At 70.3% G+C, this 222,916-nt stretch carries 216 protein-coding genes and 2 pseudogenes (2 of these 218 only partly in view); 112 read left to right on the top strand and 106 right to left on the bottom strand.

The window, feature by feature from the left end; genetic code table 11:
• A protein-coding gene (locus ACIGDI_RS12265; protein ID WP_399894377.1) for a hypothetical protein crosses the window boundary here: on the top strand, positions 1–169 show its 3' end. 941 nt of this gene lie to the left of the window's left edge; only the last 169 of its 1,110 coding nucleotides appear in the window; the start codon falls outside the window, past its left edge; the stop codon is at positions 167–169.
• Positions 170–366: 197 nt separating this feature from the next.
• Here the strand turns inward: ACIGDI_RS12265 and ACIGDI_RS12260 are convergent, their stop codons facing one another.
• Positions 367–1,179 (bottom strand): L,D-transpeptidase family protein, encoded by an 813-nt coding sequence (locus ACIGDI_RS12260; protein WP_399894374.1) that lies wholly within the window; start codon positions 1,177–1,179, stop codon positions 367–369.
• Positions 1,180–1,412: 233 nt separating this feature from the next.
• On the opposite strand from ACIGDI_RS12260, the gene ACIGDI_RS12255 reads away from it, so the two are divergent.
• From ACIGDI_RS12255 to ACIGDI_RS12245, 3 genes and pseudogenes are all read left to right on the top strand, one after another.
• The gene (locus ACIGDI_RS12255; RefSeq protein WP_399894371.1) at positions 1,413–2,993 is read left to right on the top strand and encodes a methylmalonyl-CoA mutase; all 1,581 of its coding nucleotides are present in this window, start codon (positions 1,413–1,415) and stop codon (positions 2,991–2,993) included.
• Positions 2,994–3,023: 30 nt separating this feature from the next.
• Entirely contained in the window at positions 3,024–3,671 is a 648-nt protein-coding gene (gene leuE / locus ACIGDI_RS12250; protein ID WP_399894368.1) for a leucine efflux protein LeuE, read from the top strand.
• Positions 3,672–3,711: 40 nt separating this feature from the next.
• A pseudogene (locus ACIGDI_RS12245) lies at positions 3,712–3,834 on the top strand (TetR/AcrR family transcriptional regulator C-terminal domain-containing protein); the annotation flags it as partial.
• A gap of 194 nt (positions 3,835–4,028) precedes the next feature.
• Here ACIGDI_RS12245 and ACIGDI_RS12240 read toward each other — a convergent pair.
• Both ACIGDI_RS12240 and ACIGDI_RS12235 read right to left on the bottom strand, forming a co-directional pair.
• Positions 4,029–5,360: an alpha-2,8-polysialyltransferase family protein gene (locus ACIGDI_RS12240; RefSeq protein WP_399894365.1), complete on the bottom strand. Its 1,332-nt coding sequence runs from the start codon at positions 5,358–5,360 to the stop codon at positions 4,029–4,031.
• Entirely contained in the window at positions 5,360–6,346 is a 987-nt protein-coding gene (locus ACIGDI_RS12235; protein WP_200703231.1) for a glycosyltransferase family 2 protein, read from the bottom strand. Before ACIGDI_RS12235 ends, ACIGDI_RS12240 begins: the two co-directional genes overlap by 1 nt.
• Positions 6,347–6,544: 198 nt before the next feature.
• Between ACIGDI_RS12235 and ACIGDI_RS12230 the strand changes: the two genes are divergently transcribed.
• The 4 genes from ACIGDI_RS12230 to ACIGDI_RS12215 all read left to right on the top strand — a co-directional run bounded on the left by ACIGDI_RS12230 (position 6,545) and on the right by ACIGDI_RS12215 (position 11,447).
• The gene (locus ACIGDI_RS12230) at positions 6,545–7,891 is read left to right on the top strand and encodes a DUF6716 putative glycosyltransferase (RefSeq protein WP_399894361.1); all 1,347 of its coding nucleotides are present in this window, start codon (positions 6,545–6,547) and stop codon (positions 7,889–7,891) included.
• A 137-nt stretch (positions 7,892–8,028) separates the two neighbouring features.
• Positions 8,029–9,294: a cytidylyltransferase domain-containing protein gene (locus ACIGDI_RS12225; protein ID WP_399894358.1), complete on the top strand. Its 1,266-nt coding sequence runs from the start codon at positions 8,029–8,031 to the stop codon at positions 9,292–9,294.
• Between the two features lie 15 nt (positions 9,295–9,309).
• Complete coding sequence (locus ACIGDI_RS12220) at positions 9,310–10,248, top strand: N-acetylneuraminate synthase family protein (RefSeq protein WP_200703228.1); 939 nt, start codon at positions 9,310–9,312, stop codon at positions 10,246–10,248.
• Positions 10,249–10,379: 131 nt separating this feature from the next.
• Positions 10,380–11,447 (top strand): hypothetical protein, encoded by a 1,068-nt coding sequence (locus tag ACIGDI_RS12215; RefSeq protein WP_399894355.1) that lies wholly within the window; start codon positions 10,380–10,382, stop codon positions 11,445–11,447.
• Here ACIGDI_RS12215 and ACIGDI_RS12210 read toward each other — a convergent pair.
• Complete coding sequence (locus ACIGDI_RS12210; protein WP_399894352.1) at positions 11,440–12,108, bottom strand: class I SAM-dependent methyltransferase; 669 nt, start codon at positions 12,106–12,108, stop codon at positions 11,440–11,442. The two genes, ACIGDI_RS12215 and ACIGDI_RS12210, sit on opposite strands and share 8 nt — an antisense overlap.
• 326 nt (positions 12,109–12,434) lie before the next feature.
• On the opposite strand from ACIGDI_RS12210, the gene ACIGDI_RS12205 reads away from it, so the two are divergent.
• From ACIGDI_RS12205 to ACIGDI_RS12175, 7 genes are all read left to right on the top strand, one after another.
• Positions 12,435–13,652: a M20 family metallopeptidase gene (locus ACIGDI_RS12205; protein WP_399895260.1), complete on the top strand. Its 1,218-nt coding sequence runs from the start codon at positions 12,435–12,437 to the stop codon at positions 13,650–13,652.
• A 290-nt stretch (positions 13,653–13,942) separates the two neighbouring features.
• On the top strand, positions 13,943–14,998 hold the full coding sequence (locus ACIGDI_RS12200) for a BMP family protein (protein WP_399894349.1): 1,056 nt from the start codon (positions 13,943–13,945) through the stop codon (positions 14,996–14,998).
• Between the two features lie 167 nt (positions 14,999–15,165).
• A complete protein-coding gene (locus ACIGDI_RS12195) occupies positions 15,166–16,725 on the top strand; it encodes an ABC transporter ATP-binding protein (RefSeq protein WP_399895257.1) in 1,560 nt (519 codons plus the stop codon).
• A complete protein-coding gene (locus ACIGDI_RS12190) occupies positions 16,722–17,849 on the top strand; it encodes an ABC transporter permease (RefSeq protein WP_399894346.1) in 1,128 nt (375 codons plus the stop codon). Before ACIGDI_RS12195 ends, ACIGDI_RS12190 begins: the two co-directional genes overlap by 4 nt.
• On the top strand, positions 17,849–19,135 hold the full coding sequence (locus tag ACIGDI_RS12185) for an ABC transporter permease (protein WP_399894343.1): 1,287 nt from the start codon (positions 17,849–17,851) through the stop codon (positions 19,133–19,135). Before ACIGDI_RS12190 ends, ACIGDI_RS12185 begins: the two co-directional genes overlap by 1 nt.
• A complete protein-coding gene (locus tag ACIGDI_RS12180; RefSeq protein WP_399894341.1) occupies positions 19,132–19,533 on the top strand; it encodes a cytidine deaminase in 402 nt (133 codons plus the stop codon). Before ACIGDI_RS12185 ends, ACIGDI_RS12180 begins: the two co-directional genes overlap by 4 nt.
• Positions 19,534–19,612: 79 nt before the next feature.
• Entirely contained in the window at positions 19,613–20,890 is a 1,278-nt protein-coding gene (locus ACIGDI_RS12175; protein WP_399895253.1) for a thymidine phosphorylase, read from the top strand.
• A 93-nt stretch (positions 20,891–20,983) separates the two neighbouring features.
• Here ACIGDI_RS12175 and ACIGDI_RS12170 read toward each other — a convergent pair whose 3' ends face one another.
• Complete coding sequence (locus tag ACIGDI_RS12170; protein WP_399894338.1) at positions 20,984–21,904, bottom strand: AEC family transporter; 921 nt, start codon at positions 21,902–21,904, stop codon at positions 20,984–20,986.
• A gap of 155 nt (positions 21,905–22,059) precedes the next feature.
• Here ACIGDI_RS12170 and ACIGDI_RS12165 point away from each other — a divergent pair, with 155 nt between their 5' ends.
• Entirely contained in the window at positions 22,060–22,446 is a 387-nt protein-coding gene (locus tag ACIGDI_RS12165) for an STAS domain-containing protein (RefSeq protein WP_399894335.1), read from the top strand.
• On the opposite strand, the gene ACIGDI_RS12160 is transcribed toward ACIGDI_RS12165, so the two are convergent.
• Both ACIGDI_RS12160 and ACIGDI_RS12155 read right to left on the bottom strand, forming a co-directional pair.
• The gene (locus ACIGDI_RS12160; protein WP_399894332.1) at positions 22,330–23,355 is read right to left on the bottom strand and encodes a sigma-70 family RNA polymerase sigma factor; all 1,026 of its coding nucleotides are present in this window, start codon (positions 23,353–23,355) and stop codon (positions 22,330–22,332) included. The genes ACIGDI_RS12165 and ACIGDI_RS12160 overlap by 117 nt on opposite strands.
• A gap of 156 nt (positions 23,356–23,511) precedes the next feature.
• The gene (locus ACIGDI_RS12155) at positions 23,512–24,786 is read right to left on the bottom strand and encodes an MFS transporter (RefSeq protein WP_399894328.1); all 1,275 of its coding nucleotides are present in this window, start codon (positions 24,784–24,786) and stop codon (positions 23,512–23,514) included.
• A gap of 63 nt (positions 24,787–24,849) precedes the next feature.
• On the opposite strand from ACIGDI_RS12155, the gene ACIGDI_RS12150 reads away from it, so the two are divergent.
• Positions 24,850–25,800 (top strand): LysR family transcriptional regulator, encoded by a 951-nt coding sequence (locus ACIGDI_RS12150; RefSeq protein ID WP_272175367.1) that lies wholly within the window; start codon positions 24,850–24,852, stop codon positions 25,798–25,800.
• Between the two features lie 9 nt (positions 25,801–25,809).
• Here the strand turns inward: ACIGDI_RS12150 and ACIGDI_RS12145 are convergent, their stop codons facing one another.
• Positions 25,810–26,571 carry a prolyl oligopeptidase family serine peptidase gene (locus tag ACIGDI_RS12145; protein ID WP_399894325.1) on the bottom strand — a complete coding sequence of 254 codons (762 nt, stop codon included), beginning with the start codon at positions 26,569–26,571 and terminating at the stop codon, positions 25,810–25,812.
• Between the two features lie 113 nt (positions 26,572–26,684).
• Here ACIGDI_RS12145 and ACIGDI_RS12140 point away from each other — a divergent pair, with 113 nt between their 5' ends.
• Both ACIGDI_RS12140 and ACIGDI_RS12135 read left to right on the top strand, forming a co-directional pair.
• On the top strand, positions 26,685–27,842 hold the full coding sequence (locus tag ACIGDI_RS12140; protein WP_399894322.1) for an adenosine deaminase: 1,158 nt from the start codon (positions 26,685–26,687) through the stop codon (positions 27,840–27,842).
• Positions 27,843–27,981: 139 nt separating this feature from the next.
• Positions 27,982–28,338, top strand: coding sequence for an ATP-binding protein (locus tag ACIGDI_RS12135; protein WP_399894319.1), 357 nt, complete (start codon positions 27,982–27,984; stop codon positions 28,336–28,338).
• Positions 28,339–28,409: 71 nt separating this feature from the next.
• On the opposite strand, the gene ACIGDI_RS12130 is transcribed toward ACIGDI_RS12135, so the two are convergent.
• The 5 genes from ACIGDI_RS12130 to afsQ1 all read right to left on the bottom strand — a co-directional run bounded on the left by ACIGDI_RS12130 (position 28,410) and on the right by afsQ1 (position 32,266).
• Positions 28,410–28,613, bottom strand: coding sequence for a PspC domain-containing protein (locus ACIGDI_RS12130; RefSeq protein WP_200703212.1), 204 nt, complete (start codon positions 28,611–28,613; stop codon positions 28,410–28,412).
• Between the two features lie 94 nt (positions 28,614–28,707).
• Positions 28,708–29,259, bottom strand: a complete 552-nt coding sequence (locus ACIGDI_RS12125) for a VanZ family protein (protein ID WP_399895250.1) — start codon at positions 29,257–29,259, stop codon at positions 28,708–28,710.
• Between the two features lie 93 nt (positions 29,260–29,352).
• Complete coding sequence (locus tag ACIGDI_RS12120) at positions 29,353–29,970, bottom strand: hypothetical protein (RefSeq protein ID WP_272175369.1); 618 nt, start codon at positions 29,968–29,970, stop codon at positions 29,353–29,355.
• Between the two features lie 44 nt (positions 29,971–30,014).
• Positions 30,015–31,592, bottom strand: a complete 1,578-nt coding sequence (locus ACIGDI_RS12115; protein ID WP_399894315.1) for an ATP-binding protein — start codon at positions 31,590–31,592, stop codon at positions 30,015–30,017.
• Positions 31,589–32,266, bottom strand: coding sequence for a two-component system response regulator AfsQ1 (gene afsQ1 / locus ACIGDI_RS12110; protein ID WP_200703209.1), 678 nt, complete (start codon positions 32,264–32,266; stop codon positions 31,589–31,591). Before afsQ1 ends, ACIGDI_RS12115 begins: the two co-directional genes overlap by 4 nt.
• 231 nt (positions 32,267–32,497) lie before the next feature.
• Between afsQ1 and ACIGDI_RS12105 the strand changes: the two genes are divergently transcribed.
• On the top strand, positions 32,498–33,241 hold the full coding sequence (locus ACIGDI_RS12105; RefSeq protein WP_058923588.1) for a SigE family RNA polymerase sigma factor: 744 nt from the start codon (positions 32,498–32,500) through the stop codon (positions 33,239–33,241).
• 204 nt (positions 33,242–33,445) lie between these two features.
• Here ACIGDI_RS12105 and ACIGDI_RS12100 read toward each other — a convergent pair whose 3' ends face one another.
• Positions 33,446–34,081: a uridine kinase gene (locus ACIGDI_RS12100; RefSeq protein ID WP_399894311.1), complete on the bottom strand. Its 636-nt coding sequence runs from the start codon at positions 34,079–34,081 to the stop codon at positions 33,446–33,448.
• Between the two features lie 128 nt (positions 34,082–34,209).
• On the opposite strand from ACIGDI_RS12100, the gene ACIGDI_RS12095 reads away from it, so the two are divergent.
• Entirely contained in the window at positions 34,210–34,617 is a 408-nt protein-coding gene (locus ACIGDI_RS12095) for a hypothetical protein (protein WP_399894308.1), read from the top strand.
• A 72-nt stretch (positions 34,618–34,689) separates the two neighbouring features.
• Here the strand turns inward: ACIGDI_RS12095 and ACIGDI_RS12090 are convergent, their stop codons facing one another.
• Genes ACIGDI_RS12090 through deoC form a run of 3 tightly spaced genes read right to left on the bottom strand, consistent with a single transcriptional unit; the run spans position 34,690 to position 37,974 of the window.
• Positions 34,690–35,577, bottom strand: a complete 888-nt coding sequence (locus tag ACIGDI_RS12090; protein ID WP_399894305.1) for an aldehyde dehydrogenase family protein — start codon at positions 35,575–35,577, stop codon at positions 34,690–34,692.
• Positions 35,570–37,006 carry an aldehyde dehydrogenase family protein gene (locus ACIGDI_RS12085; RefSeq protein ID WP_399894302.1) on the bottom strand — a complete coding sequence of 479 codons (1,437 nt, stop codon included), beginning with the start codon at positions 37,004–37,006 and terminating at the stop codon, positions 35,570–35,572. The genes ACIGDI_RS12090 and ACIGDI_RS12085 overlap by 8 nt, the downstream gene beginning before the upstream one ends.
• A 5-nt stretch (positions 37,007–37,011) precedes the next feature.
• Positions 37,012–37,974: a deoxyribose-phosphate aldolase gene (deoC, locus tag ACIGDI_RS12080; protein ID WP_399895247.1), complete on the bottom strand. Its 963-nt coding sequence runs from the start codon at positions 37,972–37,974 to the stop codon at positions 37,012–37,014.
• A gap of 178 nt (positions 37,975–38,152) precedes the next feature.
• Between deoC and ACIGDI_RS12075 the strand changes: the two genes are divergently transcribed.
• On the top strand, positions 38,153–38,836 hold the full coding sequence (locus tag ACIGDI_RS12075; protein WP_399894299.1) for a PH domain-containing protein: 684 nt from the start codon (positions 38,153–38,155) through the stop codon (positions 38,834–38,836).
• Positions 38,837–38,884: 48 nt separating this feature from the next.
• Here ACIGDI_RS12075 and ACIGDI_RS12070 read toward each other — a convergent pair whose 3' ends face one another.
• The 3 genes from ACIGDI_RS12070 to ACIGDI_RS12060 form a co-directional block, all read right to left on the bottom strand.
• Positions 38,885–40,516 carry a phospho-sugar mutase gene (locus ACIGDI_RS12070; protein ID WP_399894296.1) on the bottom strand — a complete coding sequence of 544 codons (1,632 nt, stop codon included), beginning with the start codon at positions 40,514–40,516 and terminating at the stop codon, positions 38,885–38,887.
• Between the two features lie 216 nt (positions 40,517–40,732).
• Positions 40,733–41,557 (bottom strand): purine-nucleoside phosphorylase, encoded by an 825-nt coding sequence (locus ACIGDI_RS12065; protein ID WP_200702328.1) that lies wholly within the window; start codon positions 41,555–41,557, stop codon positions 40,733–40,735.
• A 131-nt stretch (positions 41,558–41,688) separates the two neighbouring features.
• Entirely contained in the window at positions 41,689–42,126 is a 438-nt protein-coding gene (locus ACIGDI_RS12060; RefSeq protein WP_399894291.1) for a gamma-glutamylcyclotransferase, read from the bottom strand.
• Positions 42,127–42,232: 106 nt separating this feature from the next.
• Here ACIGDI_RS12060 and ACIGDI_RS12055 point away from each other — a divergent pair, with 106 nt between their 5' ends.
• Positions 42,233–43,681, top strand: a complete 1,449-nt coding sequence (locus ACIGDI_RS12055; RefSeq protein ID WP_399894288.1) for an NAD(P)H-quinone dehydrogenase — start codon at positions 42,233–42,235, stop codon at positions 43,679–43,681.
• Positions 43,682–43,847: 166 nt separating this feature from the next.
• Positions 43,848–44,810: a DeoR/GlpR family DNA-binding transcription regulator gene (locus ACIGDI_RS12050; RefSeq protein ID WP_272175378.1), complete on the top strand. Its 963-nt coding sequence runs from the start codon at positions 43,848–43,850 to the stop codon at positions 44,808–44,810.
• A 57-nt stretch (positions 44,811–44,867) separates the two neighbouring features.
• On the opposite strand, the gene ACIGDI_RS12045 is transcribed toward ACIGDI_RS12050, so the two are convergent.
• Positions 44,868–45,416: a TetR/AcrR family transcriptional regulator gene (locus tag ACIGDI_RS12045; RefSeq protein WP_200702350.1), complete on the bottom strand. Its 549-nt coding sequence runs from the start codon at positions 45,414–45,416 to the stop codon at positions 44,868–44,870.
• Between the two features lie 400 nt (positions 45,417–45,816).
• A complete protein-coding gene (locus ACIGDI_RS12040) occupies positions 45,817–47,589 on the bottom strand; it encodes an acetyl/propionyl/methylcrotonyl-CoA carboxylase subunit alpha (protein ID WP_399894285.1) in 1,773 nt (590 codons plus the stop codon).
• A gap of 339 nt (positions 47,590–47,928) precedes the next feature.
• On the opposite strand from ACIGDI_RS12040, the gene ACIGDI_RS12035 reads away from it, so the two are divergent.
• Positions 47,929–48,426: a hypothetical protein gene (locus ACIGDI_RS12035; RefSeq protein WP_399894282.1), complete on the top strand. Its 498-nt coding sequence runs from the start codon at positions 47,929–47,931 to the stop codon at positions 48,424–48,426.
• Here ACIGDI_RS12035 and ACIGDI_RS12030 read toward each other — a convergent pair.
• From ACIGDI_RS12030 to ACIGDI_RS12015, 4 genes are all read right to left on the bottom strand, one after another.
• The gene (locus ACIGDI_RS12030; protein WP_399894279.1) at positions 48,395–49,015 is read right to left on the bottom strand and encodes a Maf family protein; all 621 of its coding nucleotides are present in this window, start codon (positions 49,013–49,015) and stop codon (positions 48,395–48,397) included. The genes ACIGDI_RS12035 and ACIGDI_RS12030 overlap by 32 nt on opposite strands.
• 31 nt (positions 49,016–49,046) lie before the next feature.
• Complete coding sequence (gene mmpB, locus ACIGDI_RS12025) at positions 49,047–49,175, bottom strand: morphogenic membrane protein MmpB (protein ID WP_107416103.1); 129 nt, start codon at positions 49,173–49,175, stop codon at positions 49,047–49,049.
• A 138-nt stretch (positions 49,176–49,313) separates the two neighbouring features.
• Positions 49,314–49,523: an acyl-CoA carboxylase epsilon subunit gene (locus tag ACIGDI_RS12020; RefSeq protein ID WP_383672623.1), complete on the bottom strand. Its 210-nt coding sequence runs from the start codon at positions 49,521–49,523 to the stop codon at positions 49,314–49,316.
• 9 nt (positions 49,524–49,532) lie between these two features.
• Entirely contained in the window at positions 49,533–51,116 is a 1,584-nt protein-coding gene (locus ACIGDI_RS12015) for an acyl-CoA carboxylase subunit beta (protein ID WP_272175381.1), read from the bottom strand.
• 111 nt (positions 51,117–51,227) lie between these two features.
• Between ACIGDI_RS12015 and ACIGDI_RS12010 the strand changes: the two genes are divergently transcribed.
• Both ACIGDI_RS12010 and ACIGDI_RS12005 read left to right on the top strand, forming a co-directional pair.
• On the top strand, positions 51,228–52,088 hold the full coding sequence (locus ACIGDI_RS12010) for a biotin--[acetyl-CoA-carboxylase] ligase (protein WP_399894274.1): 861 nt from the start codon (positions 51,228–51,230) through the stop codon (positions 52,086–52,088).
• Positions 52,089–52,204: 116 nt separating this feature from the next.
• Complete coding sequence (locus ACIGDI_RS12005; protein WP_399894271.1) at positions 52,205–53,311, top strand: adenylate/guanylate cyclase domain-containing protein; 1,107 nt, start codon at positions 52,205–52,207, stop codon at positions 53,309–53,311.
• Between the two features lie 7 nt (positions 53,312–53,318).
• Here the strand turns inward: ACIGDI_RS12005 and ACIGDI_RS12000 are convergent, their stop codons facing one another.
• A complete protein-coding gene (locus ACIGDI_RS12000; protein WP_399894268.1) occupies positions 53,319–54,464 on the bottom strand; it encodes a hypothetical protein in 1,146 nt (381 codons plus the stop codon).
• A 229-nt stretch (positions 54,465–54,693) separates the two neighbouring features.
• Here ACIGDI_RS12000 and ACIGDI_RS11995 point away from each other — a divergent pair, with 229 nt between their 5' ends.
• From ACIGDI_RS11995 to hutH, 3 genes are all read left to right on the top strand, one after another.
• On the top strand, positions 54,694–55,494 hold the full coding sequence (locus ACIGDI_RS11995) for an enoyl-CoA hydratase-related protein (protein WP_351480467.1): 801 nt from the start codon (positions 54,694–54,696) through the stop codon (positions 55,492–55,494).
• A 90-nt stretch (positions 55,495–55,584) separates the two neighbouring features.
• The gene (locus ACIGDI_RS11990; RefSeq protein WP_399894264.1) at positions 55,585–56,733 is read left to right on the top strand and encodes a diguanylate cyclase domain-containing protein; all 1,149 of its coding nucleotides are present in this window, start codon (positions 55,585–55,587) and stop codon (positions 56,731–56,733) included.
• A gap of 90 nt (positions 56,734–56,823) precedes the next feature.
• Positions 56,824–58,362, top strand: coding sequence for a histidine ammonia-lyase (hutH, locus tag ACIGDI_RS11985; protein ID WP_399895245.1), 1,539 nt, complete (start codon positions 56,824–56,826; stop codon positions 58,360–58,362).
• Positions 58,363–58,398: 36 nt separating this feature from the next.
• Here the strand turns inward: hutH and ACIGDI_RS11980 are convergent, their stop codons facing one another.
• Positions 58,399–59,199, bottom strand: a complete 801-nt coding sequence (locus ACIGDI_RS11980) for a hypothetical protein (RefSeq protein WP_399894261.1) — start codon at positions 59,197–59,199, stop codon at positions 58,399–58,401.
• A gap of 42 nt (positions 59,200–59,241) precedes the next feature.
• Entirely contained in the window at positions 59,242–59,556 is a 315-nt protein-coding gene (locus tag ACIGDI_RS11975; protein ID WP_384815068.1) for a hypothetical protein, read from the bottom strand.
• A 109-nt stretch (positions 59,557–59,665) separates the two neighbouring features.
• Here ACIGDI_RS11975 and ACIGDI_RS11970 point away from each other — a divergent pair, with 109 nt between their 5' ends.
• From ACIGDI_RS11970 to ACIGDI_RS11940, 7 genes are all read left to right on the top strand, one after another.
• Positions 59,666–60,010, top strand: a complete 345-nt coding sequence (locus ACIGDI_RS11970) for a hypothetical protein (RefSeq protein WP_399894258.1) — start codon at positions 59,666–59,668, stop codon at positions 60,008–60,010.
• A 206-nt stretch (positions 60,011–60,216) separates the two neighbouring features.
• Positions 60,217–61,482, top strand: a complete 1,266-nt coding sequence (locus ACIGDI_RS11965) for an Ig-like domain-containing protein (protein ID WP_399894255.1) — start codon at positions 60,217–60,219, stop codon at positions 61,480–61,482.
• 156 nt (positions 61,483–61,638) lie between these two features.
• The gene (locus tag ACIGDI_RS11960) at positions 61,639–63,114 is read left to right on the top strand and encodes an ABC transporter permease (RefSeq protein ID WP_399894252.1); all 1,476 of its coding nucleotides are present in this window, start codon (positions 61,639–61,641) and stop codon (positions 63,112–63,114) included.
• 48 nt (positions 63,115–63,162) lie between these two features.
• Positions 63,163–63,846, top strand: coding sequence for an ABC transporter ATP-binding protein (locus ACIGDI_RS11955; RefSeq protein ID WP_399894249.1), 684 nt, complete (start codon positions 63,163–63,165; stop codon positions 63,844–63,846).
• 210 nt (positions 63,847–64,056) lie between these two features.
• On the top strand, positions 64,057–67,353 hold the full coding sequence (locus ACIGDI_RS11950) for a S8 family peptidase (protein WP_399894246.1): 3,297 nt from the start codon (positions 64,057–64,059) through the stop codon (positions 67,351–67,353).
• 83 nt (positions 67,354–67,436) lie between these two features.
• Positions 67,437–68,210, top strand: coding sequence for a group II truncated hemoglobin (locus ACIGDI_RS11945; RefSeq protein WP_399894243.1), 774 nt, complete (start codon positions 67,437–67,439; stop codon positions 68,208–68,210).
• Positions 68,211–68,231: 21 nt separating this feature from the next.
• Positions 68,232–68,744, top strand: coding sequence for a hypothetical protein (locus ACIGDI_RS11940; protein ID WP_399894240.1), 513 nt, complete (start codon positions 68,232–68,234; stop codon positions 68,742–68,744).
• A gap of 18 nt (positions 68,745–68,762) precedes the next feature.
• On the opposite strand, the gene ACIGDI_RS11935 is transcribed toward ACIGDI_RS11940, so the two are convergent.
• The gene (locus ACIGDI_RS11935) at positions 68,763–69,692 is read right to left on the bottom strand and encodes a helix-turn-helix domain-containing protein (RefSeq protein WP_399894237.1); all 930 of its coding nucleotides are present in this window, start codon (positions 69,690–69,692) and stop codon (positions 68,763–68,765) included.
• Positions 69,693–69,883: 191 nt separating this feature from the next.
• Between ACIGDI_RS11935 and ACIGDI_RS11930 the strand changes: the two genes are divergently transcribed.
• Positions 69,884–70,924, top strand: coding sequence for an NAD(P)-dependent alcohol dehydrogenase (locus tag ACIGDI_RS11930; protein ID WP_200699068.1), 1,041 nt, complete (start codon positions 69,884–69,886; stop codon positions 70,922–70,924).
• A 60-nt stretch (positions 70,925–70,984) separates the two neighbouring features.
• Here the strand turns inward: ACIGDI_RS11930 and ACIGDI_RS11925 are convergent, their stop codons facing one another.
• The 7 genes from ACIGDI_RS11925 to ACIGDI_RS11895 all read right to left on the bottom strand — a co-directional run bounded on the left by ACIGDI_RS11925 (position 70,985) and on the right by ACIGDI_RS11895 (position 76,877).
• Positions 70,985–72,085, bottom strand: a complete 1,101-nt coding sequence (locus ACIGDI_RS11925; protein ID WP_399894233.1) for a serine hydrolase domain-containing protein — start codon at positions 72,083–72,085, stop codon at positions 70,985–70,987.
• Positions 72,086–72,197: 112 nt separating this feature from the next.
• Entirely contained in the window at positions 72,198–73,166 is a 969-nt protein-coding gene (locus ACIGDI_RS11920) for a hypothetical protein (protein ID WP_399894230.1), read from the bottom strand.
• On the bottom strand, positions 73,163–73,846 hold the full coding sequence (locus ACIGDI_RS11915; RefSeq protein WP_399894227.1) for a cytochrome b N-terminal domain-containing protein: 684 nt from the start codon (positions 73,844–73,846) through the stop codon (positions 73,163–73,165). Before ACIGDI_RS11915 ends, ACIGDI_RS11920 begins: the two co-directional genes overlap by 4 nt.
• On the bottom strand, positions 73,843–74,016 hold the full coding sequence (locus ACIGDI_RS11910; protein ID WP_399894224.1) for a hypothetical protein: 174 nt from the start codon (positions 74,014–74,016) through the stop codon (positions 73,843–73,845). The genes ACIGDI_RS11915 and ACIGDI_RS11910 overlap by 4 nt, the downstream gene beginning before the upstream one ends.
• A 196-nt stretch (positions 74,017–74,212) precedes the next feature.
• Complete coding sequence (locus ACIGDI_RS11905; protein ID WP_399894221.1) at positions 74,213–74,875, bottom strand: response regulator; 663 nt, start codon at positions 74,873–74,875, stop codon at positions 74,213–74,215.
• The gene (locus ACIGDI_RS11900) at positions 74,872–76,044 is read right to left on the bottom strand and encodes a sensor histidine kinase (protein ID WP_399894218.1); all 1,173 of its coding nucleotides are present in this window, start codon (positions 76,042–76,044) and stop codon (positions 74,872–74,874) included. Before ACIGDI_RS11900 ends, ACIGDI_RS11905 begins: the two co-directional genes overlap by 4 nt.
• A complete protein-coding gene (locus tag ACIGDI_RS11895) occupies positions 76,044–76,877 on the bottom strand; it encodes a lysostaphin resistance A-like protein (RefSeq protein ID WP_399894215.1) in 834 nt (277 codons plus the stop codon). The genes ACIGDI_RS11900 and ACIGDI_RS11895 overlap by 1 nt, the downstream gene beginning before the upstream one ends.
• Positions 76,878–77,141: 264 nt before the next feature.
• Here ACIGDI_RS11895 and ACIGDI_RS11890 point away from each other — a divergent pair, with 264 nt between their 5' ends.
• On the top strand, positions 77,142–78,392 hold the full coding sequence (locus tag ACIGDI_RS11890; RefSeq protein ID WP_399894212.1) for a hypothetical protein: 1,251 nt from the start codon (positions 77,142–77,144) through the stop codon (positions 78,390–78,392).
• Between the two features lie 194 nt (positions 78,393–78,586).
• Here ACIGDI_RS11890 and ACIGDI_RS11885 read toward each other — a convergent pair whose 3' ends face one another.
• The gene (locus ACIGDI_RS11885) at positions 78,587–79,135 is read right to left on the bottom strand and encodes a DUF4291 domain-containing protein (protein WP_399894209.1); all 549 of its coding nucleotides are present in this window, start codon (positions 79,133–79,135) and stop codon (positions 78,587–78,589) included.
• A gap of 19 nt (positions 79,136–79,154) precedes the next feature.
• Between ACIGDI_RS11885 and ACIGDI_RS11880 the strand changes: the two genes are divergently transcribed.
• Positions 79,155–80,288, top strand: a complete 1,134-nt coding sequence (locus ACIGDI_RS11880; protein ID WP_399894206.1) for a hypothetical protein — start codon at positions 79,155–79,157, stop codon at positions 80,286–80,288.
• Positions 80,289–80,459: 171 nt separating this feature from the next.
• Entirely contained in the window at positions 80,460–81,053 is a 594-nt protein-coding gene (locus ACIGDI_RS11875; RefSeq protein WP_399894203.1) for a DUF4291 domain-containing protein, read from the top strand.
• A 27-nt stretch (positions 81,054–81,080) separates the two neighbouring features.
• Here ACIGDI_RS11875 and ACIGDI_RS11870 read toward each other — a convergent pair.
• Positions 81,081–81,273: pseudogene (locus ACIGDI_RS11870) on the bottom strand (DUF4291 family protein); the annotation flags it as partial.
• 352 nt (positions 81,274–81,625) lie between these two features.
• Between ACIGDI_RS11870 and ACIGDI_RS11865 the strand changes: the two are divergent.
• The 3 genes from ACIGDI_RS11865 (at position 81,626) to ACIGDI_RS11855 (ending at position 84,106) form a co-directional block, all read left to right on the top strand.
• Positions 81,626–81,868, top strand: a complete 243-nt coding sequence (locus tag ACIGDI_RS11865; RefSeq protein ID WP_399895242.1) for a GlsB/YeaQ/YmgE family stress response membrane protein — start codon at positions 81,626–81,628, stop codon at positions 81,866–81,868.
• Between the two features lie 280 nt (positions 81,869–82,148).
• Positions 82,149–83,180, top strand: a complete 1,032-nt coding sequence (locus ACIGDI_RS11860) for a chitinase (protein WP_399894200.1) — start codon at positions 82,149–82,151, stop codon at positions 83,178–83,180.
• Between the two features lie 257 nt (positions 83,181–83,437).
• Positions 83,438–84,106 (top strand): hypothetical protein, encoded by a 669-nt coding sequence (locus ACIGDI_RS11855; RefSeq protein WP_399894197.1) that lies wholly within the window; start codon positions 83,438–83,440, stop codon positions 84,104–84,106.
• Between the two features lie 437 nt (positions 84,107–84,543).
• Here the strand turns inward: ACIGDI_RS11855 and ACIGDI_RS11850 are convergent, their stop codons facing one another.
• The 3 genes from ACIGDI_RS11850 to ACIGDI_RS11840 form a co-directional block, all read right to left on the bottom strand.
• Entirely contained in the window at positions 84,544–85,332 is a 789-nt protein-coding gene (locus ACIGDI_RS11850) for a hypothetical protein (protein ID WP_399894194.1), read from the bottom strand.
• An 839-nt stretch (positions 85,333–86,171) separates the two neighbouring features.
• Positions 86,172–86,882, bottom strand: coding sequence for a peptide-methionine (S)-S-oxide reductase MsrA (gene msrA / locus ACIGDI_RS11845; RefSeq protein WP_399894191.1), 711 nt, complete (start codon positions 86,880–86,882; stop codon positions 86,172–86,174).
• Positions 86,883–86,965: 83 nt separating this feature from the next.
• Positions 86,966–88,084: a hypothetical protein gene (locus ACIGDI_RS11840; RefSeq protein ID WP_399894188.1), complete on the bottom strand. Its 1,119-nt coding sequence runs from the start codon at positions 88,082–88,084 to the stop codon at positions 86,966–86,968.
• 279 nt (positions 88,085–88,363) lie between these two features.
• On the opposite strand from ACIGDI_RS11840, the gene ACIGDI_RS11835 reads away from it, so the two are divergent.
• Positions 88,364–89,518, top strand: coding sequence for a cystathionine gamma-synthase (locus tag ACIGDI_RS11835; protein WP_399894185.1), 1,155 nt, complete (start codon positions 88,364–88,366; stop codon positions 89,516–89,518).
• Positions 89,519–89,526: 8 nt separating this feature from the next.
• On the opposite strand, the gene ACIGDI_RS11830 is transcribed toward ACIGDI_RS11835, so the two are convergent.
• From ACIGDI_RS11830 to ACIGDI_RS11820, 3 genes are all read right to left on the bottom strand, one after another.
• Positions 89,527–89,775 (bottom strand): hypothetical protein, encoded by a 249-nt coding sequence (locus ACIGDI_RS11830; protein ID WP_142142156.1) that lies wholly within the window; start codon positions 89,773–89,775, stop codon positions 89,527–89,529.
• 79 nt (positions 89,776–89,854) lie between these two features.
• Positions 89,855–90,358: a sigma factor-like helix-turn-helix DNA-binding protein gene (locus ACIGDI_RS11825; RefSeq protein ID WP_399894182.1), complete on the bottom strand. Its 504-nt coding sequence runs from the start codon at positions 90,356–90,358 to the stop codon at positions 89,855–89,857.
• Positions 90,359–90,585: 227 nt separating this feature from the next.
• Positions 90,586–91,092, bottom strand: coding sequence for a MarR family winged helix-turn-helix transcriptional regulator (locus tag ACIGDI_RS11820; RefSeq protein WP_200699119.1), 507 nt, complete (start codon positions 91,090–91,092; stop codon positions 90,586–90,588).
• 163 nt (positions 91,093–91,255) lie between these two features.
• Between ACIGDI_RS11820 and ilvA the strand changes: the two genes are divergently transcribed.
• The 3 genes from ilvA to ACIGDI_RS11805 all read left to right on the top strand — a co-directional run bounded on the left by ilvA (position 91,256) and on the right by ACIGDI_RS11805 (position 94,562).
• A complete protein-coding gene (ilvA, locus tag ACIGDI_RS11815; RefSeq protein ID WP_399894179.1) occupies positions 91,256–92,485 on the top strand; it encodes a threonine ammonia-lyase in 1,230 nt (409 codons plus the stop codon).
• Between the two features lie 206 nt (positions 92,486–92,691).
• Positions 92,692–93,708 (top strand): ATP-binding cassette domain-containing protein, encoded by a 1,017-nt coding sequence (locus ACIGDI_RS11810; protein ID WP_399894176.1) that lies wholly within the window; start codon positions 92,692–92,694, stop codon positions 93,706–93,708.
• Positions 93,705–94,562, top strand: coding sequence for an ABC transporter permease (locus ACIGDI_RS11805; RefSeq protein WP_399894173.1), 858 nt, complete (start codon positions 93,705–93,707; stop codon positions 94,560–94,562). Before ACIGDI_RS11810 ends, ACIGDI_RS11805 begins: the two co-directional genes overlap by 4 nt.
• Positions 94,563–94,679: 117 nt before the next feature.
• On the opposite strand, the gene greA is transcribed toward ACIGDI_RS11805, so the two are convergent.
• Positions 94,680–95,180 (bottom strand): transcription elongation factor GreA, encoded by a 501-nt coding sequence (gene greA, locus ACIGDI_RS11800; RefSeq protein ID WP_200699091.1) that lies wholly within the window; start codon positions 95,178–95,180, stop codon positions 94,680–94,682.
• A gap of 167 nt (positions 95,181–95,347) precedes the next feature.
• Positions 95,348–95,746, bottom strand: a complete 399-nt coding sequence (locus ACIGDI_RS11795) for a DUF4307 domain-containing protein (RefSeq protein WP_351566085.1) — start codon at positions 95,744–95,746, stop codon at positions 95,348–95,350.
• Between the two features lie 127 nt (positions 95,747–95,873).
• Between ACIGDI_RS11795 and mca the strand changes: the two genes are divergently transcribed.
• Entirely contained in the window at positions 95,874–96,755 is an 882-nt protein-coding gene (mca, locus tag ACIGDI_RS11790) for a mycothiol conjugate amidase Mca (RefSeq protein ID WP_272175409.1), read from the top strand.
• On the top strand, positions 96,748–96,993 hold the full coding sequence (locus tag ACIGDI_RS11785) for a hypothetical protein (RefSeq protein WP_200699093.1): 246 nt from the start codon (positions 96,748–96,750) through the stop codon (positions 96,991–96,993). The genes mca and ACIGDI_RS11785 overlap by 8 nt, the downstream gene beginning before the upstream one ends.
• 48 nt (positions 96,994–97,041) lie before the next feature.
• On the opposite strand, the gene ACIGDI_RS11780 is transcribed toward ACIGDI_RS11785, so the two are convergent.
• Positions 97,042–100,245, bottom strand: coding sequence for a tetratricopeptide repeat protein (locus ACIGDI_RS11780; protein ID WP_399894166.1), 3,204 nt, complete (start codon positions 100,243–100,245; stop codon positions 97,042–97,044).
• 146 nt (positions 100,246–100,391) lie between these two features.
• On the bottom strand, positions 100,392–100,844 hold the full coding sequence (locus ACIGDI_RS11775; protein ID WP_399894163.1) for a hypothetical protein: 453 nt from the start codon (positions 100,842–100,844) through the stop codon (positions 100,392–100,394).
• A gap of 115 nt (positions 100,845–100,959) precedes the next feature.
• Here ACIGDI_RS11775 and ACIGDI_RS11770 point away from each other — a divergent pair, with 115 nt between their 5' ends.
• Entirely contained in the window at positions 100,960–101,601 is a 642-nt protein-coding gene (locus ACIGDI_RS11770) for an ArsR/SmtB family transcription factor (RefSeq protein ID WP_399894160.1), read from the top strand.
• Positions 101,582–103,612 carry a thioredoxin domain-containing protein gene (locus ACIGDI_RS11765; RefSeq protein ID WP_399894157.1) on the top strand — a complete coding sequence of 677 codons (2,031 nt, stop codon included), beginning with the start codon at positions 101,582–101,584 and terminating at the stop codon, positions 103,610–103,612. The genes ACIGDI_RS11770 and ACIGDI_RS11765 overlap by 20 nt, the downstream gene beginning before the upstream one ends.
• A 22-nt stretch (positions 103,613–103,634) precedes the next feature.
• Here ACIGDI_RS11765 and ACIGDI_RS11760 read toward each other — a convergent pair whose 3' ends face one another.
• The 4 genes from ACIGDI_RS11760 to ACIGDI_RS11745 form a co-directional block, all read right to left on the bottom strand.
• Complete coding sequence (locus ACIGDI_RS11760; RefSeq protein ID WP_399894154.1) at positions 103,635–104,351, bottom strand: Mut7-C RNAse domain-containing protein; 717 nt, start codon at positions 104,349–104,351, stop codon at positions 103,635–103,637.
• A gap of 33 nt (positions 104,352–104,384) precedes the next feature.
• Positions 104,385–105,026 carry a TetR/AcrR family transcriptional regulator gene (locus ACIGDI_RS11755; protein ID WP_399894151.1) on the bottom strand — a complete coding sequence of 214 codons (642 nt, stop codon included), beginning with the start codon at positions 105,024–105,026 and terminating at the stop codon, positions 104,385–104,387.
• Entirely contained in the window at positions 105,023–106,570 is a 1,548-nt protein-coding gene (locus ACIGDI_RS11750; protein ID WP_399894148.1) for an MFS transporter, read from the bottom strand. The genes ACIGDI_RS11755 and ACIGDI_RS11750 overlap by 4 nt, the downstream gene beginning before the upstream one ends.
• A 103-nt stretch (positions 106,571–106,673) precedes the next feature.
• Complete coding sequence (locus ACIGDI_RS11745) at positions 106,674–107,420, bottom strand: hemolysin III family protein (RefSeq protein ID WP_399894145.1); 747 nt, start codon at positions 107,418–107,420, stop codon at positions 106,674–106,676.
• Positions 107,421–107,763: 343 nt separating this feature from the next.
• Here ACIGDI_RS11745 and ACIGDI_RS11740 point away from each other — a divergent pair, with 343 nt between their 5' ends.
• The gene (locus ACIGDI_RS11740) at positions 107,764–109,587 is read left to right on the top strand and encodes a phosphoenolpyruvate carboxykinase (GTP) (RefSeq protein ID WP_399894142.1); all 1,824 of its coding nucleotides are present in this window, start codon (positions 107,764–107,766) and stop codon (positions 109,585–109,587) included.
• Between the two features lie 255 nt (positions 109,588–109,842).
• On the opposite strand, the gene ACIGDI_RS11735 is transcribed toward ACIGDI_RS11740, so the two are convergent.
• The 6 genes from ACIGDI_RS11735 to ACIGDI_RS11710 form a co-directional block, all read right to left on the bottom strand.
• Positions 109,843–110,436 carry a hypothetical protein gene (locus tag ACIGDI_RS11735; protein WP_399894139.1) on the bottom strand — a complete coding sequence of 198 codons (594 nt, stop codon included), beginning with the start codon at positions 110,434–110,436 and terminating at the stop codon, positions 109,843–109,845.
• Positions 110,423–111,952, bottom strand: a complete 1,530-nt coding sequence (locus tag ACIGDI_RS11730) for a substrate-binding domain-containing protein (protein ID WP_399894136.1) — start codon at positions 111,950–111,952, stop codon at positions 110,423–110,425. The genes ACIGDI_RS11735 and ACIGDI_RS11730 overlap by 14 nt, the downstream gene beginning before the upstream one ends.
• Positions 111,949–113,178, bottom strand: coding sequence for a toxic anion resistance protein (locus ACIGDI_RS11725; RefSeq protein WP_399894132.1), 1,230 nt, complete (start codon positions 113,176–113,178; stop codon positions 111,949–111,951). Before ACIGDI_RS11725 ends, ACIGDI_RS11730 begins: the two co-directional genes overlap by 4 nt.
• Positions 113,175–114,239 carry a hypothetical protein gene (locus ACIGDI_RS11720; protein WP_399894129.1) on the bottom strand — a complete coding sequence of 355 codons (1,065 nt, stop codon included), beginning with the start codon at positions 114,237–114,239 and terminating at the stop codon, positions 113,175–113,177. The genes ACIGDI_RS11725 and ACIGDI_RS11720 overlap by 4 nt, the downstream gene beginning before the upstream one ends.
• A gap of 403 nt (positions 114,240–114,642) precedes the next feature.
• Entirely contained in the window at positions 114,643–115,062 is a 420-nt protein-coding gene (locus tag ACIGDI_RS11715) for a hypothetical protein (protein ID WP_399894126.1), read from the bottom strand.
• 89 nt (positions 115,063–115,151) lie between these two features.
• Positions 115,152–116,363: a pyridoxal phosphate-dependent aminotransferase gene (locus ACIGDI_RS11710; protein ID WP_272175420.1), complete on the bottom strand. Its 1,212-nt coding sequence runs from the start codon at positions 116,361–116,363 to the stop codon at positions 115,152–115,154.
• A 125-nt stretch (positions 116,364–116,488) separates the two neighbouring features.
• Between ACIGDI_RS11710 and ACIGDI_RS11705 the strand changes: the two genes are divergently transcribed.
• The gene (locus ACIGDI_RS11705) at positions 116,489–117,163 is read left to right on the top strand and encodes a hypothetical protein (RefSeq protein ID WP_399894122.1); all 675 of its coding nucleotides are present in this window, start codon (positions 116,489–116,491) and stop codon (positions 117,161–117,163) included.
• Positions 117,164–117,313: 150 nt separating this feature from the next.
• Complete coding sequence (locus ACIGDI_RS11700; protein ID WP_200699109.1) at positions 117,314–118,153, top strand: serine protease; 840 nt, start codon at positions 117,314–117,316, stop codon at positions 118,151–118,153.
• Position 118,154: 1 nt separating this feature from the next.
• Here the strand turns inward: ACIGDI_RS11700 and ACIGDI_RS11695 are convergent, their stop codons facing one another.
• On the bottom strand, positions 118,155–119,786 hold the full coding sequence (locus tag ACIGDI_RS11695; protein WP_399894118.1) for an amidohydrolase family protein: 1,632 nt from the start codon (positions 119,784–119,786) through the stop codon (positions 118,155–118,157).
• 12 nt (positions 119,787–119,798) lie between these two features.
• The gene (locus ACIGDI_RS11690; RefSeq protein ID WP_399894115.1) at positions 119,799–121,076 is read right to left on the bottom strand and encodes an amino acid deaminase; all 1,278 of its coding nucleotides are present in this window, start codon (positions 121,074–121,076) and stop codon (positions 119,799–119,801) included.
• A 136-nt stretch (positions 121,077–121,212) separates the two neighbouring features.
• Here ACIGDI_RS11690 and ACIGDI_RS11685 point away from each other — a divergent pair, with 136 nt between their 5' ends.
• The 8 genes from ACIGDI_RS11685 to ACIGDI_RS11650 all read left to right on the top strand — a co-directional run bounded on the left by ACIGDI_RS11685 (position 121,213) and on the right by ACIGDI_RS11650 (position 129,753).
• Positions 121,213–122,349, top strand: a complete 1,137-nt coding sequence (locus ACIGDI_RS11685) for a sugar kinase (protein ID WP_399894112.1) — start codon at positions 121,213–121,215, stop codon at positions 122,347–122,349.
• Positions 122,346–123,107, top strand: a complete 762-nt coding sequence (locus tag ACIGDI_RS11680; protein WP_200699113.1) for an IclR family transcriptional regulator — start codon at positions 122,346–122,348, stop codon at positions 123,105–123,107. Before ACIGDI_RS11685 ends, ACIGDI_RS11680 begins: the two co-directional genes overlap by 4 nt.
• Positions 123,104–123,514 (top strand): RidA family protein, encoded by a 411-nt coding sequence (locus tag ACIGDI_RS11675; protein ID WP_399894108.1) that lies wholly within the window; start codon positions 123,104–123,106, stop codon positions 123,512–123,514. Before ACIGDI_RS11680 ends, ACIGDI_RS11675 begins: the two co-directional genes overlap by 4 nt.
• 107 nt (positions 123,515–123,621) lie before the next feature.
• Positions 123,622–125,097, top strand: a complete 1,476-nt coding sequence (locus tag ACIGDI_RS11670) for a GntP family permease (protein ID WP_384822441.1) — start codon at positions 123,622–123,624, stop codon at positions 125,095–125,097.
• Between the two features lie 75 nt (positions 125,098–125,172).
• Complete coding sequence (locus ACIGDI_RS11665; protein ID WP_399894104.1) at positions 125,173–125,757, top strand: hypothetical protein; 585 nt, start codon at positions 125,173–125,175, stop codon at positions 125,755–125,757.
• Positions 125,758–125,965: 208 nt separating this feature from the next.
• Positions 125,966–128,311, top strand: a complete 2,346-nt coding sequence (locus ACIGDI_RS11660; RefSeq protein ID WP_399894101.1) for an ATP-binding protein — start codon at positions 125,966–125,968, stop codon at positions 128,309–128,311.
• 35 nt (positions 128,312–128,346) lie between these two features.
• A complete protein-coding gene (locus tag ACIGDI_RS11655; protein ID WP_399894098.1) occupies positions 128,347–129,246 on the top strand; it encodes an anti-sigma factor RsbA family regulatory protein in 900 nt (299 codons plus the stop codon).
• A gap of 66 nt (positions 129,247–129,312) precedes the next feature.
• A complete protein-coding gene (locus tag ACIGDI_RS11650) occupies positions 129,313–129,753 on the top strand; it encodes an ATP-binding protein (protein ID WP_399894095.1) in 441 nt (146 codons plus the stop codon).
• Between the two features lie 92 nt (positions 129,754–129,845).
• Here the strand turns inward: ACIGDI_RS11650 and ACIGDI_RS11645 are convergent, their stop codons facing one another.
• The 3 genes from ACIGDI_RS11645 to ACIGDI_RS11635 form a co-directional block, all read right to left on the bottom strand.
• Positions 129,846–131,102, bottom strand: coding sequence for a hypothetical protein (locus ACIGDI_RS11645; RefSeq protein WP_399894092.1), 1,257 nt, complete (start codon positions 131,100–131,102; stop codon positions 129,846–129,848).
• A 40-nt stretch (positions 131,103–131,142) separates the two neighbouring features.
• Positions 131,143–131,652, bottom strand: coding sequence for a SigE family RNA polymerase sigma factor (locus ACIGDI_RS11640; protein WP_399894089.1), 510 nt, complete (start codon positions 131,650–131,652; stop codon positions 131,143–131,145).
• A gap of 78 nt (positions 131,653–131,730) precedes the next feature.
• Positions 131,731–133,428, bottom strand: a complete 1,698-nt coding sequence (locus ACIGDI_RS11635) for a chitinase (RefSeq protein WP_399894086.1) — start codon at positions 133,426–133,428, stop codon at positions 131,731–131,733.
• A 281-nt stretch (positions 133,429–133,709) separates the two neighbouring features.
• Between ACIGDI_RS11635 and ACIGDI_RS11630 the strand changes: the two genes are divergently transcribed.
• The 15 genes from ACIGDI_RS11630 to ACIGDI_RS11560 all read left to right on the top strand — a co-directional run bounded on the left by ACIGDI_RS11630 (position 133,710) and on the right by ACIGDI_RS11560 (position 146,301).
• Positions 133,710–134,570, top strand: a complete 861-nt coding sequence (locus tag ACIGDI_RS11630; protein WP_399894083.1) for a hypothetical protein — start codon at positions 133,710–133,712, stop codon at positions 134,568–134,570.
• An 81-nt stretch (positions 134,571–134,651) separates the two neighbouring features.
• Complete coding sequence (gene cpaB / locus ACIGDI_RS11625; RefSeq protein WP_200705456.1) at positions 134,652–135,356, top strand: Flp pilus assembly protein CpaB; 705 nt, start codon at positions 134,652–134,654, stop codon at positions 135,354–135,356.
• Between the two features lie 6 nt (positions 135,357–135,362).
• The gene (locus ACIGDI_RS11620; RefSeq protein WP_399894080.1) at positions 135,363–136,619 is read left to right on the top strand and encodes a CpaE family protein; all 1,257 of its coding nucleotides are present in this window, start codon (positions 135,363–135,365) and stop codon (positions 136,617–136,619) included.
• Positions 136,616–136,993: a TadE/TadG family type IV pilus assembly protein gene (locus ACIGDI_RS11615; RefSeq protein WP_399894077.1), complete on the top strand. Its 378-nt coding sequence runs from the start codon at positions 136,616–136,618 to the stop codon at positions 136,991–136,993. Before ACIGDI_RS11620 ends, ACIGDI_RS11615 begins: the two co-directional genes overlap by 4 nt.
• 1 nt (position 136,994) lies before the next feature.
• Positions 136,995–137,339 carry a TadE/TadG family type IV pilus assembly protein gene (locus ACIGDI_RS11610; protein WP_399894074.1) on the top strand — a complete coding sequence of 115 codons (345 nt, stop codon included), beginning with the start codon at positions 136,995–136,997 and terminating at the stop codon, positions 137,337–137,339.
• Positions 137,340–137,370: 31 nt separating this feature from the next.
• Positions 137,371–138,708, top strand: coding sequence for a CpaF family protein (locus tag ACIGDI_RS11605; protein ID WP_200705329.1), 1,338 nt, complete (start codon positions 137,371–137,373; stop codon positions 138,706–138,708).
• Positions 138,709–138,719: 11 nt separating this feature from the next.
• Positions 138,720–139,664 carry a type II secretion system F family protein gene (locus tag ACIGDI_RS11600; RefSeq protein ID WP_399894069.1) on the top strand — a complete coding sequence of 315 codons (945 nt, stop codon included), beginning with the start codon at positions 138,720–138,722 and terminating at the stop codon, positions 139,662–139,664.
• Positions 139,665–139,683: 19 nt separating this feature from the next.
• Entirely contained in the window at positions 139,684–140,571 is an 888-nt protein-coding gene (locus tag ACIGDI_RS11595; RefSeq protein WP_200705331.1) for a DUF5936 domain-containing protein, read from the top strand.
• A 19-nt stretch (positions 140,572–140,590) separates the two neighbouring features.
• Complete coding sequence (locus tag ACIGDI_RS11590) at positions 140,591–142,081, top strand: sensor histidine kinase (RefSeq protein WP_399894066.1); 1,491 nt, start codon at positions 140,591–140,593, stop codon at positions 142,079–142,081.
• A gap of 41 nt (positions 142,082–142,122) precedes the next feature.
• Positions 142,123–142,860: a response regulator gene (locus ACIGDI_RS11585; RefSeq protein WP_399894062.1), complete on the top strand. Its 738-nt coding sequence runs from the start codon at positions 142,123–142,125 to the stop codon at positions 142,858–142,860.
• A gap of 118 nt (positions 142,861–142,978) precedes the next feature.
• Positions 142,979–143,176, top strand: coding sequence for a Flp family type IVb pilin (locus tag ACIGDI_RS11580; protein ID WP_058923499.1), 198 nt, complete (start codon positions 142,979–142,981; stop codon positions 143,174–143,176).
• Positions 143,176–143,775, top strand: coding sequence for a pilus assembly protein TadG-related protein (locus tag ACIGDI_RS11575; protein ID WP_399894058.1), 600 nt, complete (start codon positions 143,176–143,178; stop codon positions 143,773–143,775). The genes ACIGDI_RS11580 and ACIGDI_RS11575 overlap by 1 nt, the downstream gene beginning before the upstream one ends.
• Before the next feature lie 32 nt (positions 143,776–143,807).
• On the top strand, positions 143,808–144,386 hold the full coding sequence (locus tag ACIGDI_RS11570) for a hypothetical protein (RefSeq protein WP_399894055.1): 579 nt from the start codon (positions 143,808–143,810) through the stop codon (positions 144,384–144,386).
• 53 nt (positions 144,387–144,439) lie between these two features.
• Entirely contained in the window at positions 144,440–145,021 is a 582-nt protein-coding gene (locus tag ACIGDI_RS11565; protein WP_399895239.1) for an OmpA family protein, read from the top strand.
• A 131-nt stretch (positions 145,022–145,152) separates the two neighbouring features.
• Complete coding sequence (locus ACIGDI_RS11560; RefSeq protein WP_399894052.1) at positions 145,153–146,301, top strand: acyltransferase family protein; 1,149 nt, start codon at positions 145,153–145,155, stop codon at positions 146,299–146,301.
• Here ACIGDI_RS11560 and ACIGDI_RS11555 read toward each other — a convergent pair.
• Positions 146,298–146,666, bottom strand: a complete 369-nt coding sequence (locus tag ACIGDI_RS11555) for a DUF192 domain-containing protein (RefSeq protein WP_399894049.1) — start codon at positions 146,664–146,666, stop codon at positions 146,298–146,300. The two genes, ACIGDI_RS11560 and ACIGDI_RS11555, sit on opposite strands and share 4 nt — an antisense overlap.
• A gap of 76 nt (positions 146,667–146,742) precedes the next feature.
• Between ACIGDI_RS11555 and ACIGDI_RS11550 the strand changes: the two genes are divergently transcribed.
• The 11 genes from ACIGDI_RS11550 (at position 146,743) to ACIGDI_RS11500 (ending at position 157,423) form a co-directional block, all read left to right on the top strand.
• Positions 146,743–147,321 carry a dihydrofolate reductase family protein gene (locus tag ACIGDI_RS11550; RefSeq protein WP_399894046.1) on the top strand — a complete coding sequence of 193 codons (579 nt, stop codon included), beginning with the start codon at positions 146,743–146,745 and terminating at the stop codon, positions 147,319–147,321.
• Between the two features lie 41 nt (positions 147,322–147,362).
• Positions 147,363–148,238, top strand: coding sequence for an LLM class flavin-dependent oxidoreductase (locus ACIGDI_RS11545; protein ID WP_399894043.1), 876 nt, complete (start codon positions 147,363–147,365; stop codon positions 148,236–148,238).
• The gene (locus ACIGDI_RS11540; protein ID WP_399894040.1) at positions 148,235–148,867 is read left to right on the top strand and encodes a nucleoside deaminase; all 633 of its coding nucleotides are present in this window, start codon (positions 148,235–148,237) and stop codon (positions 148,865–148,867) included. Before ACIGDI_RS11545 ends, ACIGDI_RS11540 begins: the two co-directional genes overlap by 4 nt.
• Before the next feature lie 84 nt (positions 148,868–148,951).
• Positions 148,952–149,746, top strand: a complete 795-nt coding sequence (locus ACIGDI_RS11535) for a methyltransferase domain-containing protein (RefSeq protein ID WP_399894036.1) — start codon at positions 148,952–148,954, stop codon at positions 149,744–149,746.
• A gap of 750 nt (positions 149,747–150,496) precedes the next feature.
• Positions 150,497–151,270: an isoprenyl transferase gene (locus tag ACIGDI_RS11530; protein WP_272177133.1), complete on the top strand. Its 774-nt coding sequence runs from the start codon at positions 150,497–150,499 to the stop codon at positions 151,268–151,270.
• A gap of 304 nt (positions 151,271–151,574) precedes the next feature.
• A complete protein-coding gene (locus tag ACIGDI_RS11525; RefSeq protein WP_384822163.1) occupies positions 151,575–152,900 on the top strand; it encodes a PhoH family protein in 1,326 nt (441 codons plus the stop codon).
• Positions 152,901–153,299: 399 nt separating this feature from the next.
• On the top strand, positions 153,300–153,983 hold the full coding sequence (locus ACIGDI_RS11520; protein WP_200705428.1) for a transglycosylase SLT domain-containing protein: 684 nt from the start codon (positions 153,300–153,302) through the stop codon (positions 153,981–153,983).
• Between the two features lie 149 nt (positions 153,984–154,132).
• The gene (locus ACIGDI_RS11515) at positions 154,133–155,539 is read left to right on the top strand and encodes an AI-2E family transporter (RefSeq protein ID WP_399894031.1); all 1,407 of its coding nucleotides are present in this window, start codon (positions 154,133–154,135) and stop codon (positions 155,537–155,539) included.
• A gap of 205 nt (positions 155,540–155,744) precedes the next feature.
• The gene (locus ACIGDI_RS11510) at positions 155,745–156,569 is read left to right on the top strand and encodes a MarR family transcriptional regulator (RefSeq protein WP_272177135.1); all 825 of its coding nucleotides are present in this window, start codon (positions 155,745–155,747) and stop codon (positions 156,567–156,569) included.
• Positions 156,570–156,600: 31 nt separating this feature from the next.
• A complete protein-coding gene (locus ACIGDI_RS11505; RefSeq protein WP_200704576.1) occupies positions 156,601–156,987 on the top strand; it encodes a roadblock/LC7 domain-containing protein in 387 nt (128 codons plus the stop codon).
• Positions 156,988–156,991: 4 nt separating this feature from the next.
• Positions 156,992–157,423 carry a hypothetical protein gene (locus tag ACIGDI_RS11500; protein WP_399894026.1) on the top strand — a complete coding sequence of 144 codons (432 nt, stop codon included), beginning with the start codon at positions 156,992–156,994 and terminating at the stop codon, positions 157,421–157,423.
• Between the two features lie 52 nt (positions 157,424–157,475).
• Here the strand turns inward: ACIGDI_RS11500 and ACIGDI_RS11495 are convergent, their stop codons facing one another.
• From ACIGDI_RS11495 to ACIGDI_RS11485, 3 genes are read right to left on the bottom strand one after another with little or no spacing between them, the layout of a single operon-like run.
• Entirely contained in the window at positions 157,476–159,809 is a 2,334-nt protein-coding gene (locus ACIGDI_RS11495) for an ABC transporter permease (RefSeq protein ID WP_399894022.1), read from the bottom strand.
• Entirely contained in the window at positions 159,806–160,492 is a 687-nt protein-coding gene (locus ACIGDI_RS11490; protein WP_399894019.1) for an ABC transporter ATP-binding protein, read from the bottom strand. The genes ACIGDI_RS11495 and ACIGDI_RS11490 overlap by 4 nt, the downstream gene beginning before the upstream one ends.
• Entirely contained in the window at positions 160,489–161,013 is a 525-nt protein-coding gene (locus ACIGDI_RS11485; protein WP_200704580.1) for a PadR family transcriptional regulator, read from the bottom strand. The genes ACIGDI_RS11490 and ACIGDI_RS11485 overlap by 4 nt, the downstream gene beginning before the upstream one ends.
• A gap of 332 nt (positions 161,014–161,345) precedes the next feature.
• On the opposite strand from ACIGDI_RS11485, the gene ACIGDI_RS11480 reads away from it, so the two are divergent.
• Positions 161,346–163,748 carry a transglycosylase domain-containing protein gene (locus tag ACIGDI_RS11480; protein ID WP_399894016.1) on the top strand — a complete coding sequence of 801 codons (2,403 nt, stop codon included), beginning with the start codon at positions 161,346–161,348 and terminating at the stop codon, positions 163,746–163,748.
• A 55-nt stretch (positions 163,749–163,803) separates the two neighbouring features.
• Here the strand turns inward: ACIGDI_RS11480 and ACIGDI_RS11475 are convergent, their stop codons facing one another.
• The 4 genes from ACIGDI_RS11475 to ACIGDI_RS11460 all read right to left on the bottom strand — a co-directional run bounded on the left by ACIGDI_RS11475 (position 163,804) and on the right by ACIGDI_RS11460 (position 170,203).
• Positions 163,804–165,906, bottom strand: a complete 2,103-nt coding sequence (locus tag ACIGDI_RS11475; protein WP_399894013.1) for a SpoIIE family protein phosphatase — start codon at positions 165,904–165,906, stop codon at positions 163,804–163,806.
• Between the two features lie 355 nt (positions 165,907–166,261).
• A complete protein-coding gene (locus tag ACIGDI_RS11470; RefSeq protein WP_399894010.1) occupies positions 166,262–166,957 on the bottom strand; it encodes a DUF402 domain-containing protein in 696 nt (231 codons plus the stop codon).
• A 72-nt stretch (positions 166,958–167,029) separates the two neighbouring features.
• A complete protein-coding gene (locus tag ACIGDI_RS11465; protein WP_399894007.1) occupies positions 167,030–168,439 on the bottom strand; it encodes a class II fumarate hydratase in 1,410 nt (469 codons plus the stop codon).
• Between the two features lie 99 nt (positions 168,440–168,538).
• Positions 168,539–170,203, bottom strand: a complete 1,665-nt coding sequence (locus ACIGDI_RS11460; protein WP_399894003.1) for a fumarate hydratase — start codon at positions 170,201–170,203, stop codon at positions 168,539–168,541.
• A 147-nt stretch (positions 170,204–170,350) separates the two neighbouring features.
• Between ACIGDI_RS11460 and ACIGDI_RS11455 the strand changes: the two genes are divergently transcribed.
• Both ACIGDI_RS11455 and ACIGDI_RS11450 read left to right on the top strand, forming a co-directional pair.
• Positions 170,351–171,043 (top strand): DUF1707 domain-containing protein, encoded by a 693-nt coding sequence (locus ACIGDI_RS11455; protein WP_399894000.1) that lies wholly within the window; start codon positions 170,351–170,353, stop codon positions 171,041–171,043.
• 174 nt (positions 171,044–171,217) lie between these two features.
• Positions 171,218–171,595 (top strand): WhiB family transcriptional regulator, encoded by a 378-nt coding sequence (locus ACIGDI_RS11450; protein WP_079077994.1) that lies wholly within the window; start codon positions 171,218–171,220, stop codon positions 171,593–171,595.
• 88 nt (positions 171,596–171,683) lie between these two features.
• Here ACIGDI_RS11450 and glpX read toward each other — a convergent pair whose 3' ends face one another.
• Entirely contained in the window at positions 171,684–172,718 is a 1,035-nt protein-coding gene (gene glpX / locus ACIGDI_RS11445) for a class II fructose-bisphosphatase (RefSeq protein ID WP_058923475.1), read from the bottom strand.
• A gap of 127 nt (positions 172,719–172,845) precedes the next feature.
• On the opposite strand from glpX, the gene ACIGDI_RS11440 reads away from it, so the two are divergent.
• Positions 172,846–173,367 carry a DUF4245 domain-containing protein gene (locus tag ACIGDI_RS11440; protein ID WP_399893995.1) on the top strand — a complete coding sequence of 174 codons (522 nt, stop codon included), beginning with the start codon at positions 172,846–172,848 and terminating at the stop codon, positions 173,365–173,367.
• A gap of 67 nt (positions 173,368–173,434) precedes the next feature.
• Here ACIGDI_RS11440 and ACIGDI_RS11435 read toward each other — a convergent pair whose 3' ends face one another.
• From ACIGDI_RS11435 to ACIGDI_RS11420, 4 genes are all read right to left on the bottom strand, one after another.
• On the bottom strand, positions 173,435–174,025 hold the full coding sequence (locus ACIGDI_RS11435; RefSeq protein WP_399893992.1) for a malonic semialdehyde reductase: 591 nt from the start codon (positions 174,023–174,025) through the stop codon (positions 173,435–173,437).
• A gap of 145 nt (positions 174,026–174,170) precedes the next feature.
• The gene (locus ACIGDI_RS11430; protein ID WP_399893989.1) at positions 174,171–174,416 is read right to left on the bottom strand and encodes an exodeoxyribonuclease VII small subunit; all 246 of its coding nucleotides are present in this window, start codon (positions 174,414–174,416) and stop codon (positions 174,171–174,173) included.
• Between the two features lie 9 nt (positions 174,417–174,425).
• Complete coding sequence (gene xseA / locus ACIGDI_RS11425) at positions 174,426–175,634, bottom strand: exodeoxyribonuclease VII large subunit (RefSeq protein WP_399893987.1); 1,209 nt, start codon at positions 175,632–175,634, stop codon at positions 174,426–174,428.
• A 55-nt stretch (positions 175,635–175,689) separates the two neighbouring features.
• The gene (locus ACIGDI_RS11420) at positions 175,690–177,054 is read right to left on the bottom strand and encodes an APC family permease (RefSeq protein ID WP_399893984.1); all 1,365 of its coding nucleotides are present in this window, start codon (positions 177,052–177,054) and stop codon (positions 175,690–175,692) included.
• Between the two features lie 114 nt (positions 177,055–177,168).
• Between ACIGDI_RS11420 and ACIGDI_RS11415 the strand changes: the two genes are divergently transcribed.
• Positions 177,169–178,170, top strand: coding sequence for a 4-hydroxy-3-methylbut-2-enyl diphosphate reductase (locus ACIGDI_RS11415; protein WP_399893981.1), 1,002 nt, complete (start codon positions 177,169–177,171; stop codon positions 178,168–178,170).
• A gap of 29 nt (positions 178,171–178,199) precedes the next feature.
• A complete protein-coding gene (gene ppgK / locus ACIGDI_RS11410) occupies positions 178,200–178,946 on the top strand; it encodes a polyphosphate--glucose phosphotransferase (RefSeq protein WP_399893978.1) in 747 nt (248 codons plus the stop codon).
• Positions 178,947–178,988: 42 nt separating this feature from the next.
• Here the strand turns inward: ppgK and ACIGDI_RS11405 are convergent, their stop codons facing one another.
• Positions 178,989–179,387 (bottom strand): DUF6542 domain-containing protein, encoded by a 399-nt coding sequence (locus ACIGDI_RS11405; RefSeq protein WP_399893975.1) that lies wholly within the window; start codon positions 179,385–179,387, stop codon positions 178,989–178,991.
• Between the two features lie 351 nt (positions 179,388–179,738).
• Between ACIGDI_RS11405 and ychF the strand changes: the two genes are divergently transcribed.
• A complete protein-coding gene (ychF, locus tag ACIGDI_RS11400; protein ID WP_399893972.1) occupies positions 179,739–180,827 on the top strand; it encodes a redox-regulated ATPase YchF in 1,089 nt (362 codons plus the stop codon).
• Positions 180,828–181,008: 181 nt separating this feature from the next.
• On the opposite strand, the gene ACIGDI_RS11395 is transcribed toward ychF, so the two are convergent.
• From ACIGDI_RS11395 to ACIGDI_RS11345, 11 genes are all read right to left on the bottom strand, one after another.
• Positions 181,009–181,206 (bottom strand): hypothetical protein, encoded by a 198-nt coding sequence (locus ACIGDI_RS11395; protein WP_342283703.1) that lies wholly within the window; start codon positions 181,204–181,206, stop codon positions 181,009–181,011.
• A 51-nt stretch (positions 181,207–181,257) separates the two neighbouring features.
• A complete protein-coding gene (locus tag ACIGDI_RS11390) occupies positions 181,258–181,644 on the bottom strand; it encodes a hypothetical protein (RefSeq protein ID WP_399893968.1) in 387 nt (128 codons plus the stop codon).
• An 11-nt stretch (positions 181,645–181,655) separates the two neighbouring features.
• On the bottom strand, positions 181,656–182,072 hold the full coding sequence (locus tag ACIGDI_RS11385; protein ID WP_399893965.1) for a hypothetical protein: 417 nt from the start codon (positions 182,070–182,072) through the stop codon (positions 181,656–181,658).
• A gap of 2 nt (positions 182,073–182,074) precedes the next feature.
• Positions 182,075–182,392, bottom strand: coding sequence for a hypothetical protein (locus tag ACIGDI_RS11380; RefSeq protein WP_399893962.1), 318 nt, complete (start codon positions 182,390–182,392; stop codon positions 182,075–182,077).
• 389 nt (positions 182,393–182,781) lie between these two features.
• Positions 182,782–183,246 (bottom strand): hypothetical protein, encoded by a 465-nt coding sequence (locus ACIGDI_RS11375; protein ID WP_399893959.1) that lies wholly within the window; start codon positions 183,244–183,246, stop codon positions 182,782–182,784.
• Between the two features lie 73 nt (positions 183,247–183,319).
• Positions 183,320–184,198 carry a phage major capsid protein gene (locus tag ACIGDI_RS11370; protein ID WP_399893956.1) on the bottom strand — a complete coding sequence of 293 codons (879 nt, stop codon included), beginning with the start codon at positions 184,196–184,198 and terminating at the stop codon, positions 183,320–183,322.
• A 96-nt stretch (positions 184,199–184,294) separates the two neighbouring features.
• Positions 184,295–184,708 (bottom strand): phage scaffolding protein, encoded by a 414-nt coding sequence (locus ACIGDI_RS11365; protein ID WP_399893953.1) that lies wholly within the window; start codon positions 184,706–184,708, stop codon positions 184,295–184,297.
• 70 nt (positions 184,709–184,778) lie between these two features.
• A complete protein-coding gene (locus ACIGDI_RS11360) occupies positions 184,779–186,173 on the bottom strand; it encodes a phage portal protein (protein ID WP_399893950.1) in 1,395 nt (464 codons plus the stop codon).
• Between the two features lie 120 nt (positions 186,174–186,293).
• Positions 186,294–188,180, bottom strand: coding sequence for a hypothetical protein (locus ACIGDI_RS11355; protein WP_399893947.1), 1,887 nt, complete (start codon positions 188,178–188,180; stop codon positions 186,294–186,296).
• A gap of 187 nt (positions 188,181–188,367) precedes the next feature.
• Positions 188,368–188,850 carry a hypothetical protein gene (locus ACIGDI_RS11350; protein ID WP_399893944.1) on the bottom strand — a complete coding sequence of 161 codons (483 nt, stop codon included), beginning with the start codon at positions 188,848–188,850 and terminating at the stop codon, positions 188,368–188,370.
• Between the two features lie 1,188 nt (positions 188,851–190,038).
• Positions 190,039–190,788 (bottom strand): helix-turn-helix domain-containing protein, encoded by a 750-nt coding sequence (locus ACIGDI_RS11345; RefSeq protein ID WP_399893941.1) that lies wholly within the window; start codon positions 190,786–190,788, stop codon positions 190,039–190,041.
• Between the two features lie 418 nt (positions 190,789–191,206).
• Here ACIGDI_RS11345 and ACIGDI_RS11340 point away from each other — a divergent pair, with 418 nt between their 5' ends.
• Positions 191,207–191,542 carry an Lsr2 family protein gene (locus tag ACIGDI_RS11340; RefSeq protein WP_393900019.1) on the top strand — a complete coding sequence of 112 codons (336 nt, stop codon included), beginning with the start codon at positions 191,207–191,209 and terminating at the stop codon, positions 191,540–191,542.
• 62 nt (positions 191,543–191,604) lie between these two features.
• On the opposite strand, the gene ACIGDI_RS11335 is transcribed toward ACIGDI_RS11340, so the two are convergent.
• A complete protein-coding gene (locus ACIGDI_RS11335; protein ID WP_393900020.1) occupies positions 191,605–191,835 on the bottom strand; it encodes a GntR family transcriptional regulator in 231 nt (76 codons plus the stop codon).
• Between the two features lie 203 nt (positions 191,836–192,038).
• Here ACIGDI_RS11335 and ACIGDI_RS11330 point away from each other — a divergent pair, with 203 nt between their 5' ends.
• Complete coding sequence (locus tag ACIGDI_RS11330; RefSeq protein WP_399893937.1) at positions 192,039–192,479, top strand: ATP-binding protein; 441 nt, start codon at positions 192,039–192,041, stop codon at positions 192,477–192,479.
• 145 nt (positions 192,480–192,624) lie between these two features.
• On the opposite strand, the gene ACIGDI_RS11325 is transcribed toward ACIGDI_RS11330, so the two are convergent.
• The 3 genes from ACIGDI_RS11325 to ACIGDI_RS11315 form a co-directional block, all read right to left on the bottom strand.
• Positions 192,625–193,374, bottom strand: a complete 750-nt coding sequence (locus ACIGDI_RS11325; protein WP_399895236.1) for a tyrosine-type recombinase/integrase — start codon at positions 193,372–193,374, stop codon at positions 192,625–192,627.
• Between the two features lie 239 nt (positions 193,375–193,613).
• Positions 193,614–194,927 (bottom strand): M14 family zinc carboxypeptidase, encoded by a 1,314-nt coding sequence (locus tag ACIGDI_RS11320; protein ID WP_399893934.1) that lies wholly within the window; start codon positions 194,925–194,927, stop codon positions 193,614–193,616.
• Positions 194,928–194,940: 13 nt separating this feature from the next.
• Complete coding sequence (locus ACIGDI_RS11315; protein WP_272177142.1) at positions 194,941–195,102, bottom strand: hypothetical protein; 162 nt, start codon at positions 195,100–195,102, stop codon at positions 194,941–194,943.
• A 47-nt stretch (positions 195,103–195,149) separates the two neighbouring features.
• Between ACIGDI_RS11315 and ACIGDI_RS11310 the strand changes: the two genes are divergently transcribed.
• The 3 genes from ACIGDI_RS11310 to ACIGDI_RS11300 all read left to right on the top strand — a co-directional run bounded on the left by ACIGDI_RS11310 (position 195,150) and on the right by ACIGDI_RS11300 (position 198,513).
• On the top strand, positions 195,150–196,280 hold the full coding sequence (locus ACIGDI_RS11310; protein ID WP_399895233.1) for a HesA/MoeB/ThiF family protein: 1,131 nt from the start codon (positions 195,150–195,152) through the stop codon (positions 196,278–196,280).
• Between the two features lie 111 nt (positions 196,281–196,391).
• The gene (locus tag ACIGDI_RS11305) at positions 196,392–197,447 is read left to right on the top strand and encodes a nitrous oxide reductase family maturation protein NosD (RefSeq protein WP_399893931.1); all 1,056 of its coding nucleotides are present in this window, start codon (positions 196,392–196,394) and stop codon (positions 197,445–197,447) included.
• Between the two features lie 37 nt (positions 197,448–197,484).
• Positions 197,485–198,513 (top strand): methyltransferase, encoded by a 1,029-nt coding sequence (locus ACIGDI_RS11300; protein ID WP_399893928.1) that lies wholly within the window; start codon positions 197,485–197,487, stop codon positions 198,511–198,513.
• Between the two features lie 67 nt (positions 198,514–198,580).
• Here ACIGDI_RS11300 and ACIGDI_RS11295 read toward each other — a convergent pair whose 3' ends face one another.
• The 10 genes from ACIGDI_RS11295 to ACIGDI_RS11250 all read right to left on the bottom strand — a co-directional run bounded on the left by ACIGDI_RS11295 (position 198,581) and on the right by ACIGDI_RS11250 (position 207,103).
• Positions 198,581–198,913 carry a TcmI family type II polyketide cyclase gene (locus ACIGDI_RS11295; protein ID WP_142142233.1) on the bottom strand — a complete coding sequence of 111 codons (333 nt, stop codon included), beginning with the start codon at positions 198,911–198,913 and terminating at the stop codon, positions 198,581–198,583.
• A 19-nt stretch (positions 198,914–198,932) separates the two neighbouring features.
• Positions 198,933–199,412: an SRPBCC family protein gene (locus tag ACIGDI_RS11290; protein WP_399893925.1), complete on the bottom strand. Its 480-nt coding sequence runs from the start codon at positions 199,410–199,412 to the stop codon at positions 198,933–198,935.
• A 1-nt stretch (position 199,413) separates the two neighbouring features.
• A complete protein-coding gene (locus ACIGDI_RS11285) occupies positions 199,414–199,671 on the bottom strand; it encodes an acyl carrier protein (protein ID WP_399893921.1) in 258 nt (85 codons plus the stop codon).
• Positions 199,672–199,703: 32 nt separating this feature from the next.
• Complete coding sequence (locus tag ACIGDI_RS11280; protein ID WP_399893918.1) at positions 199,704–200,945, bottom strand: ketosynthase chain-length factor; 1,242 nt, start codon at positions 200,943–200,945, stop codon at positions 199,704–199,706.
• Entirely contained in the window at positions 200,942–202,210 is a 1,269-nt protein-coding gene (locus ACIGDI_RS11275) for a beta-ketoacyl-[acyl-carrier-protein] synthase family protein (protein ID WP_399893915.1), read from the bottom strand. Before ACIGDI_RS11275 ends, ACIGDI_RS11280 begins: the two co-directional genes overlap by 4 nt.
• Positions 202,207–202,632: a cupin domain-containing protein gene (locus ACIGDI_RS11270; protein WP_374192156.1), complete on the bottom strand. Its 426-nt coding sequence runs from the start codon at positions 202,630–202,632 to the stop codon at positions 202,207–202,209. Before ACIGDI_RS11270 ends, ACIGDI_RS11275 begins: the two co-directional genes overlap by 4 nt.
• A gap of 62 nt (positions 202,633–202,694) precedes the next feature.
• Positions 202,695–203,807, bottom strand: coding sequence for a SchA/CurD-like domain-containing protein (locus ACIGDI_RS11265; RefSeq protein WP_399893912.1), 1,113 nt, complete (start codon positions 203,805–203,807; stop codon positions 202,695–202,697).
• A gap of 103 nt (positions 203,808–203,910) precedes the next feature.
• Positions 203,911–204,591, bottom strand: coding sequence for a class F sortase (locus tag ACIGDI_RS11260; RefSeq protein WP_399893909.1), 681 nt, complete (start codon positions 204,589–204,591; stop codon positions 203,911–203,913).
• Between the two features lie 116 nt (positions 204,592–204,707).
• Entirely contained in the window at positions 204,708–205,262 is a 555-nt protein-coding gene (locus tag ACIGDI_RS11255; RefSeq protein WP_399893906.1) for a hypothetical protein, read from the bottom strand.
• A gap of 188 nt (positions 205,263–205,450) precedes the next feature.
• The gene (locus tag ACIGDI_RS11250; RefSeq protein WP_399893903.1) at positions 205,451–207,103 is read right to left on the bottom strand and encodes an FAD-dependent oxidoreductase; all 1,653 of its coding nucleotides are present in this window, start codon (positions 207,101–207,103) and stop codon (positions 205,451–205,453) included.
• 319 nt (positions 207,104–207,422) lie between these two features.
• On the opposite strand from ACIGDI_RS11250, the gene ACIGDI_RS11245 reads away from it, so the two are divergent.
• From ACIGDI_RS11245 to ACIGDI_RS11235, 3 genes are read left to right on the top strand one after another with little or no spacing between them, the layout of a single operon-like run.
• Positions 207,423–207,737, top strand: coding sequence for a hypothetical protein (locus ACIGDI_RS11245; RefSeq protein ID WP_399893900.1), 315 nt, complete (start codon positions 207,423–207,425; stop codon positions 207,735–207,737).
• A 1-nt stretch (position 207,738) separates the two neighbouring features.
• Positions 207,739–208,767, top strand: a complete 1,029-nt coding sequence (locus tag ACIGDI_RS11240) for a hypothetical protein (RefSeq protein ID WP_399893897.1) — start codon at positions 207,739–207,741, stop codon at positions 208,765–208,767.
• Positions 208,764–210,506, top strand: a complete 1,743-nt coding sequence (locus ACIGDI_RS11235; protein WP_399893894.1) for a hypothetical protein — start codon at positions 208,764–208,766, stop codon at positions 210,504–210,506. The genes ACIGDI_RS11240 and ACIGDI_RS11235 overlap by 4 nt, the downstream gene beginning before the upstream one ends.
• On the opposite strand, the gene ACIGDI_RS11230 is transcribed toward ACIGDI_RS11235, so the two are convergent.
• Entirely contained in the window at positions 210,487–212,190 is a 1,704-nt protein-coding gene (locus ACIGDI_RS11230) for an APC family permease (RefSeq protein ID WP_399893891.1), read from the bottom strand. The genes ACIGDI_RS11235 and ACIGDI_RS11230 overlap by 20 nt on opposite strands.
• Before the next feature lie 218 nt (positions 212,191–212,408).
• On the opposite strand from ACIGDI_RS11230, the gene ACIGDI_RS11225 reads away from it, so the two are divergent.
• The gene (locus tag ACIGDI_RS11225) at positions 212,409–214,574 is read left to right on the top strand and encodes a DEAD/DEAH box helicase (protein WP_399895230.1); all 2,166 of its coding nucleotides are present in this window, start codon (positions 212,409–212,411) and stop codon (positions 214,572–214,574) included.
• Between the two features lie 3 nt (positions 214,575–214,577).
• On the opposite strand, the gene ACIGDI_RS11220 is transcribed toward ACIGDI_RS11225, so the two are convergent.
• Positions 214,578–215,558, bottom strand: a complete 981-nt coding sequence (locus ACIGDI_RS11220; protein ID WP_399893888.1) for an SMP-30/gluconolactonase/LRE family protein — start codon at positions 215,556–215,558, stop codon at positions 214,578–214,580.
• A gap of 128 nt (positions 215,559–215,686) precedes the next feature.
• On the opposite strand from ACIGDI_RS11220, the gene ACIGDI_RS11215 reads away from it, so the two are divergent.
• Positions 215,687–216,127: a MarR family winged helix-turn-helix transcriptional regulator gene (locus tag ACIGDI_RS11215; RefSeq protein ID WP_272177153.1), complete on the top strand. Its 441-nt coding sequence runs from the start codon at positions 215,687–215,689 to the stop codon at positions 216,125–216,127.
• A gap of 2 nt (positions 216,128–216,129) precedes the next feature.
• Here the strand turns inward: ACIGDI_RS11215 and ACIGDI_RS11210 are convergent, their stop codons facing one another.
• Entirely contained in the window at positions 216,130–217,341 is a 1,212-nt protein-coding gene (locus tag ACIGDI_RS11210; protein ID WP_399893883.1) for a serpin family protein, read from the bottom strand.
• Between the two features lie 132 nt (positions 217,342–217,473).
• On the opposite strand from ACIGDI_RS11210, the gene ACIGDI_RS11205 reads away from it, so the two are divergent.
• From ACIGDI_RS11205 to ACIGDI_RS11180, 6 genes are all read left to right on the top strand, one after another.
• Positions 217,474–218,646: a DUF4190 domain-containing protein gene (locus ACIGDI_RS11205; protein ID WP_399893880.1), complete on the top strand. Its 1,173-nt coding sequence runs from the start codon at positions 217,474–217,476 to the stop codon at positions 218,644–218,646.
• 147 nt (positions 218,647–218,793) lie between these two features.
• Positions 218,794–219,546, top strand: coding sequence for a GntR family transcriptional regulator (locus ACIGDI_RS11200; RefSeq protein ID WP_399893877.1), 753 nt, complete (start codon positions 218,794–218,796; stop codon positions 219,544–219,546).
• A gap of 305 nt (positions 219,547–219,851) precedes the next feature.
• Positions 219,852–220,052, top strand: coding sequence for an SPOR domain-containing protein (locus ACIGDI_RS11195; protein ID WP_200704955.1), 201 nt, complete (start codon positions 219,852–219,854; stop codon positions 220,050–220,052).
• Positions 220,053–220,076: 24 nt separating this feature from the next.
• A complete protein-coding gene (locus ACIGDI_RS11190) occupies positions 220,077–220,469 on the top strand; it encodes a (deoxy)nucleoside triphosphate pyrophosphohydrolase (protein WP_399893874.1) in 393 nt (130 codons plus the stop codon).
• A 97-nt stretch (positions 220,470–220,566) separates the two neighbouring features.
• Positions 220,567–221,004, top strand: coding sequence for an ATP-binding protein (locus ACIGDI_RS11185; protein ID WP_399893871.1), 438 nt, complete (start codon positions 220,567–220,569; stop codon positions 221,002–221,004).
• A gap of 257 nt (positions 221,005–221,261) precedes the next feature.
• Positions 221,262–222,916: the 5' portion of a SpoIIE family protein phosphatase gene (locus ACIGDI_RS11180; protein ID WP_399893868.1), read on the top strand. Its footprint extends 1,111 nt past the window's final position; 1,655 of the gene's 2,766 nt are visible here — the first part of the coding sequence; the start codon lies at positions 221,262–221,264; the stop codon falls past the right edge of the window.

The following is a 222,916-nucleotide window of genomic DNA, read 5'->3' as shown; positions in this document are numbered from 1 at the left end:
CGAGGGCCACATAGCCCCCGGCGGCGACGGCCACGGCGGCGGCCGGAAGGGCGACGACACCTCCGCCTCCGCCGACCCGGCGCTGCCCGGCCATCTGCTCACGACGCGGGCCCCGACGCCGTCACCGGAGCCGACGTACACCGCCCTGGGCTCGCCGGACCAGCTCTGATCTGCGGTTTCGCACGTGGAAGATTTTTCTTCGGCCGCCCAGTAACGTTTTCGGCCCCCTCGTCGCAGTACTGAGTGAGCCGACTGGTCATCGGCCGTCGCACAGAGCCGGGGTTCCCCCCGTACCCACGGCTCGTGCACCTCGGCGCGGGCGGGACACGTTCCCCCGGTCCCGCCCGCGCCCCACAGATCTCCCGCTCACCGGTACACGACGACCTTGTCGCCGTCCCGCACCTGCGCGTACAGGCTCGCGATCGCCGCCTCGTCCCGGACGTTGACGCAGCCGTGCGAGCCACCGGCGTAACCGCGGGCGGCGAAGTCGTACGAGAAGTGCACCGCCTGGCCCCCGCTGAAGAACATCGCGTAGGGCATCGGGGAGTCGTACAGCGTCGACCAGTGGTCGCGTGACTTCCAGTACACGTGGAAGACGCCCTCGCGGGTGGGCGTGCCGACGGCGCCGAAGCGGACCGACATCTCCGACACCGTGCGCCCGTCGATCATCCAGCGCAGCGTGCGGGTCGTCTTGTCGATGCACAGCGCCCGCCCGGTCAGGCAGCGCGGGTCCGGCGGGCCCGCGGGCTGGCCGCCCATCAGGTACAGCTCCCACTTGCCCGGCTCGTGCGTCATCCTCAGCAGCCGCTGCCAGGTGGCGGTGTCCGTCTCGCCGGTCCTCGGCAGCCCGCGCTTGCCCTGGAAGCCCCTGACCGCGGCCTCGGTGAGGTCGTCGTACTGCCCGGTCGGCCCGTCGAAGAGCCAGTCGACCTGGCGCAGCCGGGCCTGCAGCTCGCGGACGTCGTCCCCCGAGTCGCCGCGGGACCACAGGACACCGGCCCCGGCCCGGGACGGAGCCGCCGTGGTCGGCTTGTCGTCGGCCTTCGTCGAGGGGGCGGTGCTGCCGGGCAGCTCGATGTGCACCGGTGAGTGCACCTTGCCGTCCGTGCCCTGCACGGTGCAGCCGCAGAGCGCCGCCAGGGCCGCGAGCGCCGCCGCGGCGGCCGTCGATCTCCCCATGCCCCAAGTACGCAACACGACCCCCGCCCGTCTCACCGCTGAGCACGTATGTCACCTGAGATGCTGCCCGCGGGTGACGGGTCGCGAACGGCGCGGCATTGTTGTGACCGGGACCGCACGAAGGTTGTGAGTAAGGTCCCAGGAAACCCCCCTCCACCGGCCGCACGCGCACCGCTACAGTCCGCAGGAGGGTCGATCCGGTACTGGCGAGTAACAGCGGGAGGCATCACACCATGGCGCGCGAGTCGGAGTCCGGACTGCCCATCGAGCCGGTCTACGGGCCGGAGAGCCTGGAGGGCTGGGACCCGGCCGAGAAGCTGGGGGAGCCGGGCGGATACCCGTTCACGCGCGGGGTGTACCCGTCGATGTACACCGGCCGCCCCTGGACGATGCGCCAGTACGCCGGCTTCGGTACGGCGACGGAGTCCAACGCCCGCTACAAGCAGCTGATCGCGAACGGCACGATGGGCCTGTCGGTCGCCTTCGACCTGCCGACCCAGATGGGCCACGACTCCGACGCGCCGATCGCGCACGGCGAGGTCGGCAAGGTCGGCGTGGCGATCGACTCGGTCGACGACATGCGGGTGCTGTTCGGCGGGATCCCGCTGGACAAGGTCTCGACGTCGATGACGATCAACGCGCCCGCGTCGCTGCTGCTGCTCCTGTACCAACTGGTCGCGGAGGAGCAGGGCGTGTCGGCCGACAAGCTGACCGGCACGATCCAGAACGACGTGCTCAAGGAGTACATCGCGCGCGGGACGTACATCTTCCCGCCCAAGCCCTCGCTGCGTCTGATCGCCGACATCTTCAAGTACTGCAAGGCCGAGATCCCGAAGTGGAACACGATCTCGATCTCCGGCTACCACATGGCGGAGGCCGGCGCGTCCCCCGCGCAGGAGATCGCCTTCACGCTCGCGGACGGCATCGAGTACGTCCGTACGGCGGTCGCCGCCGGCATGGACGTCGACGACTTCGCCCCGCGTCTGTCGTTCTTCTTCGTCGCGCGTACGACGATCCTGGAAGAGGTCGCCAAGTTCCGTGCGGCGAGGCGCATCTGGGCGCGGGTCATGCGGGACGAGTTCGGCGCGAAGAACCCCAAGTCCCTGATGCTGCGCTTCCACACGCAGACGGCGGGTGTGCAGCTGACGGCCCAGCAGCCGGAGGTCAACCTGGTCCGCGTCGCTGTGCAGGGCCTGGCCGCGGTGCTCGGCGGTACGCAGTCCCTGCACACCAACTCCTTCGACGAGGCGATCGCCCTGCCGACGGACAAGTCCGCGCGCCTGGCGCTGCGTACCCAGCAGGTGCTCGCCTACGAGACGGACGTGACCGCGACGGTCGACCCCTTCGCCGGGTCCTACGTCATCGAGAAGATGACCGACGACGTCGAGGCCGCGGCCGTCGAGCTGATGCAGAAGGTCGAGGACCTCGGCGGCGCGGTCTCCGCCATCGAGCACGGCTTCCAGAAGTCCGAGATCGAGCGCAGCGCCTACCGCATCGCCCAGGAGACCGACTCCGGCGAGCGGGTGGTCGTCGGCGTCAACCGCTTCCAGCTCGACGAGGAGGAGCCGTACGAGCCCCTCCGCGTCGACCCGGCCATCGAGGCCCAGCAGGCCGAACGCCTGGCGAAGCTGCGGGCCGAGCGCGACCAGCAGGCGGTGGACACCGCCCTCGCGGCCCTGAAGAAGGCCGCCGAGGGCGAGGACAACGTTCTGTACCCGATGAAGGACGCGCTCAAGGCCCGCGCCACCGTCGGTGAGGTCTGCAACGCCCTGCGCGAGGTGTGGGGGACGTACGTGCCCAGCGACGCCTTCTGAGTGTCGGACCCGCGTGCGACACTCCTTCTCATGTTCGGCGTCATCGATCTCCCCACCTACCTGGCCGGTCTCGTCCTGATCGTCCTGCTGCCCGGTCCCAACTCGCTGTACGTGCTGTCCGTCGCCGCCCGGCGCGGGGTGCGGGCCGGGTACACCGCCGCGGCCGGCGTGTGGTGCGGGGACACCGTGCTGATGACACTGTCCGCCGCCGGCGTCGCCTCGCTGCTCCAGGCCAACGCCCTGCTGTTCGGCATCGTGAAGTACGCCGGCGCCGGCTATCTGACGTGGCTCGCGGTCGGGATGATGCGGGCCGCGTGGGGGATGTGGCGCACCCGGAGGTCGCACGTGCCGCGGGAGGAGGGCCCGGCCGTCGCCGACGAGCGGCCCTACCGCCGCGCCCTCGTCGTCAGCCTCTTCAACCCCAAGGCGATCCTGTTCTTCGTCGCCTTCTTCGTGCAGTTCGTCGACCCGGGGTACGCCTATCCGGCGCTGTCGTTCGTCGTCCTCGGCGCCTTCGCGCAGCTCGCCAGCTTCCTGTACCTCACCGCGCTGATATTCGGCGGCACCAAGCTCGCCGCCGCCTTCCGCCGCCGCAAGCGGCTCTCGGCGACGGCCACCTCGGCCGCGGGGATGCTGTTCCTCGGCTTCGCGGTGAAGCTGTCGCTGGCCAGTACGTGAGGCCTCACAGACCGACGCGCGCGAGGTAGCGGCCCAGCCCGTCCCCGGCGCCGCCCTCGACCCGGACGACACCTGGCAGGAGCGGATGCTGAAGGCCGACCGCGGACTGCGCGCCGCGCTGCTCGGCTACCGGGACGGGGCGAAGGTGTACAGCGGCTCACGCTCCGCGAGGGCTACGACCGCCACTTCGAGGAGGGCCTGGCCCTGATCATCGTCGGAGTCGAGGCACGCGACAGCGCACCCTCCGACTGACAGCACCCGGCGCCCCCGAAGGGGCGCGGGGAACTGCGCGACCAACCACGACGGCGCCGCACCCGAGCACGACCCGTCGTGACGTTCCCCCACAGCGGGAAGCGCTCAGCGCCCCACGGCCTTCTTCAACGCCCGTGCCCGCCGCACCACCCTGCGTGCCGTGGAGTTGCGGGGGATGAAGGCGAGGCGCTCCGGAATCCCGCCCGGCAGGCCGAGCGAGGTGAGCCGCCGCCGCCGGAAGTACCGCTTGGTGCGCGGGGTGAGCTGCTTGGAGAGGTACCGTTCCGCCTGCGGACGCAGGCTGGGGTAGATCTGCGACTGCATGGTGTAGCTGAGCGCGTCGAGCAGACCGTCCAGCGTGTCGGCGGCGACCGGCGCCTCGCCCTTGCGGCCCTCCAGGTCCGCGATCAGCGCGTCGGCCAGCACGACCGGGACCCTGTTGCTGTTCTGGAACGGCGTGAGACGGTCCAGGAGCATCTCGGTGCCGACGCGGGCGACCGTCAGGCCGTAGAACGCGGACGCCGTGAACAGGGCCGTGGAGAAGCAGCCGACGACCAGGGCGGGCGGAACCTTCTCGAACAGCACCTCGGCGAGGACGGGGACGTCCAGGACGGTGAGGTCGACGCCCAGCTTTCCGGCCTCGGCCTCCAGGGCGCGGCTGTAGCGGGCCGGCGCGGTGGGATGCGGCTTGAAGACGATCGCCCGGTGCCCGCGCTCGACCGCCCCGCGCATCATCCGCACGTGCAGGTCCTCCTCCTCCTCGGGGGAGAGGATGCCCAGCGCGGACAGGTACTGGCCCAGCAGCAGCGCCGAGTCGTCGGGCAGCACCGGCAAGTCCGTGACGGACGCGGTGAGTTCGCCCAGCACCTTCAGGAACGCCTCGGTCGGCACGACCTCCGCGGGCACGTCGAACTCGGTCAGCAGCCGCGGGGTGAGGCCCGGCACCAGGTCCAGGTGGAGCAACCGGCGCACCCGGGTGCCGACCAGCGGGTCGATCTTGTTGCGGGTGGGGCCGTAGCTCATCAGGCCGTCCGCGTACACGTGCACCGGGGCGTCGGTGAACAGCTGGGCCACCGTCAGGGCCGGGGCGACCTGGATGGACTCCACCACCAGCTCCACGCGGTCCTCGCCCAGGCCCCACAGCAGGCGCAGATAGCGCTCGAAGAGCGGCACGTCGTCCGCGCGCGGGACCCAGGCGCCGGGGTGGAAGGGGCTGATGGCCTCGTTCCAGGACAGCACCTCGTCGAAGTGCGCGCGCAGCGGCTCGAAGCCCGGCATCTCGTCGACGGGCGGCGTCGTCTCCGGGGTCGCCGAGTTGTTGAAGACCAGCAGCAGGCTGCGGTCCTCGTCCTCGAAGCAGTCGGAGTCGATCGCGGCGGCCAGGGTGGCGGCGCCGTAGAGCGTCGAGACGCAGTAGATACGCGTGGTACGGGGCATCAGGCAGCCGCCTTCGCTGTCGTGATCCGGCGCCGCAGCCGCCGCAGCTTGGAGGAGCGGTGCATGTCCATCGTTTCGAGTACATCGCCGAGCATGTCCTGCGGCAGGCGCTGGATGGCGGCCGCGCTCCTCGCCCGCAGCTGCCGGTACACCGACGGCTCCCACTTCTCCTCGTCCGAGACGTGGTGGGCGATGATCGCGCAGTAGGTGCGCACGGCCTTCGGCAGCAGCCGGTCGGCGTCCGGGTCCTGCCGGGTCTCCTCGATGACCTGGTCGAAGGCGCGGATGAAGTCCAGTTGGCGGACGTCGCCGATCTGGGTCAGCGAGGAGGCGACCCCCCGCCGGTAGAAGACGCCGAGCAGACTGACCACGGCGAACGACTCGGCCTCACGGTGCAGTTTCCAGATCCAGGGCCGGTCCTCGGCCGTGCGCAGCCCGTCCGTGAAGTGCAGCAGCCCCTTGTCGAGCAGCCTGCGGTGGTAGGCGCCCGCCCAGGCGAAGGCGTAGTCCACCGAGGTGGAGCGGTCTGCCGGCAGGATCGCCTCGCGCGGGTCGAACACCTCCCAGCGGCGCCCGATCGGGACCCGGCTGATCGACCGCGCGCGGGCGGTCGCCTGCACATGGTCGGTGCGCACGAAGTCGCAGCCCAACCCCTCTATCGCGGCCACGAGTCGGCTGAAGTAGCCGGGCGCCAGCCAGTCGTCGCCGTCCAGGAAGGTGAGGTACTCGCCCTGTGCGGCGTCCAGTCCGGTGTTGCGGGCGGTGGCGAGACCACCGTTCTTCTCATGGCGGATATAACGCACCTGCGCGACCTCGGAAAGCTCTTCGGCCGCCCGCTCGAGAATGGCCGGAGTTTCGTCCTTCGAATGGTCGTCGACCAGTACGAACTCGAAATCCGGCCGTGCGTTCAAACGCAGGCTTCGCAGGGTGTCGGGGGCGTATTGCTGCACGTTGTAGAACGGCACGATCACGGAAAGCTTGGGCACGTACGGAAGCCTAGGAGTCGGCCCGACAGGTCAACTTTCCGGTGTCTTTACACTGGGTGAACTCAATGTGTCGGATCGGTGCACCACCTGTACTTCCGGCGAATCCGCGGGCCAGTTCGGCTCTCGGCGGGGTGTTGTTAACTTTCTGGCCAGATGCGGTTGGCGCGTACCTAGGAATTGCTTCCTAGCGTCTTCGACGTGCCATCAAGTACCTCGAAGCCCACGCGAATCGCCGTGCTCGCGGACTCCGACACCCGCTGGAAATGGGGTGCGTTGACCGCGGCCCGTATCGCTCCGGGCCCGTCCATGGAAGCCGCCCCGCGCGAGGACGCGCAAGTCGGCTTCGAGCTGAGCGGCTTCCTGCTGCGCGGGCGGGCCACCCCGACCGCGCGCCAGCTGGCGGAGGTCGGCGTCACGGCCGACTCCCTCCGGGAGGTCACCTCCGTCGAGTTCCTGCGCGCCATGGCGGAGGAGGAGTACGACGTCCTCGTCCTCGCCCTCGTGGGCGGCGGCGTGCAGGCGGTGCTGCACGGCCTCAAGCACGCCTGGCGGGAGCGCACTTCGCGTCCCGTGGTCGTCACCGGCTATGTGGGCGTCGTCTACGAGAAGCTCACCGACGGCCTGCTGCTGCGGCACGGCGCGGACCTCGTCCTCGCCAACTCCCGGCAGGACGCGGAGCGTTTCCGGGCCGTGTACGAGGGGGTGGGCGCCGACGCCTCGTCGGTGACCGAGGTGGCGCTGCCGTTCCTGGGCGGCGAGACGTACGCCGGTGAACACAAGCCCTACACCGTGGTGTTCGCGGTGCAGCCGTCCGTCCCCGACAACCGCAGGGACCGCGTCTACCTGCTCGACCGGCTGATCCGGCACGCCCGGCTGCACCCCGAGCGCGAGGTCCTGCTCAAGCTGCGCTCCCGGCCGGGCGAACACACCACGCACATCGAGGAGCTGCCGTACCAGAAGCTGGTGCAGCGGCTCGATCCGCCGGCCAACTTCCGCCTGGTGTACGGCAACATGGGCGAGGTCCTGGACCGCACCGACCTGCTGGTCACCATCAGCTCGACGGCCGCCCTGGAGTCCCTGCACCGGCGCATCCCGACCGTCGTCCTGACCGACCTCGGCATCCGCGAGGTACTGGGCAACCACCACTTCGTCGGCTCCGGCTGCCTCGCCTCCTGGGACCAGCTCGACGCCGGGCACCGGCCGGTGCCGGACGAGGAGTGGGTGGCCCGCCAGGGCGTCGCCGTGGACGGCACGTACGCCACCGCCTTCGACGCGGCCCGCGAACGCATCGCCAAACTCCTCGCGCAGCCGGGCGGCTTGGCGCCTCTCGCCCCGTACTACACACCGGCGACCGCGCCCGGCTACCTCCCCGGCATCCTCGCCCGCCATCACCTCGGCCCCGACGGCGGCGTACTGCCGGGGGCACCCGCGGCCGACAAGGAGCCGGGGCCCGTCCGGCAGATCGTGCGCCGGGCCGCTCGGGGGGCCTATCGGCACGGTGTGCAGCGGGTGGCGCCCGTCATCCGGCGGATGGGGGAGCTGTGAGCGCCATCGGGGGTGCCGGATCGGGTTCTCGGGCGGGTGCGGCGCCGTCGGGGCTAGTCGCGCAGTTCCCCGCGCCCCCAAAGGGCGGCTTCGCCGCCCATCAGACCTCAGCGAACCCTGCGCAAGGAGTGCAACCCATGTCCAACCCGCAAGCGGGCCAAGGCGCTTCCGTGCGCCGGGTGCTCGCGGTGATCCCCGCGCGCGGCGGCTCCAAGGGCGTGCCCGCGAAGAACCTCGCCCCCGTCGGCGGTGTGCCGCTGGTGTCGCGGGCCGTGCGCGAGTGCCGGGCGACCCGCCTGGTGACCGACGTCGTGGTCTCCACCGACGACCACGCCATCGCCGCCGCGGCCCGCGAGGCCGGCGCCGAGGTCGTGCTGCGCCCCGCCGCCATCGCCGGCGACACCGCCACCTCCGAGGCCGCCGTCCTGCACGCCATGGACGCCCACGAGGCCCTGCACGGGGCGGCCGTCGACGTGGTGCTGCTCGTGCAGTGCACCAGCCCCTTCATCGTCCGCGAAGACATCGACGGGGTGGCCGGCGCGGTCGCGGAGAGCGGCGCGGACACCGCCGTCACCGTCGCCCCCTTCCACGGGTTCATCTGGCGCGACGCCGAGGACGAGATCGCCCCCGGCAGCGTCTCGGAGGCCGACGCGGCCACCGGCGGCGGCTTCGGCGTCAACCACGACAAGTCCTACCGCCCGCGCCGCCAGGACCGCCCCCAGGACCTGCTGGAGACCGGCGCGGCCTACGCCATGGACGCGCCGGGCTTCCGCAAGCACCAGCACCGCTTCTTCGGCCGTACCGAACTGGTCCGCACCGACCCCGCCCGCGTGCTGGAGATCGACGACCCGCACGACCTCGCCCGCGCCCGCGCGCTGGCCCCCCTCTTCGACGCGGACCGCCCCGGTTCGCTGCCGACCGCCGACGACATCGACGCGGTCGTACTGGACTTCGACGGCACCCAGACCGACGACCGGGTGCTGATCGACGCCGATGGAAAGGAGTTCGTCTCCGTGCACCGCGGGGACGGGCTCGGCATCGCCGCCCTGCGCAAGAGCGGCCTGAACATGCTGATCCTCTCCACGGAGCAGAACCCGGTCGTCGCCGCCCGGGCCCGGAAGCTCAAGATCCCGGTCCTGCACGGCATCGACCGGAAGGACCTCGCACTCAAGCAGTGGTGCGAGGAGCAGGGCATCGCGCCCGAGCGCGTGCTCTACGTCGGCAACGACGTCAACGACCTCCCGTGCTTCGCCCTCGTGGGCTGGCCCGTGGCGGTCGCGAGCGCCCACGACGTGGTACGCGGCGCCGCCCGTGCGGTCACCACCGTCCCCGGTGGCGACGGCGCGATCCGAGAGATCGCCAGCTGGATCCTCGGCCCCTCTCTCGACTCCCTCGACAAGTAAGGAAAGTTCACTGCCATGAGCACCAACTCCCGTATGCGCCAGTTCGGTTCCCGCGAGGTCGGCCCCGGCCGCCCGGTCTACATCTGCGGCGAGATCGGCATCAACCACAACGGCGAGCTGGAGAACGCCTTCAAGCTGATCGACGTGGCCGCCGCGGCCGGCTGCGACGCCGTGAAGTTCCAGAAGCGCACCCCCGAGATCTGCACCCCGCGCGACCAGTGGGACATCGAGCGCGACACCCCCTGGGGCCGGATGACCTACATCGACTACCGCCACCGCGTGGAGTTCGGCGAGGACGAGTACCGCCAGATCGACGAGTACTGCAAGGAGAAGGGGATCGACTGGTTCGCCTCCCCGTGGGACACCGAGGCCGTCGCCTTCCTGGAGAAGTTCGACCTCCCCGCCCACAAGGTGGCCTCCGCCTCCCTGACCGACGACGAGCTGCTGCGCGCCCTGCGCTCCACCGGCCGCTCGGTCATCCTCTCCACCGGCATGTCGACGCCGAAGCAGATCCGCCACGCCGTCGAGGTCCTCGGCAGCGACAACATCCTGATGTGCCACGCCACCTCGACCTACCCGGCGAAGGCCGAGGAGCTCAACCTCCGCGTCATCAACACGCTGGAGAAGGAGTTCCCGAACGTCCCGATCGGCTACTCCGGCCACGAGACCGGCCTGCAGACCACGCTGGCCGCGGTCGCCCTCGGCGCCGTCTTCGTCGAGCGCCACATCACCCTCGACCGCGCGATGTGGGGCTCCGACCAGGCCGCCTCCGTCGAGCCCCAGGGCCTGGAGCGCCTGGTCCGCGACATCCGCGTCATCGAGGCCTCCCTCGGCGACGGCGTCAAGAAGGTCTACGACTCCGAGCTCGGCCCGATGAAGAAGCTGCGCCGCGTCGCCGGCGCGGTCGCCGAGGCGGAGATCGCCGCGGCGGCGGGCGAGCCGGTCGCGGTCTGAGTTCCGAGCACACCGAGTCCGGGCGCCCCGAACGGGAGCGCTCGGACTCGCAGCTTCCGCGCGCACCCCTCACCCGCACCCTCTGATTTCCAGCGCCTCATCAGCGCCCTACGACGGGACGGTCGTCGTCGATGAGCCCCCGCGCCGGGAAGACCGGCCCCCACACCCTCGCGTTCGTCGAGAGTCCGGTTCAGCTCCTGAACGTGCTGGAATGGGCGCACGCCCACGCGCCCGGCGCGGTGCTCACCCTCGTCGTCCTGGCCCCGAACGACCCCATGACCCGCGGCCAGCTGCGCCGCATGGCCGAGCTCGCCCGCGAGGAGGGCCACACCGTCCGCTGGGAGGAGGCCCGGGGCGGACCGGCGGCCCCCTTCCAGACCGTCGGCGGCCTGACCGGCCTGCTGCGCCGCGCCGGACGGGTCGTCCTGGGCGACCCGTTCTCCCGCTACGTACAGCTCCTGCTGACCATCACCCGCGCCCGTCATCTGGTCGTCGTCGACGACGGCACGGCGACCATGGAGTTCGTCGCCCAGCTGGCCCGCGGCGAGCGGCTCGTGCGCTGGCACCGCAAGGGCGGCCGCCCCGGCGCCCGGGACCTGGTCTTCGCACCGGTCTCCGCCCGGGCCCGCCGCCGCCTCACCCCGGGCACCGGGCGCCAGGTGGAGATCTTCTCCTCGATGCCGATGGACGAGACCCCGGCCGGCGTCACCCTCCACGCCAACGACTTCGCCTGGACCCGCTTCCGCTTCGGCCCGCCCCGCATCACCAAGGGCGCCGACATGGTGGGCACCTCGCTGGTGGAGACCGGCGTCGTCGACGGCGAGCGCTACCTGGACGCCGTCCGCACCCTGGCCAAGGCCCACGGCGCCACCCGCTACTTCGCGCACCGCCGCGAGAGCACCGACAAGCTGCACCGGCTCGCGGTCGAGACGGGCCTGGAGATAGTCCGGCCCGACCTCCCGCTGGAGCTGATCGCCCGGCGCGGCCCGGTCGGCCGTACGATCCTCAGTTTTCCCTCCACCGTCGTCCACACCCTGCCCCTGGCCCTGGCCGGCACCGAGGTCCGCGTCGCCGTCTGCGACATCGACCCCGCCTGGCTGACCGCGCACGCCTCACCGCGCGCCCAGGGCTTCCTGTCGGGCGTGACCGGCACCGCCCGGGACGTCACCCGGCTGCAGGCAGTGACCGCGCTCAGCTGACCTTCCGCGCCAGCAGGTACGCCCGCGGCCGCTTCTCCTCCTCCAGCGGCTCGCGCACCACCCGCGCCTCCATCCGCAGCCCCGCCTTGACCAGCGGCTCCGCCACACCGTCCGGCGCCCGGAAGTGGTAGTCGAGCGAGATCTCCTGCCCGAACCGCTCCGTCAGCCGCATCCGCTCGTCCTCCTCGCCGCTCTGGAAGCCCAGAAGGACGTACCCGCCGGGCACCAGGACGCGGTGGAACTCGGCGAAGGCCGCCGGCAGGTGCTCGTCCGGCACGTGGATGATCGAGTAGAGGGCGAGCACCCCGCCCAGAGTCTCGTCCGGCAGGTCCAGCGACGTCATCGACCCGACGTGGAACCGCAGCTCGGGGTGCGCCTCGCGGGCCAGCGCCACCATCCGCGGTGACAGGTCCACCCCGAACACCGGGACCCCGAGCGCGTGCAGCCGCGCGGTGACATGCCCCGGGCCGCTGCCGACGTCGGCGACGGGCGCCACTCCGTTGGCCCTCACCAGTTCCGCGAAGGTGGCCACCAGCGCACGGTCCAGCGGCTTGTCGCCCAGCCAGTCGGCGAACTGCTCGGTGTACGGGCGGGCGATCGCGTCGTACGACGTCTGCGTGGCGTGCAGGAAATCCGGGGTACCCGGTATCTCGGAAGTCACGGGGCGGACCCTACTCGGGCTCGTGGGACCGCCGGGTGAAACCGCCGGAAGGGTCCCGCGACATCCCCTCGAACTCCACCACCCCACCAGCGGCGCAGCGCAGGCTGCCGGTGGGGCGTCGGCCGTGTCGCACGGTCCGACTGATGAAACAGATCCACCGGCGCGGAGCGGGGCGTGGTATCCGTAGAGAAAAGACAGGTCTACCCATCTCACCTCCCACCCATGCGTCGAGCGGCCGATTTTTCTTCCCCTGACGGGCTGAAGTTTTGTTGATCGAGGGCGGTTGGCCCCCTCGGCGTCCTACCCTGCAGAGGGTGAAGCAACTGATGTCACCGGAGTCCGAAAACGATCTGCCCGGCGAAGCCCTGCCCGGCACGCTCCCCGAGGCGCTGCGTGCCGAACTCGTAGCCTTCCGCCGCGACCTGCACATGCACCCGGAGCTCGGCAACCAGGAGTTCCGCACCACCGCTGCGATCAAGGAGCGGCTGGAGCGGGCGGGCCTGAAGCCGCGGGTGCTCGCCGGGGGGACCGGGCTCGTCTGTGACATCGGGGAGTGGGACGGCGGCCGGCCCATGCTCGCCCTGCGCGCCGACATCGACGGGCTGCCCATCCCGGACACCAAGAGCGAGTGCGCCTACCGCTCCACCGTGCCCGACCGGGCGCACGCCTGCGGACACGACGTGCACACCACCGTGGTGCTCGGCGCCGGCCTGGTCATGGCGGACCTGCACCGGCAGGGCAGGCTGCCGCGGCCGGTGCGGCTGCTGTTCCAGCCGGCCGAGGAGGTGCTGCCCGGCGGCGCCGCCGACGCCATCGAGTGCGGCGTCCTCGACGGAGTGGGCCGCATCCTCGCCGTGCACTGCGACCCCCGGGTCGACGCCGGCCGGATCGGCCTGCGCGAGGGTGCCATCACCTCCGCCTGCGACCGGCTCGAGGTCGCGCTCGACGGCCCCGGCGGCCACACCGCCCGCCCGCACCTGACCACCGACCTGGTCACCGCCGCCGCCCGCGTCGCCACCGACGTGCCCGCGCTGGTCGGCCGCCGTGTGGACAGCCGCAGCGGCCTGGCCGTGACCTGGGGCCGTATCGAGTCCGGGCACGCCCCGAACGTCATCCCGCAGCACGCCGAGCTCTCCGGCACCGTGCGCTGCCTCGACCTGGACACCTGGCGGCAGGCCCCGGACCTGGTCGTCGCCGCCATCGACGAGGTCGCCAACCTGCACGGCGCCAAGTCGGAGATCAACTACGTCCGCGGTGTCCCGCCGGTCGTCAACGACCCGGACGTCACGGAGCTGCTGCGCGACGCCCAGACCGCCCGCCGCGGCGCCCTGTCCGTCGAGGGCACCGAGCAGAGCCTCGGCGGCGAGGACTTCTCCTGGTACCTGGAGCGCGTCCCGGGCGCCATGGCCCGCCTCGGCGTCCGCCCGCCCGGCGAGCGCACCGTGCGTGACCTGCACCAGGGCGACTTCGACGTGGACGAGTCGGCGATCACGGTGGGTGTGGAGCTGTTCACCGCGGCGGCCCTGCTGGACGCGGCGCAGTGAGCTGACTTCCCCGGACGGCCCCCCTCGGGGGGCCGTTCGGCCTGCGGCGCAACACGGTTGTAAGCCAATCGTGCGCACATCGAAACCGAGGTGTGTGAAGGCTCCAGACCCCGAGTTCAGACGCTGTTTGCCTCGAATCGATAACGGCTTCGGAAGGGGTGTTTTTCTGACATCTACGCGCGTTACGATGCCGCGAAGCCGACGCCGCAGGGGCGTCCGGGCCCGAGCACTGGCATGGTGCTCACATGAAGCGCCGACGAGGCGCTCAGGTCAGGTGAAGGAGCCTTCCCGTGCGCCGGGTAGCAAAGCTTTCTGCTGCGTGTGTCGTTTCCGCAGCTCTCGCACTGACTGCCACCGCCTGTGGCAGCACGTCTTCCGACAACAGCAGCTCTTCCTCGTCCTCGGGCGGCGGCAAGAGCATCAAGATCGGTCTCGCGTATGACGTCGGCGGCCGTGGTGACCGCTCCTTCAACGACTCCGCCGCGCGCGGTGCCGACAAGGCGGAGAAGGAGTTCGGCGGTTCCATCAAGGAGCTGACCGCGAAGAACTCCGACACCGAGGCCGACCGTGAGCAGCGGCTGACCGACCTGGCGGACGCGGGCTACAACCCGATCGTCGCCGTCGGGTTCTCCTACGCCACCTCGGTGGACAAGGTCGCCGCGAAGTACCCGAAGGTCAGCTTCGGTCTCATCGACTCGGTCGCGACCGCCAAGAACGTCGACAGCATCACCTTCACCGAGGAGCAGGGTTCCTACCTCGCCGGTGTCGCCGCGGCGCTGAAGACCAAGAAGAACCACGTCGGCTTCATCGGCGGCGTCGACACCCCGCTGATCAAGAAGTTCGCGGCGGGTTACGTCCAGGGCGTCAAGGACACCAACGCCAAGGCGAAGGTCGACGTCCAGTACCTGACCCACGGTTCGGACCTGTCCGGCTTCTCCAGCCCCGACAAGGGCAAGGAGGCCGCGTCCGGCATGCTCGACAACGGCGCGGACGTGATCTACACCGCGGCCGGCTCCTCCGGCAACGGCGCGATCGAGGCCGTCCACGGCGTCAAGGGCGCCTGGGCCATCGGCGTCGACTCGGACCAGTACAACATCCCGGGTCTGGCCGCGTACAAGACCTCGATCCTGACCTCCATGGTCAAGAACGTCGACGTCGGCGTGTACGACTTCATCAAGTCCGTGCACGACGGCAAGCCGCTGACGGGCAACCAGGTGTACTCGCTCGCCAAGGGCGGTGTCGGCCTGGCCACCAGCGGTGGCTACATCGACGACATCAAGTCCCAGCTGGACGCTGCCAAGAAGAAGATCGTCGACGGCACCGTCAAGGTCAAGACCACTACGTGACCTGACGGTTCCCGCCTGACCCCCGGCTCGGCGAAGGGGCCCTTGTCAACCCCCTCGCCGAGCCATAACAATGTGTCAACTCTACGCGTGTAGCACGGAGTTGCCGCGCTAGCGTCGCCGACGCCTGCCCCCTCCTACGCAGCCCCTTTCCCCGAGGAGAGTGCGCCATCAACGCGTCCAGCCCTCCCGCTGCCGTCGAACTGCGCGGCATCACCAAGCGATTCCCCGGCGTCGTCGCCAACAAGGACATCGACATCACCGTCCGCACCGGAACCGTCCACGCCCTGTGCGGTGAGAACGGCGCGGGCAAGTCCACCCTGATGAAGATCCTCTACGGCATGCAGCAGGCCGACGAGGGCACCATCATCGTGAACGGCGAGACGGTCGTCTTCCACAACCCCGCCGACGCCATCGCCCGCGGCATCGGCATGGTGCACCAGCACTTCATGCTCGCCGACAACCTCACCGTCCTGGAGAACGTCGTCCTCGGCGCGGAGAAGCTGTACGGCATCGGCGCCAAGGCTCGTGCCAAGATCAAGGAGATCTCCGACGCGTACGGGCTGAACGTGCGCCCGGACGTCCTGCTGGAGGAGCTCGGCGTCGCCGACCGCCAGCGCGTGGAGATCCTCAAGGTCCTCTACCGCGGCGCCAAGACCCTCATCCTCGACGAGCCCACCGCCGTCCTCGTCCCGCAGGAGGTCGAAGCCCTCTTCGACAACCTGCGCGAGCTCAAGGCGGAGGGCCTCACCGTCATCTTCATCTCGCACAAGCTGGGTGAAGTCCTGTCCGTGGCCGACGAGATCACCGTCATCCGCCGCGGCACCACCGTCGGCACGGTCAAGCCCGCCGGCACCACGACCAAGCAGCTCGCCGAGCTGATGGTCGGCAGCGAACTGCCCACGCCGGAGACCGAGGAGTCGACGGTCACCGACCTCGAGCTGCTCAAGGTCGACGGCCTGCGCCTGGCCCAGACCGACCTCGACGGCGTCGAGCGCATCATCCTCGACGACATCTCCTTCACCATCCACAAGGGGGAGGTCCTCGGCATCGCCGGCGTCGAGGGCAACGGCCAGTCCGAGCTGGTCGAGGCCATCATGGGCATCCGTGCCCTGAACGCCGGCACGATCGCCCTCGACGGCGCCGACATCTCCCACGCCCCCACCCGCCACCGCCGCGAGGCCGGCGTCGGCTACATCCCCGAGGACCGCCACCGCCACGGCCTGCTCCTCGAGGCCCCGCTGTGGGAGAACCGCATCCTCGGCCACGTCAGCGAGCGGCCCAACTCCCGCGGCCAGCTCCTCGACATCAAGGGCGCCCGCACCGACACCTCGCGCATCATCGAGGCGTACGACGTCCGCACCCCCGGCATCGACGTCACCGCCGCCTCCCTCTCCGGCGGCAACCAGCAGAAGCTGATCGTCGGCCGCGAGATGAGCCACGCGCCCAAGCTGCTGATCGCCGCGCACCCCACCCGGGGCGTGGACGTCGGCGCGCAGGCCGCCATCTGGGACCACATCCGCGAGGCCCGCCGCGAGGGCCTGGCCGTGCTGCTGATCTCCGCCGACCTGGACGAGCTCATCGGCCTGTCCGACACCCTGCGGGTGATGTACCGCGGCCGGCTGGTCGCCGACGCCGACCCCGCCACCATCACCCCCGAGGAGCTGGGCTCCGCCATGACGGGTGCGGCCACCGGCCACCTGGAGCACACAGAGGACGACGCCCGATGAACAAGCTGACCCAACGCATCGACAAGGAGCGGCTGCTCCTCGCCATCGCGGCCCCGCTGCTGGCGATCGTCGCCGCGATCGTCGTCACCACCCTGGTGATCCTCGCCACCGGCAAGAACCCGGGCGCCGCCTTCAGCGACATGCTGACCTACGGCACCGCCAGCGACAGCCAGGTCTACATCCTCAACAAGGCGACGACGTACTATCTCGCCGGTGTCGCGGTCGCCATCGGCTTCCGGATGAACCTGTTCAACATCGGTGTCGACGGCCAGTACCGGATCGCCGCGTTCTTCGCCGCCGTCCTCGGCGGCGCGCTGACCACGCCCGGCTGGATCTCCATCCCGCTGATCATCCTGTGCGCGATGGCGACGGGCGCCGTCTGGGCGGGCATCGCCGGTGTGCTGAAGGTGACCCGCGGCGTCAGCGAGGTCATCTCGACGATCATGCTCAACGCGATCGCCACCGCGATCATCGCCTACCTGCTGCAGCCCGGGAAGCTCGCGGAACTGCAGAGCGGCGGCACGGTCGTCTCCACCAAGCCGCTGGCGAAGGACGCGTACTTCTTCCAGATCAACACCGGTGCGGCCGGTGAGCTGTGGGGCTTCATCGTCATCGCCGTCCTCGTCGGCGTCGCGTACTGGTTCGTGCTCGGCCGCACCCGGTTCGGCTTCGACCTGCGCACCGTCGGCCAGTCCGAGAGCGCGGCCGCCGCGAGCGGTGTGTCCGTGAAGAAGATGATCGCCACCAGCATGCTCATCTCCGGCGCGATCGCCGGCCTGATCGGCATGCCGACCCTGCTCAACGACAGCCACCAGTTCAGCAACGACTTCCCGACGGGCATCGGCTTCACCGGTATCGCCATCGCCCTGCTCGGCCGCAACAACCCGATCGGCATCGCGCTCGGTGCCCTGCTGTGGGGCTTCCTGGAGCGCACCACCAACCACCTGGAGTTCCAGGGCTACGACAAGGAAATCCTCGGCGTCATCCAGGGCGTCATCGTCCTGTGCGTCGTCATCGCCTACGAGGTCGTACGGCGCTACGGCCTCCGGCGCCAGCAGCAGCGCGTCGGCGCCGAGCTCGCCGCCCAGGCCGCCGCCCCGACCCAGAAGCAGGAGGTGGCGTGATGACTGCCACGACGACCGACACGCCGCCGCCCGCGGCACCCAAGGCGGACACCGCGAGCACCCGGTCGGGCCGCCCGCTCGGCCAGATCCTCATGATCGTCGCGGGAGCGCTGCTCCTCGTGGCCGCGGTCCGCGCCATCACCGGCGCCAACCAGCTCACCTCCGACGGCCAGGTCAGCGCCGCGCTGAGCCTCGCCGTGCCGATCGGTCTCGCCGGTCTCGCGGGCCTGTGGTCCGAGCGCTCCGGCGTGGTCAACATCGGCCTCGAAGGCATGATGATCCTCGGCACCTTCGGCGCCGGCTGGATCGGCTGGCAGTCCAACCCCTGGCTCGGCCTGCTGTGCGGCGTCGGCTTCGGCGTCCTGGGCGGTCTCGTCCACGCGGTCGCGACCGTCACCTTCGGCGTCGACCACATCGTCTCCGGTGTCGCCATCAACCTCCTGGCGCTCGGCACCACCCAGTACCTCGCCAAGCTGTTCTTCTCCGACGGCAAGGCGGCCGACGCGGGCGGCAACCCCAAGCAGTCCCCGCCGGTGGACTCGCTGCCCAACTTCGACATCCCGGGGCTCTCCGACGCCCTGCACTCCCTCGAGAACCACCACTGGTTCCTGATCTCCGACCTCGCCGGCATCCTCGGCGGCCTGGTCACCAACCTGTCGGTGATCACGATCCTGGCCTTCGTGCTGTTCGTCGCCAGCTGGTGGCTGCTGTGGCGCACCCCGTTCGGTCTGCGCCTGCGCTCCTGCGGCGAGAACCCGATCGCGGCGGAGTCCCTCGGCGTCAACGTCTACAAGTACAAGTACGTGGCCGTCGCCGTCTCCGGCGGCCTGGCCGGCCTCGGCGGCGCCTTCCTCGCCCTGGTCACCTCGCACATCTACCTCGAGGGCCAGACCGGCGGACGCGGTTACATCGGTCTCGCCGCCATGATCTTCGGCAACTGGCGGCCCGGCGGCCTCGCCATGGGCGCGGGCCTGTTCGGCTACTCCGACGCGCTCCAGCTGCGCAACGGCGGCCAGACCGTGCACGCGCTGCTGCTCCTGCTGGTCGTGCTGCTCGTGGCGATGGCCGGCTGGAAGATGTACAAGAAGGCGCACTGGCAGGGCGGCATCAGCCTCTTCGTGGGCGCGCTCGTGCTGCTGTGGTACCTGGTCACCGACGAGGTCCCGAGCGACTTCGTGGGCGCCACCCCGTACGTCGTCACCCTCCTCGTGCTGTCGCTGTCCGCGCAGCGCCTGAGGATGCCCAAGGCCGACGGCATGCGCTACCGCAAGGGCCAGGGCAAGTGACCGGGCCGGCCGACGTCGACTGGGAGGCGCTGCGCGAGCTGGCCCGCGAGGCCATGACCCACGCGTACGCCCCCTACTCGGGCTACCCGGTCGGCGTCGCCGCCCTGGTCGACGACGGCCGCACGGTCTCCGGCTGCAACGTCGAGAACGCCAGCTACGGCCTGGGACTGTGCGCCGAGTGCGGGCTGGTCTCCCAGCTGCAGCGCACCGGCGGCGGCCGGCTGACGCACTTCACGTGCGTGGACGGCCGGGGCGAGATCCTGGTCCCGTGCGGCCGCTGCCGCCAGCTGCTGTACGAGTTCGGGGGCCCCGACCTGCTGCTGGAGACCCCGGCGGGAATCCTCCCGCTGTCGCAGATGCTGCCGCAGGCCTTCGGCCCGGACCATCTCAACAAGTAACCCCCGTACGGCCCCTTCGACTCGACTCTCGAAGGGGCCGCACACTTCCTGAACCACGGAAGGACCGCACGCCATGGCCATGGACGCCATCTCCGTCATCCGCACCAAGCGGGACCGCGGCGAGCTCAGCGACGAGCAGATCGACTGGGTCATCGACGCGTACACCCGCGGGGAGGTCGCCGACGAGCAGATGTCCGCGCTCGCCATGGCGATCCTCCTCAACGGCATGAACCGCCGCGAGATCGCCCGCTGGACCGCCGCGATGATCGCCTCCGGGGAGCGCATGGACTTCTCGTCCCTGTCCCGCCCGACGGCCGACAAGCACTCCACGGGCGGCGTCGGCGACAAGATCACACTGCCGCTGGCCCCCCTGGTCGCCGCGTGCGGCGCCGCCGTCCCGCAGCTGTCGGGCCGGGGCCTCGGCCACACCGGCGGCACCCTGGACAAGCTGGAGTCGATCCCGGGCTGGCGCGCGCTGCTGTCCAACGAGGAGATGCTGAACGTCCTCGACACCACCGGCGCGGTGATCTGCGCGGCGGGCGACGGCCTGGCCCCCGCGGACAAGAAGCTCTACGCCCTGCGTGACGTGACCGGCACGGTCGAGGCGATCCCGCTGATCGCCTCCTCGATCATGTCGAAGAAGATCGCGGAGGGCACCGGCTCCCTGGTCCTGGACGTGAAGGTCGGCACCGGCGCGTTCATGAAGACCATCGAGGACGCGCGGGAGCTGGCGTCCACCATGGTCGGCCTCGGCACCGACCACGGCGTGAAGACGGTCGCCCTGCTGACCGACATGTCCACCCCGCTCGGCCTCACCGCGGGCAACGCGCTGGAGGTCCGCGAGTCGGTGGAGGTCCTGGCGGGCGGGGGCCCGGCGGACGTCGTGGAGCTGACGATCGCGCTGGCCCGCGAGATGCTGGACGCGGCCGGCGTGAGGGACGCCGACCCGGCGAAGGCCCTGGCCGACGGCTCCGCGATGGACGTCTGGCGCCGGATGATCGCGGCCCAGGGCGGCGACCCGGACGCGCCGCTGCCCACGTCGAAGGAGCAGCACGTGATCAAGGCCCCGTCGACCGGTGTCCTCACCCGCCTCGACGCCTACGACATCGGCGTCGCCGCCTGGCGCCTGGGCGCGGGCCGGGCCCGCAAGGAGGACCCGGTACAGGCGGGCGCGGGCGTCGAGATGCACGCCAAGCCGGGTGACACCGTCAAGGAGGGCCAGCCCCTGCTGACCCTCCACACCGACACCCCCGAACGCTTCGAGTACGCGCTGCAGGCGGTGGAGGGCTCCTACGACATCGGGGCGGCGGGTACGGAGTTCACGGCGTCCCCGGTCGTGCTCGAACGTATCGCCTGACCAGGGGAGTTTCCCTTTCGACTGAACGGGATCAGTGCACCGCCACTGGTCCCGTTCGGCATGCCGGGATCGGTGCGGCGCCCTTCGTCCTCGTCACCCCAGCAACGCCGCCACGACCACCAGTACCGGCACCGACAGCACCGTGGACAGCAGGATCGAGTCCCGCGCCAAGCCCTCCGCCACCCGGTACCGGCTCGCGTACGTGTACAGGTTCTGCGCGGCCGGGAGTGCCGACGTCACCACCACGTCCAGGAGTTGGTGGCCGTGCAGTCCGAAGACGCCCACCGCCAGGGCCCAGGCCGCCGCCGGCTGGCCCACCGACTTCAGCGCCACGGACAGGAACACCGGTCCCCGGTCGGCGCCCCGACCCGGCATGGTGCTGCCGCACAGGGAGATGCCGAAGGCCAGCAGGACCGCCGGGACGGACATATTGCCGATCAGGGTCAGGGGGTCCATGACGGGCGCCGGCACCCGCACCCCGAGCGCCGACACCGCCACCCCGGCCAGCGAGCCGACGGCGATCGGATTGCGCAGCGGCGCCAGCAGCCGTAGCCACAGCGGGCCCTTCTCGCCCTTGCCGGACAGGTCGAGGATCGTCAGGGCGACCGGGGTGACCCCGATGAGCTGGAAGAGCAGGACGGGGGCGACCAGTGAGGCGTCGCCCAGGACGTACACCGCGATCGGGATGCCGAGGTTGCCCGAGTTGACGTAACTGGAGCACAGGGCGCCGATCGTGGTGCGGCCCACGCCCCAGTCCCGCACGGCACCCACCGCGACGAACACGCCCGCCGCCGCTGCCGTGCTCATGGCCGTCACCAGCAGACGGCTGGAGAAGATCACCGACAGGTCGGCGCGGGCGAGGGTGGTGAACAGCAGCGCCGGGGACGCCACGTGGAAGGCCAGCTTGGTCAGCACCTCGCGGCCGTGCTCGCCGAGGTGGCCGCCGCGCCCGATGACGTATCCGACGCCGATGACGACCGCGATGACCGCGAAGCCCGTCAACACGCCCTGCACGGCGGCTCCTTCGCGAGGTCCTCGGCGGGAGGCGGGCCGTCCGGTGTCCAGGGCGGTGCTGATCGGTGTGGCATACATCCAACCCTCTGGGGCAGCAGGGCGGCAGGTCAATGTGATCCCGAACGGCGGACACGCCTCGTAGGCGGCCCGCCGCGATGAGTTCCGCCCGCTCGCCCGGTCTACCGCTCGTGGACGCCATGAAGCCTGCTCTGCTGGTGCTGCCCGGCCCCGTCACCCGCGACGAGGCGGCGGGGCTGTGCGACGACGTGCGGGCGCTGCTGGAGTCCACGGGCGCCGGTGTCGTCGTCATCGACGTCGCCGGGATCGGGCCCCCGGGCCTCGGCGCCGTCGACCTGCTGGCGCGACTGCAGCTCGCCGCCCGGCGGGCCGGGGGACGCATCAGGCTGCGGGACCCCGCGCCCTCCCTACACGCCCTTCTCGGTCTGGTCGGGCTCCGCTTCGAGGTGGAGGGGCAGGTCGAAAAGCGGGAACCACCGCTTGGTGTCGAGGAAGAAGTGGAACCCGGTGAGCCGGCCCTCTGAGATCTCCAGCACCTGCACCGCCCACGGCGCGTAGCCGCCCGCCTCCGGGTCCGGCTTGTACTGGGCGAACCCCGGCAGGCCGTTGACCCGCACCGGCACCAGCCGGGAACCCTCGCAGGCGGAGCCCAGGGTCGTCATGAAGCCGGTGATGTCGTCGTGGCCCGTCAGCCACAGGTCGAACGGCGGCATCGTCATGACGGCGTCCTCGTGCAGCAGGGCCGTCAGCGCGGTCATGTCGTATCCCTCGAAGGCGGCGACATAGCGCTCCAGCAGCTTCTGCTGCTCCTCGTCCAGCGGGTCGGACACGGCCGCCCCGGCCGCCTTGTCGGCCTTCTCGCGCTCGGCCAGCGTGGCCCGCGCCCGCTGCAGCGCGCTGTTGACCGACGCCACCGACGTGTCCAGCAGTTCGGCGACCTCGCTCGCCCTCCAGGCCAGCACCTCGCGCAGGATGAGCACCGCGCGCTGCTTGGCCGGCAGCTGCTGCAGGGCGGCCATGAAGGCGAGTCGCACCGACTCCTTGGCGACGGCCGCCTCCGCCGGGTCGTCCGTCGTGGGCAGCACGCGGTTGTCCGGCATCGGCTCGAGCCAGGTGTTGTCCGGGCGGGGGGAGAGGGCGGCCTGGGCGAGCGGGGTGGACTCGCTCAGGTCCATCGGCCGGGCGCGCTTGTTGCCGGCGGTCAGCATGTCCAGGCAGACGTTCGTCGCGATGCGGTACAGCCACGAGCGCAGACTGGAGCGGCCCTCGAACTTCTCGTAGCTGCGCCAGGCGCGGACCATCGTGTCCTGCACCGCGTCCTCGGCCTCGAAGGAGGAGCCGAGCATGCGGTAGCAGTACCCGGTCAGTTCGACGCGGTGCTTCTCCAGCCTGACGTCGAGATCCGCGGTCGTGGTCGCCGTACCGTCGCTCATGTCCACCCACCCCTGTGGCATTCCTGTCGCGCGCCTTTGCGCCCAGCACGTCCGAAGCTAGCGCAGGGCACTGACAATGGCCCCCGGAGCGGCCGAAAGCGCAGGTCGGCGCAGTGCGGCTCGCGGCCGGACGCCGGAAGGGAGGGCGGACGGGGCTCAGTGCGCGGTGGCCGGCCGTCGCGTCGCGACCCGGGCCGCGCGCGACCCGAGCACCGTGATCGTCACGACGCCCAGCACCGCCAGCAGGCCGACGGCCACCGTCCCGGCCCAGCCACCGGCGTGGAAGGCCGTCGCACCGACCGTGCTGCCCGCGCTGGAGCCGATGTAGTACGCCGACTGGTACAGGGCCGAGGCCTGCGCGCGGCCGGTCGTGGCCGTCTTGCTGACCGCCGACGAGGCCACCGCGTGGCCGGCGAAGAACCCGGCCGTGATCAGCACCAGCCCCAGCAGGACCGGCACCAGGGAACCGGCCAGGGTCAGCAGCAGCCCGGCCGCCGTCGTACCGCCCGCGAGATACAGCGCTCCGCGCCGGCCCAGGCGTCCCACCAGGCGTCCGGCCGTGGACGCGGAGACGGTGCCCACCAGGTAGACGAGGAAGATCGAGCCGACGATGCCCTGGGGGAGGGAGAAGGGCGCCTCGGTCAGGCGGTAGCCGATCACCGTGTACACGCCGCCGAACACCGTCATGAACAGCGCGCCGATCGCGTACAGCCGGCGCAGCAGCGGGTCGGCCAGGTGGTCCCGGACCGTGCGCGCCAGGACCCGCGGCCGCAGCGAACCGGCCACGAAGTGCCGCGGTGCGGGCAGCAGCAGCCGGAACGCCACCGCGCAGACCACCGCGATCGTCCCGATGACACCGACGGCCACCCGCCAGCCCCACACCTGCGCGACCCAGCCGGTGATGACCCGGCCGCTCATCCCGCCGACGCTGTTGCCCGCCACGAACAGCCCGATCGCCGTGACCAGCGCCCTGGGCCTGACCTCCTCGGCGAGATACGCCGTCGCCGAAGCCGGCAGACCGGCCAGCGCGGCGCCCTGCAGGGCCCGCAGCACCACCAGCACGCCCAGCGAGGGCGCGAACGGCACCAGGAGCCCCACCGACACCGCCACCGCCAGCGAGGCGGTCATCACCGTCCGGCGGCCGAACCGCTCCGACAGCGCGCTCATCGGCAGTACGAACAGCGCCAGTCCGCCGGTGGCCGCCGCCACCGTCCAGCTCGCCTCGCTCGCCGCCACCCCGAACTCGCCCGAGATCAGCGGCAGCAGGGCCTGCGTGGAGTACAGCAGCGCGAAGGTCGCGACACCGGCGAGGAAGAGCGCGAAGCTCATCCGGCGGTAGCCCGGCCCGCCCGGAGCCATACGGGGGTCGGGAGCGGAAGCGGTCGTTGCGGCGCCCATGACGCTGGACGCCCCGGTACTGGCGGGAGACATGCCTCGAAGCTACGTACGCCCCCGCTCATCCGTCCAATGCACGGAATCGCCATAATCGTTCCCATGGTGCATGACCCGAGCTCACGGCCCCGCCTGTCACCGACCAGTGACACAGAAGACATGACGATGTTGCTGGCCCCGCGCCTCGCCCACTTCGCCGGCGTGGCTCGCACCGAGCACGTCACCCGTGCCGCGCAGGAACTCCAGGTGCCGCAGTCCACCCTCTCCCGCGCCATGGCGCGCCTGGAGCAGGACCTGGGTGTCGACCTGTTCGCCCGGCACGGCCGCACGGTCTCCCTCACCCCGGCCGGCCGCACCTTCCTCACCCACGTCGAACGCGCCCTCACCGAGATCGAGCGCGCCGCCGACGAGGTCCGCGCCGACGCCGACCCCACCTCCGGCAAGGTCGCCTTCGGCTTCCTGCACACCATGGGCGCCGAGACCGTCCCCGCCCTGATCCAGGCCTTCCGCCTCGACCACCCCCGGGTCCGCTTCAGCCTGGTCCAGACCTACGGCGAGGCCATGCTGGAGAAAATGCGCGCGGGAGAGCTCGACCTCTGCCTCACCTCCCCGGTCCCCGACGCCCCCGACCTGGTCGCCCGCCGCCTGGACGAGCAGAAACTCCGCCTGGTCGTCCCCGTCGACCACCGCCTCGCCACGCGCCGGCGCGTCCGCCTCGCGGAGGCCGCCGAGGAGGCCTTCGTCACCCTGGAACCCGGCTACGGCCTGCGCCGCATCACCGACGACCTGTGCAAGGAGGCGGGGTTCAAGCCCCGCGTCGCCTTCGAGGGAGAGGAGGCGGAGACGCTACGGGGCCTGGTGGCCGCGGGCCTGGGTGTGGCCCTCCTGCCGCCGCCGGCCTTCCCCCGCCCGGGAGTCGTCGAGCTGACGGTCACGGCCCCGCGGGCGGCCAGGGAGATCGGCGTGGCATGGCCGGCCGGCCGGCCGGACACGCCCCCGGTGGCCGCCTTCAAGAAGTTCCTGCTCTCCAGAAGGGGAAGTCTGCTGCCCTGAGGGGCCCGGTCACCGGCGCAGCGACTTGCCGAACCCCGCGGCCAGCGGCATCCGCAGGCCCAGGGGAGGCGGAGCCGCCAGCGCGTCCTCGACCGGCCGCGACAGCCCTCTGCCGAACAGCGCCCCCATCACGAAGTCCTCGGTCAGGGCGTGCACTTCACGCCGGTACTGGTGCAAGCCGTGGCCGTCGGCGTGCACTTCGAACCGGCACACCTCCCGGTTCGCCTTCTTCGCCCGGGCCGCCAGCCGGAACGACAGCTCCGGATCGGTCCGTTCGTCGTTCGTGCCGTGCACCAACAGCACCCGTCGGCCCACCAGCTGCTTCACCGGTTCAGGGGACGCTGCCACGTCCTCCTCCGGCAGCCAAGGCGCGATCGCCACCACGGAGTTGACGGCCTCGTGCCCGCCGGCGCGCAGCGCGGCCCGACCGCCCATGTCGAAGCCGACGAGACACACGGGAACGTCCCCGTACCGCCGTACGACCTCGTCCACGCCCCAGGACGCGTCCCGTGCCAGATGGGCCTCGCTGCCGTTCCAGCCCCGGTAGCGGTAGTGGACGACATGCGTGGCCAGCCCGTCCTCCCGGCCGGCCCGGGCCAGCCTGCGGCCCAACGCCCGCACGGAGGCGGCCGCCAGCACGGGAGACGGTCTGCGGTCGGACTCCTCGTCGCCGCCGGGGAGCAGCAGCACCACTGCGCTCACCGCCGTCGGCTCCGGACCGATCGCCCTCCCCAGCCGGGCCCGTCGTACCGGCGTCGCTTGGTGTGCCATGACAGAACAGTGTCAGAAGCGAGGGTGTACATGACCCGTCGGTGCGGTCACCGTTACGTATCGACGCAGATGTACACCGCGCCGTCTACGCGCGTAGGAGGTAGAGTGCGGAAATGACGAGCCAGACCATGTCGAACACCCCGACGCCGGACCAGATCCGCCGGGCGCCGAAGGTTCTGCTGCACGACCACCTCGACGGCGGCCTCCGTCCGGGGACGATCGTCGAACTCGCCCACAGCACGGGCTACTCACGCCTCCCCGAGACCGACCCCGGCAAGCTCGGCCTCTGGTTCCGCGAGGCGGCCGACTCCGGTTCGCTGGAGCGATACCTGGAGACCTTCTCCCACACCGTCGGCGTCATGCAGACCCGCGACGCCCTCGTCCGGGTCGCGCGCGAGTGCGCCGAGGACCTCGCCGAGGACGGCGTCGTCTACGCGGAGGTGCGCTACGCGCCCGAACAGCACCTCGAGGGCGGACTGAGCCTCGAAGAGGTCGTCGAGGCCGTCAACGAGGGCTTCCGGGAGGGCGAGCGGATCGCCCGTCAGAACGGCCACCGCATCCGCGTCGGCGCCCTGCTCACCGCCATGCGGCACGCCGCCCGCGCGCTGGAGATCGCCGAACTCGCCAACCGCTACCGCGACCTGGGAGTCGTGGGCTTCGACATCGCGGGCGCCGAGGCCGGCTACCCGCCCACCCGGCACCTCGACGCCTTCGAGTACCTCAAGCGCGAGAACAACCACTTCACCATCCACGCCGGCGAAGCCTTCGGGCTGCCCTCCATCTGGCAGGCCCTGCAGTGGTGCGGCGCCGACCGGCTCGGGCACGGGGTGCGCATCATCGACGACATCCAGGTGCAGGCCGACGGCTCGGTCAAGCTCGGGCGGCTCGCCTCCTACGTCCGGGACAAGCGCATCCCGCTGGAGCTGTGCCCCAGCTCCAACCTGCAGACCGGCGCCGCCTCCTCGTACGCCGAGCACCCGATCGGGCTGCTGCGCCGGCTGCACTTCCGCGCCACGGTGAACACCGACAACCGGCTGATGTCCGGCACCAGCATGAGCCGGGAATTCGAGCATCTTGTCGACGCATTCGGTTACACGCTCGACGACATGCAGTGGTTCTCCGTCAATGCGATGAAATCAGCGTTCATTCCTTTCGATGAACGACTGGCCATGATCAATGACGTCGTCAAGCCGGGATATGCGGAGCTGAAGTCCGAATGGCTGTTCCAGCAGACCGCCTCCACCAGCGCTTCTGCTGACACGGAGGACTGAACCGGCGATATCGGGGGGCGCGGAATGCGGACGGGTATTCACAATCCGTCCGCATTTCGATGTTTGCGGCGGCAGCGTCCGCGTGTTTACGTTCGGGGACCGCTCACATCCCCGTAACCCCATTTCGAGGACGCATTCAATGAAGCAGTCTGCTGTCAAGACCCTCGGTGTCGCCGCCCTGGGTGCCGCCTTCGCCGCCGTGGGCGCGGGTGCCGCGACCGCGGCCCCGGGGCTCCCGAACGCCACCGGGGCGCTGGACAACGTCACCAAGACGCTCCCGGCGGAGAACCTCTCCCACGCGGTGCCGGGTGCCGGTGACACGGCGGCCCACAGCAAGGACGCGGTCGACGCCGGACTGGCCGCCGTGCAGCCGGTCGCGGCGCAGATGCTCGCCCACGGCCCGACGGGGCCCGTCGCCGGTCTGCTCGGCGGCCTCCCGGTGGCCCAGGGCCTGCCCACCCACGGACTGCCGGTGAACGGCCTCCCGCTGGGCTGACCCCTCGACGCGCCGATGGGGCGCACCCCCTGGACACGGGGTGCGCCCCATCGGCGTACGCGCGAAAGGTGTCACCAGGCGGCGCGGGCCGCCTTGTCCTCCGAGGGCAACAGGATCCACAGGGCTATGTAGAGCAGGAACTGAGGGCCCGGCAGCAGGCACGACACCAGGAAGATCACCCGCATCGTGGTCGCGGAGGTGCCGAAGCGCCGAGCCAGACCGGCGCACACTCCGCCGATCATGCGGCCGTTGGTGGGGCGGACGAGGGCGGACATCTGCGGCTCCTTCGCGAGCGTCGGTCGAGGAGGCCCTTGGCGGCTTCCTCATCTGCCTTCCACGCTACGGGGACGAAGGGGGCGAAGCATCGCTCTACGGTGCGATCCCGACCCTGGGAAACGTCGGGGTCCGACCCTGAGCCGCCTCCTCCTGGTGGACGGCCGTCCGGTCCTCCCGCTCCGACCTGCGGCGCAGCCGGACGCGGACGGCCGGGACGACGGCGAGGTGGGCCAGGGCCACCCCCACCGTGTTGAGGAGCAGGGAGTCGACGTCCGGGACCCGGCCCGGGACGCCCGTCTGCAGCAGCAGGATGCCGAGCGAGACCAGGGCGGCGGCCGCGGTCGTGCGGACCAGGGAGCCGAGCGGCGAGGAGTGCAGCCTGCCGTGCGCCGCCGGAAGCAGCACGCCCAGCGGGGCGAGCAGGGCGAGACCCTCGGCGATCCGGCGGGCCGCCACCTCCCAGCCCAGCAGCAGATCGGCCCGGATGCCGGCGAACGGGCGCACGTTCGGCGGCGTCACCCAGGGCACGTCCAGCGGGCGCAGCGTGAGCCAGGCGACGAACGCGAGGTGTGCGACGAGGAGGACACCCCCTGTCACACGGATGCGGATCGCGGCGCTGCCGCCGATGGAGCCTTGACGCTGCACGCTGCCCAAGACGCGCCCCCCGGCGGGATCGGTTCCGTGTTGCCCCGACGTACCGCTGTGAGGCCTGTGCCACACCCGGGGTTCAGGGGCGGTTCAGCCGCCCGTGACCCGACTCGACGGCGGCTGCTCGCTGCCCGGCCGGGAGCGCACCTCGTCCGTGCACTCGTAGCGGCGCAGCGGCCCGCGCCCGGGCCCGCCGAGGATCACCGAACCGTCGCCCTCGGCCGCCGCCGAGTCGGAGAACGTGCACACGACCTGGGCGAGGGCGTAGGAGGTCAGATCACTCGGCGCGGTGCTCAGCCGCAGCGCGTCGTCGGGGTCGCCGGCGCGCGGGCCGCCGACCGTCATGCCGCCGCGCACGCCCGTCGTGTAGCCGGCCTCCTTCTCGACGGCCGACGGCGTCGCCGCCAGCTGGTCGAGCAGCCCCTGCGCGACCAGGACGCGCCGCTGCGAGTCCGCCGTACCGTCCGGCACGCGCACCGTCCGGTCGACGGCCACCAGCGACGAGCCGCACAGCAGGAACACCTGCACGGGCAGGCCGCGCGAGGCCTGCGCCGAGACGTCCGGCTGGGCCAGGGAACAGGTGACCTGCGAGGGTGCCGCGCCGAAGTCCGTCGGGACCTGGGTGGAGCGGATGCCGCAGCCGGCGAGCAGCCCGGCGAGGACGGGCAGCGCCGGCAGGAGCCACGCCTTCGACCGGCGACCCCGCACGGCAGGTCGACGCCACGGCCACGACCGGCGTCCCCGTACGTCCATCACGCGTCCCTCTTCTCGGCCTCGCCGTCGGCGTCCTCCGTGAGCGCCGACACGTCCCGCGGCAGGCGCAGCGTGAACACCGCCCCGCCCTCGGGCGAGTTGGCGGCGGTGATCTCGCCGCCGTGGATGTGGGCGTTCTCCATGGCGATGGAGAGGCCCAGTCCGCTGCCGTCGGAGCGCGGGCGGGAGGCGCTCGCCTTGAAGAAGCGGTCGAAGACGTGCGGGAGGACGTCCTCGGGGATGCCGGGCCCGTGGTCGCGCACGGCGATCACGACCTCCGCGCCCTTCCCGCCCTGCGCGTCCGAGGCCCGCACCGAGACCCGCACCGGCGAGCCGCCGTGCTTGAGCGCGTTGCCGATCAGGTTGGCGAGGATCACGTCCAGGCGGCGCGGGTCCAGACGGGCGTGGATGCCGCGCTCGGCGTCCAGCTCGACGGCGTCCAGCCAGGCGCGGGCGTCGATGCAGGCGGTGATCTGGTCGGCGACGTCGACGTCGTCCAGGACCAGCTTCGCCGTGCCCGCGTCGAAGCGGGTGACCTCCATCAGGTTCTCGACCAGGTCGTTGAGCCGCCGGGTCTCGCTGACGACGAGCCGTACGGCGGGCTCGATCATCGGGTCGATCGACCCGGACTCCGCCTCCAGCTCCTCCTCCAGGATCTCCGTCACGGCGGTGATCGCGGTGAGCGGGGTACGGAGTTCATGGCTCATGTCGGCGACGAACCGCCGGGACGCATCGTCCCGCGCGGCCATGTCGTCGACCCGTTTCTCCAGCGCCTCGGCCGCGTCGTTGAACGTCCGTGACAGATCGGCCAGTTCGTCGGTCCCCGACACCCGCAGCCGGGTGTCCAGCCTGCCCTCGCCGAGCCGGCGCGCGGCGACCCCCAGCCGCTGCACGGGCTTGAGCACCGTCGACGCGGCGGCCTGCGCGAGCAGCGCCGAGCCGACCAGGGCCAGGCCGGTGGCGATGCCCAGCGACCAGGCCAGCGAGTTGAGGTCCTTGGCCTCCGGCTCCAGCGACTTCAGCATGTACCCGGTCACCCCGCCGTCGATCACCTTCGTGCCGGCCACCAGATACGGCGTGCCGTGGTCGGTGACGCGCTGCCAGTACAGGTGGTACGCGTACTTGTTGCCGGAGTCGACCTTCTGCCGCTTGTTCACGGCCGCCCGCAGGGACGCGGGCACGTCCCGCAGCGAGAAGCCGTCCAGGGCGCCCGAACTGCCGTACACCGTCTTGCCGTCGGCGTCCCGGGCGACGAGCAGCACGCTGAAGCGCTGGCTGCTGTTCGCCATCTGGCTTGCCGTGCGCTGCAGTTCGTCCTGCGTGGTGTGCGGGGGCAGGGTGCCCGCCCGGTTCTGCATCGCCTGCTTGAAGTCGCCGAGCACGGCGTCCTGGGTACGCGTGAGCACGGCCTCGCGGTTGAGCCAGTAGGCGATTCCCGAAGCGGACACGGCCGCGGTCAGCGCGACCAGCCCGAACACGACGACCAGACGCAGCCGCAGACTGGTGAACCGCAGCCGTGACAGATGACCCTTGCGAGTCGCGGCCCAGCCGCGAACCCCCCCTTGCGCTTCGGTCACTGAGGCGTGTCCAGCCGGTAGCCCACGCCGCGCACGGTACGGATCAGCGTCGGGGACGACGGTACGTCCTCGACCTTGGCGCGCAGCCGCTGGACACAGGCGTCCACCAGCCGCGAGTCACCGAGGTAGTCGTGCTCCCAGACCAGGCGCAGCAACTGCTGCCGGGACAGCGCCTGTCCCGGCCGCCGGCTCAGCTCCAGCAGCAGCCTGAGCTCGGTCGGGGTCAGCTGCAGGTCCTCGCCGTTCTTCGTGACCGTCATCGCGGCACGGTCGATCACGAGGCTGCCGAACGTCGCCGAGTCGCTCGCCTCCCGCTCGCCGCGCCGCAGCACGGCCCGGATCCGGGCGTCCAGCACCCGGCCCTGGACCGGTTTGACGACATAGTCGTCGGCGCCGGACTCCAGGCCCACCACCACATCGATGTCATCGCTGCGCGCGGTCAGCAGAATGATCGGCAGCTGGTCGGTGCGCCGGATGCGACGGCACACCTCGAAACCGTCGATGCCGGGCAGCATGACGTCCAGCACGATCAGGTCCGGCCGCTGCTCGCGCAGCAGCTTCAGGCCGTCCTCGCCGGTGGCAGCCGTGGCCACGCGGTGACCCTGGCGCGTCAGTGAGAGCTCCAGGGCCGTTCGGATGGCGTCGTCGTCCTCGATCAGCAACAGGGAAGGCACGGGGCTCATTCTGGCCCATGGAGGGGGTCCGGTACGACACCTGGACCGATGCATGCGCCTACCGCTTCTCTCTGTGACCTTGCCGTGTCTTCCCTGCGACCGACCCCTGTGACAGCTCTGTGACAGTCGGCGGACACGGCCATGAAGGTGCGAGGGCAAGCTTTTCGGCACAGGCAAGGAAGCACCGCCTGAGCAAGCAGAACACCGGAAGTCCACGACGGGGGGCGCGAGATGAACACGCTGCACGGCATGAGCACCAGCGCAGTGGTCACGCGCCTGCACGACGTGGCCGGGGGCCGGGGTTCCGAGAAGTCCGGCGCCGTGAGCGGGCGGGGGTGCGCTCGCGGCGCCGGGCGTCAGCACACCGCCTACATGACGGTGGTTGACGGTTTCACGGGGGAAACGCACGGGGGAAGCGCGTACGGGGAGGGCTCGGGGGAGCGTCGTTCGCTGTCGGAGGCGGAGTTCACCGCCTACGTCCAGGAGCGCCGCGCCTCCCTGTACGCCACCGCCTACCACCTGACCGGTGACCGCTTCGAGGCCGAGGACCTGCTGCAGAGCGCGCTGTTCTCGACGTACAAGGCCTGGGACCGGATCAGCGACAAGGCCGCGGTCGGGGGCTACCTCCGCCGCACCATGACGAACCTGCACATCAGCGCGTGGCGCCGCCGCAAGCTGAACGAGTACCCGACCGAGGAGCTGCCGGAGACGCCCGGCGACACGGACGCGATGCGCGGCACCGAACTGCGCGCCGTCCTGTGGCAGGCGCTCGCCCGGCTGCCCGAACTCCAGCGCACGATGCTGGTCCTGCGCTACTACGAGGGCCGCACCGACCCGGAGATCGCGGAGATCCTCGACATCAGTGTCGGCACGGTGAAGTCGAGCATCTGGCGGTCGCTCCGCCGGCTGCGCGAGGACGAGGTCCTCAGCTTCGGCCGTGACGAGGAGGACGCCTTCGGGGAGCTGGTCGCCTGAGGGCTGGGGGGAGCAGGTGACGGGGGAGCGGTAACACCGGGGGTCACGGGGGACCGACGGGGGTCACGGGGGAAGTCCCACGGGGGAGGACACGGGGGAACGGGGGGAGCGGGACTGGAGGGCCGGGGGGTCCGTCCAGTCCCGCTTTCGCGTGTGCGCCGCCGTGTGTCGCCGCCTTCGCGGATGTTCGGCGAAGGTGCCTGTTCAGGCCGTCGGCGTCGAGGACGGGTGGTGGGTCACCGCCGCGGTGGCCAGCCGGGTCAGGGCCTCGTCGCGGTCGCAGGGGTGGGCGCCCAAGGTGGTCTGGCGGGAGACGATCGTGCGTTCCTGGCGCATCAGGCGCCAGCCGCGGCGCAGCAGGAACGGGACCGACTTGCGGCCCTCTTTGAGGTCCCGCACGAAACGGCGGCGGAAGGTGCGCACCGGGCCGCGGCTCAGGCACAGCGCGTCCGCGAGCAGTCCCTCCTGCCGGCACCGGTCGATGATCTCGGCGGCGAAGACGCCCTCCGCCACGAACAGCGGGGTGCGCCCGATGTCCACGGCGTCCTCGCCGGTGCGCGCGGAGAGGGAGAGGTCGTAGACGGGGATCTTCGTACGGCCCGTGCGGCACAGGTCGGCTATCGCCGCCACCGCCGCCTCCCTGTCCCAGGAGTCCGGGTGGTCCCAGTCGATGTCGGAGCTCCCCGTCACCAGCGGCAGCGTCGGGTCGTCGCCCTCCTTGTAGAAGTCGTCCAGGCGCAGCACCGGGAGGCCCGAGCGGGCGGCGACGAGGGACTTGCCCGAGCCCGAGGGGCCGCAGAGCAGCACGACACGGGCGGAGGTGGGGAGATGGATGCTCACGGGACACCAGTTTGACGCATTCCGTACGCCCTGCCGACCCCGCGGGTCGGCATTGGATCGCGCGTCACACCTCAACTACCCTTCGTGTCGACCCGATTACCCCGCGCAGCAGAAGGTGGCACCAGCAAATGTCACGACACACGTCGTCCCCCGCCCCAGCCGTCCAACGCGCCCTGGTCGCCCTCGCGACGGCGGGTGTGGCGCTCGGCGCGGGTGCCGCGACGGCCTCCGCCGCCGACACCGAGCCCCTCGTGGACGTGTTGCACACCCGGCCCACCAGCCTCGGCAAGATCGACCCGCAGTCCGGGGTCCAGGCCCTCACCGGCACCGTCGGCTATGTCACCGGCCCGGTCTCCGGCCTCAAGCCCAACCCGCTCGCCGGTACCGGCGTCGACCCCCTCGACAACGGCGTCGGCACCCAGCTCGCCGACTTCAAGGCCCTGAACACCCAGATGCTGACCGGGCCCGTCGCGCAGGCCTCGTCGATCGGCAGCATCCCGGTGCTCGGCCAGGCCACCGGCCTGCTGGGCCACTGAGGCCCGCACGGCGGAGAGCCGCGCCTCCCCCGGACGGAGGGGAGGCGCGGCTCTCGGCTTGTGGGGGGGAGGTCAGTAGGACGAACCCGACGCGCCCAGTGAACCCGTCGGGTGCCACACCGTCTTCGTCTCCAGGAACGCCGTCATGCGGTCGACGCCCGGGGTGTCCGACCAGTTGTCCACAGGCTGTGGACGCAGGACGCGCTTGAGGTTGTTCGCCGCCGCGATCTCCAGCTCCTTCGCCAGCACGTCGTCCGCGCCCGCGAGGTCGATTGCGTTGACGTCCTGGTGGGACGCCAGGGGGGTGGCGATCTCCGCCGTACGGCCCGACAGGACGTTGACCACGCCGCCGGGGACGTCCGAGGTGGCCAGGACCTCGGCGAGGGACAGAGCGGGCAGCGGGGACTTCTCGGACGCCACCACGACCGCCGTGTTGCCCGTCGCGATCACCGGGGCGAGCACCGAGACCAGGCCGAGGAACGACGACTCCTGGGGGGCCAGGACGGCCACCACACCCGTCGGTTCGGGCGAGGAGAGGTTGAAGAACGGGCCCGCGACCGGGTTCCCGCCGCCGACCACCTGGGCGATCTTGTCCGTCCAGCCCGCGTACCAGACCCAGCGGTCGATGGCCGCGTCCACCTGTTCGGTGGCCTTGGACTTCGACAGGCCCTCCGCGTCGGCGACCTCGTGCACGAACTGCGACCGGCGGCCCTCCAGCATCTCGGCGACGCGGTACAGGACCTGGCCGCGGTTGTAGGCGGTGGCGCCGGACCAGGCACCGACGGCCTTGCGGGCCGCGACCACCGCGTCACGGGCGTCCTTGCGGGAGGAAAGGGGCGCGTTCGCCAGCCACTTGCCCTTGGAGTCCGTCACCTCGTACACCCGGCCGCTCTCGGAACGCGGGAACTTCCCGCCGACGTACAGCTTGTAGGTCTTGAGGACACTCAAACGGTCAGACATCGAGGTACGCCTCCAGGCCGTGGCGACCGCCCTCGCGGCCGAAGCCCGACTCCTTGTAACCGCCGAACGGCGAGGTCGGGTCGAACTTGTTGAACGTGTTGGACCAGACGACGCCCGCGCGCAGCTTGTTCGCCACGGCGAGGATCCGGGAGCCCTTCTCGGTCCAGATGCCCGCCGACAGGCCGTACGGCGTGTTGTTCGCCTTGGCGACCGCCTCGTCAGGCGTGCGGAAGGTGAGGACCGACAGCACCGGGCCGAAGATCTCGTCGCGGGCCACGGTGTGCGCCTGGGTGACGTTCGTGAACAGCGTCGGGGCGAACCAGTAGCCGGCGGACGGGATCTCGCAGGCCGGCGACCAGCGCTCGGCGCCCTCCGCCTCGCCCTGCTCGACGAGCCGCGTGATACGGGCCAGCTGCTCCTCGGAGTTGATCGCGCCGATGTCCGTGTTCTTGTCCAGCGGGTCGCCGAGACGGAGCGTGGACAGGCGGCGCTTGAGGGAGTCGAGGAGTTCGTCATGGATCGACTCCTGCACCAGCAGGCGGGAGCCCGCGCAGCACACCTGGCCCTGGTTGAAGAAGATGCCGTTGACGATGCCCTCGACGGCCTGGTCGATCGGGGCGTCGTCGAAGACGATGTTGGCGCCCTTGCCGCCCAGTTCGAGGGTGAGCTTCTTGCGGCTGCCCGCGACCGTCCGCGCGATCTCCTTGCCCACGGCCGTGGAGCCGGTGAAGGCGACCTTGTTCACGTCCGGGTGCGCGACGAGCACGGCGCCCGTGTCGCCGTACCCCGGAAGGATGTTGACGACGCCCTTGGGCAGGCCCGCCTGGCGGCAGACGTCCGCGAAGAAGAGCGCGGACAGAGGCGTCGTCTCGGCGGGCTTGAGGACGACCGTGTTGCCGGTCGCGAGCGCCGGGGCGATCTTCCAGGCCAGCATGAGCAACGGGAAGTTCCAGGGGATGACCTGGCCCGCGACGCCCAGCGGCTTCGGGTTCGGGCCGAAACCGGCGTGCTCCAGCTTGTCCGCCCAGCCCGCGTAGTAGAAGAAGTGCGCCGCGACCAGGGGGAGGTCGGCGTCGCGGGTCTCCTTGATCGGCTTGCCGTTGTCCAGGGTCTCCAGGACCGCGAGCTCACGCGAGCGCTCCTGGATGATCCGCGCGATGCGGAACAGGTACTTGGCGCGCTCTGAGCCCGGCAGCGCCGACCACTTCTCGAAGGCCTTGCGGGCGGCCGCGACGGCACGGTCGACGTCCGCCTCGCCCGCCTGGGCGACCTCGGAGAGGACCTCCTCGGTGGCGGGACTGACGGTCTTGAAGACCTTGCCGTCGGCCGCCTCGGTGAACTCGCCGTCGATGAACAGGCCGTAGGAGGGCGCGATGTCGACGACCGAGCGGGACTCGGGTGCGGGTGCGTATTCGAATGCCGATGCCATGGTGATCAGTCCACCGTCACGTAGTCGGGGCCGGAGTAGCGGCCGGTGGCCAGCTTCTGACGCTGCATCAGCAGATCGTTCAGGAGCGAGGAGGCGCCGAAGCGGAACCAGTGGTTGTCCAGCCAGTCCTCGCCGACGGTCTCGTTGACCAGGACGAGGAACTTGATGGCGTCCTTGGAGGTGCGAATGCCGCCGGCCGGCTTCACACCGACCTGGATGCCGGTCTGGGCACGGAAGTCGCGCACGGCCTCCAGCATCAGCAGGGTGTTGGCGGGGGTGGCGTTCACGGCGACCTTGCCGGTGGATGTCTTGATGAAGTCGGCACCGGCCAGCATGCCGAGCCAGCTGGCGCGGCGGATGTTGTCGTACGTCGACAGCTCGCCGGTCTCGAAGATGACCTTGAGCCGGGCCTCCGTCCCGCAGACCTCCCGCACGGCGACGATCTCGTCGTACACCTTCATGTAGTGCCCGGCGAGGAACGCCCCGCGGTCGATGACCATGTCGACCTCGTCGGCACCCGCGGCGATCGCCTCGCGCACGTCCGCCAGCTTCACGGTGAGCGCCGCGCGGCCCGCCGGGAACGCGGTGGCCACCGAGGCGACCTTCACGGAGGAACCGGCGACGGCCGCCTTCGCGGTGGCCACCATGTCGGGATAGACGCAGACGGCCGCGGTCGACGGAGTCGTCCGGTCGGTCGGGTCCGGGTGGACCGCCTTGGCGCCGAGCGCCCGGACCTTGCCCGGGGTGTCCGCGCCTTCCAGCGTCGTCAGGTCGACCATCGAGATGGCGAGGTCGATGGCGTACGCCTTCGCGGTCGTCTTGATGGAACGGGTGCCGAGAGAGGCGGCGCGCGCCTCCAGACCGACCGCGTCGACGCCGGGCAGCCCGTGGAGGAAGCGGCGCAGCGTGCCGTCGGACGCGGTGACGTCGGCGAGTGCGTGAGCTGCGTTGGGTGCAGTGGTGGGCATGGTCACCAGACGAGCATATCTACGCGCGTAGCGGCTGTACACCCCGAGAGGTTGCTCCGCGGGGGCGGCTCTTTCGGTGCGTGGTGGGGGTTCGCTTTGCGGGCGCGTGGAGGGGCTCGCTTTGTGGGAGGTGGGTGCGGAGCGGTCTCGCTTTCCGACCTGAGGCAGAATCGCCCCCATGACGACCCCCGAGCCCTCGACGCCGGCCACGGCCACGGACCGTGTCCATCGCTCCTCCGCAGGCATCGCCGGAGGCGTCCTCCTGCTCGCCATCACCCTCTGGCTCGGCATCGACGCGATCGTCGCCGGCCACGGACGCACGCCCTGGCTGGCGCTGGCCGCGATGATCCTCGTCATCCCGCTGATCGTCGCCTTCACCATCCGCCCCGCCGTCCAGGTCAACGACGAACGGCTGCGCATCCGCAACCCGTTCCGGCTGATCGTGCTGCCGTGGGGCGAGGTCGCCGCCCTCAGGTCCGGATACTCCAACGAGGTCGTCGACAAGAGCGGCACCAAGTACCAGCTGTGGGCCGTCCCCGTCTCGCTGCGCGCCCGCAAGAGGGCGGCCCGGCAGGAGGCCCGGAACGCTGCCGACCGGGCCGCTGGGGCGAGCGGAGTCGGTCGCCGCGGCGGACTCGGTGGGGTGGGCCGGCTCGGTGCCGGGGGCTTCGGCGGTGGCGTTCCGGACGGGGCCACCCGCGCCCCGGCCGACCGGGTCATGGACGACCTGCGCGAGACGCTCGGTGAACGCGGCGAGAAGGAGTCCGCGCAGGGTGAGGTGACCGTGCGCTGGGCGTACGAGGTCGCCGGGCCGGCGTTGGCCGGGGCGGTTCTGTTGGCGATTCTGGTGGCTACCGGCTGAGCTGGGTTTTCGGTTCGGGAACGGGCGCCCTTTCGGGCGCCCGTTTTCTCAGATGCCCGCCGCCGTCGACAGGTCCTGCTTGAGGGACTCGAGGACTTCGTTCGCCCTCGCGTGTGCGGAGGGCAGGTCCTTCGGGGTTTTCACGGGGACGACCACCTCCAGGTAGCACTTGAGCTTCGGCTCCGTGCCGCTCGGGCGGACGATGACGCGGGCGCCCTCCAGCGTGTACCGCAGGCCGTCGGTGGGGGGCAGCTTGTCGGTGCCCTGCGTGAGGTCCTCCGCCTTCGTCACCGGCAGGCCCGCCAGGCTGGTGGGCGGGTTCTCGCGGAGCCGCTCCATCGCGCGGGCGATGACCGAGAGATCCTGGACGCGGACCGCCAGCTGGTCGGTGGCGTGCAGGCCGTGCTCCACCGCCAGGTCGTCCAGGAGGTCGAGGAGGGTGCGGTTCTCCTCCTTGAGCGTCGAGGCGAGCTCGGTGATCAGGAGGGCCGCCGTGATGCCGTCCTTGTCGCGGACGCCCTCGGGGTCCACGCAGTAGCCGAGGGCCTCCTCGTAGCCGTAGCGCAGGCCGTCGACGCGGGCGATCCACTTGAAGCCGGTGAGGGTCTCCTCGTAGGGGAGGTTGGCCGTCTCGGCGATGCGGCCGAGGAGGGACGACGAGACGATCGACTCCGCGAACGTGCCCTGCGCTCCGCGGGCCACCAGGTGGGCGGCCAGGAGGGCGCCGACCTCGTCGCCCCGGAGCATGCGCCAGTCGGCGCCCTGCTTCACGGCGACCGCGCACCGGTCCGCGTCGGGGTCGTTGGCGATGATCAGATCGGGGTCCGTCTCGCGGGCCCTGGCGAAGGCCAGGTCCATCGCGCCGGGCTCTTCCGGGTTGGGGAAGGCGACCGTGGGGAAGTCCGGGTCGGGGTCGGCCTGCTCGGCGACCAGGACCGGCTCCGGGAAGCCCGCCCGGGCGAAGGCCGCCAGGAGGGTGTCCCTGCCCACGCCGTGCATGGCCGTGTAGACCGTGCGGGCGGTGCGGGGGGACGTGGGTGCCAGGACCTCGTCCGTGCGGGCGAGGTAGGCGTCCAGGACCGCGTCGTCCAGGGTCTGCCAGCCGGTCTCGGGGCGGGGGACGTCGTGGAGGGAGGTGATCGACTCGATCTGTGCCGCGATCTCCGCGTCCGCGGGGGGCACGATCTGGGAGCCGTCGCCGAGGTAGACCTTGTAGCCGTTGTCGCGGGGCGGGTTGTGGCTGGCCGTGACCTCCACGCCGGCGACCGCGCCGAGGTGCCGTATGGCGAACGCGAGGACGGGGGTGGGGAGCGGGCGGGGCAGGACGGCCGCCCTGAGGCCCGCGCCGGTCATGACGGCCGCGGTGTCCCGGGCGAAGTCGGCCGACTTGTGGCGGGCGTCGTAGCCGATGACGACCAGGCCGTCGGTGTGGCCGCCGGCCTTGAGGTAGGCGGCCAGGCCCGCGGCGGCGCGGATGACGACCGAGCGGTTCATGCGGTTGGGGCCGGCACCGATCTCACCGCGCAGGCCGGCCGTGCCGAACTGGAGGGTGCCGCTGAAGCGGTCGGCGAGTTCTGTCAGGTCGCCGGCCTCGATGAGCTTCGCGAGCTCGTCGCGGGTGTCCGGGTCCGGGTCCTCGGCGAGCCAGGTCTGAGCCCGGGCGATGAGGTCGTCGTGCACGGTCGGTCAGCCTCTCGTTGTGGTCGGGTGCCTGCGGCGCAGCTGCGGGTGGTGGGGGTGCCTGTCGCGCCTGCGGTTCGGTTGTGGGGCGGGGCCGGGACGGGGGGTGTCCGTCCTCGGACGGGCGGTGCCGGTATTTTCTGTGCTGTTCGTCGACGCCCGTCGCTGCGGGCGGACACCCCCCGCCCCGGCCCCTTCTCGCCGTTCGCGGCTGGCTCAGAGCCGTCCCAGGACCTGGGCGAGCAGGGAACCCATGCGCGTGGCGCTGTCCCGGCCGGCCTGGAGGACCTCCTCGTGGTTGAGGGGTTCGCCCGTCATGCCGGCGGCGAGGTTGGTCACCAGGGAGATGCCCAGGACCTCGGCGCCCGCCTCGCGTGCCGCGATCGCCTCCAGGACCGTCGACATACCCACCAGGTCGGCGCCGATGACGCGGGCCATGCGGATCTCGGCCGGCGTCTCGTAGTGCGGGCCGGGGAACTGCGCGTAGACGCCCTCTTCCAGAGTGGGGTCGATGTCCTTGCACAGGGCGCGCAGGCGGGGGGAGTAGAGGTCGGTGAGGTCGACGAAGTTCGCGCCGATGATGGGCGAGGTGGCGGTGAGGTTGATGTGGTCGCTGATCAGGACGGGCTGGCCGGGGCGCATGCCCTCGCGCAGGCCGCCGCAGCCGTTGGTCAGGACGATCGTCTTGCTGCCGGCTGCCACGGCGGTGCGGACGCCGTGTGCGACGGCGGCCACTCCGCGGCCCTCGTAGTAGTGCGTGCGGCCCAGGAAGACCAGGGCGCGCTTGTCGCCGATGGTGTACGAGCGGATCTTGCCGCCGTGGCCCTCGACCGCCGGGGGCGGGAAGCCGGGGAGCTCGGTGACCTGGAACTCGGCGTCGGGAGCGCCGAGGGCGTCCACGGCCGGTGCCCAGCCGGAGCCCATCACGAGGGCGACGTCGTGGGTCTCGGCGCCGGTCAGTTCGCGCAGGCGCGTGGCGGCGGCGTCGGCGGCGGCGTGGGGGTCGCCCTGGACGTCGTCCGGAAGAAGAGATGCGTTCACGCGGTCGAGGGTAGCCGGTTCCTGCCTACGCGCGTAGATGACAGAGCTGACGGGTTGGCGATCGTTGTCTTGTCGTTTCCAACGAAGGTGGGCGGCTTGTGGGGAGGGTGGTGGCTGTGAGGCCGCTGTGTTCAGCAGGGGCGTTTGCGCAGTTCCATCACGTAGTCGTGGGGGGCGCCCGCCGATTCCGCCGCGTCCGCGATCTCGCCCAGGTAGCGCGCCGAGGGCAGGCCGCCCTCGTAGCCGTTGAGGACGTAGAGCCAGGCCTGCTCCTCGCCCTCCAGGGTGTGGACCCGGACCCGGGCGCGGCGGTAGATGCCGAGCCCCACGCCCTCCCAGCGGTCCATCGACTCCTCGTCCGGTGGCGCGATGTCGTAGAGGGCGACGAACACCTGGGAGGTGGGGTCCTCCGCGAGGGTCGCCAGCGCTCCCTCCCAGCCCATGTGCTCGCCCCCGAAGGTCAGCCGCCAGCCGTTCAGCCAGCCCGTGGCGCGCATCGGCGAGTGCGGGGCGCGGCGGGTCATCAGCCGCGCGTCGAGGTTGCCGGCGTACGCGGCGTAGAGCGACATGGGGAGAGAGTACGGCAGGGCGAACAGGGGGCTCACGCGTATCAGGTGCCCCTTGCCAACCCATTGCCGCGGCCCCGGGCAGTGGCACCTTGGCGAGTGCGGGACAATGGGGTACGTGACTCGGATCGTGATCATCGGTGGCGGACCCGGCGGATACGAAGCGGCGCTGGTGGCCGCTCAGCTCGGCGCGGAGGTGACCGTCGTCGACTGCGACGGTCTGGGCGGGGCGTCGGTGCTGACCGACTGCGTGCCGTCGAAGACTCTCATCGCCACGGCCGAGGTGATGACCACCTTCGATTCTTCGTATGAAGAGCTGGGGATCATCGTCGCCGATGACACTCCGCCCCTGGAGCAGGCCGCCCGGGTGGTGGGTGTCGACCTGGGGAAGGTCAACCGGCGTGTGAAGCGGCTCGCGCTGGCGCAGTCGCACGACATCACCGCCTCCGTGACCCGTGCGGGGGCGCGCGTCATGCGCGGGCGCGGGCGACTGGAGGGCATGCAGGCCCTCGACGGGTCCCGGAAGGTCGTCGTCTCGGCCGCCGACGGGACCGAGGAGACCCTCACCGCGGACGCGGTGCTCATCGCCACCGGCGGTCACCCTCGTGAGGTGCCCGACGCCCAGCCCGACGGTGAGCGCATCCTGAACTGGACCCAGGTCTACGACCTCACCGAGCTGCCCGAGGAGCTCATCGTGGTCGGATCGGGTGTGACGGGCGCCGAGTTCGCCGGTGCCTATCAGGCGCTGGGGTCCCGGGTCACGCTCGTGTCCTCGCGTGACCGGGTGCTGCCGGGCGAGGACCCGGACGCCGCCGCGGTTCTCGAGGACGTCTTCCGGCGCCGTGGCATGAACGTCATGGCGCGCTCGCGGGCCGCCGCCGCCAAGCGGGTCGGCGACCGGGTGGAGGTCACGCTCGCCGACGGGCGGGTCATCACCGGGTCGCACTGTCTGATGGCCGTCGGCGCCATTCCCAACAGCGCCGGACTGGGGCTGGAGGAGGCCGGGGTCCGGGTGCGGGAGTCCGGGCACATCTGGACCGACAAGGTCTCCAGGACGACCGCTCCCGGTGTCTACGCCGCCGGTGACGTGACCGGCGTGTTCGCTCTCGCCTCGGTCGCGGCCATGCAGGGGCGTATCGCCATGTACCACTTCCTGGGCGATGCCGTGGCTCCGCTGAACCTGAAGACCGTGTCGTCGAACGTGTTCACCGATCCCGAGATCGCCACCGTGGGGTACACCCAGGCGGACGTGGACGCCGGGAAGATCGACGCCCGGGTGGTGAAGCTGCCGCTGCTGCGCAATCCGCGCGCCAAGATGCAGGGCATCCGGGACGGCTTCGTGAAGCTTTTCTGCCGGCCCGGCACGGGAATCGTGGTGGGCGGTGTCGTGGTCTCCCCGCGCGCCTCGGAGCTGATCCATCCGATCTCGATCGCCGTCGACAACAATCTGACGGTCGAACAGATCGCGAACGCGTTCACCGTCTATCCGAGTCTTTCGGGGTCGATCGCGGAGGTGGCGCGGCAGCTCCACACCCGTAAGACCGGCGGCGACGTCTGACGGCCTGAAGCGACTCCCCGCTGGTCACGGGGAGTTGTCGCTCATGCGTACGGCATAGGCGGGGCGGGTAGGTCCTATACCACTTTCCGTCCTGGCGTGCGAACAACTTCTGCTATTCGGCGCAAACAGCTGAAACCAGACGGTCGTTGGCATTACTGTCAGTTTCGTGTTCGCTGCAGAACGTCGCCAATTGATCCTCGAAATGGTGCGAGCGAACGGGGCCGTATCGCTCCGTGAGCTCGCCCGCGTCGTCCAGACCTCCGAAGTGACCGTACGGCGGGACGTGCGCGCACTGGAGGCAGAAGGACTCCTCGACCGCCGGCACGGCGGTGCGGTACTGCCGGGCGGATTCACGCGGGAGTCCGGCTTTCCGCAGAAGTCACATCTCGCGACCGCCGAGAAAACGGCCATCGCCGACCTCGCCGCGGGCTTCGTCGAAGAAGGCGAGGCCATCGTGGTGGGGGCCGGTACGACCACGCAGGAGCTGGCCCGCCGGCTCGCGCGGGTGCCCGGTCTGACCGTCGTCACCAACTCGCTGCTGGTGGCCCAGGCTCTGGCCCATGCCAACCGGGTGGAGGTCGTGATGACCGGCGGCACCCTGCGCGGCTCCAACTACGCGCTGGTGGGCAGCGGGGCGGAGCAGTCCCTGCAGGGGCTGCGGGTCTCCCGGGCGTTTCTGTCCGGCAGCGGTCTCACGGCCGAGCGGGGGCTGTCCACCTCCAACATGCTGTCGGCCTCCGTGGACCGGGCGCTCGTCCAGGCCGCCGCCGAGGTCGTCGTGCTCGCCGACCACACCAAGCTCGGTACGGACACCATGTTCCAGACCGTGCCCACGGACGTGATCACGCGCCTGGTGACCGACGAGCCGCCGGCGCACGACGACCGCGCGGCAACGGAGTTGCAGGCGCTGGCCGACCAGGGTGTGCAGATCGCCGTCGCCGGAGCGTCCGGGAACTCCGTGGGCGGTGATTCCGTCCCCCCGCGCCAGGCCCGCCGGGACGTCGCCCTTCCGGGGCCCCGGCGCGGGGCGGTTCCCGGAGCCGGGACGGGGCTGCGCAGCGCCGCGGTCCTCGGTGAGCAGACGCCGGGTACCGAGCGGGCGCGGGTCGCCGACATGCGGCGGCGGTAGGGACGCTCCCGCCGCGCGGGGCTTGCGCCGGTGGCCGAGTGCGAACGGTTCGCTCGGTCAGCCCGGCTTCAGGCCTCGCAGCGTCAACTGGAGCAGGCGGTCCGCCAGTTCCGGGTCGCCCTGCGCCTCCTCCGCCGCCAGCGCGATCGCGTTCGTCAGCTGCAGCAGGTCGCCCACCGCCACGTCCTCGCGGACCCGGCCCGCCTGCTGGGCCCGGGCCAACAGGGCGGCGCCCGCCTGTCTGATCGGGTCGCTGCAGCGGGCCAGGGCCGAAGTGTGATCGGACGTCACGGACATCAGGGCGCGGGCCAGCCCCCGGTACTCGCCGGCATGGGCGATGATCTCGCGCAGCCAGGTCACCAGGGCCGCGCAGGGCTCGGGGGCGTCCAGCAGTTCGCGGGAGCGGGACAGCAGGTCGCCCACCGCGTCCTCGAAGACCGCGCTCAACAGGGCGTGACGGTTGGGGAAGTGACGGTAGAGGGTGCCGATTCCGACACCCGCGCGCTTGGCCACGTCCTCCAGGGACGCGTCCGTGCCGTGGGCGGCGAAGACCGAGCGCGCCTCGGCCAGCAGCCGTTCGCGGTTGCGGCGGGCGTCGGCGCGCATGGTGCGTCCCGGTGCCGCAGTCACCGTGGCCTCCCGGCTCCCGGCGCCTTCCGCCGAGGTCACGCCCGCCATCACTCCCACCTGCTCCCTCTCGCGCCCCCTTTGCCCCCAGCATGCCATCGAGGACGTGCGAGCGGCCTTCCCCGACCGGAGGCAGGCCGTACCTTCGTCTCAGGCGAGAGCGGCGCCGGGAGAGTGCGATGGACGTCAGCGCGGTGCGGACGTGCGTCGCGTGCTGACGCTCGTACGGGAATTCGAAGAGACCGGCTCCGTGCGGGAGTTGCAGCTGTGCGGGGCGGCCGCCACGTGAGGCCACCGTCACGGGGGACGGGGAAAGGCGAGGCGCCCGGCGGACCGACTGCTCCGGTCCGCCGGGCGCCTCGCCCGGGTGTCTGGCGGGTCAGTCCTTGATCTCGCAGATCGCGGCGCCGGAGCTGATGGAGGCGCCGACCTCCAGGCTCAGGCCCTTGATGGTGCCGGCCTTGTGGGCATTGAGCGGCTGTTCCATCTTCATCGCCTCGAGCACGACGACCAGGTCGCCCTCCTTGACCTCCTGGCCCTCCTCCACGGCCACCTTGACGATGGTGCCCTGCATGGGGGAGGCAAGGGTGTCGCCGGAGGCGGCGGGGCCGGACTTCTTGGCGGCGCGGCGCTTGGGCTTGGCGCCCGCGGCCAGGCCGGTGCGGGCCAGGGTCATGCCCAGCGAGGCCGGCAGGGAGACCTCCAGGCGCTTGCCGCCGACCTCGACGACCACCGTCTCGCGGCCCGTCTCCTCCTCCGCCTCGGCGTCGGCGGGGGCGGCGAAGGGCTTGATCTCGTTGACGAACTCGGTCTCGATCCAGCGGGTGTGGACCGTGAACGGCTCGTCGGAGCCGGTCAGCTCGGGGGCGAAGGCCGGGTCGGTGACGACCGCGCGGTGGAAGGGGATGGCCGTGGCCATGCCCTCGACCTGGAACTCCTCCAGGGCGCGGGCGGCCCGCTGGAGGGCCTCCTTGCGGGTGCGGCCGGTGACGATCAGCTTGGCCAGCAGGGAGTCCCAGGCCGGGCCGATGACCGAGCCCGCCTCCACGCCCGCGTCCAGGCGGACGCCCGGGCCGGTGGGCGCGTCGAAGGTGGTGACGGTGCCGGGGGCGGGCAGGAAGTTGCGGCCCGGGTCCTCGCCGTTGATGCGGAACTCGAAGGAGTGGCCGCGCAGCTCCGGGTCGTCGTAGCCGAGTTCCTCGCCGTCGGCGATGCGGAACATCTCGCGGACCAGGTCGATGCCGGCGACCTCCTCGGTGACCGGGTGCTCGACCTGGAGCCGGGTGTTGACCTCCAGGAAGGAGATCGTGCCGTCCTGGCCGACGAGGAACTCGCAGGTGCCGGCGCCCTCGTAGTGCGCTTCCTTCAGGATCGCCTTGGAGGCGCGGTACAGCTCGGCGACCTGCTCCTCGGACAGGAACGGCGCCGGGGCCTCCTCGACCAGCTTCTGGTGGCGGCGCTGCAGGGAGCAGTCACGGGTGGAGACGACGACCACGTTGCCGTGCTTGTCGGCCAGGCACTGGGTCTCCACGTGCCGGGGGCGGTCGAGGTAGCGCTCGACGAAGCACTCGCCGCGGCCGAAGGCGGCCACCGCCTCACGGACGGCCGAGTCGTACAGCTCGGGGACCTCTTCGAGGGTGCGGGCGACCTTCAGGCCGCGGCCGCCGCCGCCGAAGGCTGCCTTGATCGCGATGGGCAGGCCGTTCTGCTCGGCGAAGGCGACGACCTCGTCGGCGCCGGAGACCGGGTCGGGGGTGCCCGCCACCAGGGGGGCGCCGGCACGCTGCGCGATGTGCCGGGCGGCGACCTTGTCGCCGAGGTCGCGGATGGCCTGCGGGGGCGGGCCGATCCAGATCAGCCCGGCATCCAGGACGGCCTGGGCGAAGTCGGCGTTCTCCGAGAGGAAGCCGTAGCCCGGGTGGATGGCGTCGGCGCCCGACTCGCGCGCCGCGTTCAGGATCTTGTCGATCACCAGATAGCTGGTGGCCGGGGTGTCACCGCCCAGGGCGAACGCCTCATCCGCGGCGCGGACATGCAGAGCGTCCCGGTCGGGGTCGGCGTAGACGGCCACGCTCGCGATGCCGGCGTCCCGACAGGCCCGGGCAACGCGGACAGCGATTTCGCCACGGTTGGCGATGAGCACCTTGCGCACGATTGAGGCTCCCTCCTTGAAACAAGCCGAGTTTAGGGACAGCCGACGAGGCACTTCGACCCATCCCCAATGGTGAGCTTGCCCACACGGAGCGTGATTCGAGGCTTCCTCGACCCGCGAAATCCCTTGTCGCACCCTGGTGTGCAGGACTCCTCCGGGCAACCCTAGCCCTCTCATGTGGTCAAGGTCTCTGTGAGAGCGTGCTGCGGGCCACTCAGTTTCTTTGTGGAGTCCCTACGAATGGCCCAACGATTCTTTGCCGCTCGCCGAACCCTTGTCCCGCGGTTTACCCGTTAGTAGCGTTCGCGATGTATCGAACGGACGTGGAGGGGTGGCCCGGTGTTGCGCAGACCGGTGGCGTGGGTCGTGGCGGTCGTGCTCTTCGCCGAGGCGCTCGGCGTCGCGGCGCTCAACTGGTTCCTGGGGGTCGTCGTCGACCGGCAGGACATGTCGCTCGCCGGACTCGACCCGGACACGATGTCCCTGTCGTCGAAGATCGGCGGCGTCCTCTTCGGCCTCTACTTCGCCCTGTGCGGCCTGGTCGCGCTCCTGGTGGCCGTACGCAACCGTCCCCCCGCCGGCTTCGGCCGCGTCCTGCTGATCAGCGCGGCCGTCGTGCACGCCCTGCTGGGCGCGTTCGCGTGGGGACTGGTGGGCTGGCCGGCGTTCACGTTCATGGTGGTCGTACTGGCGCTGATCGTGCTGATGCTGATGTCCTACGACCGTCCGGTCGAACCCGCCGACGCGGCGCCGCCCGCGCAGGCGCCGGGACCCGAGAGCGGCGACGGCGACGCGGGCGCGCCCGTCACTCCTCCACCGGCGCCCACAACTCCGTGATGCCCACGCCCAGTTGAGCCAGCAGCCTGCGCACGAGCGGCAGGCTGAGGCCGATCACGTTGCCGTGGTCGCCGTCGATGCCGTCGATGAACGGCGCGCTGCGGCCGTCCAGCGTGAACGCCCCGGCGACGTACAGGGGTTCTCCGGAGGCGACGTACGCCGCGATCTCCTCGTCGCTGGGGTCACCGAAACGGACGACCGTGGAAGCCGTCCCCGAGGCGTAGCGGCCGCTGACGGTGTCGTAGACGCAGTGCCCGGTCTGGAGCGTGCCGGCCCGGCCGCGCATCGCCTTCCAGCGCGCCGTGGCCTCCTCCGCGTCCGCCGGCTTGCCCAACGCCTCGCCGTCCAGGTCCAGGACCGAGTCGCAGCCGATCACCAGGGCGCCGTGGACGTCCGGGCGGGCGGCGACGACGGAGGCCTTGGCCTCGGCCAGGGCGAGGGCCAGTTCGGCGGGGGTGGGCGCGCTGACGGCGTCCTCGTCCACGCCGCTCACGATGACCTCGGGGTCCATGCCGGCCTGGCGCAGGAGGCCCAGCCGGGCGGGGGACTGGGAGGCGAGGACGAGGCGGCGGCGGGGCTGATCGGTCATGGGGTCAGGGTATCGACGCGGATGCCCGGGTTCACCTCAGACCGATCACGATCATCGCCAGGACCATGGCGAGGGCCATGAGAACCCCGAGTCTGCGCAACATGTCCTGGGTGTCGCGCAGTTCCTCGGGGGGTTCGTTCTCGGGGTCCGACCACAGCATGCCACCAGCGTGGGGCTGGGGCCGGGGTGGGCGCCTGAGTACGGGTACTCAAGTCAGGGGGCGGGGTTGTACCTCTGTGCGCCCACGCGGCGGAGCCGCACATCGACACAGCCCCGCGCCCCTGAAAGGTGGGTCAGGTCAGCCCGGCCAGTAGGTGCGGGACCAGGCTGTGGGGCCCGGCTGGGGGAGGCGGTGGGTTGCGATGCGGGACGGGTCGGACCAGGAGTCGCGGGGCTGCGCGGCATCCGGTGTCACGGCGGACGCCGCTGCCGCGCGGGCCCTGACCACCGCCAGGGCGGCGGCCAGCTCCTCGGGGGTCGGGTTGCCCCGTACGACCTTGATGTTCACAGCGACTCCTTAGAGGGGGATGTTGCCGTGCTTCTTGGGCGGCAGCGACTCGCGCTTGGTGCGCAGCTGGCGCAGGCCGCGGACGATCTGCGGGCGGGTGTCGGACGGCATGATCACGGCGTCGACGTAGCCGCGCTCGGCCGCGACGTAGGGGTTGAGGAGGGCGTCCTCGTACTCCTGGATCAGCTGGGCCCGGGTGGCCTCGACGTCGTCCGCCTCGGCGATGGTGCGCCGGTGCAGGATGTTGACCGCACCCTGGGCGCCCATGACCGCGATCTGGGCGGTGGGCCAGGCCAGGTTGAGGTCGGCGCCCAGGTGCTTGGAGCCCATGACGTCGTAGGCGCCGCCGAAGGCCTTGCGGGTGATGACCGTGATCAGCGGGACCGTGGCCTCGGCGTAGGCGTAGATCAGCTTGGCGCCGCGGCGGATGATGCCGTCGTGCTCCTGGTCGACGCCGGGCAGGAAGCCGGGGACGTCGACGAAGGTCAGCACCGGGATGTTGAAGGCGTCGCAGGTGCGCACGAAGCGGGCCGCCTTCTCGGACGCCTTGATGTCCAGGCAGCCGGCGAACTGCATCGGCTGGTTGGCGACGATGCCGACCGGGTGGCCCTCCACGCGCCCGTACCCGGTGACGATGTTCGGCGCGAACAGCGGCTGGGTCTCGAAGAACTCGGCGTCGTCCAGGACGTGTTCGATCACCGTCTTGATGTCGTACGGCTGGTTGGCGCTGTCCGGGACGAGGGTGTCGAGCTCACGGTCCTCGTCGGTGACGGTGAGGTCGGCCTCCTCCGGGTAGACCGGGGCCTCGGAGAGGTTGTTGGACGGCAGGTACGACAGCAGCTGCTTGATGTACTCGATGGCGTCCTTCTCGTCCCCGGCCATGTGATGGGCCACGCCGGAGGTCGAGTTGTGGGTGCGGGCACCGCCGAGCTCCTCGAAGCCGACGTCCTCACCGGTGACCGTCTTGATGACGTCCGGGCCGGTGATGAACATGTGCGAGGTCTGGTCGACCATCACCGTGAAGTCGGTGATCGCGGGGGAGTAGACGGCTCCGCCCGCGCAGGGGCCGACGACCAGGCTGATCTGCGGGATCACACCGGAGGCGTGGGTGTTGCGGCGGAAGATCTCGCCGTAGGCGCCGAGCGAGGCCACACCCTCCTGGATGCGGGCGCCGCCGGAGTCGTTGATGCCGATGACCGGGCAGCCGGTCTTCAGCGCGAAGTCCATCACCTTGACGATCTTCTGGCCGTAGACCTCGCCCAGCGCGCCGCCGAAGACGGTGAAGTCCTGCGAGAAGACGGCCACGGGGCGGCCGTCGACCGTGCCGTAGCCGGTGACGACGCCGTCGCCGTACGGGCGGTTCTTGTCGAGGCCGAAGTTGGTGGAGCGGTGCCGGGCGAACTCGTCGAGCTCGACGAAGGAACCCTCGTCGAGCAGCAGCTCGATGCGCTCACGGGCCGTCAACTTGCCCTTGGCGTGCTGCTTTTCGACGGCGCGCTCGGAGCCGGCATGCGTCGCTTCCTCGATGCGGCGCTGAAGATCCGCGAGCTTGCCCGCGGTGGTGTGGATGTCGATCTCTTCCGGCTCGGACATCGGGATCGCGGCTCCCTGCCTGCTCAAAAGGGGGGACGGTTACTCATCCGTAGAGTAGTGGTGCCCCTACGAATCAGCAGTGCGGCGTTTCACACACCTAGGGTGGCTTGCATGACGCCGCGAGATGCATCAGACGACAGCCGTTGGTCCGATCTGGACCGGCCGCCCCTCAACCCCGTCGCGCTGCGGCGCGGACTGGTGCGGGAGGGCGGGCTGTGGCGCGAGGTGGAGGTGGTGCAGCGCACCGGCTCCACCAACTCCGACCTGGTCGCCCTGGCCGAGGCCGGCAAGGCGGGCGAGGGCTGGGTCCTGGTGGCCGAGGAGCAGACCGCCGGACGGGGCCGTCTCGACCGGCAGTGGACGGCGCCGGCCCGCTCCGGGCTCTTCTTCTCCGTGCTGCTCACCCCGAGCGAGGTGCCGGTGGCCCGCTGGGGGTGGCTGCCGCTGCTCACCGGGGTCGCGGTGGCGACGGGGCTGGCGCGTGCCGCCGGGGTGGACACGGCACTCAAGTGGCCGAACGACCTGCTGGTCTCCATCGGCGGCGAGGAACGCAAGGCCGGGGGCATCCTGGCCGAGCGGGCCGGTGACCACGGGGTGGTCGTCGGGGTCGGCATCAACGTCACCCTGCGCGAGAACGAACTCCCGGTCCCCACGGCGGGCTCCGTGGCCCTCGCCGGAGCGGTGAGCACGGACCGCGATCCCCTGCTGCGGGCGGCGCTGCGGTCGCTGGAGGAGTGGTACCGGCGGTGGCGGGACGCCGGCGGCGATCCCGCGGAGAGCGGTCTGCAGGAGACGTACGCGGCGGGTTGCGCGACGCTGGGGCGGACGGTCCGCGCGGAGCTGCCGGGCGACCGGTCCATCGTGGGGGAGGCGGTGGCGGTGGACGGTGACGGAAGGCTGGTGATCGCCACGGAGGAGGGCGTGCAGGAGCCGGTGGGCGCGGGAGACATCGTGCACCTGCGACCGGCGTGAGCGTATTTCCGTACGGGCTGTCCGTTCTCGGCGCCCACGGAGTGAGCTAGCGCACACCTGCCGTACAGTTGAGGCCGGTCGATACGTGACCGCGGCAGATCGGAAGGGCAGCAGGCGTGACCGTCGACGACACCGGCTCTGGCGAGGGCGCGGACGCCGCCGACCCCGGCGAGGACCCGCTCGCCCTGCGTCTGGAACACCTGATCCTCGGCGCCGAGCGGCGCTACACCCCCTTCCAGGCGGCTCGTAGCGCGGGCGTGTCGGTGGAGCTGGCGACCCGCTTCTGGCGGGCCATGGGGTTCGCGGACATCGGGCAGGCCAAGGCGCTGACCGAGGCCGACGTCCTCGCGCTGCGCCGCCTGTCCGGCCTGGTCGAGGCGGGGCTGCTGAGCGAGGCGATGGCCGTGCAGGTGGCCCGGTCCACCGGGCAGACCACGGCCCGCCTCGCCGAGTGGCAGATCGACTCCTTCCTGGAGGGCCTGACCGAGCCCCCGGAGCCGGGCATGACCCGCACCGAGGTGACGTACCCGATCGTCGAGCTGCTGCTGCCCGAGCTGGAGGAGTTCCTCGTCTACGTCTGGCGCCGCCAGCTCGCCGCCTCGGCGGGCCGGGTCGTGCAGGTGGCCGACGACGAGGAGATGGTCGACCGGCGCCTGGCCGTCGGCTTCGCCGACCTGGTCGGCTTCACCCGCCTCACCCGCCGTATGGAGGAGGAGGAGCTCGGCGAGCTCGTCGAGGCCTTCGAGACGACGGCCGCCGACCTGGTGGCCGCGCACGGCGGACGGCTGGTCAAGACGCTCGGCGACGAGGTGCTGTACTCGGCGGACGACGCCGGGGTGGCCGCGGAGATCGCGCTGCGGCTCATCGAGACGATGGCGAACGACGAGACGATGCCGGAGCTCAGGGTGGGCATCGCCTTCGGCACCGTCACCACCCGTATGGGCGATGTCTTCGGTACGACGGTGAACCTTGCCTCCCGGCTGACCTCGATAGCTCCACGGGACGCCGTCCTCGTCGACAGCGCCTTCGCCGAGGAGCTGATCCGCACCGGGGAGGCGCCGGCCTCCGAGGCGGAGGCGGCCGAGGCCGCGGCCGCGGCGGAGAAGGAGGGCGAGGAGCCGCCGGTCTACCGCTTCGGACTCCAGCCGATGTGGCAGCGCCCGGTGCGCGGGCTCGGCGTGGTCGAGCCGTGGCTGCTCACCCGGCGGGCCCAGGAGCCGTAAGGCGCCGTCAGTGCCCGAGCGGGCCGACGCACAGACCGACGACCGGCACGCACAGACCCGGCTCGCCCGGCTGCGGGGCGGGGGACGACGGTGACGTGCCGTGTCCCGGGTGCGGGGCGGCCGGCGTGGTCGCGGGCGGGCGGGGCGCGGCCGTCGAGGGCGCGGGCGTGTTGGGTGCCTCGGGGATCGTGGTCATGTCCGGCGAGTCCGGTGTGCCGGGGGGCGTGGAGGCTTCGGGCGCCGGTGTCGCCGCGCTCGTGACCGGCGCGGAGGCGGAGGTCGGGTCCGTCGTCGGGGTCGCGCTCGCGCCGCCCATGACCGAGGTCGCCGACGGGCTGACGCCGAGGGCGGCGGGGAGGGTGGCCGCCGCGTTCGTCGCCCCGTCGCTCACCCCGCCGCCGACGTCCTCCCGCGGCTCCGCCTCGGTGGTCCCGGGCACACCGCTCCCCGGCCCGGGGACCATCCGTACGATGCTCAGCGCCCCGGCGGCCAGCGCGAGCCCCCCGACGGCGAACAGCACCTTGCGAGACCGCGGCCTGCGATGACGCCCCCGAACACGGGCACCGAAGAGGCGGGGGCCCGGGATGGCGGTCGGTACGGTCTCGGCGGTGGGGTGCGCGCGGGCGGCGGCGACGGGCGGTACGGTCGCGGCGCCGATGTGCGCGGGTGCGGTGGTACGGGAGTGAGGGCCCTGCGGCCTGCCGCCGTGCGGCACCCCGGGCCGGTCGGCGGCGGGGACCGGGGGTGCGGCCTTGACGCCGGTGTGCGCGGGTGGCGTGGCCTGGGAGCGCGGCTGCTGCGGTCCGCTGTCGTGCGGGGCGACGGGCCGGTCGGCGGCGGGGACCGGAGGTGCGGTCCGGGCATCGGGGCGTGCGGGTGTTGTTTCCCGGATCCGGGCAGGCTGTCGGTCGTCGTCGTGCGGCGCGTCGGGCCTGTCGTCGGCGGAGACCGGGGGGCGGGCCTTGAGGCCGGTGTGCGCGGGTGCCGGGGCCCGGGCCCCGGCGGGCTGTCGGTCGTTGTCGTGCTGCGCGACAGGTCGGTCGTCGGTGAGGGCGCCCGACGGCCCGCGGGGGTCGGGAGGGCGTGATGTGGCCTCGCGTTCCGCCGCTCGTGGCCCCTCCGGCCTGGTCGGCGTCTGCGTCGTCTTCGTCATCCCGGTCCCTCCCCGATGCGCTCGCGCCCCCTGTGCGCCGTGGCGGACGCACGTTATGCGCTTTCGTGGGCGGTGGGAGGGGAGTTGGGCGGGATGTCACTCGAACGGGGTCTCGGGCGGGGTTCGCGGGAACGGGCGCCCGGCGGCCGCCGTCGGCTCTTTCGCCCGGCGTGTGCGTCCTGCGATGATCGGGCCGAGCATTGTTAACCCGCGTTAACCGGAGGGTGTCATGAGCGAGGAGCGGTTCGGGGAGTTCGTGGTCGTACGGCGGCACGGGGACGGGCATGTCGCGGAGCTCGCCCTCGACCGGCCGAAGGCCATGAACGCCGTGTCGACCGAGATGGCCCGGTCCGTCGCGGCGGCGTGCGCCGCGCTGGGGGCCGACCGGGACGTGCGGGTCGTCGTGGTGACCTCCACGCACGAGCGCGCCTTCTGCGTCGGCGCCGACCTGAAGGAGCGCAACTCCTTCACCGACGCCGACCTGGTGCGCCAGCGGCCCGTCGCGCGCGCCGCCTACACCGGCGTACTGGAGCTGCCCGTGCCGACGATCGCCGCCGTGCACGGCTTCGCCCTCGGCGGCGGGTTCGAGCTCGCCCTGTCGTGCGACCTGATCGTGGCCGACCGTACGGCGGTGGTGGGGCTGCCGGAGGTCTCGGTGGGAGTCATCCCCGGCGGCGGCGGTACGCAGCTGCTCCCGCGCCGGGTCGGTGCCGCGCGGGCCGCCGAGCTCATCTTCACGGCACGGCGCCTGGAGGCGGCGGAGGCGGCGGAGCTGGGGCTCGTGGACCGGCTGGTGGAGGAGGGGCGGGACACGGAGGAGGCGCTCGCCCTGGCGTCCCGCATCGCCGCGAACTCGCCCGTCGGCCTGCGCGCCGCCAAGCGTGCCCTGCGCCTCGGCCACGGCCTGGATCTGCGGGCCGGCCTGGAGGTCGAGGACGCGGCGTGGCGCTCGGTGGCCTTCTCCGGGGACCGGGCGGAGGGCGTGGCGGCGTTCAACGAGAAGCGGAAGCCGCAGTGGCCGGGGGAGTGAGGACGGGTTCGGGGCAGGGCGACGGGGGGCCGGTCACCCTCCCGCCGCGCCAACGGAACGAAACCCTCTAAACCTCCCTAACCTGGATTAATGGGTGAGGACAAGCGGCTCGCAGCCGTCGTCGCGTTGGCTCAGGGCATGGCTGCGGCCCACGGTGCGCGCGGTGCGTGGCGTGCGGCGGCCACCGGTGCCTGCCGGGCGCTGGGCGGCAGCTTCGCCGCGCTGTCGGTGTGGGAGCGGGAACTGGGGCGGCTGAAGGTCCTCGTCAATGTGGGGGAGCGGGCCGCGGGGGAGGACGAGTTCCCGGAGGACGAGTCGTATCCGGTGCACCAGTTCCCCGAGATCACCGAGTTCCTGCACGAGCGGTGGGCCGGGGGCGGTGAGCCCAACGCGTGGGTGGAGACGGCGGAGGGGCCCGCGGCCGGGCGCCGGCCGGGGTACGTCCACCAGCGGGTCGCCGCGCTGCGTCGCAGGGGTCGGGGCTGCTGTGTCGTCGCGCCGATCGTGCTGAACGGGCGGGCCTGGGGCGAGCTGTATGTCGCCCGGCGCTCCGGGGTGCCGGTCTTCGAGCGGGCCGACGCGGACTTCGCCACCGTGCTGGCCGCGGTCGTCGCCGCCGGGATCGCCCAGGCGGAGCGGCTGGAGGAGGTACGGCGGCTCGCCTACACCGACGCCCTGACCGGCCTCGCCAACCGCCGTGCCGTCGATGCCCGGCTGGACGAGGCCGTCGAGCGGCACCGCGTGGACGGGACCGTGGTCAGTCTCGTGGTCTGCGATCTGAACGGGCTCAAGCGCGTCAACGACACCCGGGGGCACGCCGTCGGCGACCGCCTCCTCGAACGCTTCGGCTCCGTGCTCTCCCTGTGCGGCGCCATGCTGCCGGGCGCGCTCGCGGCGCGGCTCGGCGGTGACGAGTTCTGTCTGCTGGCCGTCGGGCCGTCCGCCGACGAGGTGGTCAAGGCGGCCGACGAGCTGTGCCGTCGCGCCGCCGAGCTGGAGCTGGGGGAGGGGGTGGCGTGCGGGGTCGCGTCGACGCAGGACCCGATCGGTCCCGTCCGCTCGGCCCGCCGCCTGTTCCGCCTCGCGGACGCCGCGCAGTACCGCGCGAAGGCGCTCCGCGCGGGGCAGCCGGTGGTGGCCGGACGGGAGGGGCCCGACGACCCCGTCATCCGGCTCGCGGACGAGCCTTCGCCGGCCCTTCCCGCCGAACGGCGCCGGTTCCGGGGGCGCCAGGCCTGAAGCCCCGGGGGTCGGACTTCCTGTAAGGGTCGTACCGGCCACCCACTAGTGACATCCTCGTCTTCACTGCGTACGCTCCTGAATATGGATATGCACACTGTGGTGGTGGGGACGTCCGGGGTGACCGCGTCCGACGTTCTCGCCGTGGCCCGCGGCGGTGCCCGGGTCGAGCTGTCGGCGGAGGCGGTGGCGGCCCTCGCCGCGGCCCGGGAGATCGTGGACGCGCTGGCGGCCAAGCCCGATCCCGTCTACGGCGTCAGCACCGGCTTCGGCGCCCTGGCGACCCGGCACATCAGCCAGGAGCTGCGCGCCCAGCTGCAGCGCAACATCGTCCGCTCGCACGCCGCCGGCCTGGGGCCGAGGGTCGAGCGGGAGGTCGTACGGGCGCTGATGTTCCTGCGGCTGAAGACCGTCTGCTCGGGGCACACCGGAGTGCGGCCGGAGGTCGCGCAGACCATGGCCGACGTGCTCAACGCCCACATCACGCCCGTCGTCCACGAGTACGGCTCGCTCGGCTGCTCCGGCGACCTGGCTCCGCTGTCCCACTGCGCCCTCACGCTCATGGGCGAGGGGGACGCCGAGGGCCCCGACGGCGTCGTCCGGCCCGCCGGCGAGCTCCTCGCCGAGCACGGGATCGCGCCCGTCGAGCTGCGTGAGAAGGAGGGCCTCGCCCTCCTCAACGGCACCGACGGCATGCTCGGCATGCTGGTCATGGCCCTCGCCGATCTCGACATGCTCTACAAGTCGGCCGACATCACCGCCGCCCTCTCGATGGAGGCGCTCCTCGGGACCGACAAGGTCCTCGCCCCCGAACTGCACGACATCCGCCCGCACCCGGGGCAGGGCGCCAGCGCCGCGAACATGCTCGCCGTGCTGAAGGACTCGGGCCTGACCGGTCACCACCAGGACGACGCCCCGCGCGTCCAGGACGCCTACTCGGTGCGCTGCGCCCCCCAGGTCGCCGGCGCCGGACGGGACACCATGGCGCACGCCCGGCTCGTCGCCGAGCGGGAGCTGGCCTCCGCCGTCGACAACCCCGTCGTCCTTCCCGACGGACGGGTCGAGTCCAACGGCAACTTCCACGGCGCCCCGGTGGCCTACGTCCTGGACTTCCTCGCCATCGCCGCCGCGGACCTGGCCTCCATCGCCGAGCGCCGCACCGACCGGCTGCTGGACAAGAACCGCAGCCACGGCCTGCCGCCTTTCCTGGCCGACGACCCCGGCGTCGACTCCGGGCTCATGATCGCCCAGTACACGCAGGCCGCCCTGGTGAGCGAGATGAAGCGGCTCGCCGTACCGGCCTCCGCCGACTCCATCCCGTCCTCCGCGATGCAGGAGGACCACGTCTCCATGGGCTGGTCGGCCGCGCGCAAGCTGCGCACCGCCGTCGGCAACCTCGCGCGCGTCGTCGCGATCGAGCTGTACGCCGCCACCCGTGCCATCGAGCTCAGGGACGGGCTGACCCCCGCGCCCGCCTCGCGGGCCGCCATCGACGCCGCGCGGGCCGCGGGGGTCGGCGGTCCCGGGCCGGACCGGTTCCTGGCGCCCGACCTGGCCGCGGCGGACGCTTTCGTGCGGGACGGGCAGCTGGTGGCCGCGGTGGAGAAGGTCACCGGGCCGCTGCAGTGAGCGGTCGGGGCCCCGCCGCGGCGGGGCCCCGGTCCGTCACTTGAGCTTGGCCGCCTGGGCCTTGATCACGTCGGCGGGGACCGAGTACTCGCTCTTCTCGCCGGCCAGGGCGGCCAGGCTGATCGAGTAGTAGGTGGCGATCGTGGAGCCGTGCCGCACGACCTCGCCGTGCACGGTCTGCGTGTCGCCCTCGACCTTGCCGCTCACCTCGAACGCCACCGACTGCTCGCCGGTGCCCGAGGACTTCTCCGCGACGACCTTCGTGAACTTCTGCGTGTCCTGGCCCCGCGCCGCGATCGTGAACCCGCCCGCGCAGCCGGCGACCGCGTCCGACACGGACTTCATGGTCCGTGCGGCCCCCGCGCCGTCGTAGGAGGACAGGGAGACGATCGTCATCGTCGAGCCCATGATGTCCTTCAGGCTCTTCTCCAGGTCTTCGAGGCTCTCGTCCGAGGTGCTCGTGGAGGAGGGCTTCTCGCTCTTCTGCGTCACCATGCGGTTGACGTAGGCGTTCTCGTCGTCGCCCGGCGCGAAGCCGGTGAGGACGTAGGCGAGGGGCGCGCACTCGGCGTCGGTGACCGTGACTTGGTCCTTGGAGGCGGCGAACTTCCCGCCCGTGTCGGCGGACTTGACGTCGTATCCGTCGAGGTCCTGCGCGGTGACGACGAGCTTTCGCAGCTCGGCCGCGGTGTACGCCTTCGCGGCGGCGGTGGACGGGGAACCCTCGGCGTCCGAGGAACCGGAACCGGAATCCCCGCCGCAACCCGTGACAAGGGCGAGCGACAGCGCGCTCACGGTGACCGTGGCGGCCATGCGCACGCCCGATGATCTCTTCATGAGCCGGACTATGAAGTCCACGCCAAGGAAGAGTCAAGCGAGTTAAAAGCCGAGGCGTTCCCGGCGGACCGAGTAGACGACGAAACCGGCACCCAGCGTGAGGAAGAACGTCCCGCCGACGACGTACGGCGTGGTGTCGATGCTGCCGGTGTCGGCGAGCTGGGTGTCGTCCGCGGACGTGGCGGTCTCGCTCTCGCCGAGCTGCGACGTGGCCCTGGCCTGCGTCGTCGTCACCGTCGAGGGCTGGGTTCTCGCCGGGCTCTCCTGGGTCGCGTTGGCGGACGGGACGAACCACAGGGCCGCCAGCAGGGTGCCTGCGGCGGTGGCTGTCAGCAACGGACGGCGAGCGGATGACACGGAATATCGATCCCCTTGTGGCGCTGGCGAATTGGCCGTGTGGAGCGATGTTAGTGAAAGGCGCGGGTCACGGGAAAGTCACGGGAGGTTTGAGTCGTACGCTCGCGCCATGAGCACTGAAGAGACATCACGTTTTGTCCGCCTTCGGGTGGAACTCGTCCTGGAGATCGGCGACGCCGAGAGCGTCACCAAGGCCGCGTTGCAGCGGATCGCCGGTGAGAGCGAGATGCCGGACGACGAACGCGCGCACGCCGAGGGCGCTGTGACGGAAGACACCGCGGAGGCGCTCGCGTATCTCGTGGATCCGTTCGACCTGGTCACCGCCGTGCCTGGGGTGGAGCTCGCGCAGGCCTCCTGGTCCAGCGAGGCCATCGACTACGACCCCGATTCGCCGGACTGGGACCTCGACGAGGATGATGTGGACGAGGATGACGAGGAGGACGGCGTCGGCTGAACCGCCTGGGCGAACGAGACCCCGGTCGGCGAACGCCGTCCGGGGTTTCGTCTTCCCGCCCCGCCGGACGTGGTGTGCCCCACACATCCCAGGCATGTGGAACGGGAGAGACCGGTCGTAGCGTTGATGTTCGTTGACGGCTGAAGTTCTGTGGTTGAGGGGCCCGTCGACGGGGACTCTCGGGGTTCTGGGGAAAATCGGCAACGATGGAGAAGCGTGTGATGACGAACAGTAAGCGGCGCAAGGGCCTGACGGTCGCGTCCGCACTGCTCGGCGGGGTTCTGGTGCTCTCGGCCTGTTCCGGCGGCGGTGACAGCGCCGCCGGCGGCAAGAGCAAGGACACCTCGCAGGCCAAGGCCGACGAGGCGGCCGCCAAGAAGACCTCCGAGGCCGACATCAAGATCACGCCGAAGGACGGCTCGGACAACGCCTCCATCAACAACTCCGCCGCCGTCACGGTCAGCAAGGGCACGCTCACGAACGTGACGATGACGACCGCGGACGGCACCGCGGTCCCGGGCACCCTGTCCGCCGACAAGACCAGCTGGAAGCCCAACACCCAGCTGGAGCGCTCGACCACCTACAAGCTGGCGGCCACCGCGAAGGACTCCAAGGGCCTGGAGGCCCACGAGAACGCCTCGTTCACCACGGTCTCCCCGTCCAACAGCTTCATAGGCAACTTCACGCCGGAGAACGGCTCGACCGTCGGCGTGGGCATGCCGGTGTCGATCAACTTCGACAAGGCCATCACCAACAAGGCCGCGGTCCAGAAGGGCATCACGGTCAGCTCCAGCAGCGGCCAGGAGGTCGTCGGGCACTGGTTCGGGGCCAACCGCCTCGACTTCCGCCCCGAGACCTACTGGAAGGAGAACTCCACCGTCACGCTGAAGCTCGCGCTCGACGGCGTCGAGGGCGCCCAGGGCGTCTACGGCGTGCAGCAGAAGACGGTCACCTTCCACATCGGCCGCAACCAGATCTCCTACGTCGACGCCAAGACGAAGCAGATGAAGGTCACCGAGGACGGAAAGGTCGTCAAGACCATCCCGATCTCGGCCGGTTCGCCGCAGAACAAGACCTACAACGGCATCATGGTGATGTCCGAGAAGTTCAAGGAGACGCGCATGAACGGCGCGACCGTGGGCTTCACCGACGACGACGGCAAGGGCGAGTACGACATCAAGGACGTGCCGCACGCCATCCGGCTCACCAACTCCGGCACCTTCCTGCACGGCAACTACTGGGGCGCGAAGTCCATCTTCGGCTCGGTGAACACCAGCCACGGCTGCGTCGGCCTGTCCGACACCAAGGGCGCCAACGACCCGAGCACCCCGGCCTACTGGATGTACACGCACTCGATCGTCGGTGACGTCGTGGTCGTCTCCAACACCGGCGACAAGACGGTGCAGCCGGACAACGGCCTCAACGGCTGGAACCTGAGCTGGGCGGACTGGAAGGCCGGTTCGGCCGTCTGATCCCCCTCGGGCGCCCGAACCCACAGGCGCCGTACAGCTTTCCGATGCCGCCCCCCAGGGGCGGCATCGGTGTTTCCGGGCCCGGTCACAGCCTTCTCATGCAGCTCTTATGTCTGCCTTATCCAGTCATCACGCGCCGTACCTAGCTTGCGGCGCATGTTCTTCACCTACCTGAGGCGCGAACTGCGCCGCCGCAGAAAGGCGGCCCTCGTCGTCGCCTCCGGCCTCGCGCTGGGTATCGCGCTGGTCATCGTGGTCAACTCCGTGTCCAACGGCATGGGGAAGGCACAGGACAAGGTCCTCCAGTCGCTCTACGGCCTGGGGACGGACATGACGGTCACCAAGGCGGCGACGCCGACCGCGAGCAGTTCACAGCGTCCGCGCTTCCAGTTCGACGCGCGCGGCAACGACGACGACGCGACGCAGAGCAGCGACCGGGTCATGGTGCAGGGCTTCGCCACCCTGGCCTCCTCGACCGTCGGCAAGGTCGGTGACCAGAAGGGCGTCTCGTCCGCGGTGGGCGGACTCAGCCTCAACGTGGTCAAGGTCAGCGGCCAGTTCACCCGCGGCCAGTTCCAGCAGAACCAGAACTCCGGTGGCTCCAACCAGGGCTTCCCGGGCGGCAACGGCGGCGGCAGCGGCCAGCCGCAGGGCGAAGTGCGCGGCGGCGGCGCCGACTTCAGCCTCAACCAGTACACGGTCTACGGCACCGACGTCACCCGCACCGCCCTCGGCCCGCTGACCTCGTCGAAGATCACCAGCGGGCGCACCTTCAAGGCGACGGAGACCGACGCCAAGGTCGCGGTCGTCGACTCGGCGTACGCCAAGGAGAAGAAGTACAAGGTCGGTTCGACCGTCACCGTCAAGAGCGTCAAGTACAAGGTGATCGGCATCGCGACCGCGGACAGCGGTGACTCGGCGGCCAACCTGTACATCCCGCTGAAGCAGGCGCAGACGCTGGCCGGTGAGAAGAACAAGGTCACCACGATCTACGTCAAGGCGACCGACTCCCAGCAGATCGACTCCGTGAAGTCGACCATCCAGAAGAACGTCTCCGGTACGACCGTCACGACGTCGACGGACCTCGCGAAGACCGTCTCCGGCTCCCTGTCCACGGCGTCCTCCCTCGCCACGAACGTCGGCAAGTGGCTGTCGATCGCCGTGCTGGTGGCCGCCTTCCTGGTCGCCGGTCTGCTGACGTCCTCGGCCGTCTCGCGCCGGGTGCGGGAGTTCGGCACGCTGAAGGCGCTGGGATGGAAGTCGGGCCGGGTCACCCGGCAGGTGGTCGGCGAGGCCATGGTCAACGGGCTGCTGGGCGGTGCGCTGGGCATCGCGCTCGGCCTGGCCGGCGCGTACGTCGTGACGTCCGTGAGCCCCACGCTGCAGGCGCAGCTGGGCGGGGGCGGCGGCAGCACCGGTGGCCCCGGAGGCGGTGGTCCCGGCGGGGGCTTCGGCGGGCCGGGACGGCAGGCCGCGAAGACGCTCGAGGTCGCCCTCACCGCGCCGGTGAGCGTGACGACCATCGTGCTGGCGGTGGTCCTCGCGGTGGCCGGCGGCCTGATCGCGGGCGCCTTCGGCGGCTGGCGCGCGTCACGACTGCGCCCGGCGGACGCACTGCGCCGCGTCGAGTAGCGCACCACCACGCGCCCCACCCCGACCCTCCCCCTCTCAGGAGCCCCCATGTACGAACTCAGAAACGTCACCAAGCGCTACACCCGGGGCAAGGACACCGTCGACGCCCTCGACGGTGTCGACCTCTCCATCGCCGACGGGGACCGGCTGGTCATCCAGGGCCCGACCGGCGGCGGCAAGTCCACGCTGCTGCAGATGCTCGGCGCCCTGGACCGGCCGACCGCGGGCGAGGTCAGCCTCGACGGCACCGACCTGGCCAAGCTGTCCGAGGCCCGGCTGACCAAGGTCCGCAGCGAGAACATCGGCTTCGTCTTCCAGAGCTTCAACCTGATCCCGACCCTCACCGCCCAGGAGAACGTGGAGACCGCGCTCGTACCGCTCGGCGTGAAGGTGAAGGACCGGCGCGAGCGGGCGGCCGAGGCGCTGCGGTCCGTCGGGCTCGGGGAGCGGCTCGGGCACCTCCCCTCCGAGATGTCCGGAGGCCAGCAGCAGCGCGTCGCCATCGCCCGCGCCCTCGTCAAGCAGCCGAAGGTGCTCCTCGCCGACGAACCCACCGGCAACCTCGACGAGTCGATGCGCGACGAGATCATGGACGTACTGGAGCGCATGTGGAAGGAGTTGGGGCTGACCTTCATCATGGTCACCCATGACTCCGCGATCGCGCGGAAGGCTCCGCGCCTGGCGACGATCCGCAAGGGAAAGCTCACTGTCAAGGAGAACGCGGGAGCGTAACTCGACGACTCTGTAACGGAGTTGGGCCCAGTGCGTAACAGTCCCGGCGGCCCTCTCTCACCTTTCTCTCACCTATTGAGGTGTCAGATCACCCCCCGGCATACTCCGTATTCCGGGGGGTGTACGCGCTTGCGTACGAGACCACCCCCGCCCGGGTGAACGGGGAATTCACCCGGAACCTCATCTCCAGGGGGAGACTTGCGCAGACAAGTGAAAAGAGCATGCGCGGCCACCGTCGCCACGGCGGCCACGGTGGCACTGGCGGCGGGAATGACCAGCCCGGCGTCGGCGAAGGCGGAGCGGTCCTCGACCGCCCCGCAGACTCAGCTCACGTCCAAGCACCGCATCACCCTGATCACCGGCGACCGCGTCCTGGTCGACTCCAAGGGCCGCGTCGTCGGCCTGGAGCGGGCGAAGGGGCGCGAGCACATACCCGTCCAGATACGCAAGGAAGCCGGGCACACGCTCGTCGTCCCGGCCGACGCGGTCCGGCTGGTCGCGGCCGGCAAGGTCGACCAGCGGCTGTTCGACATCACCGAACTCAACAAGTCCGCGACCCGCAAGTCCCAGGCCAAGGGCCTGAAGGTCATCGTCGGCTACCAGGGCGCGGCCACGGCCGCCAAGGCCGACGTACGGGACGCGGGAACCCTCCGGCGCACCCTCAGGTCCCTCAACGCGGACGCCGTGCAGACCCCGCAGAAGGAGACGCCCGAGCTGTGGGACGCCGTCACCAGCGGCGGCAGGACGGCTTCCGGCATCGCGCACGTCTGGCTCGACGGCACCCGCAGGGCCAGCCTCGACAAGTCCGTGCCGCAGATCGGCGCCCCCAAGGCCTGGGCGAAGGGCTACACCGGCAAGGGCGTCAAGATCGCCGTCCTGGACACCGGTGTCGACGCCACCCACCCTGACCTGAAGACCCAGGTCATCGCGTCCAAGAACTTCTCCGGCGCGGCCGACGCCACCGACCACTTCGGGCACGGCACGCACGTCGCCTCGATCGCGGCCGGCACCGGCGCCAAGTCGAACGGCAAGTACAAGGGCGTCGCACCCGACGCCAAGATCCTCAACGGCAAGGTCCTCGACGACGAGGGCGGCGGCGACGACTCCGGCATCCTGGCCGGCATGGAGTGGGCGGCCGAGCAGGGCGCCGACGTCGTCAACCTCAGCCTCGGCGGCCAGGACACCCCCGGCATCGACCCCCTCGAGGCCGAGGTCAACAAGCTGTCCGAGGAGAAGGGCATCCTCTTCGCGATCGCCGCGGGCAACTCCGGCCCGGAGTCGGTCGGTTCGCCCGGCAGCGCCGAGGACGCCCTCACCGTCGGCGCGGTCGACGGCAAGGACAAGCTGGCCGACTTCTCCTCCACCGGCCCGACCGTCGACGGCGGCCTCAAGCCCGACGTCACCGCGCCCGGCGTGGACATCACGGCCGCAGCGGCCAAGGGCAGCGTCATCGACCAGGAGGTCGGCGAGAATCCGCCCGGCTACCTGACCATCTCCGGTACGTCGATGGCGACCCCGCACGTCGCGGGCGCGGCGGCGATCCTCAAGCAGGAGCACCCGGACTGGAAGTTCAGCGAGCTCAAGGGCGCGCTGACCGGCTCCGCGAAGGGCGGCAAGTACACGCCGTTCCAGCAGGGTTCGGGCCGTATCGCGGTCGACAAGGCCATCACCCAGTCCGTGATCGCCGACCCGGTGTCGGTCGCCTTCGGGGTGCAGCAGTGGCCGCACACCGACGACAAGCCCGTCACCAAGCAGCTCACCTACCGCAACCTCGGCACCAAGGACGTCACGCTGAGCCTCGCGGTCACCGCGACGAACCCCAAGGGCCAGGCGGCCCCCGCGGGCTTCTTCAAGCTCGGCGCGACCAAGGTCACCGTGCCGGCGGGCGGAAAAGCGGCGGTCGACGTCACCGTCGACACCAAGCTGGGCGGCACGCTCGACGGCGCGTACTCGGCGTACGTGACGGCGACCGGCGGCGGCCAGAGCGTCCGTACGGCCGCGGCCGTGCAGCGCGAGGTCGAGTCGTACAACGTCAAGATCAAGCACATCGGGCGGGACGGACAGCCGACCGGTGACTACAACACCATCATGTTCGGCTACTCGGGTCTCGCCGAGGGCCGCGGCTACCAGGTGAGCGTCGACGCCTCCGGCACCACGACGATGCGCGTGCCCAGGGGCAAGTACCTGCTGGACGCCTGGATCGCGAAGGACTTCGTGAACTTCCAGGGCGGCATCGACTGGCTGGTCCAGCCGAGCCTGAACGTCACCAAGGACACCTCGGTGACGATCGACGCCCGCAAGACCAAGGCGGCCGACATCACCGTGCCGGACGCGCAGGCCAAGCAGCAGCTCGGCACCATCGACTACTTCTACGACGCCGCGGGCATCGGGTTCGGCCTCGGTCTGCAGTCCTTCGCCGACGTGCGCATGGCGCCGCTCGGCGGCGAGGTCTCGGGCCTGCAGCAGACTTGGAGCGGCCAGTGGAGCAAGGGCGCGGGCACCGAGTACGACGCGGCCACCACCGCCAAGGTCAAGAAGATCACCGGCGACAAGGTCCGCCACTTCAAGGCCTCCGAGTTCGCCACGGTGAAGAACAACCTCGGCTCTGGCGCCCCCGGCAAGACCGGCGGCCTCATGCCGCTCGGTGAGCTCCCCGAGGACGTCGTCCTCGCCAACCCGATCGAGCAGAAGCTGCCGGGCACCCGCACGGTCCACCTCTCGACCGTCGACAAGATCAAGTGGTCGTTCGACTTCCAGCAGTACAAGGGCCACGACGCCGACGGGCTGCCGATCCCGGAGGCGTACTACACACTCGGCCCCTCGCAGCTGTTCAAGGCGGGCCAGAAGTACACGAAGACCTTCAACACCGCGGTCTTCGGCCCGCACCTGAGCGCCGACTTCGGGCTCTACCGCGACGGCAACAGCATCTACGGCTTCGTGCCGCTGTTCACCGACGGGGCGGGCCACGCAGGGTCCTCCGACTTCACCTCGGTGAAGACGACCCTGTACCGCAACGGCACCCAGATCGGCTCGAACGACGACCCGCTCTTCGGCAACAAGGAGTTCACGGTCCCGGCCGGCCAGGCCGACTACAAGCTGACCACCTCGGTCAGGCGCAGCGCCGACGTCGCGGGTGCCTCCACCCGCATCGACGCGAGCTGGACCTTCGGCTCCAAGAAGCCGGCCGCCGGAGACGTGGCCACGCTGGCCGCCTCCACCGCCCGCTTCAAGGCGGCCACCGGCCTGGACAACAAGGTCGAGGCCGGCAAGACCGTCAGCATCCCGGTGGCGGTCGAGGGCGCGGCCAAGGGCCGTAACCTCAAGTCGCTGACGGTGTACGTCTCCTACGACTCCGGCAAGACCTGGAAGAAGGTCTCCGTGGCCGGCGGAAAGATCAAGGTGAAGAACCCCGCGAAGGGCACGTCCATCTCCTTCAGGGCGAACATCACCGACAAGAAGAACAACAAGTCGTCGGTGACGATCTACGACGCCTACTACGGCAAGTGAGCCGACACCTCGGCGAGTGAGCCGATAGCGAACCGCCCGCCGGAGGTACCGCCTCCGGCGGGCGTTCGTGTTTCGGTTGGGGCATGACCACACAGACCGTCGAGTACATCCGCTACCGCATCCCGGAAGACCGCTCGGCGGAGTTCCTCGCCGCCTACACCCGGGCCGCGGCCGAACTGGCGGCGGCCCCGCAGTGCGTCGACTACGAACTCGCCCGCTGCGAGGACGACTTCGAGCACTACATCCTGCGCATCGTGTGGACCTCGACGCAGGACCACATGGAGGGCTTCCGCGAATCGGAGCTGTTCCCGGCCTTCCTCGCCGAGATCCGCCCGTACGTGGAGAACATCGAGGAGATGCGCCACTACAAGCCGACGGCGGTACGGGGCACGGGCTCGTCCCTGCCGACGCCGTACGAGTGGGCGGGCGGCGCCGCCGCGTTCTCCCGCCTGACCTCGGTCTTCTACGACAAGGTGCTCAAGGACGCCCTCCTCGCACCGCTCTTCGCCGACCTGCCCCCCGACCACGCCGAACACGTCGCCCTCTGGCTCGGCGAGGTCTTCGGCGGCCCGCCCGCCTACTCCCTCAACCTGGGCGGTCACGGCCACATGGTCGCCAAGCACGTCGGCAAGCACATCACCGAGCCGCAGCGGCGGCGCTGGGTGAACCTGATCCAGGACGCGGCGGACGACGCGGGCCTGCCCACGGACGCCGAGTTCCGCTCGGCGTTCCTGGCCTACGTCGAGTGGGGCACCCGCCTCGCCGTGCACTTCTCCGCCCCGGACGCGAAGCCGCCGGCGCCGCAGCCGGTGCCGAAGTGGGGGTGGGGGGCGATGCCGCCGTACCGGGGCGAATGACATGTCCACTAGGGTCACCGCATGACCGCCGCCGTGACCGCCATGATCACCGCCGTCGTCGGCGTCCTCGGCACGCTCTTCGCCCCCGTCCTGAGCCAGCGGCTCACCGCCCGGCAGCGGGCCGAGGAGGCCGAACGGGCCGAGCGCAGGCGGCTGTTCGAGGAGCGGCGGGCCGCCTACACGGCCATGAACCGTGCCTCGCGCCAGTTCCACACCCTTCTCAAGGACGCCCTGCACCGCATCCGCGACGGTGTCTACACGGAACAGGAACGGGACCAGCTGGAGGAGGCCCGCCGCGACTACCGCGACCGGTACGCGGAGGCGCAGATGGTGGTCCCCGAACGGATCCTGGAGGCCTCCCGGGCCGTCAACGTCGTCCTCGCCGGCATCGACGCCGAGGTCAAACGGCTCGACCGAGGGCTGGCCCGGGACGGCGAGAGCCCGGAGCAGGCGCTGGCGGACCTGAAGGAGGCCGAACCCCGGCTGTCGGCGATGCGGCGGCTGATGCGGGGGGATCTGGGGGTCGTCGACTGACGGCACCCGGGGGGACGGTCAGGGATTGGACGCCGTCGACCCCTTGCCCGCCCGGGTCGCGTCGGTGCCCCAGCTCGCCAGGAGGCGCAGTGCCTCCGCCGAGGGGGACCCCGGTTCGGCGTGGTACGTGGTCAGTGCCTGGCCGTCGTCGTCCGCCGGGCGGAACGCCTCGAAGTTGAGGGTCAGGTCGCCGACCAGCGGATGGTGCAGGTGCTTGACCCCGTGCCCCTTCTCCTTCACGTCGTGCGTCGCCCACAACCGCCTGAACTCCTCGCTCTTCACGGAGAGCTCGCCGACCAGCGCGGACAGCCGCGGGTCGTCCGGGAAGCAGCCCGCCTCCATGCGCAGGAAGCTGACGATGTCGGACGCCTTCTGCTCCCACTCCACGAACAGCTCCCGGTAGGCCGGGTTGAGGAACACCAGCCGCGCCCAGTTGCGCTCCGGCGCCGGCAGCTCGCCCCAGTCGCCGAACAGGGCCGCGGCCATCCGGTTCCAGGCGAGGATGTCCGAGTACCGCCCCGTGACGTACGCCGGCACCCCGTCCAGGGTGTCCAGCAGCTGCCGCAGCGACCCGCGAACCGCCTGCGTCCGCACGGCCGGCTTCTTCTTGTGCTGCTTCGGCTTCGCGAGATGGACGAGGTGGGAGTGCTCGGCGCCGGACAGCCGGAGCGCCCGCGCGATGGCGTCGAGGACCTCCGCCGACACGTTCCGTCCGTTGCCCTGTTCCAGCCGGGTGTAGTACGCCACCGAGACGCCCGCCAGCTGTGCCAGCTCCTCGCGCCTGAGCCCCGGAACCCGCCGGTGCCGTCCGAATTCCGGCAGCCCCACGTCCTCCGGCTTCAGCCGGGCCCGCCGGGTCCGCAGGAACTCACTGAGCTCGGCGCGCCGGTCGAGGGCCCCGCCGGTCATGCCCGTGGGCTCCTGTGCGGCATCGGGATAGTCGTCCATACGTCAAGGATGCACGGTCGTACGTCCACCAGCCTGACCCCGCCAGTGGTAGGCACAGCGGACGTACGCAGAGGCGTGGCCTGGGTGAACCCCGGACTTCGGGGCACGCTGGACTGCGTGCCCGGACGGACCGACAGCCGGACCGTCGGACAGAAGGCAGCCGGGCACGGACCCCCCGAGGAGATTCCGGCATGACCACCGTTGCCGCATACGCCGCACCCGCCGCCAAGGCTCCCCTGGAGCGCACCACCATCGAGCGCCGCGAGGTCCGCGAGTTCGACGTCCTGATCGACATCAAGTTCGCCGGTATCTGTCACTCCGACATCCACCAGGCCCGCGAGGGCTGGGGCGAGGCGATCTTCCCGATGGTCCCCGGCCACGAGATCGCGGGCATCGTCTCCGAGGTCGGCCCCGGTGTGACCAAGTTCGCCGTCGGCGACCGCGTGGGCGTCGGCTGCCTGGTCGACTCCTGCCGTGAGTGCGACAACTGCAAGGCGGGCCTGGAGCAGTACTGCACCGGCGGCGGCGTCGGCACGTACAACGCCGTCGGCAAGGACGGCGAGCCCACCTACGGCGGCTACTCCGAGAAGATCGTCGTCGACGAGAACTACGTCGTCCGCATCCCCGACGCCCTGTCCCTCGACGTGGCGGCTCCGCTGCTGTGCGCCGGCATCACCACGTACTCCCCGCTGCGCCACTGGAACGCCGGCCCCGGCAAGAAGGTCGCGATCCTCGGCATGGGCGGCCTCGGCCACATGGGCGTCAAGATCGCGCACGCGCTGGGCGCCGAGGTCACGGTCCTCTCGCAGTCCCTGCGCAAGAAGGAGGACGGCCTGAAGCTGGGCGCCGACCACTACTACGCGACCAGCGACGAGAACACGTTCAAGGAGCTCAAGGGCACCTTCGACCTGATCCTCTCCACGGTCTCGGCCCCGCTGGACCTGGACGCGTACCTGTCGCTGCTGCGCACGGACGGCGCCTTCGTGAACGTCGGCGCCCCCGAGGAGCCCGTCAAGCTCAACCTGTTCTCGGTGATCGGCGGCCGCAAGACCCTCGCCGGCTCCGGCATCGGCGGCATCCGTGAGACCCAGGAGATGCTGGACTTCTGCGCCGAGCACGGCTTCGGCGCCGAGATCGAGCTGATCGGCGCCGACCAGATCAACGAGGCGTACGAGCGGGTGCTCTCCAGCGACGTCCGCTACCGCTTCGTGATCGACGCGTCGACGATCTGACCGCGGTCGCCGTCCCCGCCCTCGCCACGGTGAGGGCGGGGACGGCGTGCGTCCGGGGCCCTAACCCCGTAGACCCGTGAGCCCGTCGTAGGCGGACATGACGATCTCCAGCCCCCGGTTGTCACCGGCCGGTTCGCGCATCTGGTTGGTCACGTACGCGACCACCATCCGCGCCTCGGGCTCGATCATGACGAGCGAGCCGCCCCAGCCGCCCCACCCGAACGTACTGCCGAACAGCCCGTAGCCCAGCCCCCAGCGCACGGGCATCCCCAGCCTGAGGTCGTCCCCGCTGAACTGCTCCTCCCAGGCCCGCGCGCAGCCGGCCGCCGAGAGCAGCCGTACTCCGCCCACGGTCCCTCCGCAGGCCGGCACCGACTGCACGAGGGCGACCGAACGGGCGTTGCCGAAGCCGCCGGCCGCCGGGATCTGCGCGCGCCGCCAGGCGACGCTGTTGCCGTCGCGGACCCGCAGGGCGGTCCCGGGAGCGGCCTCGTTGCCCGGCGCACTCGCCGTGTAGTCCTCGTCCCGCCCCGGCGGAGGGACGGTGAGCGCCAGCCGCCGGTCGTGCTCGGCGCCCAGGCCCAGGTGGAAGTCGGCCCCCAGCGGCCCGGCCACCTCCTCGGCGAAGAACTCACCCACACTGCGCCCGCTGACCCGCCACACCACCTCGCCGACCAGGAACCCCTGGGTGAGCGAGTGGTACCCGGCCGCGGTGCCCGGCTCCCACTGCGGAGCCGACGCGGCGAGCCGCGCCGTGGCGGACGCCCAGTCGTACAGCTCCTCCACCGGACCGTCCCAGTCGGGCAGCCCCGCGGTGTGCGACAGCAGATGCCGCACCAGCACCTTCTCCTTGCCGAGCGCGGCGAACTCCGGCCAGTAGCGGGCCACGGGCGCGTCCAGGTCGAGCTCACCCCGGTCGGCCAGGATCAGCGCGCACAGCGCGGTCATCGTCTTGGTCACGGAATACACCCCGACGACCGTGTCCCGCTGCCAGGGCACCGTACGGCCGGCGTCGGCGAACCCGCCCCACACGTCCACGACGGGCTCCCCGTCCACGAACACCGCCACCGAGCCCCCGACGTCCCCACCGTCCAGCAACTCGGCCAGCGCACTGGGCACGGCGGTGAACAGATCGTCGTACGAGCCCTCGATGTCAGCCATGGGTGGCATTACCCCGCATCGGCCCACGGGGGGCAACCGAATTAGAGCCCCGGCTGCTCCGGCCGTTGGACCGGAGCCGCTTTCTTCGTCCACTTCGTCACGGCCTCACGACTCACTCAGGAGTACGCCCCGCGGTCTCCTGTTCGCGGTAGTACGAGCGCCAGATCAGGCGGTGTACGCGGGTCCAGCGTGGGATCGAGCGCACGCCCGGGATGAAGGGGACCAGCAACAGACCCAGGCTGAGCAGGGCCATCAGGCCCCAGATCAGGGCGTCGGCGTTGCCGGACGACTTGAACGGCTCGATCTGGTACCAGAACGTGTAGAGCCACAGCCAGGCCTGTCCCGGGTAGTCGCCCGTCTCGTTCATCATTCCCCACTGGTCCCCGCCCAGGTGCTCGGCGCGGGCCAGGGTCTCCAGGTAGGAGCCGTCGGAGAGGAACAGCAGCGGGAGGGTGTAGTCGGTCTGGTAGAACTTGCCCTCCGCCTGCAGCTGCCCGTCCAGCGCACCTGACCTGGCCAGACCGAGAAGACGCGCGATGAGGACCGGGACCGGGCCGAAGCCGCCGCCGGCGACCTTGGCGGGATCGCCGCCGGGCGCCTTGGCCAGCGCGTCGGAGTAGGCCTTGGTCCACGCCTGCCGCCGGGCGGCCGGAGCCGCGGCCCAGGCGGCGAGCGCGGCACGGACGACGGGCGGCTCGGGAGCCTTGGCCAGCGGACGCAGGACGAAGTCCGCGGCGGTGTCGACCGGGATGCGGACCCCGGCGGCGCTCTGCAGCCCGAGCGGACCGAGCTTCTGCGCCGCGCCGGGCGTGTGGTTGTACGGCGGCCCGTACTCGGCCGTCCCGCTAGTGCCGCCGAGCTCGGCGGCCGCCGTCGCCGTGAAGTCCGCGCCGTCCGCCCGCGACCATGAGGCCAGGGTCACCGGCCTGACGTCGGGCGAGGAGAAGACGGCGGCCAGGACGGCGGTGAGGGCCGCGATCACCACCAGGGCGATCGTGAACTCCTTGACCAGGTCGTACGACCGCCTGGGGAAACCGGCCGGGTCCGGCACCGCGGACCTCTCCCGCCGTCGGCCCGTCACGGCGCCTCACCCTCAGCGGCCAGGGGCGCGGACGCGGCCCGGGAGCCCTCCGCCGGAGCGGCCGCCCCGATCGGCGGCACGATGCCGCGCAGCCGCACCAGCAGCAGGTGCCAGGCCGTCAGCAGCGCGAGGACGAACGGGAGCAGCACGATGTGCCACATCAGCATCTGCCCGAAGTCCAGCACGTTGAAGAAGGCGCCGATACCGACCGAGTTGAGGCCGTCCTTCGCCTGCCCGGCGATCCACTGGGAGTCGAAGTTCTGCTGGACGAGGTAGCCGGTGAAGGCGGTCCCGATCGAGGTGAGGAAGCACACCACCCCCGTGATCCAGGTCAGGGCCCGCCGGCCGCGCCAGGCGGCCATGAAGAACTTGCCCCACAGATGGAGGACCATGAAGAACATGAACAGCTCGACGCTCCACAGGTGGAGGCTGTTCACGTACTTCCCGGTGTCCGAGACGTGCCACCAAGCGGGCCCCTTCAGCGCGAGCACGCCACCGCTGGCCAGCACCACGATCAGCGAGGTCAGGGTGAGTACGCCGAAGACGTAGAGCCACGAGGTCATGTAGGCGGGCTGCGTGTCCGGCAGCAGCTTGTCCGGGGGCAGGGCCGCGACCGCGCGCCGCCGTACGGCTCCCGTCCAGCCGCCCGAGGCCGACTCGGGCCCGCGCGCCCCGGTCATCTGCGGCTCCCGGGGAACGGCAGCAGCAGGGCGAGGACGAAGACGACCACCATCACCCCGATGACCACGAGGTTCGCGACCGACAGCTGGATCACGCCCCAGTGCACATAGTGCCCGATGCCGTTCAGGTCGACCGGCGCCGCGAGTGCGCGGCCTCTCGGCGTCGGCATTTCCGTGACCGTCATCATCCGATTCCCGTCCTTCTCGGTGCCGCCGTGCCCCGGTGACAAGCCAAGCGCGTCACGGGCATCCGGGCATCCGGGCCGGTCCTGCCGTGGGCCGAACGGGGCAACGGGGCAGCGGGAACAGGCTCCGGGGGCGCGCGGCCCGCCGTACCGGCCGGTCCGCGGACCGGCCGCCGGCACGTCAGGTGACCAGGCCGTGGCGGTAGGCGTAGACGACGGCCTGGACGCGGTCGCGGAGCCGGAGTTTGCTGAGGATGCGCGACACGAACGTCTTGACGGTCTCCTGGCTGATCACGAGGGCCGCGGCGATCTCGCTGTTGGACAGGCCGTCCGCGATCAGGCGCAGGACCTCCAGCTCGCGCGGGGTCAGGGGGATGTCCTCCGGCGCGCCGCCCGCGGCCGGCCGGATCCGGGCGGCGTACCTGCCCACGAGCTGGCGCGTCACCTCGGGATCCAGCAGCGCCGCGCCCGTGGCGACGGTCCGGATCCCGTGCAGCAGCCGGTCCGGCGGCGCGTCCTTGAGGAGGAACCCGCTCGCCCCGGCGCGCAGCGCCTCGTAGACGTACTCGTCCAGGTTGAACGTCGTCACCACGAGCACCTTCACGGGATGCGGCACCCCGGCGCCGGCCAGCAGACGGGTGGCCTCCAGGCCGTCGAGCACCGGCATGCGGATGTCCATCACGACGACGTCCGGGCGCAGCCGGCCGGCGAGTTCGACAGCGGCCCGCCCGTCCCCGCACTCGCCCGCGACCTCCAGGTCGGGCTGGGCGTCGATGATCGTCACCAGCCCGGTGCGGATCAGCATCTGGTCGTCGCAGACCAGCACCCGGATCGGTACGGTCACGGCGTGCTCCTCGCCGGTATCCGCGCCCGTACGACGAAGCCGCCGCCCGAATTCCGGTCCGCGCTGAAGTCTCCGCCCAGGATGCCGACCCGTTCGCGCAGGCCGGCCAGGCCCCGCCCGCTGCCGCCGGGGGCGGCGGTCCCCGAGCCGGAGCCGTCCGTGCTGACCTCCACGGTGATCTCCCGTTCCCCGTGGCGCACCTGGACCGAGGTCCGGCTGCCGTGGGCGTACTTGAGGGCGTTCGTCAGGGACTCCTGCACCACCCGGTAGGCCACCAGGTCGGCGCTGCCGGTCGACTCGGCCGGCGTGCCCTCCTCGGTGAACTCCACCGGCTGACCGGCCCGGCGCGTCTGCTCCACGAGGGTGAGCAGACGGCCGACCGGCGGCGTCCTGGGCTCGGGCGCGTCCGCCGCCGCCCCGGTGCCGTGATCGGGGTTGAGCAGATCGAGCAGATGCCGCAGGTCGGTGATGGCCCGCCGGCCGGTGTCCGTGACGGCGGTCAGCGCCTGGTCGAGCCGGTCGGGCGCGGCGGTCAGATAGCGTGCCGCCTCGGCCTGCACCACCATCGCCGTCACATGGTGGGTCACCACGTCGTGCAACTCGCGGGCGATACGCGTGCGTTCGGCGGTACGGGTGTCCTCGGCGACCCGGCGCCGGCGTTCCGCCTCGGCGGCCCGGGTGGAGCGCAGCCACGCCCCGGAGCCCCACGCGAGGACCAGCGCCAGGTAGAACGTCACGAACTCCTCCGGCGACTCGCCCGTGCCGAGCCGTGAGAGCGCCACCGCCAGCGGCACGTACGCCGCGGTGAGGACGAGTACGCAGGTCCGGCGGTGCCGTTCCAGATGGGACCCGGCGCTCAGCAGCGCGATGGGCAGCGCGGTCGCCGCGAACGTGTGGTAGCCGCGCAGCTGGTCGACGGCGAATCCGCACGTGACCAGGGCGAGGGTGAGGGCCGGCAAGCGTCGGCGAACGACGAGCGGGAGGGCTTCCAGGGCGATCGCCACGACGGCCAGTGCGTCGGTGGGGCGGGTCGGCACGCCGCCGAGCACCGTCCCGTTGCTGTGGAGCGCCGGCAGGAAGGAGCCGATGAGGAACAGCAGCCCGAGCGGGAGGTCCCGTACCGTGACGTCCAGCCGGCGCCACACCTGGCCGGCCTGCTGAGGGGTCATCACCGGCCGAGTGTAGCCAGGGCGGCCACGCGCTCGGCACGGCGTCGGGGCACCAGGTGGCCGCGCCGGCGGGCCAGCATCAGGAAGGCGATCGTCACCAGCGCGCCGAACAGCATCGAGTACAGACTGGCCTCCGGGCCGAACTCGCCGCCCGTGATCAGGGTCGAGCCCGACGTCGAGGCGTCCAGCAGCCCGTGCGTGGCGCCGTTGCCGGAGACCTCGGTGCCGAAGATGCCGGACTCCGCGAAGTTCCAGCCGAAGTGCAGGCCGATCGGCAGCCACAGGGTGCGGGTGGCGGCGTACGCGGCGCCCAGCATGCCCCCGGCCTCGATCGCGATGGCGACGGCGCCCAGCAGGGTGGCGTGCTCGTTGAACAGATGGGCCGCGCCGAACAGCACACTGGACAGCGCCAACGCCGCGTACGTGCCCAGCCGCCGCTCCACCAGCCGGAACAGCAGGCCGCGGAACATCAGCTCCTCCGTCACGGCGGCGCCGGCCATGAAGCCGACCAGTCCGATCGCGCCCGTCAGCGAACCGAAGCCGTGGACGTCGTAGTCCCCGAGGAAGGCGATGTTCGCGATGACGCACCCGAACATCACGACACCGATGACCGTCCCCCGGTACAGCGACCCCCGCGCGCCCTCCCGGGCCAGCTCCGTCACCGGGCGGCCCTCGGTGCGTCCCACGACCCACCGGTAGACGAACACCGACAGCACGGCCGTCAGACCGCCCAGGAGGAGCGACAGCCACGGGTTGTCCTGCACCGCGGTGACGGCCTGACCGCCCACCGCGCCCACCGCCACCACGGCCAGTATCTGCCACACGAGTTTCATGACGACTCCTCCTCCGGACCCGCGACCGAAGCGCCGCGGCTGCTCCGAACGCTATGGATCCGCCGCCCGCGAATCGTCACCTCACGGTGGACACCTGCGCGTAGCTCCCACGGGGGACAACTCGCCTGACACACCACTCTCTTCACGCCTCGACGCCTGGGCGTGCAACTGTTCGGGGCCGGCGGGAGTCTAGGGACCGAAGCGATGTTTCCCGGGAGAACACCCTCCGTTCGCCCGTACTCCTCACAGAGGTCCTCCATGCCGATGCCCCGATCCGACCGCCGCGCCTCCCGTGCCTCGCGCGCTTCCCGGGCGGCCGCTGCCGCCCTCGGTGCCGCCGGCCTGATCGCGCTGGCCGCGGCTCCCGCCGCGTTCGCCGACGACGCCGAGCCCGACGTGGTCGTCGGAGGTGTCAAGCCGGTCGACGGGCTGAAGCCGGGGGGCACCTTCGACGTGCCGGTCACCGTGGCGAACAAGGGCACCGCCACCGCCGCGAAGGTGTGGGTCACCTACGCCGTCACCCGGGGCCTCGACTTCGCGGAGGTCCCCTCCAACTGCTGGACCCAGCACGTCAGGTCGTACGACGAGATGCCCGAGCGGTGGACCGCGGTCTGCGAGTACGACCGGCAGGTGCAGCCGGGTGCCCTCTACACCCCCGAGACCCCGATCCGCGTCAAGGCACTGGACCGCGCGCTCGACGACGAGCTGCGCGTGGAGGTCGACTGGAACGCCCCGTGGCCGGACGAGAACGGCGAGGACCCGGTCGCGGGTACCGCACCGGCGGTGAACCTGGTCGAGACACAGACCGGGGTCGCGGGGTCCAAGCGCCTCGTCGACGTGCCGGTCACTTCCGTCAACACGGCCGACTTCCAGGTCACGGGCGCCGCGTTGAAGGGGAGCGTCGGCGAAACGGTGCCGATGAAGCTGGGGTTCACCAACGCCGGACCCGCCTGGGTCAAGAACACGACCGTGAAAGTCGTGGTCACACCGCCCGCCGGGACGACGGTCGTCAAGGTCGCCGCGTTCTGCAGACTCGATGGGCACGTCTACTACTGCGGCATGCGTCAGCCGGCCTACAACGAGGGCGGCCACGAGAGCTACACCTTCCAGTTGAGGATCGACAAGCGAGTACCGCACGCCAAGGGCTCGGTGGCGCTGAGTACCGAGGCGCGGCCCTTCGACCCCGACAAGACCAACGACAAGGCCGACATCACGCTGGACGTCACGGGCGGAGACCCGACCGGCACACCTAGCGGCTCGGCGAGCCCGACGGCCGGCCCGACGACGAGTCCGACGACGAGTCCGACGGCGAGCCCGACCCACGGCTCGAGCGCTGGCTCGACCGGTGGCTCGAGCGGCTCGGCCGACGGCGGTACGACGACGCCGCCTGACGGCAACCTGGCAGCGACCGGTTCCCCGGCGCTGCCGATCGCGGGCGCGGCGGCCGCGGCGATGGCCGCGGGCGCGGGCACGCTCGTTCTCGTGCGCCGCCGCCGGAACCAGAACCCGAGCTGACGACCGCCGGTTCGGCTCAGTTCCCAGAGCAGGCTCTCGTCGCGAACGCCAAAGCCCTTCCCCAACTCGCGACGCACCACGTCCAACGCGCCGAGCGCCTGCCGCGCGAACCGCCGGGACTCCTCGTCGGACCACGGCGACGGATTCAGCGGGTAGTCCCTGGGCCGAGGCCACGCCGATCGGACACGCCCCGGTTACCCGTGCAGGTGAGTCAGCAGTTCGCCCTGCGCCGGGTAGGGCGTCTCCTTGGGCAGCAGTCCGCTCGCTGTGTCCAGGTCGCCGCTGGTGACGAGTGCGTGTATCTCGCGGGCGAGCGGTGTCACATCGCTGATGGAGACCAGCCATTCGTCCGCGTAACGCTGTACGGCCTCGCCGGAGAGCCCGAGTTGCAGTGAGCGGTAGGGCAGGGGCTGCGAACGCAGATCGCGCTCGGGGTCCCACTGGACGCGGGCCGGCGAGCGCTTCAGCTCGCGTTGCCAGCTGCTGAGGTCGGGGTGCAGCCCGCGTACGTAACTCGACAGGCACGCGTTGCGCAGCGCCCACTCGAAGCCGTCGCGAGTGATCTCGACGGCAAGGACCGTCTCCTGCCCCGGCTTCATGGCCCAGCCGCAGCGATACATCATCCACAGGAACGAAGGCTTGATCCATGTCAAGCCGCGTTCACAGGCCTCTCGTGCCCTGTTGTACTGCGACGTCCGCAATGCAGGAAATCGGCGCCGGATCGTCGAGGAAGATGGACACATGGTTGATCACTCTCGCGGGATGTCCTCCATGCCCCTCGTGGGCGAAGAGTGGGCGTATGCCCTTTGTGGTGGCCTGACGATCCCCGAAGACTTCACCTTCGGAAGCACCACTGTCGTCATCGGCGATGCCGGGACACTGATCATCGTGGAAGCCGGGGACAGCCTCGATAGGAGTTGCGTGTGGAACGCCGGCGAGGTCCGCCTCCTTGGTCCTGCGCCAACACCGGTCAGGAAACGGCTCGTGGATGAACCCTGGGAGCGGGGCACAGACGACCCGAAGTTGCCTGTTCATCTGACGGTGCGGATCTCGGAAGGCCTCCTGTATCTAGGCACCGGATCCGTGACTCGGGCTGGAACGGTACTCCGTCCGGGCTGCGACGAACACGTTCTCACCGACTGCCTCCTTCGGCTCCACTCGCCCTTGACCAGGTCCAGCCTGGACTTGGTCCGTCCTCTCCTTCCTCCGGAGGATCTCCCGGACCTGGAGTGGCTGGGACACGTGAACGGCAATCGAGCCAGTGCGCTCGAACAGTTCATCACCGGTTGGTATCCCGCTGCTCCTGAGACCGCAGGACCACCGTCGGTGGAGGCCTCCGCCCTGGATCTGCCAGACGGACTGCGGCACTTCTACCGGCTGGCGCAGCACCGCCCACGCTGCCTGGGAGTGCAGAACCGAGTCCTTCCCCTCTCCAAGCTTCAGGCCGATCCCAAGGGGGAGATGCTCGTCTTCGGCGAAGAGAACCAGGGAGGGTTCTTCTGGTCGCTGCTGTGGACGCTCGGCGGCCCCGAATCCGATCCGACCGTCTGGTTCCGTGAGTACGACGAATCACCGATCGCCGAGCAGGAACCCCTCAGCGGCTTCCTCATCCAGTTCTCGCTCTACGAAGCCTCCATGGGAGCCGACTACCTGGCGCTGCCCCGCCAACTCACCGCACAGCAGGTCGACCGTCTCACCGAGAGACTGCTCCCGGTGCCCCTGCGGCCGTTCTGGCCTTGGGCCCCCACGCGCTTCTACGTGGCTCCCGGACTCGTCCTGCATGTCTCAGACGAAGGAGGCGACAACGGGTTCAGCGCCTGGGCCGGCGCCACACACCGGAGTGCTCTCGCCCCTCTGGCCGACGCTCCCGTCGAGTGGAGCCGATTCGACGGGTGACATCGGGTGGACGGCACCGTAGCCTCGCCGCCAGACAGGGCAGAGGTCTGTGAACGCGGCTTGATGACTCATGTCAAGGCGTGTTCACAGACCTTTCGCGTGTCGGCGCCGATCGAGCAACGGGTCGAAAATCGGTAGTCACCTGAGGTGACCGGACCCACGCTGTACTCCATGGAAGAACCGCACCGCAGGATCCGCGCGCTCCACACGGAGGCCACGATCACCGTCTACCAGGCGTACCGCCCGGAGATCGGCGGACCCGCCGCCCGCAAGGGCCGTTTCCCCGCCGCATGGAAGCCTGACCGCATGACGTGGATCAAGCCCAGCTTCATGTGGATGATGTACCGCTCCGGCTGGGGCGCGAAGGAGGGCCAGGAGACCGTCCTCGCCATCGAGATCACTCGCGACGGCTTCGACTGGGCGCTGCGCCATGCCTGCCTGTCGCACTACGACCGCGGACTGCATCCCGATCGTGGCACCTGGCAGCGTGACCTCAAGCGTGCACCGGCCCGTGTGCAGTGGGATCCCGAACGCGATCTGGACCTGCGTCCCCTGCCGTACCGCTCGCTGCAACTGGGGCTCTCGGGTGAGGCATCGTCGCGTTACGCGGAGGAGTGGATCGTGTCCATCCGCGACGTGACTCCGCTCGCCCACGAGATCCACGCCCTCGTCAAGGACGGCCAACTGGACTCAGCTGCCCGACTGCTCCCCCAGGAGCAGGGATACCCCGCCGGCGAAGAGCTACTGGCCCACCTGTGTCCCTGACCGGCAATCCGGGCACAACCGCCAGCACCACCCACAGGTCACATGGCGTGAAGTCTGTGAACGCTGCTTGATGATCCATGTCATCCTGTCCCGCTTCCACGCGGCGGGGAAGCGGCCGTCGCGGGCGGCCGGCAGGCCGATCTGCGGGGAGTACGCCTGGTAGACGGTGATCGTGGATTCCGAAGTGGGCCGCGCGGATCCTGCGTTGCGGTTCTTCCATGGCGTACAGCGTGAGGTCGGCCGGTTCAGGCGGCCACTGATTTTCGGCGGCCGTTCACTGAGACGAGAGCAGCTGCCGAAGCACCGTGCTGGTTGCCAGTGCCACAGCCGTTGACTGGGCAGGCACGGGCCGGTCTTCCACTCCGAAGCAGATCTTCAGCACAGCTTCGCGGGCTCTGTGGGAATTGTCGCCGGATGTGCACTCCAGGCTTGAGGTGCCGCAGCGGGCGGAGGGCAGGGCCGAGTACCTGGACCTCCTGTGCATCGGCCCCTCGAACCGCACCGCGATCGAGTTCAAGTACTTCACCCGGAGATGGACGGGCACGGTCGGTACTCCTGCCGAGGACTACGCCTTGAAAGGGCACGCCGCCGCGGACCTCGCTCGTCTGGGACGGCTCGTCGTGCCCGGTCGGCAGCGCATCGGCCTGCTGTGGACGATCGGGATCGGAACCGTGGCGGCGTTCATCGGCACCGGCATCGCCGGCGGACTCGGCGTCGCGGACACCAAGGGCGTCGACTGGGTCGAATGGCTCATTCAGATCGCCCTGGCGGCCTTCGGCGTCGCCGCACTCAGCAAGGTGAAGGTCCGCCACTGAGGCGGGCTCTGGCAGGGAGACAACTAACAGGCACAGCAGAGGCGTTGCCCCCGGATCGTGGGTCCGGGGGCAACGCCGCTTCGTGGGCACGGCGGGCCGCGGCCCAGCACCGACTCGGCCAGTTAACCGTAAAGAACCTTGACAGATTATTGGTCTAGTCCAAAGATGGCGGCCATCTCTCGCAGTTCCGTTCAGCCTTCCCGCTGTCCCCGCCTGCATGTTGTTCACCATGGGAGCGTCAATGAGACGACCTGGAACTTTCCGCACCTTGCTGTCCTGTATGACCGTCACCGCCCTTTCGGTCGGGCTCGCCGCCCTCACCGGGGGCTCCGCGCTCGCCGCGCCGGAGGCGTCCTCGCCCGCGGCCAAGCCGATGCCCGCCCATGTGGCGGCGCCGTACTTCGAGGCCTGGACCGGTGAGAGCCCGGCCGCGCTCGCCGCCGCGTCGGGCAACAAGTACCTGACCATGGCCTTCCTCCAGACCGAAGCGGCGGGCTCCTGCACCGCGTACTGGAACGGCGACACCACCCAGCCCATCGGCAAGGCCACCTTCGGCAGGGACATCGCCACGATCCAGGCCCGCGGCGGCAACGTCATCCCGTCCTTCGGCGGCTACACCGCCGACACCACCGGCACCGAGCTGGCCGACAGCTGCACCAGCGTCGACGCCATTGCCAAGGTGTACAAGAGCCTCGTCACGACGTACGGCGTCACCCGCATCGACCTCGACATCGAGGCCGACTCCATCAATAACACCGCCGGCGTCGACCGTCGCAACAAGGCCATCGCCAAGGTCCAGAGCTGGGCCAAACACACCGGCCACCGCGTGCAGTTCTCGTACACCCTGCCGACGTTCAACACCGGTCTCGCGGCCAGCGGTGTGGCACTGCTGCAGAACGCCGTCGACAACGGCGCGCGCGTGGACGTCGTCAACATCATGACGTTCGACTACTGGGACGGCCTCACCCACGACATGGCGGCCGACACCGAGACCGCCGCCGCCGGCCTGCACGACCAACTGGCGGCGCTCTACCCGAAGAAGAGCTCGGCGAAGCTGTGGCGCATGGTCGGTGTCACCGAGATGCCCGGCATCGACGATTTCGGCCCCGAGGAGACCTTCACCACGCAGGACGCGGTTACGGTGAAGAACTGGGCCGTCGCCAAGGGGATCAACACGCTCTCCTTCTGGGCGCTCCAGCGCGACAACGGCGGCTGTGTCGGCACCGCGGGCGCCAACTCCTGCTCCGGCATCGCCCAGGACACCTGGTACTTCAGCCACATCTTCGCACCGTTCACGCGCAGCGCCGGCTGACGGCTCCATCCCTCTCGCAAGCCCCAGGCCTCCTTCCCCGCCTGGGGCTTGTGCCTTGCCGGTCCGGAAAGCGATTCACACGAAGTGATGAGCAGCGCGCTCGGGGCTGTCGTGACTGCGCGTGACGTAATGGCCCCCGGAACTCGCCGGGGGACCGCCGCCCTCCCGGACCAAGTCCGTACGGGGCGGGAGGGCTTATGAAGGAACCCTGCAAATAGCCGAAACGGTTAAGCGCTTCATCGGCATATGGTCAGCCAATGGTGCAGTTGCTCTGGTGTGCCCTCATCCATGAGGAGGATCGAGCCGGAGCGGTACTGCCGAAGCTGTACTGGCGGAACGAGGCCGAGACGGTTGCAGCGGGGTTGCTGCACGGCGTTCCCGCGCCTGGCGAGGGTGAGTACGAAGACGGCCTCGTGCCGCGCCCCTGCACGGTCTGTCCCACTCCCGCGATCGAGTACCCGGGCTATGACCTCCCCGATGAGCTGCTGACGGCCCTACGCCCCCACCTCGAAGAGCTACAGGACCGGTACGGGTTCTGGTACACGGAGGCGGCAAGTGCTCTGCAGAACAAGGTGGGTGGGTATCCGGCCTGGACTCAGAGCCCCGACTGGCCGCACTGTGGTCGGGGCCACCGCATGGAGCACTTGTTCAGCATTACGGGCGAGCCGGCGTATGGACGTTGGCTCCCGCTGGATGAGCACGAACCCGGAACGACACAACCGGCGTGGGACGCTCCAGCGGCCCAGACCGTCTTTGACGCTATCGGGCCCGAACTGGAGATCGGGGACGCGGGGGCCTGTACGTCTTTCTCTGCCGTCAGTGCCCGGATCTCCCGTATGGGCACCGCTACGACTGCCACTGACCCGCGAAAGCTGCTCGGCGAGGATGCCGGTTCGGGCGTGGTCTGCCGCCCCGCCACGTCCTGAGCCGCCGAGCCGACTGCTCCGTATCCCGGAAGTCGCCATGTCTCCGCACCTGGGGACCTACTGTTCTGCGGCCTCCGGCGCGGGCGCGACCCCTGTGGGGCACGAGGCGCCCCAGTTGGTTTCGGACGGGGTACTTAGCTTGACCCCCGTCCCAGCGGGCCTGTGCTGCCGTGTGACCCGTGGGCCTGGTGTCGGTTCGTTCAGTCCGTCATCCGGGGAGCCGGGCAAGGGTCTCGTCCTCAACAGGGTAGGGATGGTCTTGGGGCAGCAGCCGGGCGGCGCTCCCCTTCTGCGGCTGCGGTCTGCGACCTACAGCAGTGCGTCAAGGCGGCTTGATGGTCCACGACAAGCCGCGTTCAGAGACCTTTTGGCGTTCACCCCGCGCGTCGGTCCGCAGCCAGGCCGACCTTGTTCGTGGCCCGGCGGTGCCGTGCGCGTCAGCTGCGTCGCTGCCACCAGCGCCGTTTCTGCTCGCCTGCCCGAGGACCGGTTCCGGGGGCTGGCGTGCTGTTCGACGGTATGGCTTTCAGGGCGGCGCGGATGCGGTCGAAGGCGGCAACGGTGTGGTGTGCGTCGGTGGTGAGTGCCACTCCGACGCACACCAGCTTGAAACTGTCCCCGCCGAGAGGCGCGCCAATGAACACCGGCGCGCCCACGCACCCTTGTGGCACGTCTCCGATCCACCGGATGCCGCCGTCGCCTGAGCGTGTGATCGCGCCGATCACGACGGCCTGCTCTCGGGAACCGTCCCCGTCATTGACGTGACCCAGCAGATAGGCCGGCACCGGCGACTCACCGAGGCTGGCGATGTCCTGTTCCGTGGCTGCGATGCCGTCGGTGATCTCGTCGGTTGTCCAGTGCCAGCCCTTGCGGGCGCCGTGCGCGTGCAGCCCGGTGGAGGACATGACCGCCACCCCCAGATCGCCGAGATGGGTCCACCCCTCTGCGAACTCGAGCATCATCAGCTTCTCAGCGCTCATCACGGGTGCGCACAGTGCAGGGCGCAGGGTGAACTCAGCCAACTCGACTCGCGCCGGCTCACTGGCGGTCATGAGGTACTGCCGGATGACCTCGCCTTCGGAGGTCGTCTCCACCAGTTCGTTGAACCAGAAGGCCGTCGCGTGCTGTTCCTCCCGGTGTGCCCGCTGGAAGGGAAGCGTCGAGCGACCGACGTGATCGACTATCGCGTCGATGATTGCGCTGGTGTGGTCGGGCAGGTCAGACATGGATCGAGAGGCTAACGCACGGTCGGAGCCGGCTACCGGGCAGCATGGCAGGGCCCGCCCGTGCGCCCTACGGTCCTCGCTCGATGTCCGTGACGGGCAAGGCTCTGTCAACGCGGATTGATGACACTCCAGGAAGGCTGAGACCTTACCGAGCCAGTCGGTCGGACAGGCTCCTGCGGTCGTGGCACCGTCATGAGTGATCGGCGGCGCGGCCGATCGCTGCGGTGCCTGGCTTAACCACGTCCCGGTGAGCTGGTCTTACCGTGGGTCCCGCTATGCAGCGGGCTGGACCTCGTATTGCTGTGGTGGCCTGCCCATTTCCCGGAGCCACCCGTGCCCGTCCGCGTCCTGGAACCTGAAGAGGACGACAAGACCTGTGCCTGTGGCTTGGCTGACAGGCTCCCCGGAGGCATCGATCAACTGCACCTTTGCCACGAGGGATTCCCCTGGCTGAAGGAGGCACGCGGTCCGGGCGTTCGGCCTGGAGGCGGGGTCGAGTCGCCAACTGTCACCAGGGGACCTAGGGCGGCGCCGAACCTCTATGACTTCGACGCCCGTGATGGCGGTGGAGCCTCCGTTGGTGATCCGCACTTCGATCGTGGTACTGCTTGTCCACGGAGCTGACGCGATCACCAGGGACGCCCGGCCTTGTGCCGCCCTGGCTTCATGGGCCATTGCTTCTCGGTCGCGTTTGAGCGTTCGCCGGTGTTGGGCCCACCACGTTGCAACGGTGACGGCCAAAGCGCCGGCCCCGCTCAGCGCGCCAATCGCACTCCACAGTTCGCCCATGCCGGTCCGCCCCCAACAGCCCTGCTCAGATGACTGGTTGAGTGTCTCGCCTACCCCTCAGCAGGAGCAATGCCCGTCGGGCAAGACGCTCCCCAGCTCGTCCCGGACGGGTCACTCAGCTTGACGCCCGTCCCGTCCAACCCGCAGTACCCGTCCGGGTTTTTGCTGCCTGAAAGGTACTGCTGGTGGTACCCCTCCGCCGGATAGAACGGGCGGCCCTCCGCCGGCAGGATCTCCGTCGTGATCGTGCCGTGGCCCGCGCCGGTCAGGACGCGTTGGTAGGCCGCGCGGGAGGCCTCGGCGGCCGTTGCCTGTTCGGGGGTGTGGGTGTGGATCGCCGAGCGGTACTGGGTGCCCACGTCGTTGCCCTGGCGGAAGCCCTGCGTGGGGTCGTGGGACTCCCAGAAGGTCTTCAGGAGGCGTTCGTACGAGATGAGGTCGGGGTCGAAGACCACGCGGACTACCTCCGTGTGGCCGGTCAAGCCGGAGCAGACCTCTTCGTAGGTGGGGTGCTCGGTGTAACCGCCCTGGTAGCCGACCAGCGTGGTCCACACCCCGGCCGGCAGCTGCCAGAACTTGCGCTCGGCGCCCCAGAAGCAGCCCAGGCCGAAGTCGGCCACCTCCAGGCCCTCGGGGTAGGGGCCCAGGAGCGGGGTGCCGAGGACGGTGTGCCGGTCGGGGACCGTGAAGATCGGCTCCGGGCGGCCCTGCAGCGCCTGCTCGGGGGTGGGGAGTTGGGGCGTACGGCTGTACAGGAACATGCGGTCTCCAAACACGGGGCCGAGGGTTCGGTGCCGTCAACAGGCCGCGGTGGTGCGGAATTCCGCCACGGCGCCCCCGCCGGTCAGTGCGGCAGCGTCGCCGGGCTGCCGCCGTTCGCCTCGTAGCCCGCCACGGCCAGCGCGCGGTAGACCGCGAACTCGGCGGCGGGGTCGGCGGACAGGGTCCAGGGAAGTGCCCCGACGTGTCCGTCGATGTGTATGAGCTGGTTCATCGCCTCGCCCCAGCGCTCAGCGCGCACGAGGAAGAAGACCAGCAGGTGCCGTACGTGCGCCAGCATCGGGTCGTCGGGGCGGGCCGAGTGGACCGCGTGCAGGGCACCGTGGATGGCCTTGGTCACGACCTCGCTCTGGTAGAAACCGCGGACCAGGTTCACCTCGGGCAGGTGCTCGAAGACCGCGAACAGCGGCATGGCGGCCAGAAGGGAACCCCGCGGGGCGCGGGCGGCCGCGGCCTCCGCGAAGGAGTACGCCTGCTCACGCGATCCGTGCCACTTCTCGCACCAGTAGTGCAGGGCCGCCAGGTGCGCGCCCATGTGGGACGGGGCGCGGTCCAGGATTTTCAGCCACAGCTGGTCGAACTCCGGCTCGGAGTAGCCGAGCCCGCGGGCCACCGAGAGCTCGACGATGTACGGGACCGGGTCGCCGGGGGCGAGCAGCGCCGCGTCCCCGCAGGCCGCCCGCGCCTCCTCCATGATGATCCGGAAGTCGTCGGTGCCCGGGGTCGACGTCCGCCACGCCTGCTGCACCAGGAACTCGGCGTGCACGGCCGCACCGCCGGCGTCCTTCGGCTGTTCGGCCCGCCACACCCGCAGCCACTGTCCGCCCGGCACCTCGCCGACCCCGCCAGGCCGTTCCTTCAGCTCCAGCGACGCGGCGCCCGCGAAGGCCTGCACGCGCTGCCAGCGCAGCTCGCCCTCCGCCTCGGTGCCCGCCAGCAGCTGGGAGCACGCCCGGTAGTCCTGTGTGCGCTGCACCAGGTCCAGCACGTCCAGCAGGTCGTGGTCGGGACCGGGCATGCGGACGTCCAGCTCCTCCTCGCGTACGAAGCCGTAGTCCGCGGGGTCCGCGGCGTCCGGGTGGCCGGCCGGGACCTGCTCGATCATGCCCCGCCTGCGCCGCATGACCGGAAGCAGCACGAAGCCCATCATGGCGACCGCGATCAGGACCCAGAGAAATTCCATGACTCAAGCGTTCCAGACGCCTCGGACAATTGGCCAACCGGTCCGCGGACCTGTGGAAAACCCGCCGCCACGGGAATCCGGCCGGTCGCGCCTCGGCTCCGGCGGAACCCCGTCCACCGCCTCCACCGCGCCCCCCTCCCCGGCGGGACCGCGTCCAACGCCTCCACGGGCCGCCACCCCGGCAGAACCACCTCCACCACCGAGGGAAAACCCCTCGGTCCCCCCTCCCGAGCCCCGCCGTCCGGCACCTGTCCCGCGAGCGCACTACGCTCGGTCCCCATGAGCGACAGGCATATCAGTCAGCACTTCGAGACTCTCGCGATCCACGCGGGCAACACCGCCGACCCCCTCACCGGCGCCGTCGTCCCGCCGATCTACCAGGTCTCGACCTACAAGCAGGACGGCGTCGGCGGTCTGCGCGGCGGCTACGAGTACAGCCGCAGCGCCAACCCCACCAGGACCGCTCTGGAGGAGAACCTCGCGGCCCTCGAGGGCGGCCGCCGCGGTCTCGCGTTCGCGTCCGGACTGGCGGCCGAGGACTGCCTGTTGCGTACGCTGCTCAGCCCCGGCGACCACGTGGTCATCCCGAACGACGCGTACGGCGGCACGTTCCGTCTGTTCGCGAAGGTCGTCGCCCGCTGGGGCGTGGAGTGGTCGGTCGCGGACACCAGCGACCCCTCCGCCGTACGGGCCGCGATCACCCCGAAGACCAAGGCCGTGTGGGTGGAGACCCCCTCCAACCCGCTGCTCGGCATCACCGACATCGCCGCCGTCGCCCAGGTCGCCCGGGACGCGGGCGCCAGGCTCGTCGTGGACAACACCTTCGCCACGCCGTACCTGCAGCAGCCGCTGGCGCTCGGCGCGGACATCGTCGTGCACTCCCTGACCAAGTACATGGGCGGGCACTCGGACGTGGTCGGCGGCGCCCTGATCGTCTCCGACGAGACGCTCGGCGAGGAGCTCGCCTACCACCAGAACGCGATGGGCGCGGTCGCCGGGCCCTTCGACTCCTGGCTGGTGCTGCGCGGTACCAAGACGCTGTCGGTGCGTATGGACCGGCACAGCGAGAACGCCACCAAGGTCGCCGAGATGCTCACCCGGCACGCGCGCGTGACGCGTGTGCTCTACCCCGGCCTGGAGGACCACCCCGGCCATGAGGTGGCGGCCAAGCAGATGCGGGCCTTCGGCGGCATGGTGTCGTTCCGCGTCGAGGGCGGGGAGGAGGCGGCCGTGGAGGTCTGCAACCGCGCCAAGATCTTCACGCTCGGCGAGTCCCTGGGCGGCGTCGAGTCGCTGATCGAGCACCCGGGACGGATGACGCACGCCTCGGCGGCCGGCTCGGCCCTGGAGGTGCCCGCCGATCTCGTGCGGCTCTCCGTGGGCATCGAGAACGTCGACGACCTCCTCGAGGACCTGCAGCAGGCGCTTGGCTGACCGTCCGCTCACCAGCCCGTGTACGGGGGAGTCGTCTGCGACGGCGGCTCCACCCACGGGCGGGCCGTCAGCGCCCACACCACGAACGCGACGGTCGCGGCACACAGCAGCAGCCACATCAGACGCCGCACGATCCTCCTGCGGCGCAGCATGCGGGCGCCGCGCCGCATGACGTCGTCGTACAGCTCCGGCGGCACGGGCGGGGGTTCCTGCTCCATGAGCCGTCGCGCGGTGGCCTCCCGCTCGGGCCGGTTCACCCCGCACCTCCCCGCAGCGGCGTCCGACGCCTCCTGCCGCCGGCCGCATGCCCCGTGCGTATCCGTCGACACTCGCGCCTCATGACGGCGCCACCTTCGCACCGATCACCGGCGAGGGCCTCTCGCGCGCGGGATGCAGCAGGGACGTCGTGGCGCGGTCGCAGATGGAGCGCACCCGGTCGACCGGGAGACCGAGCAGCGCCGCCGTCTGCTCCTCGGCGACCCCCTCGTACAGCCTGAGGACCAGGATCAGGCGCTCCTGCGGTGCCAGCCCGGCCAGGGCGCTGTCGGGGTGCGGGCGGCTCCGGCCCAGAGCGCCGTACTGGTGCCACGCGGCACGTGCGAAGCGGGTGGCCAGATACTGGCGGGCGCGGTCGTACGGGTCCTCGCCGCGCAGCCGGTCCCAGCACGCGTACGTGTGCGCGAGGGCGTGTGTCAGCAGCCGCCGCGCCCGCGGGTTGTCCTCCGGCAGCTCCGCCGTGAGCAGTGTGGCGGCATGCAGCAGCCGTCCCGCCGCGCCCGCGACGAACGCCTCGAACTCCCGGGCCCGGCGGGCACCTTGGGACACCTGCCGTTGTCGCACCGCGCCTCCCACCCTGACGCGTCCTTGTGAGACCCGGACCCGGCCGCGTACGGCATACGAAACCGTGTACGACGAGGGCCCGATCTCATATGAGGCCAGGGGTGGCCTTTCGGTCAAGAGCCGCGCGCCACGCATATGCGCGCGAGGGGCACTGCCTCAGCGGCGACGGCACCCGCACCGCCTACGACACCCGCACCGCACCCGCACGGCCCAAGGCACCCACGCCGCTACGACGGCTGCGACGCCTCCGGCCCCGGTACCCCCTGCGCGGTCATGCGGGCGGAGAGGGCGGTGTTGAAGCGCGTGAGGAGCGTGCAGAACGCCTCGCGCTCCTCCGGCGCCCAGTCGTGTGTCAGCTCGGCCATCAACTGACGCCTCGAGGAGCGCACTTCTTCGAGCCGCGACTGCCCGCGCGGGGACAGCTGGAGCACCACGGCGCGGCCGTCCTCGGGGTGCGAGGTGCGCTTGACGAGACCGGTGTCGACGAGCGGAGCCACCTGCCGGGTGACCGTCGAGGAGTCGATGCCCATGCTGGCCGCGAGGGCCTTGACCCCCATGGGGCCCTCGTTGTCGAGGCGGTTGAGCAGCAGGTACGCGGCGCGGTCCATGGAGTTGCGCACCTGCCCGACCCCACCGAGCCGGGTCTGTTCCGCACGGCGGGCGAAGACCGCCACCTCGTGCTGCAGCGTGTCGAGGAGACCGGTGTCACCGACGGTCGTCATGTCCATCGACATTTCAGGTGTTGTGGGCATGGCCGGAGGCTCGCTTCATGAAGGTGGTCTGTGAATGGGGGACAGAGTACGCGGCCGGGAGGCGGGCCGTACCGGCGCTGCGCAAACCAGTCTCGGACGTTGGTCACACCGGTCGCGCGCGCCTGTGAACTGCGATGCTTGGGTCATGAGCTACAGCACGGCTGACTCCTTTCGGTCCGTCACCCTCGACGACGTCCGGGGCGCCCAGAAGATGCTCTCGGGCGTGGCGCGGATGACGGCGATGGAGGGCAGCAGGCATCTGTCCCAGCTGGTGGGCGCGCCGGTGCACCTGAAGTGCGAGAACCTCCAGCGGACGGGGTCGTTCAAGCTGCGCGGCGCGTACGTCCGCATCGCCGGGCTGCTGCCCGAGGAGCGGGCCGCCGGGGTCGTCGCGGCGAGCGCCGGCAACCACGCGCAGGGCGTGGCCCTGGCGTCCTCGCTGCTCGGCGTGCGGGCGACGGTGTTCATGCCGAAGGGTGCACCGCTGCCGAAGATCAGCGCGACGCGCGAGTACGGCGCCGAGGTGCGCCTGCACGGGCAGGTGGTGGACGAGACGCTGGCCGCCGCCCAGGCGTACGCGGCCGAGACGGGCGCGGTGTTCATCCACCCCTTCGACCACCCCGACATCATCGCGGGGCAGGGCACGGTCGGCCTGGAGATCCTGGAGCAGTGCCCCGAGGTGCGGACGATCGTCATCGGCATCGGCGGTGGAGGGCTGATCGCCGGTGTCGCGGTGGCGGTGAAGGCCCTGCGGCCCGACGTGAGGATCGTCGGTGTCCAGGCGGAGGGCGCGGCGGCGTACCCGCCCTCGCTCGCGGCCGGGCATCCGGTGTCGATCGAGCATCCGGCGACGATGGCCGACGGCATCAAGGTCGGGCGGCCCGGTGACGTGCCGTTCGGGATCATCGCCGAGCTGGTGGACGAGGTCCGCACGGTCACCGAGGACGAGCTGGCCGCCGCGCTGCTGCTCTGCCTGGAGCGGGCCAAGATGGTCGTGGAGCCGGCCGGCGCGAGCCCGGTCGCGGCGCTGCTGAGCGATCCGCGCGCCTTCGAGGGACCGGTCGTGGCAGTGCTGTCCGGCGGCAACGTCGACCCGGTGCTGCTGCAGCGCGTGCTGCGGCACGGCATGGCCGCGCAGGGCCGCTACCTGGCCGTACGGCTGCGGCTGACGGACCGGCCGGGGGCGCTCGCGACGATTCTCGGGGTGTTGTCAGTGGTCGACGCTAACGTCCTCGATGTGAGCCACATCAGGACCGATCCACGGCTCGGGCTCACGGAGGCGGAGGTCGAGCTGCACCTGGAGACGAAGGGGCCGGAGCACTGCGCCGAGGTCGGCCGCGCCCTCCGCGAGGCGGGCTACACGGTCATCGACTGAGGCGCCGGAATTCGCACAGCCGCAAGGGAAAGACCAGCTCAGGGGCTCTTTGTCACTCGTTCGAGAAAATCCGTTGAGAGACGCGATACATCGCGTTATGGTGTGTCTCGTGACGCTCGCCGTCCCGGCCCGGCATCCGTCGGGCGGAGCAAAGCGCACAAAAAACCTAGGCTTTCCGAAGAATCCCCGACGACGTGGAGACTCATATGCCAGGCGCCATCTATGCCGAAGGTCTGGTGAAGACCTTCGGTGACGTAAAGGCTCTGGACGGCGTCGACCTCGATGTCCCCGAGGGCACCGTCCTTGGCCTGCTCGGGCCGAACGGCGCGGGCAAGACGACCACTGTCCGCTGTCTGACCACACTGCTGCAACCGGATAGCGGCAGGGCCGTCGTCGCGGGCCTCGACGTGCTCAAGCACCCGAACGAGGTGCGCCGCTCGATCGGCCTGTCCGGCCAGTTCGCCGCGGTCGACGAATACCTGACCGGCCGGGAAAACCTGCAGATGGTCGGGCAGCTCTACCAGATGAAGGCCAAGGCCGCGAAGGCCCGGGCCGAGGAGCTGCTGGCCCAGTTCGACCTCGCCGACGCCGCCGACCGCACCGCCAAGACCTATTCGGGAGGCATGCGCCGCCGGCTCGACCTCGCCGCGGCCCTGGTCGTCTCCCCGCCCGTGATGTTCATGGACGAGCCGACGACCGGCCTCGACCCGCGCAACCGCCAGATGCTGTGGGAGGTCATCAAGCAGCTCGTCTCCGGCGGTACGACCCTGCTGCTGACCACGCAGTACCTGGAGGAGGCCGACCACCTCGCCCACGACATCGCCGTCGTCGACCACGGCCGCGTCATCGCCCGCGGCACCTCCGACCAGCTCAAGGCCCGCACCGGCGGCGAGCGTGTCGAGGTCGTGGTGCACGAACGCGAGCTCATCCCCACCGCCCGCGAGGTCCTGGGCGGCTTCGGCAAGGGCGACGTCACCGTCGAGGAGCACACCCGCAAGCTCACCGTCTCCGTCACCGGCGGCGCCAAGCTGCTGGCCGAGATCATCCGTGAACTGGACGTCCGCGGCATCGAGATGGACGACATCGGCCTGCGCCGCCCGACCCTCGACGACGTGTTCCTCTCCCTGACCGGCCATGTGGCCGAGGCGAAGGCGGAGGAGAACGGCGCGACGGCGGACGCCCCCGCCAAGGACCGCAAGCAGAAGAAGGAGGCCGCCAAGTGAGCGCCGTGACCGACGCCGTGCGGGTCGCGCCGACCGGCAACCCCGTCAGCCAGTCCTTCCGGGATTCCATGGTCGTCGCCAAGCGGAACCTGATCCGCATGTCCCGGATCCCCGAGATGATCATCTACGGGCTCATCCAGCCCATCATGTTCGTGGTGCTGTTCACCTACGTCTTCGGCGGCTCCATGCAGATCGGCGGCAGCACCAGCGCCACCGACTACAAGAACTTCCTGATGGCCGGCATCTTCGCGCAGACCGTCACGTTCGCCACCGCCAGCTCCGGCGCCGGCATCGCCGACGACATGCACAAGGGGCTCATCGACCGCTTCCGCTCCCTGCCCATGGCGCGCGGCGCGGTACTGACCGGGCGCACGCTCGCCGACCTCGTCCAGACGGCGCTGACCCTGGTCGTCCTCGCCGTGGTCGCGGTCATGGTCGGCTGGCGGGTCGGGTCGAACGGCCCCACCAACGCCGTCAAGGTCCTCGGCGCCTTCGGCCTGCTGCTACTGCTCGGCTACGCGTTCACCTGGATCGGCGCCCTGATCGGCATGTCGGTGCGCACCCCCGAGGCCGCGACCTCCAGCGGACTGATCTGGCTGTTCCCGGTGACGTTCATCTCCAACGCCTTCGTGGACACCAGCCACATGACCCCGTGGCTGCGCCACATCGCCGAGTGGAACCCCTTCAGCGCCACCGTGCAGGCCTGCCGGGTGCTGTTCGCCAACCCCGGCCAGTCGCAGTCGGGCGCCTGGCCGATGCAGCACTCGGTGTGGGCCTCGCTGATCTACTCGGCGCTGATCATCGTCGTCTTCCGGACCCTGGCGGTACGGAAGTACCGCTCGGCAACGGCGTGAGCGGCCCGCGCGACGACTGATCCCGCGGGTGCGGGTACGACGACGCCCCCGGCGCCATGAGGACGCCGGGGGCGGGTCGAGGGCAGGGTGGCCGCGAGCGGCCCGAAGACCGCCGGGTCAGCCGTTGTAGGGCTCGGCCTTGAGGATCGTCACGGAGGCCTTCTTGCCGTTCGGCAGTTCGTACTCCGCGTCCTCGCCGACCTTGTGGCCGATCACGCCGGAGCCCAGCGGGGACTGCGGCGAGTAGGTCTCGATGTCGGCGCTCGCGTACTCGCGGGAGGCGAGCAGGAAGGTCAGCGTGTCGTCCTCGTCGCCGTCGAAGGCGATCGTCACGACCATGCCGGGCGCCACGGCGCCGTCCGCCGACTCCGGAGCCTCACCGACCTTGGCGTTCTCCAGGAGCTGGGTCAGCTGGCGCACACGGAGCTCCTGCTTGCCCTGCTCTTCCTTGGCCGCGTGGTACCCGCCGTTCTCACGCAGGTCGCCCTCCTCGCGCGCGGCCGCGATCTTGGCGGCGATCTCCGTGCGCGCGGGACCAGACAGGTACTCCAGCTCGGCCTTGAGCTGGTTGTACGCCTCCTGGGTCAGCCAGGTGACGTTCTCGCTGGTCTGGGTCACAGGTGCTCCTCGTAGGTACTGGGAATACAAAGCATCGCCCTACCCAGAAGAATGTTCCTTCACGGAAGGGCGAAACCACGAGCCTAACAATTCAGTGGCCGAAGGGGGAGGACATAAGCCATCAGAATTACGTCGGCGCAGGTCAGCCGCGACGCATCCGAGTGAGGTCAGTCGGCGTGACAGCCCAGCAGCTCGGCCGTGGTGCCCGGAGCCGTCGTACGGAGCGTGACGACCTTGTCGATCCGGGTGGCGCTGCCGTCGAAGCGGAAGTCGGCCCGGCCCACCTCGGAGCCGTCCGCCGCCTGGGAGCGGACCGTGCAGTAGCCGGAGGCGTCGGCGTCCTTGCGGACCTCGAGATGCACCGAGACGGAGCTCTGGTGCGGCTCGAACGTGATCACCTCGCCGCTGATCTTGTTCTGGGCGACGTAGTGGTAGGCGAAATAGCCGACCAGGACGAGCAGGAGGGTCCCGAGGACGGCCCCGGCGATCTTGAGCTTGTGGTCGGCACGCGCGTCCGAGGAGCGGCCGTAGCGGCCCTCGGGCAGCTGAGTGCTCGCCGTACCCATGATCGTCCTCTCCGTGCGGGGCCTGCGGAGCCGGACCCCGGAATTATTCGCCCCCGGATTCGGTCACTATAGAAGCCGCCGTTCGCACCCGAAGACACCGGGGCGCCGACTTTACGAGGATTGAGTCTTGACTGACCAGCTGCGACTGATGGCCGTGCACGCCCACCCCGACGACGAGTCGAGCAAGGGCGCGGCCACCATGGCGAAGTACGTGTCCGAGGGGGTGGACGTGCTGGTCGTGACCTGCACCGGTGGGGAGCGCGGTTCCATCCTCAATCCGAAGCTGCAGGGCGACAAGTACATCGAGGAGCACATCCACGAGGTACGCAAGAAGGAGATGGACGAGGCCCGCGAGATCCTCGGCATCAAGCAGGAGTGGCTCGGCTTCGTCGACTCCGGCCTGCCGGAGGGCGACCCGCTGCCGCCGCTGCCCGAGGGCTGCTTCGCCCTGGAGGACGTCGATAAGGCGGCGGGCGAGCTGGTGAAGCAGATCCGCGCCTTCCGTCCGCAGGTGATCACCACCTACGACGAGAACGGCGGCTACCCGCACCCCGACCACATCATGACCCACAAGATCTCGATGGTGGCGTTCGAGGGCGCGGCGGACACCGAGAAGTACCCGGAGGCCGAGTTCGGCCCGGCGTACCAGCCGCAGAAGCTGTACTACAACCAGGGCTTCAACCGCCCCCGCACCGAGGCGCTGCACAACGCGCTGCTGGAGCGCGGACTGGAGTCGCCGTACGGGGACTGGCTCAAGCGCTGGAACGAGTTCGAGCGCGTCGAGCGCACGCTGACCACGCACGTCCCGTGCGCCGACTTCTTCGAGATCCGTGACAAGGCCCTGATCGCGCACGCCACGCAGATCGACCCCGACGGCGGCTGGTTCAAGGTCCCCATGGAGATCCAGAAGGAGGTCTGGCCGACGGAGGAGTACGAGCTGGCGAAGTCGCTCGTGGACACCTCCCTCCCCGAGGACGACCTCTTCGCGGGCATCCGCGACAATGCCTGACATGAGCGCAAGCGTGAGCCTGGCAGTGACGCACCTCGTCCCCCTCGCCAAGGAGGTGGACGAGAACAAGGTCACCCCCGGCGTCCTCGGTTTCATCGTCTTCGCGGTGATGGCCCTGGCGGTGTGGGGGCTGATGAAGTCCATGAACAAGCACATGGGCAAGGTCAAGTTCGAGGACCCGGCGGACTCCGAGGAGAAGCCCTCCGCGGAGGCCTCCGGCAAGACCTCCTCGAGCTGACCGCCCGGCGGCGACGGGGCTGACGCCCCACGGCGGGGCTGACGGTCGTCAGTCCTGCCGCACGGCCACGGGCACCCCCATCACCTCCCGCGCATGCCGGCTCGGCACCATGCCCAGGCGCCAGGCCTGCCAGCCCGTGTCCAGGTCCACGCCGCGTTCCAGCAGGAGCTGGTAGGCATCGACGTACTCGTCCAGCTTCTCGTCCCGCAGGGGGTGTCTGGTGCGGGACAGCTGGGTGAGTTCCTCCTGGGCGACCGCGGTGCCGATCTCTACGCCGCCGGGAGCGGCGTAGGGCAAGAGGGTGCAGCGCAGGAAGCGGGCCCAGTCCTCGCCGCGCAGGTCGCCGTAGGACGTGAACAGGTCGATCGCCTCGTCGCACAGGGCCAGTGCCTGGGGGGTACGGGCGTTGCCCGCGTCCACGACCGCCAGTTCCAGGCAGGTCCAGGCCTCGCCGTGGGCGACGCCGATGCGCTGGAAGTCGGCGCGGGCGTCGACCAGGAGCTGTCTGGCGAAGCCGGAGTTGCGCAGCGAACCGGTCTGGGCGGCGCGCTGGTCGCGGGTGACCCGGGCCGAGTGGTGGCGGGCGCAGGCCAGGCCGTAGACGTCCCGCATCCGGGAGAACATCGTGCGGGAGCGTTCCAGTTCGCGGACGGCCAGGTCGAGGTTGCCCGTCTCCTCCAGCGCCTGGCCCAGGTAGTAGATCGTCCAGGCCTCGCCGCGGGCGTCCTCGTTCTCGCGGTGGCGGGAGGCCGCCTGGCGCAGGCCGTCCACGGCCGGTGACGGGTCGCCGGCGACGAGGCGGGCGCGGGCCAGCTGGGTCAGGGCCCAGGCCTCGCCGCGGGCGTCGCGGGTGCGGGCGTAGCGGTCGAGGGCCGCGCGCAGCTCGGACTCCGCGCGGGGGACGTCACCCATGCGCAGGGCGAGCTGGCCGAGCTGGAAGTGCGCCCAGGCCTCGCCGTGCACCGACTCGCCCTCGCGGTGCAGGACCAGGGAGCGGGTGAGCAGGTCCAGGGACTCGGCCACCCGGCCGCGGTCGCGCTCCACCGCCGCCAGGGCGTGCATCGTCCAGCCGCGGTCCGTGGCCAGTTCGGGGGCGGACTGGAGGTCCAGGGCCTCGCGGAGCTTGGCCGCCGCCTCGGTCAGGTTGCCCTGGTGGTGGAGGGTGATGCCGAGGGAGCACAGGGCGCGGGCGGCGCCCGCGTCGTGATGCGCCTCCAGGTAGAGGTCGACCACGGACGACAGGGTCGTGCGCGCCTTGTCCAGCTCGCCGAGCTGACGGGCCGCGATGCCGGTGCGCCACTGCACCGAGCGGACCAGCAGACCCTGGTCGACGGCCTGGGCCAGCTCGCTGATCTCGCCCAGGCGGTAGAGGTCGCCGCGCAGCAGGCAGTAGTCGCACAGGGCGCCGAGCAGGTTGAGGACCGCCGCCTGGTTCACGCCCTCCGCGTGCCGCAGGGTGGAGGTGATGAAGCTCGACTCGTCGTCCAGCCAGCGCAGCGCCTCCTCCAACGAGGTGAAGCCGTGCGGGCTGAAGCGGTCCGAGCGGGTCGACATGTTGCCGTCGACCAGGCGCAGCACGGAGTCCGCGAGTTCGGCGTAGTTCACGATGAGCCGTTCCTGCGCCGCCGTGCGCTCCGCCGGCTCCTCCTCGTCGAGCAGGCGGGCCTGGGCGAAGGCGCGCACCACGTCGTGCAGGCGGTAGCGGCTGCCGCGGACGTGGTCGATCAGGCCCGCGCGGGACAGGGCGGCCAGCTGGCGAGTCGCCTCGGTCTCGTCGGTGGCCAGGAGGGCGGCGGCGGCCGCGGCGCCGAGGGAGGCGCGGCCGGCCAGGGCGAGGCGGCGCAGCAGCCGGCGGCACGTGTCCGACTGGTCGGTGTAACGCAGCCACAGGGCGCGCTCGGTCGGATCGACCGGGCCGTAGGCCCCGAGGTCCGTGGCCAGCCGGCGCGGGGAGCGCGGGCCCAGCGAGGAGCCGGCGATGCGCAGGGCCAGCGGCAGCCCGCCGCACAACTCCCGGATGCGCTCGGCGGACTGGGCGTCGTAGGGCTCGGTCCTCTCCTGTGCCGCGGCGTCCAGGAGTTCCTCGGCGCCCGCCGCGTCCAGGGCCTCGACCGGTAGTTCGTGCACCCACGCCTGCATGTCGGAGGGGAGGGCGAGAGGCTCGCGGGTGGTGACCAGGACCAGGCTGTCGGAGCGTTCGGGGACCAGCGCGCGGACCTGTTCGGGGTCGGAGGCGTCGTCCAGGACGACCGTGACCGCAAGGCCCTTGAGGTGCTGGTGGTACAGCTCGCTCAGCCGCTTGACCTGCTGGTCGGGCGATGACCGCTCGCGGAACAGGAGTTGCTCGCGGGGTGCGCCGAGGCGGTTGAGGAGATGGAGCAGGGCATCCCGGGTGGACAGCGGGGTCTCCTCCGGGCTGCCGCCGCGCAGGTCGACGACGCAGGCGCCGCGGAAGTAGTCCTTGAGGTCGTGCGTGGCGCGCACGGCGAGGGTCGTGCGGCCGCTGCCGGGGGCACCGTGCAGCACGACGACTGTCGGCCGGGTCTCCGTGCTCGCGCGGGAGGCCTGCACCCACTGCCGGATCCGGGCCATCTCCTGCCGCCGGCCCGCGAACGAGCCCTCGGGGGAGGGGAGCTGGCCGAACGACTGCTGCAGCACCGTCCGCCCGCGGGCCGCCGCGCTCTTGTCGGCGCCCTTCAGCCGCGGGCCGCTCTGCTTCGGTCCCGTCGAGGCGGCCAGGACCCGCTGCTGGTCGAGGAAGGGGCGGATGCCGCGCACCTCCAGCGCCGTCAGCCACTGCAGGCGCAGCTGCTCGGGGCCGCCCGGCTGGTTGGCGGCGCCCGCGTGATGGTGTGCGTCGGGCAGATGGGAGCCGGCGACCTTGACGACCGTCGTCGCGGCGGCCACGACACCCACGGTCGCGCCCACCCCGACCGCCGTGCCGGTGTCGGTGCCGAAGGCCAGGTCGGCGGCAACGGCCGCGATCGCGGCGACGGCCGCCACCAGCAGGGGAGTTCCGGACCCCTCCTTCGCGTACCGCTGGGCGAAGGTGAGCCGTCCTGCGTCCGCCTCGTCCAGCGCCCGGGTGTACGCCGCGTACTCCTCGGCGGCCGTCTCCGCCATCGCGTCCAGGGCCCCGCGTGCCCGCGACAGCAGGACGGCCCCGTCGGTGCGTCCGCCGGAACGCCGCACCTCCTCCTCCACGGCTCGAGCCAACAGCCGCTCGGCCTCCGCCCGATGGCCGTCCCGCATGTCGCTTCCCCCTCCGGCGGCAACTCCTGTGCCTACGAGTGTCCTTCGCGAGGGACGCGAGCGACAGAGGGCCGCGATCACCGGGGCGATCGACGGGGCGATCACCGGCGCGATCAATGGTGCGATCGACGGAGCGTGAGGGCCGCTCAGGTCCGGGAGCGGCGGTCGGCGACGGCCAGGAACACGCAGACGCAGGCCAGCGTCGCCTCGCCCACCGCGCACGCCAGGGCCTGGGCGAGGCCCGAGCCCGCCGGCGCGGTGGTTATGTCGAACCAGGCGTCCAGGACGGCGACGGCCGCGGTCGCCGAGGCCGTGAGGCGGGCGGCGGGACGATCGCGCAGGCTCAGTACCACCGTCGCCGCGCAGCCCGCCGCCATCAGGACGTCCAGGCCGATCCAGGCCAGCGACCAGTGCCGTACCTCCGTGTCGGCCGGCAGGGTCAGGCCGAGCATCACCGTCCACGGCACCAGCAGCACGGTCGCCGCGCCCAGGAAGACCAGCTTCCACCTCTTCAGCGCCACGACCATCGCGCCGACCGCCATGCCCAGCAGGAGGAGTGTCCACCCCGCCAGTTGCTTCTCGTACGACTGCTTCCTCACGCGCTTCCCCCATTCCGATCCCACGCCCCCACGCTAGACCGCAGAGAAAATTCTGCAAAGAAAAATCGGCAGACATCAGGGTCGGATCAGGGTTGCTCAGGGTTACCGTGGCCGCATGAGCGACCAGGCTGACAGTGGCCGCATGAGCGACGGCAGGACCGGGACCACCGACTCCGGACACACCGGCATGACCGGCCTCGAACGCACCGCGCTGTACAAGTCCCTCGGCAACCCCCTGCGCCGCCGGATCCTCGACTACCTCGGCCGGCACGGCGAGGCGAACTCCACCGTGCTCGCCCGCGAACTGGGCGAGAGCTCCGGGACGACCAGCTACCACCTGCGCAAACTCGCCGAGCAGCGGCTCGTCGAGGAGATCCCGGAGAAGTCGGGCGGCCGGGAGCGCTGGTGGCGGCTGCTGCCGTTCAGCCACACCACGCCCGACCCGGCGACCATGACGCAGGAGGAGTTCGAGGCCGCCCGGCATCTCGCCCTGCTGAAGATCGACGTCGACACCCAGCTCTTCCGCCGCGCCCACGAGGAGTACCGCGGCCCCGACGGCTGGGCCCATGTGCAGCGCCACGGCACCTGGCTCACCAAGGACGAACTCCTCGCGTTCATGCGCGAGTACCGCGCCCTGCTGGACCGTTACGGCCACTCGCGCGAGACCGCCCCCGAGGGGGCGCGCCCGGTCAACATGCGTTTCTACGCCGTGGCCGAGCCCGTGGGAGAGTGGAGGAGTGAACCGACTGGCCCATGAGACGTCCCCGTACCTGCTCCAGCACGCCGACAACCCCGTCGACTGGTGGCCCTGGTCGGCCGAGGCCTTCGAGGAGGCCCGCAAGGCGAACAAGCCCGTTCTGCTGAGCGTCGGTTACTCCAGCTGCCACTGGTGCCACGTCATGGCCCACGAGTCCTTCGAGGACCGGGCCACCGCCGACTTCCTCAACGAGCACTTCGTCAGCGTCAAGGTCGACCGCGAGGAGCGCCCCGACGTCGACGCCGTCTACATGGAGGCCGTCCAGGCGGCCACCGGCCAGGGCGGCTGGCCCATGACCGTCTTCCTGACCCCGGACGCCGAACCGTTCTACTTCGGCACCTACTTCCCGCCCGCCCCCCGCCACGGCATGCCCTCCTTCCGCCAGGTCCTGGAGGGCGTGCGCAGCGCCTGGACCGACCGGCGGGATGAGGTCGCGGAGGTCGCCGGCAAGATCGTCCGGGACCTCGCGGGCCGGGAGATCTCCTACGGCGGCCCCGAGGCCCCCGGCGAGGAGGAGCTCGCGCAGGCCCTGCTCGGGCTCACCCGCGAGTACGACGCGCAGCGCGGCGGCTTCGGCGGCGCACCCAAGTTCCCGCCGTCCATGGCGGTCGAGTTCCTGCTGCGCCACCACGCCCGCACCGGCTCCGAGGGCGCCCTGCAGATGGCCGCCGACACCTGCGAGCGCATGGCCCGCGGCGGGATCTACGACCAGCTCGGCGGCGGCTTCGCCCGCTACTCCGTCGACCGCGACTGGATCGTGCCGCACTTCGAGAAGATGCTCTACGACAACGCCCTGCTGTGCCGCGTCTACGCGCACCTGTGGCGGGCCACGGGCTCCGAGCTCGCCCGGCGGGTGGCGCTGGAGACGGCCGACTTCATGGTGCGCGAACTGCGCACCGAGCAGGGCGGGTTCGCCTCCGCGCTGGACGCCGACAGCGACGACGGGACCGGTAGGCACGTCGAAGGCGCGTACTACGTGTGGACGCCCGGGCAACTGCGCGAAGTGCTGGGGGACGACGACGCCGAACTCGCCGCCCGGTACTTCGGTGTGACCGAGGAGGGCACCTTCGAGCACGGCCAGTCGGTGCTGCAACTCCCGCAGCAGGACGGTCTGTTCGACGCCGAGAGGATCGCCTCCGTCCGGGAGCGCCTGCTCGCCGCGCGCGCCGAGCGCCCCGCCCCCGGCCGGGACGACAAGGTCGTCGCCGCCTGGAACGGCCTCGCGATCGCCGCGCTCGCCGAGACCGGCGCCTACTTCGACCGCCCCGACCTCGTCGACGCGGCCGTCACGGCGGCCGACCTCCTCGTCCGGCTGCATCTCGACGAACACGCCCGCCTCTCCCGTACCAGCAAGGACGGCCAGGCCGGCGCCAACGCGGGCGTGCTGGAGGACTACGCCGACGTCGCCGAGGGCTTCCTGGCGCTCGCGTCCGTCACCGGCGAGGGCGTCTGGCTGGAGTTCGCCGGGTTCCTGCTGGACCACGTCCTGGCCCGGTTCGCCGACCCCGAGTCGGGTTCGCTCTACGACACCGCCGCCGACGCCGAGCGGCTGATCCGCCGGCCGCAGGACCCGACCGACAACGCCGTGCCGTCCGGCTGGACGGCCGCCGCGGGCGCCCTGCTGAGCTACGCCGCCCACACCGGTTCCGAGTCCCATCGCAGCGCGGCCGAGCGGGCGTTGGGGGTCGTGAAGGCGCTGGGTCCGCGGGTGCCGCGGTTCATCGGCTGGGGGCTCGCGGTCGCCGAGGCGCTGCTCGACGGGCCGCGGGAGGTCGCGATCGTCGGCCCGGGCCTCGACGACGACGGCACGAGGACCCTGCACCGTACGGCGCTCATGGGGGATGCCCCCGGCGCGGTCGTGGCCGTGGGGACCCCGGACAGCGACGAGTTCCCCCTGCTCGCCGACCGGCCCCTCACCGACGGTCGGCCGACCGCGTACGTGTGCCGCAACTTCACCTGCGACGCCCCGACCACCGACCCGGAGCGACTGCGCGCCGCGCTGAACGGCTGAGCGGTTCCCAGGCCGACAGGGCCTAGCTCGCGAACTCCGCCAGGGCGCGCTCCACGATGGCCACCAGCTGCTCGTGGTGCGCGCCCTTCCAGTACGCGCGTCCGCACTGCCGGCACTGCGCGAAGACGTCGTACGAGCGCTGCGTGCCGCCGTGCAACTGGTCCGCGACCTCCTCCTTGGTGGCCTCCTTCAGCAGCCCGTTGCACGCGGTGCAGCGGGTCCAGGGCCGCAGTTCGGGGCGGAACCGGTCCAGGATGTCGCGGAGTTGGTCCTCGGGGCGGGTGCTGTAGACGTAGGCGCCGGCCCACAGTTCGCGGCGGCGCAGCAGGCCCCGGTCGCGGCTGAGCATGACCCGTTTCTCGGCGGCCGAGCGGGCGGCGAGCGCCGGGTCGCCGATGTCCGTCGACTCGTAGGCGGTGTCCACGCCGAGCAGGCGCAGCCGGCGGGCGAGGGTGCCGAGGTGGACGTCGAGGAGGAAGCGCAGGGGAGCCCCGGGCACCCGCTGGGGGCGCTCGACGGTCCGGACCTCCACGCGGTCGCCGGCGGCGGGGACGTAGGAGACCGGGACCTCGCGGCCGTCGACCCGCAGCGTGCCGACCTCGGTGAGCGGGACGCCGGCCGACTCCACGGCGTGTCCCAGGGAGGAGACGCCGTCGGTGACGAGGGTCCGTCGCGGCCGGCGCTGGACGAACAGGGCCAGTTCGGGGGCGAACTCGACATGGATCTCGGGACCGTTCACCCGGTCAGGATGACACGGGCGGGATGGACGGGCTCAGGGGTTTTCGGTGGGGAGGCCGTGTTCCAGGACGTCCAGCGCGCGGTCCACGAGCTCGCGCAGGTCGTCCTGGAAGTCGTTCTCCGCCCAGCACATGTTGGCCTCCATCAGCCCGCCGACCAGGGACATCGCGGAGACGCGGACCTCCAGGGAGTCGGCGGCCAGTCCGGAGCGCTCCGCGATGGCCTCGCGGAGCAGGCGTCCGGTCTGCGACATGGACTCGACCATCCGGGAGCGGACCGCGGGGACCTGTGCCGACAGGTGTGCACGGGTGCGCACCACCTCGGGGTCCTCGGTCATCATCACGTCCATGGCCCGGTGCATCACGTACCGCACGGAGTCCATCCACGCCTCGTCGGCGGGCCGTGCGCGCAGCTCCTCCAGCATCAACGGGTCGTACTCGTCCGTGAGGACGATGTCCTCCTTGGTGGGGAAGTACCGGAAGACGGTGGACGGCGACACCTCGGCGCGCTCGGCGATCTGCTCGATCGTCGTGGCGTCGTACCCCTGCTCCCGGATCAGCCCGTAGGTCGCGGTGCGGATCGCCTCGCGGGTCTTGATCTTCTTGCGTTCGCGCAGGCCGAGCCGGGGGCGGTCGGCGGGGGAGAGGGGGGAGCGTGCGGCCGTCATGGAGGTCATTGTCCGGCATCCGTGACGGCGGCGGCCATCGGCGGGGCGTCCTGCGGCTCCTTCCCGGCGACGGGTGTGTTCGGCAGGAAGGCGGCGGCCAGCAGCGCCGAGACGAGGGCGGCGGCGCCGCACACCAGCAGGACCAGGCCCATGCCGTGCACGTAGGCGCCGTCCGCGGACGCGGCCAGCTGGGGCGAGTGCGCCCTGACGGCGACGATGTGGGCCGCGACGACGGAGTCACCGGCGGTGTCCGCGGCCCCGGCGGGCAGCCCCGTCACGTCCAGCCGGTCGCGGAAGGCGCTGGCGAGCAGGCTGCCGAGCAGGGCGATGCCGATGGCGCCGCCGACCTGACGCAGGGTCATCAGCAGGCCCGATCCGCTGCCCGCCCGGTCCCTGGGCAGCGTGGCGAGCGCCCCGGACATGGCCGGGACCAGCGCGAAGCCGAAGCCGACGCCGGTGACCGACAGCCACAGCGCGGTGAAGCCGTAGCCGGAGTGGACGGTCGTACGGCTGCCGAGGAACGCGGCGAACGCCAGCACCACCAGGCCCGCGCTGACCGTGGCCCGCGCGCCGAAGCGCTGGGCGGCGGCCGGCGCGCCCTTCGCGGCGACGGTGAGACCGCCGATCATCGGCAGCAGCCGGATGCCGGTGCCCAGGGCGTCGTTGCCGCGTACGGCCTGGAGGTACTGCGGCAGCACGAACAGCAGGCCGGACAGGACGAACATCACCAGGGTCGCGGCGACGGTGTTGAGCAGGAAGCCGCGGTGGCCGAGCAGCGTCATGTCGAGCATGGGGCGCGTGGAGCGGCGTTCGCGCAGCACCAGCGCGGTGAGCAGGGCGGCCGAGGCGGCGAACAGGGCGAGGACCAGGGGGTCGCCCCAGCCGCGGTCGGGGGCCTCGATGATCGCGTAGACGAGGGCGCCGAGGCCGAGCGCGGTGCACGCCGTGGAGGCCGCGTCGACCCTGGGGGAGGCCGGGTCGCTGGTCTCGGGGAGCAGGAAGACGCAGGCGGCGATGCCGATCGCGGCCATCGGGACGTTGATCAGGAAGACCGAGCCCCACCAGTAGTGGTTCAGCAGCCAGCCGCCGATGATCGGGCCGAGCGGCAGGCCCAGCGCGGACGCGGTCGAGATGATGCTGACGGCCTTGGTGCGCTCGTCCGTGCTGAACAGCGAGGGCAGGACGGACAGTGCGAGCGGGGTGACGAGTGCCGCGCCGACGCCCATGACCGCCCGGGCGGCGATGACCCAGTTCACGTCCCCGGCCAGCGCGCCCACGAGCGAACCGGCGAGGAAGATCCCCAGCCCGGTGATCAGCATGCGTCGGCGGCCGAAGCGGTCGCCGAGGAGGCCCGCCGGGAGCATCAGGGCGGCGAAGACCACGATGTAGGAGTCCGCCATCCACTGCTGCTGGCCGGTGGTGGCGCCGAGGTCGGCGGCCATGGTCGGCAGCGCGACGTTGAGGATCGTCATGTCGAAGCCGAGCGTGAGCATGCTCGCGACCAGGGCCGCGAGGGCCCACCAGCGCCGAGGATCCGGAGTGACAGTAGCCATGAAATGAGAGTAGCTTTCAAAATATGGTGTCTGTCAATCGAAATCGGCATGCAAAAAGGGCCACGGCTCGGAAGCCGTGGCCCTGGATGGGTGCCGGGAGGCGCTACGCGTGCTGGTAGGCCACCAGCGAGATGCCGACGTAGTGGACGGTGAACGCGGCGAGCGTCAAGGAGTGGAACACCTCGTGGAAGCCGAACCAGCGCGGTGAGGGGTTCGGCCGCTTGAGGCCGTAGATGATGCCGCCGGCGCTGTAGAGGAGGCCGCCCACGATCACGAGGACCAGCACCGCGATGCCGCCGGTGCGCATGAAGTCGGGCAGGAAGAAGACGGCGGCCCAGCCCATCGCGATGTAGCAGGGGGTGTAGAGCCAGCGCGGGGCGCCCACCCAGAACACCCGGAAGGCGATGCCCGCGAGGGCGGCGCCCCAGATGCCCCACAGCAGCCACTGCGCCTTCGCCCCGTCCAGGAGCAGCATCGTCAGGGGGGTGTAGGTGCCCGCGATGATCAGGAAGATGTTGGCGTGATCCAGTCTGCGCAGGATGCCGTCCATGCGCGGGCTCCAGTTGCCGCGGTGGTACAGCGCGCTCACGCCGAACAGCAGACAGGCCGTCAGGGCGTAGATGCCGCAGGCGATACGGCCGCGGGGGGAGTCGGCGAGGGCGGTGAGCACCAGGCCCGCGACCAGGGCGGCGGGGAACATGCCGAGGTGCAGCCAGCCGCGCAGCCTCGGCTTGAGCGGGTCGGTGAGCTGCTGGGCGTGCTGCTTGATCTGGTGCGGAATCGAGTTCGCCTCAGGACGGCGGCCGGCGGCCGGCGTGTTCTTGGCGGCGTCGGGGACGGGCGCAGTCATGCCCTTCATCGTACCTACGGAACCGTAAGTTACGGGTCAGCGCGGCCCGAGAAGTGACGAAGAGTGGCCATCATCTCATGGCCGGTGGGCGTTCGAGCGTCCGGCAAAAGAACCTTCAGGTGAACTCAACGTGCACGCAAAATCACGCGTGGAAACACGGTTGTGCGTGACGATCCCCACTCCGCTCACTTGTGAGGCCCTCTGGACATATGGGCACTCGCCTCGGATCATCAAATGAGTGCGGTCGGCACCGGATGAGCGCTGAAGATCCAGTCATGCAGCATCCGGGTCGCAGCCCCCACGGGGCCTCCAAAATCACAAAATCCCTCATTTAGGAGCAATCGTGGCGCGCGACATCGCGGCTCCCACCGTGATCCCCACCAACCACCAGGAACTGATCTCGTGGGTGAACGAGATCGCGGAACTGACCCAGCCGGACAACGTGGTCTGGTGCGACGGATCCGAGGCCGAGTACGAGCGCCTGTGCGAGGAGCTCGTCGCGAAGGGCACCTTCAAGAAGCTCGACCCGATCAAGCGCCCGAACTCCTACTACGCCGCCTCCGACCCGAGCGACGTCGCCCGCGTCGAGGACCGGACCTTCATCTGCTCCGAGAAGGAGCAGGACGCGGGTCCGACCAACCACTGGAAGGCGCCCGCGGAGATGCGGGAGATCTTCCAGGGCGAGAAGGGCATCTTCCGCGGCTCGATGAAGGGCCGGACGATGTACGTCGTCCCGTTCTGCATGGGCCCGCTCGGCTCCGACCTCTCCGCGATCGGCGTCGAGATCACCGACTCCGCCTACGTCGCGGTCTCCATGCGCACGATGACCCGCATGGGACAGCCGGTCCTCGACGAGCTCGGCTCAGACGGGTTCTTCGTCAAGGCCGTGCACACGCTGGGCGCGCCGCTGGCCGAGGGCGAGGCCGACGTGCCGTGGCCGTGCAACTCCACCAAGTACATCTCGCACTTCCCGGAGAGCCGCGAGATCTGGTCCTACGGCTCCGGCTACGGCGGCAACGCCCTGCTCGGCAAGAAGTGCTACGCCCTGCGCATCGCCTCCGTCATGGCGCGCGACGAGGGCTGGCTGGCCGAGCACATGCTGATCCTCAAGCTCACCCCGCCGACCGGCGAGTCCAAGTACGTGGCCGCGGCCTTCCCGAGCGCCTGCGGCAAGACCAACCTCGCCATGCTGGAGCCCACGATCTCCGGCTGGACGGTCGAGACCATCGGCGACGACATCGCCTGGATGCGGTTCGGCGAGGACGGCCGCCTCTACGCGATCAACCCCGAGGCCGGCTTCTTCGGCGTCGCGCCCGGCACGGGTGAGCACACCAACGCCAACGCGATGAAGACGCTGTGGGGCAACTCGGTCTTCACCAACGTGGCCCTCACCGACGACAACGACATCTGGTGGGAGGGCATGACGGAGGAGACTCCGGCCCACCTCACGGACTGGAAGGGCAACGACTGGACGCCGGAGTCCGACACCCCGGCCGCCCACCCCAACGCCCGCTTCACCGTGCCCGCCTCGCAGTGCCCGATCATCGCGCCGGAGTGGGAGGACCCCAAGGGCGTGCCCATCTCGGCGATCCTCTTCGGCGGCCGCCGCGCCTCCGCGGTGCCGCTGGTGACGGAGTCCTTCGACTGGAACCACGGCGTCTTCCTCGGCGCCAACGTCGCCTCCGAGAAGACCGCGGCCGCCGAGGGCAAGGTCGGTGAGCTGCGCCGCGACCCGTTCGCCATGCTGCCGTTCTGCGGCTACAACATGGGCGACTACATGGGTCACTGGATCGACGTGGCCAAGGACAAGGACCAGTCCAAGCTGCCGAAGATCTACTACGTCAACTGGTTCCGCAAGAACGACGAGGGCAAGTTCGTCTGGCCGGGCTTCGGCGAGAACAGCCGCGTCCTGAAGTGGATCGTGGAGCGGCTGGACGGCAAGGCCGAGGGCGTGGAGACGCCGATCGGCGTCCTGCCCGCCAAGGGCGCCCTCGACACCAAGGGCCTCGAACTGTCCGAGTCCGACCTGGACTTCCTGCTCACCGTCGACAAGGACGTGTGGCGGGAGGAGGCCTCGCTGGTTCCCGAGCACCTCAACACGTTCGGTGACCACACGCCGAAGGAGCTGTGGGACGAGTACCGGGCGCTGGTGCAGCGCCTCGGATGAGGTCCGCTCCCTGAAAGACTCCGCGGCCGGCTGGGATGTGCCCTGACCAGTGATCGTCACGGCCGGCCGCGGTGCAGTACGGCGAGGCCGCGCACAATGGCGTGTGTGGCTCCGGCCCGTCCTTGCTCTCCCGTCCGCCCCGACGGGAGAAAGGGGGCGGGCCTTCGCCGTATTCGTCTCCAGGCCGTCCGTGGCTGGTCGCGCCCACGCGGCGGAGCCGCATATCGATACAGCCCCGCGCCCCTTCGGGGCGCGTTACTGCGCACGTTCCTCCAGATAGCGGGTGTGGGTCTCCTGGCGGCGGGCCTCCGTCTCCCTCAGAGCGGTGGCCAGCCGCTCCGCCTCCTCCTGGAGCAGCGTGAGCTGGCGTTCCAGGTGGCGTTCCGGGGGTTCGGAGCCCGGGGTCATGCGGGTCCACCAGCGGGTGCGTACGTAGCTGTCGACCGCCTCGGGGATGTCCCGCCGTACCGTCCGGGACAGGGTGTGCACGCCCTCGGGGTCCTGGGCGAGCAGTTCGGACGCCCGGCCCGGGTCCAGCAGGGCGGTCAGCAGGTCCGTCAGCTCGGTGACGCGGCCCGCGGCGGCCGGCGGGAGGTCGACCTCCGCCAGGTATGCGCCGAGCTTCCCGAAGTCGGCCCGCAGTTCCTCCAGTTGGGCCGAGGGCGACGGGAAGTCCGGCAGCGGCGGCCGTTCCGGTGGGGCGATCAGGGCGCCGGCGCCGTACAGACCGGCGACCACCACCGGCCAGTAGGGGCCCGCCAGGCCGCTGAAGGTGAGCGCGAGGCCGGCGAGGCCGCACACACTGCCCGCGATGTTCTTGCGTGACTCGAGGTACTCACTGATAGCCACGGATCTCCTCGAAGGCGCCGTCCAGCGAGCCCTGCCGGGCGTCGAACAGGCGGCCGCCGGTCAGGTCGGCGATGTGGGACAGCTCCCCGCGGTCGGAGTCGCCGAAGAGGATCGGGAAGACCGGGATCTCACGCCGGTCGGCGGGCAGCGAGCGGTAGAAGGCGTCGAACTCCGCGGCCTTCGCGCCCTTCGTGTTCTCGCCGTCCGTCATCAGCACGATCGACGTGAACGTGTCGCGATCGGCGCCGAGATGGTCGTACGCCTTCTCCAGCGAGGTGTAGATCGCGGTGTCGCCGTCGGCGGACAGGGCCTTGGTGTCCGCGCGGATCGCGTCCAGCCCGGCCTTGGGGTCCGCCGGATCGACCACGTGCGTCCGCACGCTCTTCACCCCGGAACCGAACGGCATCAGCGTCACCGCCTCACGGTCCCGGAAGTCGCCGGTGAGGTCGGTGAGGGCCCGCTTCAGACGGTTCAGCCGGTCGCCGTCCATCGAGCCGGAGGTGTCGAGGACGTACACGGTGCGGGAGGGGCGGCGCAGTTCGTTCTCGTACGAGCGCAGCAGGCCGTCGGCGACCGAACGGGAGCCGGGGAAGGGGAGTTCGCGGCGGCGGGCGGTGTCGAGGCCGGGCGCGGGCGGCACGGACGGGATCACCGGGCGGCGGTGGGTGGCGGTGGTGATCCGCCGCTGGATCGCCGGCGTGCGCAGGGCGTCGGTCAGGCGGCGCACCTCCTCGCGGGTCGCCGCGCCGGTGCCGGCGAGCGAGGACAGCGGGTAGTCGGCCGTCACCACGCCGTCCTTGGGACGGATCACGGTCAGGCCCGGGATGCCCGCGAGGACGGACTCGTAGTTGAGGAGTGCGTCGACGTTCGAGCGCCGCTTGTACGCCGTCGCCAGCCAGCCCGACGAACCCGACGTCAGCTTCTGGCCCTTGAAGAACTCCTTCAGGCGCGGGGTCGCCTCCGCCACGTCCGCGTCCGTGAGCGCCGACTGGGCGCCGGAGAGCGCGGAGGCGACCGAGACCAGCGTGGAGAAACCGGAGTTGGAGCGGGCCGGGTCCGTCATGCCGTACGTGAGTCTCCCGTCCTGCACGGCCTTCTCCACCTGGGACCAGGTGACGTTCTCCGGCGTCCAGCCGAGCGCCCGCACGGTGGCCGTCCTGACGCCGACGGCGACCGGGCTCGACATGACGGGCGTCTCGGAGACGATCTTCTTCGCCGCCTCGGGGCGCAGCCGCAGATAGTCGTCCGAGGACAGCCACACGGCGTCGTAGCGGCCGTCCGCCCTGCCCGACGCCAGCAGGTTCACCGCGTCGAGGGTGCCCATGTAGGTGGGGCGGACCCTGAGCCCGGTGTCCTTGCGGACCTGTTCCAGGACGGGAGCCATGTCGGCGAGTTCGCTGGAGGCGAGGACGCGCAGGGTGCCGGGTTCGGGGGCGGTGGGGTCGGTCCGGTGAGCCGTGCTGCACGCGGTCAGCAGGACGGCCGCCGACGCGACGGTGACGACGGTCCGTCTCATGCGAGACCCCCTTCCAGCGCGCCCCGCGACCGGCTGCGCTCCAAGTAGGCGGCGGCGGACTGGAGTTCGGCCGTCAGGTTCTCCACGGTCGTCGCCATCGCCTCGGTCGCCTGGACCTTGTACGTGTCGATCGCGTCCAGCGTGCGGTAGATCTGCTGGAACGCGGCGCGCAAGGTCTCCGCACCCACGGCCGGGTCCGCGGCGATGCGCTGGATCTCCCCGCTCTGCGTGGACAGCATCTCGGCATTGCCCCGGATGAGGTCCTCCGTGGTCCCGCGCAGGGCGTTGACCTGCTCGACGACCTTCTTCTGGTTGTCCAGCGCGGAGGCCAGCATCACGGAGATGCGCAGGGCGGACACGGTGGTCGTGGCGGCCCGGTCGACGCCCTTGATCAACTCGTCGTTGTTGCGGCGTACGACGTCCATGGCGAGGTAGCCCTGCGCGCACACCGCGAGTTGGGTGAGCAGGTCCTGGTGCTTCTGCCGGACCGGGAAGAGCACGTCGGCGCGCAGACCGTCGGCCTCCTGCGGGTCCGCGACCCCGGCGACGTGCTGCTCCACGGCCGCGTCCAGGGCCTCGGTGAGCACGACGTACTCCTGCAGCTTGCCCATGGTCTCCCACAGGCGGATCCGCTCGGTCTGCAACGCGGCGTTGTCCCGGCGCAGTTCGTCCTGGCCGCCGCGCAGCGAGCCCACGATCCTGTTCAAGGTGCCTTGCGCGGAGGCGTACTTGGCGACGTGGTCGCGCAGCTTGTTCCCGCCGGGCAGCCGGGACAGGAACTTCCGTCCCTTGCCCGCGGGCAGGTCCCGCGGGTCCAGGTCCTCGACGACGCGCCGGAGTTCCACCAGCGAGCCGGCGACCTGCGACTGGGCGTCCCCACCCTTGCCCGGCAGGCTCTTGACGGTCCGTTCCAGCATCCGGTTGGACTGCGCGGCCGCGGCCCGCATCTCGCCGGCGCCCAGGCCGGTGATCTCGCCGACCTTGCCGGCGAACTCGGGCGAGCGGGCGTCGAGGGCGGCGAGCCCGGCGACGTAGGCGGAGGCCTTCGCGGCCATGTCCGCACGGACGCCGTCGTCGACCGGCACGAGTCCGCCGGCCTTCTCCCGCGGCACGGGCGCGACGGCCTCGGGCGGGGTCAGCGTGAAGACGTCGTCCCCGCTGAGTGTGGGCTGATGACCTTGCTGAGCGGTGTCGTTGAAGCTGTTCACAGAAGTCCCCCCGTTCATCCGCGCGCCCGGCGCGCCATCTCGTGCAGCACCGCGGAGGTGGGCACGGGCGCCTGCCGGACACCGGTCAGTGCTTGCTCGAGGTAGGTGGTGTCCGTGGCGAACTCGGACGCGTCGCCCTGCGGCCGGAACCCGTGCCGCACCGCCAGCCGCCGCAACTCCCGGTCGGTGGAGAGGAGTTCGGCGAGCGCCTTGCCGTCGTTTGTCAGCGGTACGACGGTGTGGTCGCTGTCGACCGTGGTGTCCGGGTAGAGCACCACCAGGTCACCGGGCTTCTGCCCGCCCGCGAGCAGCGAGGCGACCTGCGACTCGTAGACCCAGACCAGCGGGTTGCCGGCCCCGCTGACGAAGTCCCGGAAGACCGCGTCCGAGCCGGTCTGCTGGGCACCCTGCACCGTGACGAGCTTCCTCAGCAGCGGCTCGGTGCGGTCGAGACCGCCCTTGTCGGCGACCACCCGGCCGCCGTTGGCCACGTAGGAGGCGGCGGCGAGGTAGAGGGCGCCGGAGTTGGACGACTCCGGATCGGTGCTGGAGATGAAGAGGGTCCCGCTCAACTCGCCGTATCGACCCGCCCCCTTGAGCTGCTGCCACGTCCGGTCGTGGCGGGCGGCGTCCAGCAGGGAGGCCATCCTCAGGGTGCCGCGGTGCCCGGTGTCGAGGGTCGCGAGGCCGTTCGCCGCGAGCACCTGGGCGGCGCTGCGGTGGGCCACGACGACGAGCGGCGAGTAGAAGGGCCGCGGGAGGGTGCCGTGCACCCGGTAGCGGGCGGCCAGTTCGACGGCGGGCGCCTGACTGGACGGAAAGGCCAGGTCGTAGCCCTTGAGGTCGAGTCCCTCCATGGCCCAGGACCCGGAGGTCTCGGCCTTCACGGTGTAGCCCCTGGCGGCGAGGGCCTTCACCACTGCGGGGTCGGCGAAGTACTCGGCCTTCTCCGACCCGATCACCATGCGCACGGTCTTCGTTGCCGTGCCCTTGTCGTCCGCTTCCCGGCCCGCGAGGACGGCAGCCACCACGCCACTCATCAACACGACCGCGAGGACGATCCCTACGATGCGTCTCACGCCGTGGAGAGTGCTCCCGGAACCCAACATTCCCCGGCGCCCACGATGAACACCCGGTGACAGCCCTGCCCCGTCCCTGCAACGCCCCAAAGGGGCGCGGGGAACTGCGCGACAAGCCACGACGAACCCGCAGCCGCCGACGCACAGAACGCCCTACGGCGACAAGGCACCCCGCCTCAAGCCACGCAAGGTGCCATATCAGCCTCCGGCCCGGCAACGCCGCAAAAGGGGCGCGGGGAACTGCGCGACAAGCCCCGACGAACCCGCAGCCGCCGACGCACAGAACGCCCCACGGCGACAACGCACCCCACCGCAAGCCAACGCAGTGCATGGCACCCGGTCCGCGCGTCGCTGCGGGTGCACGCGGACCGGGGCCGTCAGGGAGAGCCCCGAAGGGAGGGGCTCAGGTGGTGGACGCCAGCTCGCGCGGCTCCAGGGCGGCCGCGTGCACGTCCATCTGCTCGGCGGCGAGGATCGCCGCCGCCGTGTCGGCGCGGGAGGCCGCCACGACCAGGGCGCGGCCCGCGAGGGCGTGGGCCCGCTCGTGCAGGGCGGTGACGTCGGCGTCGGACGGCGCCGAGGTCATACGGACCGGCGTCACCCCGCCCCGCAGCCGGGCCACCTGCCGGGCGAGTCGCTCCGCGGCCTCGTCGAGGCCGGGGGAGGGGGCCACCGCCCGCAGCTCGTCCGTCGCGGTCAGCAGCGCCGCGAGATGACCGGCGAGCTGGATGTCCAGCTCCTCCTCGCGGGAGCGGTGGGGAAAGTCGGAGGTCGTGCCGGCCATCGTGCTGTGGACCGACTTGGTGCGGATCGGCTCGTACATGGATGGCCTCCTGTGCTGTCAGGAAACCATCCTAGCTTAGATTCCGTCTAAAGTTGAGTGAACTGAAAAGATCAGGAGGCGGGAGAGGTTTACGGCTGGCCGTAGCCGTCCAGGAAGCGCCCGATCCGGCCCATCGCGTCCCGCAGATCCGTGACCGTCGGCAGGGTCACTACCCGGAAGTGATCGTGCTCGGGCCAGTTGAACCCGGTCCCCTGCACGACCATGATCTTCTCGCTGCGCAGCAGGTCCAGCACCATCCGGCGGTCGTCCTTGATCTTGAACACCTTGGGATCGAGCCGCGGGAACAGGTACAGGGCGCCCTTCGGCCGCACACAGCTCACCCCCGGGATCTGCGTGAGCAGCTCGTACGCGGTGTCCATCTGCTCCTTCAGCCGGCCGCCCGGCAGCACCAGGTCGTTGATGGACTGGCGGCCGCTGAGCGCGGCGACCACGCCGTGCTGACCGGGCATGTTCGCGCACAGCCGCATGTTCGCGAGGATCGTCAGACCCTCGATGTAGGAGTCGGCGTGGGCGCGCGGCCCGGAGATCGACATCCAGCCGACCCGGTACCCGGCCACCCGGTAGGCCTTCGACATGCCGTTGAAGGTGAGGGTCAGCAGGTCCGGCGCGACCGCGGCGGTCGGGGTGTGCGTGGCGCCGTCGTAGAGGATCTTGTCGTAGATCTCGTCGGAGCAGACCAGCAGGTTGTGGCGGCGGGCGATGTCGGTGAGCCCCTTGATCACCGCCTCGTCGTAGACGGCCCCCGTCGGGTTGTTGGGGTTGATGATGACGATCGCCTTGGTGCGGTCGGTGACCTTGCGCTCGACGTCGGCGAGGTCGGGCATCCAGTCGGACTGCTCGTCGCAGCGGTAGTGCACGGCGGTGCCGCCCGACAGCGACACGGCGGCGGTCCACAGCGGATAGTCGGGGGCGGGGACGAGGACCTCGTCGCCGTCGTCCAGCAGCCCCTGCATCGCCATCACGATCAGCTCGGAGACGCCGTTGCCGATGAAGACGTGCTCGACGTCGGTCTCGATGCCGAGGGTCTGGTTGTGCATGACGACCGCCCGGCGGGCGGCCAGCAGCCCCTTCGCGTCGCCGTAGCCGTGCGCGGAGGAGACGTTCCTGAGGACGTCCTCCAGGATCTCCGGCGGGCACTCGAAGCCGAACGCCGCCGGATTGCCCGTGTTCAGCTTGAGGATGCGGTGTCCGGCCGCTTCCAGCCGCATCGCCTCCTCGAGCACCGGACCGCGGATCTCGTAACAGACGTTGGCGAGCTTCGTCGACTGGATCACCTGCATGTCAGGGAGCTTACGGCCCGGTATCGCCTTTCGGGCCGTGTTTTCCGACACGTGAGACGCGTGGTTTGGGCTGTTATCGCCGGTAGCTGTCTCGCCGGCCCCACCCGTCTCTACAATGCGCGGCCATGTCGAGGCCAGCCGAGTACGAGAACGGGGCGCAGGGGTCGAACATCGCCTGCCGGCCGGTGAGCGGTGGTGTGCAGGACCCGCCGAGCGTGTACCACCCGCAGGAGCCGCCCGCGCCCTCCTACGAGGAGTACGCCGACCCCGCCGCCGCGCACGGCTGGCAGAACGCCTACGACGAGACGGCCGAGCTGCCCGCCGTCATGCCGGACGCCGACCGTCCCCGGCGGCGCGCCGCACCCGGCCACCGTGCCCGGCGCAGGCCGAGCCGGTGGCGTTCGCCGCGGATCGCGGTCGCGGGAGCGGTGGGGGCCGTGTCGGTGGCGGCCGTGATCGCCGGGTTCTCCTTCTCGGGCGCGTCCGCGGGCGGTGCCGGGGGCAAGGAGGCGCACACGGGGCCGTCGGCGACCGACCTCCCCGCGCCCACCGGCCAGGAGGAGTCGGCCGCGAGCGGTGACGCACCGGAGTCCCCCGGGGGTGCGCCGGTGTCCACCGCGCCCGCGAAGGACGCCACGACATCCGGAGACGGAACCTCGACCCCGAGCCCGACGACCGCCGCCTCGACCTCGCCGCAGCCCTCCGCCACCGCCACCACGTCCGGCCCCGCCCCCGCGGAGACCACCTTCGCGCCCGGCAATTCCGGCAACAACCCCGGTCACGGCAAGCGGCCCCGCTAGGCCGCGCCGTCGGTGGCGCAAAGCCTGCGCCGACTCCGGGCCTGAAACGACTCCTTGCCCCACCACACCTCTCCCCTCACAATGCCCATGACAAATATGCGGGCGGCCGGAAGATCTCCGGTCGCCCAAGTCGCAAGAGGGGACCCCCACATGAAGAAACCTCTCGGCGCCGTCGTCACCGCCCTGGTACTCGCCGGGGCCGGCGCGGCTCCCGCGGTCGCGGCACCCGTCAGGGACACGGCGGCACCCGCCCTCCAGGCCGTCAACTTCGCCGGCACCGTCTCGCTCAGCAACTGCTCCGGCTCGGTCATCCGCTTCCCCAACTCCGCGGACACCGACCCGGCGCTGGTCATGACCAACGGCCACTGCCTGGAGACCGGTTTCCCGTCGCCCGGCGAGGTCATCACCGGCCAGTCCTCCAGCCGTAGCTTCGGGCTGCTGAACTCCTCCGGCACCAGGGTCGGCACGCTGCGGGCCAACCAGGTCGTCTACTCGACGATGACCGACACGGACGTCACCATCTACCGGCTGACGACCACGTACTCCGCGATCAGAAGCTCGTACGGCATCAGCCCGCTGACCGTGCAGGACACGCACCCCACGGCCGGCACCGCCATCACGGTCGTCTCCGGCTACTGGAAGCGGACCTACGCCTGCAACATCGACGGCTTCGTCTACCGCCTCAAGGAGGGCGACTGGACCTGGAAGGACTCGGTCCGCTACACCTCCGCCTGCCAGACCATCGGCGGCACCTCGGGCTCGCCCGTGATCGACAACGCCACCGGCAAGGTCGTCGCCGTCAACAACACCGGCAACGAGGACGGCGAGCGCTGCACGGAGAACAACCCGTGCGAGGTCGACGCGAGCGGCAACGTCACCGTCCGCCAGGGCATCAACTACGCCGAGGAGACCTACCAGATCCCGGCCTGCTTCACCACGGGCAACAAACTGAACCTGAGCGCGAGCGGCTGCACCCTGCCCAAGCCGTAGCTCAGCCGCGGGTGGCGTTCCGTCGCACGGGACTGCGACGGACCGCCCGCCCCGCCAGCACGTCCGTCCGCCGCCCGTCCTCGATCACGAAGCGGCCGTCGACGAGGACATGGGGAATGCCCGTCGGCAGCGTCCGCGGATTCTCGTACGTCGCTCCCGCCGCCACCGTCCGCGGGTCGAACAGGACGAGGTCGGCACGGTACCCCTCGCGGACCAGGCCCCGGTCCGGCAGCCGCAGCCGCGCCGCCGGGCGCGAGGTGAGGTGGGCGACGCACTCCTCCAGCGACAGCACGCCCAACTCCCGCACATAGTGGCCGAGATAGCGGGGGAAGGTGCCGTAGGCGCGCGGATGGGGCTTGGTGCCCTGCAGGATGCCGTCCGAGCCGCCGGTGTGGACCGGGTGCCGCATGATCATGCGCACGTTCTCCTCGTGGCCGACGTGCTGGAGGATCGTCGAGCCCAGCCGGTCCCGCAGCAGCAGGTGCCGGGCGGTCGCCCACGGGCTCTCGCCGCGCAGGTCCGCCGACTCCCGCACGCTGCGGCCGACGAAGCCGGCCAGCCCGGGTTCGCTCACCCCGGAGATCTCGATCGTGTCCCACTCGATGGGCACGCCGTGGCAGCCGTCCGAACCGACGGCCTCCATGTGGTGCCGGATGCGCTCGGCCGTGTCGTCGTCCGCCAGGCGTTTCAGGACCGCCTCCGGACCGCCCTCGTTCGCCCAGCTGGGCAGCATGGCGGCCAGGGTCGTGCAGCCGGGGGTGTAGGGGTAGGTGTCCAGCGTGATGTCCGCGCCGGACGCCAGCGCGTCGTCCAGCAGCCTCAGCAGCTCCGGCGCCCGGCCCTTGTTCACGCCGAAGTTCATGGTGGCGTGGGCGAGATGGAGGGAGCAGCCGGCCTCCCGGGTCAGGTCCACCATCTCCGCGTACGCCTCCAGGGCGCCCGCCCCGTAGGAGCGGTGGTGGGGGCAGTAGTAGCCGCCGTAGGACGCCACCACCCGGCACAGCTCGGTCAGTTCGGCGTCCTTGGCGTACATGCCGGGCGTGTAGGTCAGCCCCGAGGACATGCCGACCGCGCCCTGCTCCATGCCCTCGGCGACCAGCTGCCGCATCCGGTCCAGCTCCCGGGGCGTCGCCTCGCGGTCCTGCCAGCCGACGGCGAGCATCCGCACGGTGCCCTGGGGGATCAGATAGGCCGCGTTGACGGCGATGCCCCGGTCGAGGCGGTCCAGGTACTCGCCGACCGAACGCCAGTCGAAGTCGATGTCGTCGCCGTGGCCGTTCCAGCCGGTGATCGTCCGGCGCACCTCGGCGAGGGTGCGGTCGTCGACCGGCGCGTACGACAGCCCGTCCTGGCCCAGTACCTCGAGCGTGACCCCTTGCGCGGCCTTCGCGCTGTGGTCGGGGTCGCGCAGCAGGGCGAGGTCGCTGTGGGCGTGCATGTCGATGAAGCCGGGGGACAGCACGAGCCCTTCGGCGTCCAGCTCCCGTCGGGCCTCGGGCCGCTGGCAGCCGGCCGCCGCGGCCTCCTTCACGATCGAGACGATCCTGCCGCCGTCGATCACCACGTCGGCGCGGTACGACGGCTCACCGCTGCCGTCCACGACGTCCGCGTCCCGGATGACGAGCTCTTCCATGGCGGGCTCCCTCTAGAAGAACGTACGGATGTAGTCGACGACCGTGCCGTCCGCCTCGGCCAGCGGGATCAGCTGCCACTTGTCGAAGGACGTGCACGGATGGGACAGCCCCATCCCCACCCAGTCTCCGACCTCCAGGTCCGCCTCGTCGGTGGTCCGCAGCCACGCGTGCTGGTCGGAGAGGGCGGTCACCGAGACGCCGGTGGCCGGGCGCTCGGCGCCGTCCCGGCGTACGACCTGGGCGAACGGCAGATCGAGGTCGTGGGCCGCGTCCCGCTTTCCGGCGTTGACGAAGGCCTGCTCGGCGGATGGACGGGAGACGACCTGCGCCCACAGGCGGAACGCGGGCTCCAGGGCGCCCTCCTCCGGGACCCGGTTGAACGGCGTGAGCTTGCGGTAGTGGCCGTCGTCGTGCGAGACGTAGGCGCCGGAGCGCAGCAACTTCAGTACGGGCGCCGACAGTCCGGGGATCTCCTCGAAGACGTCGGCCACCGCGTCGAACCAGGCGCTGCCGCCCGCGCTGACGACGATCTCGTCGAGGCCCGCGAACCGCCCCGCCTCGTCGAAGCCGACGGCCAGCGCGACCAGCCGCCGCAGCCAGGCGTGCACCCGCTCCGGATCGGCCCGCGGCACCTCGCCCTCGTATCCGGCGACCCCGACGAGCCGGAGCGTGCGGGTGCCGGCGACCGCGTCCGCGACGGCCGCGCACTCGGCCTCCGTACGGACGCCGGTCCGGGCGCCCTCGCCGGCGGCGAGCTCGACGACGACGTCGAGGGGGCGGCGCGCTCCGGCGAGGGCCGCGTCCATCAGCTCGACGCCGCGCACGGAGTCGACGTAGCAGACGAGACGGAAGCCGGGGTCGGCGTCGAGCTCGGCGGAGATCCACCGCAGCGCGGCCGGGTCGACGAGCTCGTTGGCGAGGAAGACCCGCTGGATGCCGAACTCCCGGGCCACGCGCACCTGGTGGGGCACGGCGAGGGTGATGCCCCACGCCCCGCGGTCGATCTGCTGCCGGAACAGCCGGGGCGCCATGGAGGTCTTGCCGTGCGGGGCGAACGCCAGGCCGTGCCGGGCGGCGTACGTCTCCATGAGCGCCAGGTTGTGCTCCAGGCGCTCGGCGGACAGCGCGAGCACGGGGGTGGTGAAACCGCCGGTGAACAGGTTGCGGCGCTGGGCGGCGAGCTCACCGACCGTCAGGCCGTCGGCGTCCGGCGGGAGGCCCTTGAAACGGTGGTCGACGCGTTCCTCCGCGAGGCGGGCGAGCGCTTCGGAACCGGTGTCGCGGGCCATACAGCCTCCCTGATCAGGTGCGTTGCAGTAAATGCAATGCTCATTGCGTATGTCGCTTACTGCTGTCTAACATCTCGGCCAACGCGGGGTCAACGAAAAGCCGTCACCCGCATCTCACCTGGGAGCTACGACGATCGTGACCACCGACGGACCCCGCAACGCCCCCGACGTCGTGGACGTCGTCGCGCTCGGCGAGTCCATGGTCACCTTCCTGCCCAGCCGCCCGGGCCGCCTCGCCGACGTTCCGTCGTTCGAGCGGGGGATCGGCGGGGCGGAGTCGAACGTGGCCTGCGGACTGGCCGCCGCCGGCCATGCCGTGAGGTGGGTCAGCCGGGTCGGCGCGGACGGGTTCGGGGATCACCTCGTCGAGACCGTCGGGGGGTTCGGCGTCGACGTCTCCTCGGTGGGACGGGACTCCTCGCGCCCCACGGGCGTGTACTTCCGCACGGCCGGGGACCGGTCGACGGACGCGCACGAGGTCGCCTACTACCGGGCCGGGTCGGCCGCCTCGGCGATGTCCGCGGACACGGTGGACCTGGCGGCGGTGCGGGCGGGCCGCGTGCTGCACCTGTCGGGGATCACGGCCGCGCTGTCGCCCGGCTGCCTGGACCTGCTGCGCGATCTGACGGCTCCCGCGCCGGGCCGGCCCCTCGTCTCCTTCGACGTCAACCACCGGGCGGGGCTGTGGCCGGACGCCGACGGGCCCCGGGTGCTGCTGGAACTGGCCCGGGAAGCCGACATCGTGTTCGTCGGCGAGGACGAGGCGGAGGAGGTGTGGGGGGTCACCGGCGGACCGTCGGAGATCCGGGCGGTACTGCCCGAGCCCAAAGTGCTGGTGGTGAAGCAAGCGGCGAAGGGGGCCACCGCCTTCGTGTCGGCCGCGGGCACTCGTGCCGCTGGGGCGGCACGGGTGGGCGCGGCGGCACCCCGCCGGCGCGGGCAAGCGATCACGCCCCCCGCCCAGCCGCAGCCGGCCGACACCTTCGTCCCCGCTCTCGCCGTGGACGTCGTGGCCACCACCGGCGCCGGTGACGCCTTCGCCGCCGGGTTCCTCTCCGCCACCCTGCGCGGCCTGCCCGTGAAGACCCGCCTGCGCCACGGCCACCTGTGGGCCGCGGCCGCCCTCACCGTTCCCGGCGACCTGGCCACGCCCCCGACCCGCGCACACGCCGACCGCCTCGCGGCCCTCGACGACGACACCTGGGAGACACTTCGACTCGGCCCCGGCTGGACGCAAGCCGGCAAGGCCCCGGAGGAGGTACGCACCCCATGAGCCAGACCGTCGACCGCGCGCTCAGCATCCTGCCGCTGCTCGCCGAGGGCCCCGCCGACCTCGGGCAGGTCGCCGACCGCCTCGGCGTGCACAAGTCCACGGCGCTGCGGCTCCTGCGCACGCTCCACGAGCACGGCATGGTCTACCGCCAGTCCGACCAGCGCTACCGCCTCGGCGCCCGCCTCATCGCCCTCGCCCAGGAGGCCATGGAGAACCTCGACATCCGCGAGATCGCCCACCCCCACCTCGTACGCCTCAACGAACAGTGCGGGCACACCGTCCACCTCGCCGTGTACGAGGAGGACGAGGTGCTCTACATCGACAAGGTGGAGAGCCGGTACCCGGTGCGGATGTACTCGCGGATCGGCAAGCCCGTCGCCATCACCGTCGCGGCCGTCGCGAAGCTCCTTCTCGCCGACCTCCCCGAGGCCGAGCGCCGGGCCCTCGCCGACAAGCTCGACTACCCCATGTACACGTCCCGTTCCACCCCCAACCCCGCTGCCTTCCTCAGGGAGTTGGAGAAGGTGCGCGAACAGGGCTGGGCCACCGACCTCGGCGGCCACGAGGAATCCATCAACTGCGTCGCGGCCCCCGTCCGCGGCGCCGACGGCCGGGTCGTCGCCGCGATGTCGGTCTCCGCGCCGAACGTCGTCGTCACCGCCGACGAACTCCTCACCCTGCTCCCGCTGGTGCGCCGCACGGCCGACGCGATCAGCGGCGAGTACTCGGGCAGAACCACAGCAAAGGACCCCGCATGACGGACAAGATCGCCCTCACCCCCAAGACCCACACCACCCCGCCCGCCAAGTTCTCCCACGGCGTGCGCAAGGGCAACATCCTCCAGGTCGCCGGACAGGTCGGCTTCCTGCCCGCCGAGGAGGGCAAGCCGCCCACGCCCGCAGGCCCCACCCTGCGCGAGCAGACCCTCCAGACCCTCGCCAACGTCAAGGCGATCCTCGAGGAGGGCGGCGCGAGCTGGGACGACGTGATGATGATCCGCGTCTACCTCACCGACGTCGACCACTTCGCCGAGATGAACGGCATCTACAACACCTACTTCGAGGAGCAGGGGCTCACCCAGCCGCCCGCCGCGCGCACGACGGTCTACGTCGGCCTGCCCGCCGGCCTCCTCATCGAGATCGACGCGCTCGCCGTCCTCGGCTGACCCTCCCTCAACTCCCGCACGGCACACACGGCATGGCACCTCGCGGGGTGCCGTGCCGCGATCCCCCCTGCCCGAAAGCCGTATGTACTTACCCAGAGGACCCCCGAATGCCCCCTTCGCTCGCCGCGGCCACCCCCGCGACCCCGCCCCACACCGGCGGTCTGCTCCTCCTCGTCGACGGCACGGCCGGACTGCTCACGGTCGCCGCCATCGGTATCGCCCTGCTCCTCTTCCTCATCATCAAGGTCAGACTGCAGCCCTTCGTGGCGCTGCTCGCCGTCTCCATAGCCGTCGGCCTGCTCGCCGGCCTGTCGGTCACCGAACTCTTCGGCACGGTCCAGCGGTCGGACGCCGTGTCCACGATCGAGTCCGGCATGGGCGGCATCCTCGGGCACGTCGCGATCATCATCGGCCTCGGCACCATGCTCGGCGCGATCCTGGAGGTCAGCGGCGGAGCGGAGGTGCTCGCCTCCCGGCTGCTGAACCTGTTCGGCGAGAAGCGGGCCCCGCTCGCCATGGGCCTCACCGGCCTGATCTTCGGCATCCCCGTCTTCTTCGACGTCGGCATCTTCGTCCTCGCGCCGATCGTGTACGCGGCGGCCAAGCGCGGCGGCCGGTCGATCCTGCTCTACTGCCTGCCCCTGCTGGCCGGCCTGTCGATGACCCACGCCTTCCTGCCCCCGCACCCCGGCCCGGTGGCCGCGGCCGGCCTGCTCCACGTGGACCTCGGCCGGGTCATCCTCATGGGCGTCGTCTGCGGCATCCCGGCCGTGCTCGCCGCCTGGGCGTACTCGGCGTGGATCGGCAACCGCGTCTTCGTGGCCGTACCGCAGGACATGGTGGAGGCGGCCGCCGAGGCCCGGCAGGCCGTCGTCGACGAACAGCGCGCGTCCGGCGTCGAGCCCCTGGAGAAGCCGGTACCGCTGGGCACGGTGCTGGGCATCATCGGCACCCCGCTGATCCTCATCCTGGCCGCGACCTTCTCCTCGATCGCCCTCGACCCCTCCACCGGCCGCTCGGTCATCGAGTTCTTCGGCCACCCCTTCGTGGCCCTGACGATCGCCCTGCTCCTCGCCTACTACCTTCTCGGCATCCGGCGCGGCTGGTCCCGCAGGTCCCTGGAGACCGTCTCCACCGCCTCGCTCAAGCCGGTCGGCAACATCCTCCTGGTCGTCGGCGCGGGCGGCGTCTTCGGCGCGGTCCTCAAGGCCAGTGGGGTCGCCCAGGCCCTCTCCGACACCTTCAACGACGTCGGCCTGCCCGTGATCGTCCTGTCCTACCTGATCTCGGTGGTCCTGCGGGTGGCCCAGGGCTCGGCCACGGTCGCCATCGTCACGACGGCCGGCATCGTCGCCCCGCTCCTCGCCGAGGGCCATCACTCCCAGAGCTTCGTCGCCCTGGTCATCATGGCCATCTCGGCGGGCTCCATCTTCGCCTCGCACGTCAACGACGGCGGCTTCTGGATGGTCGCCAAGTACTTCGGCATCAGCGAACGGGACACGCTGAAGTCGTGGACGGTGCTGGAGTCGGTGCTGTCGGTGGCGGGGTTCGCCGTGGCCGCAGCGGTCAGTGTGTTCGTGTGAGTCGCATGTAGGCGTCTGATAACGAAGTTGGGGCCGACTGTGTCCGACACAGGATCGTCGACCATACTGCCCGCTGTGGAGCAGCGCATAGGTTCGAGCAGCCAGCCCCTGAAGGGCGAGCCCGTCACGGGTGCCGGATTCGACCCGGCCTTCATCCCCGGGCTCACCCCGCCCGCCACCGAGGAGCCGGAGGACACCGGGCCCGAGGACGCCGAGGCCGAGGCCGCGGAGACGGCGCAGGCGGAGGCCGTAGCCGCGGAGGACGCCGTCGAGGAGCCCGCGACGGACGACGACGAGGAAGAGGCCCCCGAGGGACCCGTCTTCGAGGCCTCCGACCGCCGCGCCAGAATCGTCGCCGACCACAGGGGCGTACGACTGTCCCTGGACGACCAGGAGTGCGAGTTCCGCTGGGACGAGATCGGCGCCGTCGAGACGGAGTCGCCCCGCTTCGGCAAGCGGTTCACCATCACGGTGCACACTCCTGAGCGCCGTTGGTACCCGATCGAGATCGAGGCGCCGGCCAGGTCCCGCTTCAGCGAGTGGGAGACGCAGCTCGACGCCGTCCTCGACGCCTACTTCGAGGACGAGGCCGAGGACGAAGCCGAGGCCAAGTCCGAGGCCAGGTCCGACGTCAAGACGGACGCCGAGGACACCGACTGACGGTCGCGGGGGACGGCACCCGGCCGCCGAACCCGTCGGTCTCCTCCGCCCCCCGGCGTGAACCGTTCCGCCGAGGGCCGCGCAGTGTACGCGCGGCCGTTCCTCCCGCCCTCTCCTCGGGCAAAGTTGCACCCGGCCGTGTGAGTGGCGCGTGCATATATGCCGGACCCGGAGGAGAGTGAGGTTCCGTTTCAACGGGAGGCTGATCATGGGCGGATCAGCGCCGCGACGGGACCGTCATCTGCCGGTCGAGACGACCAGTTTCGTCGACCGGCGCGGCGAACTGACCGAGGGCCGCGAGCTGCTCGCGAGAGCACGCCTGGTCACCCTGACCGGGCCGGGCGGCGTCGGCAAGACCCGGCTGGCCGCCCGCATCGCGGCCCGCGTCGAACGCGGCTTCGCCGACGGCGTCCGCCTGGTGCAGCTGGCCGGTCTGCAGGACCCCGCCCTCGTCCCGGTCGCCGCCGCCGCCGCCGACGCCCTCGGCCTGCACGACCACTCCTGCCGGCCCCCGCTGGACGCCCTGATCGAGCAGGTCCGCGACCGGCGTCTGCTCCTCGTCCTCGACAACTGCGAGCACCTGCTGGGCGCCTGCGCCGAACTCGCCGCCGCCCTGCTGCACGGCACCACCGGCATCCGCGTCCTCACCACCAGCCGCCACCGCCTCGGCCTGACCGAGGAACACCTGCTGGAGGTACGCCCGTTACCCGTCCCCGACCCGGACGGCGACCTCTCCGACGCCGAGGGCTACCCGGCGCTCGCCCTCTTCGCCGACCGGGCCGCCGCCGTCGTCCCCGGCTTCCGGCTCACCGCCGCCAACCGCCCCGCCGTGGCCCGCCTCTGCCGCCGCCTCGACGGACTCCCGCTCGCCATCGAACTGGCCGCCGTCCGGATGCGCGTCCTCGGCGTCGAGCAGCTCCTGGAACGCCTCGACGACCGCTACCGCCTGCTCACCGCCGGCTCTTCCGCCGCCCTGCCCCGCCACCAGACCCTGCGCGCCGCCGTCGACTGGAGCCACGAACTCTGCACCGAACAGGAGCAGTTGGTGTGGGCCAGGGCCTCCGTGCTGGCCGGCTCGTTCGACCCCCGCACGGCGGAGGCGGTGTGCGCGGACGGCGAGTGCGTCGCGTCCCACGAGGTGCTGGAGGCCGTCGCCGGTCTCGTCGACAAGTCCGTGCTCAGCCGGGAGGAGGGCCCGGACGGCGTGCGCTTCCGGCTCCTGGACACCCTGCGGCACTACGGACTGGACCGGCTCGGGAGACGGGACGGCGAGGAGACCGCGGCCCGGCGCCGGCAGCGGGACTGGATGCAGCGCCGGGCCGCCGAGTCCGAACGCGCCTGGTTCGGGCCCGGGCAGCGCGAGATCGTCAGCCGGCTCCGCGCCGACCAGGACAGCCTGCGCGCCGCCCTCGACTTCAGCCTCACCGAGCCCGGCGAGGAACTGGCAGGACTGCGCCTCGCGGGCACCCTTTGGTTCTACTGGCACGCCTGCGGCGCACCCCGCGAGGGCCGCTACTGGCTCGAACGGGCCCTGACCGCCTGCCCCGAACCCACCCGGGAGCGGGGCCGCGCCCTGTGGATCGCCGGACTCCTCGCCGGTTCCCAGGAGGACCTGACCTCGGGCCGCCGGCGCGCCGAGGAGGCCCGCGACCTGGCCCGCTCCCTCGGCGACGAGGCCGAGGCCGCGCACGCCGAGTACGTCATCGGCGTCCTGCGCCTGTTCAACGACGACCTCACCGGCGCCCTGGAGCACTTCCGCGCCACCGTCGCCCGCGGCCGCGTCCCCGGACAGCACCTGAGCATGGTCGGCCTGGACCGGGTCGAACTCGCCTGCGCCCTGGGCTTCCTGGGCCGGGCGGACGAGGCCGTCGCCGTCTGCGCGGAGACCCGTCGGCTGTGCGAGGAGCACGGCGAGGAATGGGTGCTGTCGTACGTGCAGCGGATGCTCGCCCTCGCCCACAGCGTCAAACGGGACTGGGAGCGGGCCGAACGGCACGCCCGGGACGCGCTGCGGCTCAAGCTCGCCGTGCGCGACGTCATCGGCATCGGCCTCACCCTCGACCTGCTCGCCCAGACCGCCGCCCGGCTCGGCGCCTTCGAGCGGGCGGCCGTCCTGCTGGGCGGCTCCGACCGCGTCTGGGCCGACGTCGACCGCTTCCGCTGGGGCTCCCAGGCCCTCGGCGCCACCCGTCTGGAGAGCGAGTCCCGCGCCCGCGAGGCCCTCGGCGCGGCCGCCTTCGAGCGCTCCTACCGGTGCGGCGGGGCGCTGGGCCTCGCGCGGGCCGTCGGATACGCGGTGGGGGAGGAGACCGCCGAACGCCCGCCGGCGCAGGGCGCGCCGCCCCGCGACGAGGGGCCGGCGGACGCCGTCCGCCTCACCCGCCGTGAGTCCGAGGTCGCCCAGCTCGTCGCCCTGGGACTGGCCAACCAGCAGATCGCCGACCGTCTCGTCATCGCCCGCCGCACCGCCGAGGGCCATGTGGAACGCATCCTCAGCAAGCTCGGCTTCAGCAACCGCAGCCAGATCGCCGCCTGGGTGACGGCCCAGCGCTGAACCGACCGTGCACCCTCCCCACCCCGAGGAGAACCATGACCGCCGAACCCACCACCCGCTTCGACCACCGCATGGCCGTCTTCGGCGCCGACGACGAGTTCGTGGCCGCCGCCCTGCCCTTCCTCGCCGAGGGCCTCGGCGCGCCCGGCGAACCCCCGCCCGTCGCCATCGCCGCCCCCGGCAAGCTGGGCCTGCTGCGCGACACGCTCGGCGCCGACGCCAAGGACGTCGCCTTCATCGAGCACACCGACTGGTACACCGGCTCGGCCGCCAACGCCGTCGCCCAGAGCGCCGGTTACCTCGCCGGGAACGCCGGCCCCGGCGGCCGTCTCCACCTGCTGATGGAACCGGTCTGGGACGGCCGCGCCGGACGCTCCGCCCGGGAGACCGGCGAGTGGCTGCGCTACGAGGCCCTGGCCAACCTCCTGTTCGCGCCCATGGCCACGACCGCCCTGTGCGTCTACGACACCCGGATCACCGGCGAGGCCCTCGCCGCGGCGGCCCGCCGCGCCCACCCCGGCACCGGCGTCTACGAGGAGCCGGTCCGGCTCGCCGCCGAGCTGGACGCCGTACCGCTGTCGGCGCCCCCGGCCGACGCGGAGCCGCTCGGCGAGCCCTGGGCCGACGCCGTGCGCTCCCGGGCGGTGGCCCGAGGGCTGAGCCGGGTGGACGCGGAGCTGCTCGCCGAGTCCGTGACCGCCGCGGCCGCCGCCCTCGGCCCGGTCACCGGCGTCACGCTGTGGGGCGAGGCTCCCGCCTGCGTCTGCGAACTGCGCACCGCCCGCCGCGTCGACGACCCGCTCGCCGGCTTCGTCCCGCCGCCCGCCACCGAACTGGAGCCGGAGCAGGGGCTGTGGTTCGCCCGCCAGGTGTGCGCGTACGTCGACATCCGCGACGACGCCCACGGGGCGACCGTACGGCTGCAGTACGGGTAGTGGCAGGTATGGATTCGGGTAGTCCTCCCCGTGCGGCGCGCCCGCGGGGAGGCCATCCTCGTCCCCATGCTGCACACCGCGTATCCCCAACCGCCCCTGGGAGCCGGTTGTTCGAGCACCGAGTACGCCCCTTGCCCCACCAGCGTCCGCGAGGCCCGCGCCGAGGTCCGCGGGCAGCTGGAGCGGTGGGGGCTCACGGACGGCGACGGCGACCTCGCGGACGTGGCCGAGCTGCTGGTCAGCGAGCTGGCCACGAACGCCCTGCGGCACTCCGCGGGCCGCTTCCGGCTCACCCTGTGGGCGGCGCACGGCGTGCTGCACTGCGAGGTGAGCGACGGCGGCCGCCGCGAGCCGCGGGTGTGCGAGGCGGGCGCCGCGGAGAGCGGGCGGGGGATGTTCCTGGTGGAGGCGTTGGCGCTGCGCTGGGGCTGCCACCCGGAAGGACCGGGCAAGACCGTGTGGTTCGAGCTCGGTACGTGCGGGGCGGACGGCTGCGGTCGGCGATAGCCGTTCCGCTCGGTCCGGCCGCCCGGGGTTCGCCCACCCCCCGGGCGGCCGTCACCTGCCCGGCCCGGCCGGCGGTCCCGCGGCCGCCGGGGCTACCGCCACCACTTCGGGCTCAGGGCGATCGTCCGCAGCCGCGCGACCGTCAGGGCGGGGTTGGTGCGCGTCGCCGCGTCGTGCGGGGCGCCGGAGTTGAGCTCGCTGATCACGACCCGCCTGCCGTCGCTCCGCATGGTGTCGACCGTCCACATCACCGCGCCCGAGCCGCCCTTCTCACTGGGCCCCTGGTGCACGGCGACCCTCGTGCCGTCGGGCAGTTTCTCGGAGCCGGAGCCGAACAGGTCACCGGCGACGTCCGACATGTCGTCCTGGACGTTGACCTGGACGAAGCACTTGCCCTTGCCGTCGTCGACGACGAGATAGCCGTAGCCGGTGTCGTCGCCGCTGTCCTCCGACACCGTGAACCTCCCCTTGGGCAGCAGGCTCCGGAGCGTCGGGGCGACCGCCACGGCGGGCCGGGTGGCCGTGGGCGTGGGATCGCCGGCCGGCCGGCCGGGGACCTCGGGCGTCGCGTCGACGGCGTCCCGCCAGACGCGGGCGGCCGCGAGCTGCCGCAACCGGGCCGGGGACAGGGGCGGTTCGGGCCGGGTGACCGGCGCGTCCTTCTCGGCCGCCGCGTTCCACTCGCTGACGCCGACGTGATGGCCCTCGGGTGTGACCAGCTCGGCGCTCCACAGCTTGGTGTCCACCCGGCGGTCCGGATACTCGTACCCCTGCATGACCATCACCACCGAGCCGTCCGGCAGCCGGGTCGTGCCGCAGGCGTCGTAGTGCATGAACACCTTCCCCGGGCACTCGGTGGTCTGCCGCGCCTCGTCGCTGCCCGGCTGGACCCGCCCGAGGCTCACGGCGATCGTCGCCGCGCCCTTGCCGTCGTCGTACACACCACTCACGTACGGCCCCGGCTCCTCGTCCGTGCCGCGCGCCTGCGCCTTGCCGAACTTCCCGTCGGGGAGCAGCTTTTCGAGGGCGCGGATCAGCGCGTCGCCGGAGACGGCGGCGGGGGCCGCGGAGGCGGTGTGGCGGGAGGCGCCCACGGAGGCCGCTCCGAGCGGCGCCGGACCACCACCGCCGCCGCCCGGCAGCAGCAGCGCCCCGCCCAGCCCCACGAGCGCGAGGGAGGCGGCCCCGCCCGCGACGGCGGCCCGCCGCCTGAGCAGCCGGCGCCGCCCGCGCACCGCCCCCGCGGCGACGAGCGCGGACCGGTCGGCGTCGAACCCGGCGCCGGCGCGGCGCAGGTCGTCCGAGAGCTGTTCCTCGAAGGGGTCGCTGTGCTGTTCGACGTCGGGCATGACGGACCACCGTTTCGCGAAGTGAGGTGTGAGGGAGCGGTCAGGGGCGGGCGTACTCGCCGAGCTCCTCGCCCAGCAGCCGGCGCAGCCGCCCCAGCGCACGCACACAGCGGGTGCGCACGGCGGCCGAACTGACGCGCATGGCGTCGGCGGTCTCCTCGATGGAGCGGTCCTCCCAGTAGCGCAGGACGACCACCGCCCGGTCCTTCGCGGGCAGTCGGGAGAGCGCCTCCAGCAGGGTCAGCCGCAGCGGTGTGTCCCCGGTGCCGTCGTACGCCCGGTCGGGCAGCACGTCGGTGGCACGCTCGGTACTGCTGCGCCGGCGCTGATGGGCGAGGAACGTACGCGCGAGAACGGTCTGCGCGTACCCGGCGGGGTTGCCGACCCGTGACACGCGTCCCCAGCTGACGTACAGCCTTCCGAGGGTCTCCTGCACGAGGTCCTCGGCGAGATGCGTGTCACCGGCGGTGAGCAGACAGGCGGAACGGTAGAGATGCCCGGCACGCGCCGCCGCGAACTCCGCGTACTCGTCCGCGCGTGCCTGTCTCATGCCCGTTCCCCCTGTCCGCGACGCCGTTCTCACTTCATTGATGCGGTGGCCCCGGGGAAATGTTTCACCTTTCTTCCGCTACGGCAGCGCGTGCACATGCGCTCCCACCGAGCCGGACCACGAACTGCCGGCCGACGCGTCCCAGTTCGTCGACCACGTCATCGCGCCCCGCAGGTCGGGGTACGTCTTCGACGGCTTGAAGGAACCGCAGTTGGTGCCCTTGGCCAGGCAGTCCAGGGCGTTGTTCACCACGGCCGGCGACACGTAACCGCTGCCCGCCGCGCTCGTGGAGGCCGGCAGCCCGAGGCCGACCTGGGACGGTGCGAGGCCGCCCTCCAGCTGGATGCAGGCCAGGGCGGTCAGGAAGTCCACCGACCCCTGCGAGTACACCTTGCCGTCGCAGCCCAGCATCGAACCGCTGTTGTAGTACTGCATGTTGACGACCGTCAGGATGTCCTTGATGTTCAGCGCGGTCTGGAAGTAGGAGCCGGACGTCGACTGCATGTCGATGGTCTGCGGGGCCATGGTGATGATCAGGGACGAGCCCGCCTTCGCCGACAGGGCCCGCAGCGCCTGGGACATGTAGGTGGCGTTGAGTCCGTTCTCCAGGTCGATGTCGACGCCGTCGAAGCCGTAGGTCTGCATCAGCGAGTAGACCGAGTTGGCGAAGTTCGTCGCGGACGTGGAGTCGCTCACCGACACCGTGCCGTTCTGGCCGCCGACCGAGACGATCACCTTCTTCCCGGCGGCCTGCTTGGCCTTGATGTCCGCCTTGAACTGGTCGACGGTGTAGCCGCCGAGCCCCGCCGAGTCGAGGTTGAAGGTGACCGCGCCCGGTGTCGTCGTCGCGTCCGCGAACGCCACCGCGATGATGTCGTACTGGGCGGAGACGTCGGAGAGCTTCTGCACCGTCGCCCCGTTGTTGAAGTTCTGCCAGTACCCGGTGACGGCGTGCTTGGGCAGCGTGCCGCCTCCGCCGCCCCCGCCGGAGGTGGCCGTCCTCCCGGTGACCGCCCCGGACTTCGCCGACTCACCGGCCGAGTTCGTCGCCGTGACCTGGAAGGAGTACGAGGTGGCGGCGGCGAGGCCGGTCACGGTCGCCGACGTCCCCGTCACCGCCGTGACCTTGGTGCCGTCCCGGTAGACGTTGTAGCCGGTTGCGCCGGACACGGTGTTCCAGGCCAGCGACACCGACGAGGACGTCGTACCGGAGACCGTGAGGCCGCCCGGCGCGGCCGGGACCGTCGGGCCGCCGCCGCTGCCCCCGCCGCCGCCGTCGGGGCCGTAGACCGAGACGTCGTCGGCGTAGTAGGCGGCCTGCCCGTACCAGCCGTGGGTGTAGACCGTCACGGACGTCGTAGACGCCCCGGTGGTGAAGCTCGTCGACAGCTGCTTCCAGGAGGACGAGTCCGGGGTCCAGGTGGAGACGTCGGTGGTGCCGGTGCCGGTGACGCCCAGGAAGGCGTACCCGCCCTGCACCCAGGCGCTCAGGGTGTACGTGGAGCCCGGTCGCACCGCCACCGTCTGGCTGCACTGGGCGTCGTCCTGCCCGGCCGGTGTCGCCTTCAGGGCGGCCGAGCCGCTGTGGACGGGGGAGGAGACCGTGGTCCCGCTGCTCGCGGAACAGGTCCAGTTGCCCAGACCCGACTCGAAGCCGGCGTTCTGGGCGTTGTTGACGTCCGCGGCGGACGCCTGGCCCGTGCCCAGGAAGGTGAGGGCGAGGGCGGCGGTGACGGCTCCTGACCAGAACCGTGCTGATCGTCTCTGTGGGGACATGACAATAAGTTGGTCCAGACCAATACGGCTGTCAAGAGGTCCAGACCAAATGCGGTGGCCGGGGGGTCGTGGGGGGCCGGGGGTCGGTTCGGGATCGGCAAGATGCACAAGCTGCCCCGTTTTGGCGCAACTTGTGAGGCGGCAGTTCCACATCAGCTGCACAAACGCTGTTCTCCGGTCACAGGCCCGTGGTTACAGTGCTGACGTAGTCACGCAGTGAAGTCATTTCGGTGCACCGGAGTAACCCCGGTGCGCCGACGGCGCAACACGGGGAGCTGCGCGTGCCAACAGCCGTTGCCGTGACCAGTGCCGACATGGCGCTGCCGCCGCAGGACGAACGGACCCTGCCCGCCGTCGTCCTGCGGGATCTGGACCGTCAGCCGCTCGACCAGGCGCTGGCGGCCGTACAGGCCCTGATCGACCAGTACGGGCATCTCGTCGTCGTCTGCTCGAGGGCGGCGCCCGCCGGAGTGGAGCAGCGGCTGCGGACGATCCGCTCCCTGCTGGAGAGCGACCGGATCGCCCTCTTCCGGCCCGATCTGCCCCCGCTCGGACTCGCGGTCCTGGCCCGCCAGTTGCGCCAGCTCGCCTCCTGCGACCTCAGCCCGGGCGTCCTGGCCTCCGCGGGCCGGCTGCTGACCCACTACATCCACGCGGGCGCGCTGCTCGGCTCCGTCGCCCGGCTGGACCGCGTACCCGTGGGCCTGAAGTCGCACGCCAAGTCCTGGGTGCCGGGCAGCCAGTTCGCCGTACTGGCCCATCCCGAGCCGCGGCTGGTCAAGCTCGGGCCCGGGGCCGCCCTTCCCGGACCGGAGTTCGGCACCCGGATGCTGGTCGGCAAGGGGCAGCTGCAGTCGGACTGGGTCACCGCCACGCTGGCCAAGCAGTGGAACGCCCAGGGACTGCGGGAGATCCCGGCGCCCGCCGAGTCCGCCGCCTGGTGGGGCACGAACAAGCTGGTCGAGTTCGCCGCCTACCTGCCCGACCTCTCGGTCCTCTACCAGCTGGTCACGTCCGTCCGGCAGGGCGTCTGCCACTGGTGCGGCATCGACGTGATCGGCGACCGCTGCGTGTTCTGCTCCGCCACCCCGCCGCCGCCCCCGGACGGCCCCAGGCAGCTCCCCGCCGGGAGAGGCTCCTGAACCCGCAGGCCACAGCTCCGCGTACCGCTCGCACACCCCCCATCCGCTCGACCGATATCCCCCAATGAGGTTGTACGGTTCATGAACTCCCGTCAGCGCCGCGGCGTGCTCCTGCTGGTCCTGTCGATCGTCTGCGCCCTCGGCGCGTTCGCCGGCGTCCTGTCCGTGATCGGCGACGTGCGGTCCAAGGTCGGGCCCGAGGTCACGGCGTACCAGGTCAAGGCCGAGATAAAGCCCTACACCCAGCTGAGTACGGACCAGTTCGAGAAGATCTCGATGCCCAGGCGCTGGCTGTCGGAGAACGCGGTCACCCATATCGGTGACGTCCGGGGCAAGATCGCCGTCACCACGCTGAAGCCGGGCTCCCTGCTGCAGACCGACATGATCGTGGATCAGCCGGCCCTGCAGCCCGGGCAGCAGGAGGTCGCCATCATGATCGACGCGGCGACCGGGGTGGCGGGTCAGATCACGCCCGGTTCGACGGTCAACGTCTACGCCACCTTCGCGGGGCAGCGGCAGGGCGACCCGGCCGAGTCCAAGATCATCGTAACGAACGCGAAGGTCCTGAACGTGGGCCAGATCAAGGCGCTCGACCCCTCGGAGGCCGGCAAGAACCAGCCGACCGACACGGTCCCCATCACCTTCGCCCTCTCCACCCTCGACGCGCAGCGCATCACCTACGCCGAGTCGTTCGCCCAGCGGGTCCGGCTCGCGCTGGTCGCACCGGGCGGCGGCACGACGGTCCCGGACAAGGACCGCACGTACGAACTCGCGAAGGACAAGTGAGCCCGCATGCCCACCAGGATCCTCCCGGCCGTCGGTGACGCGGACGCGGTCCGTTCCCTCACGACCCTGCTCAGCCAGCTCCCGGACGCCGAACCGGTCGCCCCGGTCGCCGACTCTACCCAGCTCGTCGACACCCTCGGCCGCCTGGCCGCCGAGTCGGTCGACGAGCTCCCCGAGGTCGTGGTGGTCCACGAGCGCATCGGCCCGGTCCCGGCCCTGGAACTCATCCGCGAGGTGGCGCTGCGCTTCCCGGCGGTCGGGGTCATCCTCGTCACCACGGACGCCAGCCCCGGCCTCTTCCAGGCCGCCATGGACTACGGCGCGCGCGGCCTGGTGGCCCTCCCGCTGAGCTACGAGGAGCTGGCGAGCCGCGTGCAGGCCGTCGCCCAGTGGTCGGTGGGCGTACGGCGTCATCTGGGCGCCGGAGGCGATGTGTTCACCGGCGTCGGCGGGACCGTCGTGACGGTGAGCGGGTCCAAGGGCGGGGTCGGGGCGACCCTCACCGCCATTCAGCTCGCCCTGGCCGCACAGGCCTCGGGGCCCGCCACGGCCCTGGTGGACATGGACCTGCAGACCGGTGACATCGCCTCCTACCTGGACGTCCAGTTCCGGCGGTCGGTGGTAGACCTGGCCGCGATCAACGACATCTCGCCGCGGGTCCTGGCGGACGCCGTCTTCCGGCACGACACGGGCCTGTCGCTGCTGCTCGCGCCGGGGGAGGGCGAGCGCGGCGAGGAGATGACGGACCGGGCGGCCCGGCAGATCATCAGCGCCCTCAGGTCCCGCTACGAGGTCGTGGTCGTCGACTGCGGCGCCCAGTTGAGCGGGGCCGGCGCCGCCGCCGTGGAGATGGCCGACCTGGCACTGCTGGTCACCACCCCGGACGTGGTCGCGGTGCGGGGCGCCAAGCGGACCGTGCGGATGTGGGACCGGCTGCAGATCCGCAAGGCGGAGGAGACGACGGTCGTCGTCAACCGGCACTCACGGGCCGCCGAGATCCAGCCGCCGCTCATCCAGAAGATCACCGGCACCGCGGTCGCCGCGACCGCGATCCCGGCCAACTTCAAGGAACTGCAGTCCGCGGTGGACGCCGGTCGCATCCACGAACTGGAAAACAAGGGAGCGGTCAAGCAGGCCCTTTGGGGTCTCGCCGCGGAGCTGGGCCTGATGAGGGCGGTGGAAGGGGCGCACCGCGGCGGGGGGCGGTTCCGGGGGGACCGGGGGTCGGTGAGTTTCCGGCGGCGCAGGGAGCTGGGGCCATGAGGAGGCCGCGCGGCGACCGGGGGCAGGTGACCATCGAGTTCCTGGGCATGACCCCGCTGATCATCCTGACGTTGGTGTTGGTGTGGCAGTTCGTGCTGGTGGGGTACGCCTACTCGCTCGCGGGGAATGCTGCCGACGAGGGCGTGCGGGCGGCCACGGCCGCGCCTCGGGGGGAGCGGTCCGGCGCCTGCGAACAGGCGGCGCTCAAGCACCTGTCGGGGGTCTGGAGGGGAGCGGCCAAGGTGGACTGCGGCGGCACCGGCTTCGTGACCGCGGACGTGGCGATCAAGGTCCCCGTCCTCTTCCCGGGGTCGGTCTCCTTCCCCTTCACCGTGCACGGACACGCGGGCGCGGTGGAGGAGGTGAAGGAGTGAGATGACGTACCACCGCGGACGTCGTGACGCCGGTCAAGTGGCCATCGAATACCTGGGGTTCCTTCCCGTCCTGCTTCTCGTCGCGCTCGCCGGAGTGCAGCTCGGGCTGATCGCGTACGCCGCCCAGCAGGCGGGCACGGCGGCCAGGGCGGGGGCCCGCGCGGCCTCCCTCCAGCAGGCGGCGGGCGCGGCCTGCGCGCAGGCCGCCAACCTGGACGCCACCTGCGAGTCGGCGAACCTGGGCACGGAGGTGCGGGTCACCTCGCACGTGACCATCCCCGTCCTCTTCCCCGGACTGGGCCACTACGAAGCCAGCAAGACCGCCGTCATGCCGCTCGACCACTGAGACACCCGGGCACAGCGAGGAGCACCGACCCATGAGCCTGCGGGCACGCATCAACTCCCCCGAGGAGAACGGCCACCGGGGCGAGGACGCGCACCTGGTCGCCTCCTACCGGGCCAAGCTCCTGGAGGAGATCGACCTCGCGGAGATGTCCTCGCTGGCCGCGGCCGAGCGCCGGGCCCGTCTGGAGCGCGTCCTCGGGCACATCATCAGCCGCGAGGGCCCGGTGCTGTCGACGGTCGAACGCTCCCAGCTGATACGCCGGGTGGTCGACGAGGCACTCGGCCTCGGCATCCTCGAACCCCTCCTCGAGGACGCGTCGATCACCGAGATCATGGTCAACGGCCCTGACGCGATCTTCGTGGAACGCGGCGGCCGCGTCGAGCAGCTGCCGCTCCGCTTCGCCTCCCACGACCAGCTGATGCAGACCATCGAGCGGATCGTGTCGACGGTCAACCGGCGCGTGGACGAGTCCAATCCGATGGTCGACGCCCGCCTCCCCTCCGGCGAGCGCGTCAACGTCATCATCCCGCCGCTTTCTCTCACCGGCGCCACTCTCACCATCCGCCGCTTCCCGCGCTCCTTCACGCTCCAGGAGATGGTGAGCTTCGGCTCCCTCGACGAGCACATCCTGTTCCTGCTCGCGGGCCTGGTCCGGGCCAAGTTCAACATCATCGTCTCCGGCGCCACCGGCACCGGCAAGACGACCCTGCTCAACGCCCTGTCCGGACTGATCCCGGAGGGCGAGCGCATCATCACCATCGAGGACTCCGCCGAACTCCAGCTCCAGCAGTCGCACGTGATCCGCCTGGAGTCCCGCCCGCCGAACGTCGAGGGCAAGGGCCAGATCACCATCCGCGACCTGGTCCGCAACTCCCTGCGCATGCGGCCCGACCGCATCGTCGTCGGCGAGGTCCGCGGCGGCGAGTCCCTCGACATGCTCCAGGCCATGTCCACCGGCCACGACGGCTCCCTCGCCACCGTCCACGCCAACAGCGCCGAGGACGCGCTGATGCGCCTGCAGACCCTGGCGTCCATGTCCGACGTCGAGGTCCCCTTCGTCGCCCTGCACGACCAGATCAACAGCGCCGTCGACGTCATCATCCAGCTCACCCGCTTCGCCGACGGCGCCCGCCGCGTCACCGAGGTCGCCCTGCTCGACAGCCACGGCGGGGAGCCGTACCGGCTGGCCACCGTGGCCCGCTTCAACGCCCGGCCCATGGCCCCGGACGGCCGGATCCACGGCGCCTTCGAGCACTACCCCCTCACCCGCCGCAGCGCGGACCGCCTCTACATGGCGAACCAGGCCGTCCCCCAGGCCTTCGGCGTCGCCCGGACCGCAGAACAGCTAGCCACCCGAGAAGCCAGGTAGGTGCCGCCCCCATGGATCTGCAAGACCTCGTCGCCCTCACCACCGGCATCACGCTGCTGACCTGCGTCCTGGCCGTCATGGGCCTGCACGCGTACGCCACGGGACGCGCCGAGCGCGCCGCGCTCGTCGAACGGCTCTCGCACACCGGCCGGATACCGGTCACCGGCCGCTCCCGCCGCTTCCGCAACCTCGACCGCCGGCTGCGCCGCACCGGGCTCGGCCGGAAACTGGAGCTGAAGCTCGCCGCGACCGGACTCGACATCACCCCGGGCGAGTTCTTCGTCTACATGCTCGCCGCGGTCGCCGCGCTGTGGCTCATCGGCCAGGCCTCCCTCGCCCCCTTCTTCGGTCCGCTCGCCGGTCTGCTCGGTGTCTGGGCGGCCTGGCAGTTCCTCAACTGGCAGCGGCAGAAACGCATCGAGAAGTTCATCAACCAACTCCCCGAACTGGCGCGGATCCTGGCCAACGCCACGCAGGCGGGGCTGGCGCTGCGCACCGCGATCAGCATGGCGGCGGAGGAGCTGGAGGCACCGGCCGGCGAGGAACTGGAGAAGGTCGCCAACCAGCTGGCGATCGGCCAGTCCCTCGACGAGGCGCTGGGGGACCTCGCCGACCGGCTGCCCTCCCGCGAACTGGTCGTCCTCGTCACGACCCTGGTGCTGTCCAACCGGGCGGGCGGACAGGTCGTCGGAGCGTTGCGCAACCTCACCGAGACGCTGGAGGAGCGCAAGGAGACCCGGCGCGAGATCCGCACCCAGCTCTCCCAGGTCAACATGACGGCGTACGCCGTACCCGTGATGGGCATCGGCTCCCTGTTCCTGATGAACGGCGTCAAGGACGGCGCCCTGGACCGCATGACCGGCTCGCCCGTCGGACAGGCGTGCGTGATCATCGCCTTCGCCATGTACGCCGTCGGGTTCGTACTCATCCGGCGCATGTCGCGGATCGACGTCTGAGGAAAGGGGGATATGTGACATGGCACTGCTGCTCGCGCTCGTGATGGGCCTCAGCGTCTGGGGCGTCTTCGCCGGCATCCGCATGTACCGGGCGGAGGCCAAGCTCCCCGGCGACCTGCTCCTGGCCCTGGAGGTCGGCGCCACCCGCACCGGCGCGGTCGACTCCCTCATCGACCGCCTCGGCATGCGCTACGCCCCCGCGGTCCTGCGCCTGATGGGCCCCGGACTGGTCGCCAAGTACCGCCGCAAGATCGACCTCGCGGGCAACCCGGGCGGCCTGACCATCGACCGGTACGCCGCCCGGCGCGCGGTCTACGGCTTCCTCGGCGCCGTCGGCTTCCTGGTGTTCCTGCTGCGCGGCCAGTACCTCGTCGCGCTGCTGCTGCTCGCGTTCGGCGCGTTCTGGACCGAGGTCGGCATCTGGGTGGCGATCCGCCATCGCAAGGACGTCATCGAGCGCACCCTCCCCGACTTCCTGGACGTGCTGGCCGTCGTGGTGAGCGCGGGCCTCGGCTTCCGGCAGGCCCTGGACCGGGTGGCGTCCCGCTACGAGGGCCCCTGGGCCGACGAACTGCGTATCACCCTGCGCCAGATGGACCTCGGCATGAGCCGCCGCCAGGCCTTCGCGGAACTGCGCCGCCGCAACGACTCCGAGCAGGTGGCCATGTTCGTGACGGCGTTGCAGCAGGGCGAGGAGCTGGGCGCCCCCATCGTGGAAACCCTCGTCTCACTGGCCAAGGACATGCGCCGCACGGACGCCCAGAACGCCCGCCGCAAGGCCGCGCGGGCCGTCCCGCGGGCCACGCTGATGATCACCACGTTCATGGTCCCGGCGACACTGCTCCTGCTCGGCGCGGGACTGTTGCTCGGCTCCGGCACCGACTTCGGCACGCTCACGGGCAAGTAGGCAGGGGAGGGCGAGGAGCATGGCGACGACCAAGGAACGCGGCGGACCGCCGAGGCGCCGCCCGAGGACGGCGCGGATCACCACGCCGCCGACCGGCACGGTCCTGCCGGACCACGCGCGCACCGGAGCGCCCGACGTCCCGGTGACCTCGGTGACGCCCGCGCTCCCGCCCGGCTGGGTCCTGGCGGAGACCCCGGCACCGCTGCCGGCCGTACCGCGGCAGGCGACGAAGACGGCGCCGCCGGCACCGGCCGCGCCCGCCGATGCCGCCCCCGAAGCCCCCGCCCTCTCCATCCAGGTCAACGCCCTGCAGGCCATGTGCCGTCAGGTCTTCGCCTTCCGCCTGGCGATGATCGCCCTGGCCGCCCCGGCGGCCCTCGTCAACGCCGCCCCCGGCATGCCCGTCCGCCTGGTCGGCGCCGCCGTCGTGGTCACCTTCATGGGGTCCTACGTCCTGTACCGGGACTGGGAGCGCTTCGGCCCCCTGCTCCTGCGCCACCCCACCCTGCTGGCGGTCGACACCCTCCTCGGCTCCCTGCTGCTGATCTCGGCGGGCCCGGACACCACACTCGCGTACGTCAGCGTCTGCACCCCGCTGCTGGCGGGGATCGTCTACAGCTGGCGGGGAGCGGCGTGCTTCGCGTCCCTGCAGTCCCTCATCCTCCTGCTGGTCTACGCGACCAGGCACGACCTGCACGCCGCCCTCGCCGAGTCCCTGCTCCTGCCCGGCCTGTGCGTCATCGCCGGCGCGGTCGGCTCGTCGCTGCGGGGCCTGATGCTCCGCTTCGGCACCGCGACCGAGGCCCTCACCCAGGTCCAGGCCCGCCTCGCCGTCACCGAGGCGGTCAGCGCCGAACGCGCCCGCCTGGCACGGGAGATGCACGACTCGGTGGCCAAGACCCTGCACGGCGTGGCCCTCGCCGCGGACGGCCTCGCGGCCTCGGCGGGCCGGGACGGCGCCGATCCGGCCCGGCTGAGGCAGCAGGCGGAACTGGTCGCCCGCTCCGCCCGCCGCGCCGCCGCCGAGACCCGCGAACTCCTCACCGACCTGCGGCGCGAGAACGACCCCGACCACGGCATCGACGTACTGGCCGAACTCGCCTCCCGCACCCGGGACTTCGCCACCCGCACCGGCCTGTCCGCCGCCTGCAGCCCGACCGGCGACGACACCGTGCCCCCGGTCCCGCCCGCCGTCGCCCGCCAGCTCCTCACCATCGCCGACGAGGCCATGGAGAACGCCCACCGCCACGCGGCCCCCACCCGGATCGACGTCAGCGGGGGCGTGCACGAGGGCCTGCTGTGCATCAGCGTGTACGACGACGGCGGCGGCCTGCCACCCGGCACCACCCTCGAACAGCTGCGCCGCGCGGGCCACTTCGGCCTGGTCGGCATGGTGGAGCGAGCGGCGTCGGTGGGCGCCCGGATCAGCGTCGGCCGCGGAGACCACGCGCGGGGCACCGAGGTCCGCCTGGAGCTGCCGCTCACGGCCCTGACCGCACAGACCGCATGAGCGTCACGCCGATCCCCCACGCCGACGAGAGGAGGCCGCCGATGCCGGACCTTCCCGACCTGCCCGCGGCCCAGCCGCCCCCGCCCCTGAGGGTGGTGGTCGCCGACGACAACCTGGTGGTCCGCGCGGGCCTGACCGCCCTGCTCTCCGGGCGCGAGGACATCACGGTCGCCGCCGAGGCGGCCGACGGCCGCGAGGCCTACGAGGCGGCCCGGCGCTGCCGCCCCGACGTCGTCCTCCTGGACGTCCGCATGCCCGGCATGGACGGTCTGTCGGTCCTGCCCTACCTGGTGCCGATCGCACCGGTGCTGATGCTCACGTACAGCAGTGAGTCGGAGATCGTCCAGGAGGCCCTGCGCCGCGGAGCGGCCGGCTACCTGGTCCACGGCGAGTTCACGGCCGACCGGCTGGTCGCGGCGATCCAGGACGTCAGGGAGGGCCGGGCGCACTTCACGGCGACGGCGGCCGACGTACTGAGAAGTGCGATTGCACATTCTCCTCCCCCCGCAACTGTCAAGTCTCCACTAGTTTCTTCACAAACCCTTTCGCAAGTGCAACCAGATGTGGGACAGTTCGGGTCACGGTCCCGGCTGAGTACGAGGGAGGCGGAGATCATGGACCTCATCGCGTCCGGCATGAACAACCAGCAGATCGCCGCCACTTGTTTCATCAGCGAGAAGACCGTCAAGAACCACATTAACCGCATCTTCGCCAAACTCCACAGCACCAACCGCTCCGAGGCCACGGCCACGTGGCTCGGCACGCGAGGGACGGGGTGAGGCGCCATGCGGGGTCGCAGGCGTGTTTGGGCCCGGGATTGGGTCCTGGGACCCTCGGGACGCCGAGGGACGGCATCGTACGGTTCCGGGATCGGAAGCGAACCCGGAGGGGAGCACCATGAGCAGCTGGATCAACACCACCGTCGCGTACCTGCAGGCTCGCACCGCCCGCAACGACAAGGGCCAGACGGCCGTGGAGTACCTGGGCATCATCGCGGTGGTCGTGGCGATCGTGCTGGCGATCACGGGTACGGACATCGGGCAGACGATCTTCAACGCAATCACCGACAAGATCACCGAGGTGACCGGTGGTTGATGCGCCTGCGTAGTCACGACGATGCAGGGCAGGCCTTCCCCATCTACATCACGGTGGTGGCGGGTCTGCTCTTTCTCGCGTTCGCCTACGTCGCGGTCGGCCAGGCCGCTGTGAATCGGAACGGTGCACAAACGGCGGCCGATGCGGCAGCGCTCGCGGCGGCTCAGCACACCAGGGACGAACTCGCGGGCCAGTGGGTGACGGACGTACTCGATCCGGCCAAGTGGCAGGACCTCTTCGACGGCAATCTGCCGGACGACCAGGCGTGTGCCCGCGCAGCGCAACTCGCCGAGCAGAACGACGCGGTGCTGAGCGGTGCGCTGTGTCAGCGGCCGGATCCCCTCACCTACACCGTCGAGGTCACGACCAACAAGCCCGTCGGGGACTCCATAGTCCCGGGTGTCGCGGACAAGCGCTCCAGGGCGTCCGCCACGGCCGTCATCGACCCGCTGTGCTCGTTCGTCCCTCCGGCCGGTGACGCCGGAGGCGACACGCTGCCGCAGCTCACCTGCAAGGACAGGGACTGGAAGCTGGATCCGAAGGATCTCACCGATCTGCCGGAACCCCAGGACCTGTTCGACGTCCACCTGGCCGAGTGACAAACGAACGACGAGACAAGGGAAACGCAGTCATGAGCATTCGGTTCACCACGAAGGCCCGCAGGGGGACGGTCGCGTTGACCGTCGCGGTCGGACTGGCCCTCGGAGTGGCCGGCTGCGGCAGTGGTGGCGACGGCAAGAAGCCGGAGGCAACGGCGTCTGCGTCCAAAACCGGGGGGACCGACCCGAGTGCTCAGGAAGGCCAGTCCGAAGAACCCCTGGCAGAGTTGAAAGGCCCCGACGGCCTCCTTATTCAGGTCACTTCCGCCAAGCGGGATTCCGGTGGCTTTGTCACAGTCAGTGGAAACCTGAAGAACGACAGCGGCAAGACACTCACGCTTCCGGCGCAGCTGAGCGGCAACGAAACCGAGATCATCAGGAACGGCCGATCGCTGGGCGGCGCCACACTGGTGGACTCCAAAGGCAAGAAGCGGTACTACGTCCTGCGCGACACGGACGGCCGCCCGCTGACCACGACGGGCATTACTTCCGTCAAGTCGGGCGAGAGCGTCCCGGTATTCATGCAGTTCCCCGCGCCGCCCGCCGACACGACCCAAGTGTCCTTCCAACTGCCTATGTTCGCGCCCGCTGACATCGAGATCTCCGGGTGAGGCCCCAAGTGACCGCCCCCCGCCTCCCCCTGCTCCTCACGGCCGCCACCCTCATGGTCGCGACCAACCTCGTCGGAGCCGTGACGGCGCATGCCGACGGCAGTCCCAGCGTGCCCCCGGGCACCGAGCCCTCCGCCTCCGCCCCGGTCGAGGTCGACCCGAACGACCCCGATCTCAAGCTCCCCGAGGGCGCCACCCTCGCCGCCCCCAAGGTCCTGGACATCAAGTCGGTCGTGGAGGACGAGAACGGCGACGAGCGCCGCTCGGACACCAACACGTCCGTGACGTTCGCCCTGCAGGCGGAGGTCCTGTTCAGCAAGGACAGCGCCAAGCTGAACGGCGAGGCCAAGTCCCGTATCGCGACGATCGCGGACGAGATCAAGAAGCAGCACGCGACGCACGTCCGTGTCTTCGGCTTCACCGACGACCTGGGCAGCTACGCCCACGGCCTCGTCCTGTCGAGGCAGCGCGCGAACGCCGTGCAGGACGTCCTCGCCCAGGAGCTGAACGACCCCGGCATCACCTTCGAGGTCCGCGGCTACTCCGAGGACTACCCGATCGCCTCGAACGCCACGGAGGAGGGGCGGCGCAAGAACCGCCGTGTGGAGGTGTCGTTCCCGCGCAGCGAGAGCTGACGGGCGTCCGTTGAACCGCTCGGCCGGCCACCACGTACCAGTCACCGACGGTCCGTGGCAGGCTGGATTCCCAGAGAAGGGTCCGAGCGATTTCAGTTGATTCGAGTCCGCCGGTCGGCAGCGTCGTGGACGTGGCCGGCCCCGCGGGGCGGACGGAACGGGCGAGCGAGGCACCCACCCGCCGGCAGGTGCGGGGCCTGGACGGCCTGCGCGGCCTGGCGGCGCTGTACGTCGTTCTGTTCCACTGCTGGCTGTACACATTCCCGGGCTACCCCGACAGTTCCGCGCCCGCCTGGCTGGACGTGCTGATGTTCGGGCGCGTCGCCGTCGTCTTCTTCCTGGTGCTGTCCGGCTTCTCGCTGGCGATCTCCCCGGCGCGTCACGGCTGGCGCTCCGGCGGCGCCGCCGAGTTCCTGCGCCGGCGCGCCTGGCGCATCCTGCCTCCGTACTGGGCGGCGCTGGTCCTGAGCCTGGCCATCTCCTGGTTCGTGGTGCCCGCGTCGCACTTCGGACCGCCCACCGCCGCGACGGTCCTGGTCTACGGCCTGGTCGCACAGGACGTGTTCACCGCCCCCACACCGAACGGCGCCTTCTGGTCGATCGGGGTGGAGGCCGAGCTGTATCTCCTCTTCCTTCTCTTCCTGTACGTCAGGCGGCGCACGAACGCGACGGTCCTGGTGGCGTGCGTGGCGCTTCCGGTGATCGTCGGCGGTCTGACGGCGCCCGGCGCGTCCCCCGTCGAGGGCGACAACTGGCTCGCTCCCCATCTCGCCCCCGTGTTCGTCGCCGGCATGGCCGGTGCGGGAGTCGTCGCCGCTTCCGAGAGGGTGCGGCGCCTGCCGTGGGGGCTGTTCGCCGGCCTGGCCGCCCTGCCCGTCCTGGTGCTGGGCGTCGTACAGGGATCCGTCTGGACGGTGAACCACTACTTCTGGGTGGACCTGGCCATCGCCCCCGCCATGACGATGCTGCTCGCCGGGGTGGCCACCGGCAGGCCCGCCGTCCTGGTACGGCTGCTGACCACGCGGCCCGTCGAGAGCCTGGGCGGCTTCTCCTACAGCCTCTACCTCATCCATCTGCCGATCGTCCTGGCGGTGATCCGCCGGGTGGCCCCGCACTTCGTGGCGCCCGGCCTGCCCACGTTCCTCTTCACGCTCGCCGTCGCGCTGCCCGTCTCGGTGACCGGCGCGTGGCTGTTCTCGAAGATCTTCGAGATCCCGTTCAAGCGGTACCGGTCGTGGGAGTCCCTGACCGCCGCGCTCAGGAAACGCAGCCGCGCCTAGACCAGCACCGCCACCCGCTCCCCGACGCGCAGCCCCCACTCCTCCATCGCGCCGGCCTCGGCCTCCAGGACATGCCGTGAACGCGGCCGGGGCAGTCCGAGCCGGCCCGGCCGCATGGTGCGCACGGCGACGACCCTGAGGCCGCGGTCGAGGTAGGCGACGTCGATGGGGAAGCGCATACGGAAGGTGTGCACACTGTTCGCGGGGGAGAGCAGGATCGCGCCGTCGACGCCGTCCCGCCCCAGCAGCCCTCTGGTGCGCGACCGGTAGGAGGCGGCGATCTCCAGGGGCACCGACACGGCGGCCTCACCGTCCTCCGGACGCACGACAAGTTCGCCCCGCCCGTCACGCCATCGCCGCGCCATACTCAGGACCTCCCGGCGGTGCCGCCCACCGCGCGAACCGAAGGTATCCGCCCTGCGCACGGGAAAGAAGGGGACCATGGGAAAGATCGTCCTGATGATGTCCGTCTCCCTCGACGGTTACATGGAGGGCCCGGACCACGACATCAGCTGGAACCGGGTCGACGAGGAACTCCACCAGCACTTCAACGACACGGTCAGGGAACTCGGCGCCCTGATCGAGGGCCGCCGCGTCTACGAGCTCATGGCTGCCTACTGGCCCACCGCCGACTCCGACCCGGACGCCTCCCCGACCATCGTCGAGTTCGCCGGGATCTGGCGGGACATCCCCAAGTTCGTGTACTCGCGGACCCTGGAGAAGGTCGACTGGAACGCCACCCTGGTCCGGGAGGTCGTACCCGAGGAGGTCCGGGCGCTCAAAGAACGCACGCAAGGCGATCTGTGGGTCGGCGGGGCCGAACTCGGCGCCGAGTTCCTGCGCCTCGGGCTCGTCGACGAGTACCGGGTGTACGTCCATCCCGCCCTCGTCGGCCGGGGCAGGCGGCTCTTCCCGGAGGGCGACATCGCCGCCTCGCTCAGGCTCGTCGAGAGCCACGTCTTCGGCAACGGTGTCGTACTCCTGCGGTACGCGCCGGACGACGACAACGGCCAGGAGTAAAGCAGTTGTCCGGTTCACGGCCGCCGGGTAGGAAGAGGGGCATGACTGGACTCGGCGCCGTGTTCCGACCGCAACTCCCGCCCGAGCGACTGCGTGCCGTCGCCGAACTCGCCGACGACAGCGGGCTCGAGGAGCTCTGGCTGTGGGAGGACTGCTTCCGGGAGGGCGGCATCTCGACGGCCGCCGCCGCCCTCGCCTGGACCGAGCGGCTGAAGGTCGGGGTGGGTCTCCTGCCGGTGCCGCTGCGCAACGTCGCCGTCACCGCCATGGAGACGGCGGCGCTGCACCGCATGTTCCCCGGCCGCCCGATCGTCGCCGTCGGACACGGAGTGCAGGACTGGATGGGGCAGGTCGGGGCGCGGGTCGAGTCGCCGGTCACCCTGCTGCGGGAGCACCTCCTCGCGCTGCGCGCCCTGCTGCGCGGGGAGCGGCTGACCACGGCCGGACGCTACGTCCGTCTCGACGACGTCGAGCTCGACTGGCCGCCCGCCACCCCCGCCCCCGTCCTGGCCGGTGCCACCGGTCCGCGCTCACTGCGGCTGGCCGGGGAGGCCGCCGACGGCACCGTCCTGACTGCGTCGACCAACGCCGACGGCCTACGGGCGGCACGCCGGCTCGTCGACGAGGGCCGGGAGTCGGCCGGACGCACCGCCGAACCCCACGAGATCGTCGTCTACCTCCTCACCGCCACCGGCCCCGACGCCGCCTCCCGGCTGCGCGCCGAACTCACCGCCGAGGGCCTGGAGTCCGTCCCCGACCTCGGTGTCGCCGGTGACGCCGACACCGTCGCGAAGGCCGTCCGGCGGCTCGCGGAGGCCGGCGCCGACCGGGTGATCCTCCAGCCGACGGGCGACGAACCCGACCCGGAGGGGTTCGTGCGGTTCGCGGCACAGGAGGTCGGGCCCCTCGTCCGGTGAACGGCCGCACCGGGCCCGGCGATCCGATACCCGCCGTGTGGCGCCTCCCCTTCGAGCTCGCGTGGGAGGCCTTTCGGGCCGGCAGCAGGCCCGTCGGCGCCGTTCTGTACGACGCCGGCGGACGGGTCGTCGCCGCCGGCCGCAACCGCGCCCAGGAACCCCAGGCCCCGCCGGGACAGCTCGCGGGGACCGCCATCGCCCACGCCGAGATCAACGCCCTCGCACAGCTCCCGGCCGGCCGGCGCCGGGACGGCCACCGGCTGCACACCACGCTCGAACCCTGCCTGCTGTGCAGCGGCGCCCTCGTGCACAGCCACGTCCGGCACGTCGTGTACGCCGCCCCCGACCCGCTGTGGCACGGCATCGAGGACGTCCCGGCCGTCGGCGGGCTGATCGCCGAACGGTGGGCACGCAGGGAAGGCCCGGTCGCCGGTCCGCTCGCCGCGTTCGGCACCCTGCTGATGCGGCTGTGGGCCGTCCTTCACACCCCGGACGACCTCGACGAGACCGCAGCCCGCACGGCCCGAGACTGCCTCGCCACCGCCGACGGCCTCCTCGACGCCGAGACCGCGCAGCAGGCGTACGAGCTCCTGCGACCGCACCTCGGCCCGCGGGACGGCACAGCGTGAATCAATCGTGACCCGCCCGGACACGGGCGCGGCGCCCCGAAAAATCGCGCGCGCCCGTCGTCGTACCCCTGTCAGGATCACCTCATGGCCCCCCACGACGCCCCCCGTTCCTTCGAAGCCCTCGTCGCCGAGGGTGCCGCCGTCCCCACCGACGGCTGGGACTTCTCCTGGTTCGACGGACGGGCCACGGAGGAACGGCCCTCGTGGGGATACGCCGTGTCGCTGGCCGGCCGCCTCGCCCGCGCCACCGCCGCGCTGGACATCCAGACCGGGGGAGGAGAGGTGCTCGACTTCGCGCTGGGCCGGGCCGCCGCGAGCGCGCCGGTCCTCAGCGCCGCCACCGAGGGCTGGCCGCCGAACGTCGCCAAGGCCACCGAACTGCTCCGGCCGCGCGGCACGGTGGTCGTCGCCGCGCACGAGGACGCGCCGCTCCCCTTCGCGGACGGTGCCTTCGACCTGGTCAGCAGCCGGCACCCGGTGACCCCGCACTGGACGGAGATCGCCCGCGTCCTGCGGCCGGGCGGCACGTACTTCGCCCAGCACGTCGGCCCGCGCAGCGTCTTCGAACTCGTCGAGTACTTCCTCGGTCCGCTGCCGGTGGAGCAGAGCTCCGGCCGCGACCCGGACCGCGAACGGGCGGGCGCCGAGGCGGCCGGCCTGGAGGTCGTCGACCTGCGTGCCGAGCGCCTGCGGATCGAGTTCCACGACATCGCGGCCGTCGTGCACTTCCTCCGCAAGGTGGTGTGGATGGTCCCCGGCTTCACGGTCGAGGCGTACGAGGACCGCCTGCGGTCCCTGCACGAGGAGATCCAGAGCAAGGGCCCCTTCGTCGCCCACAGCTCCCGCCACCTCTTCGACATCCGCAAGCCGCGCCGCTAGAGGCCCCCCGGACGCCCGCTTCGGCGGGATTGGCCAGGAAACGCCGCTGCGGACGGCGACCCGCGGGACGGGATGAGGACAGCTCCTGTCCGCCGTCGTCGGCGATTCACGCGGCCATGCCGTCCGGCCCACACGCCTCGGTTTCCACATTGTTATGCCCGCGAGTCGCATCCCGCCCCAAGCGTCACGTAAGTTCAGACCAAGGTAATTCGCGTGAGCAAAGCTGCGCGGGCGGCACCGCGCAGTGGAGGGGGCTGCGCGGTGCCTTTTTGCATGTCCATGGCCCGCACCGCCGTCAAGCCGGGGTTCGCGGCCCGCGTCACCCGCCCGGGCGACCCCCGTCGACATTCCGCCGAACGGCCGCACATGCCCGCCGAACCTCCCGAATCTCGCCGCGTCCTTCGCGAAACCCCTGTAAATCAGCTGTCTTTCGGCCATGGGGCAGCCCTGAAAAGGGCCCTCGGCGACCACCCGGGCGTCGCCGTTCGATTCCGGAGAGTAGTTGTGGCACGCCGATGCACGCAGCATCACTTACGAAGGGTTATGGTGGAAACCCCCCCTCGGGCCGGTCCGTCTCCCCCCCACGGACCGGCCCGTTTTTTTGTGTTCCCCGGCCTCCTCTTGGGAGAGTGGCGGTGCGGCGGGGGTAGGCTTTCGCCGCCGGGGACCGCCATACGGACAGGGAGCGCCCGCCGCACGCCTGGGCCGCGGGCCGCCCCGTCCGATCGCATCTGAGGGGCTGACAATCACGTGAACCTGCGCGACAAGTTGCGCGGCCTGCTGGTCAGGCTGTACGCGCGCCGGGTGGAAGGCCACCTGGACCACGCTCAGGTGCCCAAGCACATCGGCGTCATCATGGACGGCAACCGGCGCTGGGCGAAGGCCTCGGGCTCCACCACCGTGCACGGCCACCGCGCCGGCGCCGAGAAGATCGAGGAGTTCCTCGGCTGGTGCAGCGAGACGGACGTCGAGGTCGTCACCCTGTGGCTGCTGTCGACGGACAACTTCGACCGCCCGCAGGAGGAACTCGGTCCGCTCCTCGGCATCATCGAGGACGTCGTCCGCACCCTCGCCGCCGACGGCCGCTGGCGGGTGCACCACGTGGGCACCCCCGACCTGCTGCCGTCGAACATGCAGACGACGCTCAAGGAGGCCGAGGAGACCACCGCCCACGTCGACGGGATACTCGTCAACGTGGCCATCGGCTACGGCGGCCGCCAGGAGATCGCGGACGCCGTGCGCTCGATGCTCCTCGACGCCCGCGACAAGGGCACCTCCATGGAGGACCTCGCGGAGGCCGTCGACATCGACATGATCGGCCGCCACCTCTACACCGGCGCCCAGCCCGACCCCGACCTCGTCATCCGTACCAGCGGCGAGCAGCGGCTGTCCGGCTTCATGCTGTGGCAGACCGCGCACTCCGAGTACTACTTCTGCGAGGTCTTCTGGCCGGCCTTCCGCAAGGTCGACTTCCTGCGGGCCCTGCGCGACTACGCCGCGCGACACCGCCGCTACGGAGGCTGACCCCCTTACCCATATTGGGGCGCAAGTAACTAGGAGTTCACCGGGGCGCCGTCGTGAGTGTCGGCATGGTGACGCGTGTTCGAGGGCATAAGCCAGTCAGGTCGATGCCCGAACCACGGGTGTCGTATCTCAGCGGACGGCACGGGGCCGTCCGCCCGGGAGGCCCTTTGCACCAGCCCGACCGTGCGGTTCCAGCACGGAAGACAAGGCGGAGGGCCGGTTCTCGGCCCGTGCATCGCGGCCGTCGACCGGTCCAGCTCCACTCCGTCGCTCCCCGACCTCATCCGAGGGGGTACGTCCTTCCGTGGTGACCAGCACAAAGCGCCACAAGCCAGACCGGCGCACCTATGTTCTCGACACCAGCGTCCTGCTGGCCGACCCGAACGCCCTGACCCGCTTCGAGGAGCACGAGGTCGTGCTCCCCATCGTGGTGGTCACGGAGCTGGAGGCGAAGCGGCACCATCCCGAACTCGGCTACTTCGCCCGGCAGGCCCTGCGCCTGCTCGACGACTACCGGGTGAAGCACGGTCGCCTCGACGCCCCCATCCCGATCGGGGAATTCGGCGGGACCGTTCGTGTCGAGCTCAACCACTCGGACCCCAGCGTTCTGCCGACCGGCTACCGCCTGGGGGACAACGACTCCCGCATCCTCGCGGTCGCCCGCAATCTGCAGGCCGAGGGGTTCGACGTCACCGTCGTGTCGAAGGACCTGCCGCTCAGGATCAAGGCCTCCTCCGTCGGTCTCCTCGCCGAGGAGTACCGCGCCGAGCTCGCCATCACGGACTCCTCCGGCTGGACCGGAATGTCCGAACTGACCCTGCCGGCCGAGCAGGTGGACATCCTCTTCGAGGAGGGGCACGTCTTCGTGCCCGAAGTGTCCGACCTGCCCGTGCACACCGGTCTGACCATCCACTCCGAGCGCGGCAAGGCGCTCGGCAGGGTCACGGCCGAGGGCAACGTCCGGCTGGTGCGCGGCGACCGGGAGGCGTTCGGCATCAAGGGCCGCAGCGCCGAGCAGCGGATCGCGCTCGACCTGCTCCTCGACCCGGACGTCGGGATCGTGTCCATGGGCGGCCGGGCCGGCACCGGCAAGTCGGCGCTCGCGCTGTGCGCCGGCCTCGAAGCGGTCCTGGAGCGCCGCCAGCACCAGAAGGTGATGGTCTTCCGTCCGCTGTACGCGGTGGGCGGGCAGGAACTCGGCTATCTGCCGGGCTCCGAGGCCGAGAAGATGAGCCCCTGGGCGCAGGCGGTCTTCGACACCCTCTCCGCGGTCACCAGCCGCGAGGTCATCGAGGAGGTCACCTCCCGCGGGATGCTGGAGGTCCTGCCGCTCACCCACATCCGCGGACGCTCGCTGCACGACGCGTTCGTGATCGTGGACGAGGCGCAGTCGCTGGAACGGAACGTCCTGTTGACCGTTCTGTCCCGAATCGGCGCCAATTCACGGGTGGTTCTCACCCATGACGTGGCACAGCGGGACAATCTGCGCGTCGGGCGCTACGACGGTGTCGTCGCCGTCGTGGAGAAGCTGAAGGGGCATCCGCTCTTCGCGCACGTGACCCTGACGAGGTCCGAGCGATCCCAGATCGCGGCGCTTGTGACCGAAATGCTGGAAGACGGCCAAATCTGACAGTTTCCGCACCAGTTGGCGCCGTTCCGTAAAGGCCGAGAGCCTAGCGGGGCGGCGCCTTCGTGTGGTGCCGTTCACCGAAATCCCCTGGGGTAAACGGCATGTGAGCTTTCACACGCAACTCAGAATTGCCACCCGGCGTCGCCGTACGGCAGAGTCTCACTCCTGTCAGGCCCCGCATACGACACACCTGTACCCCCAGCGGTACGGCACCACAGAAGCACCACAGCCAACTCCATAGCGTCGTCGTATGCCGCCCGAGCACCACGCGGCGCTCCCCGAGCGGGAGTTGCCCACCGGGCCCGTGTCTCCCGTGACCCCGTAGTTGGGAGGCCAGCGCCAGGGGCACGATTGCGTCCGCCAGGGTCACCGAAGCGGGCGATGCTGGAAGGAAACCGTGTGAGCCGGATTTCGGTCCGGGGATTCGCAGTGGCCTCGGCCACCGCGGTCACCGCCGTCGGAAGCGTCGTCGGAGTTGCCTCGGGCAGCGTCGCGCAGAACAACGACGCCGAGCCGACGGCCGCCGACACCACGCTGCTCGCGGACATACCCACGGGCCAGCAGGCCCAGGTGCAGACCGCGTCCCTGACGCAGCAGGCCGACGCCCAGGCCATCCAGGCCGACGCGAGCGCCAAGAAGGATGCCGAAGCGGCCGCCCGCAAGGCCGCCGCCGACACCGCCATCGCCAAGAAGGCGGCGGCGGAGAAGGCCGCAAAGGAAGCCAAGCAGCGCGCCGAGGTCAAGCAGGCCGCCAGCCGCAGCAGCGCCGACTTCCCGGTCCAGAGCTCGTACACGGTCGCCGAGATCCAGGCGATGGCCCGGCAGATGGTGCCGGGCAACCAGTTCCAGTGCTTCAGCTACATCGTGGACCACGAGTCCAGCTGGAACTACCACGCGGTCAACGCCTCCTCCGGCGCCTACGGTCTCTTCCAGGCACTGCCCGCCTCGAAGTACTCCACGGCCGGCTCCGACTGGCAGACCAACCCGGCCACCCAGATCAAGTGGGGCCTGAACTACATGAACAGCCGCTACGGCAGCCCGTGCGAGGCGCAGTCGTTCTGGGTCGCCAACCACTGGTACTGAGCCGGCGAGGTTCACCACCTCACCTCTCAACCCCGCGTAGCCCCTCCCCGTCCTAGGGGGAGGGGCTTTCGCCATGTACGGTCGGACGCGAACGACTCCAGGGGGGAGTGGTGGCCAGCACCCGGGGACGCGGGGGAAGAGGACGGATCATGTCGCGAGTGCCAGGGTGGCTCGGCCGGCTCGGTGCCGGGCTGACGGAGGTCGGCGAGCTGTTGGACGAACGCCGCGCCGAGGTGGAGCGGGAGGAGTCCGAGATCGGGCCGCCGTCCCGCCGGCGTCCGGCGCGCGCGGCACGGGAGACCGGGGCGGACGAGATGCCCCAGGCCGTCGTCGTCCCGGTACGCCCCGACCCCGCCCAGGCCGTGCCCTGGGGCGTGCGCGTCGCCGCCGAGGCCGGCTGGCGGCTGCTGGTGCTCGCGGGCACCGTCTGGGTGCTGATGCGGGTCATCAGCGCCGTACAGCTCGTCGTCTTCGCGTTCGTCGTGGCCCTGCTCATCACCGCGCTGCTGCAGCCCACGGTGGCCCGCCTGAAGGGCTACGGCGTCCCGCGCGGCCCCGCCACCGCCCTCACCGCGATCCTCGGCTTCATCGTGATAGGGCTCCTGGGCTGGTTCGTGACCTGGCAGGTCATGGAGAACATCGACACGCTCTCCGACCAGATCCAGAACGGCATCGACGATCTGCGCAACTGGCTGCTGAAGAGCCCCTTCCACGTCACCGAGAAGCAGATCAACCAGATCGCCAAGAACCTCCGGGACGCGGTCGGCGCCAACACCGACCAGATCACCTCGGCGGGCCTGGAGGGCGTCCAGGTCGTCGTCGAGGCTCTCACCGGCATCCTCCTGACGTTCTTCTCCACCCTCTTCCTGCTCTACGACGGCCGGCGCATCTGGGAGTGGTTCCTGAAGCTGGTCCCCGCGGCTGCCCGCCCGGGCGTCGCCGGCGCGGGCCCGCGGGCCTGGCGCACCCTGACCGCCTACGTCCGCGGCACGGTCCTCGTCGCCCTCATCGACGCCGTCTTCATCGGCCTCGGCATCTACTTCCTCGACGTCCCCATGGCCGTCCCGCTGGCCGTCTTCATCTTCCTGTTCTCCTTCATCCCCCTGGTCGGCGCGGTCGCCTCCGGCGCGCTGGCAGTGGTCGTCGCACTGGTCACCCAGGGCGTCTTCACCGCGGTGATGACCCTCATCGTGGTCCTCGCCGTGCAGCAGATCGAGGGCCACATCCTGCAGCCCTTCATCCTCGGCCGCGCGGTACGCGTCCACCCCCTCGCGGTGGTCCTCACGGTCGCCGCGGGCGGCATGGTGGCGGGCATCGGCGGCGCCGTGGTGGCCGTACCGCTGGTGGCGGTGACGAACACGGTGGTGGGCTACCTGCGGGCCTACTCGTCGGGGCAGGCGGACGGGACGGACGAGACGGACGGGACCGAAAGGGCGGAACCGGAGGACGCCGTCGAGCCCGAAGCCCGTCCGGCGATCGAGGACGAGGCCGTCACGGCCGAAGCGGAGTCCGCGGGCGCGGCCCCCGGCGACGCCCACGACAAGGCCGGAGCCTGACGCCGACCTGCTCGAAATCCCCTCCCCGTTCGGTCAAATGAGCGCCGAACAAAACCAATTGCGCGGACCCTCGGCCCAACTTCCGCCAACGAGCGACAGGTCGGAAATCTCCGTCCGGAATATGCGCTCCGGCTGATAAATCTTCCCCCCTCAGCGCTACGCGTCAGGCGTATGTGCGAGACGGCTGCGGCGGGCGAGGAGCGTGATGTCGGGCTACGACCTGCTGGCGCGGTCCCTGGCCGCCTGTGGGCGCGAGGGACTGACCGGCGCACTGAGGGTGTCCGGGGTGCCCGGCGGAACCTTCCATCTGCGCCACGGACTCGTCGTCGCCGTGGAGACACCCGGTGCGCCGGGACCCGAGGCCCTGCTGCTGCGCTCCGGACGGGTGACCGGTGAGCAGTGGGCGGCGCTGGTCCGCGAGGCCGGCGGCGCGCGCTGGCCGGTCACCGGGCTGATCGCGCACGGCTACACGGGCGCCGCCCAGCTGCGGGTGGTGTGCGCGATGGCGCTGCAGGACGCGGTGTTCGCGGTCATCGCCGGACGGATCGACGGCTGCGAGAGCGGCCCCGCCGGACTGGAACCGCCCGCCCCGGTACCGGTCGGCGAGTCCTCCGTGAGGCTGCTGGAGGAGGCGGGCCGCAAGCTCGCCGCCCTGGCCACCCTGCCGTACCCCGTCCACCCGGACCGGGAACGGCCGCTGCCCGTGGCCGGGTACGAGGGCCCGCTCACCGAACTGCGGCGGGACGTCCTCGCCCACGCCGACGGCCGCCGCACCGCCCGCGACCTCGCCTTCCGCACCGGACGCGGTGTCTACACCGTCACCGTCGAACTGGCCCGCATGCTCGCCGAGGGACTGCTGACCTGCCCCCCGACGCCCGCTCCCATCCCGGTCCGCACCCCGCCGGAGGGCGTACGGCACCGCACACCCCCGCCCCCCGCTCCGCCCCCACCCGAACCGCCCGGCCCGGCGGACCTGCCGCGCCGCAGGCCGGGCGGCTTCTTCCGGCTTCGCAACGGCACCACGAGATGAACACACCAAGGAAATCACGGGAGTTGAGTACATGGATCACGAAGCCCTGGCGCTCGAGATGCGCGGTCTACGGGAGCAGGTGACCGGCATCACCGACACCGCGGTCGCGGCGGCCGACGGTCTGCTCATCGCGGCCGACACCGCCGACTCGATCGACCCGGAAGGCCTCGCCGCGCTCGCGGCGGCAGGCCTGGGCCTGGCCCGCCGTACCGCCCAGGCGACCGCCCGCGGCGCCCTGCGCCAGACCGTGACGTACGGAAGCCACGGCTGCGCGGCCTTCTACGCGGTGGGCGACACGGCTCTCATGATCGTCCTCGGCGACGAGGGCATGGACGTCGACCGGCTGCACCTGGCGACCCAGCCCGCCCTGGACCGGATCGGCTCGATCCTCATGAGCAAGACAGCAGAAGGAGTCTGAAAGGATGGCGACGAAGCGTATGAACGCCGGTTTCTCGGACCAGGTGATGAGCCTGGTCAAATCCCTGCGTACCGAGGCCCCCGACTGTGTCGCGTCGGGTGTCGTCGACATGGCCACCGGCATGCTGCTGGCGTACGAGACGGTCGACAGTCACCCTCCGGAGGTCCTGGACCTGCTGGCGGGCGCGACGCTCGACCTGTTCCAGGGCCGAACCGTGCTGATGATCGAGGACCTGTGGAAGGAACGCCGGGGGCAGAGCGGCGACGAGACCCACTTCTTCCAGGAGATCCTCGTCAACAGTGACAACGTCACCCACCTGTTCGTGAGGATGAGTCAGCAGCAGGACGTGGTCGCGGTCGTCGTGTGCCGCAAGTCCGTCAACGTCGGCATGCTCTTCGCGCAGGTACGACGGGTGGTGCAGCAGCACAGCCTGTGAACGGGCCGGGCCCCTCCCCGGCGCGGGGGAGGGGCCTACGGGGCGCGCCGCGCTACTCGGTGCGCAGACCGTCCGGGCGCATCAGCCGCAGCAGCGGCGGCAGGCTGAGCACGGTCACGGCGATGACCACCGCGGCGCCGATGCCCGTCATGGACAGCACGCTCGCCCAGTCCACCGTCACCGCCTCGCCGGTCATCCGCAGCAGCACCGCGCCCAGTGTCAGACCGACGACGGACGCCAGCAGCAGGCCCAGCGCGATCGGGATCGCCGTCTGCCACAGCACCGACAGGCTCAGCGTGCGGCGCCGGGTGCCGAAGGCGACCAGCGACGACAGCAGCTTCTTGCGCTCCCGAAGCTGCTCCAGCTGGGAGACCAGCAGACTCGCCCCGATCAGCACCAGGACGCAGGTGGCCCCTACGAACAGGCCGGTGCGGATGGAGCGGAACTGCACGTTGACCTTGCCCGACGTCAGCGCGTACACGTCCGCCAGCGGGTCCAGGGCCGCGGCGGCGTTGCGCGCGTACTCACGGGCGTCGGGGACCGACGGGTCCAGCGAGACGTACACCTTCCGCACGAAGCCGGCCGTGGAGGCCGCGGGCAGTGCCTTGGGCGTGATGAGCAGACCGCCGCGCTCGTAGCCGGTCGGGTCCTTCCGGGGCCCCGCGGTCTTCAGACCGGCGGGCACCTTCCAGGGGACCGTGTGGCTCCGCGACCCGCTGTAGGCCGGGTCGAAGTACAGGGTCCTACCCGCCTTGAGCAGCTTCGGCGACGCGGAGTCGTAGTGGGCGCCGACGATCCGGAAGATGTCGCCGTCCCGGCACGAGGCCAGCCGAGCCACCTGGCCGAGTTGCGCGCAGGAGCCGACGGCCACCTCCACCGAGTCGTCCGGATCCTTCGGACCGTTCCCGGCCGAGCCCAGCGACAGGGCCGTCGCGTGGCGGACCCCCTCGGTGTTCGCCAGCCGCCGGCCGGCCTCGGACAGCGGGACGTCACCCTGCAGGGACATCTCCATCTGGGCCCGGTTCAGGTCGGCCTGGGTGGACTTGACGTAGTCGTGCTGGACGCCGGCGAACAGCATCTGCAGCGCGATCGCGCCGGCCACCGCGACGGCGATGCCGTTGACCATGCGGGCCGCCGAGCCGCTGCTCAACTGCAGGCGGCGGACAGCCAGTTGCCAGGAGACGGCGCCCGGGTCCAGCCGGGCCACCACGGCCTCGACCAGCCACGGCAGCAGCGCGGTGACGCCGACCAGCAGCAGCACGGTGCCGCTGATCACCATCCACTCGTTGAAGTTCCCGCTGTCGTTGCCCTTGCCCATCATCGGGTACAGCAGCGCCAGGCCGCCCAGCGGCAGCAGCAGCCGCCACCACAGCCGGCGGCGCGGCGGCTTCGCCGTACGGACCACGCCGAGCGGTTCGATGACCACCCCGCGCAGCGCGAACAGCGTCACCAGGACGGCGGCGGCCGGTACGGCGACGGCGACCAGCGCGACGAGCGCGGGCGAGGGGTTGAGGTCGCCGGGGAAGACACTGATGTCCCGCACCACCAGCAGGGCCGCGAGCTGCCGCCCCACCAGGAAGAAGGCCGTGCCCAGGACGAGCCCCAGCAGGGCCCCGGCGAGGGCCTCGCCGCCCGCGATCCGGCGGGCCATCCGGCCGTCCGCGCCGACCAGCCGCAGGGCCGCGAGCCGCCGGTCCCGGCGCTCGCCGCCGAAGCGCACGGCCGCCGCAGTGAACACGCCCACCGGCAGCAGCAGCACCACGAAGATGATCATGATGAGCAGGAGCAGGATCGGGTCCAGCGCGTCCTGCTGGTGTCCGGGCGACGGCCCGAAGTAGTCGATCCGCTCGACATATCCGCCGACCAGGTGGTCCTCCAGGCCGGTGGCGCCCGCGTAGTAGGCGAGTTCGGCGGGCCCGATCAGCCCGGCGTGCCCGATCGTGCCGGTGATCCGGTACGGCAGGCGCTCGCGCAGCAGCTTGCCCGAGCCGGACTCCAGCAGCTTCCGCAGCGCGGGCGAGACGACCATCTCGCCCTTCGCGGGGAACGTCCCCACGCCGGGCGGCAGCGGTGCCTTCGCGCCCTCGGGCTGCAGCAGCCGGCCGCGGACGTCGTCGCTGCGGAAGGTGGTGTCCGTCTTGGCGACGATCACCGTGTCGTCGGCCTTCGGCAGCACCTTGCCGCTGTACGTGAAGTCGTCCCGGTCGCTGCTGCGCCGGTCACGCGCGGACAACGCACTGGGAAGCGCGGTCGTCAGCAGCAGCAGGGCCACACCGAGCCCCACGCCGACGGCCGTCAGCAGGGCCCGTACCCAGCCCTCGCGGCCGCCGGCGAAGGCGAACCGCACCCCCATGGCCAAGTCCTTGGCCCACCCCCGCAAGGTCATACGACGCGCTCCATGTCCCGGGACTTGCCGTCCCGTACGACGATCTCGCGGTCCGAGTACGCGGCCACCCGCGCCTCGTGCGTGACCAGCACCACGGCCGCGTTGGTGGACCGCGCGGCGTCCGTGAGCAGTTCCATCACGCGCTCGCCGTTGAGCGAGTCGAGCGCGCCCGTGGGCTCGTCGGCGAACAGCACCCGCGGGTCGGTCACCAGCGCCCGCGCCACCGCGACGCGCTGGCCCTGACCGCCCGAGACCTCGCCGGGCCGCTTCTTGCGGAGGTCGTCGACCTCCAGCCGCTCCATCCAGGTGAGCGCGGCCCGCTCGGCCTCCTTGCGGGAGGCGCCGTTGAGCCTCAGCGGCAGCGCGACGTTCTCGACGCAGGTCAGCTCCGGCACGAGCTGGCCGAACTGGAAGACGAAGCCGAACTCCGAGCGCCGCAGGGCGCTGCGCTCGGCGTCGCTCATGGTCGCCATCTCGCGCCCGTTGTAGAGGATCGACCCCGAGTCGGGCGTCACGATCCCGGCGAGGCAGTGCAGCAGCGTCGACTTGCCGGACCCGGAGGGGCCCATGACGGCGACGACCTCGCCCGGGTGGATGGAGAACTCGGCGCCGTCGAGGGCGACGGTCGGGCCGTACGCCTTGTGCAGGTCGTCGGCGACCAGCAGGGAACCGTCGGGAGTCATTTGGTCACCGCCTCGGCGAGCTTGTCGAGGCGCGCGGCGGTGAGCTCCAGCCAGCGCAGGTCGGCCTCGAGGTGGAACAGGGCGTGGTCGCAGATGAGCTGGTCGGCGAGGTCGCCCCTGCGCTTGCGGTCGGTGAGGATCCGCATCATGCGCAGGTGCTCGGCGCGCTGGGTGTCGAGGATGTCGGCCGCGTTGCGGTGCGTCAGCAGCGCGAGGACGACCTTGGTGTAGAGCGTCGACTGCAGGTACGGCTCCGGCGCCTCCGGCGTCGCGAGCCACCGCTCGACGTCGGTGATCCCGGCGTCGGTGATGGCGTACCGCTTGCGCTCGGGACCGCCGCCCGGCTCGATGCCGTCGACCTCCACGAGGCCGTTCTTCAGCAGCCTGGACATCGTCGAGTAGACCTGGCCGTAGTGCAGCGGCCGGTCGTGACCGAACTTCTCGTCGAAGGCCCGCTTGAGGTCGTAACCGTGGCGTGGCCCGGACTCAAGGAGTCCCAGAAGGGTGTGACCGATGGACATGCCAAGGACTGTACACGTGGTGTATACCCCTCGTGTATACGCGCCGTGTGTAGATCATGGCGCGCTGTGCGGCGGCCCAGGTGACGGCCGATTGTCATGGTTCTGCAACAGCGCCCCCAGGTGTCGAGGTGGTATCGCTTCGCCTGGTCGGGCAACCCCTGACCGCTCCCATCCGTCGGTTCCGTTGGGGTGGGTGCTGATTGTCACGTCCGCAAAAGGCGGGAACGACGGACCTTTGGCACATCTCCCGGTGTTAGCTTTCTGAGCTGACCTGTGCGGCGAACCTGTGTGACACATGAGCACACATGAACGAAGCGGAGCGGAACGGACTCATGGGACGAGCGGAAGAGAGAAGAGCGCGACAGCGCGGTGGCCGCCGCGCGGCGCCCCCCACGCGCTCGTCCGGTACGGCGGCGCCCACCCGCCCGGCCGGCACGGCGTCGGTCGGCACGGCCGAGGGCGGCCCGGTCGAGGGCGGCCGCGCCGCAGCTCGGCGCGCCGCCAAGGGCAAGGCGGCCCGCGGCGGTGCGGGCAAGGGCAAGGACGGCAAGAGCTTCATACGCCGGCTCTTCACCTGGAAGAAGATCGTCGGCGGCTTCCTCGGCGTGTGCCTGCTCGGCATGGCCGCCTTCGTCGTGCTGTACATGATGATCGACATTCCCAAGGGCAATGCCGACGCGACGCTGCAAAGCAACGTCTACAAGTACAGCGACGGCTCGCTCCTCACCCGCGACGGCAAGCGCAACCGCGAGATCGTGCCGCTGTCCAAGGTGCCCAAGGACGTCCAGCGGACCTTCGTCGCCGCCGAGAACAAGACGTTCTACAAGGACAACGGCATCGACCTCAAGGGCACCGCCCGCGGTCTGCTCAATACCCTGTCCGGCAAGGGCGCGCAGGGCGGTTCGACGATCACCCAGCAGTACGTCAAGAACTACTACCTCACCCAGAACCAGACCGTCTCACGCAAGCTGAAGGAACTGGTCATCTCGCTGAAGCTGGACCGGGAGAAGTCCAAGGACTACATCCTCGCCGGCTACATCAACACCAGCTACTACGGCCGCGGCGCCTACGGCATCCAGGCCGCCGCGCAGGCCTACTACCGCGTCGACGCCGAGAAGCTCTCGGTCGAGCAGGGCGCCTACCTCGCCGCACTGCTGCAGGCGCCGAACCAGTACGACTGGGCGATCGCCTCCGACACCGGCCGGCGCCTGGTGAAGGCCCGCTGGAACTACGTCCTCGACAACATGGTCGGACAGGGCTGGCTGGACAAGGCCGAGCGCGACAAGATGACGTTCCCGACGCCGAAGGAGCCCAAGGCCGCACCCGGCATGGACGGCCAGACCGGCTACCTGGTGGACGCGGCCAACAACCAGCTCGCCAAGCAGCTCGTCGCACAGGGCAGCGCCGACAACGTCAACGACGCCCTGACCCTGGTCAACCAGGGCGGCTGGACGATCACGCTCAACATCCAGAAGAAGAAGCAGGCCGCGCTGGAGAAAGCCGCCAAGTCCCAGCTGACCAGCAAGCTCGACCCGAAGAAGCGCTCGGTGGACGCCGACGTCCAGGCCGGAGCCGTGTCGGTCAACCCCAAGACGGGCGCGGTCGTCGCGATGTACGGCGGCAAGGGCTACTACCAGCACTACCGCAACAACGCGACCCGCGTGGACTACCAGCCGGCGTCGACGTTCAAGCCGGTCATCCTCGCCGCCGCCTTCGACGAGGCCGCCCAGACCCAGACCGGCAAACCGATCACCGCCAACACCATGTACGACGGCACCAGCAAGCGCCCGGTCGTGGACAACGGCGTCAAGGTCGGCTTCGCCCCACAGAACGAGGACGACCACGACTACGGGCCCATCACCGTCCAGACGGCGATGAACTACTCCGTCAACTCCGTCTTCGCGCAGATGGGCGTCGACGTGGGCATGGCCAAGGTGCTGAAGGTGGCGAGCCAGCTCGGCATGGACACCGCCGACCTCAGGGCCGTACCCGCCCAGACCCTCGGCACGATGGGCGCCAGCCCCCTGCAGATGGCCGGCGTCTACGCGACGCTCGACAACCACGGGAAGAAGGTCACCCCGTCCATCATCAAGTCGGTCGAGAGCAGCAGGCGCACGGTCGACCTGCCGAACCCGATCGGCGGGCAGGTCATCAAACGCGAGGCCGCCGACTCGGTCACCTCCGTGCTGACCGGCGTGGTCGACGACGGTACGGCCAAGACCTCGGTCCGTGACAACGCCAACCGCGACGGCCGCAAGGTCGCCGGCAAGACCGGCACCTCCGACGAGAACCGCTCGGCCTGGTTCAGCGGGTACACGCCCGACCTGGTCACCACGGTGGGCCTGTTCGGCGAGTCCAAGAAGAACGGCGCCCAGGTCTCGATGTACAAGGCCGGCGGCTACCCGCGCGTCAACGGCGGTGGCTTCCCGGCGCAGATCTGGGCGGCCTACATGTTCGGTGTCTCCCAGACGGGCCTGAAGTTCGACCTGGAGACCGACCAGGGCGCGGCGGTCCAGCCGACGTACACGCCGACGGTCTCGCAGACGCCGACCCAGACGCCGTCGCAGACCCCGTCGAGCCAGGCGCCGACGTCCCAGTCGCCGTCGCAGACACCCACGCAGACGCCGACACAGTCGCCGTCGCAGACGCCCACCCAGTCGCCGTCGCAGACACCGACGGGGACGCCGACCAACGGGAACATCGACAATCCGCTGAATCCCAACGGTCAGCAGTAGCAACGCAAAGGGAAGGGCACCCGGTGAACACCGGGCGCCCTTCCCTTCGGTCTCTCTACGGCGCGGTCTTGCTCAGTTCGAACCACACGACCTTGCCCGTGCTCAGCCGGGTCGCCCCCCACCGCCGGGCCAGCCGGTTGACGAGATACAGGCCGCGTCCGCCCTCGTCGGTCGCGCGGGCCTGCCGCAGCCGGGGCAGCTGGGGCACGTCGTCGCCCACCTCGCACCGCAGGACGTCGGTGCGCAGCAGCCGCAGCGTCACCGGCCGTGAGGCGTAGCGCACCGCGTTGGTGACGACCTCGCTGACCAGCAGCTCGACGGAGTCGCTGAGCTCCTCCAGGCCCCACCGGGACAGCGCCCGGCGCGCGAGCCGCCGCGCCCGCCCGGGCGCCGCGTCCTCCGGTTCCAGGAACCAGTACGCCACGTCACTGGGCGCGATCCCGTCGAAGCGGGCCGCGAGCAGCGCGATGTCGTCGTCCCGGTCGCCCGGCCCGAGCATGTCCAGGACCTCGTCGCACAGCGCCTCCAGCGGCGGCGGATGGTCCGGCCCCGTCAGCTGCGCCGTGGCCGCCAGCTTCTCCCGCAGCTGCTCTATCCCGGTCCACACGTCCCGCAGCCGGGACTCCACCAGACCGTCGGTGTAGAGCAGCAGGGTCGCGCCGGCGGGCGCGTCCAGTTCCACGGCCTCGAAGTCGACCCCGCCGACGCCGATCGGCGCGCCCGGGGGCACCCGCAGCACCTCGGCCCGGCCGCCCAGGTGCAGCAGCACCGGTGGCGGATGGCCCGCGTTGGCGATGGTGATGCGGTGCGAGACCGGGTCGTAGACGGCGTAGAGGCAGGTCGCCATGCGGTCGGTGCCCAGCCGCTGCGCCTGTTCGTCGAGGTGGTGCAGCACCTCCTGCGGCGGCAGGTCCAGGCCGGCGAGCGTCTGTGCCGTCGTGCGCAGCTGGCCCATGATGGCCGCCGAGGTCATGGAGTGGCCCATGACGTCGCCCACCACCAGCGCCACCCTGCTGCCCGGCAGCGGGATCGCGTCGTACCAGTCGCCGCCGACCCGTGCCGTCTCGGCGGCCGGGAGGTAGCGGGAGGCCAGCCGCACGCCCGTCGGCCGCGGCAGGTGCTCCGGGAGCATGGTGCGCTGCAGCTCGTCGGCGATGTACGCCTCACGGCCGTACAGCACCGCTTTGTCGATGCCCAGCGCGCTGTGCGTGGCCAGCTGGGCGGCGACCAGCAGGTCGTCGGCCTCGAAGGCCAGGCGCTCCGGCCGCCGCAGGAACAGCGCGGCGCCGATCACCCGGCGCCGGCCGCGCAGCGGGGCGAGGATCGAGCGCTGGCCGCCGGGCACCAGCGACTCGCCGCCCGCCCCGAGCAGTTCGGGCAGAGCGGCGTGGGCCGCGGGCGCGTCCGTGAAGACCGGGCGGACCCCGCGCAGCACCTCGGCGAGCGCGCTGCCCGGCCGCACCTCGCACAGTTCGGCGCCGAGCGAGTCGAGTTCGGTGAGCTCCGCGGGCTCGGGCTGGAGCGCGGGGGAGAAGCCGGCGCTCTCGGTGTCCCGCTCGGCCGGGATGCGGTCGGTGCGGCGCAGCCGCAGCAGCAGCGGGCCGGTGGGCCGCTCGTCGCCGACGGGCAGCGGGTCGCGCAGATAGACCAGGATCGCGTCCGAGAACGTCGGTACGGTCGCCCGGCACAACCCCATGACGATCTCGTCGAGGTCGATGCCGCGGGCGATCCGCCGTGTCGCCGCCCCGACGAACCGCAGCCGGTCGCCGTCCCGGCGCATGGGCGTGGGCTGGCCCGGCGTGAGCCCCTGGCCCTTGCGGCGCTCGGAGCCGCCGCTCTGCGGCCGGTCCTGCTCGGTGTCCGGCCGGTCCGGGACGGATTCGGGCACGGGCCGCGGTCGGTGCGTGTCGGACTCCACGGCGGAAGGCTGGGAGTGCTCGGGGCCCGGGCCCGTGGTGTCGGCAGACGAGGCCGGCTCCTTTCCCTTGCCGCACGGTGTGGCCGTACTCGGTGTCGAGGGTGTCTCTCCGGCGCGCGCCTGCGCGGGTAAGGCGGCCATGGGCGCGTCCGGCACCTGCGTCGGGGTGTGCAGAACCGCCCCGCGGGGGTCCGCAGGGTCGGCGCCGGGGCGCTCGAAGGAGATGGGGTACTCCGTCACGCGTGTCGAATCCGTCCGTCCGGGGCTGCACGTCGTGCGTGCAGTTGGTCCCGCAGGAATCCCGATACCCGGAATACGTGTCCCCGGAACGGAATTCCCGCGTGGTCAGAGGCTGTTCCTGTGCCACCGGCGAACCGTCGGCGGTCCGTTCCGGCGTTGCCCTCGTACCCCTCGCTCACGTCCTGCCGCCCCTCGGTGACGTTCGGTCAAGCCCGGCGCATGCTCCGGGAGTTGCTGCTGCACGCCCATCCGTCACCCGGCCACCACCCCTCAACGACGGCTCTGCGCACCGGTCCTTGATATCAAGTTGCGGAGGACGATCCTACGGTTGTGGACCGGGGGCGCATCAAGGGTCTCATGAGGACACGTGCGCGGGCGTACGGTCCCAGTCCTCCGGCAAAGAAGGTACAGCCCAGGACGGATCCGGGCGCCAGTGCTGCCAGCCCTCGCTGAACGGCGGCCCCCAGGCGCGGATCACCTCCACCGCGGACTCGCCCGCCTGCCGCACCCGCTCGGCCACCGACTCGTCCATCAGCCCGTCCCGCCGGGCCTGCGCGAACTCGTCCTCGTCGCGCCAGTGCCAACTGCGGTCCGGATGGACCGAGATGTCGAGGAAGTGGTCCTCGGAGTCCACGCCGCCGTGCCAACGGGCGAGCGGCGTCTCGAGGTTCACGTACCAGTTCTTGAACCGCCAGCCCGGCTCCCAGAACAGCCACACCGACCAGGGCTCGCCCGGCCGGGCCAGCTTCAGCACGCCGGTGCCGAACCAGCGGTCGTACTGCACGGTCCGCGGCTTGGTGTAGCGCGTCTGCAGCGGCTCGACGTGCACGGGCGTGCCGTCGGCGAGGACCGGCTTGACGCACTCCGTGCCGGGCGCCAGCCACACGGCGAGCAGGTCGGCGTCGTCGCGGACGACGGTGACGGGGCGGGCGATGTGGAAACGCTCGCCCGCGTTCTCCCGGTACCGCCACAGGATCTGGCTCCCGGGCGCCCAGAAACCCGCCGACGTGCCCGCTGCCGCTTCCGCTCTCACCGCTCCGCCCTCTGCCATGCACAGATATTAGGTGCCCCAGGCATACGACGCTGCGGTCCGCCTCACGGTTCTCGCCGGGTCGGCGATTGGTTACGGGCGCGTCATCCGCAGGACATCCAGGGCCTCGTCGAGCTGCTGTTCGGTCAGGTCCCCCCGTTCCACGTAGCCGCCCTCCACGACGACCTGCCGGATCGTCTTGCGCTGGGCCAGCGCCTTCTTGGCGACCTTGGCGGCCTCCTCGTACCCGATGTACTTGTTGAGCGGGGTGACGACCGACGGCGAGGACTCGGCGTACTCGCGTGCCCGTTCACGGTCGGCGGTGATGCCGTCCACGGTCCGGTCGGCGAGCAGCCGTGAGACGTTGGCGAGCAGCCGGATCGACTCCAGGACGTTCTTGGCGATCACCGGCAGCATGACGTTGAGCTCGAAGTTCCCGGCCGCTCCGGCGGTGGCGACGGTGGCGTCGTTGCCGATGACCTGGGCGGCGACCATGAGGACGGCTTCGGGGATGACCGGGTTGACCTTGCCCGGCATGATCGACGAGCCGGGCTGGAGGTCGGGCAGGGCGATCTCGGCGAGCCCGGTGCGCGGACCGGAGGACATCCAGCGCAGGTCGTTGGCGATCTTCGTCAGCCCGACCGCGACGGTCCGCAGCTGCCCGCTGGTCTCCACGATCCCGTCCCGCGCGCCCTGCGCCTCGAAGTGGTTCCGTGCCTCGGTCAGCGGCAGCCCGGTGACGCGGGCGACCTCCTCGATCACGGCCGCCGAGAAGCCGGGCGGGGTGTTGATGCCGGTGCCGACGGCCGTGCCGCCCAGGGGCAGCTCGGCGAGCCGGGGGAGGGAGGCGTACAGCCGCTCCACGCCGTAGCGGATCTGGGCCGCGTACCCGCCGAACTCCTGGCCGAGGGTGACGGGCGTGGCGTCCATCAGGTGCGTGCGCCCCGACTTCACCACGTCCGCGAACTCCTCGGACTTGCGCTCCAGCGAGCCGGCGAGATGCTCCAGGGCCGGGATCAGGTCCCGGGTGACGGCGGCGGTGGCGGCGATGTGGATGGAGGACGGGAAGACGTCGTTGGACGACTGCGAGGCGTTGACGTGGTCGTTGGGGTGGACGTCCCGGCCGAGCCGCTCGGTCGCGAGCGTGGCGATGACCTCGTTGGTGTTCATGTTCGAGGAGGTGCCGGAACCGGTCTGGAAGACGTCGATCGGGAAGTGCTCGTCCCACTCGCCCCGCGCGACCTCCTCGGACGCCTCCTGGATCGCCTCCGCGACGTCCTTGTCGAGCACCCCGAGCCGCCCGTTCACCTTCGCCGCCGCGCCCTTGATGCGGGCGAGCGCCTCGATGTGGGCGCGCTCGATGCGCTGGCCGGAGATGGGGAAGTTCTCCACGGCACGCTGCGTCTGCGCCCGCCACTTGGCGTCCGCCGGGACGCGCACCTCGCCCATGGAGTCGTGCTCGATCCGGAATCCGGTCCCGCTCTGTTCCTGCTCGTCGGTCATCGACGATCACCTCCACGTCTCACAGCGTCCACGACGGGACCACTGTTCCCCGCGGAGGCGAACCGTCACCGCCTTCCGCCGTACGGACCTCGGCAGGGCCTAGCCCAGGCCCGGCCCCCGCACCGGGATCGACGTGAACGTCGGCTGCGGGGCGGGGTCCTGGAAGAAGTCGTTGCCCTTGTCGTCGACGACGATGAACGCCGGGAAGTCCTCGACCTCGATCTTCCAGACCGCCTCCATGCCGAGCTCCTCGTACTCGACGACCTCGACCTTCTTGATGCAGTCCTGGGCGAGACGGGCGGCCGGGCCGCCGATGGAGCCGAGGTAGAAGCCGCCGTGCGCGTCGCAGGCGTCGGTGACCTGCTTGCTGCGGTTGCCCTTGGCGAGCATGACCTTGGAGCCGCCGGCGGCCTGGAACTGCTCGACGTAGGAGTCCATGCGGCCGGCCGTGGTCGGGCCGAAGGAACCGGAGGCGTACCCCTCGGGGGTCTTGGCCGGACCCGCGTAGTACACCGGGTGGTCCTTCAGGTACTGGGGCATCTCCTCGCCCGCGTCCAGCCGCTCCTTGATCTTGGCGTGCGCGATGTCACGGGCCACGACCAGCGGGCCGGTGAGGGAGAGGCGGGTCTTCACCGGGTACTTGGTGAGCTCGGCGAGGATGTCGTCCATCGGCTGGTTCAGGTCGATCCGCACGACGTCGGACTCGTCCAGGTGCTCGTCGGTCGTCTCCGGCAGGAAGCGCGCCGGGTCCGTCTCCAGCTGCTCCAGGAAGACGCCCTCGGGGGTGATCTTCGCGAGCGCCTGGCGGTCGGCCGAGCAGGAGACGGCGATGGCGACCGGGCAGGACGCGCCGTGCCGCGGCAGGCGCACCACCCGCACGTCGTGGCAGAAGTACTTGCCGCCGAACTGGGCGCCGATGCCGATCCGCTGCGTCAGCTCGAAGACCTTCTGCTCCAGCTCCTTGTCCCGGAAGCCGTGCCCGAGCTCGGAGCCCTCGGCCGGGATCTCGTCCAGGTAGTGCGCGGAGGCGTACTTGGCGGTCTTCAGCGCGTACTCGGCGCTCGTGCCGCCGACGACGATCGCCAGGTGGTACGGCGGGCAGGCGGCCGTACCGAGCGAACGGATCTTCTCCTCCAGGAACTTCATCATGGAGGACTCGTTCAGGACGGCCTTCGTCTCCTGGTACAGGAAGGACTTGTTGGCGGAGCCGCCGCCCTTCGCCATGAACAGGAACTTGTAGGCGCCGCCGTCGGTGGCGTACAGCTCGATCTGGGCCGGGAGGTTGGAGCCGGTGTTCTTCTCCTCCCACATGGTCAGCGGGGCCATCTGCGAGTAGCGCAGGTTGAGGTTCTTGTACGCGTCGTAGACGCCGCGCGAGAGGGCCGCCTCGTCGCCGCCCTCCGTGAGCACGTTCTGGCCGCGCTTGCCCATGACGATCGCCGTGCCGGTGTCCTGGCACATGGGGAGCACGCCGGCGGCGGCGATGTTGGCGTTCTTCAGCAGGTCCAGGGCGACGAACTTGTCGTTGCCGGACGCCTCGGGGTCGTCGACGATGCGGCGTAGCTGGGCGAGGTGCGCGGGCCGCAGGTAGTGCTGGATGTCGTGGATGGCCTCCTCTGCGAGCTTGCGCAGCGCCTCCGGCTCCACCTTGAGGAATGTCCGCCCGTCGGCCTCGAAGGTGGAGACACCCTCGGAGGTCACCAGCCGGTAGGGGGTGGTGTCCTCTCCCATGGGGAGCAGATCGGTGTACGCGAACTCAGGCATCGCAGCCCATTCCTCACTCGACAGACGGCCGCCCGCCGACACTGGCGGGCGCTCACCAGCGTAGAACCTGCCTCCGACAGCGGGCTTGTGAGGTTGTCCTCAGTTGGGGGGTAGTCGCGATCTATCGCGTTTCGCTACGCTGCTGCCGTGGACCTTCAGAAGCACACCGAACCGACGTCCGCGGCGGCCGGCCTGCGCGCCTCGGACGCCGACCGCGACCGTGTCGCCGACCTCCTGCGCGAGGCCCTCGCCGAAGGCCGTCTGACCGCCGACGAGCACGCCGAGCGGGTGGAGGGCGTGCTCGCCGCCAAGACGGTCGGGGAGCTGGAGGTCTTCATACGGGACCTGCCCGCCGCCCACCGCCGGAGCGCCGCCCCTTCGTTCGCCGCCGCCCCCGACCGGCCCCCGCTGGGCAGCGTCCCGGTCGACCCGGACGACCATGTGGTGGCGGTGCTCAGCAGCGCCGTGCGCAGGGGCCGGCGGCGCGCCGGACGCCGTATCCACGCGTACGCGGTCTTCGGCAGCGTCGAGATAGACCTCAGCGAGGCGCTGTTCGAGTACCAGCAGGTCGTGATCAAGGCGGTCGCGGTCTTCGGCAGCGTCGAGGTCCGCGTCCCGGAGAACGTCTCGCTGCGCGGCACCGGCGGCGGGGTGCTCGGCAGCTTCGAGGTGGCATCGCTGGACGCGGACGACGCGAACGCCCCCGTGGTGTACGTCGACGGCTGGGCGGTGCTGGGCAGTGTCGAGGCGAAACCGAAGCGCGGCAGGTTCGTCGCGGACATTCTCGATCGCGTGCAGCACAAGGTCGACAAGAGTTTGCGCAAATATCTGGACCGTTGACGGATGTGAATCCGGCCCTTCCGCAGGGGAACGGGTTCACCGGCGGCCGTGGCGGCGCACCCCTGGCGAGCACGGGCGATCCGGCGGTTCGGAACTCAGTGCATAGGCGTGCGCACAGCGGGTAGGGCTTGCTGCATCGTCGCTCGCTCGCGAAGCCGTCGTCAGGAGTAGACCGTGCTGCAACCGCCGCATTCGTCCCTGCAGGTAGCTGCCGTTCCGGCCCAGCGGGTGCCAGTGCCAGTCAGGGACCAGGACGCCCCTTGGCACACCGAGGCGGTGTGCCGGCGGGACGAGGCCGGCCTGTTCTTCGCCCCGTCCAAGGAGCCCACCGCGGCGCGCCTGTCCCGCGAGGAGGCGGCCAAGCGCGTCTGCGCCCGCTGTCCCGTGATGGTCGAGTGCCGTGAGCACGCCCTGCTGCAACCCGAGCCCTACGGCGTCTGGGGCGGCCTCACGGCCGCCGAGCGCCGCGTGGTGCTCGCCCGGCGGCGGCGCCGCGAGATGGAGCTGAAGAAGACGGCGCGGGCGCAGGGCCGTATAGCGGCGGCGGGATAGCACCCGCACGTACGAGAAGTGGGCGCCCCCTACCGCACCAGGGGGCGCCCACTTCTCGGGCTCGGCGGCCGGTTCCCGGCCCACCGCGCTACTTGGCGCGGTCGAAGTCGATCGCGCTGTAGGCCCGCAGCTTGCTCAGCCGGTGGTCGGAGGCGATCCGCCGGACCGTCCCCGACTTCGAGCGCATCACGATCGAGTCGGTCGTCGCGGTCTCCGACCGGTAGCGCACACCCCGCAGCAGCTCACCGTCGGTGATTCCGGTGGCGACGAAGAACACGTTCTCCCCGGCCACCAGGTCGTCGGTCATCAGCACGCGGTCCAGGTCGTGCCCGGCGTCGATCGCCCGCGCCCGCTCCTCGTCGTCCTTGGGCCACAGCTTGCCCTGGATCGTGCCGCCGAGACACTTCACGGCGCAGGCCGAGATGATCCCCTCGGGCGTGCCGCCGATACCCAGCAGCATGTCGACGCCGGTGCCCTCGCGCAGCGCGTAGATCGACCCGGCGACATCGCCGTCGGAGATCAGCTTGATCCGTGCCCCGGCCTCCCGGATCTCCTTGATGATCCCCTCGTGCCGCGGCCGGTCCAGGATCACCACGGTCACGTCCTCCGGGGTGGACCGCTTGGCCTTGGCCACCCGGCGGATGTTCACCGACACCGGCGCGTCGATGTCGACGAAGTCCGCCGCCTCGGGCCCGGTGACCAGCTTGTCCATGTAGAAGACGGCGGACGGGTCGAACATCGACCCGCGGTCCGCGGCCGCCAGTACGGCGATCGCGTTCGGCATGCCCTTGGCCGTCAGCGTGGTTCCGTCGATGGGGTCCACGGCGATGTCGCACTCGGGACCGGTTCCGTCGCCGACGCGCTCCCCGTTGAAGAGCATCGGCGCCTCGTCCTTCTCGCCCTCGCCGATGACGACGACGCCGTTCATCGACACGGTGGAGACGAGGGTCCGCATGGCGCGCACGGCGGCGCCGTCGGCGCCGTTCTTGTCGCCCCGTCCGACCCAGCGGCCCGCGGCCATCGCGGCGGCTTCGGTCACCCGGACGAGCTCAAGGGCGAGGTTGCGGTCGGGGGCTTCGCTGGGAACTTCGAGCTCGGACGGCAAGTGATGATGCTCGGTCATCGGAGCGCACCTTTCTGATACGACGACGGCCGGATGAGGGTTCGACCCTCGACTCTATCGTCAGTCCGACAAAATGAGCAGGGGACCCCACGGATGAGCGGGCCGGGCACCTGCGACGATAGAGGGCGTGGCAGGTTCGAACGGCAGGCAGAAGACGGTCCGGGACATGATTCTCTCCCTGGGCCTCATCGGGATCGCGGCGGCGCTCATCTACGTCTTCATCCCCCACGACGACTCGGCTCCCGACATCAAGCGGGTCGACTACCGCGTCGAGCTGCTCACGGCACGCCGCGCGGCGGCCTACCCGGTGGCCGCGCCCGAGGGCCTGCCCAGGACCTGGAAGGCGACGTCCGTGCGCTTCGACGGCGCGAAATTCGACGCCTGGCACCTGGGCTTCCACGCCCCCGACGGTCAGTACGTGCAGATCGAGCAGTCGACTCAGAAGCCGTCGGAGTTCATCGACCAGGCCACCCAGGGCGGCAGTGCGACCAAGGCCACCCAGGACATCGACGGCAGGACCTGGACGCACTACACCGGCGGCCGCTACGACGCCCTCGTGCTGCCCGGCAAGGGCGCGACGACCGTGGTCGCGGGCACCGGCTCCCTGCGGCAGCTGACCGAGATGGCGCAGGCGCTGAAGATGTCGTGACCGGAACGCGCGCATGTGAAGAGGCCCCCGGCATGACGCCGGGGGCCTCTTCACATGCGGGGCTCGCTCAGACCGTGGTGACGACCTGCTCGTAGTCCAGACGCGGGGAGCGCGGGAACCAGGCGTCCTCGCCCGGCTTGCCGATGTTGACGACCATCAGCGGGGTGTGGTCGTCGTCCAGGAACTCCTTGCGGACGCCCTCGAAGTCCAGACCGGTCATCGGGCCGGCGGCCAGACCGGCGGCACGGACGCCGATGATGAAGTAGGCGGCCTGGAGGGCGGCGTTCAGCGTGGCGTTCTTCTCGCGGGCCTCGCGGCTGCCGGCGAAGAGGTCCTTGGCCTGCGGGAAGTGCGGGAAGAGGTGCGGCAGCTCCTCGTGGAACTCGTTGTCCGCGGAGAGGATCGCGACCAGCGGGGCGGCGGCCGTCTTCTTCTGGTTGCCCTCGGCCAGGTGCTGCACCAGGCGTTCACGGGCCTCGGCGGAGCGGACCAGTGTCACGCGCAGCGGCGACTGGTTCATGGAGGTCGGGCCGTACTTGACCAGGTCGTAGATCGCCTGCACCTGCTCGTCCGTCACCGGCTCGTCGGTGAAGGTGTTCGCGGTGCGGGCCTCACGGAACAGCAGGTCCTGGGCGGCGGGGTCGAGCACGAGAGACATGCGGGATCTTCCTCGGGGTGACGTGCGATCCGTACCGGACCGCGGTCCGGATCGGCTGACGACACCGAAGGTACGCCAGGGAGGTACAAGTTTCAACTAATGTGAAGGTGTGGTGATCCGCTTCACAGCGGAACGGCTCGCGCCCCTACTCGTCGTCCTCCCGCTCGGCGTCCCCGTCCGCCGCCTCCTCCTCGGCCAGAGCGGCGTCCAGGCGGGCCCGTGCCCCGTCCAGCCAGCGCCGGCACACCTTGGCCAGCTCCTCGCCGCGCTCCCAGAGGGCCAGCGACTCCTCCAGCGTCGTGCCGCCCGCCTCCAGCCGCCGTACGACCTCGATCAGTTCGTCCCGCGCCTGCTCGTACCCGAGCGCCTCTTCCGCCACCTTGCTGGTCATCCACTCACCCTATGTCTCGACCCGTACAACGAACTCGCCCTCACTGACCCGTGCCCGCAGCGTCTCCTCCGCCGCGACCTCGCCCGGATCCCGCACCACGTGCCCGTCGGCCTTCTGCAGGACCGCGTACCCGCGCTTGAGGGTGGCGGCGGGGGAGAGGGCCACCACGCGCGCGTGCGTGTGCGTGAGCTCGGAGTCGGCGCGGTCGAGCAGGTGGCCCAGCGTCCGGCGCGAGCGCTCCGCCAGCGAGGCCACGTGGTCGGCCCGCTCGTCGACCATCCGGTGCGGATCCTGTATCGCGGGCCGGGCGAGGGCGTGCGCGAGCCCGCGCTCCTCCCGCTCCACCAGGGCCCGCGCACAGCGCCGGGCCCGGTCCCGCAGCATCCGTACCCGCTCGTACTCCTCGCCCACGTCCGGGACGACCTTCTTGGCGGCGTCGGTCGGCGTGGAGGCGCGCAGGTCGGCCACGTGATCGAGAAGGGGATTGTCGGGCTCGTGCCCGATGGCCGACACCACGGGCGTACGGCACTCCGCCACGGCGCGCACCAGCTGCTCGTCGGAGAACGGCAGCAGGTCCTCCACGCTGCCGCCCCCTCGGGCGACGATGATCACGTCCACGTCCGCCAGCGCGTCGAGCTCCTTCACGGCCTGCACGACCTGCGGGACGGCGTGCACACCCTGCACGGCGACGTTGCGCACCTCGAAGCGGACGGCGGGCCAGCGGTGCCGGGCGTTCTCCAGCACGTCCCGCTCCGCCGCGGAGGCCCGCCCGCACACCAGGCCGATCAGCTGCGGCAGAAAGGGCAACGGCTTCTTGCGCTCCGCCGAGAACAGCCCCTCGGCGGCCAGCGCCTTCTTCAACCGCTCCAGCCGCGCGAGCAGTTCACCGACCCCGACGGGCCTTATCTCGGTGGCGCGCAGGGAGAGCTGGCCGCGCGGGGCGTACCACTCGGGCTTGGCCTGCACGACGACCCGCGCGCCCTCGCTGACCACGTCGGCGACGGCGTCGAACACCTGCCGGTAACAGGTCACGCTGATCGAGATGTCGTACGACGGATCACGCAGCGTCAGGAACACCACGCCGGCCCCGGGCCGCCGCGACAGCTGCGTGATCTGCCCCTCGACCCAGACCGCCCCCAACCGGTCGATCCACCCCCCGATGAGCCGCGAGACCTCACCGACGGGCACGGGCGCTTCCGCGGACGTGTTGAGAGCCATGCCGCGAGGGTAACGGCCCGCTCCGACAACGCGGGTCAGCGTCGTTCAGCGGGCTCTACGCGACCCGGCGCCCTCGCTGTGCCACCAGCACCGCACACCCGATCGCCAGCCACACCGCCCCCACCGTCAGCGCCGTCCCCGACGCCTCCACGATCACCGTGACCGTGATCGCCGCCCCCAGGACCGGAACCAGCACGTGCCGCCACCAGCTCACCGGCCCGCCGGCCCGGCGCACCGCGAACCAGCCCACCACGCTCGCGTGCAGCAGCGTGAACGCCGTGAGCGCCCCGATGTCGACCACCGACACCAGGCGGTCCATCCCGTCGCCGCGCCGGGCCGCCCACACCGCCGCCACCAGCGTGATCACGGCCGCGCACAGCAGCGCCCCCCGCGGCAGCCCGGCGTCCGTCCGGGCCAGCGCCCGCGGCAGCCGCCGGTCCCGGCCCATGGCGAACAGCAGCCGCCCGGCCGCCGCCTGCCCGGCCAGCGCGGCGAACGCCGCGCCGATCGCCTTGCTGACCGCGACCAGATCGTGCAGCCAGGTACCGACCGACGCGTCCACGGCGTCGTAGAACGCCGACCCCTGCAACCCGGGGTCGGCGGCCAGCCGCGCGGACGTCGTCGGCTCCAGCAGTGCCACCAGGTACGTCTGCGCGATGAACAGCACACCCGCGAGCGCGAGGCAGAACAGCAGGGCCCGCGCCACCTTCGCCGAGCCCCCGGTGACCTCCTCGGCGAAGCCGGCGATCGCGTCGAAGCCCAGATAGGACAGGACCGCCACGGACACCGCGCCGAGCACCGCCGACAGCGCGAACGCCCCCTGCGTGCCGTCCCCGGACAGCGGCGACCACCAGCCCCGCTCCGCGCCGTCCCGGCCCAGCACCACCAGGGCCGACACGACGAACACCAGCAGCACGACCACCTCCATGGCCAGCACCAGGAAGCCGGCGCGGGCCGCGGCCCGGACGCCCCACAGGTTCAGCGCCGTCGTGACGACGACGGCGAGCGCCGTCCACACCCAGCGCGAGACCTCCGGCACCAGGGAATTCATCGCGATGCCGGAGAAGAGATAGGCGACCGCCGGGATCAGCAGATAGTCCAGCATCGCCATCCAGCCCGCGACGAAACCCGCCCCCTCGCCCAGCGCGGCACGCGCGTAGGCGAACACCGAACCCGCCTGGGGGACCACGCGCACCATCTGCGCGTAGCTGAACGCGGTGAACGCCATCGCCACCGTGGCGACGGCATACACGAGCGCGACGGCCCCGTGCGACTTCGCGTCCAGGGTGCCGAACACGCCGACGGGCGCCATCGGGGCGATGAAGAGCAGGCCGTAGACCACCAGGTCCCGCGGACCGAGGCTGCGCCGCAGGCCGTGCCCCTCGCCGGTGGTCCGCTCCGCCGTGCCGGTCCTGGACATGCTGCCTCCGTGGGTGCCTCGTCCGTCGTCGTCCGCGCCCTCCCTCCCACCCCACGGCCAGTCTCCCCGAGGACGCGATCTTCGACCCCCCGGGCGTGGCCCTACGATGGACGCATGACTGCTTCGCCTGGCCGCCGTGTCCTGCTCGCCGCCCCCCGTGGCTACTGCGCGGGTGTGGACCGCGCCGTGATCGCCGTCGAGAAAGCCCTCGAGCAGTACGGGGCTCCGATCTACGTCCGCCACGAGATCGTCCACAACAAGTACGTCGTGCAGACCCTGGAGAAGAAGGGCGCGATCTTCGTCGAGCGGACCGAGGAGGTCCCGGAGGGGAACATCGTGATGTTCTCCGCGCACGGCGTCGCCCCCGTCGTCCACGAGGAGGCCGAGCGCGGCAAGCTCGCCACCATCGACGCGACCTGCCCGCTGGTCACCAAGGTCCACAAGGAAGCCGTCCGCTTCGCCAACGAGGACTACGACATCCTCCTGATCGGGCACGAGGGCCACGAGGAGGTCATCGGCACCTCCGGCGAGGCCCCCGACCACATCACCCTGGTCGACGGCCCCGGCGACGTCGCCAAGGTCGAGGTCCGCGACCCCTCCAAGGTCGTGTGGCTGTCCCAGACCACGCTCTCCGTCGACGAGACCATGGAGACCGTCGACGCGCTGAAGGAGAAGTTCCCGCAGCTGATCTCCCCGCCCAGCGACGACATCTGCTACGCCACCCAGAACCGCCAGCTCGCGGTCAAGCAGATGGGCGCCGAGGCCGAGCTCGTCATCGTGGTCGGCTCCCGCAACTCCTCCAACTCCAAGCGCCTGGTCGAGGTCGCCAAGCTGGCCGGCGCCCGCGCGGCCTACCTGGTGGACTTCGCCGACGAGATCGACGAGGCCTGGCTGGAGGGCGTGTCCACGGTCGGCGTCACCTCCGGCGCCTCCGTCCCCGAGGTCCTCGTCGAGCAGGTCCTGGAGTGGCTGTCGCGGCGCGGCTTCGAGGATGTGGAGATCGTCAAGGCGGCCGAGGAGTCCATCACCTTCTCGCTGCCCAAGGAACTGCGCCGTGACCTGCGCGAGGAGGCCGCGACGCTGATCGCGGAGCGTACGGGTACCTCGGCCGAGTGACTGTCAGTCGTTCGACGTAACGTAGAGCCATGCAGATCTTCGGTGTGGACATCGGCGGTTCCGGGATCAAGGGCGCCCCTGTGGATCTCGACAGGGGCGACCTGGCCGAGGAGCGCCACAAGGTGCTCACCCCCGTCCCGGCGACGCCCGACGGCGTGGCCGACGGGGTCAAGCAGGTCGTCGAGCACTTCGGCTGGACCGGCCCGGTCGGTCTGACCTTCCCGGGCGTGGTCACGGACGGCTCCACGATCCGCACGGCGGCCAACGTCGACAAGAGCTGGATCGACACGGACGCGCGCGCGTTGTTCAGCGAACGCCTCGGCGGCCTGCCGGTGACGGTGGTCAACGACGCGGACGCGGCGGGCGTCGCCGAGGCGCACTTCGGCGCCGGCAAGGACCGCAGGGGCACCGTCATCCTGCTGACCTTCGGCACGGGCATCGGCAGCGCGCTCTTCGTCGACGGCGTCCTCGTCCCCAACACCGAGCTGGGCCACCTTGAGCTGCACGGCCACGACGCGGAGAAGCGCGCCTCCAGCAAGGCCAAGGACGACGGCGACCTGACCTGGGAGCACTGGGCGCACCGGGTCCAGAAGTACCTCGCCCACGTCGAGATGCTCTTCTCGCCGGACCTGTTCATCATCGGCGGCGGCGTCAGCCGCAAGTCCGCCAAGTTCCTGCACTTCATCGAGGGCATCAAGGCGGAGGTCGTCCCGGCGCAGCTGCAGAACAACGCGGGGATCGTGGGGGCGGCGATGCGGGCGGTCACGGAGCACTAGAGCGACACACGCGCTGACCGGCCCCGGCGGGACCTGTGCCGGTCAGCGGGGCGGGTCGCTCCGGCGGCGGACGGTCTGACGGCGCATCAGGGCGATCCGCCGCACGGTCACGATCAGTCCGGCGATCAGCGTTCCCCCGTACAGCCATCCCGCCTGGGTGGCGAGCGCCGTCACCAGGCCCATGAGCCGGCCCGGCACCCCGCCGCTGCTGTCGGCGACGGGGAGCAGGCCCACCGCGAAGGCGATGGGCACGACGACGGGGGCGGTCACCAGGTCGCCCTTGCGCACCCAGGCCGCGGTCAGCACGCACACCGGCAGGAACAGCACGCCGTACACCGTCAGCGAGCCGCCCAGGAGCAGGTCGTCGAGGCAGCCGAGGACGAACATCACGGCCCCGCAGAAGAGGCCGCCGCCCAGCCCGGTCAGCCGCGGGTTGGGCAACCGCCGCACCCCCTCCGCCAGGGGAGCGCCGGGCTGCCGTACCCCCGCGGGGCGGCCGGCCGGGCTTTTCTGCGCGGGATGCGGCGCAGGTCGCGCACCGCCGCCGCGGGCCGCCTGCGGGGGCAGCGGGGGCGTGCCTCGTCGCGTTCCGTCGTGCGGGGGTCGCGTCCTGTGTTGCTCCACCCGACCAACTTAGGTCTGTTTATGTGTCGAATCGCCCCTGGGACACGCCGTAGGAAAGACCTTGGCCATGCGTTCGATCGGTAACCGGGGCGCGGTCCGGCACGCCGTAGACTGGTGGATCGGCCCAGCCCCTCCAGTCCTCTCCTCTCACGTACGGGAAGTCGCAACGTGTCGCTCACGATCGGAATCGTCGGTCTGCCGAATGTCGGCAAGTCGACCCTGTTCAACGCCCTGACCAAGAACGACGTGCTCGCGGCCAACTACCCGTTCGCCACGATCGAGCCGAACGTGGGCGTGGTCGGCGTCCCCGACGCCCGGCTGACGAAACTGGCCGAAATCTTCTCCTCGCAGCGCATCCTCCCGGCGACCGTCGACTTCGTCGACATCGCGGGCATCGTGCGCGGCGCCAGCGAGGGCGAGGGCCTGGGCAACAAGTTCCTGGCGAACATCCGCGAGTCCGACGCGATCTGCCAGGTCATCCGTGCCTTCAAGGACGAGAACGTCGTGCACGTCGACGGCAAGGTCTCGCCGAAGGACGACATCGAGACGATCAACACCGAGCTGATCCTCGCCGACCTGCAGACCATCGAGAAGGTCCTGCCGCGCCTGCAGAAGGAATCGCGGATCAAGAAGGACATCGCGCCGAAGGTCAAGGCGGTCGAGGAGGCCAAGGAGATCCTGGAGAAGGGCGACACGCTCTTCGCGCACGGGATCGTCCAGGGCAGCGAGCGTGCCGAGCCGCTGCACGACCTCCACCTCCTGACCACGAAGCCCTTCCTGTACGTCTTCAACGTCGACGAGGACGAGCTGGTCGACGACGACTTCAAGAACGAGCAGCGCGCCCTGGTCGCCCCCGCCGAGGCGATCTTCCTCAACGCCAAGCTGGAGGCGGACCTCGCCGAGCTCGACGAGGCCGACGCCCTGGAACTGCTGGAGTCCGTCGGCGCCGAGGAGCCCGGCCTCGCCACCCTCGCGCGCGTGGGCTTCAACACCCTGGGCCTGCAGACCTACCTCACCGCCGGCCCCAAGGAATCCCGCGCCTGGACCATCAAGAAGGGCGCCACCGCCCCCGAGGCCGCCGGTGTCATCCACACCGACTTCCAGAAGGGCTTCATCAAGGCGGAGGTCATCTCCTTCGCCGACCTGGTGGAGACCGGCTCGGTCGCCGAGGCCCGCGCCAAGGGCAAGGCCCGCATGGAGGGCAAGGACTACGTCATGCAGGACGGTGACGTGGTGGAGTTCCGCTTCAACGTGTGACATTTGCTTTTCGTGTCAGGAGTTGAACGTCTTCTCCACTACGCCCTTTACAGGGCCTAGTCTACTAAGGCTGTCAACAACGGCTCCCTAGCCCGAAATTGCCAGCCACATAGAGCGCACATACAGAGAGACCCCTAGCTGATTTAGGCCGGGGGTCTCTCTGCTTTACAGGAAAGGGTTACTAGCTACCGCCTGATTCGTCATCTTCATGGTTTCCCAATGTGTTGTCGAACAGAGCCACCCAAGCGCCAAGGATGAACGCTGCGAAGAGGATTGCTGCATAGGCAACGTCTCTCTGGTCCTTGCCCGCTGTGCTGGCAAAGATGAGAAGTCCTCCAACGGCAGTCAGAGCCAACGGCGTTTTGGTCATCTTGAACAACCGGCCTCCTTTCCATCCCTGTGAGGATTAGCCCGAGGGCTCAGGGAAGTCTCAGGACGCCTGTACCTCTGTACGTGCCAGAAGGATTCGGAAGTCAACGGCACTGCCCCTGAGGTCATTCTCAGGGAAGCAGCCGAACACATCGAAGAGGGTCGGGTTGCCGTTGTCCTCTCGCCACAGCAGTTCACCAGCCTTGTTCCTGATTCGACCTACGCGAGCATCTAGGGGAATCTCGGTAGGGCAGAACAACTGTAGATAGTCCTTGTACTGGTACTCCTGTCCAAAGTCCTGGATAGAACCCCATGGACGAACAGAGCCGCCGGTTACCTTGATTACCTCAGGGTTGGCATAGTCGTACGTGCTGATGATGGCTCCCGAATCAGGGTCCTGATAGGAAACCGCCCGGTAGACCTCTGCCCGTAGCTCATAGCGCTTCATTGCAAGGAGTCTCACCAGGACCACAGCCTTTCAGCGATACGCCGTGACTCGCGGCTCTGCCTGTGCAGCTCTCGCCGGTAGCCGAACGGCTGTAGCTGAATCCTGCGAGACTTGCGCCAAGACAGATTGGCAATGGCCTTCTGTGCAAGAGGTGACAGCCATACGTCCTTGTCGCCAAACACCATCTTCGATTCGCCCTGTGTCACGGACTCCATGTTGGGCTGTTCAAAGACAGACGTTGGGTCATCTTCCATGTATGCGCACTGGTAAGCCGTAGCCTTCTTGAGCCATAGAAAGTCTGTCGTATCCGAGACTAGTTCCTCAGGCTTCCCTGAGGCTGTCTCGATGATTGCCTGTGCCTTCTTGATGGTTGCGTCATCGACGGATACCCCGGCGATATCGGCAACCTCTGTAATCGTTGCGTACATTCTTAGACCTCCAATCCGGGCCGAACAATAATCTTCTGTTCGGCTGTGTAATCAGCAGCCGCACCCTTTGTCAGCTTGAGCCTTAGGCGATAGTCGCCCGGCACATCAAAGACAACAGTGTTCGGCCACGTATAAGTAACCTGTCCTTCTGCGGCATTCGAGATTGCCGCCGTGCCGCCTGTACGCGTCACACCATCAGGACCGATGATGAGGACAGCGGCACCGGTATACGCGGAGAGACTTCTAGGGTTCCCTACCTCATCCCTGACCGTAATCGCCAAAGGTTCTACCGGCACACTGCCCGCAATGTATTCGAGCATTACGCTTCTACCTCCATCGTTAGTTTCTTCCTTGCTAGTTCTATGCCGATAGAACGAGAGGCAAGCGTGAGAGTCATACGCTTACGTTCCAGTTCCGTATCCGCATACTTGTATGTCGGAGCGTTCGTAATCGCCAATGTGTATCCGAGTGTTCCAGTCGCATGGACTACCGCCGGATATCCGGCCTGGAGCACAAGGGGAGGCGATACAGGTTCCGACAGGACAACTGTGTATCCCTGTGTTCCACTGGCATACGCATTCGCTGGATATCCCGCCTCTAGTGCAACCGGTGGATTCGACACAGGTTCCGTCAGAACGATTGTGTATCCGAGTGTTCCACCGAACTGCGCGACGGACGGATATCCGTATTCGAGATTCATTCGACCTCCTTACAGGGATACCCGGAGGATTCCAGAATCGCTATAGAACGTTCCTGACTCAGGGTCTTGCTCGAAGATTTCCCACTGAATCGTCAAGTCCTGATTCGAGACTGTCTGTGCCGTACCGAAATCGACATACCCAAGGAGAGGCTTACCCGTTGCTGTGTCGTCATAGATAACGGCATATCGGAATAGAACGTTCGTATTCGTCCAAGTCGAATCCGCAGCATCGAACGTCCAATACTTGTTCGTCGTGTTGTACGTGATTGTCTTGGATGCCAATGCGATTCCACCGGCCGCATATCCCGTTCCTGTCACCTCGTTTGCCGATACGTCTGCCCATTCGTCATGCGTGTTCTGATTCGGCGTATACGTTGACTTGACCAGAGCAACCTTGATGGTGTCGCTAATCAAGTCCATCTGCTTTGTCATCAACTTCTGTAGAGCCGGGCCGTACCACTTAGCTGTTGCCATTCGTCATCATTCCTTTCATTGAAAAGAGGGCAGGGCCGAAACCCTGCCCTCTAGAGCCGTATCCCATTAGGGATTAGGCACCGGCAGTGACCTCAAGGAGTCCGAATGCCTCTGGACGCGCTACAGCGAATCCACGACGGGCACGCATCTTGAGTACAGGCTCATCGGTGCGGAAACCTGGCTCGTAAGAAAGCAGGCTCTCAGGACCAGAGCGAACACCTAGAACAAGGTGCTGACGGTTACCCACGACTAGAAGAGGGTTGCCGTTAGGGGCACTGGTAGCCGTGGTGGAAGTCTTCGCACCGTAGGAGAAGTTCACAGCAACACCGAACAGAGTTGAAGGAGTACCAGCGATACCCTCAACAAAGATTGGGCGACCGTTGCTGTCAACGATTCCACGGAAAGCAGCCTTGAAGGAAGGGTGCGCGATAACAACGGTGTCCGCGTCATTCGCGTAATCGCTGCCCTCGTAAAGCGCCATGGTGTCCGACAGCTTGGCGTAAGTCACAGCACCGGCAGTCGCAATCTTCTGACCAGAGGCAGCAGCCTTGTAAACCGACGTGAACGGAACAGTGCCGCCGTTCTGAGTACCGGTAACGCCAAGGCAAGCGTTGTCGAGCATACGGGCGTAATCAACAGCCCATTCGGCCTGGAAAGCCGCTACAGCGTTAGCAATAGCGTCCTCTAGGTCTTCCTCGGCAATGGTGACAGTCTTACCGAACTTCACCGCGTCAAGGATGACGTTATCCAGAGCAGCGTTAGAGTCGTTGTAGGCAGTTCCCTTTGCAACAACATCAACGCCAACGGCACCAACACGGGGCACCTTTGTAATGTCGCTAGCCATAGCGACGCGACGGGCAACAGCCTCAATCGCAGAGTTCTGATTGACGCGAGTGATTACCTCAGAGCCGTACTCCTCTGGTACCCAAGCATCAGCATTAACACGAGCCATTTTCTTTTAATCTCCAGTTATTATTTAGTTGTCCGGGGGTCATGCCCCCGGATTCAGTTGTTGTTCTGTTGTGTATTCAGTTGTGCCTCAAGGGGATTAGCCCTTGAGAAGATTAGCGGCGAGGATATCTGCGGAACTCTTCTGTGGACGTGCTTCCCGCTTATCTGCGGCGTCTGCTCCACCGGAAACCCTCTGCTGAGTGTTGAACAGCTCGGGAAGGTCCTCCTTCAAAGCGTCCAACTGTTCCGATAGGCCCTCTAGCTCTCCGGATTCCGTGACGGAAACCTTTGAGTAGTCGATGAACTTTGAAGCCTTGGCATTCGTCAATCCCGCGTCTCTTAGTGCATCCTGAGCCTTTGTCTGTAGGTAGTTCGTCTTGAGGGTCTGAGCCTCTGCCCGGACAGCCTCTAGCTGTTCCTGTAGAGCCTTTGCCTCAAGTCGATTGTTCTTGGCTTCCTCGTTGGCCTTCTTCAAAGCCGCCCGGATAGCCTCAATCTCGTTCTCATCCATTACTTGTCTTGCCTCCATCTCGGATAGTTAGGGGTCATCTCGACCCGTTGGGTAATGGTGTGGTGCTGGGTTATGCAGCCCTAGCCTTGGAGCCGTCCGGAACGGCTGTTGTGGCCTTGGCATCAGGATTTAGGTCCTGAGATTCAGAATTTCCCGGTAGGTCCGAGCCGGCCTGGACCTCCTGGATATTTTTCTCGGCAATCCAATTAGCCACCACGGCCGCGTCGTAACCCATCTCTGCGGCTACCTGAGCAAGAGGAATGCCAATCTGAATCTTCTTGTAAGCAATCTCCATTGCTTCCTTGGTGTCGAAGGTCTCTACAGGCTTCCAATGGACCTGTACGTCTTCCGAGAATCCGGCCGATTCAAGGACGAACGTGAACACCTCTCGCCACGTAGCACCGAAGGACAGTTGCCGAGTCCGTACCTTCTTGACTAGTGGTGCCTCTGCGGTCCTCAGGGCCTCTCCGGACGGGATATTCCCCGTAGGCTCGAAGTAGTGCAAAGGAGTCTCTGTGATGGTTGCCAACGAACGGATATAGACGCGCATTGGCTCAAGGAACGACTCAGGCTTAGCTGGGTCTAGCTGCCCAATCGCCTTGACGTTGTTGAAGATGGTTAGCTCGCCAGGGGTTGAACCGGTAAGCGTGCTCTCTGAGCCCTCATCAAAGTCAGCGGCCTCTGAGGAACCATCCTCCGTAAGCGCATAGCGCCATGGGAAGCCCTGGTAATCATTGGCAGCCATCTGCGTAACGCAGAGCTTGTTAATCAAGTCCTGAGGCTCGTAAGCGTTCCGGTGCTCAGGCTTGCCCTTAGGACGCTCTGTGCGGAAGTGGAAGACAGGGATACGGCCAAGAGGATTAGCCATGATGCCGTTGGAGTCGGTGAACTCATCAACGAACGGCACAAAGTCTGAATCCTTGGGGGTCTGAGGAAGCCTCTCCGCACGGCTGACGTACTTCTCAATGCGGTCCTGGTAGTACAGGTTCACGCGAGTACGGTTCTTGCCATCAATCGTGGTTTCCCACATCTTGGCAGCAACACGCTTTAGGCGGGGGTTCTCCTCCTCATAGAGGACAACCGTTGTCTTGGGGCTGTTGTAGTAAATCTCAAGAGAATCGCCCTCAGGCCACACCATCAGATAGGCGTCACCGTAAATCAGGGCCTTCTTGTGAATCTGGCCTACCTCTAGCTCTAGCTCATTGGAGGCCCAAACCCTGTCGAGATACTGCCCGGCACCCTCAGAGATAGCGGACACAGAAGTAATCTCAAGGCGGTTGTTTACCGCGTTGACCGGAGTAGCCGCAAAGTTAAGGCGGAAACGGTCGCTGGTGTGCCTTAGGGCACGCTTTAGAGCCATCGAGGTAAATACCTCTTCGGCTAGTCCTTCGTAATAGTCTTCTGCGGTTTGGTAATCGTCTCTCCTATCGAGGATTTCGAGAACCGCTGTGGTTAGGTCTGACATGTTTGGTTGTAGTTATCTCCTTAGTTTTTATTATATAGGAATACCCTTCGAATTCAAAATTGATAGGGGGCGCCGGCCCCCGGTTAGTAATTTGTTTTCCGGGGGCACGGCTAAAGGGTTTTAGACGTAGCTCTGACGCTTAACCGTCGTCTTAGCCTGAGGCTTTCCGAGGAAGTACAGGACTCCCGAGACAACGGCGTCCAGGACGTCATCATGGGCAACCTTGGGAAAGGCGAACATCTGCGTCTGCAAGGTGTCGAAGTGGCCCGTATGGAAGACCCTGCCCTTGCGGTAGAAGTCCAGAGCCCTAGCGGCCCGAATCTCCTTCTTCTCGGTGCTTCTCATGCTGCGGTACTTGGCTGGCACCCCATCAAAGACTGACTGCCAGAGGTCACCACCCTGGTTCGTCTCGATGTAGAGAACCTGAGCACCGAACCGTTCGCAGAGTTCCAGGGCCTTCTCCTTGAGTCCAGGACCGGGCAACTTGAACTGTTCGGCATAGCGCACGTACAGGTTTCCGTCAGAGCCTCTGGAGACAACCGCAAAGCCTGTGTAGTCACTGGTCTTCTTGGTGGTGACGGCAGGGTCCACACAAAGCAGCGTGTTGCCGTACTCCTCAGGCTGGCCAATGCGGATATCCGCGTCTGTCCAGTAGTCGGCATTCAGGGACACCGGGCGATTCATGTAGTTCTTGTGGAAGTCCCTGGTGTGCCTAATCGAGTTGAGGAAGTCCATGGACCAGAACTCAGGCCAGAGAGATTCCTCTGAGCCATCAGGGTTCGTCACAACGGCAGGGAAGTAGTGAACCCTGATGTTGGAATCAATGACCCATCGGAGTTCCGGAGCAAGGGACTCATAGAAGTCTCTGGCGTCCTGGTCCTGGTCCCCGTTGTCGGCAACCAGCTCGGTTCCGGCCTCTGAGGCTGTGTCGGCAAGGGTCAGAACTGAGCCGCTAGAAGGGGTCTCAGAGGGCCCAGGAGAGGTCTCCTCAACTGAGGGCCTAGGGAGGGGGGTTGAGGCTGTCTCGGAACCTTCTAGGGCCTCTCCTGAGGCATGGTCCAAGTTTTCCGGGTATGACGCATTTTTAAAGGGTGTAGATATGGCCTCAAGTGAAAAAATATCTTTAGTACCGTTTTTCTCATCGGTACCAGTATGTCCGAATGAGGCTGCTACCTCCTTCCTGTCTTGTACCTCCTCCTTTGAATCAAGATGGGATGAAAGCACCCCCTTGTGACTCTGGCTATCCCATTCCCTCTTGGCTTCTCCGACTGTTCTCAATTGGTCAATGATTGAGGCGGGCATTGTTGTTGTTCCAACAATGGCAACCCGCGCATAAATGTTCAAAGGCAATGCAGCATCAAGGAGAGTCGTAAGCCTTCTCGATGCCTCAACCTCTGAGTACGTAGCCTCTGGCGGTTCAATGTCATCAAAGAGGAGAAGGTCTGGCCTCTGTCGTCCAACCTTCATGCCGAGTGTCTTTGCGTCAATGCCCTTGGCCATAAAGACAAAGCCGTTAGCCTGCATGATTTGGTCTGAGGACTGTGCAATATGGCGCTTGACCTTCTGACCCATCAGAGGGGTGCACAGCTCGGGGAAGTCGCTGGTCAGACGCTCGTTGCTGTCTAGCTCTGTCTTGAACGTCTGTAGGTGGTCCTCAGCCTGAGAGGCTGAATCAGAGAAGGCAGCGACGAACCTGATGTGACCATGAGCCGCCGCCCACATAGGCAGCAGCAGGAATAGCCATGTGCTCTTGCCCGCGTTCCTCGGGGCAATGAAACAGTCTCGGTATTCCCTTGGCTTGGTGACAGGGTTGGTCCAAGACTTCGCATACTCGATTAGGTCAAGATGAAAGGCACTGAGGCTCTGACTGCCTGAGTCGCTAGTCAGATGGTGCGGGAGATAGAGCCAAGCAAAGAGGAGAGGGTCATTGCGGGTTAGCGCTACTCGACCTTCTGTCCTGGTTAGCAACTCCTTTGGGTATCGGTTGATGTATGTCTGAATATCCATGTTCTGTCTGTTAGGTCCAATCCTTTCGTCTGCGCTGGTCAGAGGGGGTGCAGAGAGGCCGGTGTCAGAAGTTGGCAGGCAACCTGTGACACCTTGCTACAAACATTGCTACAAATGTGCCGGCCTCTGGGTGTTGCTACAAAAGTTGGTACATTGTCGGCAAGGGTAGAGCCTCTGTGCGGCTGCCTCAGGCCCTCTCAGGGGAGTCCTGGTGTGATGGGGCATCCTGGCTTTGTTCGGCCGCTAGAAAGGCGTCTAGAGCCTCTGCGAACGGGTCTGCCTGGTCCTGGTCCTTCTCGGTGCCGTTCCGGCTTGTCGCCTTGCCCTGTAGGAGCTGCATTGTCTCAATTGCCCGCTTCATACCTTCAACGGTCTTCTTGAACCCATCTGCGTTCAAATCACGGTCTTCGAGGATGAATTCCCTACCTCGGGCAATGGCCTCTTGCATGGTGATTAGTAGGTCTTCTGTCTGGTACCAGTCATTAAAGGCTGCTGCCTTCTGCTTTAGCTCATCAAGGGCGATAGTTACTCCATGTTCCTTTGCCCATGTGTTAGCCGTATTCCAATGCTTTGGATAACCTAGTTCACGCATTGCCCTGCTATGTCCAATTTCGGAGGCAAGCTCTAGATAATCCTGCTTTTCCTTTTCGGTGTATTTACGTCCTGGCATTTTTTTTGATTTACGAACACGTGCGAGTGGGGTACTACCTTCTAGACCTCTCTTTGTCTCAGACCTGTTTGTCTCAGACCTTCTCCTAGACCTCTTGGCTCTAGTCCTGGTCCTTGGCCTTACGGGTACGTACTTCGTACTGCGCTAGTTCGTCTTCCTTCCTCTCGATTAGATATAGGTACTCAAGGGCTGTCATGACTCTTGGTATCTCGTATGTCTTGCCCTTGTGCTGGAACCTCAGTGGTCCCTCTTTCTTGCGCACTGCCATCGTTCTATCTCCTTCTCTAGACGCTTGAGTCTTGTTCTCAAGTCCTCTGAGAGTTGCTTGGCTGCTTCTTGTAGTTTCATGGTTCCTCCTCTCAACCCGCCGTTTTTCATTGATTCCAACTAGTTGTTGAGTCACATCAATAGCTTGATAAAGGAATGGGGAACCCCACTAGACTTTGAGGAGAAGAAGGCCCTAGCCATGAGTTCTTCTAGTGGGATTCCCCGAGGTGTAATCACAACAGAATGAGTAGAACTGTTTGATTACCTCTATTCTATCAAGAATGGTTCCAAATGCATAATTCAAAGGCTCAGCCGGCTCGGGGTTATCGGGCTACTTCCTTGCGCAGTTCTATAAGGAAGTCATCTGCCTTCTTCTTCTCCAAAGACTTGCCTACTGTCCAACCCAAGTAGAAGGCGAGTAGGACAAGGATGAGCATTGCCGTTAGTTCCATGGTTCTCCTTTCTGTGGTTACTTCTTCCGTACCTCAATGACGTACTGAGGCTCCTTCTCCTTCTGTGCCTTGGTGCCTCTGGTCCTGCCGTACAGGTAGGCAGCAAGGATGAGAAGGATGATGGTGAGGGTCATTGGTTCTCCTTGCGTCTGAGGCTCTGTGAGCCTGTCTGAGCTTCCGGGCATCTCAGATACCCGGCCGGATTTGTGGGGCCTGAGAAAGGCGTACAGGGCCTCTCTCAGGCGTCCTAGCGTCCGCTCTCGACCTTCTCGACTACCGCCGCAAAGTCGATGCTGAGCATCAGGGCCTTGAAGGTCTTGTTAATACAGGTGCCGCAAACCTTGGGCTTCTTCGAGCCCCACGGGAAAGCCGTTCGGTTCTTGGGTAGCCACTGGTGGCAGCTCTCACAGACAACGCCATGAGGGCAACCGCGTTCGTGGGCACAGTCGGCGTACATGCTTCTAACTCCTTAGGCGGTAACGGTTACAGGTGTGGCCGTGAATGCGGCCCATCGAGCCCTCACGTCCTGGTCATCGTTCGGGCGGTACTGAGGGTCAAGGAACAGAGCGCGTGCCTCTGCCGGGTACTGAGACTCGGACAGAATCTCTTCGACCTCGGTAGGTAGTTCACTCTGACCTACCCCGGCATTAGCCGTTTCCTCCTTCAAAGGCTGTCCATCCCACCCAAAGGACTCAAACTCATCATCATCGAAACCCGCCGCCGTTCCGGCGGCATCTTCCTTCAAAGAAGACAAAGGAGAAGCAGCAACTTCCTCTTCATCCTTTGACCTAGGAGATTCCTTGCCTTCATCGGACGCCGGTACGGCGTCCTCATAAGTGTTCTCATGAGTCTTTGAATGAGTGTTATTTAGTGTTTGTAGGTCACCATGACCTACCCCTAGGTCAGACTGAACTACCCCTAGGTCAATGTGACCTACCTCTAGGTCAGAATGACCTACCGGCAAGGTGCAGTCCCAAAGGTTCGTCTTACCGAGGTCCTTACCGGCCTTGACTAGGTTGATGAATCCGGCTTCCTGTAGGTCCTTTAGAGCCCTCTTGCATGAGGATTCGCTGAAACCACTATCGGCCGCGAGAGTTGCAAGGCTTAGCCATACTCCCTTGCCGCTGTTGTAATCGGCGTAGTCGGCAAACCATCGAGCAACACCCTTTGTTCTTCCGGATAGGTCAGACGCCTTGAGGGCGTGAACCCATCGCTTCATGTAATTAGCCATAACTTTCTACATCTCCGTATCTGTGTTGTGTGTTTGGGTAAGAAACCAAAAAGGCCCCCGGCTAGGGACTAGCTAGCCGAGGGCCTTAAACACACTACAGATATCCAAATGTAGTAGCTTCTGCATCCTCCTTGGTGTCTAGTCCTCACCGTTGGAAAGTATTTGTTCTTACGTATTCCATAATAACATGGCTGGCCGACAAAGCCGGGGGTTTGTAGCAGTCTTTGTGTCTCAATTCAGTAACGGTTATCAGGGCTTATTGAATAAGCCGGAATATCCGTGCCGGCCTCGACCCCCCGGATTAATTACTGAGACGCCAGACAAAAACCTAGGGACCTTCTCGGGCGGTTCTGTCCTAGGGCTCTGGTAACCTCATGCCGCCCAAGCACACAAGGGGAGAGGCAACGTGGCTAAGCGCGTAATCGTAGAGAGTGACCTGTCTGGTGAGCCGGACGCTGAGACTGTCTCCTTTGCCTTTGATGGCAAGCGATACACCGTTGACCTGACAGAGGGGGAGAAGGCGGAGTTCGGAGAACTCCTCTCCAAGTACATCGACGTAGCCGAGGAAGTAACGGCTACGGCTCAGGCGTCCATTCCGACTCAGGCTCAGAGCACCGGCCCTGACCCTGCCAAGGTTCGTGCTTGGGCACAGGAGAACGGGATTGAGGTCAACGCCAAGGGCCGCGTACCTCACAGCGTCATTGCTCAGTATGAGAGGGCACAGGAAGCCGCAGACATTTAGTGGTGCTGGAATGGCAGAGGCCCGGAGAGTGACTCTCCGGGCCTCTTGCGTTTCTCGGTGTCTCAGTCTTTCGGCTCGACCACAAAGGTTCCCTTGTTGGGGAGCGTCACAACCAATCCACGGTCTCTCAGTTCTTGAACAGCTCTCCGAGCCGTTCCATGCGCTACCCCGTATTGAGCGCCAAGGTCACGTTCGTTGGGCAGCCTTGCGCCGACGGGGAGCCGTCCGGCCCTGATGTCGGCCTCCACCGCGTCTGCCACCCGTACGTACACGTAGCCGATGCTGTCGCTCATGCTCGCGAACCTAGGGCGGTGACCAGCACCAAGCATCCCCGGAGGGTCCCATGGGGTCGTATGGGGTGCCCTGGGGCGGTATGGAGCGGTAGCCTCTGAGCTGCACAGAAACAAGGTGGGCCCGCAACCGCGCGAACGGTCCGGGCCCTGGTCCACGCTGATAAGGAGCGCAGACAGGTGCAGCATAACCAGACTTCTCGGGGGTGCCTGTGACTGTGGCACCAGCACGGAACAATGAGGCTCCAGAGGAAAAGGGTTGGGGCTGGACTCAACAACCGGCCGTAGTTCCTTTGGCGCGAAAGGTCTTCCGTAAGTGGCTGGCAAGGGTCAATGCCTCTCACTTTGAAGAGGACGCAACTCTGTGCTTCATGGAGTTGCTGACCAACGCCATTCGGATTCCTTCTCCGGACGGACTCACCAACACGACCTGGACGCTCTATCCGGACAGGCTGAGGGTTGAAGTTAGGGACTACTCTCCCGACGCTCCCTATCTCGCATCCTCTGACCCTGAGTCAGAGTCGGGCAGAGGCTTAATCCTGGTCCACCTGCTTGCCGACAAGTGGGGCTATGACCACTGCTCCTTCCTTGACGGGAACGGCGGCTACCTCCCCGGTAAGACTGTGTGGTTCGAACTGCACAAGTAGCCATACAACAAGAGGCCCGGTTACCTGAGTTGGTAACCGGGCCTCTTGCTTGCCCCCCTGAGGCTCTGCGCGTCCGACTGAGAGCCTGTAAGCCTGTCTAGGTCTCTGGATGCCCCGGAAACCTCCTAGGGGCTCTCAGGGCCTCTCAGGCCGGTTGTTGGCCGAAAGCCTTCATGACTCCCTCGTTGATGTCGCTCTCGTGAGTCTGGACGTAGTACCGCAGAGACACGGCAACGTCGTGGTGCCGCATCTGCCGTTGAAGCACGTTGGGGCTAACTCCTGCCTTCACAAGCTCAGTTGCGAACTTGTGCCTGAGCTGATGGGGGTTGATGTTCAACCCAATCTTCTTTGCCGCACGCCTCATCCCGACATAGACCGTGTTGTGAGACTTGGTTGCCTCAAAGGCCCGGTACTCCTCTGCGAACCACTCAGGCACATAGACAGGCCCGGCAGTCTTGGGAGTGGCGATAGAGCCATCAGGAAGCCTCTGCCGGTCAACCGTGATGACGTTGCCCTTGATGGGCTGAGAGACACAAGCCTCTCCGATACGCAGTCCCGCATAGAGCATCGAGAGGGCGTACATGCGGTACCGGCTCTCTCCGAATGCTGCGTGAATCTCTTCGATGCTCGGGAGGTCATAGACCTTCTGTGCCGGACGGGGGCAAGGAACCTTCACCCCAAGGCAGGCTCGGAGATTAATTGCGTGCTTCCGACGGGTGCCCGGAGAGAGGACACCACTGAGAACGTTGGAGAGGTACCGAACGGTTGCCTTCTCGGCAGGAACGTCCTCAAGCTCAAGGTTACGGAGAGTCCCGAGGTATTCCCGGTAAGTGCTCTCCTTGATTGCCCTGTCTGCCAGCCTTTCGAGCGCAAGTTCAAGGCAAGTCTTCTGCATGTCCACCGTGTCTCCGATGACCAGGCATCAGAGGCAGTGTCAGAAGTTCCAGGGGAACTCCATCAAAGCCCTGATGCACGACGGCGACGTGGTCGAGTTCCGCTTCAACGTGTGATCAAGCACGGGGGCCGGGCCCGGGCGGCCCGGCCCCCGCGCCCGTTCCTGTGGCGGTCATGGCCCGACCGCGGCGATGCGGCGAGGACCGCGCCGCGAGATCATCGGCGGTGCGCCCGATCCGGTTACCCCAGGGCCGCCTCGGCCGCCGCCAGCACCGTGCGGGTCTGGTGGGCGACCTGCTGGTGGACGGGGACCCAGCGCAGGCGCAGGGACTTCTCGAAGTCCGCGCACCAGGTGGTGAACAGTTCGTCCAGGTCGCGGTACAGGCCGGGGGCGGCGGGGTCGTCCGCCGTCTCCAGCAGGCGCAGGAGGAGGCCCGCGGCCCGCAGGGGCTGCCGGCGGGCCACGATGTCGAGGGCCGACACCTGGGCCCTGGTCGGCGCGGGCCGCGTGTCCTCGGCCGCCTGCCGGGCGAGCGGCTGCCAGGACTCGGCGACCAGGTCGTAGAGGCCGTCGGCCATCCACTCCAGCACCCGTCGCGGCGCGCTCTCCTCGGGCGGGGGGAGGAACGCGCGCGCCTTGTCGAGGACGGCGGTCACCTGCCGGCCGCCGTCCCGGACCAGGCCGGCCAGATCGCGCAGCGCGGCGGCGGCCTCCGGATGCGGCGCGGAGTCGTCGGCCAGGTCGCTCGCCCACATGGGTACTTCGACGATCGCGGTGAGACCGCCGTGGCGCTGGGGCGCGCACCAGGTGGACAGCCCTATGTTCTCGGAGCCGGCCGCCAGCCGGGCGGTGCTGTCCGGCGGGGGCAGGACGTGGATTCCGGGGCTCGGGTTCTCCCAGTACAGGGCGTCGAACGTGCCGAGCTGGACGGGGATGCCGAGGTCCGCGGCCGACGCCTGGAAGGGCGCGGCGAGTTCGGGCAGGTCCCGGGTCAACTGCACCCAGCTGCCGCCCGCTTCGACGCTGTGCAGGGAGCACTGCAGCACGGGACGCAGTTCGTCGATCACCGCGAACAGCGCCTGGCTCTCCGGGAGTTGGCGGGCCACGATCGGCGCCCACTCCGGCTGTTCCGCCGCGACCGGGCGGAAGGCGGCACGGTAGTAGCCGGCCAGGGTGTGGTCCGGGCCGGCCGTCGCCTCTTCGACTCCCCGGCTCAGTGCCGCACCGTCCGGGTCCAGGCACAGGACGATGTCCCAGGTGACGAGGGAGAGGTCGGTCGCCGCGCCGGGCCGGTCGCCGCGTGCCAGCTGCTCCGCCAGGGCGAGCGCGGTGGCGGGGCCCACCGGTTCGTCGGGGTGCGGCCCGGCGACGACCAGGACGTGGCGCGGCCCGCGGCCCAGGGACAGCATCGTCATCGGGCGGCCCGCACGGGACGTGCCGATCCGGCGCAGCCGGCCGGCGGCACCGGGGAACCGGGACACCAACCGCCGCGCCGAGTCGGTGACTTGCTCGACCGTCGGATAACGGTCCGCGACCGTCGGGGAACGGTCCATCGTCCGCGACCGGTCAGGCGCCGCCGTTGCCACCGGACTCGCCGGTGGTCTCCTTCTTGTCCAGCGGACGGATCTCGATCTTGTTCGGCATGCCGTGTCCTCCTGGTGATGGCTGTGGCCTGCGGTGGTCCGACGTGCTCTTGCCAGAGTTGGTCAGTCGGACGATTGTTGTCAATGTCCGCTGCTCGACGGTGAGTTGGGGCTGACGAGATTGGCGTGAAGATGACTGTGCACGCGATGCGGCGGCCCCGGATCAAGCCGGAGCACCGGGCCTATCGGACGGTCGACGGCGACGTGCGGATCGGGAGCGTGGTCCACGGCGTCGGCGCCGAGGTCAAGGACCCCGACGGCTGGGTGTGGACCCTGGTCGAGGCCATGGACGGCACGCGCGGCGCCGCGGACGTCGTCGCCGAGGTCGCCCGCCGCCATCCGGAACTGCGGCTGCCGGAGGAGGACATCACCCAGGCGATGACGGACCTCACCGCGGCCGGGTACGTGGAGGACGCCGGCGCCCCACCGCCCGCGGAGCTGTCGGAGCGGGAACGGGAGCGCTACGGCAGGGGCATGACCCTGTTGCGCTGGATGGACCTCCGGCCCAGGGAGAGCGCCTGGGAGCCGCAGCTCCGGCTGCGCCGCGCCCGGGTCCTGCTGGTCGGCCTCGGCGGCACCGGCTCGGCCGCCGCCCGGGACCTGGTGGCCTCCGGGGTGGGGCGGCTGCACTGCGTCGAACCGGACGTCGTCGAACTGTCCAATCTCAACCGTCAGACCCTCTTCCGCGAGGTCGACCTGGGCACGCCCAAGATCGACGCGGCACTGACGGCACTGCACGCCCTGAACTCGGACACGACGGTCACGGGCGAGCGCCGGGAGGTGCGCGGCCCGTCGGACCTGGAGGACCTCCTGGCCGGCGGCGATCCCCGATACGACCTGCTGCTCCTGGCCGCCGACCGGCCGCCCGTGATCCGCCGATGGGCCAATCGGGTATGTCTGGCCTCCGGTGTTCCGTGGGCCGAGGCCGGCTATCGCGGGCCCCTGGTGAGTGTCGGGGTATTCACGCCCGGCCGGGGCGCGTGCTGGGAGTGTCTGCGCAGTGCCGAGATCGAGCGCCGCGACCTGCGTCTCGCACCCGGCCAGGACGAGGAGGCCGCCTCGCCCCGGATGCCGTGGAACCCGGTCAACGCCGTGACCGCGGGCCTGTCCGGCGGTCTGCTGGCCCATGCGGCGATCACGCTGCTGTGCGGGATACCGCCGGTCGAGCCCGGCTGCCGGTTCGGCCTCAACCTCATGGTGCCCGGCGAGGCGATCATGCAGCGCGCGGAGCGACGCCCCGACTGTCCGGCCTGCGGGGCGTGAACCCCGGCGGACCACGGACTTCGGTGACGGGCGGTCAGCCGCCGCGCGTGACACGCCTCCGGATGGCCCATCGCACCGGCCGGGGAGCCTTCCGGTCATAACGTGTGGAATATGACTAAATGTCGCATCGCGTATCTGGCGTGCACCGCAGCGATCCTCGGGGCGGGCCTCGGTGCCGCCCCGCCGGACTCCGTGCCCACTACCCACCTGGTGTTCCCCGGCCAGTCCATCCAGAAGGCGGTGGACGCCGCCGTCCCCGGGGACACCGTGCTGGTGACCCCCGGCACCTACCACGAGAGCGTCAAGGTGACGACGCCTCACCTGACCCTGAGGGGCACGGGCCGCGAGACGGTCGTCGAACCGGGCACCGACAAGACGGGCGCCTGCGCGGCGCGCGGCAACGGCATCTGCGTGGTCGGCGCCAAGGACCACGACCTCCGCGGAGTCACCGTCGCCGACCTGACGGTGACCGGCTTCAGCCACACCGGAGTGTTCGCCATGGCCACCGACCGCCTGACCGTGCGGAACGTGACCGCCGTGAAGAACGGCGTGTGGGGCATCGCCCAGGAACGCTCGGTGCACAGCGTGATCCGCGGCAACACCGCCCGGAACAACGGCGACGCGGGTGTCTTCCTCGCCAACACCATCACGCGGGAGGAGGGCGCCGCGGACACCCACGGCACCCTCGTGGAGCACAACCGGCTGGAGGGCAACCGGATCGGCATCACCGTCCGCCGCCTGCGCGACCTCACCGTCGCCGGCAACCACCTCACCGGCAACTGCGCCGGCGTGTTCGTCGTCGGCGACGAGAACAAGCCCAAGACCGGCGACCTGACCGTCCGCGACAACCACCTCGTGCGCAACAACAAGTCGTGCCCCAAGACCGACCGGCTGCCCGCGCTCCAGGGCTCCGGCATCGTCCTGACCGGCACCGAGAACACCCTCGTCACCCACAACACGATCCGGGACAACGCCGGTGCCTCGCCGCTGTCGGGCGGCATCGTGCTGTTCAAGAGCTTCGTGGGCGCCACCAGCGACCACAACCGCGTCGAGGACAACGTCCTGCGGAACAACACCCCGGCCGACCTCGTCAACGGCGACTCCGGCCAGGGCAACACCTTCGACCGCAACAACTGCCGGGCCTCCAGGCCCGCGGGCCTGTGCTGACCGCCGTACCGTCCGACTCCAGGAAGGAGGGCGGCACATGACGACCGCCCAGACCGCCCCACCGCCCTCGATGCGGCTGCGGGAACTCGCCTTCGGGGCGGCCTGCGCCGCCGCCCTGCGCGCCGCGGCACGCCTCGGCGTCGCCGACGCCCTCGGCGACGACCCCATGGCCGCCGAGGACCTCGCCGCCGCGGTGAAGTCCGAAGCCGGCCCGCTGCGACGGCTGTTGCGGGCCCTGTCCTGCTACGGCGTCTTCGCCGAGCGGCCGGACGGGACGTTCGCGCACACCGACGTGTCCCGGCTGCTGCGCGAGGACGACCCGCACAGCCTGCGCGCCATCGCCCTGTGGTGCACCGAGCCGTGGACCTGGGACGCCTGGCCGAAGCTCGACGAGGCCGTGCGCAGCGGCCGCAACGTCGTACAGGAGCTGTACGGCAAGGAGTTCTTCCAGTACCTCAACGAGGACGCGCCGGAGTCCGCGCACGTCTTCAACCGCGCCATGACCACCTCCAGCAAGCAGTCCGCCAAGGAGGTCGCCGAACTCCTCGACCTGTCCGGGAGTTCGTCGGTCGCCGACATCGGGGGCGGCCAGGGGCACGTCGTGGCGAGCCTGCTGGAGAAGTACCCGTCGATGCACGGCACCCTGCTCGACCTGCCGCAGGTGGTGGAGAACGCCGACCCCCGGCTGCGGGAGGGCGGCGCGCTCGCCGACCGGGTGCGGATCCTGGGCGGCGACTGCCGGGTGTCCGTGCCGGTCCGGGCGGACACGTACATCATCAAGAACATCCTGGAGTGGGACGACGAGAGCACGGCCCGGCTGCTGCACAACGTCCGCGAGACCGGCGGCCCCGGGACCAGGGTCGTGGTCATCGAGAACCTGGTCGACGACACGCCCTCCATGCGGTTCAGCACCGGCATGGACCTGTTGCTGCTGCTCAACGTCGGCGGGGCGAAGCACACGACCGAGAGCATGGTGAGCCGGATCACCGCGGCCGGGCTGGTCATCGACGACATCAGCCCCGTCAACCCCTACCTGCACGCCTTCGACTGCCACGTCCCGGGCTGAGCGGGGCGCCACACACCGGTCGCCGGACCCGCAGCGTCGCGGGTCCGGCGACCGGTGAGATGCGTCGTCAGCCGGCGGGGTCGCGCTCCCAGAGATAGAAGCGCTGCGCCATGGCGTCCTTCGGGGAACGCCAGGTCTCGGGGTCGTACGCGCTGACGTACGAGGCGAGACGCTCGCTGACGCCCCGGAACTCCGGGTGGTCGACGACCTTGGCGATGGCGGGTCCGGGATCGCGCTCGGACTCCACGAGATGCATGTACACATCGCCGAACTGGAACAGGCTGCGCCGGACGACTCCGACGAGGTGCGGCAGCTCGCCCCGGTCGGACTCCGCGAAGATCTTCGCGATGTCCGGGGCCGAGCCCGGGGCCATCCGGGCGACGATCAGCGCCTGGTGCATGGGCGGTTCTCCGTCCGGCTCAGTCGGTCAGGCCGGGCGTGAGGCCCTGCTCGGCGGCGGTCTTCTCGATGCGGTCGCGGATCAGCGCCAGCTGCACCTTGGAGTTGCGGTTGATGTTGTCGGTCATCCAGTCGTCGTCGACCGGCGCCTCGGGCTTCATCGCGAAGTCCTGTGTCCAGACCATCCGCACGCCCTGGGGGACCTCCTCGTACCGCCACAGGATGTTCATGTGGTCGAACGGCCCTGTCTCGACCCGGCGGGCCCGGACGGTGAGGGTGTCGCGGTCCGCCTCGCGCTCCGAGACCCAGCTCCACACCTTGCCGTTGTCGTCGGGGTGCATGGTCAGCCGGAAGGTGACCTTGTTCCCCTCCCGGGAGAGGATCTCGGCGGAGGCGTACTCGCTGAACAGCCGCGGCCAGCCGGCCACGTCGTTCGTCATGTCCCACACCAGGTCCAGCGGTGCGGCGATGGTGATCTCGTTCTCGGTGTGTCCGGTCATGTCACGCCCCCGCCAGCAGGGCGCCGTTGACCTGGTCCAGGAACTGCCGGGGCGTCTTGCTGCGCTCGGCGTCCGGCGGCATCGGCGTGCCGTAGCGGTTCTCCAGCTCGCCGACGATGCCCAGCAGGCCCAGCGAGTCGACGCCGAAGGTGTCGAAGCCGGAGTCGTAGCCCCGCTGCAGCTCCTCGGGTGCGACGGTGACGCCGGCTGCCTTCTTCATCAGCTCGGACAGCTCTTCCACGGTGATGCGGTCACTCATGCGGTGGTTCTCCTTCGCTCTGTGACGGTTCGTCATGTGGCGCCGTGCCGCAGCACGAGCGCCGAGTTCGACCCCATGAGCCCTCGGCTGAGGACCAGGGCCGTGCGCGGCTCGACGGCGCGGGCCGCGCCGGTCACGAGGTCGAGGTCGTGGCAGACGTCGAAGACGTTCGGGGTGGGCGGGATCACGCCGTACCGCATCGCCAGCACCGCCGCCGCGACGTCCAGCACGGGCGCGGCCCCGTAACCGCGGCCGATCCCGGTCTTCGGCGCGGTGACCGGCACCCGCCGCCCGTGCGCGGCGAACACGTCGGCGATCGCCAGGGCCTCGGCCCGGTCGGCCTCCGGCACGCCCAGGGCGTCGGCGAAGACCACGTCGATCTCCTCGGGCGCGCAGCGGGCCTCGGCCAGGGCACCGCGGATGGCGTGCGCGAGCCCTTCCCGGGACCGCTCCCAGCGGCCGGCCCCGGTGAACGTCGCCGCGTGCCCGGCGATCCGGGCCCGCACCTCGGCACCGCGCTCGCGGGCCGACCCCTCGTCCTCCACCACCAGCATCGCGCCGCCCTCGGCGGGCACGAACCCGCAGGCCGCGGAGGTGAAGGGGCGGTAGGCGCGGGTCGGGTCCTCCTCGGTGCTCAGCTCCGGGTAACCGAGCTGGCAGACCACCGAGTACGGGGCGAGCGGCGCCTCAGTGGACCCCGCCACCACCACGTCGGTGCCACGGCGCACCGCGCGTGCCGCGTGCGCCAGGGCGTCCAGGCCGCCCGCCTCGTCGGAGGCGACCACACCGCAGGGGCCCTTGAAGCCGCGGCGGATGGAGATCTGGCCGGTGCTGGCGGCGTAGAACCAGGCGATCGACTGGTACGGGCCGACGAACCGGCTGCCCTTGCCCCACAGTTGCTGCAGTTCCCGCTGGCCGAACTCGCCGCCGCCGGAACCGGCCGCGGTGACCACGCCGACCGAGAACGGAGCGTCGTCGGTGTCGGCCCGGCCGAGCCCGGCGTCGTCCAGCGCGCGGTCGGCGGCGGCCAGCGCGAAGTGCGTGAAGCGGTCGGTCTGCACGAGATACCGCTCCTCGACCGCCGTGGCGGCGTCGAAGTCCCGGATCTCGCCGGCCACCCGCAGCGGCAGGTGCTCACAGCCCTCGCGGGTGACCCGGTCGAGGACGCTGAGGCCCGCCTCGGTGGACTTCCAGAAGGCTTCCGTGCCGTTCCCGTTGGGCGCGACCACGCCGATTCCGGTGACGGCGGCACGCCGTGGATACGGTTCGCTCATCGTCTTGGCTCCCTCGACCGGGACAGGACCACCGCGGACTGGAAGCCCCCGAACCCGCTGCCCACGGACAGCACGCTGTCCAGCCGGCGTTCGCGGGCCGTGCGCGGGACGTAGTCCAGGTCGCACTCGGGGTCCGGGGTCTCGTAGTTCGCGGTGGGCGGTACGACCTGGTGGGCCAGGGCCAGCACGCAGGCGACGACCTCTATCGCGCCGATCGCGCCCAGGGAGTGGCCCACCATGGACTTGATGGAGCTCATCGGGGTCTCGTAGGCGTGCGGGCCCAGCGCCCGCTTGACCGCCGCGGTCTCGTGCCGGTCGTTCTGCTGGGTGCCCGACCCGTGGGCGTTGACGTAGTCGATCGCCGTGGGGTCGAGTCGGGCGTGGTCGAGGGCGTCCTTGATGGCGCGGGCCATCTCCAGTCCCTCGGTGGTCAGACCGGTCATGTGGTAGGCGTTGCCGAAGGTGGCGTAGCCGCTCAGCTCGCAGTACACGTGCGCGCCTCGGGCTCTCGCGTGCTCCAGCTCCTCCAGGACGAGTACGGCGCCGCCCTCGCCCATGACGAAGCCGTTGCGTTCGGCGTCGAAGGGGCGGGAGGCGTGGGCCGGGTCGTCGTTGTTGGGGGAGGTGGCCTTGATCGCGTCGAAGCAGGCCATGGTGATCGGGGAGATCGGCGAGTCCGAGGCGCCGGCTATGCAGACGTCGGCCCGGCCCTCCTCGATGGTGTGGAACGCGTAGCCCACCGCGTCCAGGCCGGAGGTGCAGCCCGTGGAGACCGTCTGCACCGGCCCGCCCGCGCCGAACCGTTCCGCCACCGTGGCGGCGAGCGTGCTCGGCGCGAACGCGCGCTGCAGGTGCGGGCCGGCCTGCCGGTCGTCCACGTCCCAGCGCTGCCCACGATGGCTGACCAGGACGTAGTCGTTCTCCAGCCGGGTGGTCCCGCCGACCGCGGTGCCCAGCGAGACCCCGACCCGCCAGGGATCCTCCCGGCCCAGGTCGAGACCGGCGTCCCGGACCGCCTCCTCGCCCGCCACCAGGGCGAACTGGATGTAGCGGTCGCACCGCGCGGCCTGCTCCGCGTCCAGCCCGTGCGCGCCGGGCTCGAAGTCGCACTCGGCGGCGATCCGCGACCGCAGCCCGGACGGGTCGAAGAACGTGATGCCCCGGGTCGCGGTGCGCCCCTCGGCCAGCAGGTTCCAGAACGCCGGTACGCCGATGCCGCCCGGTGCGACGATGCCTATGCCGGTGACGGCGACGCGCCTGCTCATGACGCCACCCGGTCTCGGCCGGCCACCGGGGTGGAGTCCGTCTCCTCGGTGTCCACGTGCCCGAGCGGCGGGGTCGGGGCCAGCGGGCCGAGATGGAAGACGAGACGGGCCTCGACGTTGCCCACGTTGCGGAAGCGGTGGCGCATGTGGGCGGGGATCATCAGCCCCTGCTCGGGCTGCAGCGGGTGGGCCTCGCCGTCGAGGTCCACCTCCAGCTGCCCGCACAGGACGTACACGAACTCCTCGGAGTACGGGTGGTAGTGCTCACCGATGCGGTCGCCGGGCTGCACGATGGCCACACCCATGAAACCGCTGGTCGAGCCGACCGTGGCGGGGGTGAGCAGGGCGCGCAGATCGCCGCCGCGGCGGGTGTTGGGCTCGATCTCGTTCAGAGCCACGATTCTGGGACGGGAAGTGGTCACGACAGTGCTCCGATTCATGCGCTGCACGGGCGGGTGGGGGAGTGGCCGTCGCGGTCGACCGGTCAGGCGTCGGGCGATCGGCGGTCGGTGACGAGGTCCATGCGCGCGGCCTCGAGCACGCGCGTCGGGTCGGCGTCCGGGAACGTGGTCAGCTCGGCCACCTGCCCGGGCTCGGCGAGACCGAGGAACGGCGTGGGGACGGCGGTGTCGAGCGCGCCGCGCACGTCGATCAGTCGGACAACGATGTCGTCCCGCTGGAAGATCGTGCTGCGCAGGACCGGACCGTGCGGGTCGTCCGCCGCCGCCGCGTCCTGCCGGGCGAGCACCTCGGCCAGCCGCATTCCCTGTCCCGGACGGGCCGGGTAGTACAGGGCGTGCCGCTCCACCTGCGCGTCCCCCTGCTCCGCGGTCACGTGGTGCACGGCGGGCAGGGCCGCACGGGTGAAGAACATCCGGGCCGACTCGGGGTCGTCGAGGTCCCGGTCCTGCTCCAGATAGGGGTTGATGGCCTCCTCGACGGCGCGGACCTCGGGCTGGCGGGCGACGTGGCGCAGCGCGGCGAGCAGGTCGCCCTTGACCTCGACGGCCCGCACCACCCGGTTGCCGTGCATGAAGAGGGACGTACGGCACAGCCGGGTGTTGTCGTCGACGCGGGGCTCGGGGGAGGCGTAGTCGGCGAGGATCTTCTTGACCTGCTCCTCGCTGCCCGGCTTGACGGTGAAGGTGAGCGCGTGCCGGATCACGCCGTCGCCGATGCGGGGCATGCTCTGCAGCCGGCGCTCGTCGCCCACGGCGGGACCGCCGGTCTCGCGGACGACGTGGAAGCGCAGCGACCGCGTGTCCCGCACGCAGCTGTGCAGCGGCTCCACCATCCGCACGTGCTCCTCGCTGTTGACCCAGGCGAGGAACGGCGGGGCGCTCTCCCACTCGCTGGTGATCAGCCACTGGGAGGGGTTCTCGATGGACTGGCACAGCTGGTCGCTGACGTGTCCGGGGACGGACGCGACCTGGTGGCACAGCTGCTCGTAGGCCTCCAGGAACTGCTGCTGGGCGCCGTCGTAGACGTCCACGAGCAGCACGACCCGCAGCCGGGAGCCGTCGAACACGGACTGGGACACACGGGGCGAGGCCTGGGGGGCCGGCCGGCCCTGGGCACGTTCGGACGTGGTGGTCATACTGCGCACATCTCCTTCTCGGGGGATTGCTTCTCGGCGTTCTCGATCCTGTGCCCGTCCTGTGCGGCGCGCGACTCGCGTGAACTACGCGGGTGACCGTGGCTCACACCAGGTGCGCGAAGACGACCAGGTTGTCGGTGTAGTCGCGCACCGTTCGGTCGTAGTCGCCCGCACAGGTGATGAGGCGCGCCTCGGCGCGCGGGGTGTCGCCGTAGACGCGGTCGCTGGGGAAGTCCGCCTTCGAGAAGGTCTCCGCGCTGTCGACCTGGAAGGTGGCGGTACGGCCGTCGGCGCGCTCCACGGAGAACACGTCGTCCTTGCGCAGTTCGCCCAGGCCGGCGAAGACGGCGGCCGACGTCTTGGTGTCGACGTGCCCCGCGATGACCGCCGTGCCCGTCTGCCCGGGCGCGGCGCCGCCGGCGTACCAGCCGACGAGGTTGGTGTCGGCCGCCGGCGGTGGCTGGAGCTGTCCGGTCGCGCCGATGGAGAGGTCGGTGAAGGGTGCGTCGACGCCGATCTTCGGGATGAGCAGACGCACCGGCCTCGACCAGGGCAGATGTGGTCCCGCCGAACTTCCCGAGGGAGCCGCCCGGGCGGGTGGGGCCGACACGGCGGCCTGCTCGGCGCGCGGGGCCCGGGAGGTGCCGGGCGCCGGGTCGTGACCCGCGATCAGGGCGATGGCCAGGAGCAGCCCGGCCGCGGCCCAGATCATCACCGGGCTCGTACGCGAACTCGCGGTGGAGGCCGGGTCGTCACCGGAGGGGGGAGAGGAAGGGGCTGCCATCGGGAAGAACACCTCACTCGGACACGGCAGTCGAGCGGACGGGACGGGGGCGGGAGCGGCCGGGCCGCCACGGGGGCGCGTGTGGCGGCCCGGGCCGCTATCGCGTCCGGCATGGCTCAGGCCAGGCTTCCGGCGGTCTTCCTCCGCCGTGCCGCGTACAGGCCGGTCCCGGCGAGGCCCAGGACGGCCAGGCCGCCCGCGGTCACCGTCGGCGTGGCGAGCGCGCCCCCGCCGGTGTGCATGCCCCCGTGCGGCTTGTCGTGCTCACCACGCCAGCCGTTCGAGTCGCCGGAGCCCCTCGACGAGTCGTCGCCGTGGTTGCGGTAGGTCTCCGGGTCGAACCGGGGGTCGGAGGAGCCGCCCGAGGCGTCGCCCTTCACGGCGGTCAGCGCCCCGCCACCCGTGTGCATGCCACCGCGCGGTCCGTCGTGGCTGCCGTCCTTGTCGTGCTCCTTGGACCACGAGGAGGAGGAGTCGTTCTCCTTGCTCCAGGAGGAGGAAGAGTCGTGCTCCTTGCCGGAGGAGGAAGAGCCGTGCTCCTTGCCGGAGGAGGAGGAAGAAGAGGAGTCGTCCGGACTCCAGCCGCCGTCGGCCGCGTAGGCGCCGGGAGCGGTGATCGCCAGGACGGCCGAGGCCGCCGCGGTGGCCAGGAGCATGCGAGCAGAGCGCATAGGTGGATTTCCTTCCGTCGTGGCCTGGGCAGCTGTCGTCGTGTCAGCTGAGGTGACCCGGCCCCGACGTGAACCACCGTCAGCGCGATGGCGCTCCGCCACCACTCAAGACGATCACGCGGGTGAACGGCATGGGCCGGCCGGGCGGTGTCGCGCCGCCCGGCCGGCCCTTCCGCCCCGAGTTCAGGTCAGTGCGTCACCGCCGTCAGAACCTGACGCAGCGTCGACTGGGGGTCCGGCACCGGGCCCGGCGAGCGCCAGGCCACGAACCCGTCGGGGCGGACCAGTACGGCGCCCCCGGCCTCCGTGCCGTGGCACTGCGCCCAGTCCGCGCCCTCCTCGGGCACCAGCTCGGCATCGGGCCCGCTGCCCACGCGGTACGACTCGACGGGCACGGGCGTCTGCGCGGCGAGCCGTACGGCCGCCTCGTGCCAGCCACCCGGCTCACCCGCCCCGCTCAGCAGGACCAGGGACTTCTCGTACAGGTCGAGGGTGGAGATCCGCTCGTCGTGGTGACGCACCCACATGTGCGGGGCGCGGCTGCCGGGTTCACCCGTCAGGGCGAGGCCGTCCGGGACGACCGGGGCGGTGGGCTCGGTGCCGACGACGGCGCCCTGCGGATAGCGGTAGCCGAGGGCCACGTCGAGGATGCCCCGCTGGGGGCCGCCGGCGCCCGCCCCGGGCGGCGGCGCGAAACCGGGGTGGCTGTGCTCCGCCGACCGGGCGGCGGCCCGGGCGCTGGTCGCCTCCGCCACCGGCCGCCGCTCGGCGTCGTACGTCTCCAGCAGACCCTCGCCGGCCCAGCCGCCGAGCACCGCGGCCAGCTTCCACGCGAGGTTGTGCGCGTCCTGGATGCCGGTGTTGGAGCCGAACGCGCCGGTGGGGGACATCTCGTGGGCCGAGTCGCCGGCCAGGAAGACGCGGCCCGAGCGGTAGCTGCGGGCGACGCGCTGGGCGGCGTGCCAGGGGGCCCGCCCGGTGATCTCCACGTCCAGGTCCGCCACGCCGACGGCGCGCCGGATGTGCTCGACGCACCGCTCGTCGGTGAACTCCTCCAGGGTTTCCCCGTGTTCGGGGTGCCAGGGGGCGTGGAAGACCCACTTCTCGACGTTGTCCACCGGCAGCAGCGCGCCGTCGGCGTCCGGGCTGGTCAGGTAGCAGACGATGAAGCGGCGCTCGCCCACCACCTCGGCCAGCCGACGGGAGCGGAAGGTGACGCTGACGTTGTGGAACAGGTCGCCGGGGCCGCTCTGGCCGATGCCGAGCTGTTCGCGGACCGGGCTGCGCGGGCCGTCGGCGGCGACGAGGTAGTCCGCGCGGATGGTCGTGTGCTCGCCGGTCTCACGGCTCTTGACCACGGCGGTCACGCCGGTCGGACCGGCGTCGAAGGACATCATCTCGGTGGCGAACCGCAGATCGCCGCCCAGCCGCCGGGCGTGCTCCAGCAGCACCGGCTCCAGGTCGTTCTGGCTGCACAGGCACCAGCCGCTGGGGCTGAACCGGGCCAGTCCGCCGTCCGGGTCGATCTGCCGGAACAGCCACTCGCCGGCGTCGCCGACCAGTGTGGGCGTCTGCAGGATGCCGTGGTTGCCGGCCAGGGTGGCCGCCGCCCGGTGGATCGCCGGCTCGACGCCGGCCACCCGGAACAGCTCCATCGTGCGGACGTTGTTGCCGCGGCCGCGCGGGTGGATGGAGGTGCCGGCGTGCCGCTCGACCAGCGTGTGCTCCACCCCCAGCCGTCCGAGGAACAGGGACGTCGACAGACCGACCAGGGAACCGCCGACGATCAGGACCGGCGTCCTGTGGACGCGGGCGCCCGTCTGGTCCGCTTCTTCGTTCATCACTCGCCTCCGGCGCGTCGTTTGCCACCGACTCGGCCGTGTTGGGGTCGGCCCTTCATCCATGCCCCGCGGAACTGACAACGGGTCAGATTTCACCCGTCCGCAGGCGCGCACGCCCCCGGCGGTGGTGGTGGGCGCCCGGGCGGCGCTCCCTCGGGGCGGGTGCTTCCCGCACCACCGGCCGGCGCTCCCGTGATCTCCGTACGGACTCCAGGTGGGGCTTGCCCAAGTGGGTAGGCTGGTAACGGAGTTGGGGCGGGAAGGGTGTGACCGGCCCCGGCGCGCGCGGCAGATCGGACCTCGACGCGGGGGCGTTGGCATGGCTGTGAAGATCTCGGTGTCCGTCAAGGGACAGCTCGGGCTGGACGATCCGGACCGCATGCTCGGCGAACTCGCGGCGGAGACCGGCCTGACCTGGCACCGCCGGGAGGTCGAGGAGGACGGCGTCCTCACCGGCGGCATCGTCGAGATCATCCTGGTCGCCGTGGTCGGCAAGGCCACCGAGATGACCGTCTCGGCGGCGGTGGACGCGGCCAAGCACGTCGTCGAGCGGTGGCGCGGCGAGCGCCTCGACCCGCTGGACACCTCCGTCGACACCGAGCCGGACCCCGGCACGACCGGCCAGGACGGCTGACATGGCATCCAGGGCGGTGGTCATCGGACCGGCGACGTACGCCCCGAACTCGGGCATCGACTCCCACCCGTCGATCGGCGAGAGCGCGCGCATGTACGGCGAGGTGCTGTCCGGCGACGCGATGTGGGGCCCCGACAGCTGCCGCGTCCTCGGCCCCGACGAGGTCGGCACCGCGGACGGCGTGATGCGCGCCCTGCAGGAGGCGGCGGACGAGACGGAACCCGAGGACATCTTCCTCGTGGTCTACGTCGGCCACGGCCAGTACTGGAGCGACCTGCCCGGCGCCCAGGTGCACTTCTCCGTCGGCTCCTCCCACAAGAACGAGCCGTGGACCTGGCTGTCGAGCTGGTACGTCTACCGCGTGATGCGCAGGGCCAGGGCGAAGCTGAAGGTCCTGATCGCCGACTGCTGCTACTCCAACCTGCTGCCGCAGCTCGGGGAGGAGCCGGTGCTGCCCGGCGTCCTGGGCGAACTCGACGAGGGCACCTGCGTCTTCACCGCCGTCAAGAACGCCAACTTCGCCTCCGCCGAGGGCTGTTCCTCGCTGCCCGGAGACCTCGCGCGGTGCACCCCGTTCAGCGGGCACCTGCTGCGGATACTGCAGGACGGCACCAAGGACCACGCGTCCCGGCTCACCATCGGCCTGCTGCGGGAGGCCGTCAAGCGGGAGATGGACAGCTGCGCGGCCGCCCGCCACCAGGTGCCGCGGATGTCGCTGAACGACGCCCGCGACGGCACACCGCTGTTCACCAACCGGATGGAACCCACGCGGCGCGACCGGGCCCCGTACCTCCCCGTCGATCCGCAGGACTGGGTCAGGACCCTGATGCTGGACCGCGACTCCCGCCTCGACGAACTGCTGCGCGACGAGCGCAAGACCGGTGACGTGGTCGCCATCCTCCGCTCCCGCCGCGACGAGGCCAGCAGGCATCTCGCCCGGCACATCGACGCCCGGGCCAACACCTCCTTCAGCGATCCGCACGCCTTCGCCCGGTACTGGAACAGGGCGGAGAAGGCACTGCGCGTATGAGCGACGGCCGTACGGCCGCGGGCTCCGAACCGGCCCTCGCCGCCGAGAGCGAGGACGGCGAGGCGTGGAGCTCCGGCTACGAATGGGTGACCAACTGCACGGTCGACGGCTTCGTGGGCCGTGTGCAGGCCATGCGGGAGGGCGACGAGCCGGGCACCGAGGGCGGGGTCGGGCCCCGGCCGGCCGCCGCGGTCCGCGCCCTGCACGCCTTCGCCGTCCGCCGGTCCGTGGACGAACTCATCAGCTCCGCGGCCCGGTTCCACGACCGCGACGCCGTCACCGTGCTCGCCACCGCTGCCCTGTACCGCAACATCCTGCAGGCCGCGGAACTCGCCATCAAACAGTGGGACGTCGAGCACGAGCCGGGCGGGGCCGCCGACGGAGGCCCCCGGCTCATCGACGGCGTCATCCACGACATCGCCTGCCAGCGCACGGTCCTCGACGTCGCCGTGTTCGTCCGCCGGTGCCGCGACGCCGGCCGGCACGAGATGGTCGACCGCACGGTCCGCGTCTTCACCACCCCCAGCTCGGGCCGCACCAACCTCGACAAGGCGCTGCTCTACGTCGCCCTGCGCGACGAGAAGTGCGTGGAGGAGGCGGCCGAGCTCCTGCGCCTGTCCCTCGTCGCGATCACCGAGAACGGCGCGCAGACGCCGGACACCGTGCCGAGGCAGTTCCACGACCTCGCCGGAGCGCTGCACCACGTCAGCCCCTCCGAACGCATCCTGGAGGAGTGGGCCGACGCCCAGCTCCAGCTCGACGACGACTTCGTGCACGAGACCCGCCAGATCATCGCCCAGCTGATCGCCACCCGCACCGACGGCCGCGACACCCTCGTGGAGCACGTCGGCAAGCGGCGCACCCGGCACGACATCGCCGAGATCTGCGGTCGGCTCAGCAGGCCACCGCACGCCGCGAAGTGCGCCGAGATCCGCCGGCACGCCGCCGCGCGCGACAAGACGGAGGACCTCGCCGAGATCGTCCGTACCTGGTACGAGTCCGACGCGCTGAAGGGGACGACCGAGGACCTGCTCGCCGACATCGTCGCCCGGGGGGCGGCCCGGGACGCCGGGCCCCGCTCGCTGCGCGAACTCGACCGGCTGGACACGGCGCTGAGCAACGTCAACGCCCCGCCGGAGTGCCGGCGGATGCTGCGCGTCGCCGCCGCCGTGCACACCGACGGCCGTACCGGCGCCGAACTGGTGGCGCTGCTGGGCAAGGTCGAGCGGCCGCGGGACCGCAACCGCGCCGCCCGGACCGTCGCCCGCCGTCTCGCCGCCCGCGTCCTGGCGAACTCCGCGGAGGCCGACCTGTTCGTCGAGTACGTCCACGGACTGCGCGGCGCCGGCCGCACCGAGGCCGTCTACCTCGCCTGCAAGGAGCTCGCGGACCCGTCCGACCCCGTGCCGGCGCCCGAGGGCTCGGGCGCGGTGGTCGCCAGGATCGCGGCCCGGCTGTACGACGCCGACCTGCGCCGCGACGGCCGGGACCCGCGCCGGGACGGCTGGGACCTGCTGGAGCGCTGCCTGGAGAACGAGCAGCGGATCACCCCGCAGGAAGTGGCCGTCGTCGTCGCGCAGTTGCGCCTCAGCGCCATGAACGAGGAGGACCGGCACTTCCTGCTGCGGGCCACCGTGGGCCGCTGGTCCGACGCCCGGCGCCGGGAGGAGGCGGTCGCCGAGCTGAGCGAGAAGGGGTTCGACGCGGAGGCCAGGGAGGTCATTCGCTCACTGCGATAGGCGTCGGCGCCACGACGGTCGGGCCGGCCCCCGGCGTCGGCAGCATGGGCGGCACCTGCCGGATGTGCCGCCGGGACGCCCTGACCAGACCCTCGAAGGACACCAGTGCCGTGACGACGGCCAGGAAGCCGCCCAGGACCTTGTGGTGCAGGCCGATCGGGGAGTCGCCCAGGAACAGCGTCAGCAGCATCAGCACCGTGAGATGGCCGAGCAGCCACACCGCCGCCTGGGCGGAGGGCCTGGTACGCCACTCCCGGAACTGCGTCACATGCACCTTGGCGTCGTATATCCGCCCGAACGCCGGCAGCCACTGGGCCAGGCTCGGCAGCCACAGCAGCAGCACGCAGCCCACCGCGAGCGCCGCCAGGCCCTGCCAGAGGAACGCCCAGCCGGCCCCGTAGAGGATCAGCGCGACCAGGGCGAAGCTCGCCCGGGCCAGCACCTCGTGGGCGTCGCGCCGCCGGCCGGAGTAGCCGGGCAGATGCTCGCGCAGGGACACCAGGGCCACGCCGGGGACGGCGTAGACGACCAGGGTCAGCACGCCGGTGGCGGCGACCAGGGCGCTCCAGCTGCCGCCGAGCGCGCGCAGGGCGACGGCGGCGATGAAGAAGTCGACGACCAGGACCAGCCAGTACACGTCGTGACGCCGGTTCAGGGACGCCTTGCGGGCCGTCTGCAGCCCCCGGTGCGTCAGATGCGCCCGGCTGAGCGCCGCGACCTCGCGGGTGAGGGCGTGGGCGAAGACGAGCCCGGCGCCCATCGGCGAGACCACGCCGTTGACGCGGAGCAGCACGCCGAGCCAGAACAGCCCGGTGGCGGCCGCGAAGTGGGCGTAGGGCGAGGACCCCATGTCGGCGGCGCTCCACCGCGCGTCGTGGTACTGGGTGAAGACGGCCTGCAGCGCTATGTACAGCACCATCGAGCCGACGATGGTGCCGAAGACCGCCCGCCGCAGCCGGGCAGCCTCGCCCGGCGGCCGCCGTTTGACGTTCCCGGCGAAGTCCAGCGGCCCCTGGAAGCCGACGTAGGCGTAGATGACACCGCTGCCGACCACCGCGCTCAGCGCCGCGGCCGCGCCCTTGCCGTCGCCGTGCGCGACCGCCGTGCCACCCCGGTCGTCGAAGCCGGCGGCGATCAGCAGGACCACGGTCAGTACGGGGACGAGGACCTTCAGCACGGTCAGCCAGGAGTTGATCCGGAAGAAGATGCGCGGGGCGACCAGGTTCACCGCGGAGATCACCGCCATGAACACCAGCGCGTAGCACCAGCCCCGGTCGGTGAGCGTGTCCGAGCCGTCCAGGAGTCCGTGGACGCGCCACCCGGACAGCGCCTTCGTCATCGCGACGGCCTCGCTGGCCAGGTTGATCGCGTACACCAGCCACAGCCCGGCCGCGACGATCGTGGCCACCACCTCGCCGCTGCTCTGCAGCGGCAGGAAGATCAGCCCGCCGGTCTTGGGCGCCGCGGTGCCCAGTTCGACCATGACCCCCGCGATCAGCAGCATGAGCAGACCGCCGAACAGCCAGGCGAGCCAGGCGTCCGAACCGGCCTTGCGGAACGCCTGGCCGGCCCCCAGCATCCAGCCCGAACCGATCACCCCGCCCGCGGCGAGACCGACGAGGTGGAACACCGACAAGCGCCGCTGTTCGTCCTCGTCCTCGAACGGCAATGCCCGAAGACTCATCCGCCCCGTCCCCCGCGTAGCGTCGGCAGCTCCTCACGCACAGTGGCGACAAGGGTACAGCCGGGGGCATTGTGGCGCCCCGGAGTTGATCGCACGTCAGGGTTCCCCGGCCTCCAGGCCTCCTTCCGTCGTCCGTGTCCGGTTGTCAGTGCCCGGTGCGAGGATGTGGGCAGTGGGACCGGTGACGCGGGAGGGGCGGCGGGGTGGGCGTGGGGGAGGTGCAGGCGGCGCCCGTGGGGCGGCGGGCCCGGGAGGTCTGCGAGCAGGGCACACGGCTGTACGAGGCCGCGCGTGCCGTACTCGACGATCACGCCCGCGCCCTGAAGGCGGTGCGTTCCGCCCTGGCGCCGCTCAGGGACGAACTGGTCGCCCGGGAGCTGGAGTCCATCCCGGTCGCCCGGCTGAAGGACGCCACCGAGGGCAGACTGCGGCTGGCGGCCGTGGAGGCGGCCGGCTTCACCACCGTGCGGTCGGTGCACGAGGCGAGCCGCTTCGAGCTGCGCCGGCTCCCCGGTGTCGGCGCCCAGACCGCCGACCAGGCCCTCGCCGCCGCCCACCAGATCGCGGCGGCCGTCGCGGAGACGGTCTCGGTCCGTATCGACGTCGACCGTCCCGAACCCCGGACCACGGCCCTCGTCGTCGCCCTGCACCGGCTCGTCGAGGCCGGACCGGAGCTGCGCAAGGCCGTCGACACCGCCGGGCGGCTGGACGGCGAGCTGGCCGGACTGCTGCCCGCAGCCCGCCCCGCCACCGGCCGGCTCCGCCTGGCACTCGCCGGCCACCGCCGCAGGGAGGCCGCCTTTGTCGCGACGGCCCGGCTGCGCGCGCTGGCGGCCGAGGCGGAGGCACAGGGCACCCGGCTGAAGCTGGTGCAGGCCTCGACCGACCTGCTGCGCGGGCCGGCCGACGAGATCGAGGCCTGGGTCGACTTCGAACTGCGCTCCGCCGAGTACTACAGCCAACTCGCCGAGGTCTCCGCCCACCGCACGGACGAGGCGGCCGCCGAGGGCTTCCTGCCGTCGGAGGTGGCCGAGCGGGTCCGCGCACAGCCCCTCGACGACACCCACCGCCGGGTCTCCCTGCGCGGCTACCAGTCCTTCGGCGCCCGCTTCGCCCTCGCCCAGCGCCGCGTCGTCCTCGGCGACGAGATGGGCCTGGGCAAGACGGTCCAGGCCATCGCCGCGCTCGCCCACCTCGCGGCCGAGGGACAGACCCACTTCCTGGTGGTGTGCCCGGCGAGCGTGCTGATCAACTGGACCCGGGAGATCCGCTCCCGCAGCACGCTGCGGGCGGTGCCGGTGCACGGCCCGGACCGGCAGGACGCGTACGCCGAGTGGCGCGAGCGCGGCGGCGTCGCCCTGACCACCTTCGACCTGCTGCACACCCTGCCCGTTCCGGACGACGGCACCGGACCCGGGATGCTCGTCGTGGACGAGGCGCACTACGTCAAGAACCCCGACACCCGCCGCACCAGGTCGATCGCCGCCTGGACGAAGACCTGCGACCGCGTGCTGTTCCTCACCGGAACCCCGATGGAGAACCGCGTCGAGGAGTTCCGCACGCTCGTCCGCCACCTGCGGCCGGAACTGCTCCCCGGGATCCGCGACAGCGACGCGGTCGCCGGCCCGCACGCCTTCCGCAGAGCCGTCGCCCCCGCCTACCTGCGCCGCAACCAGCAGGACGTGCTCACCGAACTCCCCGCCGTGCTCCAGGTGGACGAGTGGGAGGAGTTCAGCGCGGCCGACGAGGACGCCTACCGCACGGCGGTCGCCGCGGGGAACTTCATGGCGATGCGCCGGGCCGCCTACGCCGACGCGGAGAAGTCCGCGAAGCTGCAGCGGCTGCGCGAACTGGTCGCGGACGCGGCGGCGAACGACCTGAAGGTGGTGGTGTTCTCGTACTTCCGCGACGTGCTCGCCGCGGTCGGGTCGGCCCTGGACGGCACGCCCGTGGGCCCGATCGCGGGCAACGTGCCCGCCGCCCGCCGTCAGCGCCTGGTCGACGACTACACGGCGGCCGACGGCCACGCGGTCCTGCTCGCGCAGATCGAGGCGGGCGGCACCGGCCTCAACCTCCAGGCGGCGTCCGTGGTGATCCTGTGCGAACCGCAGGTCAAACCCACCCTGGAACACCAGGCCGTGGCCCGCGCGCACCGCATGGGCCAGGTCCGCCCGGTGCAGGTGCACCGCCTGCTGTCCCCCGACAGCGTCGACGAACGCCTCCTGCGCATCCTGAACGACAAGAGCCGCCTCTTCGACGCCTACGCCCGCCGCAGCGACACCGCAGACGCCACCCCGGACGCGATCGACGTCTCGGACACCGGCATCGCCCGCCGGATCGTGGAGGAGGAGCAGCGCAGACTGGCGGCCGAAGCGGCCGGGTGACCGTCAGATGCCGTCCACCCACGCCACGGTGAACGGCTCCTCGGGCACCCCCGGACCCATGGGCCCGCCCTTGTCGAACTGCGACCGTACGACCAGCAGCCGGCCGTGGACCCGGGCGAGCGTGGTCGGGACCTGGAGCGCGGAGTCGGTGAACCGGCGCTCCAGGCGGGCCGAGGCGCCGTCCCGGGCCAGCCGCCACCGGCTGAGGGTGTTGACGGCGTTCTGCGCCGCCCACAGCGTGCCGTGCGCCAGCTCCAGCCCGTCACCGTGGGTCAGGTCGCCGCCGTGCAGGGCGACTTGGCGCACGGAGCCGGTCGCGGTGTCCACCCGGTACAGGCCGCCGCCGGTCATGCCGACGACGAACAGGTGCCGACCCGACGGGTCGACGACGATCCCGTTGAGGAACAGGCCGTCGGGATCCGCCACGGCGCTCAGGTCGTACGCGGCGTCCAGCGTCGCACCGCCGCCGCGGCGGGCACGGGCGAGGTCGGCCGGGGTGACGCGGTAGACCACGGGCCGGGAGCTGTCGGTCAGATAGGCGGTGCCGTCCGGCCCGAGCGCCAGGTCGTTGACGAAGGACGGGCCGCCGCCGGGGACGGTGAGCCGGGCGAGCGGCGTGCGGCCGGGCAGCTCGTAGACGTCCACCCCGGCCGTGGAGTCGATGACCCACAGCCGCCCGGCCCGGTCGACCTTGAGGCCGTTGGCTGTGGTGCGGCCGTCCGCGCCGGCCGCCAGGAAGACCTCGGCGGCGCGGCCGCCGCGCGCGGCACGGTACACCGCGCCGGTCGTGTACGAGCCGACGTAGGCGTCGCCGGTCCGCGGGTCGAGAGCGATGCCCTCGGGATAGGCGCGGTCGTCGGGGAGCGTGAACGCCGTGGAGATCCGCGGCGCGGTGGCCGCCCGGGCCGGGCCCGCCACGGTGACGGCCAGCGCGGCGGCGGCTGTGGTGGTCAGAAAGGTACGGCGATGGATCGAACGGGACACGTCGGTGCCTCTCACTTCGGATTCTCACTACCTTCAGTGCACGAACCTAAGTTAGAGCTCTAATATCCGTCAATGCATTAATCACTCAGCTCGGTCTCATCACAGAAAGGGGCCGTTACCATGCGCAGATGACGTCCATGCCCGTGTCCGAGCGCCTCGGCTCCCACATCAAGCGGGCCGAACAGGCTCTCAACGCGACCAAGACCGCGGTCCTGAAACCCGCGGGCGTGACCGTCGCCCAGTACTCGGCGCTGCTCCACCTCTCCGAGAACCCCGGCATCTCGGCGGCGGCCCTGGCCCGCCTGTGCGGCGTCACCCCGCCGACGATGAACACGGTCCTGAACAACCTCCAGGACCGCGCCCTCATCGAGCGCACCCAGCACGAGTGGCACAGGAACGTGCTGGAGACCCGCCTCACCGACGAGGGCCGCGCGGTCATGGCCGACGCCGACGCCCGTGCCGTACGCGTGGAGCGGGCCCTCGCGGCCGAGTTCACGGACGAGGAACGAACCGCCCTGGCGGGCCTGTTGGGGCGGTGCGTGGAGATCCTGGAGAGGGAGCGGCCCTAGACCTAGGGGTACTCCTCGTCGTACTGAGGGTCCTCCGGATACGGCTCCGGGTCCGTCACCCACCCGGCCGCCAGCACGAGCCGGGAGTGGCGGTGCAGGGCGAGGAAGCCGAAGGGGCGGTCGTAGACGGCCTCGACGACGGTGGTCGTCCAGCGGAGCCGGGACATCGCGCCCCCCGGCATGCCGAAGGCCGTCACCGCCGCCGCCTCGAAGCCGCGGGCGAAGAACCGGGCCATCGCCGACTGCCGGGCCGACCCGACGAACAGCGGGTCGGCGCTGATCCCGGGGAAGTGGCCGGACGGGTGTTCCTGCATCGCCGTACCCAGCCCGAACACCTCGGGCCACGCCAGCAGATCGTGCTCGGCCGTCACCCCGAACGCCACGGTCTCCACGTCCAGCGACGGCGGTACGGGCCTGGAGGACCGCTCCCTCACCACGCGCAGCCCCGGCCCGGCCTCCCCGTACGGCAGCGCCGGCCCCGGCAGGACCGGACACCTGCGCGCCAGGACGTCCACCCCCGCCGCCAGGACCTGCCCGGCCGTCATCCGCTCCTCCCCGAGCAGCAGATGGACGTCCACGGCGTTGTCGCCCAGCACCTTCAGCTCGGTGACGTGCCCCCACCGCGTGTCGGCCACACCGATCCGGTCCAGCACCTCGGTGCGCCGGCGCAGCCCCAGCAGGGTCCGGCCGTACCACGGACCCGCCTCCGGCTCCGTCACGCTCTCGGTGAAGGGGCGCAGCCAGTGGGTCCGCAGTGCCAGCGCGCTCGCCAGCACCATCTCGGTGTCCTCGTACAGCGCCACCGGCATCCGCTTGATCAACCCGCCCGTCCGCTCGGCCGCCCACGCGTCCAGTGCCGCCTTGTCGGCGACCGGGTCCGCCGTGAGCACGCCGTGCGCCCCGGCCGGCAGCCCCGCCTCCCAGGTCTTCCGCAGCTCCAGCGTCCGCCGGGTCCACAGCCCGAGCGCACGGTCGACGCCGCGCATCGCGCCCATCGCCCCGAGCAACTCGCGTGCCGCCGCGCCCGCTTGCCCGTCGGGCACACCCAGTGCCTCCACGAGCTCCGCCCGGACCGCGCCCCCGGCCCCGTCGGCCAGGAGGCCGAGCAGCGGCCACACCCCGGCCGCGGAGAACACCGTGCCGCCGGGCGCCACCGCCGCCCACCGCGCGGTCAGGTCGTTGACCGCCCGGATCGTCTGATTCGTGATCCGCATTCCGCCCCCACCAGCCCCGCGCTTACCATGCGCCCAGCCGTACACCGCTCCCGCAAGGCCGGTCGGTACGTACATCTCCGCACCCCTCCGCGCAGCTCCCGCAGCGCCGCCCGAACCAGGAGCACGGTACCCGTGTCCATACCGCCGCCCCCAGGGCCCCACCAGCCTCAGGAGCCCCAGCCCTCCGCGCAGCCGCCGTATCCGCACCCGTACCAGTACCAGCCCTGGGGCCAGGGCTACAGCCCGTACAACCGCCCCGCCCCGGTCAACGCCCTCGCCATCGCCTCCCTGGTCCTGGGCATCCTCTGCTGCGTCCCCGCCCTCGGGCTGCTGTTCGGGCTGATCGCGCTGGGGCAGATCCGCAGGAAGGGCGAGCGGGGCAAGGGCATGGCGATCGCCGGGTCGGTCCTGTCGTCGGTCGGACTCGCCCTGTGGGTACTGGTACTGGCCACGAACGGCATCTCCGAGTTCTGGTCCGGCTTCAAGGAGGCCGCGCAGGACAACGGCAGCGCCTACACGCTCACCAAGGGCGAGTGCTTCGACGCGCCGGACGGGTCCCTGGAGGGCGTGGCCTACGACGTCGACAAGGTGCCCTGCGCCGGACGGCACGACGGCGAGGTCTTCGCCGCCTTCAAGATGTCCGGCTCCGCCGCCTATCCCGGCGACGAGAAGGTCACCCGCATCGCCGACACCCGCTGCTACGCGCTCCGTTACGTCTACGCCATGGACGTCTGGGCCGTGCCGGCGGACGTCGACGTGTACTACCTCACGCCGACGCGGCAGAGCTGGCGCTACGGCGACCGTGAGGTCACCTGCGTGTTCGGCAGCACGGAGGACGGGGGGAGCCTGACCGGCTCGCTGCGCAACGACGGACGCTCGCTGGACGCCGACCAGATCGCCTACCTCGACGCCGTCAACATCGAGAACAAGGCCCTGGACACCCAGCCCGTCCACGGCCCCGACGACGATCTGCCGGGGAGCACCGACTGGGCCGCCCGGATGTCGGCGGCGCTCGACGAGGAGGCCCGGACGCTGCGCGGCCACACCTGGCCGGCCGCTGCCAGGGGCCCGGTCGCGGCCGTCGCCAAGGAGGTGGAGACCATCCGCAAGCAGTGGGCCCGGGCCGCCGCGGCGACCGACGCGGACGGCTTCTACGCCGCTTACGACCGGATCATGGTGCTGTCCACCCCCGGCAGGTCCGTCACCGCCCGCAAGGCTCTGGGTCTCGCCACCACCCCGCCTTCGGGCGACGCGAGGGACGGGGGAGGGAGCGGCGGAGGAGACACTTCCGAACTGGAGGTGTGACGGCGGCTATAGCGGGGAGAAAGTGCCTGCGTAAAGCCCTCACCCGGCACATGTCATCACATCGAGTGATTCCCTGGCCTTTGCTTGCATGGCGGAACCCACGGTTGCCAGGCTGTTGCTGTCTGTACAACCTGATGGGAGTGGCCAGTGACTTTCGGTGAGCAGCCGGCGTACTTGCGTGTCGCGGGTGATCTCCGCCAGAAGATCGTCAACGGTTCACTGCCACCCCACACCCGACTGCCCTCCCAGGCGAGAATCCGCGAGGAGTACGGCGTCTCGGACACCGTGGCCCTGGAGGCGCGCAAGGTCCTCATGGCCGAGGGCCTGGTCGAGGGCCGCTCGGGCTCGGGCACGTACGTCCGCGAGCGGCCCGTGCCCCGCAGCATCGCCCGCTCCGGCTTCCGTCCGTCGGGCGGGGCGACGCCCTTCCGGCAGGAACAGGCCGACGGCGACTCGCGCGGCACCTGGGAGTCCCGCAGCGAGCAGACCGAGGCCGGCGGCGCGATCGCCGAGCGGCTGTCCATCAAGCCCGGAGACCGGGTGATGTGCACCCGGTACGTCTTCCGGGACGCCGGCGAGGCGATGATGCTCTCCACCTCCTGGGAGCCCCTCGCGGTCACCGGCCGCACCCCCGTGATGCTGCCCGAGGAGGGCCCGCTCGGCGGCATGGGCGTCGTCGAGCGCATGGCGGCGATCGACGTGATCGTCGACAACGTCACCGAGGAGGTGGGCGCCCGCCCCGGCCTCGCCGAGGAACTCCTCGCCCTCGGTGGCGTCCCCGGTCATGTCGTCCTCGTCGTCCAGCGGACCTTCTACGCCTCGGGCCGCCCCGTGGAGACCGCCGACGTGGTCGTCCCGGCCGACCGCTACCGGGTCGCGTACCACCTCCCGGTGAAGTAGCGCACACCTTTACGGCTGTTACCCCCGGAAGCGCCCCTTCGGGGGCCTGCTCCGGCGGCGCTCACGGCCGCCCGCGCGCCGGTGGAATCTGGCCGTTTTCGCAGGTGGTCCCCATACATGTCCGGAGTGCCCCTGACCGGATGCGTCGCCACGCACGGACGGCGCATCCGGCGTCGTGCGCCCCCTTCGGTCTGGCCGGTTGCGTACCTCTTTGTGAAAAGCCGTGTTCGCTGCGTGAAGCGAAGGCGTAGGCTCGGGCATATGCGGATTGCGGTTTCCTTAGCGGGCGGGGGCGGTGGAGCGCGGTGAACGACGGCACGATCACTCTTCCCTGGCTCGTCATACGACAGGACGACAACGGCAATCGCTACCGAGTGGGCCGGTACGCGACCCGCGCCGAGGCCCAGAAGATCGCGGACAGCCTCGACGACCGCGGTCACAAACAGCTCTACTGGGTCGAGCGGATCGCCCAGAACGGCCAGCACGGAGCGAGCACGGTCAACTGATCCCGGTGCCGTAGGCTCCCGCGCATGACGGATCGGATCGTGGTGGTGGGCGCGGCCCTGTTCGACGGCCCCCGCCTCCTGGCCGCCCGCCGCAGCGCTCCCGCCTCCCTCGCCGGACGCTGGGAACTCCCCGGCGGCAAGGTGGAGCACGGCGAGGCGCCCGACGTGGCCCTGGTGCGGGAACTGCGCGAGGAACTGGGCGTCGAGGCGCAGGTACTGGCGCGCGCGACGGGCGAGTGGCCGCTGAAGCCGCCGTACGTCCTCCAGGTCTGGACGGCCCGTCTGCTCCCCGGATCCCCGGCACCCGAGCCGCTTCAGGACCACGACGAACTGCGCTGGCTCGGCCCGGACGAGATCTGGGACGTCGACTGGCTCGACCAGGACGTGGAAGCCGTCCGCGAGGTGACCGGCGGCTGAGCCCCGCACCCCCGCTACGCCGTTCGTGCCACAGTGCGCCCCACTCGACGGTACTCGCACCTCGATATCGGGTATGTGCCCATTAACCCCAAAAAACATGACATGGGGTGAGCATCTGGCCCGGGAAGTGATCGGCGTGATCGACACCGACGGCGACTGTGCCGAGTGGAGCTTTCCCGCCGACCCCGGCGCGGTCAGAACCGCCCGCACCGCCGTCCGCGGCCAACTGCACAGCTGGGACCTGGACACCCTGGGAGACCTCACGGCCCTGCTGGTCAGCGAACTCGTGACCAACTCCCTGCGGCACGCCACCGGACCCATCGGCGTCCGCCTCGTCCGGCCCGCCGGCCTCCCCGGCGTGCTCCTCGTCGAGGTCTCCGACCCGCTCCCGGACCCGCCCCGCGAGCGCGCCGCCCACCCCGAGGACGAGAGCGGCCGCGGCCTGCAACTGGTCGCTCATTCGTCCCGCCGCTGGGGTACCCGGCCCGGACAGGCGGGCAAGACCGTGTGGTTCGAACTGGCGGTGCCCGGATAGGGCCTTTGGACGCTGTACGCGGGCGCCCCTCGTGTCGATCGCGGGGACGGCCCCGTCGACGGTTGTCGGAGAGTGTGGTTCGACGCCGTGTCCGCTGGTTAGAAGACTGGAAGTGTTGTCACGGCCGGGACCGAAAACCGCCGGGAACGTGCTGTGATCGTGAACACCGTGTTGTGCGGCGCCGTAGTGCTGGATACTGCGGGCAGCCGCCCCCGGTGACCGGTACCGGGCGCGGTGAGCTGGAGGGGACGGTTCGCGTGAGCGAGATACCAGCGAAGGCCACGGAGTCCGAGGACCCGTCGGACGGCGCGAGGAGGAGTGCCGCGGGCGATGCCGCGGCGGACACGACCCGCGCGACGACGGGCGGGCCCGGGCCGTCCTCGTCCGGCGGGTTGTCCTCCCGCGACCGGGCGACCCGCGACACCGGCCTCGGGGACGAGCCCACCGCCGACGCCATGTGGCAGAGCAGCCCGCCCGGCTCGATCTACGACTACATCAAGGTCGCGTCCTTCTCCATCGGCCCCGACGGCCTCGTCGACCAGTGGAGCCTGCGCGCCGAACAGCTCTTCGGCATCCCCGCCCGGCGCGCCCTCGGCATGGACCCCATCAAGGCGTTCGTCGACCCCGACCTGCGCGAGCACGGCCAGCGCAAGATGGCCGAGATCCTCGACGGCCGGGAGTGGACCGGCGTGGTGCCGTTCCGGACGCCCGGGACCCCCGGGGAAGGGGACGAGAAGGAGGGCCTGGCCGAGGTCTACGTCATGCCGACGCGGACCGAGGAGGGCGAGAAGGCCGCCGTCTGCATCGTCGTCGACGTGCGCACCCTGCGCAGCATCGAGACCGACCTCGCCGCCTCGCAGTCGATTTTCGGTCAATCCCCTTTCGGCTTCCTGCTGATCGACCCCGATCTGCGGATCCGCCGCGCGAACCAGCAGTTCGCCCAGACCTTCGGCGGCGCCTACGGCAGCTCGCCAGAGGACCACCGCGGCCGCGGCGTCCACGACTACCTGCGCAGCCCGGAGGCCGAACGCGTCGCCGCGACCCTGCGCCGGGTCCTGGAGACCGGCGACTCCATCACGGACATGCACGTCACGGGCTTCCTGCCGGGCTCGGAGGAACGCCGGCACTGGTCGGTCAACCTCTACCGGGTGCACAGCGGCTCCGGACGCCCCATCGGTATCGCCTGGCTCGGAATCGACATCACCTCCCGTCGCGCCGCCGCCCGGGAGGCGGCCGCCGCACGGCGCAATCTCGCCCTTCTGAACGAGGCCGGCGCCCGCATCGGCAACTCCCTCGACCTCGAGACCACGGCCCGCGAACTCCTCGACGTCGTCGTCCCCGGCTTCTGCGACCTCGCCACGGTCGACCTCTACCAGGGGCTGCTGGCCGGCGACGAGACCCCGCCGGGCCTCGTCGACGGCAGCGCGGAGCTGCGCCGGGTCGCCTTCGCCAGCGCGGTCTCCGACGCCCCCTTCATCGGCTCCGGGCCGCCCGTCGCGGTCGGCGCCGTCCACCACTACCCCTTCAACTCGCCCTGCGCGGACGCCATGCGCACCGCCCGCCCCCAGCTGGTGCCCGCCGAGGAGGGCGGCCTCGTCCAGTCCACCCTGGCCGTCCCGATGGTCGCCCACGACACCGTCGTAGGACTCGCGCAGTTCGCCCGGACCAAGGGCAGCGAGCCGTTCGGCGACCGGGACCGTGATCTGGCGGTGGAGCTGGCGGCCCGGGCCGCGGTCTGCATCGACAACGCGCGCCTGTACCGCCGCGAGCACGAACGGGCGCTGATACTGCAGCGTTCGCTGCTCCCGCCGGGCGACCCGGTCGCCGCCGGCCTCGACATCGCCTGCCGCTACCTGCCCGGCAACTCCTCCTCCGACCGCCCCAGCGAGGTCGGCGGCGACTGGTTCGACGT

This window comes from Streptomyces sp. NPDC085900 (assembly GCF_044540925.1).
In the GTDB taxonomy this organism is placed as follows: Bacteria; Actinomycetota; Actinomycetes; order Streptomycetales; family Streptomycetaceae; genus Streptomyces; species Streptomyces gilvifuscus.
This window is presented reverse-complemented; position numbering and strand designations above follow the sequence as displayed.

Bases quoted from the DNA above. Each gene is read 5' to 3' on its own strand.
- ACIGDI_RS11335 (WP_393900020.1), bottom strand. From the start codon at position 191,835: ATGAGCGACAGCATCGGCTACGTGTACGTACGGGTGGCAGACGCGGTG.
- ACIGDI_RS11485 (WP_200704580.1), bottom strand. From the start codon at position 161,013: ATGTCCATCGGTCACACCCTTCTGGGACTCCTTGAGTCCGGGCCACGC.
- ACIGDI_RS11895 (WP_399894215.1), bottom strand. From the start codon at position 76,877: ATGAAACTCGTGTGGCAGATACTGGCCGTGGTGGCGGTGGGCGCGGTG.
- ACIGDI_RS11945 (WP_399894243.1), top strand. From the start codon at position 67,437: ATGACCACACAGACCGTCGAGTACATCCGCTACCGCATCCCGGAAGAC.
- ACIGDI_RS11835 (WP_399894185.1), top strand. From the start codon at position 88,364: ATGAGCGACAGGCATATCAGTCAGCACTTCGAGACTCTCGCGATCCAC.
- xseA (WP_399893987.1), bottom strand. From the start codon at position 175,634: ATGGCTCTCAACACGTCCGCGGAAGCGCCCGTGCCCGTCGGTGAGGTC.
- ACIGDI_RS11230 (WP_399893891.1), bottom strand. From the start codon at position 212,190: ATGAGTCTTCGGGCATTGCCGTTCGAGGACGAGGACGAACAGCGGCGC.
- ACIGDI_RS11785 (WP_200699093.1), top strand. From the start codon at position 96,748: ATGCCTGACATGAGCGCAAGCGTGAGCCTGGCAGTGACGCACCTCGTC.
- ACIGDI_RS11380 (WP_399893962.1), bottom strand. From the start codon at position 182,392: ATGCTCGAATACATTGCGGGCAGTGTGCCGGTAGAACCTTTGGCGATT.
- ACIGDI_RS12220 (WP_200703228.1), top strand. From the start codon at position 9,310: ATGAGCACCAACTCCCGTATGCGCCAGTTCGGTTCCCGCGAGGTCGGC.
- ACIGDI_RS11900 (WP_399894218.1), bottom strand. From the start codon at position 76,044: ATGACCCCTCAGCAGGCCGGCCAGGTGTGGCGCCGGCTGGACGTCACG.
- ACIGDI_RS12255 (WP_399894371.1), top strand. From the start codon at position 1,413: ATGGCGCGCGAGTCGGAGTCCGGACTGCCCATCGAGCCGGTCTACGGG.
- ACIGDI_RS11260 (WP_399893909.1), bottom strand. From the start codon at position 204,591: ATGGCAGCCCCTTCCTCTCCCCCCTCCGGTGACGACCCGGCCTCCACC.
- ACIGDI_RS11460 (WP_399894003.1), bottom strand. From the start codon at position 170,203: ATGCCTGAGTTCGCGTACACCGATCTGCTCCCCATGGGAGAGGACACC.
- ACIGDI_RS11810 (WP_399894176.1), top strand. From the start codon at position 92,692: ATGCCAGGCGCCATCTATGCCGAAGGTCTGGTGAAGACCTTCGGTGAC.
- ACIGDI_RS12160 (WP_399894332.1), bottom strand. From the start codon at position 23,355: ATGAGCGACGGTACGGCGACCACGACCGCGGATCTCGACGTCAGGCTG.
- ACIGDI_RS11375 (WP_399893959.1), bottom strand. From the start codon at position 183,246: ATGGCAACAGCTAAGTGGTACGGCCCGGCTCTACAGAAGTTGATGACA.
- ACIGDI_RS11535 (WP_399894036.1), top strand. From the start codon at position 148,952: ATGGCCCCCCACGACGCCCCCCGTTCCTTCGAAGCCCTCGTCGCCGAG.
- ACIGDI_RS11320 (WP_399893934.1), bottom strand. From the start codon at position 194,927: ATGGACCGTTCCCCGACGGTCGCGGACCGTTATCCGACGGTCGAGCAA.
- ACIGDI_RS11860 (WP_399894200.1), top strand. From the start codon at position 82,149: ATGACCGTCACCGCCCTTTCGGTCGGGCTCGCCGCCCTCACCGGGGGC.
- msrA (WP_399894191.1), bottom strand. From the start codon at position 86,882: ATGTTCCTGTACAGCCGTACGCCCCAACTCCCCACCCCCGAGCAGGCG.
- ACIGDI_RS11755 (WP_399894151.1), bottom strand. From the start codon at position 105,026: ATGACCTCCATGACGGCCGCACGCTCCCCCCTCTCCCCCGCCGACCGC.
- ACIGDI_RS11850 (WP_399894194.1), bottom strand. From the start codon at position 85,332: ATGTCTGACCTGCCCGACCACACCAGCGCAATCATCGACGCGATAGTC.
- ACIGDI_RS11970 (WP_399894258.1), top strand. From the start codon at position 59,666: ATGAGCACTGAAGAGACATCACGTTTTGTCCGCCTTCGGGTGGAACTC.
- ACIGDI_RS12165 (WP_399894335.1), top strand. From the start codon at position 22,060: ATGAGTTCCGCCCGCTCGCCCGGTCTACCGCTCGTGGACGCCATGAAG.
- ACIGDI_RS11290 (WP_399893925.1), bottom strand. From the start codon at position 199,412: ATGACCGGACACACCGAGAACGAGATCACCATCGCCGCACCGCTGGAC.
- ACIGDI_RS11695 (WP_399894118.1), bottom strand. From the start codon at position 119,786: ATGGAAGAGCTCGTCATCCGGGACGCGGACGTCGTGGACGGCAGCGGT.
- ACIGDI_RS11955 (WP_399894249.1), top strand. From the start codon at position 63,163: ATGTACGAACTCAGAAACGTCACCAAGCGCTACACCCGGGGCAAGGAC.
- ACIGDI_RS12000 (WP_399894268.1), bottom strand. From the start codon at position 54,464: ATGACGAAGACGACGCAGACGCCGACCAGGCCGGAGGGGCCACGAGCG.
- ACIGDI_RS11650 (WP_399894095.1), top strand. From the start codon at position 129,313: ATGCTGCACACCGCGTATCCCCAACCGCCCCTGGGAGCCGGTTGTTCG.
- ACIGDI_RS11545 (WP_399894043.1), top strand. From the start codon at position 147,363: ATGACTGGACTCGGCGCCGTGTTCCGACCGCAACTCCCGCCCGAGCGA.
- ACIGDI_RS11245 (WP_399893900.1), top strand. From the start codon at position 207,423: ATGGCTGTGAAGATCTCGGTGTCCGTCAAGGGACAGCTCGGGCTGGAC.
- ACIGDI_RS11285 (WP_399893921.1), bottom strand. From the start codon at position 199,671: ATGAGTGACCGCATCACCGTGGAAGAGCTGTCCGAGCTGATGAAGAAG.
- ACIGDI_RS11610 (WP_399894074.1), top strand. From the start codon at position 136,995: ATGACGTACCACCGCGGACGTCGTGACGCCGGTCAAGTGGCCATCGAA.
- ACIGDI_RS11705 (WP_399894122.1), top strand. From the start codon at position 116,489: ATGTCGAGGCCAGCCGAGTACGAGAACGGGGCGCAGGGGTCGAACATC.
- ACIGDI_RS11680 (WP_200699113.1), top strand. From the start codon at position 122,346: ATGAGCCAGACCGTCGACCGCGCGCTCAGCATCCTGCCGCTGCTCGCC.
- ACIGDI_RS12185 (WP_399894343.1), top strand. From the start codon at position 17,849: ATGACTGCCACGACGACCGACACGCCGCCGCCCGCGGCACCCAAGGCG.
- ACIGDI_RS12240 (WP_399894365.1), bottom strand. From the start codon at position 5,360: ATGCCCCGTACCACGCGTATCTACTGCGTCTCGACGCTCTACGGCGCC.
- ACIGDI_RS12075 (WP_399894299.1), top strand. From the start codon at position 38,153: ATGACGACCCCCGAGCCCTCGACGCCGGCCACGGCCACGGACCGTGTC.
- ACIGDI_RS12260 (WP_399894374.1), bottom strand. From the start codon at position 1,179: ATGGGGAGATCGACGGCCGCCGCGGCGGCGCTCGCGGCCCTGGCGGCG.
- ACIGDI_RS11885 (WP_399894209.1), bottom strand. From the start codon at position 79,135: ATGTGTCCATCTTCCTCGACGATCCGGCGCCGATTTCCTGCATTGCGG.
- ACIGDI_RS11585 (WP_399894062.1), top strand. From the start codon at position 142,123: ATGCCGGACCTTCCCGACCTGCCCGCGGCCCAGCCGCCCCCGCCCCTG.
- ACIGDI_RS11620 (WP_399894080.1), top strand. From the start codon at position 135,363: ATGCCCACCAGGATCCTCCCGGCCGTCGGTGACGCGGACGCGGTCCGT.
- ACIGDI_RS11510 (WP_272177135.1), top strand. From the start codon at position 155,745: ATGTCGGGCTACGACCTGCTGGCGCGGTCCCTGGCCGCCTGTGGGCGC.
- ACIGDI_RS11980 (WP_399894261.1), bottom strand. From the start codon at position 59,199: ATGAAGAGATCATCGGGCGTGCGCATGGCCGCCACGGTCACCGTGAGC.
- ilvA (WP_399894179.1), top strand. From the start codon at position 91,256: ATGAGCTACAGCACGGCTGACTCCTTTCGGTCCGTCACCCTCGACGAC.
- ACIGDI_RS11495 (WP_399894022.1), bottom strand. From the start codon at position 159,809: ATGACCTTGCGGGGGTGGGCCAAGGACTTGGCCATGGGGGTGCGGTTC.
- ACIGDI_RS11770 (WP_399894160.1), top strand. From the start codon at position 100,960: ATGAGCGACCAGGCTGACAGTGGCCGCATGAGCGACGGCAGGACCGGG.
- ACIGDI_RS12045 (WP_200702350.1), bottom strand. From the start codon at position 45,416: ATGCGCGCCGACGCCCGCCGCAACCGCGAACGGCTGCTGGCCGAGGCG.
- ACIGDI_RS11935 (WP_399894237.1), bottom strand. From the start codon at position 69,692: ATGGACGACTATCCCGATGCCGCACAGGAGCCCACGGGCATGACCGGC.
- ACIGDI_RS11600 (WP_399894069.1), top strand. From the start codon at position 138,720: ATGGATCTGCAAGACCTCGTCGCCCTCACCACCGGCATCACGCTGCTG.
- ACIGDI_RS11580 (WP_058923499.1), top strand. From the start codon at position 142,979: ATGAGCAGCTGGATCAACACCACCGTCGCGTACCTGCAGGCTCGCACC.
- ACIGDI_RS12015 (WP_272175381.1), bottom strand. From the start codon at position 51,116: ATGTCCGAGCCGGAAGAGATCGACATCCACACCACCGCGGGCAAGCTC.
- ACIGDI_RS11190 (WP_399893874.1), top strand. From the start codon at position 220,077: ATGACGGATCGGATCGTGGTGGTGGGCGCGGCCCTGTTCGACGGCCCC.
- leuE (WP_399894368.1), top strand. From the start codon at position 3,024: ATGTTCGGCGTCATCGATCTCCCCACCTACCTGGCCGGTCTCGTCCTG.
- ACIGDI_RS12060 (WP_399894291.1), bottom strand. From the start codon at position 42,126: ATGTCGCTCTACGCCGCGTACGCCGGCAACCTCGACGCGCGGCTGATG.
- ACIGDI_RS11255 (WP_399893906.1), bottom strand. From the start codon at position 205,262: ATGCGCTCTGCTCGCATGCTCCTGGCCACCGCGGCGGCCTCGGCCGTC.
- ACIGDI_RS11615 (WP_399894077.1), top strand. From the start codon at position 136,616: ATGAGGAGGCCGCGCGGCGACCGGGGGCAGGTGACCATCGAGTTCCTG.
- ACIGDI_RS11465 (WP_399894007.1), bottom strand. From the start codon at position 168,439: ATGACCGACGAGCAGGAACAGAGCGGGACCGGATTCCGGATCGAGCAC.
- ACIGDI_RS11430 (WP_399893989.1), bottom strand. From the start codon at position 174,416: ATGACCAGCAAGGTGGCGGAAGAGGCGCTCGGGTACGAGCAGGCGCGG.
- ACIGDI_RS11875 (WP_399894203.1), top strand. From the start codon at position 80,460: ATGGAAGAACCGCACCGCAGGATCCGCGCGCTCCACACGGAGGCCACG.
- ACIGDI_RS11300 (WP_399893928.1), top strand. From the start codon at position 197,485: ATGACGACCGCCCAGACCGCCCCACCGCCCTCGATGCGGCTGCGGGAA.
- ACIGDI_RS12095 (WP_399894308.1), top strand. From the start codon at position 34,210: ATGTCACGACACACGTCGTCCCCCGCCCCAGCCGTCCAACGCGCCCTG.
- ACIGDI_RS11305 (WP_399893931.1), top strand. From the start codon at position 196,392: ATGACTAAATGTCGCATCGCGTATCTGGCGTGCACCGCAGCGATCCTC.
- ACIGDI_RS11515 (WP_399894031.1), top strand. From the start codon at position 154,133: ATGTCGCGAGTGCCAGGGTGGCTCGGCCGGCTCGGTGCCGGGCTGACG.
- ACIGDI_RS12190 (WP_399894346.1), top strand. From the start codon at position 16,722: ATGAACAAGCTGACCCAACGCATCGACAAGGAGCGGCTGCTCCTCGCC.
- ACIGDI_RS11605 (WP_200705329.1), top strand. From the start codon at position 137,371: ATGAGCCTGCGGGCACGCATCAACTCCCCCGAGGAGAACGGCCACCGG.
- ACIGDI_RS11210 (WP_399893883.1), bottom strand. From the start codon at position 217,341: ATGCGGATCACGAATCAGACGATCCGGGCGGTCAACGACCTGACCGCG.
- ACIGDI_RS11925 (WP_399894233.1), bottom strand. From the start codon at position 72,085: ATGGCTGACATCGAGGGCTCGTACGACGATCTGTTCACCGCCGTGCCC.
- ACIGDI_RS11280 (WP_399893918.1), bottom strand. From the start codon at position 200,945: ATGAGCGAACCGTATCCACGGCGTGCCGCCGTCACCGGAATCGGCGTG.
- ACIGDI_RS11840 (WP_399894188.1), bottom strand. From the start codon at position 88,084: ATGGAATTTCTCTGGGTCCTGATCGCGGTCGCCATGATGGGCTTCGTG.
- ACIGDI_RS11325 (WP_399895236.1), bottom strand. From the start codon at position 193,374: ATGCAGAAGACTTGCCTTGAACTTGCGCTCGAAAGGCTGGCAGACAGG.
- ACIGDI_RS12205 (WP_399895260.1), top strand. From the start codon at position 12,435: ATGTCACCGGAGTCCGAAAACGATCTGCCCGGCGAAGCCCTGCCCGGC.
- ACIGDI_RS11435 (WP_399893992.1), bottom strand. From the start codon at position 174,025: ATGTCTCTCGTGCTCGACCCCGCCGCCCAGGACCTGCTGTTCCGTGAG.
- ACIGDI_RS12225 (WP_399894358.1), top strand. From the start codon at position 8,029: ATGTCCAACCCGCAAGCGGGCCAAGGCGCTTCCGTGCGCCGGGTGCTC.
- ACIGDI_RS11995 (WP_351480467.1), top strand. From the start codon at position 54,694: ATGAGCGAGGAGCGGTTCGGGGAGTTCGTGGTCGTACGGCGGCACGGG.
- ACIGDI_RS11370 (WP_399893956.1), bottom strand. From the start codon at position 184,198: ATGGCTCGTGTTAATGCTGATGCTTGGGTACCAGAGGAGTACGGCTCT.
- ACIGDI_RS11365 (WP_399893953.1), bottom strand. From the start codon at position 184,708: ATGGATGAGAACGAGATTGAGGCTATCCGGGCGGCTTTGAAGAAGGCC.
- ACIGDI_RS11855 (WP_399894197.1), top strand. From the start codon at position 83,438: ATGGTGCAGTTGCTCTGGTGTGCCCTCATCCATGAGGAGGATCGAGCC.
- ACIGDI_RS11345 (WP_399893941.1), bottom strand. From the start codon at position 190,788: ATGAAGCGATGGGTTCACGCCCTCAAGGCGTCTGACCTATCCGGAAGA.
- ACIGDI_RS12150 (WP_272175367.1), top strand. From the start codon at position 24,850: ATGGTGCATGACCCGAGCTCACGGCCCCGCCTGTCACCGACCAGTGAC.
- ACIGDI_RS11275 (WP_399893915.1), bottom strand. From the start codon at position 202,210: ATGAGCAGGCGCGTCGCCGTCACCGGCATAGGCATCGTCGCACCGGGC.
- ACIGDI_RS11700 (WP_200699109.1), top strand. From the start codon at position 117,314: ATGAAGAAACCTCTCGGCGCCGTCGTCACCGCCCTGGTACTCGCCGGG.
- ACIGDI_RS11690 (WP_399894115.1), bottom strand. From the start codon at position 121,076: ATGGCCCGCGACACCGGTTCCGAAGCGCTCGCCCGCCTCGCGGAGGAA.
- ACIGDI_RS11965 (WP_399894255.1), top strand. From the start codon at position 60,217: ATGGAGAAGCGTGTGATGACGAACAGTAAGCGGCGCAAGGGCCTGACG.
- ACIGDI_RS12030 (WP_399894279.1), bottom strand. From the start codon at position 49,015: ATGACCGATCAGCCCCGCCGCCGCCTCGTCCTCGCCTCCCAGTCCCCC.
- ACIGDI_RS11780 (WP_399894166.1), bottom strand. From the start codon at position 100,245: ATGCGGGACGGCCATCGGGCGGAGGCCGAGCGGCTGTTGGCTCGAGCC.
- ACIGDI_RS11910 (WP_399894224.1), bottom strand. From the start codon at position 74,016: ATGCCGACGCCGAGAGGCCGCGCACTCGCGGCGCCGGTCGACCTGAAC.
- ACIGDI_RS12090 (WP_399894305.1), bottom strand. From the start codon at position 35,577: ATGTCTGACCGTTTGAGTGTCCTCAAGACCTACAAGCTGTACGTCGGC.
- ACIGDI_RS11930 (WP_200699068.1), top strand. From the start codon at position 69,884: ATGACCACCGTTGCCGCATACGCCGCACCCGCCGCCAAGGCTCCCCTG.
- ACIGDI_RS11360 (WP_399893950.1), bottom strand. From the start codon at position 186,173: ATGTCAGACCTAACCACAGCGGTTCTCGAAATCCTCGATAGGAGAGAC.
- ACIGDI_RS12010 (WP_399894274.1), top strand. From the start codon at position 51,228: ATGACGCCGCGAGATGCATCAGACGACAGCCGTTGGTCCGATCTGGAC.
- hutH (WP_399895245.1), top strand. From the start codon at position 56,824: ATGCACACTGTGGTGGTGGGGACGTCCGGGGTGACCGCGTCCGACGTT.
- ACIGDI_RS11670 (WP_384822441.1), top strand. From the start codon at position 123,622: ATGCCCCCTTCGCTCGCCGCGGCCACCCCCGCGACCCCGCCCCACACC.
- ACIGDI_RS11660 (WP_399894101.1), top strand. From the start codon at position 125,966: ATGGGCGGATCAGCGCCGCGACGGGACCGTCATCTGCCGGTCGAGACG.
- ACIGDI_RS11470 (WP_399894010.1), bottom strand. From the start codon at position 166,957: ATGGCAGAGGGCGGAGCGGTGAGAGCGGAAGCGGCAGCGGGCACGTCG.
- cpaB (WP_200705456.1), top strand. From the start codon at position 134,652: ATGAACTCCCGTCAGCGCCGCGGCGTGCTCCTGCTGGTCCTGTCGATC.
- ACIGDI_RS12145 (WP_399894325.1), bottom strand. From the start codon at position 26,571: ATGGCACACCAAGCGACGCCGGTACGACGGGCCCGGCTGGGGAGGGCG.
- ACIGDI_RS11265 (WP_399893912.1), bottom strand. From the start codon at position 203,807: ATGACCACCACGTCCGAACGTGCCCAGGGCCGGCCGGCCCCCCAGGCC.
- ACIGDI_RS11250 (WP_399893903.1), bottom strand. From the start codon at position 207,103: ATGAACGAAGAAGCGGACCAGACGGGCGCCCGCGTCCACAGGACGCCG.
- ACIGDI_RS11635 (WP_399894086.1), bottom strand. From the start codon at position 133,428: ATGTCCCCACAGAGACGATCAGCACGGTTCTGGTCAGGAGCCGTCACC.
- ACIGDI_RS12055 (WP_399894288.1), top strand. From the start codon at position 42,233: ATGGGGTACGTGACTCGGATCGTGATCATCGGTGGCGGACCCGGCGGA.
- ACIGDI_RS11745 (WP_399894145.1), bottom strand. From the start codon at position 107,420: ATGACTGCGCCCGTCCCCGACGCCGCCAAGAACACGCCGGCCGCCGGC.
- ACIGDI_RS12155 (WP_399894328.1), bottom strand. From the start codon at position 24,786: ATGTCTCCCGCCAGTACCGGGGCGTCCAGCGTCATGGGCGCCGCAACG.
- ACIGDI_RS11640 (WP_399894089.1), bottom strand. From the start codon at position 131,652: ATGAGACAGGCACGCGCGGACGAGTACGCGGAGTTCGCGGCGGCGCGT.
- ACIGDI_RS12135 (WP_399894319.1), top strand. From the start codon at position 27,982: ATGAAGCAGTCTGCTGTCAAGACCCTCGGTGTCGCCGCCCTGGGTGCC.
- ACIGDI_RS11480 (WP_399894016.1), top strand. From the start codon at position 161,346: ATGGGACGAGCGGAAGAGAGAAGAGCGCGACAGCGCGGTGGCCGCCGC.
- ACIGDI_RS11820 (WP_200699119.1), bottom strand. From the start codon at position 91,092: ATGTCGATGGACATGACGACCGTCGGTGACACCGGTCTCCTCGACACG.
- ACIGDI_RS11500 (WP_399894026.1), top strand. From the start codon at position 156,992: ATGGCGACGAAGCGTATGAACGCCGGTTTCTCGGACCAGGTGATGAGC.
- glpX (WP_058923475.1), bottom strand. From the start codon at position 172,718: ATGACCGAGCATCATCACTTGCCGTCCGAGCTCGAAGTTCCCAGCGAA.
- ACIGDI_RS11915 (WP_399894227.1), bottom strand. From the start codon at position 73,846: ATGACCGGGGCGCGCGGGCCCGAGTCGGCCTCGGGCGGCTGGACGGGA.
- ACIGDI_RS11710 (WP_272175420.1), bottom strand. From the start codon at position 116,363: ATGCAGGTGATCCAGTCGACGAAGCTCGCCAACGTCTGTTACGAGATC.
- ACIGDI_RS11675 (WP_399894108.1), top strand. From the start codon at position 123,104: ATGACGGACAAGATCGCCCTCACCCCCAAGACCCACACCACCCCGCCC.
- ACIGDI_RS12085 (WP_399894302.1), bottom strand. From the start codon at position 37,006: ATGGCATCGGCATTCGAATACGCACCCGCACCCGAGTCCCGCTCGGTC.
- ACIGDI_RS11725 (WP_399894132.1), bottom strand. From the start codon at position 113,178: ATGAACGGGGGGACTTCTGTGAACAGCTTCAACGACACCGCTCAGCAA.
- ACIGDI_RS11390 (WP_399893968.1), bottom strand. From the start codon at position 181,644: ATGAAGCGCTATGAGCTACGGGCAGAGGTCTACCGGGCGGTTTCCTAT.
- ACIGDI_RS11550 (WP_399894046.1), top strand. From the start codon at position 146,743: ATGGGAAAGATCGTCCTGATGATGTCCGTCTCCCTCGACGGTTACATG.
- ACIGDI_RS11385 (WP_399893965.1), bottom strand. From the start codon at position 182,072: ATGTACGCAACGATTACAGAGGTTGCCGATATCGCCGGGGTATCCGTC.
- ACIGDI_RS11490 (WP_399894019.1), bottom strand. From the start codon at position 160,492: ATGACTCCCGACGGTTCCCTGCTGGTCGCCGACGACCTGCACAAGGCG.
- ACIGDI_RS11240 (WP_399893897.1), top strand. From the start codon at position 207,739: ATGGCATCCAGGGCGGTGGTCATCGGACCGGCGACGTACGCCCCGAAC.
- ACIGDI_RS11595 (WP_200705331.1), top strand. From the start codon at position 139,684: ATGGCACTGCTGCTCGCGCTCGTGATGGGCCTCAGCGTCTGGGGCGTC.
- ACIGDI_RS11750 (WP_399894148.1), bottom strand. From the start codon at position 106,570: ATGGCTACTGTCACTCCGGATCCTCGGCGCTGGTGGGCCCTCGCGGCC.
- ACIGDI_RS11565 (WP_399895239.1), top strand. From the start codon at position 144,440: ATGGTCGCGACCAACCTCGTCGGAGCCGTGACGGCGCATGCCGACGGC.
- ACIGDI_RS11655 (WP_399894098.1), top strand. From the start codon at position 128,347: ATGACCGCCGAACCCACCACCCGCTTCGACCACCGCATGGCCGTCTTC.
- ACIGDI_RS11215 (WP_272177153.1), top strand. From the start codon at position 215,687: ATGACGTCCATGCCCGTGTCCGAGCGCCTCGGCTCCCACATCAAGCGG.
- ACIGDI_RS11555 (WP_399894049.1), bottom strand. From the start codon at position 146,666: ATGGCGCGGCGATGGCGTGACGGGCGGGGCGAACTTGTCGTGCGTCCG.
- ACIGDI_RS11355 (WP_399893947.1), bottom strand. From the start codon at position 188,180: ATGGATATTCAGACATACATCAACCGATACCCAAAGGAGTTGCTAACC.
- ACIGDI_RS11795 (WP_351566085.1), bottom strand. From the start codon at position 95,746: ATGGGTACGGCGAGCACTCAGCTGCCCGAGGGCCGCTACGGCCGCTCC.
- ACIGDI_RS12105 (WP_058923588.1), top strand. From the start codon at position 32,498: ATGAACACGCTGCACGGCATGAGCACCAGCGCAGTGGTCACGCGCCTG.
- ACIGDI_RS11880 (WP_399894206.1), top strand. From the start codon at position 79,155: ATGTCCTCCATGCCCCTCGTGGGCGAAGAGTGGGCGTATGCCCTTTGT.
- ACIGDI_RS12175 (WP_399895253.1), top strand. From the start codon at position 19,613: ATGGACGCCATCTCCGTCATCCGCACCAAGCGGGACCGCGGCGAGCTC.
- mmpB (WP_107416103.1), bottom strand. From the start codon at position 49,175: ATGCTGTGGTCGGACCCCGAGAACGAACCCCCCGAGGAACTGCGCGAC.
- ACIGDI_RS11185 (WP_399893871.1), top strand. From the start codon at position 220,567: ATGACATGGGGTGAGCATCTGGCCCGGGAAGTGATCGGCGTGATCGAC.
- ACIGDI_RS11730 (WP_399894136.1), bottom strand. From the start codon at position 111,952: ATGAGACGGACCGTCGTCACCGTCGCGTCGGCGGCCGTCCTGCTGACC.
- ACIGDI_RS12215 (WP_399894355.1), top strand. From the start codon at position 10,380: ATGAGCCCCCGCGCCGGGAAGACCGGCCCCCACACCCTCGCGTTCGTC.
- ACIGDI_RS11295 (WP_142142233.1), bottom strand. From the start codon at position 198,913: ATGCACCAGGCGCTGATCGTCGCCCGGATGGCCCCGGGCTCGGCCCCG.
- ACIGDI_RS11235 (WP_399893894.1), top strand. From the start codon at position 208,764: ATGAGCGACGGCCGTACGGCCGCGGGCTCCGAACCGGCCCTCGCCGCC.
- ACIGDI_RS11415 (WP_399893981.1), top strand. From the start codon at position 177,169: ATGACTGCTTCGCCTGGCCGCCGTGTCCTGCTCGCCGCCCCCCGTGGC.
- ppgK (WP_399893978.1), top strand. From the start codon at position 178,200: ATGCAGATCTTCGGTGTGGACATCGGCGGTTCCGGGATCAAGGGCGCC.
- ACIGDI_RS11570 (WP_399894055.1), top strand. From the start codon at position 143,808: ATGAGCATTCGGTTCACCACGAAGGCCCGCAGGGGGACGGTCGCGTTG.
- ACIGDI_RS11715 (WP_399894126.1), bottom strand. From the start codon at position 115,062: ATGTACGAGCCGATCCGCACCAAGTCGGTCCACAGCACGATGGCCGGC.
- ACIGDI_RS11350 (WP_399893944.1), bottom strand. From the start codon at position 188,850: ATGCCAGGACGTAAATACACCGAAAAGGAAAAGCAGGATTATCTAGAG.
- ACIGDI_RS11420 (WP_399893984.1), bottom strand. From the start codon at position 177,054: ATGTCCAGGACCGGCACGGCGGAGCGGACCACCGGCGAGGGGCACGGC.
- ACIGDI_RS11990 (WP_399894264.1), top strand. From the start codon at position 55,585: ATGGGTGAGGACAAGCGGCTCGCAGCCGTCGTCGCGTTGGCTCAGGGC.
- deoC (WP_399895247.1), bottom strand. From the start codon at position 37,974: ATGCCCACCACTGCACCCAACGCAGCTCACGCACTCGCCGACGTCACC.
- ACIGDI_RS11310 (WP_399895233.1), top strand. From the start codon at position 195,150: ATGACTGTGCACGCGATGCGGCGGCCCCGGATCAAGCCGGAGCACCGG.
- ACIGDI_RS11505 (WP_200704576.1), top strand. From the start codon at position 156,601: ATGGATCACGAAGCCCTGGCGCTCGAGATGCGCGGTCTACGGGAGCAG.
- ACIGDI_RS11645 (WP_399894092.1), bottom strand. From the start codon at position 131,102: ATGCCCGACGTCGAACAGCACAGCGACCCCTTCGAGGAACAGCTCTCG.
- ACIGDI_RS11940 (WP_399894240.1), top strand. From the start codon at position 68,232: ATGACCGCCGCCGTGACCGCCATGATCACCGCCGTCGTCGGCGTCCTC.
- ACIGDI_RS11590 (WP_399894066.1), top strand. From the start codon at position 140,591: ATGGCGACGACCAAGGAACGCGGCGGACCGCCGAGGCGCCGCCCGAGG.
- ACIGDI_RS11890 (WP_399894212.1), top strand. From the start codon at position 77,142: ATGCCCCGATCCGACCGCCGCGCCTCCCGTGCCTCGCGCGCTTCCCGG.
- ACIGDI_RS11575 (WP_399894058.1), top strand. From the start codon at position 143,176: ATGCGCCTGCGTAGTCACGACGATGCAGGGCAGGCCTTCCCCATCTAC.
- ACIGDI_RS12140 (WP_399894322.1), top strand. From the start codon at position 26,685: ATGACGAGCCAGACCATGTCGAACACCCCGACGCCGGACCAGATCCGC.
- ACIGDI_RS12130 (WP_200703212.1), bottom strand. From the start codon at position 28,613: ATGTCCGCCCTCGTCCGCCCCACCAACGGCCGCATGATCGGCGGAGTG.
- ACIGDI_RS11960 (WP_399894252.1), top strand. From the start codon at position 61,639: ATGTTCTTCACCTACCTGAGGCGCGAACTGCGCCGCCGCAGAAAGGCG.